This window comes from Paractinoplanes atraurantiacus (assembly GCF_900215205.1).
GTDB lineage: Bacteria > Actinomycetota > Actinomycetes > Mycobacteriales > Micromonosporaceae > Actinoplanes > Actinoplanes atraurantiacus.
Window position 1 is genome coordinate 1 of record NZ_OBDY01000011.1, and the last position, 230686, is coordinate 230686.

A 230686-nucleotide genomic window follows, 5' to 3' on the forward strand; every position below is an offset into this window, starting at 1 on the left:
CCCCCGCGCCCGCGCCCTCGCGCCCTCGCGCCCCCGCGCCCTCGCGCCCTCGCGCCCTCTCCCCTCGCCCTCGCGCCCTCGCGCCCCGCGCCCTCTCCCCTCGCCCTCGCGCCCTCGCCCTCTCCCCGCGCCCCCGCGCCCTCGCCCTCTCCCCGCGCCCTCCCCCGCGCCCTCACGCTCTCGCCCACGCGCCCTCACGCTCTCGCCCCCTCGCCTGCTAGTTCTGCCGGGTCAGGACCTACTGGGGGTCAGGTCGAGCAGCGTGTCGTCGATGTGCGGCGGGGTCTTCACGCGCAGGGCGATCAGGGCGGCGACCACGCAGGAGACCGCGCCGACCAGCAGCGCCAGGCGTGGGCCGCCGAGGCCACTGAGCCAGCCGGTGATCACGCTGCCGATCGGTGTCGTTCCGATGTAGACGAACACCCAGAGGGCCACGATCCGGCCGCGGTACTCGGGCGCGGTGTGCAGCTGGATCGTCGTGGAGGCGAGCGTGGTGAAGGCGAACCCGGCGGCGCCGGTCACCAGCAGCGTGACCGTCGCGGTGGCCACGTTCGGCGCGGCGGCGGTCGCGGCGAGCCCGACCGCGAAGGCGAGCGCGGTGACGATCAGGTACTGCCGCCGCGGGTGCTTGACCAGGCCGACGCCGAGGGAGCCGGCGATCGAGCCGACGCTGAGCATCGTGGAGAGCAGGCCGTACGTGCCGCCCGAGCCGTGGAAGGTCTGCTTGGCCAGCACCGGCAGCACCACCGAGAAGTTGAAGGCCAGCAGCCCGACCAGCGCCATCATGGTCAGCGGCAGCCACACCTGCTGGCGGGTGCGCGCGTAGCGGACGGCGGCGGCCACACCGGTCGGGCTCGTTCCGGTCCGCTTGTTCCGCGTGAGCGGCCGGATCAGCAGGAGCGCGCCGATCACGGCCAGGTACGAGATCGCGTTGACCAGGAAGCAGGGGGTGACGCCGACCGCGACGATCAGCACGCCGGCCAGGGCCGGGCCGACGACCCGGGCGCTGTTGAACACGACGCCGTTGAGGCTGACCGCGCTGGCCAGGTCGTCGGACGGGACGAGAGACGAGACGAACGCCTGCCGCGCCGGCGAGTCCACGATGCCGACGATGCCGCCCGCGACACCGATCGCGATGACCAGCGGCACCCCGGCGTGCCCGGTGGTGGCCGCGATCCAGATGGCGAGCGCCAGCGCCCCGTAGATCGCCTGGGTGACGATCAGGAGCCGCCGCAGGTCGAACCGGTCGGCGATGCTGCCGCCCCACGGGCCCAGCAGCAGCGACGGGAGCCCGCCGACGGCCAGCACGAGACCGAGGGCCGACGCCGAGCCAGTCAGTTGCAGTACGAGCCATCCGATCGCCGTCTGCTGCAGGAAGGTGCCGCTGGCCGACGCGATCTGCCCGCCGAAGTACCAGCGGAACGGCACTGACCTCAGCGCCCGGAATCCATTTTTCGCCACGGCGACGCCCTTGCCCGATTGCCCGGGCACCCATTGCTCCCCGTGACCAAGGACTCAGACGCCTGTTGACAAGGATTCGTACGTTCGTCTATGGCGCGCCGGACGGCGATCCAGCACCCTAGGTTGCTGACATTTATCACGGGGAGAACCAAAATGCGCGTAAAGCGCCTCCTGGCGGGAACCGCCGCTGGTGCCACCGCTCTGGCCTTCGCTGGCGCCTGTGCCCAGCAGATCAAGCAGATCGAGCCCAAGCTCGAGCTGCGCAACGCCGCCTCGCAGCTGTCCGAGGCCAAGCAGACCGGCTTCACGGTCAAGCTCACCGGCAGTCCGGAGGACCTCGCCGCCGGCCTCAAGCTCGAGGATCCGACGGACGTTCCCGACGCCGAGACGCTGAAGAAGCTCTTCAACTCGTCGTTCACCATCGCCACCGACAAGGCCGGCGAGGGCGACAAGGACGACCGCGCGTCGCTGTCCGCGACCATCGACGGCGTGACCGGCACCGAGCTGCGGGTCATCGACGGCGTCGTCTACGTCAAGGCTCCGGTGCAGGAGCTGGCCACCAAGTTCGGCGCCGCCGCGAGCGACGTCACCGAGATGCGCCAGGGCCTGACGGGCGAGCTGCCCGAGGCGGCCGCGCTCTTCGACGGCAAGTGGGTGTCGGTCGACGTGGCCAAGGCGGCCGAGGGTGCGCTGGGCAAGGCGGCCACCCCGTCGCAGGACCCGGCTCAGGCGGCCAAGCTGCAGAGCGAGATCCAGACGAGCGCGAAGAACCTGTTCGAGAGCGCCCAGATCGTCCGCGACTCGGCCGACCCGACCCACCTGACGGTCACCTCGTCCACCACGAAGGGGTACGAGGAGTTCCAGCGCCTGGCCGGGGTCTTCGGCAAGGAGCTCGGCACCGACGTCACCAAGGAGCTCCCGAAGGCGCCGAAGGAGCGGCCGATCACCCTCGACCTGTGGATCAAGGATGAGAAGCTGACCGCCATCGAGGTGAACTTCCTGCAGTTCATCGACGGCGCGACCGGCCGGGCCGCGCTGCGCTTCGAGGTCACCACGGGAGCCGAGATCGCCGCCCCCGAGGGCGCCACGAAGATCGACCCGAGCAAGCTGACCTCCGGCCTCACCGGCGGCGGCGCCACCCCGAGCCTGGGCGGCGGCCTCGACGACCTCGACGGCGACACGGCGTACACCGAGGCGCGTCTGCTCGGCCTCCAGGTGCAGCTGATGCAGCTGGAGAAGGGCAACGTCAACACCTACCTGAAGCAGGCCGTGGCCGAGCGCAACGCGGAGGGCGACGGCGTCAAGGCGGGCGTCGTCCGCAGCGGCGTGGCCCAGGTCGCGGCCGACGGCGCGTTCGCCTGCCTGAAGGTCTCGGCGAGCAAGGAGCCGGTGGTCACCAAGGGCCGCTGCTGACAGTTCGGCTGTACGGAAAGGGCGCCCACGTGGCGCCCTTTCCCTGTCCGGCTACAGGCCGGTGACCACCACGCGGGCGGTGGTGCCGTCCTTGAGCAGGTCGTAGCCCTCGTCGATGCCGGACAGGCCGATCTCCTTCGAGACCAGGTCGTCAAGGTTCATCCGGCCCTGGAGATACATCGAGGCGTAGAACGGGATGTCCTTCTTGAGGTTGGACGATCCCATGTATACGCCCTGGACCTTCTGTGAGGCGGAGAGAGCCACGAGGGTGCTCACCTCGAGGCCGGCGTCGACCGCGGCCGCGCCGATCAGGTAGAGGCCGCCGCCCTTGCCGAGCATCTGGAACCCCTGGGCGGTGACCGGGCGTACGCCCACGAAGTCGAAGACGTGGTCCGCACCTCCATCGGTGATCGCACGGACCGCCTCGACCGGGTCGCCCTCCCGTGAGTTGATCACGTGAGTGGCCCCGAACGCCTTGGCCCGCTCCAGCTTGCCGTCCTCGATGTCGGTCACGATGATCTGCCCGGCGCCGGCCAGCCGGGCCCCGCTGATCGCGTTCATGCCGACTCCGCCGGCGCCGATCACCACGACTGTCTCGCCGTACTGAACGCCGGCACTGTTGAGCACCGCGCCGGCTCCGGTCAGCACGCCGCAGCCGATGAGCGCGGCCGGCGCCCACGGCATCTCGTCCGGTATGACGGCGAGCTGGTTCTCGTGCAGCAGCACCTCCTGCGCGAAGCCGCCCACACCCATGCCCTGCGCGACCGGCTGCCCGTTCCAGGTGATGCGGGGCGCCTGATCCGGCGTGCGCAGCGTGAACTCGGGCCGGGTGCACAGGTGGGTGCGGCCGCTCAGGCAGTTCACGCAGAGACCGCAGAACTGGATCAGGCTGGCTACGACGTGGTCGCCCACCTTCACTTCGGACGCGTCCGGCCCGACCTCGGTGACGATGCCGGCCACCTCGTGACCCAGTACGGCCGGGAACTCCGCACCGAGGAAGGTGGCGATGCTCAGGTCGGAGTGGCACAGGCCGGACGCCTTGACCTCCACGCGGACTTCGCGCCCGATCGGGTCGGCGAGCTCGACCTCCTCGAGAACGAACCCCTGCCCCAGACCCTTGGTGACGGATGCCTTCATAACATTTGCCTCTTTCCGGGCGCACCGACGGCAGGGCCCGTCCCGGGCGGTGCCGTCGAGGAGTTGCCGCGCGGCTCTCGAAATTTCGGGGCGCGACCTCTCCATGGTGGCACCACTGCGTCCAAAAGAAAAGAGACACGTGTTGGTTAGTGCTGGTGAGGGCCGCGCGGACCCGGACAGGCTAAAGTTCGTCAGTGTCCGTCGACGTCCGGGTCCAGCGCACCCGCACCCGCTTGAGAGAGGCCGTCGTACGCCTGGCCGCCGACCGCCCCGTCGAGGACATCCCCGTCGCCGACCTGGTCCGCGCCGCCCGCGTCAACCGCACGACCTTCTACCAGCACGCCACGAGCCCCGCCGCGGTGCTTTCGCAGCTGCTCTACGAAGACCTCGATGCCATGCGCGCCGACCTGATCGCCGGCTTCGCGGCGTCGACGTCACCCCCGCGCGCCATCTGGGAACGCTCGGCCGCCGCCATGGCCGACCATCTGGACCGCTTCGACGCCCTCTACACCGCCGGCCTGGTCGGCCACCGCAGCGCCACCCTCTACCGCCTGCTGGTCGACCACTTCGCCACCACGGCCACCACGTTCCTGGAGCAGAACCCGGCCCTCCTCCCACCCGGCGAGGGCCCACTCCCCTGGCGTACGAAGGCCCACGGCGCCTTCCTGGCCCACGGCACCGCCGGCGTCGTCGAAGCGTGGCTCTCCCAGCCCTCCCCCCGAGACCACGCCTTGTTCATCTCCGCCGCCGTCGAGGTCCTCCCACCCTGGGCCCTGGGCCGCTGACACCCTCAACCGCGAACGCCCAGCCAAGCGCACGCCCAGCCGAGCAGACCGGACGCACAGCCGACCGAACCCCAGCGGAGCAGACGCCCAGCCGACCGCACCCCCAGCCGACCGCACCCCCAGCCGACCGCACCCCCCAGCCGAGCGCACGCAACAGTTCGAGCGCGCGCCACGGTCGGGCGTACTCCACGGTCGGGCGCACGCTCAGTCGACGACATGGACGGGAGTGCCGGAGCCCAGGTGGCGCAGCAGGGTCCGCTGCGCGCCGGCGGGCAGGCGCACGCAACCGTTGGAGACGCTGTGCCCGAAGGCGGACCGCCGACTCCAGGCGTGAATCCCCGTGTGGCCGCCCCGCAGCGCCGGTGCGAGCGCCGCCCGGTCATCCGGCACGGCCCCGAGCACGAGAGCGTCCAACCCGGCGTAGACGCCGCCCACGGTGATGGTCCGCCCGAGCACAAAGGTCCGCCCCAGCGGCGTGGGAGTCCGCCGCGCCCCGACAGCGACCACCCACGAGCCCTGCCGCTTTCCGTCCCGCAGCCAGACAAGCCGATGCTCCCGCCGGTGCAGGATCAGCTGATCCGAGAGCCGCCGAACCTCCCACCCACGCCCGGAAGCCCCCTCACCCGACGACCGGGCCCCCCACTCACGCCCGAAGCGATACCCCAGCGACCTGGCCTCCCAGCCGCGCCCAGACGATTGCTCCCCCAGCAGCCCGACGCCGCCGCCACGCCTGGACGACCGCTCCCCTAGCATCCCGACGCCGCCCCGCCCGGAGGACTGCTCCTCCAGCGGTTCGGCGCCGCCTCCGCGACCGGACGACTGCCCGTCCGACGGACGGGCATCCTGACGGCGGTCGGAAGCAGGCTCGCGTGGTGGCTGGGCCTTCCGATCTCGTCCGGCCGGCTTCTCGGGGATCCAGCCGACGCGGCGGTTCAGGGAAGGCAGCAGCACGCCGGCCCAGCCGGGCTGCCGCTCGACGATCGGGACGGTCACGGTCAGGCCGCTGATGGACTTCGGCAGGAAGGCCCGTGGGCGGCCGCCTGGGGCGTCGTAGACGGCCAGCTTCCGGAGCGGACGCAGGCCTTCCGAGATCGCCGCTACGGACGCGGGGGCCACATCGCGGGGGAACCCGGTCGGCGCGCCCCAGTAGTCGATCACCGGCAGGTCGCGCGGTGCCGGGCGGGCCTCCGGCACTCGCACGGGGGCCGGCTTGTGGGCTACAGCGACGCGCCGCGCCGCCCTGATCTCGTAGGGCTCCGCCTGTCGCGGGCCGTCAAGCTGGACGACGCCGGCGCCGCCCGCGAGCGTCGCCACGAAGACCCACCCGGCCACCGCGCGGCGAGAGCTGGGAAAGCGTGGCACACCCCCACCATAAGACCCGAAACGCTCTCAATTACCCATTACGCCCGTTCCGCGACTTCCGTCACGTGATCAGAACCGGACACCGCCGCCTGGCGTTGGGTTTGGGCGTCACCACTCACGCACGTCGCCGTGGTGGGGTGAGCGCCCTGGGCGCGCAGCGCCCTGCTCACCCCGCCGCGGCCCTCGACGGGAGTTGCGGTCCGTACCCACCGCCCCGCTACGACATCCTTTAAATCTCGGGGATCAGGTCGGCGACCGAATTGACCACCCTGGATGGCCGGAAGGGGTAGCGGTCACTCTCCTCGCGGGTGCTGATGCCGGTCAGGACGAGGATCGTCTCCAGGCCGGCCTCGAGGCCGCAGAGGATGTCGGTGTCCATGCGGTCGCCGATCATGGCCGTGCTCTCGCTGTGGGCCTCGATCGTGTTGAGGGCAGAGCGCATCATCATCGGGTTGGGCTTGCCGACGAAGTACGGGTCGACGCCCGTCGCCTTGGAGATCATGGCGGCCACGGAGCCGGCGGCCGGGAGGGCGCCCTCGTTGGACGGGCCGGTGGCGTCGGGGTTGGTGCAGATGAAGCGGGCGCCGCCGTCGATCAGGCGGATGGCCTTGGTGATGGCCTCGAAACTGTAGGTGCGGGTCTCGCCGAGCACCACGTAGTCAGGATCGAATTCGGTCAGCACGTAGCCCGCCGCGTGCATGGCCGTGGTCAGGCCGGCCTCGCCGATCACGTAGGCCGTGCCGCCGGGGCGCTGGTCGGCGAGGAACTGCGCAGTGGCCAGGGCGGCCGTCCAGATGGACTGCTCCGGCACGTCGAAGCCCATCCGGTTGAGCCGCGCCTGCAGGTCGCGCGGGGTGTAGATGGAGTTGTTGGTCAGGATGAGGAAGGGTTTGCCGGACGACTTCATCTTGTTGACGAACTCGGGCGCGCCGGGGACCGGGACACCTTCGTGGACGAGCACGCCGTCCATGTCGGTGAGCCAGCTCTCGATGGCTTTGCGCTCCTTCATCATGCTCCTCGTCGCCGTGGTGGTGGACAGCAGTTCACCGGGCAGTCGTCCCAGACCGGCAGCGTACCGAGTCGCCGGAGCGGGGCGCGGTCGGTGCGCTCCTGGACCAGCTCGCGAACCATCGCGACGAAGCGGGGGTCGGTGTTGGGGGTGGCGGCGCGGGCGTAGCCGAGGCCGAGCTTCTGTGCGGTCTCGGCGGCCTCGTTGTCGAGGTCCCAGAGGACTTCGAGGTGGTCGGAGACGAAGCCGACCGGGCTGACCACCACGTCGGTGACGCCCTGCTCGGCCAGGGACTCGAGGTGGTCGTTGATGTCGGGCTCGAGCCACGGCACCTGCGGCGGGCCGGAGCGGCTCTGCCAGACCAGGTCCCAGGGCAGGTCGGCGGCGGCGCGCTCGTGGACCAGGCGGGCCGTCTCGTTGAGCTGCGCCGTGTAGCGGCCGCCGGTGGGGCCGGCGGTCTCGGCCATCGTCACGGGGATGGAGTGGGCGGTGAAGACGAGGCGGGTCGTCTCGCGGCGCCCGGAGAGCGTGGCCAGCGCGGCCCGCACCGCGTCGACGTTGGGATCGATGAAGCCCGGGTGATCCCAGAACTGACGGATCTTGGAGATGACCGGCGCGCCGGGGCCGACCTTGGCCCGGGCGTCGGCGATGTCCTCCCAGTACTGCTTGCAGGAGGAGTAGCCGCCGTAGGCGCTGGTGGCGAAGCCGAGGGCGTGCTTCACACCGTCGTCGCGCATCTGGGCGACGGTGTCTTCGAGCATCGGCTGCCAGTTCCGGTTGCCCCAGTAGGTCGGCAGATCGATGCCGTTCGCGGCGAAATCGGAGGTGACGGCGGCCAGCAGATCGCGGTTCTGCTGGTTGATCGGCGAGACGCCGCCGAAGTGGTAGTAGTGCTCGGCCACTTCGGCCAGGCGCTCGTCGGGGACGCCGCGCCCGCGCACCACGTTGCGCAGGAACGGCATCACGTCATCAGGCTTCTCGGGGCCGCCGAAGGACAGCAGGACGAAGGCGTCGTAAACCACCCGTCAATACTGTCACCGGGTCAGGCGCCGAGCGCGTGGTAACCCCCGTCGACGTGCACAACCTCACCCGTGGTGGCCGGGAACCAGTCGGAGAGCAGGGCGCAGACGGCCTTTCCGGCGGCCGACGTGTCGTGCAGGTCCCAGCCGAGCGGCGCCCGGTCGGCCCACGCGTCCTCGAACTGCTCGAAGCCGGGGATCGACTTGGCCGCCATCGTGCGCAGCGGGCCGGCCGAGACCAGGTTGCTGCGGATGCCCTGCTTGCCCAGGTGCAGCGCCAGGTAGCGGGAGGCAGACTCGAGGCCGGCCTTGGCCACGCCCATCCAGTCGTAGACCGGCCACGCCTTGGTGGCGTCGAAGGTCAGGCCGACGATGCTGCCGCCCTGCTGCATCAGCGGCAGGCAGGCCACGGCGAGCGACTGGTACGAGTACGTGGAGACCTGGATCGCCTTGGCCACGTCTTCCCACTTGGCGTTGAGGAACTCGCCGCCGAGCACGCTCTGCGGGCCGAAGGCGATCGAGTGCACGACGCCGTCGATGCCGTCGACGTGCTCGCGGACCTTGCCGGGCAGCGCGGCCAGGTGATCCGGATCGGTCACGTCGAGTTCGATCACCGGGGGCGGCGACGGCAGGCGCTTGGCGATGCGCTCGACCAGCGACATCCGGCCGAAGCCGGTCAGCACGACGGTGGCGCCCTGCTCCTGGGCGATCTTCGCCACCGAGAACGCGATCGACGCGTCGGTGATGACACCGGTGACGAGCAGCCGCTTGCCGGCCAGCAGTCCAGACACTGAAAAACGCTCCTAAGTTGTTTAGTGACCCATACCGAGGCCGCCGTCGACCGGGATGACCGCGCCGTTGATGTACGCGGCGGCGTCGCTCGCCAGGAACGTCACCGCGGCCGCCACCTCGTCGGGGCTGGCGAGCCGCCCCGCCGGAACCGCCTTGATGATCTCCGCCTGGCGGGCCTCGGACAAGACCGCTGTCATCTCCGTCTCGATGAAGCCCGGCGCCACCACGTTGGCCGTGATGTTGCGGCTGCCCAGCTCACGAGTGATGCTGCGGGCCATGCCGACCAGTCCGGCCTTGCTCGCCGCGTAGTTCACCTGACCGGGTCCGCCGTAGAGGCCGACGACCGACGAGATGAAGATGATCCGGCCCCACTTGGCGCGCAGCATCTTGGAGCTGGCGCGCTTGGTCACCCGGAACGAGCCCTTGAGGTTGGTGTCGACGACCCGCTCGAACTGCTCCTCGCTCATGCGCAGCAGCAGCGTGTCGTCGGTGATGCCGGCGTTGGCCACCAGCACCTCGACCGGGCCGAGCTCCTTCTCGATCTCGGTGAAGGCCGCGTCGACCTGGGCCGGGTCGGTGATGTCGCACTGCACCCCGAACAGGCCCTCGGGGGCGCCGCTGCCGCGGTGGGTCACCGCGACCCGGTCACCCTGCTTGGCGAACGCCTGCGCGATGGCGAGGCCGATGCCCCGGTTGCCGCCAGTCACCAATACCGTGCGAGCCACGACGAAACGCTCCTCATACCCAGGTAGGGGGTGCCGGGTGGCACCTCGGGGGCACGACGGCGCCTCGTCAGCGCCGTAACCTGCCGGGATGGAGACTATCGGCCCGGCGGCGGGGCGCAATGCCATGGGGCCGTTGCGCCGGCTGCTCTGGAGCCGGGAGACACCCCGGCCGCCGATCCGGCGCGGGCCCTGGGTCTACGCGCTTCCGGTCGGCCTTCTCGCACTGGCCGGACTGGGCGGAGCTGCGGCGACGTACCTCGGGGAGAACCGGGAGGCGGCCGGCATAGCGATCGCCGTCATCGCCGTCGGATCGGTGGCACCGGTCGCGATCGCCTTCCGGTGGCCCGTCCTCGCGTGGCGGTTCGGCTACGTGATGTTGTTCATCGGGTCGATGAACGCCACGGCGAAGGAGCCGTGGCCCTGGAACACCGTGCAGATCCTCGGGTTCCTCTTCGTGCTGGGCCGGCTCGCCGTCACCCAGGACACGGCGCTGACAGTGTGGGCGGCCGCCTTCACCGTCGTGCCGATCTTCGCCTATGCGCCGGAGGCCAACGCGTGGGGCGCCGCCGTGCTGGTGGCGGTGATCACGGTGATGGGCGACATCGTGTCCCGGTGGCGCCGTGCCCGCCGGCTGCTCGCCGAGAACGAGGAGCTCACCGAGCTGGAGCGGGCCAAGCGGGCGGTGCTGGAGGAGCGCGCCCGGATCGCCCGCGAGATGCACGACGTGGTGGCCCACCACATGTCGATGATCGCCGTACGGGCCGAGACCGCCCCCTACCGGCTGGGCGGGCTGCCGGCCGAGGCCGAGCAGGAGCTGGCGACGATCGCGTCGGCGGCCCGGGAGGCGCTGACCGACATGCGGCGCCTGCTGGGCGTGCTGCGGACCGGCGAGGGCGACGCTCCGCGGGCGCCGCAACCCGGATTCGGCGAGGTGGGTGAGCTGGTGGAGACGGCCCGGGCGGCGGGGGTCGAGGTTTCTTTGTCGTACGCCGATGTGCCCGCTCTCCCGGAGACGGTGGGGCTGGCCGCCTATCGGATCGTGCAGGAGGCCCTGGCCAACGCGGCGCGGCACGCTCCGGGGGCGGCGGTGGCGGTGACCGCGCGCGGCGACGGCGGCCGCTTGGAGCTCGAGGTGAGCAATGCCGCTGACGGCCCGGCGGGCGAGGGCGGGCACGGCCTGTCGGGGATGCGGGAACGGGCCACACTGCTCGGTGGCACCCTGACCGCCGGCGTCTCCGAGGGAGCTTTCGTGGTGCGGGCGGTCCTTCCGGTGGAGGCGGACGAGTGATCAAGATTCTGATCGCGGACGACCAGGCGATGGTCCGCGAGGGCTTCGGCGCGCTGCTCGGCGCCCAGCCCGACATGGTGGTGGTCGGCGACGCGGCCGACGGCGCCCAGGCGGTGACCCGGACCCGCGACCTGCGGCCCGACGTCGTGCTGATGGACGTGCGGATGCCGGTCATGGACGGCCTGGAGGCGACGCGGCAGCTCTCCGCGGGTGCTCTCGCGGCTGCCAAGATCATCATTCTGACCACGTTCGACCTGGACGACTACGTCTACGCGGCACTGCGGGCCGGCGCCAGCGGTTTCCTGCTCAAGGACGCCCCGGCCGCCGATCTCATTCAGGCCGTACGGATCGTGGCCGCCGGCGAGGCCCTGCTGGCCCCATCGGTGACGCGCCGCCTGATCGCCGAGTTCGCGGCCCGCCCGGCCACCGACCGGCCGCGGCCCACCGCGCTGAACGCGCTCACCCCGCGCGAGACCGACGTGCTGCGGCTGATCGCCCGGGGCCTGTCCAATCAGGAGATCGCGGCCGATCTGGTGGTGGCCGAGCAGACCGTGAAGACCCACATCGGCCGGATCCTGGCCAAGCTCGGCCTGCGCGACCGGGCGCAGGCGGTGGTCTTCGCCTACGAGACGGGGCTCGTAGTACCGGGGTAGGACATCGATGTCCGGTCCGGAGGGTGACGATCGGGGTGCCGTCGCCGCGAGACGTTGCGGCCCATGCGAATCCTGCCGCTCGTCCTGGTCCTGTCCGCTTTCTCCCTCCCTGTTTCTCCCACTCCTTCACAAGATCAACTTCTGTCATTCGGAGACGCCTACCGCAAGACCGCCGTACGCATGCTGGCCACCGGCTGCCCGTACGCCACGTGGGCCGCTCAGGGCCGCCGCTTCCTCTCCTTCGACCCGGCCGGCGACGGGCGGGCGGTGGAGGTGCTCGGCGACCTCGCCACGGCGTCGCGCGTCGCCGTCCTGGTGCCGGGCGTCGACACCGTCCTGGCCGACTTCGACCGCGGCCTCGGCGGCGTGCCCCGACGCGCGCCCGGCGTGCAGGCCCGCGCCCTCTACGAGCAGCTGAGCAAGCGATCACCGGACGTGGCGGTGATCGCCTGGCTGGGCTACGACCCGCCGGAGGGCATCGGGCCGGCCGCCGCCACCTACGGGCGGGCCCGGGCCGGCGCCACCGCGCTGGTCGCCTTCGTCCGCTTCCTGGAGAGCCAGCGCCCCGGCGTGGCGGTGACCTTGATCGGGCACAGCTACGGCTCACTCGTCGTCGGCCTGGCCGCGCCCCGGCTGCCGCGGGTCGGTGACGTGGTCGCCCTGGGCGCCCCGGGCATCGGCGCCGCGCACGCGGCCGACCTCGGCGGCGCGCGGGTCTGGTCGGCGCTCGCCCCCACCGACTGGATCCGCCGGATCCCCCAGGTACGCCTGCTCGGGGTCGGGCTCGGCCGGCGCCCGTCGAATCCCGAATTCGGGGCGTTTCCGCTGCCCACCGACGGTGTGGCCGGGCACGACTACTACCTGGCGCCGGGCAGCGCCACCCTGCGCGCGGTCGGCGATGTCGTCCTGTCGGGTGTTCCGCGCCACGACGGGGCGGGGGAAGTTTCTTAGCGGAACCTTAAGGGGTATTGTGCCATCCGGCCCTGACGCCGAAACGACTCTCGGGAGGTGATCGCTGTGCGAGATAGCGATCCTCCTAGTCGCGGCCGGGCCGTTCGTCAGCCCCGTCGCTGACACGTTCCTTTCACCGCCCCGCATCCACCGGTGCCGTCCCGTCGACGGCGCTGGCCCAGTCGTGTGCACCGCGACGCCGGATGCGCGGGTGCCGGCCGCGACATGACCGTGTGCGCTTCCCCTCGCCCGTCACCGCGCGGAAGTAGCCCCCGACATGAAGAACTTCGTCGCACCGTTGAGCTTCACCATCGCCGCCGTCTGGGTGGTCGTCCTGTTCGTCCTCGTGCACGGCAACCCATGACCGGGTTCTACGGCAGCCGCGACGTCCAGAGCAGGCTGCCGGCGGCCGCCGCGAGGCCGAGCAGGAGCGCCACCCCGGCGTACCACTGAGTCACCTCGCGCGGCTGCACCCGGTGGCCGATCGAGCTGCCCATGTCCTCGTACACCTTCTTGAGCTCGCTCACCGACGCCGCCTCGTAGAAGTAGCCGTCGGTCTTCTCCGCCAGCTGCTGCAGCGACAGCCGGTCGACCGGCACCCGCTGCAGCGCGCCGCGGATGTCGACCACACCGGTGTCGGTGCCGAAGGCGATCGTCGAGACCGGCACGTTCGCCTGCGAGGCCGCTGTCGCCGCGTCCTCGATCGACCGGCCCGACGTGCGGTAGCCGTCGGAGAGCAGGACGATCCGGGCCGGCGGCGCGCCGTCGGCCCCGTCGGCCGGCACCGAGCGGATGGCGTCGAGCGAGGTGAAGACCGCCTCGCCGGTCGCGGTGGCCTCGGCCAGCGACAGCCCGTCGATCCCGGAGATCACCTCGGAGCGGTCCTTGGTCGGCGACACCAGCACGTTCGCCGACTTCGCGAACGACACCAGACCCAGGTTGTACGTGGGTGGCAGCTCGTTGACGAACGCCTTGGCCGCCTCCTGAGCCGCCTCGATCCGGTTCGGGGCGACGTCGTCGGCCTCCATCGACAGCGACACGTCGATGGCGAGCATGACCGTGGCCCGCTCCAGCGGCTCCTCCTTGTCGACCGAGGGCCGGGCCAGCGCGGCGCCCAGGGTCAGCAGGGAGAGCAGGAACGCGGCCGCCGAGACGTGCTTGCGCCAGCCCAGCCCGCGCGGGGCGAGCGTGCGGAGCAGGTCGACGTTGGTGAACCGCATCGCGTACTGCCGGCGGCGGAACTGCCGGAACACGTAGACGCCGGCGACGATGACCACCGGCAGAAGCGCCAGCAGCCACCAGGGCTCCAGGAAACGGATCATCGCGTGGTCCCCCGGGTGCGTGCGTGTCGCTGGGCGGCCACGAATCGGACCACGTCCAGCAGCCAGTCGGTGTCGGTACGAAGGCGCAGGTGGGCGGCGCCGGCGGCGCGCAGCGCCCGGGCGATCTCGCCGCGTTGCTGTGCGGCCGCCTCGGCGTAGCGGGCGCGCAGTTTCGGGTCGGCGGTCTGCACCTCGTGCAGCGCGCCGGTCTCGGGGTCGGCCAGGGTCAGCACGCCGACGTCGGGGATCTCCAGCTCGCGCGGGTCGACGACCTCGATCGCGAGCACGTCGTGCCGCACCGCCAGCTTGCGGATCGGCCGGGACCAGCCGTCCACCGGGGCCATGAAGTCGCTGATCACCACGGCCACACCTCGCCGCCGCGGCGGCCGGTTGAGCATGTCGATCAGCGCGCCCAGGTCGGCCCGCCCGGGCCTGATCTCGGTGCGGGCGATCGCGCGCAGCAGCCCCTGCGCCTCCTTGCGGCCGGGCCGGGCGGGCATCCGGACGACCTCGCTGCCGGGTTGCGGCTGCGGGTCCCGCTTGCGGCCCCAGCGGGTTCCGCTCTTCGGCCGTACGCCCGTGCCGGTGCCCACGACCGCACCGATGCGGTTGCCGCCGCGCACGGTCAGGTGGGCCATCGCGGTCGCCGCGGCCATCACGAGGTCGCTCTTGAGCCACTGGGCGGTGCCGAACTCGAGGCTGGCGCTCAGGTCGACCGCCATCCAGGTCTCCAGCTCCCGGTCGGCCACCGTGCGCCGCACGTGCGGCAGCGTGGTGCGGGCGGTGACCGGCCAGTCCATGCGGCGCACGTCGTCGCCGGGCCGGTATTCGCGCGACTCCCCGGCCTCGCTGCCGGGGCCGGGCAGCAGGCCCACGTAGTCGCCCTGGAGCAGCCCGTCGAGCTTGCGCGTGACCAGCAGCTGGAGCCGGGACAGCACCGCCTCGGCCCGGGCGGTCCCGGTCTCGCCCTCGGGCGCCAGCCCGCTCAGCGCCGCACCGGCCCGGGCCGAACCGATCAGCGCCGAGCCGTTCGGTGCCGAGCCATTCGGCGCCGAGCCGTTCAGTGCTGGGCCGTTCGGTGCTGGGCCGTTCAGTGTTGGGCCGGCCATGCCGCTCCGTTCTGGGCGGGCGCGCCCTGCGGAACCCCACTGACGGGCGCGGCCGACGGGTGGGTGCCGTTGGGCGAGGTGCCCTGGCGGGCCGCGACCGAGGGCAGCGGAACGCTCTGCATGATGCGGCTGACGATGTGGTCGGCCGGGATGTCGTCGGCCAGCGCGTCGTAGCTGAGCACCAGACGGTGACGCAGGATGTCGGGCGCGATGTCCTGCACGTCCTGCGGGAGCGCGTAGTCGCGGCCCCGCAGCAGGGCCAGGGCCCGGGTGGCCCGGACGATGCCGAGCGAGGCGCGCGGGCTCGCGCCGTACTGGATGAGCTGCGCCACGTCGGGCATGCCGTGCTGTGCCGGGGCGCGGGTGGCCAGCACCAGCCGGACCGTGTAGTCGACCAGAGCGTTGTGCACGAAGACCTGGTCGGCGCGGCGCTGGAGGCCGAGCAGGTCCTCCGGGGTGAAGACGACCTTGGGCTCGGGGGCGCTGACCCCCATCCGGTAGACGATCTCCCGCTCCTCGGCGTCGGTCGGGTAGCCCACCAGGATCTTCATGAGGAAGCGGTCGCGCTGCGCCTCGGGCAGCGGGTAGACGCCCTCCTGCTCGATCGGGTTCTGCGTCGCCATGACCAGGAAGGGGTCGGGCACCGCGTGCGACTGCCCGCCGATCGACACCTGGTGCTCGGCCATCACCTCGAGCAGCGCCGACTGCACCTTGGCCGGCGCCCGGTTGATCTCGTCGGCGAGCAGGAAGTTGACGAAGACCGGACCGAGCTCGACGTCGAACTTCTCACTGCTCTGCCGGTAGATGCGGGTGCCGACGATGTCGGCCGGCACCAGGTCGGGAGTGAACTGCACCCGGGAGAAGGTGCCACCGACCACCCGGGCCAGGGTCTCGACGGCGAGCGTCTTGGCCACGCCCGGCACGCCCTCGAGCAGGCAGTGCCCGCGCGCGAGCAGCGCCACGAACATGCGCTCGACCATCCGGTCCTGCCCGACGATCACCCGCTTGACCTCGAACATCGCGCGCTCGAGCTGCGAGGCGTCCTGTGCCGGGGGCACCGGCGCGGCCGCGCCGTTGTTGGTCTCGGTCTCGGGCGTGAGCGGCTGAGCCACCGGTCCTCCACAGCGGTCGAAAATGCCATCGACTCCTCGCGCCGGCGTGCTGCCGACGCTCAAGACTTACACGACCGACCTGAGAGCGCGCTCGTGGTGTCGCATTACGCGCCGCCGTTGACCGCCACCATGGTCCAGACGTGTCGATCTTTCTGCGCGATGCGCCGGATCGGGCACCCGAGCCGGGTGGATGCGTCACGCCGTGAACCGTGTAACATTCATCGCGTCGCCGGGCGACTTCCCCCGTGGTCGCCCGGCGCAATAATTCTCCGATGGATCTCTCCTCCGCCAGTCCTCAGAGCCTCGAGCCCCAGTGCTCGGCCAAGGGCTGTCGCGCCGAAGCAGCCTGGCAACTGCGGTGGAACAATCCCAAGTTGCACGCCCCCGACTACCGCAAAACGTGGCTGGCGTGTGAGGAACACCGGATTTCCCTGGGCAACTTCCTCGATCTTCGAGGATTCCTGCGCGAAGTGACGCCCTTCGGTACGGCGTCCGAAGCGCCCATCTCCTAGGCTTCGAGATGTGAACGAGCCACAGAGTGCCGCCGTCGATGCCCTGGAGCCGTGGCCCGACACCGTCGCGTGGCGCCCGGTCTCCCCCAAGCTGATCACTGTGGAGCTGATCGTCCGCATCGCCTGGTCGCTGGTCCTGGTGGCCGGCCTGGCCGTCGGCTGGGCCTTGCAGGGCCACTGGCTGTGGCGCCTGGGGATCCTGCTGGTCGTGGTCAACGCGATCTGGCGCTCCTTCGTCACCGTCCGCGCGGTGCGCGCCTGGGGCTACGCCGAGCGCGACCAGGACCTCCTGGTCCGCCACGGCCTGCTGGTCCGCCGCCTCTCGATCGTCCCGTACGCGCGGATGCAGTTCGTCGACGTCACCGCCGGCCCCTTGGAACGAGCATTCGGCCTGGCCACCGTGCAACTGCACACCGCCGCGGCCGCCAGCGACGCCCGCATCCCCGGCCTGCCCCCGGCCGAGGCCTCCCGCCTGCGCGACCGCCTGACCGCCCTCGGCGAGGACCGGGCCGAGGGCCTGTGACCACTCCCGGACCACACCCGCCCGGCCCTCCCGCCACCGGCCTGCCCGCCGCCGGCCCGGATGTGCCCACTGCTCACGGCGACCCGCCCGCTCCGGGCTCCGCCGCTGCGCCGCCGGCCAACGGTGAAGAGCCGCGGCGCCGGCTCCACCCGCTCAGCCCGCTCCTGCACGGCGCCAAGAGCATCGCGGTCATCGTGGCGGCGCTGTCCTGGCAGACGCTGTCGCAGGTCGGTCTCGAGCGGTTCGCGCTGGTCGTGCTCGTCCTCGCGGTCGGCGTCGTGGTCTTCTCCATCGTCGGCTGGCTCACCACCGGCTATCAGGTCGTCGGCCGCGAGCTGCGCATCTCCGACGGCGTGATCTGGCGCCGCAACCGCGCGATCCCCCTCGAGCGCCTCCAGGCCGTCGAGCTCCGGCGTCCCCTGCTAGCCCAGCTCACCGGCCTGGCCGAGCTGCGCCTCGAGGTGATCGGCGGCGGCAAGACCGAGGCGCCGCTGTCGTTCCTGACCGTGCGCGAGGCTTCCACGCTGCGCGAGCGCCTGCTCGCGCTGGCCGGCCACACGGCCGGCGGCCGGGCCGGAGCGGCGGCCCAGCCCGCCGCCGACGGTCCCGCGGCCGCCTTCGAGGCGCCGGCCGTCGAACGCCCGCTGTTGCGCGTCGGCAACCGCGACCTGGTGGTCAGCCAGCTCCTCACCCCACAGGCGTTCTTCCTGCCGATCGGCGTCGCCTTCGTCGTCATGCAGTTCGTGCTCGAGGGCTCCTGGACCTTCATCGGCATCGCCAGCACCGTGACCGCCATGGCCGGCGTGCTGCTGCAGCCGGTGCGCCGGGTGCTTCAGGACTGGGACTTCCGGCTCGCCCGCGACCCGGACGGCCGCCTCGTGGTGCGCTTCGGCCTGCTCGAGACCCGCAGCCAGATCGTCCCGCTGAACCGGGTGCAGGCGGTCGGCGCCACCTGGCCGCTGCTGTGGCGCGCGCAGGGCTGGCTGCACCTGCGCCTCGACATCGCCGGCTACGCGGGCGAGCCCGGCAGCGGCGAGAACAAGAGGTCCGACCGCCTGCTGCCGGTCGGCGACTTCGCGACGGCCCGGGCCCTGGTCTGGGACGTCCTGCCCGGCGTCGACCTGGCCACCCTGGCCACCAGCCCGCCGCCGAAGCGGGCCCGCTGGCTCAACCCGGTGTCGCTGCGCTACATCGGCGTGGGGCTGACGCCGGAGGTCTTCGTCAGCCGCTGGGGCCTGTTCACCCGCGAGATGCACATCGTGCCGTACGCCCGCCTGCAGAGCGTCCGCGTCGTGCAGGGCCCGGTGCAGCGCCTGCTCGGCCTGGCCACCGTCTACGCCGACACGGCCCGGGGCCGCTCGGGCCGGGCCAAGGACCGGGATCTGGCCGAGGCCTGGGTCCTGGCCCGGGAACTGGCCGAGCGCGCCCGCCAGGCCCGCCAGCCGGCCCCGCTGACCACCGACCGCCTCGACCCGTCGGCGGTGGCCGTCCCGGCCGCCGGCTCGGGCGCAGTGAACGGCGCGGTGAGCGGCCCGATGGACGGCGCGGTGAACGGCCCGATGGACGGCGCGGCGAACGGCCCCATGGACGGCACGGTGAACGGCCCCATGGACAGCGCGGTGAATGGCCCGATGGATGGCGCGGTGGACGACTCCTACTGGCGCCGGCCCGAGCAAACCTAGGCCCCCGTCCCGCCCCCGGCGGCCCTAAGCTCGGGGCATGGAGCTTCCGGATTTCTCGCCCGGTCTCAGCGCCCGCGTGGAGTTGACCGTCACCGACGCCGACACCGCCCAGGCACTCGGCTCGGGCGACGTGCCCGTGCTGGGCACGCCGCGCGTCCTGGCGCTGGCCGAGGCGGCCACGGTCGCCGCCACCGCCCGCACCATCCCCGGCGGCCTCACCACGGTCGGCACCCGGGCCGAGGTGGAACATCGGGCGCCCACCCCGCTCGGCCGCCGGGTCACCGCGCTGGCCACGCTCGCCAAAGTGGACGGCCGCAAGCTGATCTTCGACGTCACCGTCCGCGACGGCGAGGAGCTCGTCGCCGAGGTGCGCGTCGAGCGCGTGATCCTCGACCGCCAGCGCTTCATCTCCAAAGCGCTGGGCGATTAGTCCACAGCGCTGGGCGACTAGGCCAGCGCTCCCCATCGGGCGGTGAGCTCCTCCTGCGTGGGCATCGCCACCGCCCCGCCGCGGCGCTCGCAGACCAGCCCGGCCACCGCCAGCGCGAACCGGACGTTGCGCTGCCACGCGTCGACGTCCTTGGGCAGCCCGTCGGCGAGCAGGCGGCGGACCAGGGCGGCCATCACCGAGTCGCCGGCCCCGGTCGCGTCGACCGCGTCGACCACCGGGGCGGGCAGCATCGCGGTGCCGTCGCCGGCGGCCACATAGGCGCCCTTCGACCCGCGGGTCACCACCACGGCCTTGGCGCCGAGGCCACGGATCCGCTCGGCCGCCGCCTCGGGCGCCGCGCCGTCGTAGAGGACCTCGGCGTCGGCCGCGCTGAGTTTCACCAGGTCGGCGCCGGCGAAGAACTCCTCGGACAGCTCCCGCAGCGAGGTCACCGCGGCCCCGTCGGGCAGCAGCGTGGGCCGGGCGTTGGGGTCGAAGACCTTCAGCGGGCCGGGCGTGTGCCAGGCGGCTCTCGCGGCGGCCCGGAACGGCTCGCGCAGCAGGCAGATCGACCCGGCGTAGAGCACGTCGGCGCCCTGGACCACGCCGAGGTCGACGTCCGACGGCGCGAGCAGCGAGTACGACGGCGGCTCGCCGTAGAACGTGAAGGTCGGCTCCGCGCCCACGAACGTCGTGACCGCGAGCGTGGTCGGCACGGCCACCCGCTTGACCCCGTCCATGCCGACCCCGGTCTCGCGCAGGAAGGTCGCGATCCGGTCGCCCAGGACGTCGTTGCTGAGCGAGCCCGCATATCGGACGTCACCGCCGAGCCGGGTCGCGCCGACCGCGACGTTGAGCGGCGCCCCACCGATCGCCTGCCGGTAGACCACCCCGCCGTCGTGCTCGGCCTCCTGCAGGTCGATCAGCGCCTCACCGAGCACCACCGCATAGCCCATTGCCGTTCCCCCTGTACTTCCGCCGTGTTATCGCCAGCCTTCCGCCCCGGAACGCGCGGCGCCAGTACTCGCCCGATAAGTACCTTTTTGGGAAGATCGCCCGATGATCCTTCGCGCCCTGGCTCTCGCCGCCCCCGCCGTCCTGCTCGCCGCCTGCACCAACGCGGTGGAGGTCGAGCCAGCCGCCCTGCCCTCGGCCGCCTCGGCCTCCGCCTGGGTCGTCTACCAGGGCGCCATGAGCGCCTCCCCGACCGCGTCGTGGGCGCCCGACACCGTCGCCGCCGGCACCTTCCTGCCCTACCGCCCCGACTCCCCGGCGATCACCTACGAGCCCACGGTGGTCCCGCCGGGGGCGCGGGCCGAGGTCGGCATCGTCCGCAACTCCGCCGGCATGATCGTCCGCCTGACCACCAGCGGCCTGATCCCGCGCCGGTCGTACGGCGCCCACCTGCACACCGCGCCCTGCACCGCCGCCCCGGCCGACGCCGGCCCGCACTACCAGCACCGGAAGGACCCGAAGACCCCCTCGGTGAACCCGTCCTACGCCAACCCCCGCAACGAGATCTGGCTGGACTTCACCGCCGACGCCTCCGGCGCGGCCACCGTCACGAGCGAGCAGCGCTGGAGCTTCGCGGCCGGCGCCTCGCCACGCTCGCTCGTCATCCACGAGCTGACCACCCGCACCGGCGCCGGCGTGGCCGGAACGGCCGGCGAGCGGGCCGCCTGCCTGACGTTGCCCACCCGCTGAGGCTCTCGTCCGGTGCGGGATGTTGATCATCGCCTCCCGGGACTGCGTTCCGCCGGAGCCAGGCGGTAACGTCGGGGGCGGATCGACGATCGGAGGCAACACCCATGGCCGAGCAGGGTGACGTGACCCAGGGCACAACCCAGGGCAAGGCGCAGCCCGCCGCGAAGACGGAGTCGCACGACCCCGGCTTTCCCGAGGCGTTTCTGCAGTTCATGCGCACCGGGTGGCGTGAGGACCCGATCGCGGTCACCCCGCGGCCCGAGGCGCCGAACTACGCGAAGCGCCGGGCCGCGCTCTCCGAGGCCTTCCCCGGCGAGACGCTGATCATCCCGAGCGGGAACGAGAAGGTGCGCGCCAACGACACCGACTACACGTTCCGCCCGGGCAGCGACTTCGTCTACCTGACCGGCGACCGCGACCCCGACAGCGTGCTCGTGCTGCGGCCGAGCGGCTCCGGCCACGACGCGGTGCTCTACACCCACCAGCGCAACTCGAAGGACACCGACGCCTTCTTCCGCAGCCGCAACGGCGAGCTGTGGGTCGGCCGCACGCACACGCTGGGCGAGAAATCGACCGAGCTGGGCGTCGAGACCGCTTCGCTGAGCGACCTCGGCACGGCCCTCGCGAACTCGGCGCCGGGCCGCACCCGGGTGCTGCGCGGCCTCGACGCGGCGGTCGACCGGACCGTGCTGGCCTACGAGCCCGACCGCGACAAGCCCCGCGACCGCGAGCTGGCCTGGGTGCTCTCCGAGCTCAAGCTGGTCAAGGACGAGTGGGAGATCGCCCAGCTCCAGGCCGCGATCGACGCGACGGTCCGCGGCTTCGAAGACGTGGCCCGCGTGCTGCCCGCCGACCGCAGCGTCAAGGAGCGGCTGCTCGAGGGCGTCTTCGGCCTGCGCGCCCGTCACGACGGCAACGACGTCGGCTACACGTCGATCGTCGGCGCCGGCCCGCACGCGACGATCCTGCACTGGGTGCGCAACACCGGCGTGACCAAGCCCGGTGAGCTGCTGCTGATGGACATGGGCGTCGAGGGCGACAACTTCTACACTGCCGACGTGACCCGCACGGTGCCGGTCTCCGGCTCGTTCACCCCGCTCCAGCGGCAGGTCTACGACATCGTCCACGCGTCGCAGCAGGCGGGCATGGACGCCATCCGGCCCGGTGTGCTCTTCCGCGACGTGCACAAGACCTGCATGCAGGTCCTGGCCGAGGGGCTTAACGACCTGGGGCTGCTCCCGGTCAGCGTCGACGAGGCGATGAGCGAGGAGAGCACGATCTACCGCCGTTGGACGCTGCACGGCTTCGGCCACATGCTCGGCATCGACGTGCACGACTGCAACAACGCCCGCAACGAGAACTACCGCGACGGCGAGCTGAAGGAGGGCTACGTCCTCACGGTCGAGCCCGGCCTCTACTTCCAGCCCGAGGACGACCTGGTCCCCGAGGAGCTGCGCGGCGTCGGCGTCCGCATCGAGGACGACGTGCTGGTCACGGCCGACGGCTGCCGCAACCTGTCGGCCGGTCTGCCGCGCTCCTCGGCCGACGTCGAGGCCTGGCTCGCCTCGCAGCGTGAGGCCGGCCCCCGCCTGCCGGAGTGATCGACGGCCCCGTGGGCCCGGCCGTCCGGGCAGGGCCCACGGGTGCCAGCAAGCCGACAGAGCGTGCGCTCCACGAATCCCCAGCGTCGCCATACGATTGCGGCGTGAAGGTGATTGCCCATATCAGCGACGTCCACATCGACAGCGAGGACCGCAGCGTCGAACGCGCGGGGCGCGTCATGCGCTATCTCGCCGGCCTTCCGATTCCGGTCGACGTGGTGCTGGTGACCGGGGACATCACCGACCACGGCTTCGCCCAGGAGTACGAGCGGGTCCGCCCGGTGCTCGACCTGCCGGTGCCGACGCTGCTGCTGCCCGGCAACCACGACGTCCGCGAGGCGTACCGCAAGATCCTGCTGGAGGAGGAGCCGACCGGCGGGCCGATCAACTCGGCGCACCGGGTCGGCGGCATGTTCTTCGCGATGTGCGACTCCAGCATCCCGGGCCGCAACGACGGCCTGCTGGCCCCCGAGACCCTCGACTGGCTGGACGGCGAGCTGACCGCGGCGGCCGGCCTGCCGGCATTCGTCTGCTTCCATCACCCGCCCGTCTCCCTGCAGGTGCCGTTCATCGACGAGATCCGCCAGTTCTCCACCGAGCGCCTGGCCGAGATCGTCGCCGGCCACGACAACGTGGTCGCAGTGCTCTGTGGCCACGCCCACACGGCCGCCGCGAGCATGTTCGCGGGCAAGCCGATGCTGGTCGCACCCAGCGTCGCCTCGACTCTGCTGTTCCCCTTCGAGGGCGACGGAGTGATCACCCGTGAGCTGCCCTCGATGCTGGCCTTCCACATCCTCGACGACGACGGCCGCCTGACCACCCACTACCGCGTCGTGCTCTGACGCGGGTCGAGTCCGGTGAGCTCCGCCGAGAGATCCCACAGCCTCTCGCCCTCCGGCCCGTCGGTCGCGTAGGTCTCCGTGGCCGCGCAGTCGCGGCAGTAGGAGCCTCCGAACGGCTCCGCGGCGGGTGAGGTCGCCGCCCACACTGGCGTGGCGGCGCCTTGGGCGGCGCTGCGGAAGAGCCCTGGCGCCGGCTCTCCCTCGGCGTCGATCCACCCGGCCTCGATCATCTCGGTGCGGGCCAGATGCCGTTGCAGCGGCGAGAGCACCCAGCCGGGACTGGCCGAGAAGGCGCGCACTCCCAGTTTGTCGAGGTGGTGGGCGAACAGGACGGTGGCGAGCTTCGACTGCCCGTAGGCGGCCCACTTGTCGTACCCCTGAGTGAAGTGAATGTCGTCCCAGCGCAGGCGGTCCTCCGGCGACCGCCCGGAGGCGACCATGACCACCCGTGCCGCCTCGGCCGCCTTCAGCGCGGGCCACAGATGCGCCACCAGCGCGTAGTGCCCGAGGTGGTTGATCGCGAACTGAGCCTCCCAGCCGGGACCCACCCGCGTCTCGGGGCAGGCCATCACGGCGGCGCTCCCGATGACGATGTCGACCGCCGGGCGGTCGGCCAGGATCTCGCCTGCGATCTTCTCCACCGAGGCGAGATCGGCGAGATCCATCGGCCGGATGTCGATCCGCCCGTCCCGCAGCGCCTGCCGGGCCACCTCGGGCCGCCGGGCCGGGACGATCACGTATGCCCCCGCTGTGGCGAGGGCGAGCGCCGCCTCCCGCCCGATCCCGGAATATCCGCCCGTCACGACGGCGGTGCGGCCGCTCAGGTCGACGCCGGAGAGCACCTGGGCGGCCGTGCTGTGCGCATCGAAGCTAGTCGTCATGCCGGCGAAGCTAGGCGTTCGAGCGCGCTCGAAGTCAAGAGGTCTTGAAGTCGCTGACCCCGAAGCACTCGGCGCCGCTCGGGCCTTCCTCGGACACGTTGATGGACACCTTCACCGGAAGGCCGTCCGGAGTGAACGTCCGGCTGACCTCGCCGCCGTCGTCGGCGGCCGTCTGCGCGTTGTCGAGCAACTGCTTCAGCGTGAAGGCGTCGATCTCCTCACCCTGGTCGCCGGTGACCGGGCCGAGGTCGACCTCGCTGCTGCTCGCCGGTGCGGCGGCCGAGGCGTCGAGCCGCTCGGTCGACGCCACCGCGCCCGAGGTCACGGTCACGCGGTAGCGCCCCAGCGGCTTGGCGTCGTCGCAGCCGCGGGTGAGCACGTACGAGTAGTTCGCCGGCTCCGTCCACGGCGGCGGCGAGGTGACCACCGACGGGGAGGGCGTGACGAAGGTCGAGGACTTGGGCTCGTCCGACGTGCATCCGCCGATCGCCGCCACCAGGGCGATGCCGCCAAGGGCCCACGCGAGCCGCACTGTCAACCTCCGTGATCACGCCCGCGGATGCGGGGCAGGGGACCCGCAATCTAGCGCAGCCGCGCACCCCGGCCGGTTGCCGGGCCGTACCGCTGTGGAGTTGTCAAGGAACGGCGCCGCCCACTCTCCTCGGGTGGGCGGTGAGGGAGGAGAGCCGAAAGTAGGGGTCGGCCCCATACCTAAGTCGTGGAAAAAACTTCGGGACCCCCGTCGATGGGAGGGTCCGCCGTTCGACCTGTCAGTGAGAAGGTCGACGAGCGACCGCCACAGACGGAGGAGAGCAACGATGGCCAAGTACATGCTGATCATGCGGAGCACCGACGAGGCCCTGGCCAAGATGGTCGAGACCCCCTTCGACGAGATGCTCGAGACGATGGGCCGCTTCAACGACACGCTCATCAAGGCGGGCGTTCTGATCGCGGCCGAGGGCCTCGACGACGCCGCTCAGGGTGTGGTGGTCGACTACAGCGGCGAGACCCCGGTGGTCACCGACGGGCCGTACGGGGAGACCAAGGAACTGTTCGGTGGCTTCTACATTCTCGACGTCGCCTCGCAGGAGGAGGCGGTCGAGTGGGCCAAGCGGATGCCGGCGTTCCCCGGCGCCAAGACCGAGATCCGCCGGGTGCCCGGCATCGACGAGTTCCCGCAGGACAACGAGTGGGTCATCAAGGAGCGGGTGTGGCGCGAGCAGACCGGGCAGCTGTAACCCTCGAGGCCGTCTGGCGCATCGAGTCGCCCCGCATCGTCGGCGCCCTCGCCCGCTACACCGGCGATCTCGAGCTGGCCGAGGATGTGGCTCAGGAGGCGGTGGCCGAGGCCCTCGTCTCCTGGGCCCGCGACGGCACACCGGCCAACCCGGTGGGCTGGCTGCTCGCGACCGCGCGGCGCCGGGCGATCGACAGCTTCCGGCGCCGTACGGCCCGTGACGAGCGGTACGCGCTGCTCGCCGCCGAATCGCAGGAAGGAGAAGGCGACGACCTGTTGTGGGACCCGGACCGGGTCGACGACGACGTCCTGGCGCTGATGTTCGTGGCGTGTCACCCGGTCCTCTCCCCCGAGGCCCGGGTGGCACTCACCCTGCGTACGGTCGGAGGCCTGACCAGCGAGGAGATCGCGCGCGCGTTCCTCGTGCCGGTGCCGACCATCCAGGCCCGCATCACCCGGGCCAAGAAGACGATCGCCGCCGCGCGGGTGCCGTTCGAGCTGCCGCCGGCCGAGGAGCGCCGGTCAAGGCTCGGCGGTGTGCTCAGCGTGCTCTACGTGATCTTCACCGAGGGCTCGACGGCGACCTCCGGCGACCGGCTGCTGCGCGAGGACCTGGCGTACGAGGCCATCCGGCTGGCCCGGATGCTGGCCGCGCTGCTTCCCGGCGAGCCCGAGGTGTACGGGTTGCAGGCGCTCTTCGAGCTGACGGCGGCGCGCTTCCCCGCGCGCACCGGACCGGACGGCGAGCCGATCCTGCTCGAGCATCAGGACCGGCGGCGGTGGGACCGGGCGGCCGTCCGCCGCGGCCAGGCCGCGCTCGCTCAGGCCACGGCGGTCGGACGGGGCTTGGGGCCGTACGGGTTGCAGGCCGCGATCGCCGCGTGTCACGCCGCGGCCGCCTCGGTGGCCGAGACCGACTGGGACGGCATCGTCCTTCTCTACGAGGCGCTCGGCCGGGTCGCGCCCTCGCCGGTCGTCGAGCTCAACCGGGCCGTCGCGGTGGCGATGGCGAGCGGGCCGCAGGAGGCTCTCGCCATCGTGGACGACCTGGTCGCGCGCGACCTGCTCCCCGGCTCGCACCTGTTGCCGGGCGTTCGCGGCGAGTTGCTGGCCCGCCTGGGCCGGGTCGCCGAGGCGCGCGCCGAACTGGAGCTGGCCGCCCGCCTCTGCACGAACACACGGGAACGCTTCGTCCTGCTCGGAAAGGCGGCCGACCTCTAGGAACGCTCCAGGACGAGGAGGTCGCTCTCCTCGTCGACCGGGCGGGCCACCCGCTCGGTGTCCACCGCGGCGTCGAGGGCGGCGAAACCGTCGAGGATCTCCTCCTCGGTCAGCCGCTCGAAGGTGGACGAGCCGCGCAGGCGCAGGCGGTCGGCGTAGTCGGAGAGGCTGTCGGCGATGCGCTCCTGGACGCGGTCGACTGTCACGTAGGCCAGGCCGGCCTCGGCGAAGTCTTCGACCAGCGGCTCCATGCGCGGGAACACCTGCTCGTCGACCAGCCGCGCGCCCGGGAAGTAGCTGTACCAGAGCAGCTCGGGCATCCGGTCGGGGAACGAGCTGCGGATCAGGACCCGGCCGCCGGGGCGCAGCACGCGGGCGATCTCGGCCGCCGCGGCCTGGTGGTCGCGGACGTGGTGCAGCACCAGGAAGAGCAGCACCAGGTCGCAGCTCGCGTCGGGCAACGGGATCTCGGTGGCCGAGCCCTCCAGATAGGTGACCGCCGGGTGGGCCGCCCCCGCCTCGGCGACCTCGCGCATGCGCACCGACGGCTCGACCCCGTAGACCGGGCCGCCGAACTCCTCGGCCAGCAGCGGCGTGAACCGGCCCGTGCCGGAGCCGAGATCGAGCACGGTCAGCGGGCGTCCCGCCGGCGCGTGCCGGGCGAAGGCCCGCAGCCACTCGGTCATCGTCTCCGGCGGCAAAGCCCGGGCCCGGGCGTAGACCAGATGCTGCCGCTCGTCGTAGTTCACCTCACGCAACGGCTCCCCCTTCCGCGCTGGGTGTACCCGGCCCATTCTGGGTGAGCGGCAGTGCTTCGCGCATCCCCCTCGCGTGCAACGAGACTCACGGCACGTCGGCGACGAAGACCGCGACCGAGCGCCCGGGCACGGTGAGCAGGTCGCCGGCCGCCGTGGCCGTGCGCAGCAGCGGGTCGGCCGAGCCGGCCACCTCGGGGTGAAGGCGCAGGTCGGCGCCGGCCAGCGCCGGCACCTCCTGCTGCACGGTCTCCTCGGTCGCGTTGAAGACGACCACGATCGTGCTCCACCGCGGGTCGAGGCCGGTGCCGTCCAGGCACATGACGATCACGCCCGGCGTCTCGGCCGGGCCACCCAGCGGGAACGTCAGGCGGCGCTGCACCTCCTCGGCCGTCGGCAGGCCGAAGACCGGCGACGAGCGCCTGATCCGCAGCAGCTCCCGGTAGCGCTCGGCGGTCATCTCGATCACGTCCGGCGGGGGCACCAGGGCCGGGTCGGCCAGCAGCGGCCGGGCCCGGTCCCACTGGTCCTCGTTGTCCGGCGCGGGCGGCAGGCCCAGGCCGAAGCCGTTGCCCAGGGCCGGGTCCCAGCGGATCTGGTTGAACCAGTCGCCCGAGTTGAACGAGTTGCGGTCGAGCGATTTGGAGCGCAGCCGCTCGCTGCCCATCGCCACGAAGCCGACGCCCTGACCGAGCACCACCAGCGACAACGCCAGGATCTGCATGCGCGCCCGGTCGAGCGCCGATGTCGAGCGGGGCAGCTTGAAGGCCATCGCGTCGTACAGGATCTCGTTGTCGTGGGCGTCGACGTAGTTGACCGTCTCGCCGGGCGACAGCGCGTATCCGCTCGGCGAGCCGTTGTAGTCGATCTGCGCGCCGCTGAGCTCGGCGCCGGTGTGCGTGACGAAGCGGTACGTGGACAGCGCCCCGGACAGCCCCACCTTGATCTCGTCGTGGACGTGCAGCGGCGTCCGCGAGCCGAGCCCGGTCGCGAAACCCGGCACCGACGGGTCACCGAACGATCCGCCGCCGCGCGCCGCGTCCCGCAGGCGGTCGTTGAAGGTGCCGATGCCGGTGCCGGCCATGTTGATCTGAGTGGCCTGCGCGAACCTCGCGTCGTACGCGACCTCGCCGAAGTTCCACCCCTCGCCGTACAGATAAATGTCTTTGCCGTGGGGTAGATGGTCGAGCGTCACCCGCACCTCGAGGATGTTGGCGCGCGGGTGGTGTCCCATCAGGTCGAAGCGGAAACCGTCGACCTTGTACTGCCGGGCCCACGTCTCGATCGAGTCGACGACGAGGCGGCCCATCATCATGTGCTCGGTGGCGGTGTTGGGGCAGCAGGTCGACTCGGCGGTCGTGCCGTCGGCCAGCGGCCGGTGGTAGTAGCCGGGCACGATCTTGTCGAGCACGCTGAAGCGGCCGAGCCCGTCGTGCATCGTGTGGTTGTAGACGACGTCCATGACCACGCGCAGCCCGATCGCGTTCAGCGCCGCGACCATCGTGCGGAACTCGAGGATCCGCGACGGGCCGGACGGGTCGGCGGCGAAGCTGCCCTCGGGCGCCGTGTAGTGCCACGGGTCGTACCCCCAGTTGAACCCGTCGCCGTCGGCGATCTCCATGACGGCCGCCTGCTGGGCGGGCGAGTCGGGCGGGAAGGTCGCCAGGTCACAGGCCGGCGTCGCCTGATCGGCCCGCCGATCGGGCACTGTCGCGAAATCAAAGGCCGGCAGCAGGTGTACGTGGGTCAGGCCGGCGTCGGCAAGCGAGCGCAGATGCCTCATCGAGTCGGACTCGAGGTGGGCGAAGGCGCCGTAGGTTCCCCGCAGCGCGGCCGGCAGCGACTGATCGAAGATCGAGAACTCCCGGATCGACACCTCGCTGATCTGCATGCGGGCGGGCGCCACCGGCGCCGGCTTGGCCAGGGAGTCCCAGCCGGGCGGGGCCAGCGCCGGATCGTCGAGCTCGACCAGCAGGCTGTGGGTGGAATCGGCCGCGAGGGCCAGCGAGTACGGGTCGGTGACGCTGGTCGTCACGACCCGCTGGGCCGCCGGATGCCACACCTCGACGCGAAAACGGTAGTAGCGCCCCAGCCATTTGCGTTTCACCCCGGCCGACCACACGCCGGTCACCGCGTCGCGCTCCATCGGCAGGACCCTGGGATCGTCGGCGGGCGTCCGGAAGATCTCCAGCGCGACCGACCGGGCCGTCGGCGCCCACACCGCCACCGAGGAACGCTCGGCGTCGAGCACCAGCCCCAGCTCGGCGTCGGCCGCGTCGGCGTAGAGATCGTCGAGCACGCCGGCCATCTGCACGCCGGTCAGCGCCGTGACCTGGCCCTGCGGGTCCTGGCCGACGACGAGCAACTGCCCGCGCAGCAGCGATCCGAGCACCGCGTCGCCCAGCTCACGCACCGAGAAGGCGCGGTAGGCCCGCAGGTGGGGGAACTTGCGGCTCTGCGCCTGGAACAAACCGCCCGGCCGCGGCGTCAGCGGCACCTCGGCGTCGTCACCGACCAGCGCGAACACCGCGGCCCGGTCGGCCAGATCGCCGGGCAGCGCGATCGTCGTCCGGTCGACGAAGACGGCCAGGGACCGGGCCGGGTCGAGCTCCGGCCCCAGCGTGCCCACGTCAGGCCGGACCGGAGCGACAGTGCCGGCCACCAGCCACAGCTCCCGGGCCACGGAGAGGTCGATCCGCTGGTCGTCGGGCAGGTCTTTCTCCTCGCCGCGATGCAGCACGAACCGCAGCCCGATCGCGTCGGGCCGCACCGGGACCCGGTAGATCGCGCCGAAGGCGTCCCACCCCGACGGCATGATCGGCGACCGCCAGACCGGCTTGGACTTCGTGCCCTCCCAGGCGTGCAGGCCCCAGCCCGAGTAGTCGCCGTCCGGCCGCCGGTAGTGGATGACCACATCGCCCGACAAGTCGGAGATGTCGGAGCTGCGGGGCGCCGTATAGATCGTCGGGTCGCCGGGCCGCAGCCAGATCTCGGAGACGGTCGAAGGGTCGACGTGCCGGTCCTCGGCCACGTCTTTGGCCCCCGACTGATCGACCAGCACAAAGCCGACGTCACGGGCGCCGGGCGTCAGCGCGACCCAGGCGAATCGCCCATAAGAGTCCTCACCGACGAACGGCCGTCCGCCCGGATAGCCGTTGATCTGCCCCGGCTCGATGTCGCCCCAGGCATGCAGCCACCAGGCCGCGTAGTCCCCGTCGGGCCGCACGTAGTGCACCAGCAGCCATCGCGGCGAGGAACGGACCAGGGAAGCGGGCGCGACGGAGTCGATCTCGATCGTGGTCACCGGGACATCCTCGCACCGGCCTACGACAGTTTTCAGTGCGTCGCCACGACCGTGGTGATCCGGGGACCGTGCTCGTCGACGCGCAGCAGGTAGCGGTAGCGCTCGCCGGGCACGGCGTTGCCCGAGCTGTCGAGGTACTCCCACTCCACCGCGACCATGGTCAGCCGGGCCGACAGCGACTGCACCTCGGTCAGTTGCGCGTGCGCGGCGACGATCTGCTGCTCCTGATACGCGGGCGCGGCGCCCAGGAACGACAGGGCGACGGCCGCCGGCGAGGCGAAGGTGAAGCTGTACGAGTCGGCCACCACCATGCCCGGCAGCGCGTAGCAGTTCGCGATCGCCGAGACGTCACCACTGGTGAGCGCGGTCCCGTAGCGGTCGAAGAACTCGGTCAGCTCATCGGAATCGGTGGGTGCCTGCACGGTTCGAGGTGTGCCCGCGCTCCAACGGGAGTAAACGTGAGAGGGATGCCCGACCCCGCCTTGCGCGGGCTTACAAGACGGACGTACGGTTTACGGGAAACGTGAACCGAGAGTTAGGTATGCCTAACCCGAAGGCCGCTCATTCGGTGCGAAAGACTTGTCCGACGATCGCTGGGTGTGAAGGAGATGACGTGGCCAGCCTCGACACCTTTGGTGCGAAGAGCGAGCTGCGCGTCGGTGACGCGAGCTACGAGATTTTCACGATCGACAAGGTCGAGGGGCACCACCGCCTGCCCTACTCCTTGAAGATCCTGCTGGAGAACCTGCTGCGGACCGAGGACGGCGCGAACATCACCGCCGACCACATCCGCGCGCTCGGCGGCTGGGACCAGACCGCCGACCCCAGTGTCGAGATCCAGTTCACCCCGGCGCGGGTCCTCATGCAGGACTTCACCGGCGTGCCCTGCGTGGTCGACCTGGCCACGATGCGCGAGGCCGTGAAGGAGCTGGGCGGCGACCCGACCAAGGTCAACCCGCTCGCCCCGGCCGAGCTGGTCATCGACCACTCGGTCATCGCCGACCTGTTCGGCCGCGAGGACGCCTTCGCCCGCAACGTGGAGCTGGAGTACCAGCGCAACCGCGAGCGCTACCAGTTCCTGCGCTGGGGACAGACCGCGTTCAACGAGTTCAAGGTCGTCCCGCCCGGCACGGGCATCGTTCACCAGGTCAACATCGAATACCTGGCTCGTACGATCATGGAGCGCAACGGCCAGGCCTACCCCGACACGGTGGTCGGCACCGACTCGCACACCACGATGGTCAACGGCCTGGGCGTGCTGGGCTGGGGCGTCGGCGGCATCGAGGCCGAGGCCGCGATGCTCGGCCAGCCGGTCAGCATGCTGATCCCGCGCGTCGTCGGCTTCAAGCTGAGCGGCGAGATGCCGGCCGGCACGACCGCCACCGACCTGGTGCTGACGATCACCGAGATGCTCCGCGAGCACGGCGTGGTCAGCAAGTTCGTCGAGTTCTACGGCCCCGGCGTGAGCGCCGTGCCGCTGGCGAACCGGGCCACCATCGGCAACATGTCGCCCGAGTACGGCTCGACCGTCGCGATCTTCCCGATCGACGACGAGACCATCAAGTACCTCAAGCTCACCGGCCGCTCCGAGCAGCAGGTGGCGCTCGTCGAGGCGTACGCCAAGAAGCAGGGTCTCTGGCTCGACCCGAACGCCGAGCCGGACTACTCGGAGAAGCTCGAGCTCGACCTGTCGACGATCGTGCCGTCGCTGGCCGGCCCGAAGCGCCCGCAGGACCGGGTGCCGCTGAACGCGGCCAAGCCGATGTTCCGCGAGGCGCTCACCAACTACGTCACCGACTCCGGCCCGGCCGACGAGGCGAGCGAGGAGTCCTTCCCGGCCAGCGACCCGCCGGCCAACCACGAGGACTCGGCCGCCGACAAGCCGCACCACCTGGTGAGCGCGGCGAACGGCGCCGAGGGCCGCCCGTCGAAGCCCACGCTGGTCAAGGGTGAGGACGGCGTGGAGTACGAGCTCGACCACGGCGCCGTGGTGATCGCCGCGATCACCTCCTGCACCAACACGTCGAACCCGCAGGTCATGATCGGCGCGGCGCTGCTCGCGAAGAAGGCCGTCGAGCGCGGCCTGACCCGCAAGCCGTGGGTCAAGACCACGCTGGCCCCCGGTTCCAAGGTCGTCTCCGACTACTACGACCGGGCCGGCCTCACGCCGTACCTCGACAAGATCGGCTTCAACCTCGTCGGTTACGGCTGCACCACCTGCATCGGCAACTCGGGCCCGCTGCCCGAGGAGATCTCGGCCGCCGTCAACGAGGCCGACCTGACCGCCGTCAGCGTGCTCTCCGGCAACCGCAACTTCGAGGGCCGGATCAACCCCGACGTCAAGATGAACTACCTGGCGTCCCCGCCGCTGGTCGTGGCGTACGCGCTGGCCGGCACGATGGACCTGGACATCACGACCGAGCCGCTCGGCATCGGCTCGGACGGCAAGCCGGTCCACCTCGCCGACATCTGGCCCAGCGCCAAGGAGATCGACGACGTCATCGCGTCGGCGATCGGGGCCGAGGGCTTCAGCACCGCGTACTCCGACGTCTTCGCCGGCGACGAGAAGTGGCAGTCGCTGCCGACCCCCGAGGGCAAGACCTTCGAGTGGAGCGACGAGTCGACGTACGTCCGCAAGCCTCCTTATTTCGAGGGCATGGCGGCCTCGCCGCAGCCGGTGGGCGACATCTCGGGCGCTCGCGTGCTGGCCAAGCTGGGCGACTCGGTCACGACCGACCACATCTCGCCGGCCAGCTCGATCAAGCCGGACTCGCCCGCGGGCAAATACCTGGCCGAGCACGGCGTCCCGCGTCACGAGTTCAACAGCTACGGCTCGCGCCGCGGCAACCACGAGGTCATGATCCGGGGCACCTTCGCCAACATCCGGCTGCGCAACCAGCTCGTGCCGGGCGTCGAGGGCGGCTTCACGGTCAACCACCTGACCGGCGACCAGACGACGATCTACGACGCGTCGGTGGCCTACCAGGAGGCGGGCGTTCCGCTGGTCATCCTGGCCGGCAAGGAGTACGGCTCGGGCTCGTCGCGCGACTGGGCGGCCAAGGGCACGATGCTGCTCGGCGTCCGCGCCGTCATCGCCGAGAGCTACGAGCGCATCCACCGCTCGAACCTGATCGGCATGGGCGTGCTGCCGCTGCAGTTCCCGCCGAAGACGAACGCGGAGTCGCTCGGCCTCACCGGCACCGAGACCTTCACGATCACCGGCGTGACCGCGCTCAACGACGGCGACACCCCGCGCACGGTCAAGGTCCGCACGGACACCGGCATCGAGTTCGACGCCGACGTCCGCATCGACACGCCGGGCGAGGCCGACTACTACCGGCACGGCGGCATCCTGCAGTACGTGCTCCGCAAGATGCTCAACTCCTGATTCGTGCCGACCTCGGCGGGGCTGCTCAGTCCCGCCGGGGTCGTGCCGATCGGGTAAGGGTGAAGGCTCTCTCCAGGCGGCAGACGTGGGCCTGGACGGCTGTCGTGGTCCTGCTCGGCATCCTGGCCAGCGTCGGCGCCGGCGTGGCCCTGCAACGGCAGCAGCGAGACGGCTTCGAGGCTGTCATGGACCGCCGCGCCGCGCTGGTCGCCCAGGCCGTCACCAACCAGGCCGCCCGGTACATCGACACGCTGCGCACGACCGCCGGCGCGATCGGCGCCTTCGAAGAGCTGAACGCCTCGAAGTTCGCGCAGACCGCGGCTCCGCTCGGGCAGTTACGGCTGGCCGGCGCCACCTCGCTGACCTATCTGATCGCCACCGATCGGGCCGGCGTGGCCACGGCCCAGACGAAGTGGCGCGGCCGCGGCGTGCCGAGTCTCGTTCTGGCTCCCGACAAAACCTTTCAAGAGCACATCTTTCCCATCTTTTCCGTACGCCTTGACGGCAGCACTCCCGCGACCACCACCAGTGATCTCGCGGCGAGCGCCGTCCCCTCGGCCACGCTGGCCGAGGCACGCCGCACCGGCCAGGTCACGATCTCCGACCCGTTCGTCCTGAAGCGGGACCAGACGCTGCCGGAAGAGGTCAAGCAGAGCTCGTTCCTGCTGACCACGGGCCTGTGGGGGCCGCCGGACGCCAACGGCGTCAAGCCGTTCCGGGGCTGGCTGCTGATGGGCCTGCGCAGCGAGACCTTCCTCGGTGACAGCCTGGGCCTGGTCGCACAGAGCGGGATCGACGTCACCCTGCAGGCGACCGGCGCCGACGCCCTGCCCGCGGTCGTGGCGACGCTGCGCGCCGTCGCGCCCGGCCTGCGCGACCTGCACCGGACGATCACCATCCCGGTGGCCCAGCGGCACTGGACGCTCGTCATCGCCTCGCCCGCGTCGACGTTGCCGGGCACGAAGAACCTGCCCGCGGCGGTCACGATCGCCGGGCTGTTGTTCACCGCCGCCCTCGCCCTGCTCGTGCACACGCTGGCCAGCGGCCGGGCCCGCGCCGAGGCCCGGGTGATGGCCGCGACCGCCGACCTGACGGCCACCCAGATCGTGCTGCGCCAGCAGAAGGCCGACCTGACCGCGTTCGCCGGCGTCGTCGCCCACGACCTCAAGGCGCCGCTGGCCACCGTGCGGGCCCACGCCGAATATCTCGACGAGGAGCTCGAGGGCCGCTCGGCGGTCGACGCCGCCGAGATCCGTCCCGACCTCCGCAAGATCACGTCGGGTGTGGCCCGGATGGGCACCCTCATCGACGACCTGCTGACCTACGCCGCGGCCCGCGAGGGCGGCGTCCAGCCGGTCGACCTGGACCTGCACGCCCTGGCCGACGAGGTCGCCATCGCGCACCTCGACGCCGCGAGCGCGGCCCGCCGCCCGATGCCGACCATCTACGTCGGCGACCTGCCGCCGGTCTCGGCCGACCCGGCCCTGATCCGGCAGTTGCTGAACAACCTGGTCGGCAACGCCGTCAAATACACGGCGCCGGGCCGCACGCCCCGCGTCGACGTCACCGCCCACGCCACCGAGGACGGCCGGAAGGTCGTCGTCCAGGTCGCCGACCGCGGCCTGGGCGTGCCGGCCGGCCAACACGAGGCGATCTTCAACGGATTTCACAGGGCCCACCAGTCCACCGGCATCCCCGGCACGGGCCTGGGCCTGGCGATCTGCCACCGCATCGTCGAACGGCACGGCGGCGTCATCACGGCCGAGGACAACCGCGGCGGCGGCACGATCATCACCTTCTCGCTGCCCGCCGCCGTCGGCGTCCCGGTGTCCCCGGCGCCGATGAACGCGGATGTCGCCCAGCCGCAAGCGCTAATCTGAGTCGATGTTGCGCGCGGTCTATCCCGGCACGTTCGACCCGCTGACGCCGGGACACCTCGACATCGCCGGCCGGGCCCGCGAGGTGGCCGACCACCTGACGCTCCTCGTGGCCGTCAACAGCGCGAAACACCCGGCCCGGGCCGAGGCCGAGCGGGCCGCCGCGGTGCGGGCGGCCCTGCCTCCGTACTGGGAAAACGTCCTTGTCGTGCCCTGGGCCGGCCTGACCGCGACGTTCTGCCGCGAGCACGACATCGACGTCATCATCCGCGGCGTCCGCAACGCCACCGACATCCGCCACGAGCAGGAGCTGGCCGCCATGAACGAGTCCCTCGGCGTCACCACCCTGCTGATGGCGGCCCGCCCGGAGCTGGCCACGGTCTCCTCCACCGCCGCCCGAGCCCTCGGCGTCTGACCCTCGACCGTCAGCGACACGACCGGCGGCCCGGCAGGCCGGCGATCAGCGCGATGCCGACGGTGAGGTGCATGCCCAGCAGGACCAGCTTGCTGCTGAGGCCGACGCCGCTGCCCAGCGGGCCGGCCAGCGAGATCAGCAGGACGACGGCCGCGATGATCCGGTATGTCCGGACGGGGCGGCGGACCGTGCGCTCCAGCAGGGCGAGCAGCCCCCAGGCGGCCAGGCCGGAGACCAGGGCGGTGGCGACGACGGCGGCCGCGCCGATCTCCTGGATCTCGCCGCCCTGCCGGACGGCGAGGTCGAGGCCGCCCCACGGAACATTGACGGCCCAGAGCAGCAGGGAGCCGGCCGCGCCGGCCGCGACGGTGATCGCGCGGCCCGGCCAGGTGGCGGTGGTGGTGGTCTCGATGTCCCGCATGTCGTTCGTCATGCCGATGAGCTTGGACCCCGGCACCCGGTGTGCACATCGGACCTTGGACATCGCCGAACCCTTCTTTGGAAGGGCGCCGGCACCTACTTAAGTAGGTGTCGCCGGCGACCGCCCACCGGTTAGCGTCGCCCCGTGACCGCCTCTCCCCGCCCTCCCGGCGCCTCCGCAGTCGTCGCGATCGTGACGGTGTCCGGGGTGCTGATCACTTCGACGCTCTTCGCCCGATGGGGCGGCCGGGCGCTCGGCCCGCTGTTCGCGCTCGACCTCGTGGCGGGCGTGCTGAGCTGGGCGGTGACGCCGCTGCTAGTGTGGCGGCCGGTCGCCGGCACGGCCATTCTCACCGCGCTGGCCGCCGTGTCGCCGGCCGCCACACCGCCGGCCACGATCGGTGCGCTTCAGGTGGCGTGGCGTCGGCCCTTCCCGATCGCGATCGCGGTGGCGGCCGCGGGCATCGCCGCGCACGCGGTCCAGGGCGCCTGGCGGTCGAACAGCGCCATGCCGTACGGGTGGTGGCTCGTGCTGATCACCATCGGCTACGGCGCGCTGCTCGGCTGGGGAGCGTGGGCCCAGGCCCGCGCGGCGCTGATCCGCTCGCTGCACGAGCGGGCCGAGCGCGCCGAGGCCGAGCAGGGCCGCCGCGTGGCCGAGGCCCGCATGCTGGAACGCCGCAAGATCGCCCGCGAGATGCACGACGTCCTCGCCCATCGCCTGTCGCTGCTGGCCACGTTCGCGGGCGCGATGGAGTACCGCCCCGACTCCTCACCCGAGCGGCTGTCCCAGGCGGCCGGGGTGGTCCGGGCCGGTGTCCATCAGGCCCTCGAGGAGCTGCGCGAGGTGATCTCACTGCTGCGCGACGACGATCCGCCGGACGGCAAGCCGGCACCCCCGCAGCCGGTGCTGGCCGACGTGCCCCGCCTCGTCGAGGAGTCCCGCGGGGCCGGCACCGAGGTGCTGCTGCGCGAGACGGTGGAGGAGCCGGCCGAGGCTCCGCCGACGGTCGCCCGCACGGCGTACCGGGTGATCCAGGAGGGCCTGACCAACGCCCGCAAGCACGCGGCGGGCCAGCCGGTGCGGGTCGCGCTGAGCGGCGGCCCCGGCACGGGCCTGGAGGTCGAGGTGCTGAACGCGCTGCCCCCGGAGGGCACGCTCCCCGGCTGGTCGGGCGGCGCCGGGCTGGTCGGGCTCACCGAGCGGGTCCAGCTGGCCGGCGGCCGCCTCGACCATCAGGCCGCCGGCGGCGAGTTCCGGCTGCACGCGTCGCTGCCGTGGCCGACATGACTCAGCAGGCCTGCCGGCACGCGTCGCTGCCGTGGCCGGCGACTCAGCAGGCAGGCGGGCACGCGTCGCTGCCGTGGCCGGCGACTCAGCAGGCAGGCGGGCACGCGCCGCTGCCGTGGCCGGCGAGTCAGCGAGCCGGCGAGCACGCGCCGCTGCCGTGGCCGGCGACTCAGCGAGCCGGCGAGCACGCGTCGCCGCCGTGGCCGGTGACTCAGGGAGCCGGCGGGGAGGCGTCGTTACCATGGCCGGCATGACTCAGCCGGTGCGTGTGCTCGTGATCGACGACGACGCGCTCGTGCGGGCCGGGCTGACCATGATGCTCGACGGGGCGCCCGGTATCGCCGTGGTCGGTGAGGCCGACGACGGCGACCAGGCTTCCGCGGCGGCCGACGCCCATGCGCCGGATGTCGTGCTGATGGACCTGCGGATGCCCCGGGTCGACGGCATCACGGCCACCCGCCGCCTTCGGGCGCGGCCGCGGCCGCCCGAGATCATCGTGTTGACGACGTTCGACACCGACGAGAACATCCTGCACGCCCTGCGGGCCGGTGCCAGCGGCTTCCTGCTCAAGGACACTCCCCCGGCCCGCATCGCCGACGCCATCCGCCAGGTCGCGGCCGGCGAGCCGATCCTGTCGCCGCGCATCACCCGCCGCCTGATGGACCGCGTCGCCGTCCAGGCCGGCGCCTACGCGAGCGCCCGGGCCGTCCTCGCGTCGCTCAGCCCTCGCGAGCACGACGTGGTCGTGAGCATCGGCCAGGGCCGCAACAACGCCGAGATCGCCGCCGCCCTCGACATGACCCTGGCCACGGTCAAATCCCACGTCTCCCACATCCTGACCAAGCTCGCCCTCGACAACCGCACCCAGATAGCCCTCCTGGCCCACGACGCCGGCCTCGCCTGACCCGGCCCGCCACCCGCCGCGCCTTCCGGACCCCGAGCGCGCAACCCCACCTCGCCTCCCGGACCGCCGAGTGCGCGACGCCGCCCCAGCTCCCGGCTGCCGGATGCGCAACCCGCCCCGCCTCCCGGACCGCCGAATGCGCAACCCCACCCCAGCTCCCGGACTGCCGGATGCGCGACCCCGCCCCGCCTCCCGAACCGCCGGGTACGCAACCCCACCCCAGCTCCCGGACTGCCGGATGCGCAACCCGCCCCGCCTCCCGGAATGCCGGGTGCGTGACCCGCCGCGCCTTCCGGGTGGCCGGGTTCGGCACTGCGTGCCGCCGGCTCGTGCTTCGATGGCGCGCTCGTCACAGTGCGACCGGATGGGGGTGCGGCGGGACTGCCTTTAGGCTCTTCGCATGGATGACAAAACTGTTCTGGGCCGGATCAACGGCCTGGTTGATGAGGAGCACAAGCTGCGCCAGCAGCTGAGCAAGGGCGAGATCTCCTCGAGCGAGGAGCACGCCCGGCTCAAAGAGCTCGAAGAGGCGCTCGACCAGTGCTGGGACCTTCTGCGCCGGCGCCGGGCCGCCCGTGAGTTCGGCAACGACCCGAACTCCGAGCAGGCCCACAGCGTCGGCGAGGTCGAGGGCTACCTGCAGTGACGCGGCTCCGGCCGCGGGCGCCGAGGTTTCGGCGGCCGCGGGCCGGGCCGTCTCATCCCCGGCCGGCCCCGCAACGGCCCGGTCATCGCAGCCCTGCCTCGTAGAGGAGCCGTTCGAGCAGCTCGTCGGCGTCCACCCGCAGGCCGCGCTGGGTGAACCAGGCCGCGACGTTGCGCACGTCGCGGGCGATGAAGTCGCCGCCCTGCGGGTTCGCGACCACGTCGACGATCTGCGGCAGGTCGATCAAAACCAGCCGGCCGTCGTGCACCAGCGTGTTGTACGGCGACAGGTCGCCGTGCGCGACCTGCGCCCGGGCCAGCACCGACAGGGCGTCGGTCATCTGCCGCCACAGGTCGGCGAGCTGGTCGGGATCGGCTCGCACCTGCGCCAGCCGTGGCGCCGCCTCGCCGGTCTCCCAGTCGCCGATGAACTCGAGCATCAGCTCGGTGCCGATGATCTGCACCGGGTACGGCACCCGGACCAGGCCGCTCTCCTGCCCGACCTGCCACAGGTGGGACAGGGCGCCGAACTCGGCGATCGCCCACTGCCCGGAGATCATCTCCTTGCCGAAGGCGGTGCGGTTGTTCATGGCCCGCATCTCGCGGGACCGGCGCACCCGGCGGCCCTCGAGATATCCGGCGTCGCGGTGGAAGAGCCGGTGGTCGCCGTCGCGGTACCGCTTGGCGGCCAGCATGCTCACCTTGTCGGTGTCGGGGAGCTCCCGCCGGACCAGGAAGACGTCGGCTTCCTTACCGGTCTTGAGCATGCCCAGCTCGGTGTCGACCGCGCCGTGCTCCGTACGCACCCAGTCGGGCCGTGGCTCGGGGCCGTGCAGGGCGCCGTCCCAGGTGGACCAGCGGTCGCCGACGTCCGGGAGATCGGGATCCTCGTGCAGCTGCGGCTCGAGCCGCCCCCGCTTCAGGAAATTGGCGTCGTCGTCGTCGAACTTGCGACGGCCGCGGCGCATGGTCGCCGGGCCGAAAGAGTCGTGCTCTCGCACTGGAGGGTCTCCTCGGAGAAAGAAGGAAAAGGAAGTACTGGAATCCGGGCAGCAGTCATCACAAAGACAGCCATGGAGTCCACCCCCTTCTCTCTCGTCGGTATGCGAGCCGGCACGCGACTCGGTATGCGAGCCGGCACGCGACTCGGTACGCGGGCCACTCTGCCGGGCCCGCGAAAGGCGCGCAACCTATTTATCGCGCGGTTGCCATGATCTCGGAAAGGCCCTGGATCACGTTGCCGGCCACGCGGGTGGGCGCGAACCTGTCGTCCATCCACTTCCGGCCCCGATGCAGCCACACGCTGGGCAGAGCCATCGCGGCCGCCCCGCCGATGTCCGCCTCGGGACTGTCGCCGAGCACCCAGGCGCCGCCGAGGCGCATCCGGACCCGCTGCGCCGCGAGCGCGAAGATCCGCGGGTTCGGCTTGCTCACGCCGGCCTGCTCGGAGATCACCCAGTCGGCGACGTAACGGTCGAGACCCGTACGGCGAATCCGGGCCTCTTGAATTTCGCCCTGCCCGTTGGTGACCACGACGGGCACGAAGCCCGCGTCGGTGGCGATCTTCAAGGCACAGCCGACCAGCGGGTCGAGCTTCTCGTAGGCGAGCGGGCCCTCGTGCAGCTCGTCGACGACGTCGATCGAGGGAATTCCGAGGGCGTACCGCTCGCGGATCAGATCGGCCAGGTCCCAGCGCGGGGTCAGGCCGTCGGCATCCACGGAGAGTAACCAGTCGAGATCGTCCTGTGGTGCCCCGATCTCGTCCAGGAAACCCTTCGCCCACAGCCTGAAGGCACCGCTGCGGTCGAGCAGGGTGTCATCGAGAGCGATCAGGACGAGAGGCACGCGGGCACTTTACGTGACCGAACGGGCAGGCGAACAGACCGGGCTTGTAAACAAGTTACGGGCGGGATGGAGGAATTCGCAGCATCCGCCCGATGAACGTGGCGTGTCTGGCAAGACGTACGTACGGATTGCATGGCCACCACGCCGCGTGACACGATCCAGAACGTGCCCAGAGTAAGCCAGGACCAGCTTGACGCGCGCCGACACGAGATCCTCGCCGCCGCGCGCGACTGTTTCGCACGCTTCGGATACGAGGGTGCGACGGTCCGGCGGCTCGAAGACGCGACAGGGCTGTCCCGAGGGGCGATTTTCCACCATTTTCGCGACAAGGAATCTCTCTTCCTCGCGGTGGCCGAGGACGACGCCGCCGCGATGGTCGCGACTGTGACCCGCAACGGCCTGGTCCAGGTGATGCGCGACCTGCTCGATCGCGCCGGCAACAGCGACGGCGACACGGCCGGCTGGCTCGGCAGCCAGCTCGAGGTCTCCCGGCGGCTGCGCACCGACCCGGCCTTCGCCAAACGCTGGGCCGAGCGGTCGGCCGCCATCGCCGACGCGACCCGCGAGCGCCTCCAGCGCCAGCGTGAGGCCGGGGTCCTGCGCGACGACGTGCCGGTCGAGGTTTTGACCCAATTCCTTGAGCTGGCGTACGACGGTCTGGTGCTCCACCTGGCCACCGGGCGCCCGCCCGGCGAGCTGAGCCGGGTGCTCGACGTCGTGGAAGAGGCCGTCCGCCGGGGCTGACATTGCGCGCGTCTGCACAATGAGGGCCACAGACGCGACGAGCACGGGAGGACAAAGCCCATGAACGACACGTGGGGGATCCCCGGCCCGACCTTCCTCATCTACTACATCACCGCCATGGTCCTGGTGGCGGTGCTGGCCTGGTTCCACCGCAAGGCCCTCTTCCGGGGCATCCGCTTCGCCCGGGTCGACCAGCTCGGCCCGCAGCAGATCGCCTATCTCAACGGTGGGCCCAAGCTGGCCGTCTACTCGGCGATGGGCGGCCTGCGCGCGGCCGACGCGATCGGTACCGGTCCCGGCCGCACGCTCGTGCAGACCGGCCCTCTGCCCAGTGGCGTCACCCCGCTCGACAGCGCCATCTACAACGCCGCGGCCCGGGGCCTGCGCGCTCGCGACGTCTTCACCGACCAGTCCGTGGTCTCCGCGGTCGAGCAGCTCAGCGACCACCTGGAGCAGAGCGGCGTGGCGATCGGCGCGGCCAAGCTGCGCGAGGCCCGGGCGTGGGCGCTGGCCGGCATCGCGCTGGTCCTGATCGGCGTGGCCCGCATCATCGACGGCGTCGCCAACGGCAAGCCGGTCGGCTTCCTGATCCCGCTGGTCTTCTTCGCGGTGATCCTGACGATCGCCCTCTACACCCGCAAGCGCTGGGCCACCGACGCCGCGCGCCGCCACATGCGGAGCCTGCGCGACCAGAACCGTCACCTATCCCCCAGCCAATCACCTTCCTTCGCGACGTACGGGGCCACGGGCGCCGCCATGGGTGTGGCCCTGTGGGGTTCGAGTTCGCTGTACACCATGGACCCGGCCTTCGCGGCCGAGGCCGAGGTGCAGCGCATCGCCGCCACCGGCGGAGCGACCGGCTCGGTCGGAGGCGGCGGCAGCGACGGCGGCTCCGGCAGCAGCTGCAGCGGCAGCTCGTCCTGCGGTGGCGGCGGTGGTTGCGGCGGCGGAGGCGGTTGCGGTGGCTGACCAGCCGGCCGGCGGCCACGCACCTGCGGGCCCGGCGACGGCTGCGGGCCCGGCGACGGCTGCGGCCGCGGGCGCTGCGAGCGCCAAGGGGGCCGGGGCCGAGTACGGGGTCGGCATCGGGTGGCGGCCCGAGATCGCCGGGTTCGTGACCGAGCTGCCGGGGCTGCGGTTCGCCGAGGTGGTGGCGGAGTCGGTCCACGCGCACGGCGAGCTGCCGAGCGGGCTCGAGGCGCTGCTGGCCCGGGGCGTGACGGTGATCCCGCACGGGGTGCGCCTCTCGCTGGGCGGGGCCGAGCCGGTGCCGGGCGACCGGATCGAGCATTTCGCGGCCGTGGCCGAGCGGCTCGCCGCTCCCCTGGTCAGCGAGCACATCGCCTTCGTACGGGCGGGCGGCATCGAGGCCGGCCACCTGCTGCCGCTGCCCCGCACCCGCGAGGCCGTCGACGCGGTGACCGCCAACGTGCGGCGGGTACAGCGGTCGCTGAGCGTCCCGATCGCGCTGGAACCGATCGCCGCCCTGTTCGACTGGCCCGACGACGAGCTGACCGAGGCCCAGTTCATCACCGAGATCCTTGACCGTACGGGCGCCCTGCTCCTGCTCGACGTGGCCAACGTCTACGCGAACGCCCGCAACCGCGGCACCGACCCCGAGGAGCTCCTCGACCAGCTCCCGCTGGACCGGGTCGCCTACAGCCACGTGGCCGGCGGCGCCGAACACCAGGGCCTCTACCACGACACTCACACCGACGCCGTGCCCCAGCCGGTCCTCGACCTGGTCGCCGCGCTGTGCGCCCGCCACCGCCCACCGGCCCTCATGCTGGAACGCGACGGCGACTACCCACCGGCGGCCGACCTCCGCATCGAGCTCGACGCCATAGCCAAGGCCTCCGGCTACCCGGCCGTGACATGACCACGCCCCGCAGCCCAGGACAGCCCGGCGGCGGACCGGGCGGCCTGGCCGACCGCCAGGCCGCCCTCGTCGAAGCGCTCACCGCCGGCCGATCCGTACCGGAAGGATTCGACGGGTTTCGCTTCGAAGCGGCCCGAGTGGCGCTGCTGCGCAAGCGGGCCGGCGAGGTCTCCCGTCAGTGGCCGATGCTGGCGGCCGGCCTCGGCGATCGGTGGAAACGCGAGTTCGCGCAGTGGGCGGCGGCCCGCCCGACGCAAGGCTCACTGCGCGACGGCTGGGACTTCGCCCGCGACCTGGTGAGCCGCGGAGCGCTGCCCACGATGGCGGCACTGGAGCTGGCCGAGCGCGAGGCGTCCTTCCACTACGACGGCCAGTCACCCCCGAAGCCCCGCCGCGCCCCCGCGCTGCGCGCCATTGCCGGAGCCGTCGTCCTGCACGCCGGCCGCTCCACCTGGATCATGCGCCGCCCGTAACGCCATCTTTCAGAGGGCAAGGCATGTCAGTTGCGCTGGTAATGGGGCCTCGCGCGGGCTCGGGGCGCACATCGCGCGGCGGCTGGCGGCCGACGGCTGGGCGGGCCGCCGCTTTCCGGGCCGACGCCACCGAGGAGCAGGACGTCGCGGGGCTCGTTTCCGCGGTTGAGGAGCGGCTTGGTCCCGTACGCGTGCTGGTCCCCAACGCCACCGGACCGCAACCGTCGATTCCCGCCCTCGAAACGACCTGGCCGGGCCTACAGCGTGGCCAAGGGCGCCCAGTTCTGCCTCACCCGATCCCGGTCGAGCGGCACGCCGGGATGGACCATTCGTCGTATCTCCGGGATGTGCCGCTCGGCCGGATGGGCACGCCGGCCGAGGTGGCCGACGTCGTCGCCTTCCTCGCCTCCGGTGAGCGGATCACCGTGAACGGCGGGCACGCCATGGACTAGACACGGTCGAGGAAGCCCAGCACGTTTGTGATCCGGCCCTGCGCGTCGAGCTCGGCCACGTCGAAGCCGGCCGCCGGGCCGAGGGTCCAGGTGAAGCGGATCTGGTCGTGGTGGCCGTCGATCAGACCGCCGGGCGCGAACTTCAGGCCGGGGAACTGCTGGTGGACCCCGCCGATCAGCACGGACAGGGCGTCGCGGCCGGCGACCGCGGCCAGCGGGTCGGTGTAGCGGACGTTCTCAGCGAACACGGAGTCGATCGCGGCGCGGCGGGCGGCGGCGTCGGTCTCGTTCCACACGGCCAGGTAGCGGTCCACCACGGTGTCGAAGTCGCTCATCGTTTCGTCCTCTCGTTGTCGGTGCGACCACCGTCGCCCGCCGCCGGTAGCGCCGTCGATTACCTGAGAGGTAATGGCCGTGATGACCTCGCCGCCCCTAGGGTCGGCGGGTATGAGCGATGTGGGGCAGCGGCTGCGCGACTGGCGGACCGGCCGGCGGATGAGCCAGCTGGAGCTGTCGGCGCAGGCCGGCGTGTCCACGCGGCACCTCTCGTTCGTCGAGACGGGCCGGTCGCGGCCCACCCGCGACATGATCCTGCGGCTGGCCGAGGAGCTCGACGTGCCGCTGCGCTCCCGCAACGAGCTACTGGTGGCGGGCGGTTTCGCGCCCGCCTACTCCGAGTCGGCGCTGAGCGGGGCGCCGCTGGCGGCCATCCTCGAATCGCTGCGGAACGTGCTCAAGGGGCACGAGCCCTATCCGGCGCTGCTCGTCGACCGCAACTGGACCATGATCGACGCGAACTCCGCAGTCGGCCGGCTGATCGAGGGCTGCGCGCCGTGGCTGCTCGAACCGCCGGTCAACGTGCTGCGCCTGTCGCTGCACCCCGACGGCCTGGCGCCGCGCATCCGCAACCTGGCCGAATGGCGGGGCCACATCCTTAGCCGTATATCGGAAATGCCCGACTTGTTGGAAGAATTAAGAAGCTACCCCGGCGGCATCGACAAATCGAACACTGGCCTCGTCGTACCGTTACGGATCGACGATCTCAGCTTCTTCAGCATCACCTCGGTCCTCGGCACCGCCCGCGATGTCACCCTTTCGGAGCTGGCGATCGAGTCTTTCCTCCCCGCCGATGAGACGACCGCCGCCACCCTGCGCCGCGACTGACCGGGTGCTGGCAGGATCGGGGCATGGATCTCGGACTGGCCGATCGCGTCTACGTTCTCACCGGTGCCTCGCGGGGGCTCGGGTTCGCCACGGCCGAGGCGCTGGTCGCCGACGGCGCCAAGGTGGTGATCTCGGCCCGCGACAGTGATCGCGTCGAGGAGGCGGTCCGGCAGCTGGGCGGCGAGCAGCACGCCGCCGGGGTGGTGGCCGACCTCGCCGACCCGCAGGCGCCGCGCGTGCTGGCCGACACCGCGGTGGAGCGGTTCGGCCGCTTCGACGGTGCGATGATCTCGGTGGGCGGGCCGGCCCTGGGCACCGCGGCCGCGATGACCGACGAGCAGTGGCGCGACGCCTTCGAGACGGTCTTCCTCGGCACGATGCGGGCGGCCCGGGTCTTCGCGGCGGCGCTTCCCGAGAGCGGCGCCATCGCGCTCGTGCTCTCCACCTCGGTCAAGGCGCCGCTGACCGGCCTCGGCCTGTCCAACGGGCTTCGGCCGGGCCTCGCCATGGCCGCCAAGGACATGGCCGACGAGTACGCCCCCCGAGGCGTCCGCATCGTGAGCCTGCTCCCGGGCCGCATCATGACCGACCGCAACCGGGAGCTGTTCGCGGCGACCGGCGACGCCTCCGCGGCCGCGGCCGACGTCGCGTCGAAGATCCCGATGCGCCGCCTGGGCGAGCCGGCCGAGTTCGGCCGGGTGGCCGCGTTCATGCTGTCCCCCGCGGCCAGCTACGTCACCGGCTCCCTGATCGCGGTCGACGGCGGGAACACCCGCGCCCTGTGAAGGTGAAGCCCACCCCGGCCGAGATCGCGGCCGCCGCCGACCGGACCATCCCCGACGTGGCCGGCCCGAACCTGCGCGTGTTGTTCTCGGGCATCAACCCGAGCCTCTACTCGGCGGCGACCGGCCACCACTTCGCCCGGCCCGGCAACCGCTTCTGGCCCGCGCTGCACCGCTCCGGCTTCACCCCGAGACTGCTGCATCCGTCCGAGCAGTTCGAACTGCCGGCGATGGGCCTCGGCATCACGAACGTGGTCGCCCGGGCCACCGCCCGCGCGGACGAGCTCTCTCCCGACGAGCTGATCAAAGGCGGCGCGGCATTAGACAATAATGTCCGAAAAATCCGGCCGACCTACCTCGCGGTGCTCGGGGTCACGGCGTACAGGACAGCTTTTGCGAAGCCGAAAGCCACGATGGGGCCACAGGACGACACGGTCGGGGAAAGACCAGTCTGGGTCCTGCCCAACCCGAGCGGCCTGAACGCCCACTACACCGTGGACACCCTCGCGGGGGCGTTCCGGGAGCTGCTCGATTCGCTACCTTCTACATCATGACGACCGAGATCAGTACGTTGATGGCGGCGGCGGCTGACCGGACCCTCCCGGTGATCCGGGAAGTCCGCGACGACCAGCTCGACGAGCCCACCCCGTGCGCCGAGTTCCGCGTCCGCGACCTGCTCAACCACCTCTTCCAGGTGGTGGTCAACTTCCAGGCCCTGGCCGTGCGCGAGCAGCCCGACTTCAGCACCACGCCCGACGTGCTCACCGGCGACTGGCGGCAGCGCTTCGCCGACGAGACCGCCACCCTGATCACGGCCTGGTCCGACCCGGCCGCCCTGGAGGGCAGCTCCCCCGCCATGGGCCTGCCGCAGCCGGTCGTCGCCAACCTCGCCCTGGTCGACCTCACCGTGCACGGATGGGACCTGGCCCAGGCGACCGGGCAGAGCTACGAGCCCGACCCGGCCGCCGTCAAGGTGCTGACCCCGGTCATCGCCCAGATGGCGCCGCAGGGCCGGAAGATGGGCGTCTTCGGCGACGAGGTGCCCGCGCCCGAGGGCGCGAGCGACTTCGTGCGCCTGCTCGCCGCCAGCGGCCGCGCCTGCGTCTAATCAGGGCTCGATCGGCCGGGCCGGCACGGTGACCACCTCGACCTCCTCGGCGTACGCCGGGGAGGTCTGTGCGAACTGGGTGCGGTAGAGCTCGGCGTAGAGCCCGCCCGCGGTGACCAGCTCGTCGTGACGGCCGCGCTCGACGATGCGCCCCTTGTCGAGCACGAGGATCTGGTCGGCGTCGCGGACCGTGGAGAGCCGGTGGGCGATGACCAGCGCCGTGCGCCCCTCGAGGGCCGTGGTGAGCGCCCGCTGCACGGCCGCCTCGGACTCGCTGTCGAGGTGAGCCGTGGCCTCGTCGAGCACGACGATCGACGGGCGCTTGAGCAGCAGCCGGGCGATGGCCAGACGCTGTTTCTCGCCGCCGGAGAAGCGGTAGCCGCGCTCACCGACGACCGTCTCGAGGCCGTCGGGCAGGCCGCGGACGAGGTCTTCGACCTGCGCGCCGCGCAGCGCCTCCCACATCTCGTCCTCGGTCGCCTCGGGACGCGCGTAGCGCAGGTTCTCCGCGATCGTCTCGTGGAAGAGGTGGGCGTCCTGGGTGACGACGCCGATGGTGTCGCGCAGCGAGTCGAGCGTGGCGTCACGCACGTCGACGCCGCCGACCCGCACCGAGCCCTCGGTGACGTCGTAGACCCGCGACAACAGCATCGACGTGGTCGACTTGCCGGCACCGGACGGGCCGACCAGGGCCACCATCTGGCCCGGCTCGACGGTGAAGTCGACGCCGCGCAGCACGGGCGCCTGTTCCGTCCGGTCGAGGGCGACCACGTCCTCGAGGGTCGCCAGCGACACCTCGCCGGCGCTCGGGTAGCGGAAGTGCACGTCGCGGAACTCGACCCGGCCGCCACCGGCGGGCAGATCGACCGCTTCCGGCTTCTCCTCGATGCCGGGCTCGAGGTCGAGCACCTCGAAGACCCGGTCGAAGGAGACCAGCGCGCTCATCACGTCGACCCGCACATTGCTGAGAGCGGTCAATGGCCCGTACAGCCGAGTCAGTAGCAATGCCAATGTCACGACGGTGCCGGCGGTGACGCTGCCGGCGACCGCGAGCCAACCGCCCAGGCCGTAGGTCAGCGCCTGCGCGAGGGAGGCGACCAGCAGCATCGCGACGAAGAAGGTGCGCGAGTACATCGCCTGCTGCACGCCGATGTCGCGGACCCGGGCGGCCCGCTCGCCGAAGCGGGCGGCCTCGGTCTCGGGCCGGCCGAACAGCTTGACCAGCATCGCACCGGAGACGTTGAAGCGCTCGGTCATGGTCGCGTTCATCTTGGCGTCGAGGTTGTACGACTCGCGGGTGATGTCGGCCAGCCGCTTGCCCACCCGGCGGGCCGGGATGATGAACAGCGGCAGCATGACCAGCGACAGCACGGTGATCTGCCAGGACAGGCTGAACATCACGGCGGCGGTGAGCACCAGCTGGATGACGTTGCTGACCACGCCGGACAGGGTGGACGTGAAGGCCCGCTGCGCGCCGGTGACGTCGTTGTTGAGCCGGCTCACGAGCGCGCCGGTCTGCGTGCGGGTGAAGAACTGCAGCGGCATGCGCTGGACGTGGTCGTACACCCTGGTCCGCAGGTCGAGGATGATGCCCTCGCCGATGCGGGCCGAATACCACCGCTGGGCGAGCGACAGAAAGGCGTCGACCACGGCGAGAGCGGCGATGAGCAGCGCCAGGCGGACCACGAGCGACGCGGCGCCGGCGCCGCCGCCGGTGATCGCGTTGACCACGTGGCCGGCGAGAAGGGGCGTGGCCACGCCGATGCCGGCGGCCACGACCACGGTGAGCAGGAAGACCAGGATGTCCCGGCGGTAGGGACGGGCGTAGCGCAGGATCCGCCGGGTGGTGCCCCGGCGAAGACGGTGCTCGGCGACCCGGTCCGAGTTCTGGATCGAGCGAAGCATGGTCCAGCTGGGCATGCTCATCTCGTCACCTCCCGGGCGGTCGTGAATGGCGGGCAGCGACAGTCTGCCCCGGGGGTACGACAACCCGGGCGGTGCGAGAATTCCTGGTTACTCTCCGCTTCCGAGGAGCTCACGGACGCGGCGGGTCTGTGCCTCACGCTCGGCGCGGTCCTGCTCGGCGTACGAACGGAGCCCGGCGCCCGACAGCAGGGCCTTGATCTCGCTGGTGGCGCCCGCGTCGGCGGCGATGATGGCGGCCGTGAGGTCGGCGACCGTGCCGGAGAGCTCGGCGGCGGGCACGACCGTGGTGGCCAGGCCGATGCGCTCGGCCTCGTCGGCGGCGATGCGCCGGCCGGTCAGGCAGATCTCGAGCGCGCGCGACGGCCCGGTCAGCTCGGCGAGACGTTTGGTCCCGCCCAGGTCCGGCACGAGTCCGAGGGTCACCTCGGCCATCGAGAACTTCGCGTCGTCGGCGAGAACCCGCAGATCGCAGTTGAGGGCGAGTTGAAAACCGGCGCCGATCGCGTGCCCCTGAACGGCCGCGATCGTCACGATGGACGGGTTGCGGAGCCAGGTGAACGCGGCTTGGAAGCCGGCAATCCGATCGGCGCACTCCTCGGGTGACAACTGCGCGAGCTTCACGAGTGAAGAATCGCCATCACCACGCGCGACCGACAGATCCAGGCCCGCGGAAAAGGAACGTCCCTCACCACGGACAATGACGACTCGCACGTCGCCCGGTAATTTCCGCGAAATGTTCGCGAGCTCGGCCCACATCGCGGGTGTCTGCGCATTGAGCACCTCGGGCCGGGACAACGTCACCGTTGCCACCGGCCCGTCCAGGTCGTAGCTAACGCCCGACTCGTCGGCGGGGGTGCCGGGTGCGGCGTTGCCGGTCGTCACGCCTTCTTGCGGCGACGCGCGCCGCCACGCTGGCGTAGCTGCACGCCGGATTCGGTGAGCACGCGGTGCACGAATCCGTAGGAACGGCCGGTCGACGCGGCGAGTGCGCGAATGCTCTCACCGGAGGTGTAACGCTTGACCAGATCCTTGGCTAACGACTGGCGCTCTGTGCCGACGATTCGCCGACCCTTCTCGGTGCTGCTGGCGGTGCCCGTGGCTGGCATGCTGAATCCTCACATCCGAGACTGTGCGGTTCGATACGGTCTCACCTATTAGACCGCCTCCAACGATCATGCGCTAGGTATCCAGGCTTAGCCAACGTGCCCATTTGCCACTGTCAGGAACTTGACGGTTACCACGGCCATCAATGTCAGACAGTTAACTGACGTTAGGGACGGCAGCTTTCCGACGGCCGGGTCCACATCGGCACGACCCGGACCAAGACCATCGATCACCTGCACAAACACTCGATCGAGGACACCCGCCGGCCGGACATGACGCAGCGTCGATACGGCACGCACCCAGCGCTCCGATCACGAGTGTGCCAACTTTGCCGCGATCAAGCCGATGCCCGACCTGACCGCAAACGCCCGAACGTCGCACTGTCTGTGTGGGCACTGGTTGACAACCGGCGATCGCGATGATTGCCGATCTAGGCCAGCTCGACGAGCTCCAGCAGGTCGTCGCTCCACGCGTCCTCGTCGCCGTCGGGCAGCAGGATCGCCCGGTCCGGCTTCAGCGCCTGCACCGCGCCGGCGTCGTGCGTGACCAGCACGATCGCGCCCGGGTAGTTGGCGATCGCGTCGAGCACCTGCTCCCGGCTGATCGGGTCGAGGTTGTTCGTCGGCTCATCGAGCAGCAGCACGTTGGCGCCCGAGCAGACCAGCGTGGCGAGCGCCAGACGGGTTTTTTCACCACCTGAGAGGACACCCGCCGGCTTGTCGACGTCGTCACCCGAGAAGAGGAACGCGCCCAGGATCTTGCGCAGCTCGGTGTCGGTCTGCTCGGACGCGGCGCTGCGCATGTGCTCCAGGATGGTCCGGTCGACGTCGAGCGTCTCGTGCTCCTGGGCGTAGTAGCCCAGCCGCAGTCCGTGCCCGGCCCGCACCTCGCCGGTGTCGGGCTCGAGCAGCCCGCCGAGCATGCGCAGCAGGGTCGTCTTGCCGGCGCCGTTGAGGCCGAGGATCGCGACCCGGGAGCCGCGGTCGACCGCCACGTCGACATCGGTGAAGATCTCGAGCGAGCCGTACGACTTCGACAGGCCACTGGCCGTCAGCGGCGTCTTGCCGCACGGGGCCGGGCTCGGGAAGCGCACCTTGGCCACCTTGTCGGAGACGCGCTGCTCCTCCAGGCCGCCCAGCAGTTTCTCGGCCCGGCGGGCCATGTTCTGCGCGGCGACCGTCTTGGTGGCCTTGGCCCGCATCTTGTCGGCCTGCGCCATCAGGGCGCCGGCCTTCTTCTCGGCGTTGGCCCGCTCGCGCCGGCGACGGCGCTCGTCGGTCTCGCGCGACTCGAGGTATTTCTTCCAGCCGACGTTGTAGATGTCGACCACCGAGCGGTTGGCGTCGAGATACCAGACCTTGTTGACCGCGGCGTCGAGCAGCTCGACGTCGTGGCTGATCACCACGAGGCCACCCTTGTGCTGGGCCATGTATCCGCGCAGCCAGGCGATCGAGTCCTGGTCGAGGTGGTTGGTCGGCTCGTCGAGCAGCAGAATGCCCTTGCCGTTCTGCCCGGAGTCGGCGAACAGGATGCGGGCGAGCTCGATGCGGCGGCGCTGACCGCCGGACAGCGTGCCGATGGTCTGCGCGAGCGCGCGGTCGGGCAGGCCCAGGTTGGAGCAGATGCGGGCGGCCTCGGCCTCGGCCGCGTAGCCACCGAGGGCGGAGAACCGGTCCTCGAGGTGGCCGTAGCGGCGGATCAGTTTCTCGTCGGCGCTCTCCTCGAGCTCGATCTCGAGCTTCTGCATCTCCGAGATGATCGAGTCGAGGCCGCGGGCGCTGAGCACGCGGTCGCGGCCGGTGACGTTCAGGTCACCGGTCCGCGGGTCCTGCGGGAGGTAGCCGACCTCGCTGGTGCGCTCGACGGCGCCCGCGTACGGCTGGCCCTCGCCGGCCAGGACCTTGAGGGTGGTGGTCTTGCCCGCGCCGTTGCGCCCGACCAGCCCGATCCGGTCGCCCGGCTGCACCCGCAGGGTGACCGGGGAGAGCAGGATGCGGGCGCCGGCGCGCAGTTCCAGTCCGGTGGCGGTGATCATGATTCAAAGCTCGCTCTCGAAGAAAAAGAAGGCTGACTCCGGACACGCGAAAGCGCCGGCCATCTCACGGGAGGCGGTCGGCGCGGGGCAGGTCAGTCTTCGCAGAGCAGCACCCGGCAATAGTACCGGGCACCCGGTGACACCTCCCAACCGATTAACGATCAAGATCAACGGGTAAACGCGGGACACACCGCTCAGTGAGGATGAGATGGAACTCAACGAGAACGCCGACATCGATACCAGTCAGGTCGAGGATCGACGTGGATCCGGTGGCGGAGGCGGCGGCCTGGGTGGCCTGCCGATCCCCATCGGTGGCGGCGGCCTCGTAGGCATCATCATCACGCTGGTCATCGCCGTGGTCGGCGGCTACTTCGGGATCAACGCCATGGGCGGGTCCGACCAGGCCGCCGACAACGGCAACATCAACCAGGAGTGCTCCGACAAGGCGAGCGCGACCAAGCAGCTCGACTGCCGCAACGTGCTCTACGTCAACTCGATCCAGGCCTTCTGGAAGCAGGAGACGCCGGACGCCTTCGGCATCCCGTACGAGCCGGCCAAGACTGTCTTCTTCTCCAACCGCGTCAGTACGGCCTGTGGCGCGGCCGACTCCGGCGTCGGGCCCTTCTACTGCCCCGGCGACAACCTGGTGTACATCGACCTGACCTTCTATCAGGTCCTGGCCAAGCAGCTAGGCGCGCCGGGCGAGTTCGCCCAGCCGTACGTGCTGGCCCACGAGTACGGCCACCACATCCAGGACATCACGGGCACCGAGGCCAAGATGCGCCAGGCCCAGCAGGGCGCCAGCAGCGCCGAGAAGAACGCCCTCTCGGTCAAGCTCGAGCTGCAGGCCGACTGCTACGCCGGCGTCTGGTCCAAGGCCGCCAGCAGCACCACCTCGGCCAACGGCCAGCGCATCTTCACCAGCCTGACCGAGCAGGACATCCAGGAGGGCATCCAGACGGCCGGTCAGATCGGTGACGACACCCTCCAGAAGCAGGGCGGCGGCACGGTCAACCCGGCCGAGTTCACCCACGGCACGTCGGCCCAGCGCCAGCAGGCGTTCAGCAATGGTTACAACACCGGCGACCCGAAGAGCTGTGACACTTCTTTCTAAGGCTCTTTGACCAGTACGGAGACCGACCGGGCCCCGGCGATCGCGGACACCAGCACCGCGTGCCGGGGCTCGGGCACGTCCAGGAACCTTTCGGCCCGGACGGCGGCCACCGGGGCCAGCGGGGGCGCGGCCAGGATCGCATCGACCGCAGTGCGGTCACCGCCCGTGACGAGCGCGCTGAGGCTGCGAACCTCCGGAAGAAGAATGCGCCCGGCAATGCCGGCACCGTCGGCAGTAGCCGCTTTTGCCTGGTTGTCGCGGCGGCGGGCGAAGCGCTGCTGCGACCATCCACCGGCCGCCGTGCGACCCTGCACGTAGTGGGTGTCCACCTTGGAGACGACCAACTCGTCACCCTCCGCGATGCCGACCGCGACGGCGCCCTTGCGCGCCAGCAGCAACCCCAGCCGCCGCGGCTTGCCCGCCTCGGTGATCAGCTCCGCGATCGTCTCGACCGCCGGAGCGCCCGGCGGCACCTGCCAGGCCGCCGTCGCGCCGTCTTCGGCGATCAAGGTCAAGCCCGTTTCCGTGTACGTCCCGTGACGGCGCTCGAAGTTCTCGAGCCACCGTGGCAGCCGCTCCGGCGCGACATCCACCCATTTCCCGCCGCCCGCGGCCGCTCGTTCACCCATTCTTGTCACACTACGGTGGCAGGATCCGGACCGTGACCGACGTGCTGTCCCGTCTCGACGCCCACCTGCGGCCCGCCGCCGACCCGGCGCGCGCGGCGGCCCAGGCGAAATACATGCGCGACCAGTTCCCGTTCCTCGGCCTGGCCTCGCCGGCCTTGAAGAAACTCGAGCGGGCCGCCCTGGCCGGCCTGCCGAAACCGACCGAGGGCGAGTTGCGGGCGACCGCTCTGGCTCTCTGGGAACGCGACGAACGCGAATACCAATACGTCGCCTGCTCGTACCTGATGCGCCACGTCGGCGTGCCCGGCCCCGGCTTCCTCGACGTGGTGCGCACGCTCGTCACCACGAAAAGCTGGTGGGACACCGTCGACCCGCTGGCCACCCGGGTCACCGGCGGCCTGGTGCGGCGACATCCGGAGCTGACCGCGGTGATGGACGAGTGGGTGCGCGACGACGACATGTGGGTGGTCCGCGTGGCGATCCTGCATCAGCTGCACTACGGCGACGGCACCGACGCCGACCGCCTCTTCGGCTACTGCCTCGCCCAGGCCGGGCATCGCGACTTCTTCGTGCGCAAGGCGATCGGCTGGGCCCTGCGGCAGTACGCCCGGACCGATCCGGGCGCCGTCCGCGCCTTCGTCGACGAGAACAGCGCCCGGCTCTCCACCCTGTCGATCCGGGAGGCCACCAAGCATCTTTAGGCGGCTAAGAGTTTGATGGCGAGCACGGCGATCACGGCGCTGGAGACCAGCGAGGTGATCACGCGGCCACGCTCGCCGGTCAGCCATCGGCCGATCAGCGAGCCGCCGCCGGCGATCACCAGTTGCCAGCTGGCCGAGGCCAGCACGACCCCGGCGACGAACCAGAAACCGCCGCCCGCGCCGGTTTTTCCGAGCACCAGCGCCGCGAAATAGATCACGGTCGCCGGGTTCAGGAGCGTCAGGCCGAGCACGCCGGCGTAGGCCCGTATCGGTGTCGCCGTCCGCTGGTCCCGCTCCGCCGGCACCGTGCTTTCGGCCGCGTTTCGCGCACGCCGGCCCTCCGGCCGGGCTGGACGGCGAAAGGCCGCCCGCGCCGTCATCGCGGCCAAGGCGAGGAGCACGACCGCCGCCACACAGCGCAGCGGCGCCGCGATCGGCGCGATGGCCGTCGCCACCGCCGCTCCCCCGGCCACGGCGATCGCCGCGAAGACCCCGTCGGCGGTGGCCGCCCCGAGTCCCGCGGCCGCGCCGACCCGCAGGGAGACGCGCGCGCTGAGCCCGGCGATGAGCACCCCGATGGCGCCCATGGGCAGGGCGACGCCATAGCCGGCGACGACGCCGGCCAGGAACGCCGCGCTCATGACAGCTGCGAGCGGACCGCCGTTTCACAGAGCCCGGCCTGCTGCTGCCGCCCGGCCCGATCGGCCGGAGCGACAGTGGCGGCGAGGTAAGCAATCGGCTCGGTCACGCGGTCATCATGCGCGGCCACCATCGTTGATCGCGACCGAATTAGCGCGCACCACCTGCCACTGACTCCAGGCGAGCTCGGGCTCGAGGTCCGCGTATCCGCGGCCGCGCTCGAAATTCTTCGCATCGGCATGGCTCATCATCATGCAGGTGCTGTCGTCGGTGAGCCGCTCCACCTCGTCGCGGCGGAGAGGCCGGCCGGCCTTCTCCTCGGCCGCGGTCAGGACGGCCACCAGCGCCGGGATGAACACGGGTCGTTGTTCGCCCCGCGCCTCCGCCCGGCCGCCCTCGGCGCCGAGACGCCAGACGCCGAACGGGTTGTGGCAGGGGTGACCCGGCGGGTAGCCGTCGTCGGGCCAGCGCTCCAGGCGGCGGCGCGGGGTGTCCGCGTCGGGGGCGAAGGTGTCGCCGCTGGCCAGCACGGGATCCTCCGCCAGTTGATAGACGTTGAGCACGTCGAGAATCTCGGACGCGGCCGCCTCGACCTGCGCGTCCGGCAAGCCGAACGCGTGCATGCCGCAGGTCCGCGTCACACCGCCGTCCTGCAGCGCGACCACAGTGCAGTGGTAGAGCAGCCAGGGGTCGCCGCCCCGGAGGGCCTCGATCCAGCGGGCGACGGGCCAGCCCAGCTTCGACTGCTCGAGCCGCACTCCGAGCGCTCCGGCGTCGCCCAGCGCGGCGATCAGCGCCGCCACTTCCCCGGCGGCGGCACCGAGATACGCGGGCAGGTCCAGCACCAGGGCGCTGCCCGCCCCGGCGACGGCACGCTGCTCCTCCGCCGACATCGTGCCGTAGCCGAACGCCTCACCGAACGACCCGTCGTTCGCCACCCACTCCACCGTCACGCCGTCCAGCGGCACTCCGGAGCCGGCCAGCGAGTCCTGCCACTGAGTCATCGTCGCCGCGGTGCCTGGGACGAAAAGCCGCACGCCTGTCATGCGGCGTTATTTTGCCGGATCCGGCTCCTGGAGACGATCTTCGAGGCCGGCGGCGGCGAAGGCGCTGCGGACGTCGCTGATGGACTCGGTGAAGTGGGCCCAGCTGTCGATGTGGGCGGGCACGACGGTCCCGGCGCCGAGGATGCGGGTCGCCTCGACCATGTCGGCGGCGCTGATCGTCAGGTTGTGGTCACCGACCAGCGGTGTGCGGGCCGCACCACCGAACAGGACCGCCACGTCGACGCGCGGGAACCGGCTGGCGATCTCGCGTACGACATCAAGCGAGGCGTTGTCGCCGCTGACATAGACGGTTTCGCCGGCCGCTTCCAGGACGAAGCCCGTCACCGGGCCGACCAGATGCTCCGTGCCGTCGGGGCCGTGCTGGGCCGGGACCGCGGTGATGCGCACATCGCCGACGGTCGTGCTCTCCCACGCTTCGAGACCACGGGCGTTGCCACCAAGCCGCTCGGCTCCGGCCGGGGTGGTCAGCACCAGCGGGACCGTGGCGGCGAACGCGCGGCCGCCGTGGTCGAGGTTGTCGGGGTGCTGGTCGTGGGAGAGCAGCACGACGTCGACCGGCCCGGCGGCCTCCGGACCGGCCGCGGCGGGCGCGGTCTTGGTGAGGGCGCGGTCGCCGATCGGATAGTCGCCGGCGTCGTCGAAGGTGGGGTCGGTCAGGAAGGTGAGGCCGCCGAGCCGGAACGTCACGGTCGGGCCACCGAAGCCACGGAAGTTCATGTCCTCACTCTGGCCGCCGTCCACGAAAAGGGGCAGTGGCTGGAAAGCCATCGTGCGATAGGTTCCAGCCATGACACGTGACCGGGCCACGATCGGCGTGCTCATCGGCGACGGCGCCTCGATCCTCGAGGTGGCGGTCGCCCCGCGCGTCTTCGAGATCGACCACGGCCCACGCGGCGGCCCCACCTTCGAGCTGCTGACGGCCGGCGAACATCCCGGTCCGCTCGCGACGACCGGCGGCATCACACTGAGCGCACCGCATCCCCTGTCCGCCCTCGACCGGGCCGGGGTGGTCATCGTCCCCGGCTGGCGACGCCCCGGCGGACCCCCGGTCGCAGATCCAGTTCTGAAGAGCTTGGTTCGGGCGTACGCCGAGGGCGCCACCGTGGTCGGCCTCTGCCTCGGAGCTTTCGTCCTGGCCGAGGCCGGCCTGCTCGACGGGCGCCGGGCCACCACCCACTGGGTGTGCCTGCCCGAGTTCACGTCACAGTTCCCGAAGGTCGAGGTCGTCCACGACGCGCTCTTCGTCGACGAGGGCCGCCTGATCACCAGCGCCGGCAGCGCCGCCGGCTTGGACGCCTGCCTGCACCTGCTGCGCCGCGACCACGGCCCGGAGGTCGCCAACGCCACCGCCCGCGCCCTGGTCGTGGCCCCACAACGGGCCGGAGGCCAGGCCCAGTTCGTCGAACGCCCGGTACCCACCCTCGGCCACGGCGACCCGATCACCGACGCCATGCGCTACGCCCTGGAACACCTCGACGACACCACCCTGGACATCGACCGCCTGGCCGCCGCCGCCCGCCTGAGCCGCCGAAGCTTCGACCGCCGCTTCCGCGAGACCGCCGGCTGCTCCCCACTGCAGTGGCTGCTGCACCAGCGCATCCTGCGGGCCCAGCACATCCTCTCCACCACCGACCTCCCGATGAACGCCGTGGCCCGCTCCAGCGGCTTCACCGACGCCGTAGCAATGCGCCCCCACTTCCGCCGCCTGGTAGGCGTCCCACCCCAGTCGTACCGCGAAAGCTTCCACCCCACCGCCACCCCTCACGCTCCTTCCCCGCCAGCCGCCGATAGCGCGCCCACCCACTCCCGCCCAGCCGGCCAGTAGCGCCCCACATCCCTTCCCCGCCCAGCGCCAGCCCTCGACAGCGCACCCAACCCCCTTCCCCGCCGGGCTCACCGCCCAGCGCCGCCCGCCAACCATTGGCCAGCCCTCTCCGACCCGCCATTTCCCCCGCCTGACCCGGCGCTTGTCGTCGATGGCGGGTGGGGCGGGATAGGGTTCGATCATGGGTGTTGTTGCCGAACTTGTTCTTGTCCGGCACGGGCAGAGCCTGGCCAACGTTGCTTTTCCCGACGCTGACGCCAAGGGTCTGCTGGAGGCGGAGGTGAGTGGCCGCGACGCCGAGGTGCCGCTGACCGAGCGCGGGGAGCAGCAGGCGGCCGCGCTGGGCGAGTGGCTCGGCCAGTTGCCCGAGACCGACCGGCCCCAGGTGGTCATCACGTCGCCGTACCTGCGGGCGCGGGAGACGTGGCGGCTGGCGGCGAAGGCGTCCGGCGTCGACCTGCCCGCGCCGGCCACCGACGATCGGCTGGTCGACCGTCTGCTCGGTGACCTGGAGATGATGACCCGGGCCGCCGTGGCCGAGCGTTTTCCGGGCGAGGCGAAGCGCCGCACCGACGCCGGCGAGTACCGCTACGCCCCGCCGAACGGCGAGTCGTTCGCCGACATCGAGGTGCGCCTCGGCGCCTTCCTCGACGACCTCAACCGCGACCACGACGGCGAGCGGGTCATCGTGGTCGCCCACGACGCCGTCGTCCTGATGATGCGGGCCGTCATCGAGAAGCTCGACTGGGATCAGGTCGTCGCGGCCGAACGCGCCGCCGGCAATGTCCGCAACGCGTCGCTCTCCCGCTTCGTCGAGGTCGACGGCCGGCTCGAGCTGGCCTACTACAACTCGGTGGATCACCTGCCGCAGGGCTGAGACCAGCCGAACGGTGGTTGCCGCGACGGCACCGGATCGTCATGATCTTCGATCGTGCTTGCCGAAGTGCTCGTCGTGGCGCTGGTCCTCGCGCTCCTGGCCGACGTGGTCACCAACCTGCTGCGCCCGGGCCGGTCCATGGCCCAGATCGAGGCACGGCCGGACGGGCGGATCTGGTTCTACCGCCGCTTCCTGTTCGGCGGCTGGACGCTGGCCGTCTTCGCACTCCTGCCGGTCGTCGACAGCGGCAAGCTGACCCTGGCCGACCTGGGCCTGACCTGGTCGGGCGGCGGTGTGGCGGCCCCGGCGCCGTCGTACGCCCCCGCCCTGGCCTGGGTCTTGACGGCGTTCCTGCTGGCAGTCCTGGTGATCAGCGGCAACCGCCTGCGCCGTCACGTGCTGGCCGGCGGCACCGTGGCCACACGGGAGAAGGCCGCGCCGATGTTCCCGCGCACACCCCGCGAACGCGGCCTGGCCACAGCCGTCGCGGTCACCGCCGGCATCACCGAGGAGATCATCTTCCGCGGTCTCCTCGTCGCCGCCGGAGTCGCACTCTTCGACCTGCCGCTGGTGGCCGCCTGCGCGCTCAGCATCGTCCTCTTCGCAGCGACCCACCTCTACCAGGGCCCGCAGGGCGTCTACGGCGCCGCCGCCCTGGCCGTAGCCTTCACCGGCATCACCGTCCTGTCCGGCACCCTCCTCCCCGCGATCATCCTGCACGTCATCGTCGACCTGATCGCCTTCCTGCACATCCCACCCCCGGCCCTCGGCCCCACCCCAGCCGAGGCCCACCCCTCAGCCCCGCACCCGGGCGCACCACGGCAAGACGCCCCGCACCAGGGCACGCCCTGGCAAGACGCCCCGCAGCCGGTCGCGCCGCGGCAGAACGCCACGCAGCCGGTCGCGCCACGGCAAGACGCCCCGCAGCGGGTCGCGTCGCGACAGAACGCCGCCCAGCACGGCGCGCCGCGGCCGGGCACCCCGTGGCAAGAAGCCACACAGCCAAGCACCCCGTGGCAGGAGGCCACGCAGCCGGGCACCCCGCGGCCGGGCGCGCCGACAGTGGCGCGGCCCTCAAGCGCAGCGGTGGAAGCAGGTGCTCTGACGAGGGCCGAGCTCACCGCCGCGCCGGCAAACGGCCAGCCGATCGAAACCCCACCAACCGCCCCTCCGCAGGCGAGCGCGGCAGGAAAAGCGGGCCCGCCGTCGAAAGCCCAGCTCACCAACAGCCAGCCGATCGGAACCCCATCCGCCTCCCAGCCGGGATCGCCGCGGGCGAGCGCGACAGCGGAAGCAGCAGCGCCGAAAAGCGGCCGGACGACCGATGAGCCACCCACGAGCGCAAAAGCGCCAGGAAGCGACCAGGTCATCGACGAGCCGCCCGCGAGCGCGACCGCGGAAGCCGGCGCGCTGACCAACGGCCAGGTGACGGCGGTGGCCGAGCCCGTGCTGGCCGGGGCGGCGAGCGGCGTGGGGCCACGCCACGTTCCGGTCGTGCCGGGGCCGGCTCCGGCCGGTCCTCTGGTTCCCAAGCTGCGGCGGCCGGCGCCGGGGGCTTAGTCGATCAGGGGGCAGGGCGACTCAGTCGTTGTCGATGAAGCCCTGCAGCTCGGTCAGCACCCCGCGGTCGCCGTCGACGCGCAGGCCGTCGAAGGGGACGCGGCCGTAGAGGGCCAGCACCAGGTCGCTCGCCGAGCCGTGCACCGTGGCCACCGGGTCGCCGGCGGCCGGTGGGTCGAGGCGTACACCTGAAGGGGAAAGGTCGACCGTGAAGACCGGGCCGTCGGTCGCCGAGAACGCGATGCGCGCCGGCCGATGGGGCCACTCGCCCGTCGAGGCCAGCCCGACCGACAGGAACTCGGCCACCCCGTCGACCGCGATCGCGGCCGGCAGCGGCTCGGCCTTGCCGGTCGTCTCCTGCGCGTCGAAGGCGTGCACCGCCGCCTCCTGCACCTGATGGCGCGCCACCGCCCCCGCGGTCAGTGGCGTGCCCGACGCGGCCCACCAGGCCCACACCGGCGTGTCCGCCTGCGCCCCGCGCAGCGCCGCCAGCAGCAGCTCGGTCGACGCGGCCGACCACTCCACCAGATCGCCGTGCGGATGCTGGTCGGTGACGTCGTCGTCGCCCGGCTGCCGCGTGGGGTCGGCCATGCTCACCGCACCCGCCCAGAACCGATGGACGGCGCCGAGATGCGCGACCAGGTCGGTCAGCGTCCACTCGGGACAGCCGGGCACGCGGGCCGACCGGTCCGGCGCGGCGGCGAGCGCGGAACGCAGCGCCGCCGACCGATCGTCGATGAGAGACAGGAGCTCGGCGTAAGGGATAGTCATACCCGGATTTGTACCAGCCGGGTGTGACAGTCAGACGTTGAACCCCAGGGCCCGCAGCTGCTCGCGCCCGTCGTCCGTGATCTTGTCGGGGCCCCACGGCGGCAGCCACACCCAGTTGATCCGGAAGTCGGAGACGATGCCGCCGCCGGGTCCGGCCGTCAGGGCCGTCCGGGTCTGGTCCTCGATCACGTCGGTCAGCGGGCAGGCCGCCGACGTCAGCGTCATGTCGAGCGTGGCCACGTTGTCGTCGTCCACGTGCGTGCCGTAGACGAGGCCGAGGTCGACCACGTTGATGCCGAGCTCGGGGTCGACGACATCCTTCATCGCCTCCTCGATATCGGCGATAGAAGCCTTCGCGACGTCAGTCATGCCTTCACCTCCGGGGCAGCGCCCACATCTACACCGGCGCGCGCCGCGGCGTCCTTGAACGCCATCCACGGCAGCAGCGCACATTTGACCCGGGCCGGGAACTTCGCCACTCCGGCGAAGGCCACCGCGTCCCCCAGCACGTCCTCGTCGGGTTCGACCTGGCCGCGCCCCTGCATCAGCTCCACGAACGCCTCGTGGATTCCCGCGATGTCGTCAGCGTCGCGCCCCTGGAGCAGCTCGTACAGCACCGACGCGGAGGCCTGGCTGATCGAGCACCCCAGCCCATCGTACGAAATGTCAGAAAAATCAGCTGCAACCCGAACGGTGATCTCGTCCCCGCACGTGGGGTTGACGTGGTGCGCCTCCCCGTCGAACGGATCACGCAGTCCACGCCCGTGCGGGTGCTTGTAGTGATCGAGAATGATCTCCTGGTAGAGCCCGTCCAGCATCATCAGGCGAACACCTTCCGCACCTGGTCGAGGCCGCGCGCGAGGGCGTCGATCTCGTCCGTGGTCGTGTAGAGGTAGAACGACGCCCGCGTCATCGCCGGCACCCCGAACCGGGCGCACACCGGCTTGGCGCAGTGGTGACCGACCCGCACCTCGACGCCGAGCGCGTCCAGCACCTGCCCCACGTCGTGCGGGTGCACCCCTTCGACGTCGAAGGACAGGGTTCCTCCGCGGCCTTCCGGCGTGGCCGGGCCGAACAGGCGCACATAAGGCACATCGGCCAGGACCTTCAGCGCGTACGCCGTGATGTCCTGCTCGTGCTGGTGGACGGCGTCCATGCCGAGCGCGTTCAGGTAGTCCACGGCCGCGCCGAGCCCGATGGCCTCGGCGATCGGCGGCGTGCCGGCCTCGAAGCGGGCCGGCGGCGGCGCGTACGTCGTCCGGGCCATCGTGACCGTCTCGATCATCGATCCGCCGGCCAGGAACGGCGGCATCTCGGCCAGCAGGTCGTACCGGCCCCAGAGGACGCCGATGCCGGTCGGGCCGAGCATCTTGTGCCCGGTGAACGCGATGAAGTCGGCCCCCAGCGTGCGCACGTCGACCGGCAGGTGCGGCACCGACTGCGAGGCGTCGAGCATGACCAGCGCGCCGACCTGCTTGGCCCGCTCGACGATCCGCGACAGATCGTTGATCGTGCCGAGCGTGTTCGACATGTGCACGACCGAGACGATCTTCGTGCGCTCGTTGACGAGCTCATCCAAAGAGGACTCGTCGAGCCGCCCGTCGTCGGTCACCCCGAACCAGCGGAGCGTGGCGCCCGTACGCTCACAAAGCAGTTGCCAGGGAACGATGTTGGAGTGGTGCTCCATCTCGGAGATCACGACCTCGTCGCCCGGCTTCAGGCTGAGGTGCTGCCCGAGCGAGTGCGCGACCAGGTTGATCGCCTCGGTCGAGTTCTTCGTGAAGATGATCTCGTCGGGGTTCGTCGCGCCGATGAACGTCGCGATCTTGCCGCGGGCGTCCTCGTACGCCGACGTGGCCTCGGTGCCGAGCGTGTGCACCGAGCGGGACACGTTGCCGTTGTGCCGCTCGTTGTGCTCGCGCATGACCTCGAGCACCTGCCGGGGTTTCTGCGAGGTGTTGGCGCTGTCCAGATAAACCAGCGGGTGGCCGTTGACCTCCCGCGAGAGGATCGGGAAGTCGGCTCGGACCCGGGCCACGTCGAACGTCACTGCATGCTCCTCAGAGGAAATCAGACGCGGGTGCCGACGTAACGCTCGTAGCCTTCGGCTTCCAGCTGCTCGGCGAGCTCCGGGCCGCCCTCCTGGACGATCTTGCCGGCGACGAAGACGTGCACGAAGTCCGGCTTGATGTAGCGCAGGATGCGGGTGTAGTGGGTGATCAGCAGCAGGCCGGTCTCGCCGGTCTCGCGCACCCGGTTCACGCCCTCGCTGACGATGCGCAGCGCGTCGATGTCGAGGCCCGAGTCGGTCTCGTCGAGGATCGCCATCTTCGGCTTCAGCAGCTCGAGCTGCATGATCTCGTGCCGCTTCTTCTCACCGCCGGAGAAGCCCTCGTTGACGTTGCGCTGGGCGAACGCCGGGTCCATCTGGAGCTTCTCCATGGCGCCGCGCAGCTCGCCGGCCCAGGTCCGCAGCTTCGGGGCCTCGCCGTCGATGGCGGTCTTGGCCGTACGGAGGAAGTTCGCCACCGAGACGCCGGGCACCTCGACCGGGTACTGCATGGCCAGGAACAGGCCGGCGCGGGCCCGCTCGTCGACGGTCATGTCGAGCACGTTCTCGCCGTCGAGGGTGACCGTGCCGCCGGTGATCTCGTACTTCGGGTGGCCCGCGATGGAGTACGCCAGCGTCGACTTGCCCGAGCCGTTCGGACCCATGATGGCGTGGGTCTCGCCCGACTTCACGGTGAGGTCGACCCCGGCCAGGATCGGCTTCAGCTCGCCCTCGGGCAGCTTGACCGACACCTGCAGGTCGCGGATCTCCAGGGTGCTCACGGGTTTACTCCATTGCTCGGAATAGTCGATACATAGATGTCGCCGTCGCGGATCTCGACGGGGAAGGTCGCCACCGGTTCGAAGGCGGGTGGGCCGCTGGGCTCGCCGGTGCGCAGGTCGAAGCGCGAGCCGTGCAGCCAGCACTCGAGCGTGCACCCGTCGACCTCACCCTCGGAGAGGGCCACCGAGGCGTGACTGCACTCGTCGCGTACGGCGTAGAAGTTGTCGTCGTCGGCGTGCACGACGGCGATCTCGGTGCCGTCGAGCTCCACCGAGATCACCTCGCCCTTGGCGACATCGGCCGCGGGGCCGACGAGCTCGAAGCTCACGCTCCGGCCTCCACCAGCCGCGCCTCGATCACGTCGCCCAGACGCTCGCGAAGAGCCTCGCTGGGGATCTTGTTGATCAGCTCGGCGAAGAAGCCGCGCACCACGAGCTTGCGCGCCTCGCCCTCGGGAATGCCGCGGGCCATCAGGTAGAACAGCTGCTCCTCGTCGAAGCGGCCGGTCGCGCTGGCGTGGCCGGCGCCGACGATCTCGCCGGTCTCGATCTCGAGGTTCGGCACGGAGTCGGCCCGGGCGCCATCGGTCAAAATCAAGTTCCGATTGATCTCGTACGTGTCGGTGCCGGTGGCCGCCGCGCGGATGAGCACGTCGCCGACCCAGACGGTGTGCGCCGAGGCGCCCTGGAGCGCGCCGCGGTACCCCACGTAGCTGCGGCAGTCCTGGACGGCGTGGTCCACGAGCTGCCGGTGCTCGAAGTGCTGACCGGCGTCGGCGAAGTAGAGGCCCCACAGCTCGGCGTCGCCGCCGCGGCCCGCGTATTCCACACTCGTGAACTGGCGGACCAGGTCGCCGCCGAGCGCCACCTGCACGTGCTGGACCCGGGCGTCCTTGCCGACCCGGAACTTCACGTGCTGCGCCTGCACCGCGCCGGCGTCCCACTCGGCCAGCGTGACGAAGGTCAGCTGCGCGCTGTCGCCGATGACGACCTCGACGTTGTCGGCCAGGGTGGCCGTGCCGGTCTGCTCGAGGATCAGGGTCAGCTTGGAGAAGGCGCCGACCTTGACGACCGTACGGGCCGCCGCCGCGTCCCCGCCCTTGCCCACGATCCGGATGACGACCGGGTCGGCCAGCTCCGTCTCGGTCGCCACGTCGATCTGCGTGACGTGGGCGGCCGAGCCGTAGGCCAGGGCGCTGACCCGGTCGAACGGGGTCAGGATGGCGTCGGCCGTCGCGACCTCGCGCACGGAGACGCCGACCGGCAGGTCGCCGTGCTCGACCGAGGGCGCCACGCCGGTCAGCGTGGTCGCCTTGATCAGGTCACCCAGGCGCTTGATCGGGGTGAAACGCCAGTCCTCCTCCAGGCCGGTGACGGCCGGGAAGTCGTTGACGTCGAAGGAGCGCAGCACCTGCGACTTGGTGCTCGGCGGGGCGATGGCCTCGGTAGTCATTTCTTCCTTAATCGTCTCTGGGTGCTCTCGCCGACTCAACCGCCGTCAGCCGACGGCGCCTTCCATCTGAAGCTCGATCAGCCGGTTCAGCTCCAGGGCGTACTCCATCGGAAGCTCCTTGGCGATCGGCTCGATGAAGCCACGCACGATCATCGCCATCGCCTCGTCCTCGGTGAGACCGCGGCTCATCAGGTAGAAGAGCTGGTCGTCAGAGACCTTGGAGACGGTCGCCTCGTGCCCCATCGCCACGTCGTCCTCGCGGATGTCGACGTAAGGGTAGGTGTCCGAGCGGGACACGGTGTCGACAAGGAGTGCGTCGCACTTGACGGTGCTCTTGGAGCTCGAGGAGCCCTCGAGGACCTGGACCAGGCCGCGGTACGAGGTGCGGCCGCCGCCGCGGGCGATCGACTTGGAGATGATCGTCGAGGAGGTGTGCGGCGCGGCGTGCACCATCTTGGCGCCGGAGTCCTGGTGCTGGCCCTCGCCGGCCATGGCGATGGAGAGGACCTCGCCCTTGGCGTGCGGGCCGGTCATGTAGACGGCCGGGTACTTCATGGTCACCTTGGAGCCGATGTTGCCGTCGACCCACTCCATGGTCGCGCCCTCTTCGCAGGTGGCGCGCTTGGTGACCAGGTTGTAGACGTTGTTCGACCAGTTCTGGATGGTCGTGTACCGCACCCGGGCGTTCTTCTTGACGACGATCTCGACGACCGCGGAGTGCAGCGAGTCGGACGAGTAGATCGGCGCCGTGCAGCCCTCGACGTAGTGCACGTACGAGCCCTCGTCGGCGATGATCAGCGTCCGCTCGAACTGGCCCATGTTCTCGGTGTTGATCCGGAAGTAGGCCTGCAGCGGGATGTCGACGTGCACACCCTTCGGCACGTAGATGAAGGAGCCACCCGACCACACCGACGTGTTCAGCGCGGCGAACTTGTTGTCGCCGACCGGGATGACGGTGCCGAAGTACTCCTGGAAGAGCTCCGGGTGCTCCTTGAGCGCGGTGTCGGTGTCGAGGAACAGGACGCCCTGCTCCTCGAGGTCCTCGCGGATCGCGTGATAGACGACCTCGGACTCGTACTGCGCGGCGACGCCGGCCACGAGGCGCTGCTTCTCGGCCTCGGGGATGCCCAGCTTGTCGTACGTGGCCTTGATGTCCTCAGGCAGCTCTTCCCAGCTCGCGGCCTGCTTCTCGGTCGAGCGCACGAAGTACTTGATGTTCTGGAAGTCGATGCCGGTGAGGTCGGCGCCCCAGTTCGGCATGGGCTTGCGGTCGAACAGGCGCAGGCCCTTGAGCCGGAGGTTGAGCATCCACTCCGGCTCGTTCTTCTTGGCGGAGATGTCGCGCACCACGGCCTCGGACAGGCCACGCTGCGCCGCGGCGCCGGCGATGTCCGAGTCGGCCCAGCCGTACTCGTACTTGCCGAGGGCGGCGAGGTGCTCTTCCTGAGTAGCGATCTGGTCGGTCATGTATCTGTCCTAACCGTGGTTGCGTCGGTTACTCGTCGTGCTGGGGCTGGAATGTGCGTGGTGCACACCCCATCTCCGTGCGCGATGGTGGCGAGGCGCTGCACGTGGGTGCCGATGAGGCGGGAAATGACCTCGGTCTCGGCGTCGCACAGCTGAGGGAACTCGGCAGCCACGTGGGCCACCGGGCAGGAGTGCTGGCACAGCTGGCCGCCGGACGCGATCGTGGTCGCGTTGGCAGCGTAGCCCTCGGCGGTCAGCGCCTCGGCGAGCGCCTCGGCCCGGGCGATCGGGTCGTCACCGGCCTCCAGCAGCGCCGCCCGGCAGCGCTCCTCGAGGGCGACGACCTGGGTCGCGGCGAAGGCGGAGATCGCCTCGGCGCCGTGCTGGTCGGCGATCCAGCGCAGCGCGGCCGTCGCTATACCGTCGTAGAAGTGCGGGTTGAGGTTTTCCCGCGCGGCGGTGGTGAGGGCGAAGGTCTTGGCCGGCCGTCCGCGCCCGCGCGGGCGCGTGTTGCGGACCTCGCGGACCTCCACGAGGCGGTCGGCGAACATCGCGTCGAGGTGCTTGCGGATGGCTGCGGGGCTCAGCCCGAGCTCGGCGCCGAGCTCGGCCGCGGTGGCGGAACCGCGCTCCAGCAGCAGCTGAGCGACCCGGTCACGGGTGCGACCGTCCGACACGGTGGCCGACGCCACCGCACCGCTCGGGTTCTGCACCTCGTATTTCACTACGGCAACGTTACGTATTTCGTCACGAGCCTGCAAACCGGCCCCCCGGTGATCTGTCACACCGACTTCCGGGAGCACCGGTTTTCACGCTCAACCGCCTGCGTACGATCCCAGAGGTGAGGTTTCTACCGCTGCGCCCTCTGGCCCTGGCGTCCCTGATCGCCAACATCGCGCTGATCGTCACCGGTGCGGCGGTCCGTCTCACGGGTTCCGGGCTCGGCTGCCCGACGTGGCCCAAGTGCACCGACGCCTCGTACACCACCACCGCGGAGATGGGCGTCCACGGCGTCATCGAATTCGGCAACCGCATGCTGACCTTCGTGCTCGGCCTGCTGGCGGTGCTCTGCGTGCTGGCCGCCCTGGTGGAGAAGCCGCGGCGCCGCTCGACGGTCCTGCTCAGCGTCGCGGTCCTGGCCGGCATCCCCGGTCAGGGCGTGATCGGCGGCATCACGGTCCTCACCAAGCTCAACCCTTGGGTGGTCGGCCTGCACTTCCTGCTGTCGATCGGGCTGATCGCCCTGGCCTACTTCCTGTGGAAGAGGACGTTCGAGGGCGACGGCAAGCCGGTCGACCTGGTCCCCCGGCCCCTGCGCCACCTGGCCGCGGTCCTGACCGCGACCAGCGTCGCCGTGATCGCCATGGGCGTGGTGGTGACGGGCAGCGGCCCGCACGCCGGCGACCAGAACGCGAAGCGCAACGGCCTCGACCCGGCCACGGTCTCCCAGGCCCACGCCGACGTGGTCTTCCTGTTCATCGGCCTGACCATCGCCTTGATCTTCGCCCTGCGGGCCGTGAAGGCCCCGCGCTCCGCCAACCGCGCCGCCCTGACGCTGCTGGCCATCGTCCTGGGCCAGGGCGTGATCGGCTTCGTCCAGTACTTCACCCACCTCCCCGTCATCCTGGTCGGCGCCCACATGCTCGGCGCCGGCCTGGTCTGGACGGGCACCTTGTCGGTCTGGTGGTCCCTGCGCACCCGCCCGGCCTTGGAACAGGCCCCCACCTCACCCGCCGCCCCTTCCCCGGCCCCGGCAACCACAGACGTGGCCCCCACCGAGGAGCCGGTGCCGGCCCAGCGCTGACCCGCCGCTCCACCGCAGCGCCGGGCCTCACCCGAGGCCGGCGCTGCTTCCTTTTGCGCAAGTGCCCTGTGGATAACCGCGTGTCGTCCACAGGCGCCGAACTAAGTCCTTCATTGATCGGCGCGCTCCGGCAGGCTTTCCCGCATGCCACACAGGAGCCCCACCAGTTCCACAGTTCACACCCGAGCCGTCCTTTCGCCGCGCACGGAGCGGCCCTCGCGACGCGGCCGATCCCCGACCGGGAGAGCCCCGGCCTCGGCCGCGGAGGGCGCCACCGGGCGAGTGCTTCGTGTGATCGGTGTTCCCCCGGCCCGATCGACGTCGTGCACGCCCGCCGGCCCGCGACCGCGAAGGAGGTGGTGAGCGGGAACGAACACCGTCGAGAGCTCCGGCGGCCGCCTGTCTCCCGGGGCGGCCGCCGACCACGACACGCCCGTTCCAGCACGGGCGCGGTGGTCAGAGGCGGGCGAGGATGGCGTCGGCCAGGCGGGTGGCGGCGCCGGGGGCCTCGGTCAGGAAGAGCGAGGGCTCGGTGAGCTCGAGCTCGACCAGCAACGGGGCGCCGTCGGGGCCCGGGATGAGGTCGATGCGGGCGTAGAGGAGGCGATTCGTGCCGCCGGGGATGTGCTCGAGGACGCGGGCGGCCACGTCGAGCTCGGCCTCCGACGGCGTGCGCGGGGTGATCTGCTCGCTGCCGGGGTCGATGTTTCCCTCGTCGGGGCCGGTCAGCATCGCGCCCTTGCGGATGGAGTGGCTGAAGGCCAGCTCGCCGTCGGGGCCGGGTGTGTAGATCAGGGCCGACTCGCCTTCGGTGTCCACGGCGGCGAGGTAGGGCTGGATCATCGCGATGCGTCCGGCCGCCTGGAGGCGGGCCACGTGGGCCTCGGCCAAGTCCTGCTGCTCCGGTAGGCGGTAGCGGCCGGTGTCCTGGCTGCCGGCGCTGATCGTGGGCTTCACAACCCACTGGCCGGTCGTGGGGGCCGTCCAGGTCTGGCCGGGCGCCACGAAGTCGGTGGGGGTGACCGGCAGGCCGGCCCCGGCGAGCTCGCCCAGGTAGCGCTTGTCGGTGTTCCACTCGATGATGTCGGCCGGGTTGAGCAGGGTGGGTACGCTGCGGGCCCAGGCCACGAAGTCGGTGCGGCGCGGGACGTAATCCCACGGCGAACGGATCACGACCAGGTCGTAGCTCGCCCAGTCGGCCGCCGGGTCGTCCCAGCGGACGGCGTCGACCTCGGCGCCGCGCTCGCGCAGGGAGTCGCGCAGCGGGTGGTCGTCGTCCCACAGGTCGGGGAAGAGATCACAGGTAACGAGAGCGACCCGGGAGTTCTCCCGGGCCGCTGGACGAATAGAAGAAGTCACTGGATCTTTCTACCGGGCCATGCTCCGGCGCGACATCGACCGCCAAAGGTCGTTGCTGGGGCGCATCTGCTCCATGAGCTCGCGCTCCCACTCGTTCTCCACCTCGACGCCGGCGCTCTCACACGCCTTGCGGGCGGCGCTGGTGTCGTCGGCGAACTGGTCGGACCACTCGCCGTCCTGGCCGACGAGGACAATGCGGGCACCACGCTTGCCGACGTACTCGATGACCGCTTTGGCGCCACCGTGGCCGGCGGCGAAGGATTTGATCCCCGCGGTCAGTGTCGTATCGGAACCTTGAGCCATGACGGGCAGCGTAAGCAGTGTTTCTGGGAGAACAAGCACCTGCGGTCTTGTTTTGTGAGGGGAATTACCTGCGGGTTTAACTGCTGGACACATTGCTATCAACTGATTCGCCCGATTTGAACCCATCAACGGGTTTCCATCTATTGAGTGACCGGCCGTAACCGAAAACCGGGTCATTTCGGGCGCGTTGTGCGACGGGTGTGACGCTGCGGTAGTGCTGGGACGCCCGGATACGGCGCCGGGCGGGCCCCGGCAGCGGATTGCCGCCGGATGCCCGCCCGTGACGAGAACGAGATCGAGATCGAAGCTTAAAGATCAGACAAGGGCGTCGACCGCGACCGCGATGAACAGGATCGTCAGGTACGTGATCGACCAGTGGAACAGCCGCATCGGCTTGGCCGGCTGCCCGGCCCGGGTGCGCTTCACCAAGAGGAACGCCTCGGCCAGGAAGGCCACGCCGGTCGCGATGGCCGTGAGGCCGTAGATGAGGCCGAGGCCCAGCGGCCAGGCCGCCAGCGAGGCGGCCACGGTCAGCACCGTGTAGAGGACGATCTCGAGGTTCACGCGGCCGATCGAGCGCACCACCGGCAACATCGGGACGCCGGCGCGGGCGTAGTCGTCCTTGTACTTGATGGCCAGCGCATAGAAGTGCGGCATCTGCCAAAAGAAGACAATGGCGAAAAGCGCCCACCCGACGGCGCCCACGTCGCCCGTGACCGCGGCCCAGCCGATGATCACCGGCGCCGAGCCGCAGATGCCGCCCCAGAACGTGCTGGCGACGGTGCGCCGCTTGAGCCAGAGCGTGTAGACGACGTCGTAGTAGAAGATCGCGCCGGCGGTCAGCGCCGTGGCCAGCCAGTTGGTGAACACGGCCATCAGGGCGACGGAAATCACGGCAAGGGTCAGACCAAAGATCAAAACCGATCTCGGGGTGACGCTGTTGGCCGGCAGCGGGCGCCGCTTCGTCCGCCGCATCACCTGGTCGATGTCGCGGTCGATGTAGCAGTTCAGCGCGCTCGCGGCGCCGCCCGCCATCGCCCCGCCGATCAGCACCACGGCGAGAGTGCCCAGGTCAGGCCACCCTCCGGCGGCGACGATCATCGCCGGGATCGTGGTCACCAGCAGCAACTCGACGATCTGCGGCTTGGTCAGCGCCAGGTAGGCGCGGAACAGGGCGATGGGATCACGACGCGTCGCCTCGGCGGTGCTCTCCCGATTGCCAAGCTCCCGTTCAGAACCGGGACGCTCGGTGATCATGCTCACGGACTGCCACCTTCCGGCATCGGCACTAGCCAACTCACGACCGTTGCCGGCAGCAGCCGGCGGCACGCTGGGACAGCCTACGCTCAGCCATCTCCCCTGCTCTGACGACCCTTGCCGGGTGCATGGCGTCACACAGGACGTGTCCGCTCTCAGCGTATGGGCCTCGGGCGTTCCCCGGGCGAGGGTTTAACCCAAGTGGATAGGGTCAAGCTCAAAAGGGATTCCCAAAATCATGCCCGAGGAGCACAACCGACGTGGCTGCCACAGATCCTGCTCTCAATTGGTCCGACCTCGACCGCAAAGCGGTGGACACTGTCCGGGTGCTGGCCATGGATGCCGTCGAGAAGTCCGGCAACGGCCATCCTGGTACCGCGATGAGCCTCGCGCCGGCCGCATACCTGCTGTTCAACCGGGTCATGCGCCATGACCCCACCGATCCGCTCTGGGCCGGACGCGACCGCTTCGTGCTCTCCTGTGGGCACTCCAGCCTCACCCTCTACATTCAGCTCTACCTCAACGGCTTCGGTCTGGCCATCGACGACCTGGCCTCGCTGCGGCAGTGGGACTCGCTGACCCCCGGTCACCCCGAGTACGGGCACACCCCCGGCGTCGAGGTCACCACCGGCCCGCTCGGCCAGGGCATCGGCAACGCGGTGGGCATGGCCATGGCCGCCCGCCGCGAGCGCGGCCTGTTCGACCCCGAGACCGCCGCCGGTGACTCTCCGTTCGACCACAATGTGTACGTGCTGTGCTCGGACGGCGACATCGAAGAGGGCGTCAGCCACGAGTCGAGCGCCATCGCCGGCGTGCAGAAGCTCGGCAACCTCACGGTGATCTACGACGACAACGAGATCTCCATCGAGGACGACACCCGCATCGCCAAGAACGAGGACGTCGGCGCGCGGTACGCCGCGTACGGCTGGCACGTCCAGCACGTCGACTGGCGCAAGGGCGACCCGTCCAAGGGCAGCGAGTACCACGAGGACGTCGAGGCCCTGCACAAGGCGATCGTCGAGGCCAACAAGGTCACCGACAAGCCCTCGTTCATCGTGCTGCGCACGATCATCGGCTGGCCCGCGCCGAACAAGCAGAACACCGGCAAGATCCACGGCTCCGCGCTGGGCGCCGACGAGGTCGCCGCGACCAAGGAGATCCTCGGCTTCGACAAGAACGAGACGTTCGCGGTCGCCGAGGACGTGCTCGCGCACGCACGCCAGGTGGTCGAGCGGGGCAAGGCCGCGCACGCCGAGTGGGACACCAAGTTCCAGGCGTGGGCCAAGGGCAACCCCGAGGGCAAGGCCCTGTTCGACCGGCTCTCCGCGCACACCCTGCCCGAGGGCTGGGAAAAGGCGCTGCCCGAGTTCCCGGCTGACCCCAAGGGCCTGGCCAGCCGCGCCGCGTCGCAGCAGGTCCTCAACGCCCTGGCGCCGGTGCTGCCCGAGCTCTGGGGCGGCTCGGCCGACCTCGCCGAGAGCAACAACACCACGATGAAGGGCGAGCCGTCCTTCATCCCGTCGGAGTACGCGACGAAGGCCTTCCCGGGTAACGAGTACGGCCGCACGCTGCACTTCGGCATCCGCGAGCACGGCATGGGCTCGGTCCTCAACGGCATCACCGCCCACGGCCGCACCCGCCCGTACGGCGGAACCTTCCTGGTCTTCAGCGACTACATGCGAGGCGCCGTCCGGCTCTCCGCGCTGATGAAGCTCCCGGTCATCTACGTGTGGACGCACGACTCGATCGGTCTCGGCGAGGACGGCCCCACGCACCAGCCGATCGAGACGCTGTCGGCGCTGCGCGCCATCGTCGGCCTCGACATCGTGCGCCCGGCCGACGCCAACGAGACGGCGTACGCCTGGCGCGGCGCCATCGAGCACAACGACCGGCCGACCGGCCTGGCCCTCTCCCGCCAGAACCTGCCGACGATCGACCGCACCAAGTACGCGTCGGCCGAGGGCACCCTCAAGGGCGGCTACATCCTCTCCGAGGCCTCCACCGGCGAGCCCAAGGTGATCCTCATCGGCACCGGTTCCGAGGTGCAGTACTGCCTCGAGGCCCAGGAGCGCCTGGAGGCCGAGGGAACCCCGACGCGCGTGGTATCGATGCCGTGCCTCGAGTGGTTCTACGAGCAGGACACCGCGTACCAGCAGCAGGTGCTGCCGCGCGGCGTCAAGGCCCGGGTGACGGTGGAGGCCGGCATCCGGCAGAGCTGGGACCGGATCCTGGGCGAGGCGGGCGAGCCCGTGAGCATCGAGCACTACGGTGCGAGCGCCCCCGCCAAGATCCTCTTCGAGCAGTTCGGGTTCACCGCGGACAACGTGGTGGCCAAGGCCAACGCCGCCCTGGCCAAGGTCGGCGAGATCACCGGTCACAAGACCGGTAACTGAGGAGTAGTTGTTATGGCAGACAGGCTGGCAGAGCTCTCCGCCCAGGGCGTGGCGGTGTGGCTCGACGACCTCTCCCGTCCCCGGCTGACCACCGGCTCGCTGAAGAAGCTGCTCGACGAGCAGCACGTGGTCGGGGTGACCACGAACCCGAGCATCTTCCAGAAGGCGCTCTCGGACGCGGACGCGTACGACGCTCAGCTCAAGGACCTGGCCGCGCAGCGGGCCACCGTCGAGGAGGCCGTGCGCCTCATGACGGCCCGCGACGTGCGTGACGCCTGCGACGTGGAGCGCCCGGCGTACGACGCCTCCAACGGCCTCGACGGCCGGGTGTCCATCGAGGTCGACCCGCGCAAGGCGCACGAGACCGAGAGCACCGTGGCCGAGGCCAAGACCCTGTGGTGGCTGGTCGACCGCGAGAACCTCTTCATCAAGATCCCGGCGACCCTCGCGGGCCTGCCGGCGATCACCGCCACGCTCGCCGAGGGCATCAGCGTCAACGTGACCCTGATCTTCTCGCTCGAGCGCTACCGCGCGGTGATGGAGGCGTTCCTGGCCGGCATCGAGCAGGCCAAGGCGAACGGCCACGACCTCAGCAAGATCGGCTCGGTGGCGTCGTTCTTCGTCTCCCGCGTGGACAGCGAGGTCGACAAGCGCCTCGACAAGATCGGCAGCGACGAGGCCAAGGCCCTCAAGGGCAAGGCCGCCATCGCCAACGCCCAGCTCGCGTACGAGGCGTACGAGGAGATCTTCGGCGGTGAGCGCTGGAAGGCGCTCGCGGCCGCCGGCGCGCAGCCGCAGCGTCCGCTGTGGGCGTCGACGTCGACGAAGAACCCCGAGTACAAGGACACGATCTACGTCGAGGAGCTGATCGCGCCCGGCACGGTGAACACCATGCCGGAGTCCGTGATCAAGGCGTACGCCGACCACGGCGAGACCCGCGGCAACACGATCTCGGGTCAGTACGAGGCCGCCCGCAAGGTCTTCGCCGACCTCAAGGCCGTCGGCGTCGACTTCGACGACGTGGTCAAGGTCCTCGAGACCGAGGGCGTCGACAAGTTCGAGCAGAGCTGGAAGGAGCTGCTCGAGGGCGTCGACAAGTCGCTGAAGGCGGCGGCCACCGGCTCGAAGAGCCCGAGCGACGCAGCCTGATCGATGAGGGGGTCCACCGTCCGCGGTGGGCCCCCTCACCTCGTACCTGCTAAGACACCTGCACGACACCGAAAACTGGCAGGATGGATCACGTGGGCAATCCGCTGCGTACCGCACAGGACCGCAGGCTTCCCCGGATCCCGGAGCCCTGTGCTCTGGTGATCTTCGGAGTCACCGGTGACCTGTCTAGAAAGAAGCTCATCCCGGCCGTCTACGACCTGGCCAACCGAGGTCTGCTGCCGCCCGGCTTCGTGGTTCTGGGCTTCGCCCGCCGCGACTGGGGTGACGGCGACTTCGAGTCCCTGGCCTACGAGGCGGCGAAAAAGGGCGCTCGCACGCCGTGGCGCGAGGATGTCTGGCAGCGGCTGGCCAGCCAGTTCCAGTTCGTGCCGGGCTCGTTCGACGACGACGCCGCGTTCGACAACCTCGCCGAGACCCTCGACGACCTGCGTGAGCGCAACGGCATCCCGGGTAACGCCGCCTTCTACTTCTCCATCCCGCCGGCCGCCTTCCCCCTGGTGCTCAACCAGCTGGCCCGCACGGGCATGGCCGACAACGCCAAGTCCGGCGGATGGCGCCGCGTCGTCGTGGAGAAGCCGTTCGGCGCCGACCTCGAGAGCGCCATCGCGCTCAACCAGCTCGTCGACGAGGTCTTCACGCCGGGCGACGTCTACCGCATCGACCACTACCTCGGCAAGGAGACGGTCCAGAACATCCTGGCCCTCCGCTTCGCCAACAGCCTGTTCGAGCCGGTGTGGAACTCCAAATACGTCGACTCGGTGCAGATCACGATGGCCGAGGACGTCGGCATCGGCACCCGCGCCGCGTTCTACGACGCGTCCGGCGCCGCCCGCGACGTACTCCAAAATCATCTGCTCCAGCTGATGGCCCTGGTGGGCATGGAGGAGCCGACCAGCTTCGACCCGCGCGACGTCAGCGCCGAGAAGCTGAAGTTCCTCAAGGCGATCAGCCTGCCGAAAGACATCTCCAAGGGCTCGGTCCGCGGGCAGTACCTCCCCGGCTGGGTGGCCGGCGAGCGCGCCCCGGGCTACCTCGAGGAAAAGAACATCCCGGCCAATTCAACGACCGAGACCTATGCGGCCGTACGCCTCGGCGTGCAGAACAGGCGCTGGGCCGAGGTCCCCTTCTACGTGCGGGTCGGCAAGCGCATGCCGCGCCGGGTGACCGAGATCGCGATCCTGTTCAAGCGCGCGCCGCACCTGCCGTTCGACCCGGCCGACGTCGAGATGCTGGGCAACAACCAGCTGGTCATCCGCGTGCAGCCGGACGAGGGCGTGGTGCTCAAGTTCGGCTCCAAGGTGCCGGGCACCACGATGGAGGTCCGCGACATCGCGATGGACTTCCAGTACGGCGAGGCGTTCACCGAGTCCAGCCCCGAGGCGTACGAGCGCCTGGTCCTGGACGTGCTGGTCGGCGACCGGACCCTGTTCCCGGACGCCGCCGAGATCGAGCAGAGCTGGCAGGTCATCGACCCGCTGGAGGCCGCCTGGAAGGGCACCAAGCCGGAGCCGTACCGGGCCGGCGAGTGGGGCCCGCGGGCGTCCGACGAGATGCTGGCCCGCGAGGGCCGCGCGTGGAGGCGAGCATGATCGGGCTGTGGGACACCACCGGCAACGAGGTGGTGAAGGCGCTCGCCGCCGAGCGGCGCAGCGCCGGCGGTGTGGCGTCGGGCCTGGCCCTGACGCTGGTCGCCGTCGTCGAGGAGAAGAAGGTCCGCGAGGCCGAGGCCGCGGCCACGATCGCCGCCGCCGCGCATCCGTGCCGGCTGCTCATCGTGGTCCGCTCCGACCTGGAGGGCCGCAGCCGCCTGGACGCCGAGATCGTCGTCGGTGGCCGGCTCGGCCCGGCCGAGGCGGTCGTGATGCGGATGTACGGCCGTCTCGCGCTGCACGCCGAGTCGGTGGTCATGCCGCTGCTCGCGCCGGACGTCCCGGTCGTCACCTGGTGGCACCAGGACCCGCCGGACACGATCGCGAACGACTTCCTCGGCGTCGTCGCCGACCGCCGGATCACCGACTGCGCCCAGGCGAGCGACCCGGTGGCCGCGCTGCGGCAGCGGGCGATCGACTACGCGCCCGGTGACACCGACCTGACCTGGACCCGCATCACCCTGTGGCGGACCCTGGTCGCCGGCGCCTTCGACACCACCGAGGCCCGGGTCGTCGGCGCGACCATCACGGCGCCCGAGTCCGACCCGACGGCCGCGCTCATGCGGGGCTGGCTGCAGTCCCGGCTGGGCATCCACCCGGCGCTGCAGCACACCGACCGCTCCCCGCGGATGCACTCGGTGAGCCTGCAGTGCGAGAACGGCGACACGGTGACGGTGACCCGCGAGGAGAACACCGCGCTGTTCAGCCGCACCGGCCAGGAGGACCGCTACATGCCGCTGCCGAAGCGGCCGGTCGGCGACGAGCTGGCCGAGGAGCTGCGCCGCCTGGACGCCGACCAGATCTACGCCGACGCGCTGGGCGCGATGGCCGGGGTGACCGGCCTCGACCACAAGCCGCCGATGCGCGTGCACGTCTGGAAGGACCCGGCGCTCGCCGCCAAGGCGGAGTCGGAGGCCGGCGCGATGGCGGGCCCCGGCGGTTCGGCCGCGTAGTTTTCCGAAAGTTCGAAGTGGGCCGTCTCCGTTCCGGAAGGCGGCCCACGGCCTTTGACAGGAGTGACCGTGAGCAAGACCTTGGTCGTGGTGGTACCCGACGCCGACATCCTCGCGGCGACGGTGGCGTCCCGGCTCGTCGCCAAGATCGTGGACGCGCAGGCGGAGCGCGGCACGGCGAGCGTGGTGCTGACCGGTGGCCGCATCGCCGGCAAGGTGCTGCACACCCTGAAGGACCTGCCGGCCGCCGCGGCGATCGACTGGTCCCACGTGGACCTGTGGTGGGGTGACGAGCGCTTCCTGCCCTCGGGCGACGCCGACCGCAACGAGACCCAGGCCCGCGCCGCTCTGCTCGACGCGCTGCCGCTCGAGGAGGCCCGAGTGCACGCCATGCCCGCCTCGGACGGCCCGGACGGTGACGACGCCGAGGCGGCCGCCGCCCGGTACGCGGGCGAGCTGCGCCTGGGCGGGGCCGACGTGCCGCCGTTCGACGTGCTGATGCTCGGCGTCGGCGAGGACGGCCACGTGGCCTCGCTCTTCCCCGAGCACCCGGTGCTCAACGAGACCGGCACGACCGCGGCCGTGCACAACAGCCCGAAACCGCCGCCGACCCGGATCACGCTGACCATGCCGACGATCCAGAGCGCCGACGAGGTGTGGCTGATCGCGGCCGGCCCCGACAAGACCGAGTCGGTCGGCAAGGCCCTCAACGGCGACAAGCTGCTGCCGGCCGCGCACGCCACCGGCGCCTCGAAGACGTACTGGCTGCTCGACAAGGCGGCCGCGGCGAACGTGGCCGCGAAGAGCTGAAAGACTGCCCGAAGGTGCGGCGCCGAGCCGAATCGGCGCCCACCTGCAGGGCGTGAGCCAGGCCACGCGGCCGGTGAACCCTAGACTGCGGATCGTGCAGCCAAAGATCCGCGCCTACCGGCCCAGCGACCTCGACTCCATCTACGACATCTGCGTGCGCACGGCCGACGCCGGCGGCGACGCCCGCGGCCAGAACAGCTCCGACCGGCTGGTCGGTGACATCTTCGCCGCGCCCTACGTCGTGCTGGAGCCCGAGCGGGCATATGTGCTGGACGACGGCGAGGGCACGGCGGTCGGCTACGTCCTCGGCACGAAGGACACCGCGGACTTCGTCAAGCGTTACCGCGACGAGTGGCTCCCGGCGACCGAGGGACGCTACGGCGACGACCCTCGCGACCAGATGTGGCTGAGCCTGCACCACAACCCGGAACGCATGATCATCCCGGCGCTGGCCGACTATCCCGCCCACCTGCACATCGACCTGCTGCCGGAATGGCAGGGCAAGGGCTTCGGCCGGGGCCTGATGGCGGCCTTCCTCGACGGTCTGCGCGCGGCCGGCGTGGACCGGGTGCATCTGGGGATGAACCCGGCCAACACCGGGGCGCGCGTCTTCTACGAGCGGCTGGGCTTCACCGAACTCACGGTGCCCGGCGCCGAGAACGTGACCTATATGGGCCGCTCGACCTTTTAGTCTCGGCCGCGGCGCTGGCGCACCTTGGCCAGCGCCTCTTCCAGGATCTTGGCGCCGTCCTCGTCGGAGCGGCGCTCCTTGACGTACGCCAGATGCGATTTGTACGGCTCGGAGCGCAGCCGGCCGGGCGGGTTCTTGCCGTCGAGGCCGGCGGGCTGGCCGCAGCGCGGGCAGTCCCACGTCTCCGGCGGGGACGCCTCAGCGGCGAACAAGATGTCGCTGATGTGCCCGGCGGAGCAGAAGTAGGTCACCTCCCGGCGGGGTGCGGGCTCGGTACGCTCGTCGGGGCGCATCGGGGACGAGCCGACTCGGCTGCCGCGGATGGCGCTGCCACTGGACACGGACGTCACTCCTGTCTCGGACGAAACCAACGTCTCGGTGCGAAACGAACCAAAACAAACGCCGCGCGCCCGGCAGAACCGGACGCGCGGCAGATTCTACGACTATTACGCTCCGTCAGGAAGCGTGCCTGGCTATTAACTGCCACCCACGGCGAGGCGCATCCACAGGCCCATGCCGACGATGGCGGCGAACCAGACGACACCGACGAGCACGGTGTAGCGGTCGAGGTTCTTCTCCGCGACCGACGAGCCGGCCAGGCTGGAGGTGACGCCGCCACCGAACATGCTCGACATACCGCCGCCCTTGCCGCGGTGCAGCAGGATCAGCAGGGTCAGCAGAATGCTGGTGAGCACCAGCAACACGATCATCGTGTACGCGAACCACATCGGCATGGTCGGTTCGATTCCTCTCGAAGGGCACAGGAGCGGTCCAACAATAGCGCGTGCCCGGTCGCCAGAGGCGCCCGGGCACGCGTCGAACTTCTCAGCGGGCTACGTGCTCCCGAAATCGGGCGATCGACGCGAACTCCTCCGCGTCGAGGCTCGCGCCGCCGACGAGCGCGCCGTCCACGTCGGGCTGCGCCATGATGGCCGCGATGTTCGCCGCCTTCACCGAGCCGCCGTACAGGATCCGCACCGCGTTGCCGATCTCGTCGCCGTACTTCTCGACGAGACGGACCCGCAGGGCGCCACAGACCTCCTGGGCGTCCTCCGGCGTCGCGGTCTTGCCGGTGCCGATCGCCCAGACCGGCTCGTAAGCGATGACGATCTGCTTGACCTGCTCCGGCTTGAGCCCGGCCAGACCGGCGTCGAGCTGGCTGACGCAGTGCGGGCAGTGCCCGGCGGCCTCGCGGATGTCGAGCCCCTCGCCCACGCAGAGGATCGGCGTGAGGCCGCTCGCGAAGGCCGCCTTCACCTTCGCGTTGACGATCTCGTCGCCCTCGTTGTGGTACTCGCGGCGCTCGGAGTGGCCGGCCAGCACGTACGTGCAGCCCAGCTTCTCCAGCATCGAGCCGGCGATCTCGCCGGTGTAGGCGCCGGACTTGTGCCGCGAGATGTCCTGAGCGCCGTACTCGATGAGCAGCTTGTCGCCGTCGACAGCGGTCTGCACGGTGCGCAGATCGGTGAACGGCGGCAGCACAGCCACCTCGACGTCGGTGAGCTGCTGCTCGGACAGGCTCGCGGCCAGCTTCTGCACCAGCAGATTCGCCTCGAAGTGGTTGAGGTTCATCTTCCAGTTGCCGGCCATCAGCGGCCGGCGAGCTTCCGCAGTCACGTCACTTCTCCAGCGCTTCGATGCCGGGCAGGGTCTTGCCCTCGAGGTATTCCAGGGAGGCGCCGCCGCCCGTCGAGATGTGCCCGAAGGCGCTCTCGTCGAGGCCGAGGGTGCGCACGGCCGCGGCCGAGTCACCGCCGCCGACGACCGAGAAGCCGTCGATCTTGGTGATGGCCTCGGCGACACCCCGGGTGCCGGCCGCGAACGGCGCCAGCTCGAAGACGCCCATCGGGCCGTTCCAGAACACGGTCTTGGCCGGGCCGATGGCGCCGGCGAACAGCGCCACCGACTCGGGGCCGATGTCGAGACCGAGCCGGTCGGCCGGGATCTCGGACGCCGGAACCGTCACGTGGTCGGCGTCGGCCGAGAACTCGGTGGCCGCGACGACGTCGACCGGCAGGACGATCCGCCCGTCGGCCTCGGCCAGCAGGTCGGCGCAGGTCTGGACCATCTCGTCCTCGAGCAGCGACTTGCCGACCTCGTGGCCCTGGGCCTTGAGGAAGGTGAAGCACATGCCGCCGCCGACGAGCAGCTTGTCGACCTTCGGCAGCAGCGCCTTGATCACGGCGAGCTTGTCGGAGACCTTCGAGCCACCCAGGACCACGACGTACGGCTGCTCGGGGCTCTCGGTGACCTTCTTGAGCACCTCGACCTCGCGCAGCACGAGGCCGCCCGCGTAGTGCGGCAGGATCGCCGGCACGTCGTACACCGAAGCGTGCTTGCGGTGCACGGCGCCGAAGGCGTCGTCGACGTAGTAGTCGGCGAACGAGGCCAGCTGAGCAGCGAAAGCGGCCCGGGCCGCCTCGTCCTTGGCGGTCTCACCCTCGTTGAACCGCAGGTTCTCCAGCAGGAGCACCTGGCCGTCCTCGAGCGCGCCGACCTTGGCCGCCGCGTCGTCGCCGACGGTGTCGGCCGCGAAGGCGACCGGCGCGCCGAGCAGCTCGCCGAGCCGCGTGGCGACCGGGGCGAGCGTGAACTTGGGGTCCGGGGCACCCTTCGGGCGGCCCAGGTGCGAGACGACGATGACGCGGGCACCGGCGTCACGCAGGGCGATCAGCGTCGGCAGGACCGCGCGGGCGCGGCCGTCGTCGGTGATGACACCCGGCTGATTCTTGTCGAACGGGACGTTCAGGTCGGCGCGCACGAGCACGCGCCGACCCGAGACACCCTCGCCGAGCAGGTCGTCGAGAGTCTTCAAGATCAGGCTCCGACGAGCTTGACCAGGTCGACGAGGCGGTTCGAGTAGCCCCACTCGTTGTCGTACCAGCCGACGACCTTGACCTGGTTGCCGCCGATGACCTTGGTCAGGCCGGCGTCGAAGATGCAGGACGACGGGTCGGTCACGATGTCCGAGGAGACGATCTCGTCCTCGGTGTAGACCAGGATGCCCTTGAGCGGGCCCTCGGCGGCGGCCTTGATCGCGGCGTTGACCTCCTCGACCGAGGTGTCCTTGGCGGCGGTGAAGGTCAGGTCGGTGGCCGAGCCGGTGGGGATCGGCACCCGCAGCGCGAAGCCGTCGAGCTTGCCCTTGAGCTCCGGCAGCACCAGGCTGACGGCCTTGGCGGCACCGGTCGAGGTCGGCACGATGTTCAGGGCGGCGGCGCGGGCGCGGCGCAGGTCCTTGTGCGGGCCGTCCTGCAGGTTCTGGTCCTGGGTGTACGCGTGGATCGTGGTCATCAGACCCTTCTCGATCCCGATCGCGTCGTTGAGGACCTTCGCCATCGGGGCGAGGCAGTTGGTGGTGCAGGAAGCGTTCGAGATGATCGTGTGCTTCGCGCCGTCGTACAGGTTGTCGTTGACGCCCATGACGATGGTGATGTCTTCGTTCTTGGCCGGGGCCGAGATGATGACCTTCTTGGCGCCCTGGTCGACGTGCGCCTTGGCCTTGCTGGCGTCGGTGAAGAAGCCGGTCGACTCGATGACGACGTCGGCGCCCAGGTCACCCCACGGCAGGTTGTTGGGGTCACGCTCGGCGAACGCCTTGAAGGTCTTGCCGTTGACGGTGATCTCGTCGGCGGTGGCCTTCACCTCGTACGGCAGGCGGCCGAGGATCGAGTCGTACTTGAGCAGGTGCGCCAGCGTGGCGTTGTCGGTCAGGTCGTTCACACCGACGATCTCGATGTCCGCGCCCGAGGCGAGAACCGCCCGGAAGAAGTTGCGGCCGATACGGCCGAAGCCGTTGATGCCAACCCGGATGGTCACAGGTGGATCTCCTCGTTTCGGTCCGCCGGATTTTGCGACCGGCGGAGGGTCTGCGTTGCCGACCGTTTCCCGGGCCGGCAAAGGGGCGTCCGGCCGCCGCGCCAGCAGGAGGAGGCGCCGCGACTGACGGGCGGCGCACAGCGCGGTCGGCCGAGCTGCCGGCACCGTCGCCGTCGGCTAAGACACTATCCGAGCCCTCTGAGCCCATCACGCAGGGGGCGCAACCTAACCGTGACTAAGCTCCCCCGTTAACCTGCGCTTCTCCCCACCGAAAACCACGAGGGGCCGCTCGCGCGACCCCCCGCTCACCACTGATCAGCCGGCCGCGCCATCACCACGACGCTCGAGCAGCTGAAGCACCTTCGCCATGCCCGTCTTGAGCTCCGAGACGTCGGTCTTGAGCCCCGAGACGTCGGTCTTGAGGTCGGAGACGTCGGTCTTGAGCCCGGAGACGTCGGTCTTGAGCTCCGAGACGTCGGTCTTGAGTTCCGAGACGTCGGTCTTGAGCCCTGTGACGTCGGTCTTGAGGTCGGAGATCTTCGCCTTCTGGTCCGCGTGGTGCCTGAGCTGGGTCCGCTTGATCTCCTGGATGTCGGTCCACTGCTGGAATTGACCCTCGACCAGCTTGTCCAGATCGGCCTGCTGCTCGAGCTGCGTCACCCGCAGATTCTTCACCTCGTCGAAGACGTGGCGTAGATCGGTGGACATCGCCCTGAGTTGCCCGGACTGTTCGATCTGCGTCTTTCGGAGCGCGTTCAACTGCTTGACGTGATGCATCAGCGACGACTGATAGTCGCTCGCGTCCTGGCTTGCACCGGCTGCCAAGATCCTCACCTCCGCCGCGTCTTGTCGGATGTCCGCGATCTCATCTTCCACTGCTGTCACCCTCTGCGCGAGGGCCTCTGTGCCGCTCATGGCGGGGAAGTCTGCCGGGTTTTCGAAGGCCGCGGTAAGGGCTTTTCCGTAGGTAAAAAGCTTTTCACCTTCCGGGGGACTACAGGTGACAAGAGACTACTAGTCAGCAGGCCATCATCTCGGGGGTCACGGCGGCCTCGGTGTCGGGGATGCCCAGGTCACGGGCGCGCTTGTCGGCGAGGGCGAGCAGACGCCTTATACGGCCGGCGATCGCGTCCTTGGTCAGTGGCGGGTCGGCCAGGGCGCCCAGCTCCTCGAGCGAGGCCTGGCGGTGCTCCAGGCGCAGCTGGCCGGCCGAGGTGAGGTGGTTGGGTGCTTCGTCGGCCAGGATCTCCAGGGCGCGGGTGACCCGGGCCGCGGCGGCCACCGCGGCGCGGGCCGAGCGGCGCAGGTTGGCGTCGTCGAAGTTGGCCAGGCGGTTGGCGGTCGCGCGCACCTCGCGGCGCACCCGGCGCTCCTCCCAGGCCAGCACGCTCGCGTGGGCGCCGATGCGGGTCAGCAGGGCCGCGATGGCGTCGCCGTCCTTGATGACGACCCGGTCGACGCCGCGCACCTCGCGCTCCTTGGCCGTGATGCCGATGCGGCGGGCCGCGCCGCGCAGCGCCAGCGCCGCCTCGGGGCCGGGGCAGGTGATCTCCAGGGCGCTGGAGCGACCGGGCTCGGTCAGCGAGCCGTGCGCCATGAAGGCGCCCCGCCACGCGGCCACCGCGCAGCAGACGTTGGCCGACACCACGTGCGGCGGCAGGCCCCGGACGGGACGGCCGCGCACGTCGAGCAGGCCGGTCTGGCGGGCCAGCGCCTCGCCGTCCTTGACGATGCGCACGATGTAGTGGCTGCCCTTGCGCAGGCCGCCGGAGGCCAGCACGTGCACCTCGCTCGGATATCCGTACACGTCGGCGATCTCGCGCCGTAGCCGCCGCGCCACCGCGCCGGTGTCGAGCTCGGCCTCCACCACCACCCGGCCGGAGACGATGTGCAGGCCCCCGGCGAACCGCAGCAGGGCCGCCATCTCGGCCCGACGGCAGCAGGGCTTGGGCACGTCGACCCGGCTCAGCTCGTCCTTGACCGCTGCCGTCATCGCCATCGTGTGCTCACCTCATGCGCCGGATTTCCACCAAAACATGCCGTATTCGGCCTCTGCTTAACGATCGGCGCCCAATACCGGCACCAGGGCAACGCCCAACGACTCAGGATCATGCCTGGCGCTGCCGTCCGCAACGGCCACGGGTGCCAGAATCAGCCGCGCACCCAGGGCCTCCGCGGCCCGCCGGACCGGCTCGGGCTCGCCCACCCATTTCCCGTCGGCCACCACCGCGTCGACCCGCAGGCCGGGCAGATACCAGTGCAGGGCCGCCAGGTGGTCGGCCACCGAGAGGCCGAGCGTCTCGTTGTCGGCGGCCAGGTTCAGCGTCACCAGCCGCCGGGCCGGGCTCGCCGTGATCGCCTCGGCCAGCCGGGGCACCATCAGGTGCGGCAGCACGCTCGTGTACCAGCTCCCCGGCCCGAAGATCAGCCAGTCGGCGGCGCCGATCGCGTCGATCACGGGGTCGCAGATCGGCGGGTCGGCGGGCTCGATGCGTACGGCCTCGACGTGACCGCAGGTCACCGCGACCGCGTGCTGACCGCGGACCGTGACCACGTCGTCGGGGCGCGACGGGTCGGCGCCGCGCACGTCCGCCTCGATGCCGACCGCGTGCCGCGCCATCGGCAGCACCCGGCCGCGGGCGCCGACCATGGCCGCCGCGTGGTCGAGCGCGTGAACCGGGTCGCCCAGCATCTCCATCAGCCCGAGCAGCAGCAGGTTGCCCACCGCGTGCCCGACCAGCGGGTCGGGGCCCTCGCCGCCGGCCGGGATCTCGGCGAAGCGGTACTGCAGGACGTCGGCCGTGCGCCGGGTGACCGGGGTGTCGTCGGCCAGCGCGGCCAGCGCCTGCCGCAGGTCGCCCGGGGGCAGCAGCGCGTCCCGCTCGGCCAGCAGGCGCCCGCTGGAGCCGCCGTCGTCGCCGACGGTGACCACCGCCGTGATGTCCAGCTCGATCTCGGCGCTCGCCCGGCGCAGGGCACGCAGCGAGGCGCTGAGGCCGTGGCCGCCGCCGAACGCGACCACCTTGACCGGGCGGCGCGCCGTCACTCCCGCCCCAGGTCGCGGTGGGACGAGTGGGCCGCGAGCCGCATGTCGCGCAACTGGGCGGTGAGCTCCTCGGTGATGGCGACGCTGCGGTGCTTGCCACCCGTGCAGCCGACGGCGACGGTCAGGTACCGCTTGCCCTCGCGCTCGAAGCCGGTCGCGGTGGCGGCGATCAGCGAGGCGTACGTCTTGACGAAGTCGCTCGCGCCCTCCTGGTCGAGGACGTAGGTGCTGACCGAGTCCTCCAGACCGGTGTGGTCGCGCAGGGCCGGCACCCAGAACGGGTTGGGCAGGAACCGGGCGTCCATCACGTAGTCGGCGTCCGGGGGCAGGCCGTACTTGAAGCCGAAGGACAGCACGGTGATCCGCAGCCGGCGCACGTCCTCCCCGCCGAACAGCTCCTCGACCCGGCGGCGGAGCTGGTTGACGTTGAGGTGGCTGGTGTCGATGATCACATCGGCCTGTTCGCGGGCCTCGGCCAGCAGCTTGCGCTCGGCGGTGATGCCGTCGGCCAGCCGCCCGTCACCCTGAAGGGGGTGCGAGCGGCGCACCGACTCGAACCGCCGGATCAGCACGTCGTCCTCGGCGTCGACGAAGACCACGCGCGGGTTGAAGCCACGCTCGCGCAGGGCGTGGACCGCACCGGTCAGGTCGGTCGAGAAAGCCCGGCTGCGCACGTCGAGGACCATGGCCGTACGCCTGGCGGCGCCACCCGCCTGCAGGGCGAGCTGGGCCATGTCGAGCATGAGGGCCTGGGGCAGGTTGTCGACGACGTAGAAGCCGACGTTCTCCAGGGCCCGGGCCACTGTGCTGCGGCCGCCGCCGGACACCCCGGTGACGATCACGAGATCGGTCGTCACTTCCTCCAGGTCCACCTCAGAGTCCGCCACGTACTCCGGCATCGACTCCGTCACCACGCCTCCCGCGTCCGTGCCCGCACCCGCGGCGGACACAACATCCTAGGCCGAAGCCACCGGCACCAACCGTCCGGACGGCTGTCGTCTACACGATCCGGTACACCGGACCCGTCACTACAACAAGCGGTCGCCGCCCCGCGTTCCGGGCAGCGCTCAGGTCGGCGTCACATGCGACCTGTTCGACGGCGCGTTGACCCGCCCGGCCCGCGCCTTGGTGGGGCCGGCACCGCCCGGCGGGAACACCACCGGGTCGTCGGCGGAGACCGGCTCATCGGCAGCCGGCTCGTCGGCAGCGGAAGCGGAGCCGGAGCCGGGCGTCGGCGGGATCAGCGCGGCCAGGACCGCTTCGGCCGTACGCCGTCCGATGCCCGGGACTTCGGTGATCTCCTCGGGGGTGGCCGCGGAGAGCCGCTTGAGCGAGCCGAAATGCCGCAGCAGCGCCTTGCGCCGCGTCTCCCCCAGCCCCGGGATGTTGTCGAGCGCCGACGCCGTCATCCGCTTGGACCGCCGCTGCCGGTGGAACGTGATGGCGAACCGGTGCGCCTCGTCGCGGACCCGCTGCAACAGGTAGAGCGCCTCGGAGGTGCGCGGCAGGATCACCGGGAAGTCCTCCCCCGGCTGCCACACCTCTTCCAGCCTTTTCGCCAGCCCGCACAGCGCCACGTCGGTGATGCCGAGGTCGGCGAAGACCGCCGCCACCGCGTTCACCTGGGGCTGGCCACCGTCGACGACGACCAGTTGCGGCGGATAGGCGAACCGGCGCGGCTTGCCGGTCAGCGGGTCGATGCCGGGAAGCTCGTTGGTCGCGATCTCGTCGGTGCCCGGCGAGTCCGTGTCCGGCGCGTCCGTGCCCGGCGCGTCAGTGTCCGTGTAATCGACCGGGGGCTTGTCCAAGGGGCCGTCCGCGCCGGGCTGGGCCTTGAAGCGGGCGAAGCGCCGCCGCATGACCTCGCTCATCGCCGACAGGTCGTCCATGCCGCTGCCGTCGGCGTTGCCGCGGACGGCGAAGCGCCGGTACTCGCTCTTGCGGGGCAGCCCGTCCTCGAAGACCACCATCGAGGCCACCACGTCGGTGCCCTGGATCTGCGACACGTCGAAGCACTCGATGCGCAGCGGCGCCGAGCCGAGCCCCAGCGCCTCGGCGATCTCGTCGAGCGCCTTGCTGCGCGTCGTCAGGTCGCCCGCGCGGCGCAGCTTGTGCCGTTGCAGCGACTCCCCCGCGTTGCGCGCGACCGTCTCCATCAGCGACCTCTTGTCGCCCCGCTGCGGCACCCGCAGCGCGACCCGGCTGCCGCGGCGCTCGGACAGCCAGCTCTCCAGCGCCGGGGCGTCGTCGGGCAGCGCCGGCACGAGCAGCTCGCGCGGCACGTCGTTCTCCCCCTCGGACCCGCCGTACATCTGGCTGCAGAAGTGGTGCACGAGATCGCCGGTGGTGAGGTCCTCGACCTTTTCCACGACCCATCCGCGCTGGCCGCGGACGCGCCCGTCCCGCACGTGGAAGACCTGGACCGCCGCCTCCAGAGGGTCCTCGGAGAAGGCCACCACGTCGGCGTCGGTGCCGTCACCGAGCACCACCGTCTGCTTCTCCATGGCGCGGCGCAGGGCGGCGATGTCGTCGCGCAGCCGGGCCGCCTTTTCGAACTCGAGCTCCTCGGAGGCCTGCATCATGTCGCGCTCGAGCCGTTTGACGAACGTGTCGGTGCGCCCGGCCATGAAGTCGCAGAAGTCGTCGACGATCGCCCGGTGCTCGTCGGCCGAGACCGTGCCGACGCAGGGCGCCGAGCACTTGCCGATGTAGCCGAGCAGGCAGGGACGGCCGATCTGACCGGCCCGCTTGAAGACCCCGGTCGAGCACGTCCGCGCCGGGAAGACCCGCAGGAGCAGGTCGAGGGTCTCGCGGATGGCCCAGGCGTGCGAATAAGGCCCGAAGTAGCGCACGCCTTTGCGCTTGGCGCCGCGCATCACCTGCAGACGCGGGTATTCCTCGTTGAGGGTGACGGCGAGGAACGGGTACGACTTGTCGTCGCGGTATTTGACGTTGAAGCGCGGGTCGAACTCTTTGATCCAGCTGAACTCGAGCTGGAGCGCCTCGACCTCCGTGCCGACCGTGACCCAGTCCACACTGGCCGCCGTGGTGACCATCTGCTGGGTGCGCGCGTGCAGCGACCAGGTGTCGGCGAAATAGGAGTTCAGCCTGTTCCGCAGGTTTTTGGCCTTGCCCACGTAGATGACGCGGCCGCCGGGGTCGCGGAAACGGTAGACGCCGGGCGACTCGGGAATCGTCCCGGGCGCCGGGCGGTAGCTGGAGGGGTCTGGCACGGTCTCAACACTAGTGCGGGGGACTGACATGATTACCCGACCGGAGGTCCGTCGCCGCCGCCACGGCTTCGGATCTCCGGCCGCTGAGAGCCCGGGATCAGGCCGCGACGATGTTGTCGCCGTCCAGTTTGACCTTGGTCTCGGTCAGGGCCTTGGTGGCCGGTCCCGAGGTGGGCTCGCCGGTCTCGATCGAGAACTTGCTGTTGTGGCACGGGCAGGAGATCTGCCCGGCGTCGATCTTGTTGACGTCGCAGCCGGCGTGGGTGCACACCTTGCTGAACGCCTTGTACGTGCCGGCCACGGGCTGGGTGATCACGAGGTCGCCCTTGATGACGCCGCCGCCCTCGGGCACGTCGGCCGCGACGGCCAGCGCGGTGCCGCCGGCGGCCGCGTTGCCGGTGCCGTCGTTCTGCGCGCCGGCGCTGCCGGCCGGTGCCGGCTGGTCGCTGAAGTCGGTGCCGTTGCTGTTGGTGCTCGAGGTGCTCGTGCCGCAGGCGGCGAGCACGCAGGCCGCGCCCAGCCCGCCCGCGCCGAGAAGGACGCCACGGCGGGTCGACGCCGTACCGGGACACTTCGGCTCCTCGGTGCTGAGCTCGGCGTCGGTCCTGGTCTGCACGTCAGTCATCTTGTTGTCCTCCAGTGCCTGGTTCCGCATGAGTGGGTCACGCGGCGTCGCCTCTACATACGCTGTCGCGGCCGCCCCGGGTTCAGGCGTTCGGCGAAAATTACCCACATAACAGCGCCCGGTCGAGACTAAGGTCCCGACCGGGCGCGTCAGCTATGGATCACCTGAGACGTTGCTGAACCCCGTCCAACCACCCCACCGCCGCCCTTAATCGGAATCAGGACCTTTCACACAGAGGCTTTCGCCCGCGCGCGCGTGACCCTCTTCTTGGGCGCGGTGCCGTTGGCCTGGGCCGCGCGGGCGATGGCGTCGGACGAGCCGGCCGCCTTGCCCTCGAGACCCAGCATGTGACGCAGGTACTGGCCCGTGTGGCTCTCGGGCACCTCGGCCAGCTCCTCGGGCGTGCCGGTGGCGAGCACCAGACCGCCCTTGCTGCCGCCCTCGGGGCCCATGTCGATCAGCCAGTCGGCCGTCTTGATCACGTCGAGGTTGTGCTCGATCGTGATCACCGTGTTGCCCTTGTCGACCAGGCCGTTGAGGACCATCAGCAGCTTGCGGATGTCTTCGAAGTGCAGGCCGGTGGTCGGCTCGTCGAGCACGTAGACCGTCTTGCCGGTCGAGCGTTTCTGCAGCTCGGAGGCGAGCTTGACGCGCTGCGCCTCGCCGCCGGACAGCGTCGGCGCCGGCTGGCCGAGCCGCACGTAGCCCAGGCCGACGTCGACCAGCGTCTTGAGGTGCCGGTGGATCGCGGGGATCGGCTGGAAGAACTCCGCCGCCTCCTCGATCGGCATGTTGAGCACCTCGGAGATCGTCTTGCCCTTGTAGTGCACCTCGAGCGTCTCCCGGTTGTACCGGGCGCCCTTGCACACCTCGCACGGGACGTAGACGTCCGGCAGGAAGTTCATCTCGATCTTGATCGTGCCGTCGCCGGAGCAGTTCTCGCAGCGGCCGCCCTTGACGTTGAACGAGAACCGGCCCGGGCCGTAGCCGCGCACCTTGGCCTCGGTCGTCTCGGCGAACAGCTTGCGGATGTTGTCGAAGACGCCCGTGTACGTCGCGGGGTTGGACCGCGGGGTCCGCCCGATCGGCGACTGGTCGACACCGACGACCTTGTCGACCTCCTCCAGCCCGGTGATGCGGGTGTGCCGGCCCGGCACCATGCGGGCGCCGTTGATCTGGTTGGCCAGCACCGTGTAGAGGATGTCGTTGACCAGCGTCGACTTGCCCGAGCCGCTGACGCCGGTGACCGCGATGAACTGCCCGAGCGGGAAGCCGACGGTCAGGTTGCGCAGGTTGTGCTCGCGGGCGCCCTGCACGACCAGCTCACGGCCGGGCGTCTGCGGGCGCCGGCCGGCCGGGGTCGGGATCGACTTGCGGCCGGACAGGTAGGCGCCGGTGGGCGACTGCTTGTTCTTCAGCAGGCCCTCGACCGAGCCGCTGTGCACGATGTGGCCGCCGTGCTCGCCGGCTCCGGGTCCGATGTCGACGATCCAGTCGGCCGTACGGATCGTGTCCTCGTCGTGCTCGACCACGATCAGCGTGTTGCCGAGGTCGCGCAACCGCACCAGCGTCTCGATGAGCCGGTGGTTGTCGCGCTGGTGCAGGCCGATCGACGGCTCGTCGAGCACGTAGAGCACGCCGACCAGGCCGGAGCCGATCTGGGTGGCGAGCCGGATGCGCTGGGCCTCGCCGCCGGACAGGGTGCCGGCGCCGCGGTCGAGCGACAGGTATTCCAGGCCGACGTCGACCAGGAAGCGCAGCCGGGCGTTGATCTCCTTGAGCACCCGCTCGGCGATCATCTTCTGCCGGTCGTCGAGCTCGAGGCCGGCCAGCAGGTCGGCGCAGTCACCGATGGACAGGTTGCAGACCTCGGCGATGCTCTTGCCGGCGATGGTCACGGCCAGCACCTCGGGCTTGAGCCGGGCGCCCCCGCAGACCGGGCACGGCACGTCGCGCATGTAGCCCTCGTACTTGTCGCGGGACCAGTCGCTCTCGGTGTCGTTGTGCCGGCGCTCGATCCACTGCACCACACCCTCGAAACCGGTGTAGTACGAGCGCTCGCGGCCGTACTTGTTGCGGTAGCGGACGTGGACCTGGTCCTCCGAGCCGTAGAGGATCGTCTTCTGCGCCCGGGACGGCAGCTGCCGCCACGGTGTGTCGATGCTGAATTTCTCGCTGGCGGCCAGCGCCTCGAGCAGGCGCAGGAAGTACTCCTGGGTCTGGCCGCCGGACCAGGGCTGGATCGCCCCCTCGCGGATGGTGCGCTCCTCGTCGGGGATCAGCAGCTCGGGGTCGACCTCTTTCTTGGTGCCGATGCCCGTGCACTCGGGGCACGCGCCGTAGGGCGCGTTGAACGAGAAGACCCGGGGCTCGAGGTCCTCGATCGCCAGCGGGTGGTCGTTGGGGCAGGCCAGATGCTCGGAGAAGCGCCGCTCGCGGGCGGGATCGTCCTCCGGCAGATCGACGAAGTCGAGCACGACGATGCCGTTGGCCAGGCCCAGGGCCGACTCGATGGAGTCGGTCAGGCGCTGCTTGCTGCTCGCCTTGACGCTGAGGCGGTCGACGACCACCTCGATGGTGTGCTTCTCCTGCTTCTTGAGCTTGGGCGGCTCGGTCAGCGGGTGGACCACGCCGTCGACCCGGGCCCGGGCGTAGCCCTTGGCCTGGAGCTCGGCGAACAGGTCGACATATTCACCCTTGCGGCCGCGGATCACCGGCGCCAGCACCATGAACTTGGTGCCCTCGTCCATGGCCAGGACCCGGTCGACGATCTGCTGCGGGGTCTGCTTGCTGATCCGCTCGCCGCAGATCGGGCAGTGCGGGATGCCCGTGCGCGCGAAGAGCAGGCGCAGGTAGTCGTAGACCTCGGTGATGGTGCCCACCGTCGAGCGCGGGTTGCGCGAGGTGGATTTCTGGTCGATCGACACCGCGGGCGACAGGCCCTCGATGAAGTCGACGTCGGGCTTGTCCATCTGCCCGAGGAACTGCCTCGCGTACGACGAGAGCGACTCGACGTAGCGTCGCTGCCCCTCGGCGAAGATCGTGTCGAACGCGAGGCTGGACTTGCCCGACCCGGACAGACCGGTGAACACGATCATCGCGTCGCGGGGCAGGTCAAGGTTGACGTCGCGCAGGTTGTGCTCGCGCGCGCCTCGAATAGTCAAACGGTCGGCCACCAGCCAGCCTTTCCCGCATAAGAGTCGAAACCGTACAGGTGTTTGATGGGAACTAAGCCGCGGGCCACTCTAGCCAGGGGGTACGACATCTTTTCCCCGCCGCGGGCCCGGCTAAGTGCAGCGTCCGCCAGATGGCGCACATTCCCGCACTTCACCCTCGGTTAGGTCACTCGTTCGAAGGAACCGACAGATAGCGTACGTCCCACGCCTCGACCCCGCCGATCGTCTGCGGCGGGCCTAGCGCGTCGGTGAGCGTGGCCAGCAGGTCGTCGCCGTTGCGGCTGTCCGGCACGAGGATGACCACGGCAGCCCGCCAGAAGATCAGGTCGGCCGTGATCCGGGCCCGGTCGGTGGCGGTGAGCTGAGGCCGGATGCCGTACTCGCGGACGCGGTAGAGCAGGTCGGACGTGAAGCGGCGGGGCGCGTTCCACGAGCCGGTGTTGTCGGTGGGCGGGTTGACCGGCCCCATGAAGTAGCCGCGCGGGGTCGGGTAGTCCAGATGTGACAGCGTCGCCCAGCGCATGCCGGTGCGCCCGGTGGTGACCTCGGGCAGCGGCACCGTGACCAGGGTGCGGTCGCCGGTGACGTACTGCTTCCAGATGCCCTGGGTCAGGAACGGCGGCATCGGGTCGCCCGGCAGGACCGGCACCGGCTTGGGGAACAGCGGCACCAGCGCCAGCACGAGCCCCACCCGGAACAGGCGTCTCTTTCCGACCTCGAAGGTGCGGGCGCGGTCGGTGGCCAGCGCGAGCAGCACGCCGGCGATCGTGGCCGGCACCATGGCGAACCGCGTCACACTGACCAGGTCGATGATCGGCACGTGGCTGATCAGGGCGAACGGCAACGGGATGCCGGTGCGGTGCCCGAAGAAGACCAGTTCCGGCCCCATCGACACGATCAGCAGCACGAGGGCCGAGATCGCCGCCGCCCGGGCCGCCACCGAGCGCCACAGGACCACCACCGACACGATGATCATCACGAGGCCGATCGGGCCGAAGAACGTGTTGTCCTCGGTCGCGCTGACGCTCATCTCGCGGGTCAGCGCCGCGTAGCCGGCCAGCGACTGCCGCGCGAAGAAGCCCAGCGAGGCCAGATCGGTGGCGTACATGTCGGGCTCGAACGGCTGGCCGTGATAGTTGCCGGGCGCGAAGAACTGGTACCACAGCGGATAGGCCAGCAGGCTGCCCGAGACCAGGGCCGCGACGCCGAGGCCCTTGAGCAGGTGTGGCGCCTCACGCTTGGCGCCGGTCCAGCTCATCAGGCCGTACGCGACGACGAAGACGCCCAGGGCCAGCGCGGCGAAGAGCAGCGCCTCCTCGTTGATGAAGACCTGCACCACGATGAGCAGGCCGAGGATGACGCCGCCGCGCACCGCCCGGCCCGGCTCGCGCAGCCGCAGCACCTGCCAGACGATGAACGGCACCACGTACAGGCTGACGAAGTTCACGTGCCCGTTGGCGTGCGAGATCATCGTGGGCGCGAAGCCGCACCACAGCCCGCCGATCCAGGCCGCCACCCGGCTGGTCACCAGGTGGCGGGAGAGCACGTGGTACCAGGCGGCGGCCGTGCCGGCCAGGCCCAGCGTGAGCAGCAGGGCGACCGAGAAGCCGACGCCGAGGAAGTGGCTGACCGGCGCCAGCGGCAGGCTCATGACCAGCACCGAGGTGTTGGCCATCATGTTCACGCCGTCGGGCACGTTGAGCCGGCCCGAGTAGAACGGGTTGTCCCCGTGGAAGACCACGCGTTCGCCGTGGGCCAGCATGAAGAGGAAGACGTTGTGGTCGTCCTTGTTGCCGGCCAGCACGCGCCCGTTCGGATCGCGCCAGAGCTGGCTCATCACCAGCAACGACAGCGCCGCGTAGCTCAGCAGCGCCCACAGATCGGCCGGTCCGCGACGGCGGACCGGCACCTCAGCGGCTTGCTCCTGGGCCACCTCTTCCACCGTTTGCACCGGGGCATTGTGACAGAGCCCCCTGACAGTTTCCGGTTAGTGCCTCCGCCGCCGGTGGCCCGCCGCGCCTGCTAGGCGAGCGGTCTGACGAGCCGATTCGACCTCGATCTCGTGCCGCAACTTGCGCCACGAGGCGAGCCGGCGCGGGGCCAGGGTGCCGTCGGCGACGGCCACGACCACCGCGCAACCCGGCTCGGCGTCGTGCCCGCAATCACCGAAACGACAGCGGGCGGCCAGCTCGGCGATGTCGGCGAAGGCCCGGTCGAGGCCCTCCGCGGTGTCGAGCAGGCCCACACCGCGGATGCCGGGCGTGTCCAGCACGGCGCCGCCATTCGGCAGAAGGACCAGATTTCGGTACGCGGTGGTGTGCCGGCCCTTGCCGTCCACGTCACGGATCTGCTGTACGGGCATGACCGGCGTCCCGGCCAGCGCGTTGACCAGCGTCGACTTCCCCGCGCCGGAACGGCCGAGCAGGGCCAGAGTGCTTCCGGGGCGCACGTACGCGCGTACATCATCAAGCCCCGTCTTTTGCCGAACGCTCAACGGAACCACCGGCACACCCGGTGCGAGCTCGGCGATCTGGTTGGCCACGGCCCGCGGGTCGGACGTCGTGTCGCTCTTGGTCAGGATGAGCAGGGGTTTCGCCCCCGAGTCCCAGGCCAGGGCGAGCAGGCGCTCGATGCGGGCGTCGTCGGGCTCCGGATGGATCGGCTCGACCACGGCCACCGTGTCCATGTTCGCGGCCAGGACCTGGCCGGTGGAGTCCTTGTCGGAAGTACGGCGGATCAGCGTGGTCCGCCGCGGCAGCACACACTCGATCGTGACCCGGCGGTCGGGCCAGTGCCGCAACACCACCCAGTCGCCGGCACAGGGCAGGCGCGACGGATCACCGGCCGCACCGAGCAGCACGCCGCCGGCCAGGCTGGCCCGGGTGACGCCGGTGGCGTCGAGCACGGTGCAGACACCGCGGTCGGCGCGCAGGACACGCCCGGCCGAGGCGTCGGAACGGTCGAATCGACGATAGGCGGATGCGAAAGTCTCGTCCCAGCCGAGCTGGGACAGGTCGTGCGACATGGGAACCCTTTACGGGACGGGAGTCCTGCCTGCCGGTGGGCGGTCAGGCAAAGGCCTCCGGGTGAAGGGACGCAAAAACGAACAGCACGCTCCCCACCTCCTCCGCGGGCTCGATCGGCGCGTCTGCACAGACGGTACGGTCGCCGCTACCCCAGCGAAAGCGAATTAGGTGCCGATAGGGTTTGGCTCGTGACGATGGATCCGCTCGTTCTCCTGACAGACGTGGACAGAGCCACGGAGGAGCTGCTCCGCACCGCCGCCGACCTCGACCCGACGGTGGTCGGGCAGGCGTCGCTGCTGCCCGGCTGGACGGTCGGGCACGTACTGACCCATGTCGCGCGCAACGCCGACGCGTACGTGAACCTGCTGACCTGGGCCCGCACCGGCGTCGAGACGCCGGCCTACCCCTCGCCCGAGGCCCGCGAGGCGGGCATCCAGGAGGGCGCCGGGCGCCCGCTGCGCGAGCAGCTCGAGGACATCCGGGCCGCACACGACCGGTTCGCCGACGCCGGGGCGGCGATGCCGGCCGAGGCGTGGGCGTTCTTCCTGCCGCCGACCGGCCAGTCGGCGGCCGCGGTGCCGTGGGCGCGGCTGCGCGAGGTGACGGTGCACCACACCGACCTGGGCCTGTCCTACACACCGGCCGAGTGGACCGACGCCTTCGCGCTGCGCTTGCTGCGCGAGATCGTCACCGAGGCCACGTCGGCCGGCTGGCCGGCCATGGAACTGCGCCCGTACGGCATCGAACACGCCCTGAGCATCGGCACCGCCGACAACCCGCCGGTGATCGGCGGACCGACCAAGTCGCTGGCCGCCTGGCTGGCCGGCCGGGCCGACGGCGCCGACCTGACCGTCTCGCCGGACGGCGAGCTCCCGAAACCAGCAAGGTGGAAGTGACATGACCTACACCGGAGACGTATCGGTCGGCGGCCCCGCCGACGTCCGTGACCTCGGCGGCCTGACCATCACCAAGGTCGCGGTCGGCCCGATGGAGAACAACGCCTACCTGCTGCGCAGCGGCAACGAGCAGCTGCTGATCGACGCCGCCAACGAGGCGCCGACCCTGCTGAAGGTGATCGGCGACGGCGGCCTGGCCACGATCGTCACCACCCACCGGCACGGCGACCACTGGCAGGCCCTCTCCGAGGTGATCGCCTCGACCGGCGCCGAGTCCCTGGCCCACATCGACGACGCGGCCGAGATCCCCCTGGTCAACCGCGACCTGCGCGAGGGCGAGACGATCACCGTGGGCGACGCCGCCCTCGAGGTCATCCACCTGGTCGGCCACACGCCGGGCTCGATCGCCCTGCTCTACCAGGACCCGAACGGCACGGCCCACCTGTGGACGGGCGACAGCCTGTTCCCCGGCGGCCACGGCAAGACGGTCACCACCGAGGACCACATCTCCCTGATGGACGACCTGGAGGCCAAGGTCTTCAACCGCCTCCCCGACGACACCTGGTTCTACCCGGGCCACGGCAAGGACTCCACGCTGGGCAACGAGCGCCCCCACCTGAAGGAGTGGCGCGACCGAGGCTGGTGACCCACCACCTGAGCCGGGCCCTCCGCCCGGCTCAGGCCGCCGCGCCCTGAGCTCCCGCACCGAAACGCCGAGCTCGAAAGCCAGCCGAGCGGCCTCATACGCCTCCCCGGCACCAGGCTCGGTCATCCGCCGCGCGCGCATCGCGGTCCAGGTCACCGCAACGACGCTATATCTGAGCGCAGCCTGCTGGGATCCCCCGCCGGAGCTATTCGCCGCGGACTTAGCGCTGCTGCCTCAGGACCCGCTCGCGGAGGTGCTCGGGGACCAGTTCGATCAGCTGGTCGGGGCGCAGGGGGAGGTCGAGCAGGCTGAGCTTGATACGGGTGCGGCGCTCGTGGGCGGCCCGGTCGAAGCGGACCACGTTGGCGGCGTTGGGGCGCAGCTGGACGGTGAGGTCGGTGTGCTCGTCGACGGTCACCGTGTCGGCGCCGTCCAGGGAGACCCGCGAAGGTGCGGCGCCGCGCAAGGTGATGAGCTCGGCACCGCCCAGGACGATGGGGCGGCTGATGCCGGACATCGGGGCGACCGGAGTGAGGCCGATCGCGGTGACCGACGGGGAGATGATCGGCCCGCCGGCCGCGTAGTTGTAGGCGGTCGAGCCGGTGGGGGTGCAGACGACCACGGCGTCGCAGCGGAAGTAGCCGTGCTTGACGCCGTTGAGCTGCAGGTCGAGCGCCACCGAGGTCCACGGGGTGGCGGCCGTGACCACCACGTCGTTGAAGGCCAGCCCGTCGCCGACGGCCAGGGCGCTGTGCGGTTCCAGGCTGAACTCGCCGGCGATCAGGCGTTCCAGCGCCGCGGGTAGCTCGGCCGGGCTGGTCTCGATGAGGAAGCCCAGGTTGCCGTGGTTGACGCCGAGGATCGGCGTCGGTCGGCCGGCCATCAGCCGCATCGCGCCCAGCATGGTGCCGTCGCCGCCCAGGCTGAAGACGAAGTCGGCCTTCTCCACGAAGTCGGGCTCCTCCAGGGCGAAAAGCCCCAGCCGGGCCGCGTCCTCCGGCCGGGCGACCACCCGGGCGCCGACGCGCGCCGCCACATTGACCACAGTGGTGACCGAGTCGCTCACGTCGTTGCGGGGATGGACCACGAGCCCGATGACCGCGTTGTTGCCCATATCTCAACGTATCCCGCCCTGTTTGCCCACAGCGGAAGAAGTGGCCACCTGTGGTGCTGCCGTGGTTACTCTGGCGGCACGCGGCGTACGGGAGGTCTCGGTGAATCTTCGGCATGATCCGATGCGGTGGGGGCAGCCACCGCAGAACCCCGAGCCCTGGCCGCCACATCTGCTGCCCGCCGGCGGGCCGGGGCTGCCCGGATGGCTCGAGGAGCGGCTGTTCGACCAGCGGATCGTCATGATCCGGGGTCCGCTCACGCCGGAGGGCGCGACCGGCATCGCCGCGGCGCTGCTCACCCTCGACGCGGCCGGCGCCGAGCCCGTGCAACTGCACGTGGCCAGCTCGGGCGGTGAGCTCGGCGCCGCCCTGTCGGTGATCGACGTGATCGACTCGATGGCCGCGCCGGTGCACGCGGTGGTCACCTCGGAGGCCGGCGGGGCCGTGGTCGCGGTGCTCGCCGCGGCCGAGCGGCGTGCCGCCTACCGGCACGCCCGGTTCCGGTTGACCGAGCCCCGCGCGGCCGCGGTCAGCGGCACCGCCGACGAGGTGGCACGCGCCGCCGGGCAGCACCTGCGCGAGCTGGAGGAGATCATCCTGCGGCTGGTGGAGCTGACCGGGCAGACCCGCAGCCGGATCGAGGACGACCTGTCGGCGGGCCGAGGGCTGACCGCCCAGGAGGCCCTCGACTACGGCCTGATCGAGGAGATCGTCGGCAAGGCATGAAAAAAGCCCCCGGGTCGCGGACCCGGGGGCTTTCTTTATGACTGTGTTACTGCGCGACCTTCACACCCATGGAACGGGCGGTGCCGGCGACGATCTGGATCGCGGCGTCGAGGTCGTTGGCGTTGAGGTCGGGGAGCTTGCGCTCGGCGATCTCCTTGACCTGCGTCGCGTTGAGCGTGCCGACGGTCTGGGTCAGCGGGTTGGACGCGGCGGACTGGATGCCGAGAGCCTTCTTGATCAGGAAGCTGGTCGGCGGCGTCTTGTAGGCCAGCGTGTGGCTGCGGTCCTCGTAGACGCTGACGATCACCGGGATGATCTCGCCCCGGTTCTTCGAGGTGGCCTCGTCGTACTCCACCTTCACGGCACGCATGTTGGCCCCGGTCGGACCAAGCATCTTGCCGAGGTCGACCATCGCGGCGTTACCCGCCTCAAGCGCGAGGGTTACCTCATGAGTCTTTTTCTTGGGCGGCATTGCGTAGGGCTCCTTAGGGTGAGCTGCAAGCTCAACTCACAGCTCGCCAGCTTCATCAACACACGACAACCCCGAGACCTTACTACCGGCGTTTTAAAGAGGTCAAAACGGCGGCGGGTCTCAGGTACCGCGACTAGTGTAGCTCGGCCCCTAGTACTGGTCGCACTGGCACCGCTTCATCAGCGCGCGCACCGACGCCACGTACTCCGGGTTGGGCAGGGTCTTGTCGGCCGCGGCCTGCTCGATGCCGCCCGCGCCCGCGTTGTAGCCCGAGATCACCACGTTCAGCGGGCACCATGACGACGCCGACTTGCACTTGGCGGCGCTCAGGTTGTAGCTGCCGCCGAAGTACCGGTCGCCGACCCACTTGGTCAGCCAGGCCAGGTAGTTGCCGCCGACCAGAACGTTCTGGTTGAACACCGACGCGTCGTAGCTCAGGCCGAACCGGTTGTTGATCATGCTGACCGTGTCCGGCATGACCTGCATGACCCCGGCTCCGCCGTCGCAGTTGTGGATGTTGCTCTGCCAGCCGCTCTCCTGCCAGGCCACCGCCTTGATCAACGGGTAGTTGATCCGCAGCGACGGGGCCTCGGTGCGCCAGTAGGTCTTGCCGGCGGCCGCCTTGAGCGCCGCCTTCACCTTGGTCTTGGAGACCGGCTTCGTCTTGTCGTAGTGCGCGCAGTCGGGCAGCTGGCTCCAGAACGGCGGCACGGTCGGCTCGGCCGACTGCGGCTTGGTGGTGGGCTTCTTCGCCGGCGCCTTGCTGGTGGTCTCCACCGGCTCCGGCGTCGGGCTCTCGGTGATCGGCTCGAACTCCGGCTCGCCGGCGTCGCTCGCCGCCACCGCCGACGGCACCGGATCGGCGGCCGCGTTGTCCTCGTCCTTACCGCCCAACCCGCACCCGGCCGCGACCAGCAGCGCGACCAGTCCCAGCGCCCACGTCCTCCGAGCCATCTCGGTCCGACCTTTCCCCCGTTGGTGGAATCGACGCGGACGCTACCGATCACGGCCCGGACGCGCTCACCCTTAAGCCGTCCCTTAAAAGCTGGCCGTCATAACGGACAAACCAGGTGTGACGCGGAAGCGGTACCGTCGATCCAACCCCGGACCGCGACAGCAACCAACACCGGGGACAATGGTTGCATGCAGACCCGCACCGACCTACGCAACGTCGCCATCATCGCTCACGTCGACCATGGCAAAACAACCCTGGTCGACGCCATGCTGCGCCAGGGGAGCCAGTCCCACGCGCGCGGCGAGATGGCCGACCGCGTCATGGACTCCATGGACCTGGAGCGGGAAAAGGGCATCACCATTCTCGCCAAGAACACGGCGATCAGCTACCAGCCCGCCGAGGGTGACGCCGTCACCATCAACATCATCGACACCCCCGGCCACGCCGACTTCGGCGGTGAGGTCGAGCGCGGCCTGACCATGGTCGACGGTGTCGCCCTGCTGGTCGACGCCTCCGAGGGCCCGCTGCCGCAGACGCGCTTCGTGCTCCGCAAGGCGCTGGCGGCCAAGCTCCCGATCATCCTGATCATCAACAAGGTCGACCGTCCCGACGCCCGCATCAAGGAGGTCGTCGACGAGACGTACGAGCTCTTCCTCGACCTCGACGCCGACGAGCACCAGATCGAGTTCCCGATCATCTACGCCTGCGCCCGCGACGGCATCGCCTCGCTGACCCAGCCCAAGGACGGCACCGTCCCCGAGGACGCCACCGACCTCGAGGCGCTGTTCAGCACGATCCTCGAGACCATCCCGGCCCCGACCTACACCGAGGGCGCACCGCTGCAGGCGCACGTCGTCAACCTCGACGCGTCGAACTTCCTCGGCCGTCTCGCGCTCTGCCGCGTGCACGAGGGCACCATCCGCAAGGGCCAGACCGTGGCCTGGTGCAAGACCGACGGCACGATCGCCAACGTCCGCATCTCCGAGCTGCTGATCACCGAGGGCCTCGAGCGCAAGCCGGCCGAGAGCGCCGGCCCGGGCGACATCATGGCCGTCGCCGGCATCGCCGACATCATGATCGGCGAGACCCTGGCCGACGCGGAGAACCCGATCCCGCTCCCCCTGATCAGCGTCGACGAGCCCGCCATCTCGATGGTCCTGGGCACCAACACCTCGCCGCTGGTCGGCAAGGTCAAGGGGGCCAAGGTCACCGCCCGCATGGTCAAGGACCGCCTCGACCGCGAGCTGATCGGTAACGTCTCGCTGCGCGTGCTGCCGACCGACCGCCCCGACGCCTGGGAGGTGCAGGGCCGTGGCGAGCTGGCCCTGGCCATTCTGGTCGAGCAGATGCGGCGCGAGCAGTACGAGCTGACCGTCGGCAAGCCGCAGGTGGTCACCAAGACCATCGACGGCAAGGTCCACGAGCCGGTCGAGCGCCTGACGATCGACGCCCCCGACGAGTACATGGGCGCCATCACCCAGCTGCTCTCGACCCGCAAGGGCCGCATGGAAGAGCTGATCAACCACGGCACCGGCTGGCTCCGCATGGAGTGGCTGGTCCCGGCCCGCGGCCTGATCGGATTCCGTACGGAGTTCCTGACCGAGACCCGCGGCACGGGCATCATGCACCACCTGTTCGAGAGCTACGAGCCCTGGTTCGGCGAGCTGCGTACGCGTAACAACGGCTCCCTGGTCGCCGACCGGGCCGGCGTCGTCACCCCGTTCGCCATGATCAACATTCAGGAGCGTGGCTCGCTCTTCGTCGAGCCGACCACCGAGGTCTACGAAGGCATGATCGTCGGCGAGAACTCCCGTGAGGACGACATGGACGTCAACATCACGAAGGAGAAGAAGCTCACGAACATGCGTGCCGCGAGCGCCGACAACACCGAAAAGGTGATCCCGCCGCGCAAGCTGTCGCTGGAGCAGGCCCTCGAGTTCTGCCGCGAGGACGAGTGCGTCGAGGTCACCCCGGCCGCCGTCCGCATCCGCAAGGTCGTCCTCGACCAGCAGACCCGTGGCCGTCTGGCGGCCCGCCGCAAGCACGCCCAGTAACCCGCACTTCCGCACGAACAAAAAGGCGCCCGGGTCGATGACCCGGGCGCCTTTGTCGACGTACGACTAAACCAGCTCTTTCTTTCTGTCCCTGGAGGTCTTCATCAGGCTGGCCGCCGTCGCGACGCCCAGCGTGCCCAGAATGATCAGCAGCGAGAGCCAGATCGGAATCTCCGGCGCCCAGTGCACCTCGTGGCCGCCGTTGATGAACGGCAGGCTGTTGGTGTGCAGCGCCTCGAGGAAGAGCTTCACGCCGATGAAGGCCAGCACCGCCGCGAGCCCGATGTTGAGGTAGACCAGCTTCTCCAGCAGGCCCCCGAGCAGGAAGAACAGCTGCCGTAGGCCCATCAGCGCGAAGACGTTCGCGGTGAAGACCAGGTACGGCTCCTTGGTGATGCCGAAGATCGCCGGGATCGAGTCGAGCGCGAACAGCAGATCCGTCGTGCCGATCGCGATCATCACGATCAGCATGGGCGTGAACAGCCGCTTGCCGGTCTCGGTGACCACTGTCATCTTGCCGCTCTCGAACGACGACGAGACCGGAAGGGCCTTCTTGGCCCAGCGGATCAGGATGTTCTCCTTGAAGTCCTCCTCGTCGTTCTCGCCCTCCTTGAGCAGGTTGATGGCGGTGTAGACGAGGAACGCGCCGAACAGGTAGAAGACCCAGGAGAACTCGGAGATCAGCGCGGCGCCGGCGGCGATGAAGGCGCCCCGCATGAGCAGCGCCAGCACGATGCCGATCAGCAGCACCTTCTGCTGGAACTTCCGGGGCACCGCGAAGCGGGCCATGATGATCACGAAGACGAACAGGTTGTCGACACTCAGCGAGTACTCGGTCAACCAGCCCGTGTAGAACTCGGCGGCGTAGTTGCCGCCCGCGGTGACCCAGACACCGACACCGAAGAGCAGCGCGAAGCCGACATAGATGCCGACCCAGGTGCCGGACTCTTTCATCGAAGGTTCGTGAGGCCGGCGCCCGATGATCAGCAGATCAACGGCGAGAACGGCGACGAGAGCGACCAGGGTGACGGCCCACACCCAGGTGGAGACGTTCAACAGGAACCTCCGGCAGACACGGTTCGACGCTGCGCCCACTCAAAGATCGTGTGAGAACAGCGACGTGCGACTGTCGGAGGTCTCTTCCGCCGCAACCCGCGTGAAGCGGGGAATCGCGACCGCCGGCCCCGGGCACACCCACGAGGGCGCTCCGTGTTGACGAGACCGGCGCGAGGGAATACTCCCCTCCTACGGCAGCCATTGTGACGCATACCCGCGGACATTGGCAGAGCACCCTGGCAAAGGGTGTCCAGCCTCTCGGCCAAACCTCTCAACCAGGACACCTGTCACCCTCCGGGGCGCTTCCATCACGCTACCTCGTGGCAACCCAATGCCCACCCAGGATCGGCCCCACACCCGTTTTAGGCTTCCTAGGAGGCTAGTTCACTCGTTGGTGTGGCAGGCTGAGATCATGGTTCTCGAGGTCGCCCTGATCGACATCAACCCCGGTGAAGAGGACGCCTTCGCGGCCGCCTACCAGGCCGGAAGGCCGATCCTGGCGAGCACGCCCGGCTGCCTCTCGGTCCGCATGACTCGCGGCGTGGAATCGCCGTCGCGCTTCGTGCTGCTGGTCGAATGGGAGAGCGTCGAAGCCCACCTGGAGAACTTCCGCGGCACCGACCGCTACACCCAGTGGCGCGGCCACATCGGCAAGCACTTCGCCACCCCGCCCCTGGTCGAGCACTTCCTCGACGTCACGGCCAGCTAATCCTGGGCGGGATCGCCCTTGGTCAGGCAGTAGGTGCCGCCCGCCGGGTCACGCAGCGTCGTCCAATACGGCCACTCGCCGACGAAAGTCGCCCCCAGCGACTCGTGCCAGGCGCGGCCGGCCGGAATGTCCGAGCACGTGACATCGAGGTGGGCCGAGATCGGGCGCTCCTCGTCGAGGCGCTGGATCAGGAAGCGGACCGGGATCGGCGGCTCAGGCTGAAGACGGCGGAACTCCCCCAGCTCACCCGGGTCGAGACGCCAGCCGGTGGCGATCTCCCAGAAGCGCACCTCCTCGTCGAAGGCCTCCGGGCCGACGTCGATACAGATCTGGTGCGGGCGGGTGGTCACGCCGCCGGGCCCGGCAAAAGGCCTCGGCCGTACGCCTTGATCACGCCACCGGGCCACACAGAACGCGAGCCCGCCGGGCGAGCGCAACGTCACCCAGTGGCCGTGGTCGGTGACCAGGGAGGCGCCGGCCGTGAGAACCCGCCCGGTGAACGCGGCCGGATCGTCGACCCACAGGTCGGGATGGGTGCCGCCGTCGCCCGAGCGCACCTGTTGAATCTCGATCCAGTCGTCGCCCGCGGCCGTGCCCAGCCGCACGAAGCCGGGATCGTGCTGCGGCTTCGGCTCCGACCCAGTCACCTCGGCCCAGAACGAGACCGCCGCGTCCAGCGTTCCGGCCGGCCGGTCCAGAAAGACATCCACCCAGCGAATCATGCGCTTCGCGTACCCCCACCCTCGGTTCGGTAACGGGCCCGGCGGCCTCGATGCTCGAAGCCGAGGCGCCGGTAGACAGCCGCCGCCCCCGGGTTGTTGAGATTGACCGTCAGCCAGGCGTGATCACTGCCGTCGGCCCGCAGCCGCGCGAGCGCCGCACTGACCAGAGCGGCGCCCAGACCGCGACGCCGAGCCGCCGGAACCACGCCGACCTGGACGATCCAGTCCTGAGCGGCGACCACAAAGCCGGCGTCCCCGACCCCCGGCACACTGACCAACAGCGAACTGTCCGGCCGGAAGTCCTCATCCTCTTCGTTCTCGGCGATCCACACGTCGGCCGAATAGCCCGGAAAGCCCGGCCGCTCCCGGAAAGCCGCGTCGTAGACCGCGTGAAACCGCGGCGCGACCTCCGACGACCACGACACCAAGGTCGCGCCGTCGGCCCACTCGGGCTCCGCCGGCGGCCCGGTGAGATCGATCCGCATGACGTCCTCGGCGAAGTCCCGCCGCAGCCCCCGCGACGTGAACAGAGCATCCGCGTCCGCGGTCAGCGACTCGCTCTCCACCGTGATCGCACCCCCACTCACCGACACCAACCCACCAGCAGCGGCGTCGGGGGCGGTCGCAGAAGAGACGGCCGTAGAAGAGACCGAGGAAGGCGCGGCGGTAGAAGAGGCCGCACCGGTGGAGGAGGGCGCCGAAGGCGCGGCAGTAGCGGAGTGCGTGATGGCAGAGGGCGCCGCAATATCGGAAGGCGCGGCGGAAGAGGGCGTGGCAGTAGCGGAGGGGGCCGCGGCGGAAGAGGCCGTGGCGGAAGGGTCGGCCGTAGAAGAGGTCGCAGCGGTGGAAGAGGGTGCCGAGGGCGCGGTAGTGAAGGAAGGCGCCGAGGGCGCGGCAGTAGCGGAAGGCGCGGCGGTAGAGGGCGCAACGGGATCGCCGACGGCGGCCGCTAGCGCCTGGGCCTCGGCCAGCCCTCGATCGAGGAGGCTGGCGCCGAGGCCGAGGTTGCGAGCGGTGGGGTCGACCAAGCCGGTGAAGGCGGCCCCGCCCGCGATGGGCCGGACCGCGCCGGCCGCCAACAAAGCCCCAGCCGCCAGCGAGGTGCCGGCCACTGAGGGAATGCCAGCTGTTGAGGAAGTGCCGACCGCTGAGGAATCGCCAGCCGGTGAGGGAGTGTCGGCCGTTGGGGCGGCGTTTGTCGGGGATGGGGCGCGTAAGGCGAAGGCCACGGTGCCCGGGGATGACCAGCGGCGGGCCAGGAAGGCTGGGTCGGTGGCCAAAGGGAGGCCGCCGTCGGAGCTGAAGCAGCGCTCGGCGAGGGCGATCAGCTCGGGTGGGACGCCGGTGAGGGCTGTCCAGCCGGGCTGATCGAAGGCGGTCATCCCGGCAGCTTAGGCGAGCTGCCGGGAGACATCGACCACTATTTGACGCCGGCGGCGTCCATGCCTCGCAACTCCTTCTTCAGCTCGCCCATCTCGTCGCGGATGCGGGCGGCCAGCTCGAACTGCAACTCGCGGGCCGCGGCCAGCATCTGCTCGTTCAGGTCCTGGATGAGCTGGGCCAGCTCGGTGCGGGCCATGCCCTCGCGGGCCGGGGCGGCCGCGGCGCCGCGAGCTTTCGAGCGGGTCTCGGGGACCGGGGCCTTGCCGCGCGACATCTGCCGGCCGGCGCCGCCCACCATCGGGTTGACCGTGGCGTCGGTGTCCTCGGCCTCGCGGTAGATGTCGTCGAGGATGTCGTGGATCTTTTTGCGCAGGGCCTGCGGCTTGATGCCGTTCGCCTCGTTGTGGGCGATCTGCTTGGCCCGGCGCCGGTCGGTCTCCTCGATGGCGTCGCGCATCGACGGCGTCATCTTGTCCGCGTACATGTGGACCTCGCCCGACACGTTGCGGGCGGCACGGCCGATGGTCTGGATCAGTGACCGGCCGCTGCGCAGGAAGCCCTCCTTGTCGGCGTCGAGGATCGCCACCAGCGACACCTCGGGCAGGTCGAGGCCCTCACGGAGCAGGTTGATGCCGACCAGCACGTCGTAGTCGCCCTTGCGCAGCTCCTTGAGCAGCTCGACCCGGCGCAGCGTGTCGACCTCGGAGTGCAGGTAGCGCACCCGGATGCCGTTCTCCAGCAGGTAGTCGGTGAGGTCCTCGGCCATCTTCTTGGTCAGGGTCGTCACCAGGACCCGCTCGTCGCGCTCGGTCCGCAGCTTGATCTCGTGCATGAGATCGTCGATCTGGCCCTTGGTCGGCTTGACCACGACCTGCGGGTCGACCAGGCCGGTGGGGCGGATGACCTGCTCGACGAACTCGCCCTGGGCCTCCTGCATCTCCCACGGGCCGGGAGTGGCCGACAGGAAGACCATCTGGCCGACGCGCTCGAGGAACTCGTCGAAGCGCAACGGCCGGTTGTCGGCGGCGCTGGGCAGCCGGAAGCCGTGCTCGATGAGGATGCGCTTGCGGGAGGCGTCCCCCTCGTACATGCCGCCGATCTGCGGAATCGTCACGTGCGACTCGTCGAGGATGGTGATGAAGTCGTCGGGGAAGTAGTCGAGCAACGTGTACGAAGGCTCGCCGGGCGAGCGGCCGTCCATGTGCATCGAGTAGTTTTCGATGCCGTTGCAGAAGCCGACCTGGCGCATCATCTCGATGTCGTACGTCGTGCGCATGCGCAGCCGCTGCGACTCGAGCAGCTTGCCCTGCCGGTCGAGCTCGGCCAGCCGCTCCTCCAGCTCGGCCTCGATGTCGCGGATGGCCCGCTCCATGCGCTCGGGACCGGCCACGTAGTGGGTGGCCGGGAAGATGACCAGCTCGTCGACCTCGCGCACGATGTCGCCGGTCAGCGGGTGCAGGTAGTAGAGCTTCTCGACCTCGTCGCCGAACAGCTCGACGCGGACGGCCAGCTCCTCGTAGGCCGGGATGATCTCGAGGGTGTCGCCCCGGACCCGGAACGTGCCGCGCTGGAAGGACATGTCGTTGCGCGCGTACTGAATGTCGACCAGCCGGCGCAGCAGCTGGTCGCGGTCGATCTCGCCGCCGACCTTGACCTTGACCGCGCGCTCCAGGTATTCCTGCGGGGTGCCCAGGCCGTAGATCGCCGAGACCGTCGCCACCACGATCGTGTCGCGCCGGGTGAGCAGCGACATCGTGGCCGAGTGGCGCAGCCGCTCGACCTCCTCGTTGACCGACGAGTCCTTCTCGATGTAGGTGTCGGTCTGTGCGATGTACGCCTCGGGCTGGTAGTAGTCGTAGTAGCTGACGAAGTATTCGACGGCGTTGTTCGGAAGGAGCTCGCGCAGCTCCTTGGCGAGCTGGGCGCACAGGGTCTTGTTCGGAGCCATCACCAGCGCCGGCCGTTGCAGCTTCTCGATCAGCCAGGCCGACGTGGCGCTCTTGCCCGTGCCGGTCGCGCCGAGCAGGACCGTGTTGCGGTCGCCGCGGCGGACCCGTCGCTCCAGCTCAGCGATGGCCGCGGGCTGGTCGCCGGCGGGCTGGAATTCGCTGACGACCTCGAATCGGCCGTCGAGTCGTGGGATGTCGAGCGCCATGGGGACAACCGTACGTCGGGGGTACGACAAGTTTCGGCCGACAGGTCCGGCCGCCCGCGAACCCTCGTGCGGAGGGTGCACATTCAGCCCCACCGGACGGCATTGTTGCTGTTGCGCGTGTCACTTAGCCTGGTCGGGTAGGCCGCTCGCGGCGGCCCACCGGCATCGGGCGGGACCACCACACGGTCCCCTCGTCCGGCCCGTGGTCGATGCGCCCCGGTCATCCGGCGCGCGCACCCACGGCGGTCGCGCTCAGCGCAGACCGGCCGCCGCGAGCGCCTAATAATCAGAGCCGGCCGGGCGATCAGAGGCGGAAGGCAGGCGGCTGCCATCCGGTCGCCTCGGCCCACTCGTCGGCGGCCAGGGCCTCCTCGTCGAACCAGGGTTCCTTCGCCTCGCCGTACGTGAAACGGTCTTTGTGCTCCGAGGCCCACGCCGCCTTGGCCGCCGCATAGCCCTCGCGGGCCTCCGGCACCGAGCGCAGGTGATCGCGCATGAGCAGGGCGAACCGCCAGCCGGGCGACCCGGCCACCCGGACGTGCAGGTTGACCGGCCGCCCGGGATCGGCCGAGCCGTGCAGCCGCTTGGGCCAGGTCTCGCCGGGCAGGCCGCGCGCGTTGTCGGCCCACTCCCCCGCGCGCCGCGGCAGCCCGGCCGCGCCGAGCACGCCGGCCAGGTGGTCGGCCTCGTCGAGGGTCCGCACGGCCAGCATGAGGTCGATGATGTCCTTCGCCGGCAGCTCCGGCACCGCGGTCGAGCCGATGTGCGACACCGTGGTCTCCGGGTGGTCGCGCAGGGCGTGCCGGATCCGCGCCATGATCCGCTCGGCGGCGGCCGGCCACTGCGGGTCGGGGCCGGCGATGTGCAGATCGCGTGGGGGCCGGGCCGAGGTGCCCGTGCGCACGTTCCGCTCGTACGGCTGAAGACGCTGCCGGACAAGCGCGTCCACCTGGGAGTTCAGCGCTTCGAGGGTGCCGTCGTTGATCAGCAGGACGTCGGCCGCGGCCCGGCGCTGATCGTCCGCGGCCTGCGCGGCGATGCGCGCGCCGGCCTGCTCCTCGGTCATCCCGCGGGTCTGCACGAGGCGCCGCACGCGCGACTCGCGGGGCGCCTCCACGACGACGACCAGGTGGAACGAGGAGGTCTGGCCGGTCTCGACCAGCAGCGGGATGTCGTTGACGACGATCGCTTCCGGGCCGGCCTCCGCGTGCAACTGCGCGGCTCTCGCCCTTACGAGCGGATGAATGATCTTTTCCAGCCGGCGCCGGGCCTCGTCGTCGCCGAAGACCTTTGCGGCCAGGGCCGGCCGGTCGAGCGCGCCGTCGGCCGTCAGCACGCCGGCGCCGAACGCCGTCACCACCTCGGCCAGGCCGGGCGTGCCCGGCTCGACCACCTCGCGGGCCAGCACGTCGGAATCGATGATGATCGCCCCGTGGCGCGCGAGCCGCCGCGCCACCGCGCTCTTGCCCGCACCGATCCCGCCGGTCAGTCCCACCCTCAGCACGAGCCCAGTATCGTCGCCGGGACCCAGACGGCGAAAGGCCGCCCCGACCGGAGTCGGGACGGCCTTCAGCGTGCTGCTGGGGTCAGAGCTGAGGTCAGCTCTTGCCGCCGGCGAGCTTCTCGCGCAGAGCGGCGAGGGCCTCGTCGGTGGCCAGGGTGCCCGCGGGCTCCTCGGACGAACGCGCCGGGGCCGACGAGCTCGACGAGGAGGAGCTGGTGGACGAGGACGACGTGGTCGTGCCCGCGCCGGCCGGAGCCGGGTTGAGCGCGGCCTCGGCGTCGGCCTCGCGGGACGCCTGCACCTGCTTGGTGTGGGCCTCCCAGCGCTCGCGCGCGTCGGCGTACTGCTTCTCCCAGGCCTCGCGCTGCTTGTCGAAGCCCTCGAGCCACTCGCCCGTCTCGGGGTCGAAGCCCTCCGGGTAGATGTAGTTGCCCTCGTTGTCGTACGTGGCGGCCATGCCGTAGAGGGTGGGGTCGAAGTGCTCCTCGCCCTCCACGAAGTTCTCGTTGGCCTGCTTGAGCGACAGCGAGATGCGGCGACGCTCGAGGTCGATGTCGATGACCTTGACCAGGACGTCCGAACCCACCTGGACGACCTGCTCGGGCAGCTCGACGTGACGCTCGGCCAGCTCGGAGATGTGCACCAGGCCCTCGATGCCGTCGTCCACCCGGACGAAGGCGCCGAACGGAACCAGCTTGGTGACCTTGCCCGGCACGATCTGGTTGATCGCGTGGGTCCGGGCGAACTGGCGCCACGGGTCCTCCTGCGTCGCCTTCAGCGACAGGGAGACGCGCTCACGGTCCAGGTCGACGTCGAGCACCTCGACCTCGACCTCCTGGCCGACCTCGACAACCTCGGACGGGTGGTCGATGTGCTTCCAGGAGAGCTCGGAGACGTGCACGAGGCCGTCCACGCCGCCCAGGTCGACGAAGGCGCCGAAGTTGACGATCGAGGACACGACGCCCTTGCGGACCTGGCCCTTCTGCAGCTTGTTGAGGAACTCGGTGCGAACCTCGGACTGCGTCTGCTCGAGCCAGGCGCGGCGGGACAGGACCACGTTGTTGCGGTTCTTGTCCAGCTCGATGATCTTCGCCTCGAGCTCGCGGCCGACATAGGGCTGCAGGTCACGGACGCGGCGCATCTCGACCAGGGAGGCCGGCAGGAAGCCACGGAGGCCGATGTCGAGGATGAGACCACCCTTGACGACCTCGATGACCGAACCGCGGACGACGCCGTCGTCCTCCTTGATCTTCTCGATGGTGCCCCACGCGCGCTCGTACTGCGCACGCTTCTTCGAGAGGATCAGACGGCCTTCCTTGTCCTCCTTGGTGAGGACGAGGGCTTCGATGTGGTCACCGACCGACACCACTTCCGCGGGGTCCACGTCATGCTTGATCGACAACTCGCGCGAGGGGATGACACCCTCGGTCTTGTAGCCGATGTCGAGCAGGACCTCGTCCCGATCGACCTTGACGACGGTGCCTTCGACAATGTCGCCGTCGTTGAAGTACTTGATGGTCTCGTCGATGGCGGCGAGGAAAGCTTCCTCAGAGCCGAGATCGTCGACGGTGACCTTGTTGGCGCTCGAGGTGGCCTCGATGCTGCTCGTCATGTGGACTGTTGCTCCGAACGGATGGGTGTCGTGGTGTCTCTCGCGCTCCACGGAACTGCCGCCGGGCACGGCACGAGCAACCAGATGACGACCAGTCGATCATGTCGGGACCGGCGACCACGGAACCTGCTCCCTGCCGAGGCACACGATCCGCGAGCGCATCGACTAGCTTACCGTGCGCATTACCACAGGTTGCAAGCCCTCCTGAGGAGCGCGGCATATTGTTGGCCCGAAACCCCACGCCATGACCCTAATATGCCGAATAGTGACGGCGGCGCGCGCTGCCGTACCGTGGCGCGGTGATCGAAAACGCACCCGTCTCCGGCGTCTCGGACGACGAGAGCCGCCGCGCCAGCCGCGGATGGTGGGACTCCGACGCCGACGAGTACCAGGCCGAGCACGGCTCCTTCCTGGGCGATCTCGACTTCGTGTGGTGCCCCGAGGGGCTGCGCGAGGCCGACGCCCACCTGCTCGGCGACGTGCGCGGCAAGCGGATCCTGGAGCTCGGCGCCGGCGCCGCGGCGGGCGCCCGGTGGCTCGACGGGCAGGGCGCGGAGGTGGTCGCCCTCGATCTCTCGGCGGGAATGTTGCGGCATGCGAGGGCGGCCGCCGGCCGTACGGGGGTGAGTGTGCCCCTGGTGCAAGCGGACGCGCTGGCGCTGCCGTTCGCGGAGAGCGTATTCGACATCGTCTGCACCGCCTTCGGGGCGATCCCGTTCGTGGCCGACTCGGCGGCGGCCATGCGCGAGGTGGCGCGGGTGCTCAAGCCGGGCGGCGACTGGGTCTTCTCGGTCACCCACCCGATGCGCTGGATCTTCTGGGACGAGCCGGACGAGAGTGGCCTGATCGCCCGTAACTCGTACTTCGACCGGACACCGTACGTGGAGCGGGACGAGTCGGGCGAGGTCACCTACATCGAGCAACACCGGACCCTCGGCGATCGTGTACGGGAGTTGGTGGCGGCCGGGTTCGAGCTGCGCGACCTGGTCGAGCCGGAGTGGCCGGCCGACAACGAGGAGACCTGGGGCCAGTGGAGCCCGCTGCGGGGGCGGTTGTTCCCGGGAACCGCGATCTTTGTTAGCCGGCTCGCTGCGGGGGTACCTGGCCGTACATGACCAAAGATCCGAAAAAGGGCGACGAGGTGACCTGGCGCAGCCACGGCGAGACCGTGCACGGCAAGGTCGAACAGAAGATCACCAAGCGCACCTCGGCCGCGGGCCGGACGGTCGACGCGTCCCCCGACGATCCCCAGTACAAGGTCAAGAGCGACAAGACCGGCCGCGAGGCGGTTCACAAGCCGGGCGCGCTGCACCATGGCTGACGACGTTTATGCCGAGTTCAAGTCGGCGGTGAACATGACCGCCGGCGAGATCGAGAAGTGGCTTCAGACCGACGAGTCCCGTGAGGTCGGCCAGAAGCCGTCGTCCGGCGGCGAGTCGGTCGGCCACGACTCCGGCCGCAAGATCGTCAAGATCCTCGGCAAGAAGAAGGCCGACCTGTCGGAGAACGACGAGGCGCACATGCGCAAGGTCGTCGGCTACGTGCACCGTCATCAGGCCCAGCGCCCGTCCGGGGACGTGTCGGAGACGAAGTGGCGCTATTCGCTGATGAACTGGGGCCACGACCCGCTGAAGAAGTAGCCGAGGGTCAGCCCGTCAGGACCGCGGCGTCGAGCAGGCCGCCCAGCACGGCCAGGGCGGCCGGGATCATCCGGTAATAGACCCAGGTGCCGCGGCGGTCGCTGTCCACCAGGCCGGCCTCCCGCAGCACCTTGAGGTGGTGCGAGATCGTCGGCCCGGTCAGGTGGAAAGCCCCGGTGAGATCACAGACGCAGACCTCACCGCCCCGGGCCGAGGCGATCATCGACAGCAGCCGCAGCCGCACCGGATCGCCCAGCGCCTTGAACATCGGCGCGTACGCGTCAGCCTGCGCGGCGTCGAGCGGCCCCCGCCCCAACGTCGCCGCCCCCGTCATCTGGCTCGTCATGAGCCACACACTTCCACGCGCCCGCAACCACACGCGGTCGTGATCCTCTCACTCTCCGCGGCGACCCGGCGCCGTGGCGCCGTCGGCCTAGGCTGGCCGGCATGATCAGCGGAGGCGTTCGGGCGGCGGTGCGGGAGCTGCTCCAAGTGACCGGGATGTGGCTCGGCATGGGCGAGCCCGACGGTGACGGCGCGCCGGAGCCACCCCGGGCGGGTGCGCTCTTCATGGCGGTGCAGACGCTGGCGGCGGTGGCGCTGGGTGCGGCCCTGGCCGGTGCCTGGGCGCTCTTCTTCCAGCAGCAGGTGCGCACGCTCTTCCTGCTCGGCTATCTGCCGTTGCTGGTGCCGCTGGCGATCGGGATCGCCCGCCGGCCGGCGGCCGCCGCCGTGCCGTTGGCCGTGGCGCTGCCGGTGGGCGGGCTCGCCGTGGTGGCGGTCCGCGCGGCATCGGCGGGCGGGGACGGCTTCTGGTGGTGGTTCCTGGCCTTCGCCGCCGGCGCGCTCGCCGCCGGACCGGTCTTCGGCGCGCTCAGCGCCCGCCGCCCGGCAAACGACCGCCCGGCGCCGAACGAGGAGCCCGACGCCGGCACGTGAGCCGCGCGGCGCCGGCTAGTGGTCGGCGCCGTTCCAGTCGCGGCCGGAGCCGACGGAGACCTCGAGCGGGACCGACAGCGGGTATGCGTTGCCCATCTCGCGGCGGACCAGGGCCTCCAAGGGCTCGCGCTCGCCGGGGGCCACGTCGAAGACGAGCTCGTCGTGGACCTGAAGGAGCATGCGGGACGCGAGGCCGGACTCGCGGATGGCCTTGTCGACGCGGAGCATGGCGACCTTGATGATGTCGGCGGCCGAGCCCTGGATGGGTGCGTTCAGGGCCATCCGCTCGGCCATCTCGCGGCGCTGGCGGTTGTCGCTGGACAGGTCGGGCAGGTAGCGGCGGCGGCCCAGGATGGTGGCCGTGTAGCCGTCCTTGCCGGCCTGCCGCACCACCTTGTCGAGGTAGTCGCGGATGCCGCCGAAGCGCTCGAAGTACTCCTCCATCAGGCCGCGGGCCTCTTCGACCGGGATGGTGAGCTGGTTGGACAGGCCGAACGCGCTCAGGCCGTACGCCAAGCCGTAGTTCATGGCCTTGATCTTGCGGCGCTGGTCGGGGACGACCTCCTCGACCGGGACGTGGAAGACCGAGGACGCGGTGGCCGCGTGGAAGTCGAAGGCCGAGTTGAAGGCGGCGATCAGGGCCTCGTCCTCGGAGAGGTGGGCCATGATGCGCATCTCGATCTGGCTGTAGTCGGCCGTCATGAGCGACTCGAAGCCCGCGCCGACCACGAACGCGCGGCGGATGCGCCGGCCCTCCTCGGTGCGGATCGGGATGTTCTGCAGGTTGGGGTCGGTCGACGACAGGCGGCCGGTGGCGGCGACGGTCTGGTTGAACGTCGTGTGGATGCGCCCGTCGTCGGAGACCGACTTGAGCAGGCCGTCGACTGTCGACTTGAGCTTGGCCACGTCGCGGTGGCGCAGCAGGTGGGCCAGCAGCGGGTCCTCGGTCTGCGTGAAGAGGTTCTGAAGCGCGTCGGCGTCGGTCGTGTACCCCGACTTGATCTTCTTGGTCTTGGGCAGGCCCCGCTCCTCGAACAGGATCTGCTGGAGCTGCTTGGGTGAGCCGAGGTTGAACTCCCGGCCGACCACCTCGTGCGCCGCCTGCTGCGCGGCCTTGACCTCGGCCGCGAAGTGCGCCTCGAGCTCGGAGAGGTATTCGGTGTCGGCGGCGATGCCGAGGTGCTCCATCTCGCCCAGCACCTCGGAGAGCGGCTGCTCGACGTCGGTCAGCAGGGCCTGCGACTCGCCGCCGTCGCGCGACAGCTCCTCGGTCAGCACGTCGGCCAGGTCGAGGGTGGCCCGGGCCCGCAGCATGACGGTCTCCTCGGCGCCGCCCTCCTCGCCCACGCCGGCCAGCAGGTCGAGCTGACCGGTCTGGGGCTCCTCGACCCGCAGCTCGCGCTTGAGGTAGCGCAGGGCCAGGTCGGTCAGGTCGTACGCCCGCTGGTCGGGCTTGGCCAGGTAGGCCGCCAGCGCCGTGTCGATCCGGACGCCGCCCAGGCGCCAGCCGTGCGCGCGCATGGCCAGCGAGGCCGGCTTGGCGTCGTGCACGACCTTGGGCCGGTCGGGGTCGGCCAGCCAGAGGGCCACGGCCTGCTCGTCGGCCTCGTCCAGGGCGGCCGGATCGAACCAGGCCGCCGGCCCGTCGCCGGTCGCGACCGCGATGCCGGTCAGCGTGCCCGTGCCGCGGCCGAACGTGCCGGTGACGGCGACGCCGACGGGCGCGGCCTGCGCGTGCGCGGTCAGCCAGGCGGCCACCTCGCCCGCCCGCAACACCCGGGCCTCGATGTCGAAGCCGGACTCGGCCTCGGGCTCGACGGCCTCGAGGTAGCTGTAGAGGCGCTCGCGCAGCACCCGGAACTCGAGCGCGTCGAAGACCTGGTGCACGGCCTCGCGGTCCCAGCCCGGCCAGCGCACGTCCTGCGGGTGCAGCGGAAGCTCGAGGTCTTTGCGCAGGGCGTTGAGCTCGTAGTTGAGCATCACCGAGGACAGGTGGGCCCGCAGGTTGTCGCCGGCCTTGCCCTTGATCTTGTCAGCGTTGGCGACGACGCCCTCGATGCCGCCGAACTCGGTGATCCACTTGGCCGCCGTCTTCGGACCGACGCCGGGGACACCGATCAGGTTGTCGCTGGTCTCGCCGACCAGGGCAGCCTTGTCGCGGTAGAGGTGGGGCGGCACGAGCTGCTTCTCCTCGACCAGGGCGGGTGTCATCCGCCAGACCTCGGAGACGCCGCGGCTCGGGTAGAGGACGGTGGTGTGCTCGTCGACCAGCTGCAGGGCGTCCCGGTCGCCGGAGGAGATCAGCACCTCCATGCCGGCGTCGCGGGCCTCGCAGGCGAGGGTGGCGATGACGTCGTCGGCCTCGAAGCCGGGTTTCTCGACATAGGGGATGCGCAGCGCGTCGAGGATCTCCTTGACCAGGCTGACCTGGCCCTGGAACTCGGGCGGCGTGGCCGAGCGGCCGGCCTTGTACTCCGGGTATCTCTCGGTGCGGAAGGAGACGCGCGAGACGTCGAAGGCGACCACGATGTGCGTCGGCTTCTCGTCGCGCAACATGTTGATCAGCATCGAGGTGAAGCCGAAGACCGCGTTCGTGTGCTGCCCGGTCTGGGTGCTGAAGTTTTCCTTGGGCAGCGCGTGGAAGGCACGGTAGGCCAGCGAGTGGCCGTCGAGCAGCAGCAAACGGGGGGTCTGGGCGTCGTCGCTCACGTCGGAGAACTCTAGTCGTGGGGTACGACAGAAACCCGGACCACCCCGCCTGCTTAAAGCACCTTGCTCAGAAATGCCCTGGTTCGCTCGTGCTGCGGATTCGCGATGACGTCCCGCGGGGCGCCCTCCTCCACGACGACGCCGCCGTCCATGAAGATCAGCTTGTCGCCGACCTCGCGGGCGAAGCCGATCTCGTGGGTGACCACGACCATGGTCATCCCGTCCCGGGCCAGGTCCTTCATCACGTCGAGGACCTCACCGACCAGCTCCGGGTCGAGCGCACTGGTCGGCTCGTCGAACAGCATCAGTTTCGGCCGCATGGCCAGGGCGCGGGCGATGGCCACGCGCTGCTGCTGGCCGCCCGAGAGCTGCCCGGGATAGGACTCGGTCTTCTCGCTCAGGCCCACCCGGTCGAGCAGGGCGCGTGCCCTGTCCCGTACCTCCGCCTTGTTCTCGCTCTTGACCCGGCACGGCGCCTCCATGACGTTCTGGAGCACCGTCATGTGCGGGAACAGGTTGAAGCGCTGGAAGACCATGCCGATCGAGCGGCGCTGCCGGGCCACGTCCTTCTCGCCGAGCTCGTGCAGCTTGCCGCCGCGCTCGCGATAGCCGATCAGGTCGCCGTCGACCGTGATGCGGCCGGCGTTGATCTTCTCGAGGTGGTTGATGCAGCGCAGGAACGTCGACTTGCCCGAGCCGGACGGGCCGAGCACGCAGCACACCTCGCCCGAGTTGACGACCAGGTCGATGCCCTTGAGCACCTCGAGCGAGCCGAACGACTTGTGCACGTTGTCGGCGCGCACCATCTCGGAAGTCATGATCCCTCCCGGGAGTCGACGATACGCCCGCCTTGTTCGACCTCGATGTCACGCAGCCGCTGCTTGGCCTTGCCGACCGCGCCGTACCCCTTGCCGTAGTGCCGTTCCAGGAAGAACTGGCCGATCATCAGGACGGTGCAGATGATCAGATACCAGATCACGGCGGCCACCAGGACCGGGAACACCACGAAGGTCCGGGCCGAGACCGCGTTCAGCTGGAACCAGAGCTCGCCGGCGACCGGGACGTACGCCACCAATGACGTGTCCTTGACCATCGCGATGGTCTCGTTGCCGGTCGGCGGCACGATCACCCGCATGGCCTGCGGCAGCACGATGCGCCGCAGCACCTGGAAGCGGGACATGCCGAGCGCGACCGCGGCCTCGCTCTGTCCTTGATCGACGGACTGAAGACCGGCACGGACGATTTCGGCCATGTACGCGGCCTCGGACAACCCGAGCGCCAGCATGCCGGCCACGAATCCGGCCAGCAGGTCGGCCGCCCGGATGCTGTAGAACTGCCCGTTGAAGTTGTCGATGCCGAACAGGTCGCCGATCTGCTTGTCGAACGGCAGGCCGAAGCCGACCCGGCTCCACAGGATGTTCAGGTTGCCGAACAGGATCGCCAGGATCAGGCGCGGCACGGCCCGGAAGAACCAGGTGTAGACGAACGCCACCGACGACAGGATCTTGTTCGGCGACAGCCGCATGACGGCCAGGACGACGCCGAGCCCGATGCCGATCGCCATCGACGTGACGGTCAGCAGCAGGGTGCCGCGCAGGCCCTCGAGGACCGGCCCGGTGAACATGACCCCGCGCTTGCCGTCCTCATAGGACGAGAAGATGAACGACCAGCGGAAGTTGTCGTTCGTGACCAGCAGGTGCACGAACATCGCGGCGAGCACCGCGAGGACCGCGATCGTCACCCAGCGCCCGGGGTGCCGGACGGGCACGGCCTTGATCGGTTCCGGCCGTGCCCGCTCGGTGGTTGTCTGGTCGCTCATGTGCGGCGGATCAGACCGACGGGTTCACTTCGGCGGTGGTGACGGCACCCGCCGTGACGCCCCACTTGTCGAGGATCGTCTTGTACGTGCCGTCGGCGATCAGCGCCTTGACGGCGTCGCCGATGACCCCCGCGAACTCGGTCTGGTCCTTGGCCACCACGTAGCCGTACGGCGCCGAGTCGTAGATGTCGCCGACCAGCTCAAGCGTGCCGTTGGTCTGCTTCACCGCGTACGCCACGATCGGGGAGTCGGCCAGCATGGCCTCGTCCTTGCCGGTGTTGACGGCGTTCGTCGCGTCCGACTGCTTCTGGTACTGGTCGATCGTGATCTTGGCCTTGCCGGCGTCGGTGCACTTCTTCGAGCGCGCGTTCAGGTCGTCGACCTGCACGGTCGCGGTCTGCACGGCGATCTTCTTGCCGCAGACGTCGTTCGGGTCGATCGTGGCGCCCTTCTTGGCCGCCCACTGGGTGCCGGCCGAGAAGTAGGAGATCATGTTGACCTCCTTGAGCCGGTCCTTATTGATCGTGAACGACGAGACGCCGACGGCGTACTTGTCGCTGCTGACACCCGGGATGATGCTGTCGAACGTCGCCGACTGCCACTCGGTGGTCAGGCCCAGCTTCTGCGCGACCGCGTTGAACAGGTCGACGTCGAAGCCGATGACCGTCTTGCCGTCGCTGTCCAGGTACTCGTTGGGCGCGTACGACGAGTCGGTGCCGATGACCAGCTTGCCGGCGCTCTTGATGTCGGCCGGAACCTTGTCGGCCAGCGAGGTGTCGGCGGAGGCGGTGGGCGCCGGGGCGCCGCTCGAGCCGGAGTCGTCGGACTCCGAGCCGCAGGCGCCCATCGACAACGTCAGCGCCGCCGCGGCGGCCAGGCCGAGGATCGCCCGGCGGCCTGAGGGGGTGCGGAACATGATGACTCCTAGTCGTCCAGAAAGGGGTGTTACGCGACGCCGAGGTAAGCGTCCTTGACCGCGGGATCGGTCAGGAGGTCGTTGCCGGAGCCCTCCTTGACGATCCGCCCGGTCTCCAAGACGTACGCGCGGTGCGCGCGCGACAGGGCCTGCTGCGCATTCTGCTCCACCAGCAGCACGGTCGTGCCCTGTTGGTTGATCTCCACGATGATGTCGAAGATCTGCTGGATCAGCATCGGCGCCAGGCCCATCGAGGGCTCGTCGAGCAGCAGCAGCTTCGGCCGGCTCATCAGCGCGCGGCCCACGGCGAGCATCTGCTGCTCACCGCCGGACAGCGTGCCGCCGGCCTGCTTCTCCCGCTCCTTCAGGCGCGGGAACAGGTCGAACGCCCGCTGGAGGTCCTCGTCGACCTCGGCGCGGACCCGGCGCGTGTACGCGCCCATCTCCAGGTTCTCCCGCACGGTCATGCCGGGGAAGATGCCCCGGCCCTCCGGCGACTGCGAGACCCCGCGGATGACCCGCAGGTCGGCCCGCATCTTGGTGATGTCCTGCCCATCAAAGTGGATCTTGCCCTGGCCGACGGGGCGCAAACCCGAGATGGCGCGCATCGTGGTCGACTTGCCGGCGCCGTTCGCGCCGATCAGCGCGACGATCTCGCCCTCGCCCACGGTCAGGCTGATGCCGTGCAGGGCCTCGATGCGCCCGTACGACACCGTGACGTTGTCCAGCTCAAGCAGCATCGGTCGGCACTCCCAGATAGGCGGCGATGACCGCCGGGTTCTCCCGCACCTCGGCCGGCGTCCCCTCGGCGATCTTCTTGCCGAACTCCAGCACGACGATCCGGTCGGTGACGCCCATGACCAGGCGCATGTCGTGCTCGATGAGCAGCACCGTGACCCCGGTGTCGCGGATCTTGCGGATCAGCTCGAGCAGGGACTCCTTCTCGGCCGGGTTGAAGCCGGCGGCCGGCTCGTCCAGGCAGAGCAGACCCGGCTCGGTGGCCAGCGCCCGCGCGATCTCCAGGCGGCGCTGCTCGCCGTAGGCCAGGCTCCGGGCCAGCTCGCCGGCCCGGTGCTCGATGCCGACCAGCTTCAGCAGCTCGGTCGCCTTCTCCTTGGCCGCCCGCTCCTCGAGGGTGTGCCGGGACAAACCGAAGATCCGCTGTCCCGTACGGCGTACCTGCTGCACCGCCCGTCCGAAGCCGCTCTTGGCGTCGACCTCGACCAGCTCGTGCGGCTTGACCGGCACCCGCCAGGTGCGAAACAGCGCGCCGACCACACTGGTCTTGTGCCGGGCGTCGGCGCCGACCTGCACGTTCTCCAGCGCCGTCATCTCCGGGAACAACCGGATGTTCTGGAACGTCCGCGCGATGCCGAGCCGGGTGATCTTGTGCCGCTGCTGGCCCACCAGGGTCTTGCCGCGGAACCGGATAGCGCCGCTGGTCGGCTTGACCACGCCGGTGACGGCGTTGAAGCAGGTCGTCTTGCCGGCGCCGTTCGGGCCGATCAGGCCGAGGATCTCGCCCTCCTTGACGGAGAAGTCCACCCCGTCCAGGGCCGTCACACCGCCGAAGCGGATCGTGACGTTGTCGACCTCGAGCAGATTGTTGCGCTCACTCACCGACGGCACCTTCCTTAGCCCGGTCCTCCAGCTCGACCTTGCGCCGGCGGCTGGGCAGCAGACCCTGCGGCCGGAAGATCGTCATGACGATCAGGGCGACACCGAAGATCAGCAGCCGGTAGTCGGCGAACTCGCGGAACCGCTCCGGCAGATAGGCCAGCAGGATCGCGCCCAGCGCCACACCCAACTGGTTGCCGGCGCCGCCGATGACCACCGCGGCCACCCACAGGATCGACGTGAACAGGTCGAAGCCCTGCGCGTTGATGAACGTCTGCTTGCTGAAGAACAGCGCACCCGACAGGCCGCCCAGCGCCGCGCCGATCGCGAACGCCCACAGCTTGTACTTGAACGTCGGCACGCCCATGACCTCGGCCGCGTCCTCGTCCTCACGGATCGCCAGCCACGACCGGCCGACCCGGCTGCGCTCCAGCCGCCGCACGCCCAGCATGCAGATGAAGACCAGGGTCAGCGCCAGCCAGTAGAAGCCGATCACGTTGGACACACTGAAGATCGGCCGGCCCGCGGTGATGCCCGGGAACCAATCCATCCACTCCGGCCACGTGCCCTCCGAGGGCACCGGCACGCCGGTGATGCCCCGGTTGCCGTTGGTGATGTCGGAGTTCAGCGCGAACACCCGGATGATCTCACCGAAGCCGAGCGTCACGATCGCGAGATAGTCGCCGCGCAGGCGCAGCGTCGGCCAGCCCAGGATCACGCCGGACACCATGGTCACCGCGATCGCGATCGGGACGCACACCACCCACGGGAACTGGATCACGACCGGCGAGTTCGGCGAGCCGAGGATCGCCACCGTGTAGGCGCCGACCGCGTAGAAGCCGATGTAGCCCAGGTCGAGCAGGCCGGCGAGTCCGATCACGACGTTCAGGCCGACCGCGACCAGCACGTACACCGCGCAGAGGAACAGCACCGAGGTGAAGTCCGTGTCCGGGGTGCTGATCAGCGGGATTTCGAGGCCCGGCAACGCGTACAGGAAAATGATGAAAGCGAAAAGGACCGAGATCCGCCAGCCGTACGGAAGGTTCGCCCACCGGTCCCGCAGGCCGGTGACCGCGCGGACCCGGCCTTCGTCGGCCTTCCGCGCGGAATCGAGAACAGCCATCATGCCCGGGCCCTCCCCAGAGACTCACCCAACAGGCCCGTCGGGCGGAACAGCAACACGACCACGAGCATCACGAAGGCGACGACGTCCATCCACTCGTTGCCGAACACACCGGCGCCGTAGTTCTCCACCACGCCCAGCAGCAGGCCGCCCAGCAGGGCGCCGCGCAGGTTGCCGATACCGCCCAGCACCGCCGCGGTGAACGCCTTGATACCGATCAGGAAGCCCACCGAGTACGTCGTGATGCCGACCTTGACGTCGTAGAGCACCGACGCCGCGCCGGCCATCATGCCGCCCAGCACGAAGATCAGCATGATGACGCGGTCCTTGTTGACGCCCATCAGGGCGGCCACGTCCGGGTTCTGCGCCACCGCCCGCACGCCACGGCCGAGCCGGGTGCGGTTGATGAAGATGTCCAGGCCGGCGAGCATCGCGAGCGCGCTCAGGATGATGCCGATCTGCAGGTTGGTGACGTCCGCGCCGAAGATCGTGAACTGCACCTTCGGCTGTACGAGACTCGGCATGCCCCGCGGCTGCCGGTCCGTGATCGCACCCACCAGCTCGAACAGGGCCACCGAGGCACCGATCGCGCTGATCAGGAAGATCAGGCTGGGCGCGTTACGCTTGCGCAACGGCCGGTAGGCCACCCGCTCCACGATCAACGCGGTACCACCCGACGCCGCGCCGGCCGCCACGACCGCCAGCGCGATCAGTCCCAGCACCCCGAAGGTGCCCGGAGCCGACGCCCCCACACCGAAGCCCAGGCCGGCCCAGACGATCGTGGTAACGAACGTGCCGATCATGAAGACTTCGGAATGAGCGAAGTTGATCAGGCGCAGAACGCCGTAGACCAACGTGTAACCGAGAGCGACCAGGGCATAGATGGCGCCCTGCGTCAGTCCCGTCACGGTGAGCGACATGAAGTTGTCGCCCAGGAATTCAAAGTTCAACGCGACTCCAGCAAGGGAAAGTCATACAGGACGTGCGGCCGAGAGCCAGAGCTCCCGACCGCACGTTTCGCAGCTCAAACAAACCGTCAGAGAAGACCCGTCAAGGTCAGCTCTTCGGCGCCTCCTGGTCGGCCACGATCTTGCCGCCCGCGACCTTGTACGCCCAGATCGCCACCGCGGACGGGTCGATCTCGCCGTTCTCCTGGAACTTGAAGCTGGTGGTCACGCCCTGGCCGGTGTAGCCGTCGACGAAGGTCTCCAGCTTCTCCCGGGTCGAGTTGCCCGCCTTGATGCCCGCCAGCAGGATGTTCGCGGCGTCGAAGGCCTCCGCGCTGTACGTGCCGGCGTCACGGCCGACAGCGGCCTTGTAGTCGGCCGCGAACGTGCCGCCCGCCTTCTCCGGCGGAACACACGGGCAGGTCAGGATCGCGCCCTCGGCGTTGGCGGCACCGGCGCCGTCGACGAACGCCTGGTCCTTCACACCGTCGCCGGCGACGAACTTCGCCTTGCCGCCCGCGTCGCGGTACTGCTTCAGGAACGGCGCGGCCTCACGGTAGTAACCGCCCCAGAAGATCGAGTCGGCGCCCGAGCTGTTGATCTGGGTGACCAGCGCGCCGAAGTCGGTCTGCTGCTCCTTGACCACGGCGTTCGCCGTCACGACCGAGCCCAGCGTCTTCTTCACCTGGTCGGCGAGGCCCTTGCCGTACTCCGAAGCGTCGTCCACCACGAAGGTCTTCTGGACCTTCATGACGTCCTTCATGTAAAGCGCCAGGCCAGGACCCTGCGAAGCGTCGTTGCCCAGAGCGCGGTGGAACGTCTTGTCACCCTGGTCCGCCAGCGCCGGGTTGGTCGCCGACGGCGTGATGATCACGACGCCTTCCTTGCTCATGATCGGGTTGGCCACCTTGGACTCACCCGAGAAGGCGGGGCCGACCACACCGAGGATCTTGGCGTCCTGAACGACGGACGTCGCGAGGCCGGACGCCTGCGCCGGGTCACCCGCCGAGTCCTTCTCGACCAGCTCGACCTTGCAGTCGGCGTTGGCCTTGTTGTATTGGTCGACGGCGAGCTTCGCGCCGTCGCGGATGTTGATGCCGAGCTGCGCGTTACCGCCGGTCAGGGCGCCGAAGAACGCGATCTTGCTGCCACAGGCAGCCGCGTCCGTCGAGTCGCCTCCGTCGTCATCGCTGGCACAGGCCGCCGCGCCCAAAAGAAGGCCGACCATAGCCACGCCGCCGATGGCTCGTGCGAGAGACTGCCTCAAGGTTGGAACCCTCCTCCATACCGAACCCACCGAGCCACTGGCGGCCGATTGGCACTTGCGTACCGACGCAACCACGCCGTGCCCCGTTATGGGCCGGGACGCTATCCCAGGTTCCCGGGCTGCCAAAAGACTTCGATCGGGCTTTCATCGAACCGTTACGTCTCGTGACGCCTCAGTCGGAGGAGGTGTTACAACCGCAGTACCCGAAAGATCAACTTTCGGGGACCTCGGCCTCGCCGGCCTCCTGACCCTCCGCCAGGATCCGGTCGGCCACCTCACGCATCGTCATCCGGTGGTCCATCGCGGTGCGCTGAATCCACTTGAACGCCTGCGGCTCGGTCATCTGGTACTTCGTCATCAGCTCGCCCTTGGCCCGCTCCACCGACTTGCGCGTCTCGAGACGGTCGGTCAGACCCGCCACCTCGGACTCCAGGGCGGCGATCTCCGAGTACCGCGACAGGGCGATCTCGATGGCCGGCACGAGGTCGGACTTCTGGAAAGGCTTGACCAGGTACGCCATGGCGCCCGCGGCACGGGCCCGCTCGACGAGATCACGCTGGCTGAACGCCGTCAGAATGACCACCGGGGCGATCCGCCCGCCGGCGATCCGCTCGGCGGCGGCCAGCCCATCCATGATCGGCATCTTGATGTCCAGAATGACGAGATCAGGCCGAAGCTCCTCGGCCAGGCGCACGGCGGTCTCCCCGTCACCGGCCTCGCCGACGACGTCGTAGCCCTCCTCCACGAGCATCTCGGCGAGATCGAGCCGGATGAGGGCCTCGTCCTCGGCGATCAACACCCGCTTGCGCTCGGCACCAGCCTGCGAGTCGGCCACAGAACTCCTACCCCCAACGATCCGAAGACACGACACCCCGGTATGCGGGTGTCGCCGCCCTAAGCGTAGTGGGTAGGCTGTCCCTAGCTCAGCACGGCGTGACCATCTCATCGCCAACGCACAGGCGCCTGTCCCCGTAGCCCAATCGGCAGCAGGCAATGGACTCAAAATCCATACAGTGTGGGTTCGAATCCCACCGGGGACACCATAACGTCGTACCCCTGTTCGATAATAAGGGTCATGCATCCGCCGCAGAAACGCGAGCGAGCCCTGAGAATGCGTGCCGAAGAAGTTCCGTTCGGCGAAATCTGCCGCGCCCTCGGATTGTCGCGATCCACCGTCGGACACTGGTTCTACGGTGAACGCGCGCGCCACCGCGCCGAACTCGACGCCGACGTGCGCTGCCCTCGTTGCGCCCGGCCCGCGCGTGATCCCGACGATCAAGGCGCCTACGCCTATCTTCTCGGCCTCTACCTTGGCGACGGCCATCTGGTGACCAGAGCGAAGGTCCCGGTGCTCCGTGTCTACTGCGCGGACGCCTGGCCCGGTTTGATCGAGGAGTGCGAGGCGGCGATGCTCGCCGTGCTCGCCAAGAACGTCCAGCGGGTCCAGAAGACGGGCTGCGTCGGCGTGCAGAGTTATTCGAACCATTGGCCGTGCCTTTTCCCGCAGCACGGCCCCGGGCACAAACACGAACGGCCCATCTATCTGGCCGCCTGGCAGCAGCCGATGATCGACGCGAACGGCGGATCATTCCTGCGCGGCCTATTTCACTCCGATGGCTGCCGTGTTTCCAACCGAATAACGCGCGGCCAGAAGGTCTACACATATCCGCGCTACTGCTTCTCGAACGAATCGGCCGACATCATGCGGCTGTGCCAGCAATCTCTGGACCGTCTCGGCGTCAACTGGCGGATGTGCCGGCGCAACATGCTGTCGGTGGCGCGCCGCGAGGCGGTGGCCCGGCTGGACGAGTTCATCGGCCCGAAGTGGTGACAAGCGCGGTCCCGGCGGAGCCAAAGTGTCGTACCCCTCCTCGAGGATTCGAGAATGCACCCCGCGCATCTCCGAGAGAAAGCCCTCCGCCTGTACGCCGCCGGCGTGCCCTTCTCCGCGATATATCGGCGGCTCGGCTGTCGCGGAACACTGTCGCCTGCTGGCTCTACAACCGGAGCCGTTCGGCAACGAAGATCGACAACCGGTGTCCACGCTGCGACCGGCCCACTCGCAGGGTCGATGACCCTTCGGCGTATGTCTACCTGCTCGGCCAATATCTCGGCGACGGTCATCTGCTGATGACTCAGCGGGTGCCCCTCCTGACGGTCGCCTGCGATCTGCGCTACCCCGGGCTCATCCACGAGGTGTCCTCCGCGATGGAGTCGTGCGGCGCCAAGACGGTGGGATATCAGGAGCGGACGGGATGCGTGAGCGTTCGGGCGCATTGGACCCATTGGCCCTGCCTCTTCCCCCAGCATGGCCCTGGCGTGAAGCACGGCCGCAAGATCGAATTGACGACTTGGCAGCGTGAAGTGATCGACAGGCGGCCGGAGAGATTTCTTCGCGGCCTCTTCCATTCAGACGGCTGCCGCTTCCTCAATACTGTCGAGCGAAATGGGAAGGAATATGCCTATACCCGGTACCAGTTCGTCAACGAGTCCCGCGACATCATGCGACTCTGCCAGCAATCGCTCGACAAGCTCGACATCAGCTGGCGGATGTCGCGGCCCAACACGTTGTCGGTGGCGCGTCGCGAGGCGGTGGCCCGGCTGGACGAATTTGTCGGGCCGAAGTGGTGACCGTTGGTGGTTGAGTGCTCAAGCCCAGCGCGCGGTGTCATGACGGTCGGCCACTCGGCGTGACTCGGGTCGGTGCGGCGGCTACTGACGGTCGCGGCGGGATGGTGGCCTTCGGCTGCTGCTTGGCGGGCTTTGTCGTCGCGATGGACGGTGGGGTGGCTCGCCCTGATTTCGGTGGTTGAGTGCCGCTGTGCGCGGGGCCGCTGGGTTTCGGCGGCGGCTCGCTCGACGGTGGACCTGCCGGTGAAGGTGTCCCTGGCGAAGGTGTCCCCGGCGACGGCACCCCCGGTGACGGCACTGCCGGTGAGGGTGTGCCGGCTGAAGGCGCGGCCGGTGGGGGCGCCGTCTTTGCGGGTGACGACGCTGACTGTCTTACCTTTTCGCAGTAGCGGCCGATGGCGTGTTCGCCGCCGGCGGCGGCGATCAGGGTGCGGCGGTCGTGGCTGCTCAGCGGTGCGGCGCCGCGCCAGGCCTCGCAGCGGGTGAAGGCGGCGAGGTCCGGCGTCGGGGCCGGCCCGGACGGGGATCCGGACTCCCGTGGGGACGGGGTGCCTGTTCTCGGCGCAGGTACGCCCAGCGCCGAGAACAGGCGGTGCGCGTGCTGCTGGGCTTCCTGGGGGAGGTTGCCGGTGCGGGCGGCCACGGCGGTTCCGGTGAGGAGCAGGAGAGCCAGACCGGCCGTGACGGGCACGAGCACGGCCCGGATCCTCGCCGGTCGACGACGACGGCGTGCGGCGCGGGCAGCACGTTTGCGTTCGGCGGTGAAGGCGTCGACCATTTGTTTCTCGCCGCTGAGCTCCGAGGCGGTGGCCGGGGCTCGTGCCGCTTCGATCAGGCGGCGCAGGCCGGGATCACCGACCGCGAGGTCAGTGTCGGTGCTTCTCCGCTTACGCATCGCATGAAGGAGAGCGCGCAGGTGCCGCATTCCGTTACACCCCCTGCCGGCTGGGCTGGGTGCGGTCGCGGACATCGGGGTGGGTGGCGAGGCGCCTGAGCCCGCGCATGGCGGCGATCCGTACGGCACCAGGTCTTTTGCCGAGAATGTCGGCGGTGGTGGCGACGTCGAGGCCGATCACGACGCGGAGCATCACGGCTTCGGCCTGGTCGATGGGCAGTTCGGCGATGAGGGCGACGGCCCAGGCGGTGCCGTCGTTCTCGAGGGTGAGGGTGGCCGCGTCGGAGGCCGAGGCGGCGGCGGGCAGGGGCGGGGTGGGCCGGCGGCGCACCGTGTCGAGGCCCCGGTTGCGGGCGATCCGGAAGAGCCAGCCGCGGAAGGCGGCGAGGTCGCCGTCGAACCGGTCGAGGTCGCGGATGACCTGCAGCCAGGTCTCGCTGGCGGCGTCCTCGGCGTGGTCGCCGGCGATGACGCGCAGGTAGCGCAGGACGCCGGGGTGCAGGCCGCGCCACAGGGTGGCGAAGCCCCGGCGGTCGCCGTCGCGGGCGGCGCGCAGGGCTTCGGCCAGGGGATCGTCGGGCACGGGGTCTCCGGGGGGTGGGGGCGTGCCGTTGATACCCAGGACGGCCGCGATCGATGCGCCCCGGCCGGGAGCGGGCTGTGAATCCGGCTGAACCGCAGGTGGGGTGGGGCGGCGGATGTTGTCATGGTTCGGACACGTTCGGCTGGAGGCCTCATGTTGTGGTCCGGTTCCTCGCCCCTGACGGTCATGCGGAACAGCATGTGGGGTTTTCTGATGTTCGCCGGGGTGGCGTGGCTGGCGATCGGCTGGAGCGTGATGCGCCTGGAGCCGGCGGACGTGGTGAGCGTGGCCGGCCCGGTCATCTTCTTCGGGGCTCTGTGCGAGGCCGTACGGGCTTTGGCCGGCACGCGGACGTGGTGGTTGAACGCGTCGATGGCGGCGCTGTTCACGGCCACCGGCGTGATCGTCCTGCTGGACCGGGACGCGACCTACACGACGCCGGCGTCGCTGATCGGCTGGTTCCTCATGGTGCGGGGCGCGGTCGACGTGGCCGTGGCGACGATGAACCGGGGCGCCGACCGTACCTGGGGCCTGATGTTGTCCCTGGGTGTGGCGCAGGCCGGTCTCGGCTTCTTCGCGTCGAGCCCGCTGTCCCGCGCGGCCGATCCGGTGATCGTCACGCTGGGTGGGCTGGCGATGTTGCGCGCGATCGCCGATCTGGTGACGTCGTTGCGGTTGAGGGAGGTTTCCGCCGTACGGCCGGACGTCCTGAAGTTGTCTCCGGAGCGCGAAGAGGGTGTGGCCGGCTATTCGGCGGGTCTGACCGACTTCGAGGACGCGCCGGAGAAGCCGAGGGCGCGGCATCGGGCGGTGGACGCCGATGCGCGGACCTTCCACGAGGAGGTTGTCAGCACCACGCGCGATCTGGACGCGAAGATCGCGGAGGCGGGTGTGACGGGTACGGCCGCGGCGGCACACCGGCTGCCGCCGGACCGGGACATTCCGGCCGTGCCGGACACCCCGGAGAGCATGGCGGAGGGTGAGCGGCGCCGCTGAAAGCCAGTCTCCCTCGCCCCGCCGGGCCGGGATCCGTCAGTCGGCCAGTCGCCGGGCCGGGATCCCCGCCGGGCGGGGCGTCCGCTCACATGGGGGCCGCTACGCCCGCTCGCCGATGCGGCGCAGCAGGCCCTCCTGGACGGCGCTGGCGATGTGCCGGCCGTCGCGGGTGAACATGCGCCCGCTGGCCAGGCCGCGGCTGCCGCTGGCGGAAGGGCTCGTGCAGTCGTACAGGAACCACTCGTCGGCCCGGAACGGCCGGTGGAACCACAGCGCGTGGTCGAGGCTGGCCCCGATGACCCCGCCGGGACCCCACACCTCGCCGTGCACCGACAGCACCGAGTCGAGCAGCGACATGTCCGACGCGTAGGTCAGCGCGCACGCGTGGATCAGCGGGTCGTCCGGCAGCTTGCCGTCGATGCGCATCCAGACCCGCTGCTGCTCGGTGGCGGCCCGGTCCCCCGGCGGCACCCAGCCCGGCGTGTTGACGTAGCGCACGTCGACCGACTGCGGCGCCGCCGCGAACGCACCCCGCCGCGACGGGTACCGGCGGACCCAGTCGGCCATCGTCTGCACGTCGTCCGGGCCGGGCACGCCGTCCGGCGGCGGCGTGTGGTGGTCGAGCCCTTCCTCGCGGACCTGGAAGGAGGCCGACATGAAGAAGATCGTCTTGCCGTGCTGCTGGGCCGTGGAGCGGCGCACCGAGAACGAGCGCCCGTCGCGGATCGTCTCGACCGTGAACCGGATCGGCTCGGTCGGGTCACCCGGCCGCACGAAGTAGCCGTGCAGCGAGTGGACCGTGCGCGAGGGGTCCACGGTGCGCCCGGCGGCGACCAGGGCCTGGCCCGCGACCTGACCGCCGAACACCCGCTGGGCCCCGGTCTGCGGGCTCGAGCCCTGGAAGGTCGCGTCGTCCAGCTGCTCGAGGTCGAGGATCTCGAGCAGCTGGTCGACGGCGGCCTGTCCGCTGAGCGGCTGGGTCACAGCGAGGCGGGGTCGACGAGGTCGCCGAGCCGGTGCACGCGCAGGGTGTTGGTGGAGCCGGGCGCGTTCGGCGGGGAGCCGGCCACGACGACCACGTAGTCGCCGGGCTTGGCCAGGCCGAGGCCGAGCATCTTGGCGTCGACCTGACGGAACATGTCGTCGGTGTGCTGGACGAAGTCGGTCAGGAACGTCTCGACGCCCCAGGCCACGGCCAGCTGGTTGCGCACCTCGGGGACCGGGGTGAAGGCGTACAGCGGAAGCTCGCAGTGCAGGCGCGAGAGGCGCCGCACCGTGTCGCCGGTCTGGGAGAACGCGACCAGGGCCTTGGCGCCGATGTTCCGCGCGATCTGGGAGGCGGCCACGGTCAGCGCGCCGCCGTGGGTGCGCGGGTCGTGCTGCAGGCGCGGGACCGGGATGGAGCCGGCCTCGGTCGTGCTGACGATCTTGGCCATGGTGCTGACGGTGAGCACCGGGTACTTGCCGACCGACGTCTCGCCGGAGAGCATGACCGCGTCGGTGCCGTCGAGCACCGCGTTGGCGACGTCGGAGGCCTCGGCGCGGGTCGGGCGCGAGTTCTCGATCATCGAGTCGAGCATCTGGGTGGCGACGATGACCGGCTTGGCGTTCTCCCGGCAGAGCTGCACGGCGCGTTTCTGCACCAGCGGCACCTGGTCGAGCGGGAGCTCGACGCCGAGGTCACCGCGGGCGACCATGACGCCGTCGAAGGCGAGCACGATGGCCTCGAGGTGCTCGACCGCCTCGGGCTTCTCGACCTTGGCGATGACCGGGACGATCCGGCCCTCCTCGGCCATGATCTCGTGGACGAGCTTGATGTCGTCGGGCGAGCGCACGAACGACAGCGCGACCAGGTCGCAGCCGAGCCCGAGGGCGAAGCGCAGGTCCTCGGCGTCCTTGTCGCTCAGGGCGGGAACGCTGACGGCGACGTTGGGCAGCGAGACGCCCTTGTTGTTGCTGACCGGGCCGCCCTCGACGACCAGGCAGCGGATGTCGTTGCCCTCGACGGCGGTGACCTGGATGGCGACCTTGCCGTCGTCGATCAGCAGACGGTCGCCGCTCTTCACCTCCTGCGGAAGCTTCTTGTAGGTGCAGGAGACGCGGTCGGCCGTGCCGAGGATGTCGTCGCTGGTGATGGTGACGAGGTCACCGGTGTTCCAGACGTGCGGGCCGTCGGCGAACTTGCCGAGGCGGATCTTCGGGCCCTGCAGGTCGGCGAGGACCGCCACGGCCCGGCCGGTTTGCTCGGCGGTGCTGCGCACGAGGTCGTACACCTTCTGGTGGTCCTCATGGCTGCCGTGGCTGAAGTTCATGCGGGCCACGTCCATGCCGGCTTCGACGAGGCCGAGCATGCGCTCGGGGGAAGCGGTCGCGGGCCCCATGGTGCAGACGATTTTTACGCGGCGTGTCACGGCCATCAGGCTAGTCTCTCTTCCTCATCGGCCTGGCGGCCGACCCCCGTCGCCGGGATGAACTACGTATGTCGGGCGGCGAGGGTCCCCGGGGGTCTCCCAGGCGCGCTGCGCCACCTGCGCGGGCTTCGACGACCGCGCTTGAAGCTTATCGGCCCGGCCGAAGCCCACTCACGTGTACGCCGCAGACCGTTCGGCCATCGTCCTCCAGCGATGCGAGCACTACAGTCCGTATTGCCGTGTTCCTACCCGAAGGAGGCCGCGTGGGCGACTGGGGCCCGCTGGGCGATGTGCTGCGGGCGAAGGCGTCGGACCGCGACCGGGCCAACGTCAAGGACCTGGTGTCGTACGCCCGGGAGCTGCTCAAGCTCGTACGGGAGACGTTCCCGGCCTACACGATGCACGACGAGCGGCACGCCGAGAACGTGATCCGCCTGATGGGCCGGCTGGCCGCGCCCCGCCTCGACCGGATGACGGGCCTGGAGGCGGCGCTGCTGATCCTGGCCGCCTACTTCCACGACGCGGGCATGGCCTACAGCCCCTCCGAGATCGCCGCGATCGGGGAGGAGGACGAGTTCCAGGCGTTCCTCGACGGTCACGACGAGGCGTATGTCGCGACCCAGCGCAACGGCGGCAAGCCGCCCGAGGCCGTGATCGAGCAGTACTGCCGCTCCCGGCACGCCGACCGGGCCCGGCTCCACCTCGACCGTTGCGATCGCCGGCTCCTCCAGTGGGAGGGCAAATCGATCATCGACCAGCTGGAACTGATCTGCCGTAGCCACAACGAGCCCGCGGCCGCCCTGCACGAGCCGCGCTTCCGCACCGACTTCCTCTACCAGGCCGACCTGCGCTTCTGCGCGATCATGCTCCGCCTGGCCGACATCCTCGACCTCGACGACACGCGGGCCCCGCGGGTCATCTACGAGCACCTGGGCCTGGCCGCGCACACGTCGCCGGAGGTGGCCACCAGCGACCGCGAGTGGCACAAGCACCTGGCCTCACGCGGCTTCGAGTTCCCGCCGGCGCCCCGGCCGAACTACACGCTCCAGTTCAGCGCCGAGTCCGCCGATCCCGGCGACGAACATCATCTGCGGGCCTTCCTGAAGGTCATCGAGGACGAGCTGCTCCAGTGCCGCATCGTGGCCGACTTCTGCGACGAGCGCTGGCGCGGCGTCCCCTTGCCGGCCGAGATCGACACGGCCGGCATCCGCGGTGACGGCTACAAGTACGGCGAGTTCCGGTTCGAGCTCGACCGCGCGGCGGTGCTGGAGCTGTTCACCGGCGAACAGCTCTACGACGACCCGTGTGCCTTCGTCCGCGAGCTGCTCCAGAACGCGCTCGACGCGGTCCGGGCCCGCGAGCACCTGTTCGGCCACGAGTCGAGCGGCGTGCGGGTCTCGTGCTGGGAGGACGACGGCGGTTACCTCTGGCTGCGGGTGGACGACGACGGCATCGGCATGGACGAAGCCGCCCTGCGCGGATACTTCCTGCGCGTCGGCCGGTCCTTCTACCAGTCGGCCGAGTTCCAGGCGGCGATGACCCGCAGCGGGCGCGCGGACCGCCCGTTCGGCGTGATCAGCCGCTTCGGCATCGGCGTCCTGTCGTGCTTCATGGCCGGCGACCGGGTCGAGGTGACATCGCGCCCGGCCCGCGGTGGCAAGGCGGTCCGCCTGTCCATCAACCGGCGCCACGACTACTTCGTCGTCCAGGAGCAGGGCATGACGGGCCGCCCGATGCCCGGACCGTCCGGATCAGGGCCGGCCTTCCCCCGCTCCCCCGGCACGAGCGTCGCCGTGCGCATCGACCCCGACCAGACCGGTCTCCTGCTCGGCGATCTGCTCGCGCGGGTGCCCACTTACCTGTTCGCGCCGCCCGTGCCGGTCACGCTCAACGGCCGCCTGGCCAACGAGCCGACCGAACGGCTGATCACCGAACCGATGCTCGACCGGGCCCAGATCGCCGACCTGGACGCCGGCGGCACAGCCGAACCCGGCGCCGAGCTCGGCGGGCTGCGGCTGGCGGCCATCCCGCTGGACCTCACCCGCGACGGGGAATGCGACGAGATCAACGGTCAGCTGCTCCTCTACACGCTCCTGAAACGGGACCGCGAGGAGGAGGGCACCTTCTTCGCGATCGGGCGCCCGCACCTGTTCGAGGAGAGGGACATGGCCACGACCCATGTCCACGTGACGCATTACCGCCGGGGCCGCCGGCGATCGAGGACCGCCATCGCCCTGTCGGATCTCCCCGGTGGCGCGAGCGCCGCGGGGGCCGCCGAGCGGAGAACACCGTGGGGGTACAACGGCATCGCTCTCCCCGGCCTCTCCGACCGCCAGGATCTGCTGGAAGGAGGCGAGGTGTCGAACATGCTGTACGGCTATCTCGACCTCTCGGGAGAGCTGAGGCCGGACCTGACCGTCTCCCGATCGACGATCCGCGCCATCCCGTTTCCCGTCCACTCCGCCGTTCAGCTGGCCACCCGCCGGGCCCTGCGGAAGGCGGTCGCCGGCCACGCGGACCTGGCGAGGGCCATCGCCCGCGACAGCTGCGTCGAGCTGGCCGGGCCGTCGCCGGCCGAGCCCTACACGGTCGCCGCTCTGCGAGCCGATCGGCTCCTGCGCGACGGATCCTGGCGATCGGAACGGCTCGCCGAGTTCCGCGGCCGCAGCGCCGATCAGCTCCGCGCCGATTTCCGCGCGGGAAAGGAGGCGATGGTTCTGCTCCTCCCGCCGGACCCGCGAAAGGTGAACGGCCGACCGCGTTTTCCCTTCGACGACGTCATCGCCGCCGCCGTCCTGCATTTCCACGTCGACGTCGAATGCGTTCCCGACGTGGACATCGCCATGTTGACGGTCCGATCCGATTCCGCTCCGCAGCACCTGCCGGGCGCCGACGCCTTCGCGCCGATGTTCGCGGTGCCCTTCTCGGGTTCTGCCCGACTGGCGCGCGCGAGCCGAATGATGAACGCGCGGCACCCACTGACCCAGTGGCTGACGGCGAACGCCGGCGCCCTGGCCGAACATTTTCCCGCCCTCTTCCAGCGAGTTCTCCGGGTGGCCACGCACCTGGAGGACGTGTCGGAGCTGAATGCCGCCCTCGACCGGGTGGTGCGGGGCGGACGGGTGCCGGCGCCGCCGCCCGAGGCCTATCTGCGGCAGGACAAGAAAGGTTGGTGGTGGTCGCGGTGACGCAGCCGGGCATCGATCGGGCGCAGGCGTTCGAGGTCGAGCGCTACAAATACCTTCTCCAGCAATTGCACACCGTCAACGAGAACGTTTATCGGTTTCTCGCCATTTACCAGACGCTGGCCACGGTTCTCGTCGGGGCGGCGCTCGCCCTCTTCGTACGCTATGACGACTGGAAGATCGAGCGGGAGATCGCGCAGATCGGGATCGTGGCGATTCTGCTTCTCGTCACCGTCATCGCGGCCTTCACGATACTGCTCATCGTGGTCGGGGTGCTGACCTGGCTCGACTACCGGCGTGAGGAGTGTGAGCTGACCGAGGAGGCGGTGCGGCCCGGCTATCGCAAGCCGCCGGATCCGAAGAACTTCTGGCGCTGGTACGAGACGTACATCGTGCTGTTCATTCTCGGTTCTGTGGGTTTCATGTGGGTTGGTGCGGCCCTCGTCCTGCTGCCGGCGATGACATGAGGCCGGGTCACGACTTCATCGGCGTCGGCGTGGGCGCGATGGTCTTCGACGAACAAGGGCGCGTTTTCCTCGCCAAGCGCGGGCCGAAGGCTCGTAACGAGGCCGGCCTCTGGGAGTTCCCCGGCGGCATGGTCGATTTCGGGGAGCGGCTGGCCGACGCCGTGGTGCGGGAGTTCCAGGAGGAGTACGGCATGGCCGTCGAGGTCGTGGGGCTGCTCGGCGTCTCCGACCATCTTCTGCCGGAGGAGGGGCAGCACTGGGTGTCTCCGAGCTTCGTCGCGCTGCACCGGGGCGGCGTTCCTGAGATCAAAGAGCCGGAGAAGTGCACCGAGATCGGCTGGTTCCGGCTGGCCGAGCTGCCGGACGGGCTCACCAAGGCGAGCGTCGACACCCTGGCCGCGTACAAAGCGAATCGGCCCGCCTGACGAGCAGGCGGGCCGATGCGGGAAGCGGAACTCAGACGCTGAGCGGCTGAGCGTCGGCGGGGACCGGCGCCGGCAGCTCGCCGGCGGCGCCCAGGTAGCTGTGGATGGCCGACGCGGCCGAGCGGCCCTCGGCGATCGCCCACACGATCAGTGAGGCGCCTCGGTGCATGTCGCCCGCGACGAAGACGCCCGGCGCCTCCGTCTGCCACTGCGAGTCGGCGTCGAGCACACCCCGGCGGTTGCGGGTGATGCCGAACTGCGAGAGCAGCGGCTGCTCCTCGGTGCCCTCGAAGCCGATGGCCAGCAGCACCAGGTCGGCCTTCAGGTCGCGCTCGGAGCCCGGTGTCGTGGTGACCGTGCGGACGCCGTTGACGCGCTCGACGACCACCTCGGCGATGCGGACCGCGGTCAGCCGGCCCTCGTCGTTGCCGACGAACTCCTGGACCGCGACGCCGAAGACGCGCTCGCCGCCCTCCTCGTGGGCCGGGTAGTTGCGCAGGATCACCGGCCACGTCGGCCACGGGTGCAGCTCGCCGGCCCGCGCCTCGGGCGGCAGCGGGTACTGGTCGAGCTGGATGACGTTGGCCGCGCCCTGCCGGTGGGCCACGCCCAGGCAGTCGGCGCCGGTGTCGCCGCCGCCGATGATGACCACGTGCTTGCCCGCGGCGTCGATCGGGGTGCTGTCCTGCAGGCCCGCCACGACCCGGTTGGCCGGTACGAGGTGCTCCATGGCCAGGTGCACGCCGTTCAGCGACCGGCCGGGGGTGTCGGCCGCGTCGCGGCCGGCCAGGGCGCCCGCCGCCAGCAGCACCGCGTCGAAACGCTCGCGCAGGTCGTCGGCGGTGATGTCGACGCCCACCTCGACGCCGGTCTCGAAGACGACGCCCTCGGCCTCCATCTGGGCCAGGCGGGCGTCCACCACATCCTTCTCGATCTTGAAGTCGGGGATGCCGTAGCGGAGCAGGCCGCCGATCTTGTCGTCGCGCTCGTAGACCGTCACCGCGTGACCGGCGCGGGCCAGCTGCTGGGCCGCGGCCAGGCCGGCCGGGCCCGAGCCGACGATCGCGACGCGCTTGCCCGAGGACTGCGGTGCGGGCTGCGGGCGTACGTAACCGAGGTCGAAGGCGTGGTTGGCGATCTCCACCTCGACCTGCTTGATCGTGACCGGGTCGTCGGCGATGCCGAGCACGCAGGCCGCCTCGCAGGGCGCGGGGCAGAGCCGGCCGGTGAACTCCGGGAAGTTGTTCGTGGCGTGCAGGGCCTCCGCCGCCGCCTCCCACGCACCGGTGCGGACCAGGTCGTTCCAGTCCGGGATGCGGTTGCCCAGCGGGCAGCCGTCGTGGCAGAACGGGATGCCGCAGTCCATGCAGCGGGTGGCCTGGTCGCGGATGAGCTCCTCGCCGGCCGGCGGGTAGACCTCACGCCAGTCCTGGATGCGGACGGGCACCGGGCGGCGCTTGGGCAGCTGCCGCTCGTAGCGCAGGAAACCGTTCGGATCAGGCACTCTTGACCCCCATGACCGCCTCGTCGACGTTACGACCGGCGGCTTCGGCGGTCCTGATCAGTTCCATCACGCGCTTGTAGTCGCGCGGCACCACCGCGGTGAAGCGGGCCACCGCGGTGCCCCAGCCGGCCAGCAGCCGCTCGGCCACCGCCGAGCCGGTCTCGGCCAGGTGCTTCTCGACCAGGCCGCGCACGGTCTGCTCCTCCTCCGCGTTCAGCGGGGTGAGGTCGACCAGCTCCGGGTTCACCTTGGACGGGGCCAGGTCGAGCACGAACGCCTTGCCGCCGCTCATGCCGGCCGCGAAGTTGCGCCCGGTCGGGCCGAGCACCACCACGGTGCCGCCCGTCATGTACTCGCAGCCGTGGTCGCCGACGCCCTCGACGACGGCCTGGCCGCCCGAGTTGCGCACGGCGAACCGCTCGCCGGCCCGGCCGCGCAGGAACACCTCGCCGGCCGTGGCCCCGTACAGGATGGTGTTGCCGGCGATGATGTGCTCCTCGGCCACGAACGGGGCGTCCTCGGCCGGCCGCACGATGACCCGGCCGCCGGACAGGCCCTTGGCCACGTAGTCGTTGGTGTCGCCGATCAGCCGCAGCGTGACGCCGCGGGGCAGGAACGCGCCGAACGACTGCCCGCCGGTGCCGCGCAGGGTGAACTCGATGGTGTTCTCGGGCAGCCCGGCCCCGCCGTACCGGCGGGTCACCTCGCCGCCGAGCATCGCGCCGACGCTGCGGTGGTCGTTGCGGACGCCGACCTCGGCCCGCACCTCGTGGCCGTCGATCAGGGCCGGCTGAGCCAGCTCGATCAGCTTGTTGTCGAGCGCCTTGTCCAGGCCGTGGTCCTGCGCGACGATGCCGCGGCGGGACGCGCCCTCCGGCAGCTCCGGCACGAACAGGACCGGCGACAGGTCGAGGCCCTTGGCCTTCCAGTGGTCGACCGCGGGCAGCACGTCGAGGACCTCGGCGTGCCCGATCGCCTCGTCGATGCTGCGGAAGCCCAGCTCGGCCAGATAGCCGCGGACCTCCTCGGCCAGGAAGAGGAAGAAGTTCTCGACGAACTCGGGACGGCCGGTGTAGCGCTCGCGCAGCACCGGGTTCTGGGTGGCGATGCCGACCGGGCAGGTGTCGAGGTGGCAGACGCGCATCATGATGCAGCCGCTGACGATCAGCGGGGCGGTGGCGAAGCCGAACTCCTCGGCGCCCAGCAGCGCCGCCACGACCACGTCGCGGCCGGTCTTGAGCTGGCCGTCGACCTGCACGGTGACCCGGTCGCGGAGCTTGTTGAGCAGCAGGGTCTGCTGCGCCTCGGCCAGGCCCAGCTCCCACGGGGAGCCGGCGTGCTTGAGCGAGTTCAGCGGCGACGCGCCGGTGCCGCCGTCGTGACCGGAGATCAGGATGACGTCGGCCTTGAGCTTGGCCACGCCGGCCGCGACCGTGCCCACGCCGATCTCGCTGACCAGCTTGACGTGCACGCGGCTGCGCGGGTTCACGTTCTTCAGGTCGTGGACGAGCTGGGCCAGGTCTTCGATCGAGTAGATGTCGTGGTGCGGCGGCGGGGAGATCAGGCCGACGCCCGGGGTGGCGTGCCGGGTCTTGGCGACCCACGGCCACACCTTGTTGCCGGGCAGCTGGCCACCCTCGCCGGGCTTGGCGCCCTGCGCCATCTTGATCTGCAGGTCGTCCGCGTTGACCAGATATTCGCTGGTCACGCCGAAGCGGCCGGAGGCGATCTGCTTGACCGCGGAGCGGCGGGCCGGGTCGTAGAGGCGCTCGACGTCCTCGCCGCCCTCACCGGTGTTCGACTTGCCGCCGAGACGGTTCATGGCGATGGCCAGGGTCTCGTGCGACTCGGACGAGATCGACCCGTACGACATGGCGCCGGTGGCGAACCGCTTCACGATCTCCGACGCCGGCTCGACCTCTTCGAGAGGAACCGGGGTGCGGTCCTTGAACGAGAAGAGCCCGCGCAGCGATCCGGCCTCGGCGGCCAGCTCATCGACCTTCGATGTGTATTTCTTGAAGACGTCGTACTGCTTGGACCGCGTCGCGTGCTGAAGCAGGAACACGGTCTCGGGGTTGAACAGGTGGATCTCGCCCTCACGGCGCCACTGGTACTCCCCGCCGACCTCGAGACGCCGGTGGGTGCGCTCGGCCGGGTTCGACGGGTACGCCTTCTCGTGGCGCGCCTTGACCTCGGCGTGGATGTCGGCCAGGGTCGAGCCGCCGATCCGCCCGTTGGTGCCGACGAAGTAGCGCTGGAGCAGCTTGTTGTCCAGGCCCACGGCCTCGAACACCTGCGCGCCGCAGTACGAGGACACCGTCGAGATGCCCATCTTCGACATGATCTTCAGGACGCCCTTGCCGAGCGCCTTGACGTAGTTGCGGATCGCCAGCTTCGGGTCCAGGCCGGCCAGCGGGCCGGTCGCGATCAGGTCGTCGACCGACTCGAAGGCCAGGTACGGGTTGACCGCGGCCGCGCCGTAGCCGATCAGCACCGCCGCGTGGTGCACCTCGCGGCAGTCGCCGGACTCAACGACCAGCGCCACCTGGGTGCGGGTCTGCTCCCGGACCAGGTGCTGGTGGACCGCCGCGGTGAGCAGCAGCGACGGGATCGGCGCCAGGTCGGCGTTCGAGTCGCGGTCGGAGAGCACCAGGATCCGTACGCCGTCCTCGATCGCCTCCGACACGTGCCGGCAGATCTGGGTGAGCCGGGCCTTGATGCCGGCCGCGCCGTCACGCAGCGGGTAGAGGCCGGAGACCCGGACCGCCTTGAAGCCCGGCAGGTCGCCGTCCTCGTCGATCGAGAGCAGCTTGGCCAGCTCGTCGTTGTCGATGATCGGGTGGGGCAGCACGATCTGCCGGCAGGAGGCCGGACCCGGGTCGAGCAGGTTGGCCTCGGGGCCGATCGTGGTGGCCAGGCTGGTCACCAGCTCCTCGCGGATGGCGTCCAGCGGCGGGTTGGTGACCTGGGCGAACAGCTGGTGGAAGTAGTCGAACAGCAGCCGCGGGCGGGTCGACAGCGGCGAGATCGGCGTGTCGGTGCCCATCGAGCCCAGCGGCTCGGCCCCGGTGCGGGCCATCGGCCCGATGAGGATCTTCAGCTCCTCCTCGGAGTAGCCGAACACCTGCTGGCGGCGGGTCACCGAGTCGTGGGTGTAGATGACGTGCTCGCGCGGCGGCAGGTCGTCGAGCTGGATGAGGCCGGCGTGCAGCCACTCCTCGTACGGCTCGGCGGCGGCCAGCTCGGCCTTGATCTCGTCGTCGTGCACGATGCGGCCGGCCTCGGTGTCGACCAGGAACATCTTGCCCGGCTGGAGGCGGCCCTTGGCGACCACCGTGGCCGGGTCGAGGTCGAGCACGCCGGCCTCGGAGCCGAGCACGACCAGGCCGTCGGAGGTGTGCCACCAGCGGCCGGGGCGCAGGCCGTTGCGGTCGAGCACGGCGCCGATGATGGTGCCGTCGGTGAAGGCGACGCTGGCCGGGCCGTCCCACGGCTCCATCAGGCTGGCGTGGAAGCGGTAGAACGCGCGCCGCTTCGGCTCCATGCCCGGGTCGTTCTCCCACGCCTCGGGGATCATCATCAGCATCGCGTGGGGCAGGCTGCGGCCGGACAGGTGCAGCAGCTCCAGGACCTCGTCGAAGCTGGCCGAGTCGGACGCCTCGGGCGTGTTGATCGGGAACAGCCGCTTGATGTTGCCGGGCAGGGTCTTGGACTGCAGCAGCGCCTCGCGGGCGGCCATCCAGTTCTTGTTGCCGCGGATCGTGTTGATCTCGCCGTTGTGGGCGATGAAGCGGTACGGGTGGGCCAGCGGCCAGGCCGGGAACGTGTTGGTGGCGAAGCGGCTGTGCACCAGGGCGATCGCGCTGGACACCCGGTCGTCGAGCAGGTCGGGGAAGAACTCCGGCAGCTGGTCGGGGGTGAGCATGCCCTTGTAGGTGATGGTCCGCGAGGACAGCGACGGGAAGTACGCGCCGACGCCGCGCTGGGAGGTCTCCCGCTCGGCCTGCTTGCGGATGGTGAAGGCGACCCGGTCGAGCTCGATGCCGCTCAGCCGCACGTCGTCGGAGAGCCGGTGGGCCGAGAGGAACACCTGCCGGATGGCGGGCCGGGCGTCCTCGGCGGTCTGGCCGAGCCCGTCCGGGCGCACCGGCACGTCGCGCCAGCCGAGGATCTCGCCGCCCTCGACCAGGGCGTACTTCTCGACGATCTTGATCGCGCGGGCACGCGCGGCGGCGTCGTTCGGCAGGAAGACCAGGCCGGTCACGTATTCACCGGCGGGCGGCAGCTCGAAGCCGGCGATCGCGCGGTAGAACTCGTCCGGAACCTGGATCATGATGCCGGCGCCGTCGCCGGTGTTGTACTCGGCGCCTCGCGCCCCCCGGTGGTCGAGGCGGATCAGCGCGGACAGGCCCTTGGCGACCACGTCGTGGGAGCGCCGGCCGTAGAGATCGGCAACGAAGGCCACACCGCACGCGTCGCGTTCGGTGGAGGGGTCATAAAGCCCCTGGGGGTGCGGAAATGCCACCGGGCCTCCTGTCGTCACTGGTGTTACGTATCAAGGTCGGGACGACGTCGGCCCTGCAAAGTCTCTAGAGTCTACGTTAAGGGGGGCCGATCTCCGCCAGTTCAGATGGATCACACTTCGTGTGGGGCGAATCCACCTTCTCGGCACAATCGGGTAGCCGTACCTCTATGCACATTGGGTAGTCTCGCGCGGTGGCGCTACAGGATACCGACGTCTTCGTCAGGCTCGAGCGGTTTTACGACGCCCTTCCCCGACCCTACGCACGGGCCGAGGATTTCGGCGGACTTGTGTTGTTCGTCCGCGAGGGCGAGGGCTGGCCCTACTATGCCCGGCCCATCATCGGAGCGGACACCCCTTCCGCCGCTGATATTACTGCCGTTCGTCAGCGGCAACGCGACCTGGGGCTGCCCGAGGCCTTCGAGTGGGTCCACGAGACCACTCCCGACCTGCTGGCCGTGGCCCGCTCGGCCGGCCTGGGCGTGCTGCTGGCCCCGCTGCTGGTGCTCGAGGCGGCCGCGCTGGTGCCCGACCTGCCGGTGGCCGGCGGCGCCATCCACTTCCTCGATCCGTCCTCCGACCGCTTCGACGCCGAGGTGTTCGCGGCCCGCGCGGTGGCCCAGCACGCGTTCGCCGGCGCCCCCGGCAGCGGTGTGAGCCAGGCCCAGATCGATCTCGACCGGCGGCAGGTCGACTCGGGCGACTACTCCATCGCCGTGGTCGAGTCCCCGAACGAGGGAATCCTGGCCACCGGCACCCTCATGCGTTCCGGTGATGTGGCCGAGATCGCCGGCGTCGCCACCCTCCCCTCGGCTCGGGGCCGCGGGTACGCGTCGCAGCTCACCGCGTCGCTGGCCCGCCGCGCGCTGACCGCCGGCGTCGACCTGGTATTCCTTTCCGCGGGCGACGACGACGTGGCGCGCCTCTATACAAAGGTGGGGTTCCGCCGCGTGGGCACCGCCTGCATCGCCGAGCCCGCGGCCGCGCCGCTGTAGAGAAGGGAACGACCATGGACCTCGGAATCGCCGGCCGCACCGCGCTGATCGTCGGCGGCAGCGGCCTGCTGGGCCGGGCCGTCGCCGCCGCCCTGCTGGCGGAGGACGTCCGCGTCGTGCTGGCCGCCCGCGACGAGTCCCGCCTGGCCGACGCCGCCCACAGGCTCGACGACGAGGTGGCCTGCCTGACCGTCGACACCGCCGACCCGGCGTCGGTCCGGGCCGTGGTGGAGCGCCTGGGCACCGTCGACATCCTGGTCAACGCGGCCGCGCCGCCCGCGCACACCATGGACCCGTCCCGTGACCGCGAGCCGTCGCAGATCCTCTCCGCCCTGGACGCCAAGGCCGGCGGCTACCTGCGCGTCATGGACGCGGTCCTGCCCCGCATGCGCGACTCCGGCTTCGGCCGCGTGGTCAACATCAGCGGCCAGAACGCCCACCTGACGAAATCGGTGACCGGCGCCGTCCGCAACCAGGCCGTCATCACCGCGTCCAAGGCCCTGGCCGACGCGTACTCGGGCACCGGCGTCACCATCAACGTCGTCAACCCCGGCATAGTCACCGCCGACCCTTCCCCGGCGACCGCCCCCGCCACCGGCGGCGAGTCGACCCCCGAGCAGGTCGCCGCCCTCGTCACCTTCCTCTGCTCCACCTTCGCCGCCACCATCTCCGGCGAGTCCATCGCGGTCGGGCACCGGGTCTTCGGAGTGCAATGACTTCAGAGGTACGGAATTAGCGAAGGCCCCCGCCGCAGGGACCGGCATCTGCCGTCCCGGCCTCCCGTCGCCGCTTCCGGGCTGTCCTGCAACACCGGCAGGCCGGCGCTGTGCCACTCAAGCTAGCTGCCGCCGCTCACGCGGAACATCACCATGCGGTGCCCCGCAGCGTCGGTCGATCAGCTCCCGATCCGCGGCACGCTCGGCGCTCGGCCGGCCCTTCCGGTACGCGGCCATGAGCAGAGCCGCCCGCCTCTGCCGCATACGCGCCGCCAGCGCATCCTCCCGGCCGTCGTGTGACTCTTCCCCCAAGCCGCCCACGCTCATGCCGCGCACCTTAGCCACGCTCGAGCCGGTCCGAGGATCCCGCGACGGAGGGAACAGCCATCAGGGCGAGCAGGCGCAGGTTGTCGGCCGAGCGGGAGCCGGGGTCGGTGGTGTAGAGGAACAAGGTCTGGTCGGGGTCGCCCGGCAGGGACAGGGCCTCGTAGCGCAGGGTGATCGGGCCCACCGCGGGGTGGGTCATGTGTTTGGTGCCGTGGGTGCGCTCGTGGACCTGGTGGGCGTTCCACCACGTACGGAAATCGGCGCTTTTGATGGTCAACTCTCCGACCAGCTCGGCCAGGCGCGGGTCGTCCGGGTGGCGGCCGGCGTAGAAGCGCAGCGTGCCGACCACGTCGGCGGCCACGGCCGGCCAGTCCAGGAAGACCTCGCGGGCCTGCGGGTCGAGGAAGACCCAGCGCGTGTAGTTGCGGTGGCGGGGTGGCAGCCGGGTCCAGTCGGTGAGCAGGGCGCGGGCCAGGGCGTTCGAGGCCAGCACGTCGGTGCGGCGGCCCACGATGAACGCCGGATGGTCGGTCATCGAGGCGATCAGCTGCTGCATCGCGGGGCGGACCCGCTGCGGCGGGAGCGGGTCGGGGCGGTGCCGGGGCGGGCGGGCCAGGTCGGCCAGGTGGGCCCGGGCGGCCGCGTCGAGCTGGAAGACGCGGCTCAGGGCGTCGATCACGGAGTCGGACGGGCTGGTGTGCCGGCCCTGCTCGAGGCGCGTGTAGTAGTCGACGCTGACGCCGGCCAACTGGGCCACCTCCTCGCGGCGCAGGCCGCGGACCCGGCGACCGGACGGGGCCTCGGTGATGCCGGCCGCGGCGGGACTCATGCCGGTACGGCACGTGCGGAGGAACTCGCCCAGGGCTGCCACGCCCTCCATGATCTCGCCATGAATGGCGGACCGACAGGGTCTGGGTGGGCATGGCGTTCCCCGGTACGGCTGGACCTGGCCGAGCCTGTCCGCGGGCCGCCGCCGCGGCGAGCGTGGAGGACATGACAAACACCTGGTTCATCACCGGCGCCTCCCGCGGACTCGGCCTCGAGCTGGTCCGGCAGCTCCTGGAGCGCGGCGACACGGTCACGGCGACCACCCGCTCCCCCGAGCGGCTCCTCGCCGGCCTCGACGGCGCCGACACCAGCCGGCTCCAGGCCCTGGCCGTCGACCTCGCGGACGAGGAGCAGGTCAAGCGGGCGGTCGAAGCGGCCGGCGACATCGACGTGGTCGTCAACAACGCCGGCTACGGGTTCCTGGCCGCCGTCGAGGAGGTCAGCGACGCCGAGGCCCGGCAGATGTTCGACGTGCAGGTCTTCGGCGTGTGGAACGTGCTGCGGGCCGTCCTGCCGTCGTTGCGCGCACGCCGCGCCGGCCACATCGTCAACGTCTCGTCGATCCTGGGCCTGACCGCCTTTGGAGGCTGGGGCCTCTACTGCGCCGGCAAGTACGCCCTGGAAGGCCTCACCGAGTCGCTGGCGGCCGAGGTCGCCGACTTCGGCGTCCGGGTCACCCTCGTCGAGCCGGGATACATGAGGACCGATTTCCTCCGTACGCCGTCGATCGGCCTGCCCACGAGCACGGCGGACGGCTACCCGGCGATCCGCGAGATGACGGCCGCGCACCTGGCGATGCCCGGCACCCAGCTCGGCGACCCGGCCAAGGCGGCCGCCGCCATCATCGCTGTCGCCGCCCAGGAGAAGACCCCGCTGCACCAGCTGCTCGGCTCGGACTCGTACGGCCTGGCCAAGGCGCGGATCGCCGCCCTCACCGAAGACGTCGAGGCGGGCCGCGAGCTAGCCGTCACCACCGACGTCGGCTGAGCGGCGGCGTTCCAGGCCGTCCAGCAGCAGGTCGAGGGCGAAGGCGAACTCGAACTCGTCGTCGCAGCCGCTGAGCGGGCCGTCGTGGGTGACGGCGGCGGCCAGCTCGGCCACGTGGGGCAGGGTCTCGGCCCACTCGGCCGGAGGCGGCGGGGCGGACGGGTCGGGGGTGTCGTCGAACAGGTCCTGGCTGAAGCCGAGGATGCGGCTGCCGAGCAGGTGGATGGCGTGGTGGCCGAGATCGACCGAGCAGCCGCCGCCCCGCATGATCGCCAGCACGCGTTCGATGTGCAGCAGCACGGCCGGTGTCGGCTCGCCGCGGCCCTCGATGACCCGTACGGCCCAAGGATGTCTCAGCATCGTGGCCCGCGCCCGCATGATCAGGGCGCGCAGCCGGTCGGTCCAGGCGCCCTCCGACTCCTCGGCGGCGATCCCGGAGACCACGGCGTCGGCCATCGCGGCGAGCAGGGCGTCCTTGTCGCGCAGGTGGTAATAGATCGACATCGCGTCGACGCCGAGATGCTGGGCGAGGCGCCGCATGCTCAGGCCGTCGAGCCCGTCGCGGTCGGCCAGCTCGACGGCGGCCGCGACGATCCCCTCCTTGGACAGTCGGGCCGAGGAGCGGGTCGAGGTTCCTGCGCGTCGTGGCACGAACTGAATCGTACTTGTTCTCCTACGCCGTAGAGTTTACTCTACGGCGTAGACCTACACCGTAGAGAACGGAGTACGGCGATGACCGCGACCCTCCCTCCGAGATGGTTCGTCCGCAGCGCCTGGGTGGCGCACAAAGCCCTGCTGCGGGTCAGCCGCGACCGGGTCGGCCTGTCCACGCCGACGCCCGGCGGCAAGTTCGGCTTCCTGCGGCTGCACACGGTCGGCCGCCGCTCCGGCCGTCCCCGCGCCGTCGTGCTCGGCTACATCGAGGACGGCGACCGCCTCGTCACCCTGGCCATGAACGGCTGGGACCCGGCCGACCCGGCCTGGTGGCACAACCTGAAGGCCCACCCCGAGGCGACAGTCGACCTGGCCGGCGGCAGCTTCCGTCCGGTGACCGCCCACGAGGCCACCGGCGCCGAGCGCGAGCGCTTGTGGGCGGCCCTGCACGACTACACCGGCTACGGCGACCTGGACGCTTTCGCCGCCCGGCGCGGCCGTGAGACGGCCGTGGTGGTGCTCAGCCCCGCCCCGAGCCGCCCGTGAGAGCGGCCCGGCCCAGCGGCCCCAACAGCGCGGCCTCAGCGGCGCGGGACAGCGGCGCGGGACGGTCAGTCCGGGGGTGACCAGTCCGGGGTGGGGGCCATCATCCGGGGGCGCATGTGATTCAGGGCGGCGTCGCGGGCGCGCAGGGCCAGGCGGCCGCGGGCCTGGACCACGGCCGACATGCGGCGGGTCTGGCGGACCACGCTGGTGGTGCGGGGGCGGCGCAGACGGCAGTACATCTCGATCGCGGCCACCAGATCCGGGCCGGGCGGGGCGTCCGAGACGAGGGCGGCCAGCGTGGCCGCGTCCTCGAAGGCCAGGCAGGCGCCCTGGCCCAGGTGGTGGGGCATGGCGTGGGCGGCGTCGCCCAGCAGCACGACGCCGCCGGGACCGGACGGGAAGCCGTACGCGCGGGGCAGCGGCCTCAGCTCACGCACCTCGTGCGGCACCAGGTCCTCGGGGCTGGTGGCGGCCAGGAGCTCGCCGACCGGTTCCGGCCAGCCGGCGAACCAGCGGCGCAGCAGCTCAAGCTGGGTGGCCGGCGACTCGGGCCGTGGGGCGCCGGCCGCGGTCGCCACCCAGTAGACGCCCTTCCCAACGCCGAGCGGTATCGAGATGAAGCGGTAGCCGGCGCCCAGGGTCTCCCCGCCGGTCGTGTGCTCGGACGACAACCGGTAGGCGGGCACCACGGCCTGCCAGTCGGCGAAGCCGGAACCCACCGCCGCCGCCTCGGGCGCCAGAGCCCGCCGCACGCAGCTGTCAATGCCGTCGGCCGCCACGACCAGGTCGGCCTCGATCGTCGTGCGGCCGTCGCTGACCGAGGGGCGCAGGCCGGGGCCGGTGCGAATCGTGGTCACGGCGAAGCCGGTCCGCATCTGCACGTAGTCGCCGAGGCCGGCGATCAGCACGTCGTACAGGTCCTCCAGGCGCACCGCGGCCGGCGCCGGGCCCGAACCGGCACGCCCGCGCGGGGTGACCAGCCATTGGCCGTCGGGGCGGCGGACGCCGCCGTCGGGCAGCGGGGACGCGATCGACGACCAGCCGCCGGACGGGTCGAGCGCCTCCAGGGCGCGACGGCCGTTCGGCCACAGCACCAGGGCTGTGGGCGGAGCCGCGACCCGCTCGGCCCGCTCCAGCAGAGTCACCCGCCAGCCGGAGCGGGAGAGGGCACCGGCCGAGGCCAGCCCGGCCATCCCGGCGCCCACCACGACCGCCCGTCCGACCACCCCACCGCCGCCCTTAGATCGACTCACTTCGTGAGGCTGCCGTCCGGTTTAGCGCTCGTCGTTCTTGCGCTGCGTCTCCACGTCGACGTCGCCGCCGGAGGACCCGTCAGGGCCCGTGCCGGCCGCGGCCCCGGTGGCCAGGACCGCCTCACCGACGCCGGCGGGCCCGGCCGGATCGGCCGGCTCCAGCGGGTGCCCGCCGGCCGCGATCTCCTCGGCCATGTCCTGCGGCGTCTCCGGTGGCAGGATCCCGGTCTTGCGATATTCCTCGAAGCGATGGTGGCTGACGACCTGGTAGCCCTTCGGCGCGCGGGCCGGCTGCTCGCCGTCGCCGGTCACGTCGACCTGGCTGACATCGCTTCCGGCGGCCGGCTCGGGCAGCGTCTCGGGGGCGTCGTCCGGCACCACGTAGGCCCGGGGGCCGCGGACCACCAGGAAGTAGATGAGCGCCAGCAGGAACAGGACGATCGCGGTGAACACGTTCAGCCGTACGCCGAAGAAGTGGTTGGCCTCGTCGACCCGCAGCATCTCGATCCAGGCCCGGCCGGCCGTGTACGCCATCACGTACAGCGCGAAGGCCCGGCCCCGGCCGAACTTGAACTTGCGGTCGGCCAGCCACACCAGCAGCGCGACACCCAGGTCCCAGATCAACTCGTACAGGAACGTCGGATGGTAGAGGTCGGGCAGCGTGACCGCCTGCCCGTCGATCACCGTCGCATGACCGGGATTGGACCGGTCCATGTCGTGGACCTCGAGACCCCACGGCAGCGTGGTGACCTTGCCGTACAGCTCGTTGTTGAACCAGTTGCCGAGCCGGCCGATGCCCTGAGCCACCGGCAGGCCCACCGCCAGCGAGTCGGCGACCAGCGCGAACGGCAGGCCGAGCTGGCGGCAGCCGATGTACGCGCCGAGCGCGCCGCCGATCACCGCGCCCCAGATGCCGAGGCCGCCCTCCCAGATGTAGAAGGCCCGGATCGGGTCACCGCCGGCGCCGAAGTAGTCCTGCGGCGACGTGATCAGGTGATATATGCGGGCGCCGACGATGCCGAACGGCACCGCCCACACCGCGATGTCGAGCGAGGCCCAGCGGGCCACGCCGCGGCTGCGCATCCGGTATTCCAGGATGTAGAGGGCGGCGACGATGCCCAGCACGATGCAGAGCGCGTACGCCCGCACGGGCAGGCCCAGCACATGCCAGACCGACGTCGTCGGACTCGGGATCGCGGCGGTAATCACGGTTGCACACGCTACCGTCGAAGTCTGCGGGCCGGGTGCTCAGGGCGCGCCTAGTTTCGCGGGTTGCGCACGCCCTCGGCGAGTTCGGCACTGAGCGTACGCAGCCGGGACAGACCCGTAGCGCGATCGGGCGCCTCGAGCACGCTGCGGATCAGCGCACTGCCCACGATCACCCCGTCCGCGAAGCCGGCGACCTCGGCCGCCTGCGCCCCGTTGCCGACGCCCAGGCCGACACCGACCGGCATGTGCGGGTCGGCGTGCCGCACCCGGTCGACCAGCTCCGGCGCCTGCGACGACACCGAGGTGCGGGCGCCGGTGACGCCCATCAGCGCGGTGGCGTAGACGAAACCGCGGCACTGCGCGACCGTCATCGCGATCCGCTCGTCGGTCGACGACGGCGAGACCAGGAAGGTGCGGTCGATGCGGTGCTCGTCGGAGGCCGCGATCCACTCGGCCGCCTCGTCCGGGATCAGGTCCGGCGTGATCATGCCGGTGGCGCCGGCCGCCGCGAGATCACGGGCGAACGCGTTCACCCCGTACTTCTCGATGGGGTTCCAATAGGTCATCAGGACGACCGGAGCGCCCGTACGGGCAACCGCCTCGATGATCTTCAGGGTGTCGCGGGTACGGACCCCGGCCGCGAGCGCGATGTCGCTGGCCTTCTGGATGACCGGGCCGTCCATGACCGGGTCCGAGTACGGCAGCTCGACCTCGATGACGTCGCAGCCGGCCTCGTGCATCGCGATCATCGAGGCGATGCTGTCCTCGACGGTCGGGAAGCCGGCCGGCATGCAGCCGATCAGAACCGACCGGTTCTCGGCCTTCGCCTTGGCGAAGACGTCAGCGATGCTCATTACTCCTGCTCCCCCGGAACGATCGTCTCGACCGGGTCGAGAATGCCGAAGTACGCGCCCGCGGTGTGCACGTCCTTGTCGCCGCGGCCGGACAGGTTGACCACGATGGTCGGCGTGCGGCCCAGCTCGGCCCGCAGCCGCGGGGCGATCCGGGCGGCGCCGGCCAGCGCGTGCGCGCTCTCGATGGCCGGGATGATGCCCTCGGTGCGGCAGAGCAGGTGGAACGCGGCCATCGCCTCGGCGTCGGTCACCGGCTCGTACGTGGCCCGGCCCGTGTCGTGCAGCCAGGCGTGCTCCGGGCCGACGCCCGGGTAGTCCAGGCCGGCCGAGATCGAGTGCGACTCGACCGTCTGGCCGTCGTCGTCCTGCAGCACGTACGTCCGGGCGCCGTGCAGCACACCCGACGAGCCGCCGGTGATCGACGCGGCGTGCCGGCCGGTCTCGACGCCGTCGCCGCCCGCCTCGAAGCCGTAGAGCTCGACCGACTCGTCCGGCACGAAGGCGTGGAAGATGCCGATCGCGTTCGAGCCGCCGCCCACACAGGCCGCCACCGCGTCGGGCAGCCGGCCGGTCAGCTCGAAGCACTGCGCCCGGGCCTCGATACCGATGCCGCCCACGAAATCGCGGACGATCTCGGGGAACGGGTGCGGGCCGGCCGCCGTGCCGAGCAGGTAGTGCGTCGAGTCGACGCTGGCCACCCAGTCGCGCAGGGCCTCGTTGAGCGCGTCCTTGAGCGTGCGCGAGCCGTTCGTCACCGGGATGACGGTGGCGCCGAGCATGCGCATGCGGGCCACGTTCAGCGCCTGCCGCTCGGTGTCGGTCTCGCCCATGTAGACGACGCACTCGAGGTCGAGCAGGGCGGCCGCCGTCGCGGAGGCCACGCCGTGCTGGCCGGCGCCGGTCTCGGCGATCACCCGCGGCTTGCCCATCCGCTTGGCCAGCAGGGCCTGCCCCAGCACGTTGCGCACCTTGTGGGCGCCGGTGTGGTTGAGATCCTCCCGCTTGAGCAGGATCTCGGCGCCGACCGCGGCCGACAGGCGCTCCGCCCGGTACAGCAGCGAGGGCACCCCGGCGTAGTTGACCAGGAGGCTCTCGAACTCGGCCTGGAACACCGGGTCGGTCTTGGCCGACCGGTAGGCCGCGTCGAGCTCGTCCAGCGCCCGCACCAGCGCCTCGGGCACGAACCGCCCGCCGTACCGGCCGAAGTGCCCGGCCAGGTCCGGCAACGAGGGCGCGCTCATGTCGGTTCTCCGCTTCGCTCCGAACCGCCATGAGGCACAAGCGCACTGAGCCTGATGATTCGCTCCCTCCGGTCGCTCATCGCACCGGCCGTGGTGTCGCCGGGTGGTTGCCGGCGTTGACCAGCTCGGCCACGGCGTCGCGCGGGCTCTTCTGGGTCACCAGGCCCTCGCCGACCAGCACGGCGTCGGCACCGGCCGACGCGTACCGGATCAGGTCGTGCGGTCCCCGCACCCCCGACTCGGCGATCTTGACGACATTGTTGGGCAGCCCCGGCGCGATGCGCTCGAAGACGGACCGGTCCACCTGCAGCGTGCGCAGGTCACGGGCGTTGACCCCGATGACCTTGGCGTTCGCCTCGAGGGCCCGGTCGGCCTCCTCCTCGTTGTGCACCTCGACGAGGGCGGTCATGCCCAGCGACTCGATGCGCTCGAGCAAGCCCATGAGCACGTTCTGCTCGAGGGCGGCCACGATGAGCAGCACCACGTCGGCGCCGTGGGCCCGCGCCTCGTGCACCTGATAGGACGAGATCACGAAGTCCTTGCGGAGCACCGGGATCTGAACGGAGGCGCGAACCGCCCTCAGATCGTCGAGCGAACCGCCGAACCACCGGCCCTCGGTGAGCACGCTGATGACGCGGGCGCCACCCGCCGCGTACTCCCCCGCCAACTCGGCGGGGTCGGGGATCTCGGCCAGCGCCCCCTTGGAGGGCGACGACCGCTTCACCTCGGCGATCACCGCCACGCCCGGCTTACGCAACGCCGCGTAAGCGTCGATCGCCGGTGGCGCCGCCGCTGCCAACTCGCGAACCTGCTCCAGCGGCACCTGCTTCTGCCGTGCCGCCACGTCCTCGCGCACTCCTGCGAGGATCTCCTCCAGCACGTTCTGCGGCCCGCCAGTGCCCGCTTCCGTCTGCTGATCGGATGTCACGTAATGACTCCCCTCTCCGGGTGTCCTCCGCCCGATGCTAGGAGGTCGCGGTCGCGCAAGGCCCCCCGGGGTATGGCACGCCTCACGAGATGGGCTCGGGCATAATGCGGCCTGATCAACGGCGGTGTGTCACTTCTGTCACATGGGTCACGGCCGCCGCGGGCCGCTGGGCTGCGGCACCTCATCTGATCGGTGGATCCCACGGCGCGTTGACGCGAGCGTCACGCTCCGGAAATACGGTCCGGCCATGATGAGGACGAGGCAAACTGGTTCGGGCGCCCCCCGACGCGCCTCGTGTCGATGTCTTCCAGCGATGTGGAGTAATCCCGTGGCAGCCACCCGGACCGATGCCGGCTTCGCCGACACCCCCCGCGCTCTGGTCTCCGCCGCCGCCGACCTCTTCGCCGGCCTCCAGCGGGTGGTGATCGGCCCCGGCAGGGTCCGCACGGCCCGCGACAACGCCTGGGCCGCCACCTTGGAAGACCGCGCCCGCCACGAGGCCCGAGCCGAGCTGAGCCGCGAGGTCGCCGCCATGGTCGCCCGCCGCGCCGTCCCGGCCCCGCAGCCCACCCCGCGCCGCGCCCCGTCGCGCCCCCTCGCCAAAACCGCCTGACCCATCTCTCCCAAGATCACCCGCACGGGGCATCCCACCTCCCGCGCAGTGGCCCCGCGCGCCCTCCGCCTGAAGGCCTGCCCGGAAAATCCGGAGATTTCGGGCCACGCTGCCGTTGTGAGCCGCCGGCCGTCATCAGGCCCAACTGGATGGTCGTCGCGGTCGAGAGCGCGTCCCCGGTGAAGCAAGGTCAGGAAGTGGGGTCGTCGCCGCGGTCGAGGGCGTCCCAGGCCGTACGGGGATCGACGGGGGTTTCGTCCGATGTGAGGGCGGCCGGGGCCAGCGGGCCGGGGGTGCTTCCCGGTTCCGGCGAGTGCGGCTGGGCCGGTTTACGTTCGTACCGGGCCGACATGCGTGGCCACAGATGGCCCTGACGCGCGGCAGTGAGGCCGCCGGCCGCGATGATCGCGCCGCCCACGGCGCAGGCGATCGGCCAGAACGTCGCGCCCGAGCCGGCCTCGCCCACGTCCAGGCCGAGGCGGCCGGCCAGCGCGCCCGCGATGACGCCGAGGCCGGCCAGCGTCAGCAGGACGCCGACGGCACGCCGCACCCAGCCGTGCGTGGCCAGCAGCGCACCCGTGCCGGCCAGGGCGACCAGGGCCAGGCCGATCATCCAGGGCTCCAGGTCGGCGCCGGTCCGCGGAGTGCGCACATCGGACATTCCCGGCCGGTGAGCCACGTCGAGCGACCACGTGCGCGTGGCGCCGTACGCGGCTATTCCGGCACCGGCCAGACAGGCGATCAGGGTCAGCAGGTAGGAGCGGCGGTGGTTCATCGCGCGGCGCGCAGGGTCTCTGCTGAAGCGATCGCGGCCAGCACCGCCGCCGCCTTGTTGCGCGTCTCCTGCTCCTCGGCCGCCGGGTCGGAGTCGGCCACGATGCCGGCGCCGGCTCCCACGTACGCCGTGCCGTCCTTGAGCAGGGCCGTACGGATCGCGATGGCCATGTCCATGTCGCCGGCGAATCCGAAATATCCGACCGTCCCGCCGTACAGGCCGCGGCGGGTGGGCTCCAGCGACTCGATGATCTCCATGGCGCGGACCTTGGGCGCGCCCGACAGCGTGCCCGCCGGGAACGTCGCGGCCAGCGCGTCGAAGGCGCTCTGATCGTCGCGGAGCTCGCCGGTGACGGTCGAGACGATGTGCATGACGTGGCTGTAGCGCTCGATGCGGGCGAACTCCGGCACCTCGACCGTGCCCGGCTTGCAGACCCGGCCCAGGTCGTTGCGGCCCAGGTCGACCAGCATGACGTGCTCGGAGCGCTCCTTGGGGTCGGCCAGCAGCTCGGCCGCGAGCGCGTTGTCCTGCTCGGGGGTGGCGCCACGCCAGCGGGTGCCGGCGATCGGGTGCAGCAGCGCGCGCCGGGTGCCCTCCTCGTCGGCGCTGACCTTCAGGTGGGCCTCGGGCGACGAGCCGACGATGTCGAAGTCGTCGAAGCGCAGCAGGTACATGTACGGGCTCGGGTTGGTCGCCCGCAGCACCCGGTAGACGTCGAGCGGGTTGGCGTCGGTCGGGCGCTCGAAGCGCTGGGCCACCACGATCTGGAAGCACTCGCCGGCCCGGATCGCCTCCTTGGCCTCCTCGACGGCCTTCTGATATTCACCGGGGGCCGTACGGCTGACCGGCTCCCCCGCCGGGCGGCGCTCCACGGTGGAGATCATGGGCGGGGTCGGCCGGGACAGCGCCGTCGTCATCGCGTCGAGCCGGCCCACCGCCTGGTGATAGGCGGCGCGGCGGTCGGCCTCGGAGGCGTCCTCGGCCAGCACCGCGTTGGCGACCAGGATGGCCGAGCCGTCGTAGTGGTCGAGCACGACCAGGTCGGTCGCCAGCATCATGCCGAGCTCGGGCAGCGGCAGATCGTCGCTCGCCGTGCGGGGCAGCCGCTCGAAGCGGCGCACGAGGTCGTAGCTGAGATAGCCGACCATGCCGCCGGTCAGCGGAGGCAGATCGCCGGGCGCCGGGCCGTCGGCCAGCGCGGCGACCGTCTCCCGCAGGGCAAGAACAGGATCACCATTGAGGGGTACGCCGGCGGGCGGCGCACCGAGCCAGTGCGCCTCACCCGCGCGCTCGACCAGGGTGGCCGCGCTCCGGACACCGACGAACGAATATCGCGACCAGGCCGCGCCGGACGGGCCGGCGCCCTGCTCGGCCGACTCCAGCAGGAAGGTGCCGGGGCCGCCGGCCAGCTTGGTGTAGACGCCGACCGGCGTCTCGCCGTCGGCCAGCAGGCGCCGGGTGACCGGGACGACCCGCCGGTCGGAGCGCAGGAAGTCGGCTTCGCTGGGAGAGACCGCTCCGCTGGTCACGACGAGCTCACCGGAAGCTCGTCGAAGAAGCACGTGTGCTCTCCGGTGTGGCAGGCGGCGCCGGTCTGCTCGACGGTCACCAGCAGGGCGTCACCGTCGCAGTCGAGGGCCACGCTCTTGACGAACTGGTGGTGGCCGGAGGTGGCGCCCTTGACCCAGTACTCCTGGCGGCTGCGCGACCAATAGGTGGCGCGGCCGGTGGTCAGCGTGCGATGCAGCGCCTCGTCGTCCATCCACGCGAGCATGAGGACGTCGCCGGTGCCGTGCTCGCGCACGATCGCCGCGACGAGGCCGTCGGGGGTGCGCTTGAGCCGGGCCGCGATGGCCGGGTCGAGATCGGTCGTGACTGCCACGACGACGATTCTCCCCCATCGGCCGAACAGCCTTTTACCCGCCACGACGCGGCCCACGATCCGGGCACAGGGGATGTGCCGGGCGGCGGGGAACGGTACCGTCGTCGTGCGCCGCGCCCAGCCAGGGCGCATCTGCCCACCTGCTTGGAAGGGCGGCACGCACAGTTCGACGGGAGTCCGCAAGCAATGGAGCCGACGTCCAGCCCCGACAACGCTCGGTCGAACCGCGGCCTGGCCCGCTTCTGGCCGGTGCACCGCGAAGGGGAGGACGAGGCCACCACGCCCGACGCGGCCGAGTCGCCGGCCACCCTTTCGAGTGAAACCGAGATGGTCGCCCTCGGCTCCCGCCGGTCGTCGGAGACTCCCGGCTCGCCCGTCGCGTCGGCCACCCCCGACGAGCGCAACGAGCGCGCCGAGCGGGACACCCCGGCCGAGGGACCCAAGGCGCCGGCCTCCTCCGGCCCGGGGCCGATCCCGTCGGCCCGGCCCGAGTCCGGCGTGCCGTCGGCGCGACCGCCGCTGCCCGTTCCCGGTGGTCAGCACGGCCTGCCCGATCGGGATACTGATCACTCCGAGGCCGGCGAGCGCGAGGACGGCGCCGCCGCGGCCGTAGAGTCCGCTCGGGCCAACCCCTGGGACCGCGACCCCGCCACGTTCGGCGGTTTCGGTCTCGGCGGCCGCAACGGCCGGATGCTGTTCGGCGGGCGCAACCCGCTCGAGCCGCGCCCCGCCGGCCTCAACGGGCACAGCCACGGGGAGGCGAACGGCCATGCCTCTACTGTGGATGGCCCCGAGCAGGCGGACGAGAACGACGAGAACGGGCGTGATGACATGAACGGACGCATCCCGGCGACGGGCGAGAACGGGTCGGCCCCCGTCTCCGGCCCCGGCGGGGCCACCGGCTGGGCGTCCGTGCCCACCTCCAAGCACCCGACGGTCACCCCGACCTCGGGCGCGCCGGTCTCCGGGGCGCCCGTCTCGGGCGCGCCGGTCTCCTCGGCACCGGTCTCGCCGGCGCTGGGCTCGACGGGACCGAGCGCGACGGGACCGAGCGCGAACGGCACGGGCTCCAACAACCCCGGCTCCAACGGCGCGGGTTCCAACAGCCTGGGCTCCACCGGCCTGGGCTCCACGAACACGGGCTCCAACGGCCTGGGCTCCACGAACACGGGCTCCACCGGCCTGGGCTCCAACGGCCTGGGCTCTGCGAACACGGGCTCGGCGGGGTTGCGGCCCGACGGCCTGGGCTCGACAGGGCTGGGCTCCTCCAGCCTCGGCTTCGGCGGCAACTACGGCGAGCCGGCGTCCTACACGCCGGCGCTGCCCGACCCCGAGGCCGGCCCGGTCTCCGGCGTTCCGGCGCCGCGCGCGGCCTCGGCCAGCATCCCGGTGCCGGCCGCACCGCCCTCGAAGTCGCCGGTGACCTTCAGCGGCGACCTGACCGCCAAGACCGTCGAGGACGAGGAGCCGGCCCCGCTGCCGCGCCGCTCGGCCAGCCTCGAGGACGCCGAGCCGGCCCGCCGCGGCCGCCGGGCCGCCCCCGAGGAGCCCGAGGACGAGAAGCCGGAGGACGCGCCGCTGCGCCCGGGCGACGTGGCCGAGGGCAACATCGCGTTCTGGGACGAGGACGCCGTCCGCCACTTCCGCGCCGCCTGGCACGAGGTGAAGGCCGAGTTCGTCGACGACCCCGAGACCGCCCTGACCCGGGCCCACGACCTGCTCACCGACGCGGTCAACGAGCTCACCGAGGCCCTGCTGGCCGAGCGCGACGAGCTCGACCCGCTGCGCGGCAACAAGAGCCCCGACACCGAGAGCATGCGCATGGCCATGCGCGGCTACCGCGAGTTCCTGGACCGCATCCTGGCTCTCTGACACATTCCGGACGAAGCCGCCGCCCTCGCGAGAGGGTGGCGGCTTTTTGTCATTTACGCGGCCACGGAATTCATCTAGCGTTGAACTCATCGGGTGATGAAATCGACGGAGGCGAGAAGAGCCTTCAGTCAGATCAAGGGCGGTGGCGGGGTGGTTGGACAGGGGATCGAAGTGAAGGACCTGGTGGTCGAGCGAGGGAAGCGGGAGGTGCTGCGGGGGATCACCTGCACGGTTCCGACCGGGCAGGTGACCGGGCTGCTCGGGCCCAGCGGCAGTGGCAAGACGACGCTGATCAGGGCGATCGTCGGTGTGCAGATCGTCAAGTCGGGGTCGGTGACCGTGTTCGGGGAGCCGGCCGGGAGCGCGGAGCTGCGGCGCACGGTCGGCTACGTGACGCAGGCGCCGAGTGTCTACGCCGACCTGACCGTGCGGGAGAACGTGCGGTACTTCGCCGCTCTCTACGGGCTGGGCGCGCCCGAGGCCGAGCGGGCCATCGACGACGTGGGGCTGAAAGAGGCGGCCGGGCAGCTGGTCGGCAATCTCTCCGGCGGGCAGCGCAGCCGGGCCTCGCTGGCCTGTGCGCTGATCGGGACGCCGCGGCTGCTGGTGCTCGACGAGCCGACGGTCGGGCTCGATCCGCTGCTGCGGGCCGACCTGTGGGCGAAGTTCCACGCCCTCGCCAAAGCGGGGACGACACTGCTCGTGTCCAGTCATGTCATGGACGAGGCCGGGCGCTGCGACCGGCTCCTGCTGATCCGCGAGGGGCGGCTGATCGGCGACGACACCCCGGCCGCGATCCGGGAGCGGGCCGGGACCGACGACCTCGAAGAGGCTTTCCTGCGGCGCATCCGGGAGCAGGTGACGGCATGACCGACTGCACCGGAGCGAGCGCAGCGGGTGTAGGGCCAGGAGGGCATGCCAGAGGAGGCTCAGCATGATCCTTCTGGCGACGACTCAGCGGATCCTGCGGCAGCTGCGGCACGACCGGCGGACGGTGGCGCTGCTCATCGTGGTGCCGGTGCTTCTGCTGGCGCTGATCTATTTCATGTACGACGGCGCGGGGAACACTTTCGACCGGATCGCGCTGACCATGCTCGGCATCTTCCCGTTCGTGATCATGTTTCTGGTGACCAGCATCGCGATGCTGCGCGAGCGGACCACCGGCACCCTGGAGCGGCTGCTGACCACTCCGATGGGCAAACTCGACCTGCTTTTCGGGTACGGGCTGGCGTTCAGCCTGGCCGCCGCCGTCCAGGGGGTGGTCGCGACCGGCGCGGCGTACTGGCTGCTCGGCCTGACGACCATGGGCAGCGCCGGGCTCGTCGTGGTGGTCGCCGTGCTCAACGCCGTACTCGGAGTGGCCCTGGGGTTGTTCTGCAGTGCCTTCGCCCGTACGGAGTTCCAGGCCGTACAGTTCCTTCCGGTGGTCGTCGTGCCGCAGATCCTGCTGTGCGGGCTGTTCGTGCCGCGGGAGCAGATGGCCGGCTGGCTCGAGGCGATCAGCAACGCGCTGCCGCTGACGTACGCGGTCGACGCGCTCCTGCAGGTCGGGCAGTTCGCCGAGCCGACCAGCGAGATGTGGTGGGATCTGGTGATCGTCGCGGGGGCGGCCGTGGTCGCGCTCGTCCTGGCCGCCGCGACCCTGCGACGGCGGACTGCTTAGGAGCTTTGTTGGTACGCAGGAGCGGGCGGCGTCCCGGCAATCAGGACACCCGTGCGTCCATCTTGGAGGCCGCCCGGTCGTCCTTCGCCGAGAAGGGGTTCGACAAGGCGTCGATCCGCTCCATCGCGGCCGGCGCCGGCGTCGACCCGGCGCTGGTGCACCACTACTTCGGCACCAAGGAGAAGCTGTTCCTGGCCGCCCTGAACGCGCCGATCAACCCCGGCGAGCTGATCCCGCAGGCCCTGGCCGGGCCTCGTGAGCAGGCCGGCGAGCGGCTGGTGCGGATGGCGCTGTCGGTGTGGGACTCGCCGGCCGGCGCGGCCGCCCTCGCGGTCTTCCGTTCGGCGCTGAGCAACGAGTGGACCGCGCGGCTGCTGCGCGAGTTCGTGGTCACGCAGATCCTGCGCCGGGCGGTCAGCGAGCTCGTCGCCGACCAGCGGGAGGCACCTATGCGCTCGGCGCTGGTCGCCACGCAGATCGCCGGCCTCATGGTGACCCGCTACGTGCTGCGGATCGAGCCGCTGGCCAGTGCCGATCCCGCGCTGCTGGCGGCCATGATCGGCCCGAACGTCCAGCGTTTCCTTACCGAGCCGCTCGATCTCAGTCTCCGCAGCGGTGGCACAACACCGGGTGCAGCAGGTGAGCCAGATCGTGGCGGTCGCTGACCGGGCGCGGGAAGGCGAGACGGGCCAGCTTGTCGTCGAGGCGGACCATGAAGCCGTACCGGTCCATCCGTACGACCTGGGGCTCGGCCTTGGGCTGGAACGTCGAGCCGAGCTGGCGGCGCACGTAGGCGCTCATCTCGGCCTCGTGGTGGTCGATCAGGTCGGCGATCAGGTCGAACTCGATGCGGCAGAGCGGGTCGGGCGTGGCCTCGGCCCAGTCGTCCACGTCGACGTCGACCAGGTTCTCGTTGCGCTCGTAGCGCACCTCGGCCACGTCCAGCCGGTGGATGACCTGGCCGTCGCCGACATCGAGCAGGTCGCCCGAGGCGTCGATGTCGGCGTAGTCGAGCGTGGCCGCCCGCTCCGCGCCCCCTTCGAGCAGCGTGGCCCAGCCGGAGATCCACACCCGGCCGATGGCGGGTGAGCCGGCCATCGGCGGCACGTCGGAGATGTCGAGCACCATCGCGGTGTCGTCGTTGCCCTCCTGCGGCTTGAGGGCCGCGGCGAGGGCGCCGTCACGCGGCGACAGCAGCAGCACACGGCCGTTCGCGTCGGTGACGTGCCGCACGGGCAGGGGACCCGGGCGGCACGCGATGTGCGCGACGCCGGGCAGGTGGCCGGCGGCGAGCGTGCGCGCTACTTCGGCGTGAGTGGGCTGCATGGTGTGGACCTCCGGGCACCGGTTAGGCTTGCCTTAGTAAGGTGAGGCTAACCGTAACAAACGGGTTTAGGAAACAGGGCCTCAAGCGCAAGTGACTCCGGAGACTTCATGAACAACTCCCGACCCAAGGCCAAGCTCTCTCGGGCGCTCGGCATCCCTCTGACGCCGAAGTGCGTGAAGTACTTCGAGAAGCGGCCCTTCCCGCCGGGTGTGCACGGCCGTAGCCGTCGCAAGGCCTCGGACTACCAGGTCCGTCTGCTCGAGAAGCAGCGCCTGCGGCACCAGTACAACATCAGCGAGGCGCAGATGCGCCGCGCCTACGACGACGCCCACCGGGCCGAGGGCAAGACCGGCGAGACCATGGTCAGCCTGCTCGAGCGCCGCCTGGACGCCGTGGTGACCCGCGCCGGCCTGGCCCGCACGGTCTACCAGGCCCGCCAGCTCGTCGTGCACGGCCACTTCACCGTGGACGGCAAGAAGGTCGACCGCCCCGGCTACCGGCTCAAGCCGGGCCAGGTCGTCGAGGTGCGCGAGAGCAGCCGGCAGAAGCCGCCGTTCCAGATCGCCGCGGCCGGCGCCCACGTCGACGGCCCGACCCCGCCCTACCTGTCCACGGTGCTGGAGGACCTGCGCACCACGGTGATCAGCATCCCCCAGCGCTCCGAGATCCGCGTCCAGTGCGACGAGCAGCTCGTAGTCGAGTTCTACGCCCGGTAATCAATCACCGGGTCTGCTCCAGCCACGAGGCGTACAGCTTCGCGTAGATGGAGCCCTCCTGCTGTACCAGTTCGGTGTGCGGGCCGCGTTGGACGACGCGGCCCGCGTCCACCACGATCACCTCGTCCGCGGCCTGGGCCGTGGACAGCCGGTGTGCGATCGCCACCGTCGTCCGCCCCCTGGTCACCGTGTCGAGGGCGTGCTGGAGCCGCACCTCCGTGGCCGGGTCTACCGCACTGGTCGCCTCGTCCAGGACCAGCAGGTCAGGATCGGCCACGTACGCCCGGACCAGCGCCACCAGCTGCCGCTCCCCCACGCTGAGCGCCTCGCCGCGCTCGCCCACCGGGGTCTCGAGCCCGCCCGGCAGCCCGTCCAGCCAGTCCTTCAGGCCCAGCTCGGCGAAGGCGTCCGTCAGCTGCTCGTCGGTGAGCGACGGCTCGGCGAACCGGATGTTCTCGGCCACTGTCGCGTCGAACAGGAAGCCGTCCTGCGGCACCATCACCACGCGCGAGCGCAATGACGAGAAACGCACCGAGGTCAGCGGCGTGCCGGAGAGCAGGACCTCGCCCTCGGCCGGGTCCATCAGCCGGGTGAGCAGCTTGGCGAAGGTCGTCTTGCCGCTGCCGGTCTCGCCGACCACGGCCACCTTCGTACGGGCGGGAATCTCCAGATCGACGTCGTGGAGCACGACCGGGCCGCCGGGGTAGCGGAAAGAGACGTCGTCGAAGCGTACGGACAAAGGTCCCACCGGAAGAGCGACGCCGACGTCGTCCGGATCGGCCACATCGGGGCTCAGGTCGAGGACGTCGAGCACGCGACGCCAGCCGGCCACCGCGTTCTGCGCCTCGTTGAGCATGTCGGTGGCGATCTGCACCGGCTGGATGAACAGCGTCACCAGGAACAGGAACGCGGTCAGCCGGCCCACGGTCAGGCCGCCGTCCTCGCCGATCAGCACGCCGACCACGACGACGGCGGCCAGGGCCAGGCCGGCACCGATCTCGCCGCTGGAGAAGCTGGTCACGCTGGTCTTGAGGGCCTTCTGCTGCGCGCTCCGCAAACCGGAGATCGACTCGTCGAGCCGCTTCTCGGTGCGGCCGGCGACCCCGTACGCCCTGATCACCAGCGCACCCACGACGCTCTCGGCGACCGCGCCCAGCATGACGCCGGTGCGCTCGCGCACCGCGGCGTAGACCGAGGCCAGCCGCTTCTGGAAGAGCCGGATGATCGCGACCGAGGGTCCGAAGGCGAGCAGCACCACGATGGTGAGCTGCCAGGAGTAGACGAACATGACGATCGTCGAGACCAGCAGCTGGCCCGAGGCGAGCAGCAGCTGCACGCCGCCGGTCTGCAGGAACTGCGAGATCTGGTCGACGTCGCTGGTCACCCGGGACACCATGGTGCCGCGCCGCTCGGACTGCTGGTGCAGCATCGACAGGTCGTGGATGTGCCGGAACGTGCGCGAGCGCAGGCCGCCGAGCGCGGTCTCGCTGACCGTGAACAGCCGCCGGGTCATCAGGTAACCGGCCAGCGTCGAGATCATCAGCGCGACGAAGGTGACCGCGACGACGCCGACGACGTACTGCAGGTCGGGCCCGCCGTCGCCGCGGATGCCGTGGTCGATGCCCTGCTGGACGGCGATCGGCACGGCGACCCGGCCGCCCATCTGCACCAGGGCGAGCGCGATCGTTCCGCCCAGGCCCGGGCGCAACTCGGGAGAGAGCGCCAGCCCGCGCTTGATCGTCGCGAAGGTACCTGCGTCGGTCATGCCTCGACCCTTTCGGCCTTCTCGTACGCGGTGACGAGATCCGAGTAACCCTGATGGCCGGCCAGGAGCTCGGCGTGGGTGCCGGTGGCCACGACCTTGCCCTGCTCGAGATAGACCACCTCGTCGGCCAGGGCGATCGTGGCCCGGCGATAGGCGACGACCAGGATCGACGCGCCCGCGTCGTTGCCGCGCAGGGCGGCCAGGATGTCGGCCTCCACGCGGGGGTCGACCGCGCTCGTGGCGTCGTCCAGCACGAGCAGCCGGGGCTTGCCGGCGAGCGCCCGAGCCAACGTGATCCGCTGACGCTGGCCGCCGGACAGCGAGGTGCCTCGCTCACCGACCGCCGTGTCCAGCTCCTGCGGGAGATTCCGGACAAATTTCTCGGCCTGCGCGAGATCCAGCGCCCATCGGACCGACTTGTCGGAAATTTCCGGGCGGTCGAGCGTGATGTTGCCACGGATGGTGTCGTCGAAGATGAAAGGGATCTGCGGTACGAGGGCTTCCGCCCGCGCGAGCGCGGCCTCGCTGAGCGACGGCAGTTCCGTGTCGTCCAGAAGGATCTGCCCGCCGACCGGGTCCATCAGGCGCACCGCGAGCGAGGCGATGGTCGACTTGCCCGAGCCGGTCGCGCCGACGAGGGCGACGGTCTTGCCCCGGGGCACGGCGAACGAGACGTCGCGCAGGACCAGCGGCCCGTCCCCGTACCGGAAGTCGACCCTGTCGAATCGCAGCTCGGCGGCCCCTTCGGCGTCGGCGGTCTTGTCGCCGTACGACAAATCGCCCGTCGCCGAAAGGACGGCCTGGACCCTCTCCCACCCGGCCACGCTGCGCGGCAGCTCCGCCACCACCCACCCGATCGCGCGCACCGGGAAGGCCAGCACCGTGAAGAGGAAGCTCACGGTGACCAGCTCGGTCACGGTGATCGCGCCCGACTCCAGGCGCCACGCGCCGAGCAGCAGCACGGCCAGCGTGCCCAGGCTGGGCAGGGCGTCCATCAGCGGGTCGAACAGACCGCGCAGCCGGCCCACGGAGATCAGCGCGTCGCGCAGCTCGGTCACGAAGACCCCGAACCGGCGCGACTCGTCGGCCTCGCGGCCCATCGTCTTGACGACCAGCGCGCCGTCGAAGCTCTCGTGCGCGACCGCGCTGACCTTGGCCCGCATCCGCTGAGCCCGGATCTGCCGCGGCGACATGGCCCGCGAATAGACGAAGTTCAGCCCGAACAGCGCCGGGAAGAGCGTGACACCGACCAGCGCCAGCACCGGATCGGTGAAGAACAGCGCGACCACCGCCGCGATGATCATCACGATCGTGCCGACCGCGAACGGCAGCGGCGCGATCGGCACGAAGGCGGCCTCGACGTCGGAGTTCGCGTTCGACAGCAGGGTGCCGGTGGCGTGCCGCTGATGCCACGCGGGCGGCAGCGACAGATAGCGGCTGGTCACCGCCCGGCGATAGCGGGCCTGGAGGCGGAACTGCATGAAGCCCGCGCCCAGGCGACGGCCGAAGACGCTGGCCACGCGCAGCGCGCTCAGGCCGAGGAAGACGGCCGCGATCAGCGCGAGCTCGCCGGTGCCGGCATGGCCGCTGCTGAAGGCGGGCACGACGACATGGCCGATGACATAACCCACCACGTACGAGTTCGCGATGACCAGAAGGCCGAAGACGCTGCTGCCGACGACCCCGACGGTGAACAGGCGCGGTTCGGTACGAATCGCCTGTCCCAGCACGCGCAGTCCCCGTCCCAGCACATCGCGGCTGGTCCTGCTGCTCAATTTCCTACCTGACTGGTAAGTGTTCGCCGGGGGTTCCGGCCTTACTTCCCCATCCTGCCGAACGGGCGCCGTTCGTTCACAGGTACGACAATGTGTCTACGATCACGTTCGTGACCGCCTATGCCCGCAGCGAACGCCGGCTCCTCGCCGACCTGCTGCTTTCGCTCGGACCGGACCAGCCGACCCTGTGCGAGGGATGGACGACCCGCGATCTCGCGGCCCACCTGGTCGTGCGCGACCGGCGGCCCGACGCCTCGGCCGGCATCCTCCTGCCACCCCTGCACGGTCACGGTGAACGCGTGCGCCTGGCCAAGGCTTCCCAGCCGTACGAAAAAGTGATCTCCGAATTGCGGACGCCGCCGTGGTGGAGCCCGGTCAGCAATCCGTTGCTGGACGAGGTGACCAATGTCGTCGAGTTCTTCGTGCACCACGAGGACGCGCGGCGGGCGCAGCCGTCGTGGGAGCCGCGCTCCCTTTCCCCGGGTGAAGAGACGGCGCTCTGGAAGGCCGTGCGAATGACCGCCAAGCTCGCCCTGCGCCGGGCTCGACTGTCGGTGGAGATCCGCTCCGAAGGCTTTGGCTCGCTGACCGTCGGCCCCGCACCGATAGCCACTTTGTCCGGAAATCCCGGTGAAATCGCACTTTTCCTCACCGGCCGCAAGGACGCTGCGCGCGTGGACATCACCGGCGATGCGGCCCGGTTGCGTGACGCCTCACTGGGTCTCTGATTGGCCCAACCGATCAGGGCTTGATTGGCCTACGTGCGCGGGCCAATGCGCCCCTAGCGTTGTCGCCATGAAGCTTTCCGTGGCCCAGGGCACCGCCCTCAGCATCGGCGCCGTGCTCGGCACCGGCGTGATCTCCCTGCCCGCCCTGGCCGCCGACGTCGCCGGCCCCGCCTCGCTGGTCGCCTGGGTCGCGCTGATCGTGCTCTCGGCGCCCCTGGCCTGGACCTTCGCGGCGCTCGGGGCCCGACATCCAGACGCCGGCGGCGTCTCCACCTTCGTCCGGCTGGCGTTCGGGCCACGGGCGGCGGCCGCCGTCGGCTGGTGCTTCTTCTTCGCGGTGCCGCTGGGCGCGCCGGCCGCCGCCGCGTTCGCGGGAGGCTATGTGGCCGATGTGATCGGCGGCGGCCGGGCCACCGTGATCGGCACGTTCCTGGTGGTCGTCGGCACGGTCGCGGTGATGAACTGGTTCGGGCTCCGGGTCTCGGGCCGGGCCCAGCTCGCGCTCACCGGCACGCTCGCGGTGCTGCTGCTCCTCACCGTGATCACCGCGCTGCCGCATGCGCGATGGGACAACTTGACGCCGTTCACCCCGCACGGCTGGGCCGGCGTCGGCACGGCCGTGGCGGTGCTCATCTGGGGCTTCGCCGGCTGGGAGGCGGTGTCGTCACTGTCCGGGCAGTACCGCCATCCGCGGCGCGACGTCCCCCGGGCCACGGCGATCGCGGTGGTGGTCGTCGGCGGGCTCTACCTGACCGTGGCCGTCACCAGCGTGCTGGTCCTCGGGCCGACGCTCGGCGAGAGCCAGGCGCCGTTGGCCGACCTGCTCGCGGCCGGGGTGGGCGGGCCGGTGCGCGCGCTCACGGCCGTCGTGGCCCTGCTGCTGACGGCCGGCGCGGTCAACGCGTACTTCGCCGGGTCGTCGCAGCTCGGGGCGGCGCTGGCCCGCGACGGGGCGCTGCCGGCGCGGCCGTTCGGCACGCCGCGCAAGGCGCTGCTCGCCGTGCTGGCCGGCAGCCTGATCTCGGTGGTGCTGCCGATCGACCTGCACACGATGATGCTGCTGGTCACCGGCTGCTTCACGCTGGTCTACGTGATCGGCACGGCGGCCGCGATCAAGCTGCTGGCCGGCCGGCAGCGGGTGGTGGCCGCGGTGGCCTTCGTGGCGGTGGTGGCCCTGCTCGGCCTGACCGGGCCGCCGGCGCTGCTGAGCCTGGTCGTCGCGGCGGGCGCGATCGCCTATCAGGCGTGGCGGGCCAGGATCCCGGCCAGCAGCGCCATCCCCTCGCCGATCAGCGACGGGTCGGCCGCGCCGAACCCGAACACGAGGCCGGTCTGCCCGGCGGACTGATCGGCGAAGTAGGTGCGCAGGTCGTCGAGGCCGATCCCGGCCCGCGCGGCCGCCCTGACCACCGCGGTCGAGTCGACGGGGGTGACCGCGGCCAGGTGCAGGCCGGCGGCGGACGGGATCGCCTCGAGGCCTCCGGTGGCGATCAGCGCGGCGACGAGCTGCCGGTGCCGCACGGCGTAGGCCTTGCCCGCCTTGCGCACGTGCCGGGCCAGCAGGCCGTCGTCGATGAAGCGGGCCAGCGCGGCCTGCACGGCCGGCTGGCCGTGGCCGTCGCCCATCTGCCGGGCCGCGACCAGGGCGTCGCGCAGACCGGGCGGGGTGAGCAGGAAACCGGTGCGCAGCGAGGGGAGCATGCTCTTGGAGAAGGTGCCGGCGTAGAGCACCCGGCCCGCGGTGTCGAGACTGTAGAGCGGCTCCAGCGGCCGCGACAGGAAGCGGAACTCGCTGTCGTAGTCGTCCTCGACGATCGCCACCGAGCGGCGGCCGGCCCAGTCGAGCAGCTCGCGGCGGCGGTTCGCGCTCATCGCCCGGCCGAGCGGGAACTGATGCGACGGCGTCGTGTAGACCAAAGTGGACGACGACGGGATCGCGTCGACGACCAGACCCTCGGCGTCGACCGGCACGGCGGCGACCCGGGCGCCGAGCGAGGCGAACAGGCGCCGGGCGGGCGGATATCCCGGGTCCTCGACCGCGACCACGTCACCCGGCGTGATCAGCACTCGGCCGATCAGGTCGAGGGCGTGCTGAGTCCCGTTGGTGATGACCATGTCGGCCTCGCTCGCCCGCACGCCCCGGGCCACGCCGAGGTAGCGCGCGATGGCCGCGCGCAGGGCCGGGTGGCCGGACGGCTCCGCGTAGGTGCCCAGGCTGTTGGCCCGCAGCCGGGTCTCGGCGATGAGCAGGCGCCGCCAGGCGTCGAACGGGAAGAGCCCGGCGTCCGGGATGCCGACCCGGAAGTCGTAGCGCGGAGGCGGCGCGCCCCCACTCGTCGGCAGTGGCGCGAAGGCCCACCCCTTGCGCGGCTTCAGCGCCCCCGCTTCCCGCCGCGATGCCCGCTTGGCCGGCTGGTAGGCGACAAAGGTGCCCGCGCCCACCTGAGCGGAGAGGTATCCCTCGGCGGCCAGCCGCTCGTAGGCGCCGGCGACGCTGCCGCGCGCGATGCCGAGGTCGGCGGCGAGCGCCCGGGTCGCCGGGAGCCGCGACCCCGACGGCAGCCGGCCGTCCACAATGGCCTCCCGCAGGGCACGGTAGACGGCGACCGTCTTGTTCCCGCCGGGCGGAATGATCAGATCCACCAGCACATTCTGAGCCCCGATATGGCCCACACGGTATGCCTCCTCTTCGTGACACTCCGTATATGCTTATTGGCGCTCGTCAATATCACGGGGCCGAGAGAGGAAGAGCATGGCGAAGAGACGCATTCTGATCGCGGGCTTGTTCGCCGCGATCACCGCGGCCGCGACGGCCACCCCGGCCGCGGCCGCCGCCACCGGCGAGATCCGCCTGGACGGCACGGCCACCGCGGTGCCCGGCAGCTACATCGTGGTCCTCAAGGCCGGCGCCAAGACGCCGGCGACGCTGGCCAAGAGCTTCGGCGGCCAGGTGCGGCAGAGCTTCGGCTCGATCAACGCGTACGAGGCCGGGATGACCGCGTACCAGGCCAAGCGCCTCGCGGCGAGCCCGGACGTCGCCTACGTCGAGCAGAACCAGACGGTCTCGCTGCTGGCCACGCAGGCCAACGCGACCTGGGGCCTCGACCGCATCGACCAGCGGAACCGTCCACTGAGCACGACGTACTCGTACACGACGACCGGCTCGGGCGTCACCGCGTACATCATCGACACCGGCATCAAATACACGCACAACGACTTCGGCGGCCGGGCGTCGTACGGCTACGACGCGGTCGGCTCCGGCGGTGTCGACTGCAACGGCCACGGCACGCACGTGGCGGGCACGGTCGGCGGCACCACGTACGGCGTCGCCAAGCAGGTCCGCCTGGTCGGCGTCCGCGTGCTCAACTGCTCGGGCAGCGGCACCACGGCCGGCGTCATCGCCGGCGTCAACTGGGTCACCACGAACGCGGTCAAGCCGGCCGTGGCCAACATGAGCCTCGGCGGCGGCGTCAGCAGCACCCTCGACAGCGCCGTCTCCCGGTCGATCACCTCGGGCGTCACCTACGCCCTGGCCGCGGGCAACTCCAACGCCAACGCCTGCAACTCGTCGCCGTCCCGGGTCGCCGCCGCCATCACGGTCGGCGCCACCACCAGCACCGACGCGCGGGCCAGCTACTCCAACTACGGCACCTGCCTCGACCTGTTCGCGCCCGGCTCGTCGATCACGTCGGACTGGTACACGTCGAACACCGCGACCAACACGATCAGCGGCACGTCGATGGCCAGCCCGCACGTCGCCGGCGCGGCCGCCCGCGTCCTCTCCGGCAGCCCGGGCCTCACCCCGGCCCAGGTGCGCGACAGCCTCGTCAACGGCGCCACCACCGGCGTGGTCACGAGCCCCGGCACCGGCTCGCCGAACCGCCTGCTCTACCTGGCCCCTTAAACCCTTCCATTTCGTACGGATCGACGCCCGGCCCGCGCGTGAGCGCGGGCCGGAGTTCTGCGGGATACGGGATGCAGTACATATCCTGCGTTGGGTGACCATGGAATCGCGGACAGTGCCGAGCCTCTGGCGCAACCGCGAGTTCAATCTTCTGTGGACAAGTCAGACTTTGTCCGACCTCGGGGCCACCATCGCGCAGCTCGCCGTCCCGCTGCTCGTGCTCGAGGTGACCGGCTCGGCCGTGCAGGCCGGCGCCGTCGGCACCGCCGCCCAGGTCACCAAGCTCGCCTGCCGCCTGCCGGCCGGGGTCCTGGCCGACCAGATCAACCGCCGCACCGCCCTGCTCGCCTGCGACGTCGTCCGGCTGCTGGCGTTCGCCGCACTGGCCGTCGCCGTCGTCGCCGGGCACGCCAACCTGTCCACGATCATCGTGGTGGCGGTGATCGACGCGGTCTGCGGCGCCTTCTTCAACACCACCGAGCACGCCGCCGTGCGCAGCCTGGTCCCCGTGCCGCACCTGCCGGCGGCGGTCGCCCGCAACGAGGCCCGCAGCTACGGCACCTCGCTGGCTGGTCCCCCGCTCGGCGGCCTGCTCTTCGGGATCACCCACGCCCTGCCCTTCGTCGGCAACGCGGTGTCGTACCTGGCCTCGCTGATCGGGGTCGCCCTGATCCGCAAGCCGATGCAGACCTCCCGCAACCGGCCCGGCAGCCACCTCGCGGCTCTCACCGAGGGCCTGCGGTTCGTCTTCGCCAACGCGTTCCTGCGCTCGGTGCTGATCATCGCGGCGCCGCTCAATTTTGCCCTGACCGGGACGATCTTCACGATCATCGTGACCCTCCAGGACCACGGCACGGCCCCCGGCGTCATCGGGCTGACCGAGACCATCGTCGGCGCCGGCGGCCTGCTCGGCGCCCTGGCCGCGCCGGCCCTGCACCGCTGGCTGCCGTTCGCCCGGCTGATCCGCTCGCTGTGCTGGGCCGCCTTCGCCTTCCTGACGGTCAGCGCGATCCCGGCCATCGGCGTGGCCACGGCGGCGCCGGTCGCGGTGGCGGTCTTCGCCGGCCCGGCCTGCAACGCGGCGCTCTTCGCCCACCAGGCCGCGATCACCCCGGACGCGCTGCAGGGCCGCGTCCTCAGCGTCATCTTCATGGCGGCCATGTCGGCCGCCGCGGCCGCGCCCCTGCTGGCCGGCCTGCTGGTCACCGCCGCCGGCCCCCGCCCGGCCATCCTGGTCTTCGCCGCGGTCGTGGCCGTCTCGGCGGTCACCGCCTCGCTCGCGCCCGCCCTGCGGCACACAGGTCCCTAGAGTTACTCGCCGGTTTCACGCTGTGAGACGACCGGGTCTCCCGGTCGATAGACTCGATGTGAGGCGCCGTGCCACTAGCCCTCCCGCCCCGTCACCAATACTCTGCGGTAACAAGTTCGTTAACTCCCCCGTTCCTGCATCTGAAGGCGGCGCCGATGGCTCTCGAGGTCCCGTACCGGTCGATCCCCGACATGTTCTTCAAGCGGGTGGCCGCGACGCCGAACGGCCAGGCCTTCGCCGTGCCCAACGCCGACGACACCGGCATGGTCTGGCACACGTGGGCGCAGGTCGGCGAGCGGGCGACGGCGATCGCGGCGGGCCTGCGCGAGCTGGGCGTGGGCCTCGAGGACAGGGTCGCCATCCTCTCCGGCACCCGGTTCGAGTGGGTGCTTGCCGACCTCGGCATCAACTGCGCGGGCGCGGCGACCACCACGGTCTACCCGACCACCGAGCCCGAGGACGCGAGCTACATCGTCGCCGACTCCGGCTCCAAGATCCTGATCGCCGAGAACGCGAAGCAGGCCCTGAAGATCTCCGGCGTCGACACCGCCGTCACCCACGTCGTCATCATCGACGGCCCGGCCGACGCCGGCGCGACCCCGCCCCAGCTGACGCTGACCGAGCTCGAGGAGCGCGGCGCGGCCGCCCTGCGCTCCCACCCGTCGCTCATCTCCGAGGTCGTCGAGGGCATCGGCCCCGACAACCTCGCCACGCTCATCTACACCTCCGGCACCACCGGCCGGCCCAAGGGCGTGCAGCTGCTGCACGCGGGCTGGACCTGGGAGGGCGTCGCCCAGCAGGGCCTCGGCCTGTTCGAGTCGACCGACCTGCAATACCTGTGGCTGCCGCTGTCGCACTCGTTCGGCAAGACGCTGCTCTGCGGCATCATCCACGTGGGCGTGCCGACATACGTCGACGGCCGCGTCGACAAGCTGGTCGACATGCTCGCGGTGGTCAAGCCGACGCTGATGTGCGCCGCGCCCCGCATCTTCGAAAAGGTCTACAACAAAACGGTCACCACGGCCCTCGAGGGTGGCGGGGCCAAGGCCAAGATCTTCCACTGGGCGGTCGAGGTCGGCAAGCAGAAGGTCGCGCTCGAGCAGGCCGGCAAGCCGCTGCCGGGCGCCCTGAAGCTCAAGTTCGCGGTGGCCGAGCGCCTGGTCTTCAGCAAGCTGCAGACCAAGCTCGGCGGTCGCCTGCGCGTGCTGGTCAGCGGCTCGGCCCCGCTCAGCCGCGACATCGCCGAGTTCTTCGCCGCCGCCAACCTGCCGATCATGGAGGGCTACGGCCTGACCGAGAGCAGCGCGGCCAACTTCGTCAACCGCCTCGACAAGTTGAAGATCGGCACAGTGGGCCTGCCCCTGGGCGACCTCGAGTGCCGCATCGACACCGACGGCGAGGTGCTGCTGCGCGGCGCGCCGGTGATGCGCGGCTACCACAACCTGCCGAAGGAGACGGCGGAGGCGTTCACCGAGGACGGCTTCCTGCGCACCGGCGACATCGGCGAGCTCGACGCCGACGGTTTCCTCCGGGTCACCGACCGCAAGAAAGACCTGGTCAAGACGTCCGGCGGCAAATACATCGCCCCGTCCGCGATCGAGGGCATGTTCAAGGCGGTCTGCCCGTACACGTCCCAGGCGGTCGTCATCGGCCAGGCCCGCAACTTCGTCACCATGCTGGTCTCGCTCGACGAGGACGCCATCAAGGGCTGGGCCGCCAACGGCCCGCTGGCCGGCAAGAGCTACCAGGACATCTGCTGCGCGCCCGAGACCGAGAAGCTGATCGACGGCTACATCCAGGAGCTCAACGGCAAACTCAACCGCTGGGAGACCGTCAAGAAGTTCGCGATCCTCCCCCGCGACCTGAGCATCGAGGCCGGCGAGATCACCCCCTCGATGAAGATCAAGCGCCGCTCGGTCGAGACCAACTTCTCCGAGCAGATCAACCAGATGTACGCGGGCTCCCTCGCCCAGATCTGACAGCATCACCCACACGGCGGCCGGGGCTTCCCCGGCCGCCGTTGTCTTCACCGCCCGCGCCTTATCGCTCGCCGCCGCGCCCCCGAAGCTCGCCGCCGCCCGTTCTCAGCTCGCCGCCGCCCGTTCTCAGCTCGCCGCCGCCCGTTCTCAGCTCGCCGCCGCCCGCTCTCAGCTCGCCGCCGCGCCTTCGAAGCTCGCCGCCGCGCCGTCAGAGCTCGCTGTTGGGCCTGATGTCGATGGTCATCGCCTCGATGGCGGACGGGTCGGCCAGCTGGTCGATGCGGCTCACGCGGTCGCCCTCGAAGCCGAAGACGAAAGCCACCCGGACCTGCCCGCCGACCGCCCAGACCAGGCCCGGCTCGCCGTCGAGGAAGGCCAGGCGCGCCGACTGGGCGCCACCGTTGAACCGGCCGGCCACCTCGCCGGCCCCGGTGAGCACCGCGGTCGCCCCGATCTTCACGGCCTCGGGGTCGGCGCGCAGCACGACACCGGGATCGAGCAGCGTGAGCAGTGCGCTGAAATCGCCGGCCCGCGCGGCGATCAGGAACGCGCTCACCACGGCCCGCCGCCGGTCGGTGCCGTCGTCGTCGGGCACCCGCTCCCCCTGCACCCGCCGCCGGGCCCGGCTGGCCAGCTGGCGCGCGGCCGCCGGCGTACACCCGACGATCTCGGCGATCTCCGGGAAAGGCACGGCGAACATGTCGTGCAGCACGAAAGCCAGCCGCTCGCTCGGGCCCAGCGTGTCGAGCACGAGCAGCAGCGCCGGCCCGATGGCGTCGGAGAGAAGCGCCTGCTGCTCGGGGCCGGGCCCGCCGTCGTACGCCGTCGTGGGAAGGTCTGTGGGATCCTCCCGCCGCGCGGCCCGGGAGCGCAGCATGTCGAGGCAGACGCGGGAGACCACGGTGGTCAGCCAGCCGGTCAGGTTGCCGACCTCGCTGGTGTCGCTGCGGCTCAGCCGCACCCAGGTCTCCTGCACCGCGTCATCGGCCTCGTCGGCCGAACCGAGCATCCGCTGAGCGACGGCACGCAGATGCGCCCGGTCGGTCTCGAAGCGCTCCGCCAGCAGATCCAGTTCGCTCATCGTCACACCTCTCGTTCGGCACCCGTCATACGTTGTGACGGGCCACCCCGGTCCGCTGTGACAGAGGAGAAGCCATGCCCATCCGTACGATCACCATCCCGGTCAAGGACCTCACCGCGGCCAAGGCGATCTACACGTCCCTGCTCGGCACGGAGCCCTACATGGACGAGCCCTACTACGTGGGCTTCCGCCCGGCGGACGCCCCCGAGATCGGCCTCAACCCGCACGGCGACGTGGCCGCGGGCCCGATCACGTACTACCACGTCGACGACATCGAGGCGACCACCAAATCCCTGACCGCCGCCGGCGCCACTGTCGAGCAGCCCGCCAAGGACGTGGGCGGCGGCGGCCTGACCGCCACCCTCCGCGACGCCGACGGCAACCTGTTCGGCCTCTTCCAGGGCGCACCCGAATAGCACTTCCCCGCGGGGCGCCGCCACAGCGCGGCCGCCCCGCGCCCGGCCGGGAAGACCGCGGACGTGAACCCACGCCGCTCACCCCGGGCGGGCTGGGAAGATCACGAACGTCAACCCACGCCGCTCACCCCCGGCGGGCCGGGATCGCGAACGTCAACCCACGCCGCTCACCCCCGGCGGGCCGGGATCGCGAACGTCAACCCACGCCGCTCACCCCCGGCGGGCCGGGATCGCGAACGTCAACCCACGCTGCTCACCCCCGGCGGCCGGGAAGGTTGCGAAGGTCAACCCATCCTGCTCAACCCCTCGGAGACGGCCGTCCGCAACTGCTCGCCATACGGGCCCGGCGGCAACGCGCCCTCGTGGTCGGCTGCCCGCTCGAAAGCGGCGCGCGCGGCGACGATGTCGCCCAACTGCTCATGAGCCATTGCCATACCGACGAGCAGGGACGGGTAGAAGGCGGCCACCCTCTCGTCGCCGACGGCGTCGGCATGCCGCAGCGCCTCCTGGTTCCACCGGAGAACCTCTGCGGGATCGTCCTGCCGGCGGGCGAGGTAGTGCGCCGCGACGCAAGCGTCGTAGTCGTCAGTGCGCGCTGCCCACGCCTGCTCGAACAACGCCCTAGCGTCCGACGGCCGCCCCTCCGACTCGGCCCGCATTCCCTCCTGGCACAGCTTCAGCACCGGATTGTCCAGATCCATCGTCGCTCCCTCGGTCACCGGCCGCCCTCGACAACACGATCCTGAGGCCTCCACCAGGTCGAGGGTCAAGCGAAGAGTCGCGGCACGAAAAGTGTCGGAGGGGGCTGGTAGAAAGAGCGCTAGTCAAGGAGGACTGTGATGGCCGAGGAACCCCGCTCGAAGGCGGAGCGTAAGGCGGATGTGCTGGCGAAACTCAGCGCGCCGGTCGCCGATGCCTGGGTGGCGACGGCCGACGGCGACGAGCCCCATCTGGTTCCGCTGACGATCGCGTGGTTCGGGGAACGGGTTCTGCTGGCCACCGACACGGGGTCGCCGACCGGGCGCAACCTGGCTGCCCACGGGCGCGTGCGCGTCGCGCTGGGCGGCACGCGCGATGTGGTGATGATCGATGCCGTGCTGGAAAGGACGATTCCGGTCGCCGAGTCGGGTCCGGCCGGTGAGGCTTATGCCGCCCAGAACGACTGGGATCCCCGCACGGCCGGTGATTCCTACGCTTTTCTCGTCCTGCGCCCCGAGCGCGTCCAGGCCTGGCGGGAGGTGAACGAACTGGCCGGCCGCACCCTCATGCGCGACGGCGTCTGGCTGGTCTGACCGGCAACCCGAGCGCCGTGGCCAGCCGCCCGCGGCGCGAACAAGCGCGCGGGCGGAGGGCTGGCCACGCGGTGGGCCGGGCGCGCATGCCCGGGCTGGACGCGCGGCGCGGCGAGCCGGGCTGGACGCGCGGCGCGGCGAGCCGGGCTGGACGCGCGGCGCGGCGAGCCGGGCGCGCGCGGCCCGAGCTGGGCGCGCGGCCCGAGCTGGGCGCGCGGCACGGTGGGCTGGGCGCGGGGTGGGTCAGGCGATGACTGTGGGAGAGCGCCAGGACGGGCTCGTGGCTCGGTCCAGGTCGTGGCGGACGGTGGCGATGCGGCGTACGGCCTCGATCAGGTCTTCGGCGGGGAGGGTGAACGGCAGGCGCAGGAAGCGTTCCAAGGTGCCGTCCAAGCCGAAGCGCGGGCCGGGAGCCAAACGGACGCCCACGTCCTCGGCCGCCCGGGAGAGCGCGCTGGAGATCGGGCCGTCGAGCTCGGCCCACAGGGAGACGCCGCCCGCCGGTAGCACGAAGCTCCACTCCGGCAGCGACGCGCGCAGGGCTGTGACCAGGGCGTCTCGTTGGAGGCGGAGCTCCTCGCGGCGGGCCTTCACGATCTGGGTGGCCTGGTGCATGAGGCGGACGGCGACCAGCTGCTCGAGGACGGGGCTGGCCATGTCGACGCCCACGCGGATGGCGGCCAGGCGCTGCACCAGCGGGGCCGAGGCGCGGACCCAGCCGATGCGCAGGCCGCCCCAGTAGGCCTTGCTCATGCCGCCGATGGAGACGACGCGGCTGTGCCGGTCGAAGACGGCCACCGGTGGGGGCATCTCCTGGTCGTCCAACGGCAGGTCGACGAACGACTCGTCGACGATCAGCTCGGTGCCGGTCGCGTGTGCCGTGGCCACCAGGCGTTCGCGCAGGTCGGCGGTCATCAGGTGGCTGGTCGGGTTGTGGAACTCGGGGATCACGTACGAGACGCGGGGTCGGGTCTGGCGCAGCGCACCCAGCAGCATCTCGCCGTCCCAGCCGGTGGCCGTGTCGAGGCCGTGTGTGCTCAAGCGGGCGCGGCGGGCCGACAGTGCGGCCAGCGCGTTCGGATAGGTGGGCGCCTCCACCAGCACCGGCGAACCGGCCGGGACCGACAGGCGCAGCACCAGGTCGAGGGCCTGCTGGGTGCCGCCGGTGATCAGGATCTGCTCGGCCGACGTGGGCACGCCGCGCGCGGCGTAACCGGCCGCGACCGCCTCCCGGAGCTCGCCCAGGCCGGTCGGGTGGTAGCCGGCGCTGCCCAGGTAGCGGGGCAGGTCGGAGGCGGCGTCGTGCGCGGCCGTCACCAGCTCGGCGGGCGCGGCCGAGGCGGCCACACCCAAGTCGATCACGTCCTGGTCGTCGCCGGCGGCCCACAGACCCGACGGGGCCACCCGATGGCCGTGGGGCAGGGTGGTCCAGCTTCCGGCGCCTCTCCGGCTGGTCAGATGGCCGCTCTCCCGCAGGGTCCGGTACGCGGCCGAGACCGTCGTCCGGCTGACGGCGAGCGCCTCGGCCAGCTCCCGTTCGGCCGGCATCCGCACGCCCAGGGGCAGACGGCCGTCGGCGAGCAGGCCGCGCACGGCCCCGGCCAGCGCGGCGTAGTCGGGACTGCGGTGGCGGCCCGGAAGCGAATGCCACTGGCCGAGCAGGCGGCTCAATTGGCCCCCGCGAATCGTTGTGGTCACGTCCACCTCCGGCAGATTGGCACTTTGGAATCCCGCGATTGGCCTTAAGACTGGCACTCGTGCAACCACGTGACAACCGAGATCGTCGTCTCACCCGGCGGACCGTCCAGCTGTTCGCCGGCCTCATCCTGTACGGCGTCAGCATGGCCCTCACGATCCAGTCGGCGCTGGGGCTCAACCCGTGGGACGTCTTCCATCAGGGCCTGGCCGAGGCCACCGGCATCAGCTTCGGCTGGGTCGTCATCCTGGTCGGCATTCCTGTGCTGCTCCTGTGGATCCCGCTGCGGCAGCGCCCCGGCTTCGGGACGGTGGCCAACCTGGTCGTGGTCGGCTTCGCGGTCGACGGGGCCCTGGCGGTGCTGCCCGAGGGCGGCACGATCCCGGCCCGGGTCGGCTATCTGGTCGGCGGCATCCTGCTGAACGGCCTGGCCACCGGCCTGTACATCGGCAGCCGGTTCGGGCCCGGCCCGCGCGACGGTCTGATGACGGGTGTGGTGGGCCGCTTCCCGCGCCTGTCGATCCGTCTGGTCCGTACGTCGATCGAGGTGTTGGTCTTGATCGTCGGCTTCTTCCTCGGCGGCACGGTGGGCATCGGCACCATCGCGTACGCGCTGGCCATCGGCCCTCTCGCGCAGCTGTTCCTGCCGCTGTGCACGGTGCGTACCGGCGACGCGCGGCCCGCCCTGGCCCATTGAGCCGCGTCACTCATCCGAGTTCATACACCATCACTCACCGGGCGTACACCTTCGGGTGATGTGTCCGGATTGGACGCCTGCAAAATCGAGTCAGCGAGGCATGACAGCATCACAGTCTTGTGATCATCGCGACACATCCGCTTCCGAGGGCGGTGGCGTCGCGGCATCATTGCCGCATGGGGGCGGGCAGCTGGCAGTGGAACGACGCATGGATCTTCGTGTCCGCGGTCATCGCCGAGCGCCTCGAGCGCGACCGGGCGATGCACGCGGCCCTACCGGTGACCGGGGCGAGCCTGGCCGACCTGCTGGCGGCGGCCGACTTCCTGCACCACAGTGTCCCGAGCCGGTCCGACCTGGAGGAGTCGGTGCGCCGGCTCGCGGGGGCCGGGCTGATCGTGGTCGAGGACGATCTGGTCGAGGTGGCGCCGGCCGGCGAGCAGTTGTGGCGGACGAGGCCGTTCAGCGGCCTGTCGTCGGCGGTGATGACGTTGCAGGCGCAGCTGAACCGGGCGGCCACCCCCGGGGAGTCGGACTGGACGCTGGACGAGCAGACCTATGCGACGGCGGTCCGGGAATACAGCATCCGGCTGGCCGACGGGCGCTAGCGGACCGGGTTGCCGGCTTCCCGGAGGCTCTCTTTCACCTCGCCGATGGTCAGGTCTCCGAAGTGGAAGACGCTCGCCGCCAGGACCGCGTCGGCGCCCGATGCCACCGCGGGGGCGAAGTGGGAGACCTTTCCGGCTCCGCCGCTGGCGATGACCGGAATGTCGACCACCGCGCGCACCGCCGCGATCAGGTCGAGGTCGAAACCCGCCTTGGTGCCGTCGGCGTCCATCGAGTTGAGCAGGATCTCGCCGGCGCCCAGCGCGGCCACCGTGCGGGCCCACTCGATGGCGTCGAGGCCCGCGCTCCGGCGCCCGCCGTGGGTGGTCACCTCCCAGCCGCTCGGCTGGCCGGCGGCGCGGCGGACGTCGAGCGAGAGGACCAGCACCTGGTTGCCGAAGCGCTGGGCGATCTCGCTGATCAGCTCGGGGCGGGCGATGGCGGCCGTGTTCACGCCGACCTTGTCCGCGCCGGCGCGCAGCAGGACGTCGACGTCGTCGACCGAGCGGACGCCCCCGCCCACCGTCAGCGGGATGAAGACCGACTCGGCGGTGCGGCGGACCACGTCGAGCATGGTGCCCCGGCCCGCGGACGAGGCCGTCACGTCGAGGAAGGTCAGCTCGTCGGCGCCGGCCGCGTCGTAGGCCGCGGCCAGCTCGACCGGGTCGCCGGCGTCACGCAGGTCGACGAAGTTGACGCCCTTGACCACCCGGCCGTCGTCCACGTCGAGGCAGGGGATCACGCGCACCGCAACTGTCATGCGGCAACCTTAACGAAAGGCCCAGCAGGACGCCGCCGACGACCAGGGCGCCGCCCACGATGTCGACCGTGTGGAGGGGCTCGCCCAGAAACAGGGCGGCCGAAGCCAGGCCGAAGAAAGGGACCAGCATCGAGAATGGCGCGACGGTGCTGGCCCCGTACACCCGAAGAAGGAAGCCCCAGCCCGCGAAAGCCGCAAGCGTCGAGATCAGCGCGACGTAGGCCAGGGCTCCGAGGGCTTCGAGGTCGATGGCGCGCAGCGCCGAGAGGTCTTCGGAGGAGGCCAGCGTGAGCAGGATCAGCGGCCCCGAGGCGACCGCGCTGACCCAGACCATGAAGCGCAGCGTGTCCGGCGGCGAGGCCTTGCGGGTGGCGATGTTCGACAGGCCCCACGCGGCGCCCGCGCCGACGATCAGCAGGAACGCGCCGAGGTTCGTGCCCATGCGTGTGGCGACCAGGGCAACGCCGGCGACGCACAGAAGCAGACCGATCAGTTGTACGGGTCGGGGCCGCTCCCGCAGCAGCAACACCGCGAAGCCGAGCGTGAAGACGGCCTGGCTCTGCAGCACCAGCGAGCTCAAGCCGGCCGGCATCCCGGCCGCCATGCCCGCGAACAGCAGCGAGAACTTGGTGACGCCCAGGATCAGGCCCACCGCGATGATCCAGCGCCACGGCACCTGCGGGCGGCCCACGAAGAGCACGGCGGGGAAGGCGGCCAGGCTGAAGCGCAGGGCGTTGAACAGCAGCGGCGGGAAATGGTCGAGCCCGGTCTGGATCACCACGAAGTTGAAGCCCCAGACGGCGGTGACGGCGACCGCGATACCGATGTCGCGTGGTCTCATGCGTTGACCCTCGCGAGAAATACCATTAAGCACCAGCGAAAAATAGTAAGCCGTTAATGTAGCCTCGCTACATGATTGACCTGGGGCGCCTGCGGGCCCTGCACGCCGTGGCCAGCTACAAGACGGTGCTCGCGGCCGGTGAGGCGCTGCACTGCACGCCGTCCGCGGTCTCCCAGCAGCTGGCCAAGCTCGAGCGCGAGACCGGCGCCACACTCGTCGAGAAGGACGGCCGGCGGCTGCGGCTCACCGAGGCCGGGCAGGTGCTGGCCCGGCACGCGGAGAAGGTGCTGGCCACCGTCGACGAGGCCGAGGCGGCGCTGGCCGCCCATCGCGACACGGTGATCGGGCGGCTGACCGTGGCCGCGTTCGCCACCGCGTGCCGCGCGCTCCTCCCGTACGCCCTGCACCGCCTGGCCTCGGACCATCCGCAACTGACCACGGGCCTGGTCGAGGTCAACCCGCACGAGGGGCTCGACATGCTGCACCGCGGGCACGTCGACCTGGCCGTGCTCGACGACTGGCCCGAGGTGGCGCTGCGCTATCCGAGCGGCATCACCCACGTGGAGCTGGGCTGGGACGTGGCCGACCTGATCGTGCCGAGTGGTCATCGCTTCGGCGCCGCGACCACGCTGGCCAAGGCGCGCGACGAACGCTGGATCGCGGCCAAGGCCGGCGACATCTGCCACGAGTGGCTGCTGCGGGTGCTGCCGGGCGTGCAGCCCGACTTCCACGTCGGCGAGTTCGAGACTCAGCTGACGCTGATCTCGGCGGGGCTGGGCGTCGCGGTGATTCCCCGCCTCGCGAGATCAAATCAATTGCCCGAGGGTGTACGGGTGGTGAAGCTGACGCCGGAGCCACGCCGCCGCGTGGTGATCGCGTGGCGTGAGGCCTCCGCCGCCCGGCCAGCGATCAAGGCGGCGGAGGCGGCGCTCCGTCAGGCCTGGCGCAACGCCTCGAGAGCCTCGGCCACCGTGAACGCGCCCGCGTAGAGCGCCTTCCCCGCGATCACACCCTCCACGCCGTTCGGCTCCAGCGCCTTCAGCGCCCGCAGGTCGTCGAGCGTGGACACCCCGCCGCTGGCGATCACCGGGCGGTCGGTGGCCGAGCAGACCTCGCGCAGCAGCTCCAGGTTCGGCCCGCGCATGGTGCCGTCCTTGGTGATGTCGGTGACCACGTAACGGGCCGCGCCCGCCTTGTCGAGCCGGCCCAGCACGTCGAACAGGTCACCGCCGTCGCGGGTCCAGCCCCGGGCCGACAGGGTGCGCCCGCGCACGTCCAGCCCGATCGCGACCCGGTCGCCGTATTCGGACACGATCCGGTCGCACCACTCCGGGTCCTCCAGGGCGGCGGTGCCGATGTTGACCCGCTCGCAGCCGGTGGCCAGCGCCCGGGTCAGCGACTCGTCGTCGCGGATGCCGCCGGACAGCTCCACCTTCACGTCGAGCCGGGCCACCACGCTCGCCAGGAGCTCAGCGTTGGAGCCGCGACCGAACGCCGCGTCCAGGTCGACCAGGTGCACCCATTCGGCGCCGTCGTTCTGCCAGGCCAGCGCGGCCTCGAGCGGGTCGCCGTAGGAGGTCTCCGAGCCGGCGGCGCCCTGGACGAGGCGTACGGCCTGGCCGTCCGCGACGTCGACGGCGGGCAGCAGAGCGAGTGTCATGGGTTTCTCCCTGTTATCCGGCCTTGCGGCCGAGGATGACGACGACGAGGGCCGGTGCGGCCAGAACGATCAGCAGGGTCAGCACGATCCGCAGCGACATCTCGGGCACCCACAGCCAGATCGCGGCGATGGCCGCCAACGGCAGCAGGACGATGCCGAGACGCTCACCCCGGCTGCGACGATGCAGCGTGCCCGAGCTGCGCCGCCGCGGCAGGGTGAAGCGCCGGACCAGCGAGCGCCGCCACGCCCGGCGCGACACCTTGCGGGCCCGGACCGCCTTCTCCTTCTCGAGCACGGCGAGCCGCTCGGCGCGGCGTCGCGCTCTCTCCTTGGACATCTACAGCCCGGCGACCCAGTTGCGCAGCAGCCCGTAGCCGGCGTCGGCCGACTTCTCCGGGTGGAACTGCGCCGCGCTGAGGGCGCCGTGCTCGACGACCGCCGCGAACGGCTCGTCGTGGCTCGCGGTGGTCACCTTGGCGCCGGCTTCCTTCAAAACGTCAAGGTCCGAGGCGCCGTACGAGTGCACGAAGTAGAACCGCGCATCGGGGGCGAGGCCGTCCAGCAGCACGGAGCCGTCCGCCACGTCGACCGTGTTCCACCCCATGTGCGGGATCCGGCGCGCGGCGAGCTTGCTGACGACACCCGGCAGCAGGCCCAGGCCCTTCGTCTCGACGCCGTGCTCGACGCCCGAGTCGAACAGGATCTGCATGCCCACGCAGATGCCCAGCACGGGACGACCGGCCGCGACCCGCGCCGCGATCATCGGGCCGGCCTGGATCTCGTCGATGCCGGCCATGCACGCCGCGTACGCCCCGACGCCCGGCACCACGAGGCCGTCGGCCTCCGCCGCGAGCGCGAGGTCGCTGGTCACCGTCACGTCGGCGCCGGTGCGGGCGACCGCCCGCTCGGCCGAGCGCAGGTTGCCCGACCCGTAGTCGAGCACGACGACATTAGGCATCAGTTGTCCCCCGGGAGCAGCCAGGCGATGCCGCCGGCGACGGCCAGGGCGGCCAGCACACCGACCAGCCCGACGCTGAACTTGGTGGCGCCCGACTTGATCAGCTGGATGACGCCGCCGACCAGGAAACCGGCCAGGATGAACAGGGCGATGGCCATCAGAGCACGCCCTTGGTGGACGGGAGCTGACCGGCGTTGCGCGGGTCGATCTCGACGGCCTCGCGCAGCGCCCGCGAGAACGCCTTGAACTGGGCCTCGACCACGTGGTGGGCGTCGGGGTGACCGCCGGGGCGGCAGGCCCGCAGCACGTCCACGTGCAGGGTGACCTTGGCCGCGTGACCGAACGCCTCGAAGATGTGCCGGGTCATGCTGGTCGCGTAGACCGGGCCGATGTACGGGGTGAGCAGCGGCTCGTCGTGCACCACGTACGGGCGGCCGGACAGGTCGACGGCCGCGCGGACCAGCACCTCGTCCATCGGGATGGTCGCCGAGCCGTACCGCCGAATGCCCCGTTTGTCGCCGAGCGCCTGCGCGAAGGCCTCACCCAGAGCGATGGCGGTGTCCTCCATGGTGTGGTGCGAGTCGATCTCGAGGTCGCCCTCGGTGCGCACCGTCAGGTCGAACCCGCCGTGCCGGGCCAGCTGGTTGAGCATGTGGTCGTAGAAGCCGACGCCGGTGCTCAGGTCGCCCTGGCCCGTGCCGTCCAGGTCGATCTCGACGAGCACCTTCGTCTCGTTCGTGGCGCGTTCGACGCGCCCGGTGCGACTCACTGCAAAGCCTCCAAGAATGCGTCCGTCTCGGCCGGGGTGCCCGCGGTGACGCGCAACCACCCTGCCAGACCGACGTCGCGGACCAGAACACCGCGGTCGAGCAACCGCTGCCAAGCGATCTTCTGGTCTCCGGTCACTTCGAACAGAACAAAGTTGGCGTCGCTGTCGGCCACCCGGAGGCCACGGTCGCGGAGCGTGGTGACGATGCGGTCGCGCTGCTCCTTGATCGCCTCGACGGTGCCGAGCAGGGCGTCCCTCTCGGCCAGGGCGGCACGGGCGGCGGCCTGGGTCAGCGCCGACAGGTGGTACGGCAGCCGCACGAGCTGCACGGCATCGACCACGTCGGACGAGGCGGCCAGATAGCCCAGCCGGCCGCCGGCGAAGCCGAACGCCTTGCTCATCGTGCGGGTGACGACCAGCCGCGGGTGGTCGGGCAGCAGGGCCAGCGCGCTCGCCGTGCCCGGCCGGGCGAACTCCGCGTACGCCTCGTCGACGATCACCATGCCGCGCGCCTTCTCGAGCACGGCGGTGATCACGTCGGGGTCGAGGGCGGTGCCGGTCGGGTTGTTCGGCGAGCACAGGAAGACCATGTCGGGGTCGTGCTCGTCGAGCTGCGCGATCGCCGCGTCCGGGGTCAGCCCGAAATCGGGGTCACGCAGGGCACCGATCCAGCGGCTGCCGACACCCAAGGTCAAGAGCGGGTGCATGGAGTACGACGGGCCGAAGCCCAGCGCCGTACGACCGGGCCCCGCAAATGCCTGCAAAAGCTGTTGCTGCACCTCGTTGGAGCCGTTGGCGGCCCAGGTGTTGGCCGCGGTCAGACCGTGACCCAGGTACGCCGCGAGGTCGGTGCGCAGCGCCACCGCGTCCCGGTCCGGGTAGCGGTTGAGGTCGCGCAGCTCGGCCTGCACGGCCTTGGCGATCGCGTCGACCACGGCGTCCGGCAGCGGATAGGAGTTCTCGTTCGTGTTGAGCCGCACGGCGACGTCGAGCTGCGGCGCCCCGTACGGCGTCTGGCCCCTCAGATCGTCCCTGATAGGCAGATCCTCGATGCTCATCGCTCGAACCGCGCCTTCACAGCCTCACCGTGCGCGGGCAGATCCTCCGCGTTGGCCAGCGCGACCACGTGACCGGCGACGTCGCGCAGGGCGGCCTCGTCGTACTCGATCACGTGAACGCCCTTGAGGAACGACTGCACGGACAGGCCCGACGAGTGCCGCGCACAACCGGCGGTCGGCAGGACGTGGTTGGAGCCGGCCGCGTAGTCACCGAGCGACACCGGCGACCAGGCCCCCACGAAGATCGCGCCGGCGTTGCGGACCCGCATGGCCCACTGCCGCGCGTCCCGCGTCTGAATCTCCAGGTGCTCGGCCGCGTACGCGTCGACGACGCGCAACCCCTGCTCGAGGTCGTCGACGAGCACGACGCCGGACTGGTCGCCGGCGAGAGCGGTCTGCACCCGGGACGCGTGCTTGGTGGCCGTGACCATCGTGAGCAGCTCGGCCTCGACCGCGTCGACCAGCGCCTCGGAGTCGGTGACGAGAACGCTGGCCGCGAGCGGGTCGTGCTCGGCCTGGCTGATCAGGTCGGCCGCGACGTGCCGCGGGTCGGCCGTGTCGTCGGCCAGAATGGCGATCTCGGTCGGCCCGGCCTCGGCGTCGATGCCGACGGTCCCCTGGAGCAGCCGCTTGGCCGCGGTCACCCAGATGTTGCCGGGCCCGGTGATCACGTCGACCGGCTCGCACCGATCGCCCTCGTCGACACCGTCCGACCCGTACCCGAGCATGGCGATGGCCTGGGCGCCGCCCACGGCATAGACCTCGTCGACCCCGAGCAGCGCACAGGCCGCGAGCACCCGGGCGTCGGGAAGCCCGTTGTTCTCCTTCTGCGGCGGACTGGCCACCACGAGGGCGTCGACCCCGGCCTCCTGAGCCGGCACGACATTCATGACCACGGTGGACGGGTAAACGGCCAAACCGCCAGGAACATAAAGCCCGACTCGTTGTACGGGGATCCAGCGCTCGGTGACGGTCCCCCCGTCGACGACCTGGGTCGTGACGTCGGTGCGCCGCTGATCGGCGTGCACCTTTCGAGCCCGCTTGATCGACTCGAGCAGGGCGGCCCGCACGGCCGGCTCCAGGCTCTCCTCGGCGGCGGCGATGTCCTCCTTGGCGACACGCAGGCGCTCGAGGGTGACACCGTCGAACCGCTCGGTGGCCTCCCGGATCGCGCTGAAGCCATGCTGATGGACCGCCTCGACAACCGGTCGGATCCGCTCGACGGCCTGAGACACGTCGAGCTGGGCACGGGGCATCAGTCCACGGGGGTCCCGCCGGGAGCCACGCAGGTCGGTCCGTTTCAGCACGGCCCAAGTTTAGGCTGCCCCTCCCGTTTCCCCCTAAGCGCCGCAGCCGGGCCCATGACGTGGGATAGCCCACCCTGCCCTCACCCACCGCCCCACCCCTCGCTCGACCTCACCCCCCTCGCGCCAGGCCCACCTCCCGCGCGACCTCACCCCACCCCCGCGCGACCTCAACCCAACCCCCAGCGCGGGCCGCGCCACCCTGCCGCCGGGCGCATTCCCCTCCCCCGTGGCGCCTTTGTCTCGTTGGTGACGGGTTGACCATGGTCGGGCGACCGATAGGCTGAACTGGTGAGCAAGCGGCTGCCGGTGTTCCCGCTGGGCACGGTGCTGTTCCCGGGCCTGGTGCTCCCCCTGCACATCTTCGAGGAGCGCTACCGGGCGCTGGTGCGCGAGCTGGTGGCCGGCCCGGCCGACGACCCGCACGAGTTCGGCGTGGTCACCTTGCGCCGCGGCGCCGAGGCCCCCGCCGAGACGGTCACCTCCGACGGCCCGTCCGCGCCACCCCCGCCGATCACTTCGGACGACCTCTACCAGGTGGGATGCACCGCCGAGCTGCGCCAGGTGACCGAGCTGCAGGACGGCCGCTACGACATCATGACCGTCGGCCGCCGCCGCTTCCTGATCAAAGACGTGATCCAGGGCGACGAGCCCTACCTGACCGCCGACGTCGAGTGGCTCCCCGACGAGTCCCCCGACGAGACAGCCGAGCTGCTGGCCCCACGAGCCTTGGCCGCCTTCCGCGCCTACTTGGAGTTGCTCCGCCCCGACTCCGAGGGCTTGGACGCGGTCCCCGCCGACCCGACGGTCCTCTCCCACTTGATCGCCGCCACGGCCCAGCTCACCACCGAGGAGCGCCAGTCCTTGCTGGCCGCCCCCGACACCGCAACCCGCCTGCGCACAGAACTGAAACTCCTCAACCGCGAGTCAGGCCTCCTGGCCCGAGTCCGAGCCGTCCCGGTCCCTTTGTCCGACCTGGCCCGCCCCGCCAGCCCCAACTGACCGGCACCCCACCCACTCGCCCCGGCCCAAGCCCTCACCGGCCCCACCACCCGGCATCCCCAGCAACCCCACGCGCGTTCACCCACCACCTCGCCCTGCCCGCACACCCAGCCGTCCACGCGCCCGCCGGTCGGCCAGGCCTGCTCGCGCGCTCAACCCGCCGGCCTGGGCCGCCCGCGCGCTTCACCCAGCCGCCCGGCCTGCCCGCACCCCATGCGTCTGCGCACTCATCTTCGATACGGCGAATCAACTGGGCGGCCCTCGCCCACGCTGCGGCGACTCCGAAGCGCGCCAGGCCGCGGCCGACCTGGCCACACGCCTTACCCCACCGCCCGGCCTGCCCGCACGACTTAACCCGCCGCCCGGCCTGCCCGCACGACTTAACCCGCCGCCCGGCCCGCGCGCGCGACTTACTCGTCTGCGCACCCACCCGCACTGCGGCGACTCCCAAGCGCGCCAGGCCCCGGCCGACCTGGCCACACGCCTTACCCCGCCGCCCGGCCTGCCCGCGCGCCCACTCGTTCGGTCGTCTGTCGGTGTGCACCATCCGTCTCGGCGGCCTTTCGGCGGCTCGCGCGGAATCACCGCAGCGCGAAGCCGGTGGGAGACACCTCATTCCCAACGAATTCGCCACAGCGCCCAGCCAGCGGAGGACCCACGAGATCACCGCAGCGCCCAGCCAGCAGAAGACCCCGCGAGATCACCGCAGCGCCCAGCCAGCAGAAGACCCCGCGAGATCACCGCAGCGCCCAGCCAGCAGAAGACCCCGCGAGATCACCACAGCGCCCAGCCAGCAGAAGACCCCGCGAGATCACCGCAGCGCCCAGCCAGCGGGGAACACCACCGCCTCAACGAGATCACCAGAACGCCCGGCCAGCGGGAAACACCCGTCCTCGACGAGATCACCACAGTGCGCAGCCAGCGGAAGACACCCAGGTCCCAGCGAAATCGCCATAGCGCGCAACCGACAGTGAAGACCCGGCCATCCGAGTCGACGGCCGGGGCGCTAGTGGCGCGGTGGTTCCGCCGCGCTGCCGGTCGGGGTCTGGTCGGTCGGGGTGTGGTCGGTCGAAGCCGGGCCGGACCAGTCGTCGGCGTGCGGCGGGGTGTCGGAGTTGGGACCATAGCCGGGCCGGGCGCCGGGGACGTCCAGGTCGGGGTCGTTGGACCAGCCGGCCATGAGGGTGAGGGCGATCGCCGCCGCGAAAGCCGGCACGAGCATCGGGCCGAGAGAGTGGATCTCGGGCGGGGCCATGAAGGTGGAGCCCCGCTGGGCCGTCTCGCGCCACTGCTCGTAGTCGCTCCGGCCGATCATCTCGCCGAGCCAAGGTGCGACCAGATATCCCGCGCCGAGCGCGCCCGCCACGATGCCGGCCAGCAGGAACGGCCCGCGGTCGCGGCGCAGCAGGAGCCAGGCCCCGATCGCCACGATCAGCCCGAAGCCCAACCCGAGCAGCGTGAACCAGCCGTCCGCCGCGATGTACTCCTCAGGCGACGGATCGTTGACCGCGAGGTCGCCCTGCCCGATGCCGATCATCGGCACCGAAGGCGCGATCCACCGCCACAGCAGACCGAGCGGCCCACCAAGCACGAAAATCACCAAAAAGACCGACAAAGACACCACGAGGGTACGCCGCCACGGCCGCCGCGAGACTTCCCGAACGGCCCACTGCTCACCGGCCTCCGGCCCCGAGGAATGCGCGAGCCCGAACCCACCACCCGCCTCCGACCCGGAACCGGACCACGGCTGCGCCCCGCCCGGCGTCGGGGCAGGGGCGGACAGCGGCTGTGCGCCGCCGTCCGGCGATTGAGTGGGCGCCGACCACGGCTGTGCGCCGCCGTCCGGCGACGGGGTCGGCGCCGGCCACGGCTGTGTGCCGCCGCTCGGGGAACCGGGCCAGGCCGGGGCCTCGTAGCCTGCCGGAGTGCCGGCGGCCGGGGCGGCCGTCGGGTCGGGCGGGGGTGGGCCGGGCTGATTCTGGTGCGCCGGTTCCTGACTCGCGTTCACCCTACGATCCTGCCAGGTTCTCCCCCGCGCCGTCCCGCTCGCCCTACGCGACCGCGGACGGGCCGAGGATCATCTTCAGGTCGGCTCGCAGCGCCGGTGTCGGCGCGACCCGGACCGCGCCCAGTCGCAGGACCGTGGTGCGGCTGCCGTTCTGCAGGTGGACGTGGACCTCCGAGTCGCCGGGGTGGCTGGTCAGAATGTCCTTCAGCTCGGACACCAGCGGCGGCGTGCACCGGGTGATCGGCATCGTCAGGATGATCGGCTTGCTGTCCGGGTTGTGGGTGACGTCGGGCAGCGACATGTCCATCGCCATGATGCGCGGGGTGTCGTCGCGCCGGTCGACCCGGCCTTTCACCACCACGATCGCGTCTTCGGCGATGAACTGGCCGATCACCTCGTACGTGTTGGGGAAGAACAGCGCCTCCACCCCACCGGCCAGGTCTTCCAGGGTGGCCGAGGCCCACGCGCGGCCCTGCTTGGTGATGCGCCGCTGCACTCCCGTGAGGATGCCCGCCAGCGTCACCACCTGGCCGTCGGGGACCGAGCCTTCCTCGTTCAGCGCCGCGATCGTCGTGTCGGCCGCGTTCTGCAGGAGCTGCTCGAGGCCGGCCAGCGGGTGATCCGACACGTAGAGGCCGAGCATCTCGCGCTCGAACGCCAGCTTGTCGCGCTTGTCCCACTCGTCGTCGAGGATCGGGGGCATCGCCACCGTGGCCGCGCTGCCGCCCTCGGTGTCGCCGAAGGCTCCGAACAGGTCGAACTGCCCGGCCGCCTCGTTGCGCTTCACGTCGGCGTACGCGTCGATCGCCTCGGCGTGGACCGCGAGCAGGCCTTTGCGGCTGTGGCCCATCGAGTCGTACGCGCCGGCCTTGATCAAGGATTCAATGGTCTTCTTGTTGCAGGCCACCGCGTCGACCTTGGACAGGAAGTCGTAGAAGTCCTGGTATTTGCCCTTGTCGTCGCGGCAGCGCCGGATCGCCTCGACCACGTTGTGCCCGACGTTGCGGACCGCGGCCAGGCCGAACCGGATGTCCTTGCCGACCGGGGTGAACGGGCCGGCCGACTCGTTGACGTCGGGCGGCAGGACCTGGATGCCCATGCGCCGGCACTCGGCCAGGTACATCGCCATCTTGTCCTTGTCATCGCCCACGCTGGTGAGCAGACCCGCCATGTATTCGGCCGGGTAGTGCGCCTTGAGGTACGCCGTCCAGTAGGAGACCAGGCCGTACGCCGCCGAGTGGGCCTTGTTGAACGCGTAGCCGGCGAACGGCACCAGCACGTCCCACACCGCCTGGATGGCCTCCTTGGAGTAGCCGTGCTCCATGCAGCCCTGCTGGAACGGCACGAACTCCTTGTCGAGGATCTCCTTCTTCTTCTTACCCATGGCGCGGCGGAGCAGGTCGGCCTGGCCGAGCGAATAGCCGGCGAGGATCTGCGCGGCGCGCTGCACCTGCTCCTGATAGACGATCAGGCCGTACGTGGGCTCGAGGATCTCGCGCAGCGGCTCCTCCAGCTCCGGGTGGATCGGGGTGATCTCCTGGAGCTTGTTTTTGCGCAGCGCGTAGTTGGTGTGCGAGTCGACGCCCATCGGGCCGGGCCGGTAGAGGGCGAGGACGGCCGAGATGTCCTCGAAGTTGTCGGGTTTCATGAGGCGCAGCAGCGAGCGCATCGGGCCACCGTCGAGCTGGAACACGCCCAGGGTGTCGCCGCGGGCCAGCAGCTCGTACGCCTTCGGGTCGTCCAGCGGCAGCGCCAGCAGGTCGAGCTTTCTGCCGTGGTTGAGCTCGATGTTCTTGTTGGCGTCGTCGATGATCGTCAGGTTGCGCAGGCCCAGGAAGTCCATCTTGAGCAGCCCGAGCGTCTCGCACGTCGGGTAGTCGAACTGCGTGATGATCACGCCGTCGGCCGGGCGCCGCATGAGCGGGATGTGGTCGATGATCGGCTCGGCGCTCATGATGACGCCGGCCGCGTGCACGCCGGTCTGGCGGATCAGGCCTTCGATGCCGCGCGCGGTGTCGATCACCTTTTTGACGTCGGGGTCGGTCTCGTACAGCGTGCGGACCTCGCCCGCCTCGCCGTAGCGCTTGTGGTCCTTGTCGAAGATGCCCGACAGCGGGATGCCCTTGCCCATGACGTCGGGTGGGAGCGCCTTGGTGATCCGGTCGCCGACCGCGAACGGGTAGCCCAGCACACGGGCCGAGTCCTTGATCGCGGCCTTCGCCTTGATCGTGCCGAAGGTGGCGATCTGCGCGACCTTGTCCTCGCCCCAGCGCTCGGTCACGTATTTGATGACCTCGCCGCGCCGGCGCTCGTCGAAGTCGATGTCGACGTCGGGCATCGAGATGCGCTCGGGGTTGAGGAACCGCTCGAAGATCAGGCCGTGCGGCAGCGGGTCGAGGTCGGTGATGCCCATCGCGTACGCGATCAGCGAGCCGGCGGCCGAGCCACGGCCGGGGCCGACCGCGATGCCGTTGCGCTTGGACCACTGGATGAAGTCGGCGACCACGAGGAAGTAGGCCGGGAAGCCCATCTCGATGATGACGCCGAGCTCGTACTCCGCCTGCGTGACGTGCGTCTCGGGGATGCCGCCGGGGAAGCGGGAGCGCAGGCCCTCGTACGCCACGTGGCGGAAGTACTCCTCCTCGGTGTAACCGTCGGGGATCGGGAACCGGGGCATCAGGTTCTTGAAGGTGAACATGCCCTCGGTGTCGACCCGCTCGGCCACGAGCAGGGTGTTGCGGCAGCCCTCGAGCCACGCCTCGGACGAGTCGACGGCGCGCATCTGGTCGGCCGACTTGACGAAGTAGCCGGCGCCGTCGAAGCGGAAGCGGTTGGGGTCGGCGATGTTGCTGCCGGTCTGCACGCAGAGCAGCACGTCGTGGGCGGAGGCCTGCGCCTCGTGCGTGTAGTGGGAGTCGTTGGTGACCAGCGGCGGGATGCCGAGTTTCCTGCCGATCTCGAGGAGCCCGTCGCGGACCCGGCTCTCGATGGAGAGGCCGTGGTCCATGATCTCGAGGAAGTAGTTCTCCTTGCCCAGAGCTTCCTGGTACATCGCGGCCGACTTGAGCGCCTCGTCGAACTGACCGAGCCGCAGCCGGGTCTGCACGGCCCCGGACGGGCAGCCGGTGGTGCCCATGATGCCCTCGGCGTGCTCGGCGATGATGTCGAAGTCCATGCGCGGGTACTTGCCGAGCTGGCCCTCCATCGAGCCGCGCGAGTTGAGCCGGAACAGGTTTTTCAGACCGACGGCGTTGCGGGCCCACATGGTCATGTGGGTGTACGCGCCGTTACCGGAGACGTCGTCGCCCTTCTGCTCGGGGCGGCCCCACTTGACCCTGTTTTTCATCAGGCGGGACTCGGGCGCCACATACGCCTCGACGCCGATCACCGGCGTGACGCCGACGGCCTTGGCCTGCGTGTAGAAGTCGTACGCCCCGTGCATGTTGCCGTGGTCGGTGATGGCCGCGCCCGGCATGCCCTGGCGGGCCGCCTCGGCCAGCACTTCCTTGATGCGGGCAGCTCCGTCGAGCATCGAATACTCGGTGTGCACGTGGAGATGCACGAACGAGTCAGACACCCGGGACCCCCTGAAGTTGTAGTGACCGACCGACTCTAGCGGGCGGCTACGACAAGAACGAGGGGGAAACGCGTGTCACTCGGCGAATGGCTCGATCATCACAGACGCGGCCTTGAGCCACGCCGCGCGCGTCTCCTGCTGGAGGTCCGCATACTCGATCGAGGAGCCCACTTCCAGGGCCGGGTCGTACGGCACGACGGCCACCGCGCGGGTGCGCGTGGCGAAATGCTTGGCGAAGTCGTTGAGCAGCGGCAGCGGCCCCGGCGAGGGGCAGGAGATCAACGTCACCGCGTTCGACACCAGGTCGCCCATGCCGCTCTCGTCGAGCACGTCGAGCATCCAGTCGGCGGTGAACGCCGCGTCCTCGCGGGGCACCGTGGTGATCACGAGCTGGTCGGCCTGGCGCATCACGGTCTGCCAGTTGACGCTCTCGACGTTGTTGCCGGTGTCGACGCAGATCACGTCGTGGGTGCGGCGCAGCAGGTCCATCACCCGGCGCACGGTGCCCTGGTCGAGCCGCTGGGCGAAGCGCGGGTTCTCCTCGCCCGCCAGCACGTCGTAGGACCCGTCGGAGGCGTGCCGCAGATAGCCGTCGAGCTCCTGGAGCAGGGCGTCACCGTGCAGGTTCTCGATCTCGAGGAGATCGGCCAGAAGATGCTTGATGGTACGGGCGTGACGCGCGCTCCCGGCTCTCAGGCCGAGCGTGCCCCGCAGCTCGTTGTCGTCCCACGCGAGCACGCCCCGGCCGCGGACGCTGCCGATGGTCGCGGCCGCGAGCACGGTCGCGGTGGTCTTGTGGACGCCGCCCTTGGGGTTGGCGAAGGCCAGCACCCGCGGCTTGCCGAGCTTGCGCCGCATGACCGACACGGCCCGGGCGAACTCGTCGTCGGCCCGCGTCTGCCGCCACTCGATGCGCGCCGCGGCCGGCGAGGTCGGCGACGGCGCCACCCGCGGGGCGGGCGCCGGCGGAGCGGGCGGCGCGGCGGTCACCGGCTGCGCCAGGAGCGAGGCGGCGGACGGCGTCAGAGGTGAGAGGGCCGGCGGGGCGAGAGGCGAAGCGGCGGGTGAGGCCGCGGGCAGAGCGGCGGGCGGCTGAGCGAAAGGCGCCGCCTGAGGCGCGGCCGCCGGCGGCTGCGTGACCGGAGCCGCCGCCGAGGCGCGCACCTGCGGATAGTCACGCGGCTGGGGTTGCGCCTGCGGATAGTCACGCGGCTGAGGTGGCGCCTGCGAATAGTCCCGCGGCTGGGTTTGCGCCGGAGCGTAGTCACGCGGCGCCTGCGGATAGTCACGCGACGGCTGCGGGGCGGGCGGCTGCGGTGGGGCCGACCGCGACGAGGGCCCGAAGAAACTCGTGGGCTCGGGAGCGGAGGAAGCGGGCGGAGCGGAGGGCGCGGGCGGAGCGGACGGAGCAGGCTGTGACCGCGCCTGCCACCGGGGGTCGAGCGGATTGATCGGCCGCTGCGGCACCGCCCGCTGCGGCGACTCGGGCGCCGGCGGCTCGGCGCCGTGCTGGTCGGCCGGATGCTGGTCGTACCGCGACCCGTACGACCCGCCGCGGGAGTCGAGCGGATTGGTCGGCCGCCGGGTGGGCAGGGGCGACCCGTACTGCTGGGGCTGCTGCGGAGCGGCCTCGCGGCCCGGCTCCTCGGCCTGGTCGTCGGCGCCGCGGGAACCGTGCCGGGCGCGGTCGAGCAGCGCCCGCCATCGCGGGGCTGGTTCCGCAGGCCGGCCCCAGCCGGTCTCGGTCCCCTCCACGGCTCAGTCCTCCCTGCCCATTGCTCTCGGTGATGCCCACGCCCGGGCCGTTCGCCTTTGACAGGCTACGGAGCCGAGCGCGATAGGGCCACTGCCCGTGCCACCGACTAGAGACCTAACGTCCGGGCGGGGCTCAGGGTGCTGCCGCCGAGGCGCTGGTCGCATCGTGAGCAGCTGTCGCGTCTGACGCAGAGGGTACGGCAGGAAGATCCTCCGATGCCGAGGCGGAAGGGTCGTTCAGGTGCCCGGAGTCCCGTGATGAGGCAGATGTCACATCGACCCCGGGCGCCGACACTATCGGCGCCGACGGCTGTGAGGCAATGCCCGCGGCCGCGGTTGGCACAGCCGGGACCACACCGGTCTGCTCGGGCAGCGGGGGCCGGAACTCGGTGCGGTCCAGGCTGCGCACCTCCGGCGCCGCATCGACCGCACGCACACCCGGCCGGGCCGCCACCTGCTGCAACGCGGCCGGGGTGCCCCGGACGACGGCCGCGAAGACGCACGAGCATCCCGAGCGGTACGCCGCCGCCTCCACCTCGGCCGTGTGGGCCGCCGCCGCGTACGCGTCCCGGGCCCGGGCCTCCGCGGCCGGGAGCTTCGACGCCAGCTGCTCGTACGCGGCCTTCTCGGTGTCCCGGGCGATGGCCGCGTCGAGCATGCCGGTGAGCACGTCGGCCGGCAGCCGGTAGACCGGGATCCGCACGACCTGGGTGTGCTGGCCGGGCATCGGCACCCGCGCGTACACCTGCGCCACCGAGGCACCCTCCAGGAGGCCGGGCAGGCGCCCGGCCGGCACATAGGAGCCGAAGCTCACCAGCGCCCACATGTCTCCGGCCGCCGGCGCCGACGGCTCGGCGAGCGCGCCGAGCTCGGTACGCGACGAGTCGAGGTAGCCCGGAACGGTCTGCCCTTGGACGACCCCGATCCGTACGACATCAATGGGATCTTGAACCGGCGCGGCCTCGCGCCGGCCCACCCAGAGCGCCCCCAGCAGTACGACGCCGGCCGTCACGGCCGCGCAGGCGATCGCGAACCGGGCGTCGGACGCGGAGAGCAAGCGCACCCGCTGGGCGGGGCCCATGGGCTCAGACCGCGTCCTGAAGGACGTCGAGGGCGTACTTCAGGTCGTCGGGATAGTCGCTGACGAAGCGCACCTCGTCGTGGGTCCGCGGGTGCAGGAAGGCCAGCTCGCGGGCGTGCAGCCACTGCCGGTTGAGCTTGAGCCGGGCGGCCAGGGTGGGATCGGCGCCGTACTGTGTGTCGCCCACGCACGGGTGCCGCAGGGCCGAGAAGTGCACCCGGATCTGGTGGGTGCGCCCGGTCTCCAGCTTCACGTCGACCAGGCTGGCCGAGCGGAACGCCTCCAGCGTGTCGTAATGGGTGACGCTGGGCTTGCCGTCCGACATGACCGCGAACTTGTAGTCGGCGGTCGGGTGCCGGTCGATCGGCGCGTCGATGGTGCCCCGCAGCGGGTCGAGGTGGCCCTGCACGACCGCGTGGTAGCGCTTGTCGACCTCACGCTCCTTGAAGGCGCGCTTGAGGACGCTGTAGGCCATCTCGCTCTTGGCCACGACCATGAGCCCGGTGGTGCCGACGTCGAGCCGGTGGACGATGCCCTGGCGCTCGGCGGCGCCGCTGGTGGCCACGTTCTGCCCCATGGCGGCCAGGCCGCTGACCACGGTCGGCCCGGTCCAGCCCGGGCTGGGGTGTGCGGCCACGCCGACCGGCTTGTCCACGACCACGATGTCGTCGTCGCTGTAGACGATGGTCAGCCCGTGCACCGGCTGCGGCGCCACCGGGGGCTGCTCGGCCGCCGGCGACGGCAGGGTGACCTCGAGCCAGGCGCCCGCGCTGACCTTGTCGGACTTGGGCCGCGGGTAGCCGTCGACCAGCGCGTCGCCGGCCTCGACCAGGGTCGCCGCGGCCGTGCGGGACAGCCCGAAGAGGCGGGAGACGGCCTGGTCCAGGCGCATGCCGTCGAGCCCGTCGGGGACGGGCAGGGATCGTTGCGAGCTCACTGCTTCTCGGCCTTCTTCCGTACGAGTCGTCGCCCGTCCCGCTGCCGGCCGGTGAGCTCGAGGAGCACGGCCAGCACGACGCCGACGCTCAGGCACGCGTCGGCGATGTTGAACACGGCGAAATACTCCGCGTACGGCCCGAAGACGCTGATCATGTCGACCACGTGGCCGTGGAGGAAGGACGGCGCGCGGAACAGCCGGTCTCCCAGGTTACCCAGGGCGCCGCCGAGCACGAGACCGAGCGCGATGCCCCACGGCAGCGACCGCAGCTTCGTGGCCATCCAGGCGATCCAGCCGATCACCACGATGGTGATCAGCGGGAACACCCAGGTGTAGCCCTCGCCGAAGCTGAAGGCGGCGCCGCTGTTGCGCAGCAGCGACAGGTAGACCAGGCCGCCGAGGATGCGCACGGGCTCACCCTCGGTCAGGTTTTCGGTGGAGAGCCACTTGACCCACTGGTCGAGGGCCACAGCCACCACGGCGGTGGCGGCGAGCACGAGCACGGCGGCACGGCTGAACCCGGGGCGTGGTCCCGGCTCCGGCTCGTCCACGGTGGTCGCGTCCGTCGCCTCGTCGGCGTTCAGCGTCGTTCCTCCAGCTGCTTGCATGACACACAGAGAGTCGCGGAGGGGAACGCCGCCAGTCGCTCGACCGGGATCGCGTTGCCGCACCGCTCGCACCAACCGTAGTTCCCCTCGCCGAGGCGGTCGATGGCGCGCTCCACCTGATTGATCCGCTCCAGCAGATTGTTGGCCAGAGTGATCTCCTGCTCACGCTCGAAGGTCTTGGTGCCGGCGTCGGCCTGGTCGTCGCCGGCCGAGTCCTCCATGCGGTCGCGCGCCAACTCGGTGATCTCGCTGATCGACTGCGAGTACTCGGCCTGGAGCTCGTCCCGCCGCTCGACCAGAGCGACCCGGATCTTCTCGGTCTCGGCGGCGCTGCGTGTCCGCTTGGCGGCGGCTGCCTTGGTGTCGCTTGCCTTGGCCATCGTCGCTCCCTCGGCCGCGCCCCGCGCGGCGATCAGCGTCTCTTGAGATCGGCGCCTCCACCGACCTCTGGTGATCTTCCCCCACCTGCGAAAACAGCGCGGCTGAACGGAACAGCCGCGCACTCTCGGAGGACCGCAAGGATACGGAACGTATCTGAAAGCGACAACCTTTATGCCTTTGTACGCGTCCTGGTGCCACCAACCGCAAGCTCTCCCCTCCGGGCTTCGCGGTGGCGGCCGGCCGGTGGTCACCCTCCCCGGTCCGCCGCCGGGCTGTCCTGCCACGAAAGCCCGGATCAGTGGCGCTGTTCCCGGCCGTCCTCACCGAACCAGCGGGCCAGCCGCCCCCGCCGGCTCACGGCCCGCAGCCGCCTCTCGGCGACGTCGCGGGCGGCCGCGGTCGCCACGATCAGCAGGGCGTCCCCGGTGCGCAGGCGGGTGTCCGGTCCCGGCACGAAGCCGTTGCCGTCGCGCACCACCAGGCTCACCGAGGCCCCCTTGGGCAGGCGGAGCTCATCGATGTGGACCCCGGCCAGCCGCGAACCCGGCGTGACGTCCATGTGCAGCAGGTCGGCGTTCAGCCGTTCCAGCGGCGCCGCCTCCACGTGCACCTCGGCCGCCTCGGCCGGGGCGGTGACCTTGAGCAGGCGGGCCGCCGGCCCGAGCGTGGTCGCCTGGAGCAGCGTGAAGATGATGACCAGCACGAACACCGCGTCGAACAACCCCTCGGCCCCCGGCGTGCCGGCCGACAGCGGGATGGTGGCCAGCACGATCGGCACCGCCCCGCGCAGCCCCGCCCAGGACAGGAAGGCCGTCCCCCGCCAGCCGACCCGGTTGCCGGGCCGCCGCGGCCCCCGCACGGGCCGGGCCAGCACCGCTGAGACGATCACCGACAGCGGCCGGGCCAGCAGGACCAGCGCCACCCCCACGACCAGGGCCGGCACCAGCGCGCTGCTCAGGTGCGAGGGCGAGGAGAGCAGCCCGAGCAGCACGAACAGCCCGATCTGGGCCACCCAGGCCAGCCCGTCGGCGAAACCGAGAATGGCCCGCCGGTGCGGGATCCGCCCGTTGCCGAGCACGACTCCCGCCACATAGACGGCGAGGAACCCGGACGCGTGGGCGACGGCCCCCGCCGCGTAGGCCAGAACGGTGAGCCCCACCGCCGCGATCGGATAGAGCCCGGCCGACGGCAGCGCGGCGTGCCGGAGCAGCCAGCTCCCCCCGGCGCCGACCGCGAACCCGATCACCGCGCCCGCCGCCAGCTCGTAGCTGACGATCAGAAGCTCGTACCACCAAGGGTGTTGACCCACCTCGGTAGCGCTCAGCAGAACGACCAGCAGAACCACCGGCGCATCGTTCATGCCGGACTCGGCCTCGAGCGTGGCCACGAGCCGAGGCGGCAACCGCAGCCGCCGAAGCGTCGCGAAAACCGCGGCGGCGTCGGTCGACGACAGCACCGCCCCATAAAGCAAGGCCAACTGCCAGGGCAGACCGAGAATGAGATGTACGGCGAGACCGACCACCGCGATGCTCACCGCCACCCCGACGGTGGCCAGCGAGGCGGAAAGCCCCAGCACCGGCCGCAGCGTGCTCCACCGGGCCGTGAGCCCACCCTCGGCGATGATCACGATGAGCGCGCAGAACCCGAGGGTCCGCGTCAGCTCCGCGTCATCGAACCGGATACCGAGCCCCGCCTCCCCGATGACCATCCCGATGGCCAGGTAGACGAGCAGACTGGGCAGCCCGAGCCGGGTGGAGAGCCGAACCGCCCCCACAGCGACGAGAAGAACCGCCGCCCCGATGAGCAGAGAGGTGTCAAGGTTCCCCGTCATGCCGGCGGGCCGTCGCGCAGCGCAGCCACACGCTCGGCGACCCCCGCGCCGCCCGGCGTAACCGTGAACACCTTGTCCCGGCTGGTAGCCCCCACCTTGAGCGCCACCGCCGCCGGCCGGACCCCCAGCGCCGAGGCCAGAGCCCGCCGCACCGCTTCAGTGGCTTTCCCGTCCACGGCGGGCGCCCCCACCGCGACGATCAGCGCAGCCCCATGCGCCCCCTCGTAGGACCCACCGACCTTGGTCCGCCCGGCCCCCGGCTTGACCCGCACCGCCACGGTGACGACGGCCGACTCTTCGGGAGGCACGCTGCGCTTGACCATGCCCCATTGTGCCGATCACCCGCGTCCCAAACGAGAGCGGCTTTCACCCCACCCTCCCCTGCCGCCGGCCCCTACCCCTTCAGCAACGAGTGGTCCTCGGCGAGCTGAGTCGATCATCAAGGAAGGCAGGACGGCGGCTGAAGCGATGCCGGCCAGCGGCGAGGGAGACCGGCAAATGCCGCATATCATGCCAAGCCGAGGAAGCGAGGAGGCATGGCAGAACGACGCCCGCGGGAAGGGGCCGGAGGCCTGGCGGCGCAGTGCTCCCCCGAGGAACGAGCGGATGTCAACGCTGGCCGGCGCGGCACTCACCGGACGAGCGCACGGGTCTCAGCGCCGGAGGGCGCGGCGCTCGACCGAGGAGCGAACGAGTCTCAGCACCGGAGGGCGCGACGCTCACCCGAGGAGCGAACGAGTCTCAGCACCGGAGGACGCGGCACTCACCCGAGGAGCGAACGAGTCTCAGCACCGGAGGACGCGGCACTCACCCGAGGAGCGAACGAGTCCCAGCGCCGGAGGGCGCGGCACTCGGCCGAGAAGCGAGCGGGTGTCAGCGCTGGACGGCGCTCGCCACCAGGCGGTCGACCGGGCGGCACAGGCCGCACGGGCTGAAGCCCAGCTCGACGGCCTCGCCGACTCCGATGGGCTCGGTGAGACGGCCGACCAGGTGGGGGCAGTCGGGCAGGTGGTAGCGGGGGCGCCCGTCGACCACCAGCACCTCGGCGTCGAGGCGGGCCACCCGCACCGCGTCGGCCGGCCGTACCGACTGCGGCAACGGCTCGTCGTCCGGATCGTCCACGTCGGGCTCGGCGAACTCGTCGTCCTCCGCGGCCGCCTCCGGCTCGGCGCCCGGATCACGGCGCCAGGCATCCGCACCCGGGTTCGCACTGCGCGCCGCGTTGATCGCGGAAGAGGCCCGGTCATAGTCGGGCCCGGCCTCGCGGGTGTCCTGATCGCCGGAATCGCGATAGGCGGCCTGATCGTCGAAGTCGCCCTGACCGGACTGGCCAGCGAAGCCGCGTTGAGCCGACTGGCCGGGAACGTCGCGCTGGGCGGACGGGTCAGTGAAGTCGCGCTGGGCCGACTGGCCGGGGACGTCGCGCTGGGCCGACTGGCCGGGGACGTCGCGCTGGGCGGGCTGGTCGCGGTTCAGGTCGGCCGCCATGGCCTCCTTGGCGTCGCGCCAACCTGCCGCATGAGCCTCATCGGCGGACAAATCGCCCGGCGGGACGGCGCCCGGGCCCTGGGGCGTGACGTGGGGGTCGGTGTCGGCGACGGCGTCGAACTGGACTGTGTCCCGAGAGGCCGATTCGGCTGCGAAAGACTCGCCGGGCGGAGGAGGATCGTCGGGGGCGCGACGGCGCCGGGCCGGATCCCCGGCCGCCTGCGCGGCGAACTCGGGCTCCGCCACGAAGGCCTCGTCGGGGTAGTCCTCGACGGCGTAATCGCCGGCGGCGTAGTCGTCGGCCGGATAAGCGCCCTCGACGTGCTCGTCGGCGGGCGTGGTGCGCGCGGCCGCGCGCCGGGCCGAAGCCGCCTGACGGGCGCCGACCACAAGGAAGACCGCGGCCACCAGGCTGGCCACGATGGAGCTGATGAGCAGGTTGCTCGACCCGCCGGTGAGGCCCATGACGAGCAGGGCCACCGCGACGAGGATGAGCAGAAGACTAGCGACAATCATGGCTCATCCTCGTCGTGAGAAACCGGCGGGAGATGGGAAAGCGGAGGTCAGCGCCCGGACTCGATGGAGTTGGCGCGGCCGCCGCCGTACGAACCGGCGAGGCCGGCCGCGGCGAGACCACCGCTGCCACCGACGGCACGACCGGAGTCGGCCCGCGACATCTCGGCCTCGAGGCCCTGGCCCCGGCCGTCGAGGTCGCGCAGCTGGCTCTCGAGGTAGGCCTTCAGGCGCGTGCGGTACTCGCGCTCGAACTGCTTCAGCTCCTCGATGTGCTTCTGCAGCGCCGTCCGCTTCGCGTCGAGACCGCCCATGGCCTCCTGGTGACGCTGACGGGCGTCACGCTCGAGGGCGTCGGCCTTGGCCCGCGCCTCACGGGTGACCTCCTCCGCCTTGGAACGGGCGTCGGAGAGAAGCTTGTCGGCCTCGCGGCGCGCGTCGGCGACGTGGTCGTCGGCGGTGCGCTGGGCCATCATGAGCACCCGCAGGGCCTGCTGCTCGCCGTCGGCGCCGCCGCTCGCGGCGCCACCGCCGACCGGGCCCGCGGCGCGGACCTGCTCGAGCTCGGCCTGCATCTGCCGGGCGGCCTGCTCGGCCTGCGCCTTGTCGCGCTGCACCCGGTCGAGCTGGGCCTTGACGTCGTTGAGCTCCGCGGCGAGGCGCGGGTCGGCGGAAGGACCGGCTGGCGCGCCACCCCGACCGCCGCGCTCCACCTGGGCGCGCAGCTCGTTGTTCTCCTCGATCAGACGGGCGAGCTCGCGCTCGACCTCGTCAAGGAAGGCGTCGACCTCCTCCTCGTCGTACCCCCGCTTGCCGATCGGGGGCTTCTTGAAGGCGACGTTGTGCACGTCGGCCGGGGTCAGCGGCATCGAAACTCCTCGGGTCAGTTGCGGCCGCGGTGGGGCTGCTGTCTAGCTGAAGTTCAGTATCAGTCTCTGCAACACGAACCTCATGAGCACGAACAGGATAACCAGCAGCACGATGGAAGCCAGGTCCAAGCTCACGTTACCAATGCGCAGCGGTGGGATCACACGCCTCAACGCCTTGAGGGGCGGATCAGTGACGCTCCACACCGTTTCCAACGCCGCCGACGCCCCACGACTGGGTTGCCACCGTCGCCCGTACTGAAGTACCGCACCCAGCACGAACCTGGCAAGCAGGACGAGAAAGAAGATATATACGAGCAAATACAAGATTTGGAACACGACCGAGAGCACGGTGCTCGAGTCCTCCCCCATTCGGGTTACGCCGGGCGCCGAGGCAGCTAGCCCTGGCTGAAGAACCCGCCTTCAGCGATCTTGGCCTTGTCCTCCGCGGTGACCTGGACATTCGCCGGCGAGAGCAGGAACACCCGGTTCGTCACGCGCTCGATCGTACCGCGAAGACCGAAGGCCAGACCGGCCGCGAAGTCGACCAGACGGCGGGCGTCACCTTCATCCATCTCAGTGAGATTGATGATGACCGGAACACCGTCCCGGAAGTGCTCTCCGATGGTGCGGGCCTCACGGTACGTAGTCGGGTGCAGGGTCGTGATCTGGTAGCGCTGCTCTTCCTCGGCCTGACGGGGCGCCGGCTGCGGCTGGTGCACGGTCTGCGGAGCGAGCGCGAGGTTCTCCCGCGTCGAGTAGCTCAGCGCCGAATCGGCGGCGCTCGGACCCGATCGGGTGATGGAGCGGACGCTGGCGCGCTCGGGGCGCTCGACCGGCTCGTCGTCGACGTCGGTGTGCGAGAGGCGACGGCCGGCGCGCTCGGTGCGAGCCCGGGGCACGGTGCGCTCCTCCTCGAACTCCTCGTCGTCCTCGTCGATGTCGTTCTCGTAGCGGCTGCCGGAGTAGCGGCGGTCCCGCTGGTGGTACGAGTCCTCGCGGTACCCGTAGTCGCGGTCTTCGTCCTCCTCGACGAGGCCCAGCCAGACGCCCGCCTTACGAATGGCGCTCATGCCCTCACCCCATCCCGCATCCGAGCGTGACCCCGCTCGGCGCCGACCCGACCAGCCATGTGCCCCCACCTTCGTCCGCTTCGCGAAACGCACCCCCTGCGCTTTCGCTGTCCCCCCTAGCACCCCAGCCCGGTCCGAACAGGACCGCACGCTGCGGCGATGCCGCGTCGTCGGACGCGCCGGCCACCTTCGCGAGTGGCGCCGCGTTAAACAACACCTATGTAGTTTGCTGCCCGCCGCAAGGCTACCGCAGCGGGTTTCGCATTCCGAGCAAAGAACTGCCGATCCGGACGTGTGTCGCGCCGTGCCGGATCGCCGCCTCAAGGTCCCCGCTCATACCCGCGGAGATCATCTTCGAATCGGGGTGTGACGCGATCAGACGGTCCGAGATCGACTTGAGCTGCTCGAACGCGCGATCGGGATCCCAGTCCGTCGGCGCCACCGCCATGACGCCGCCCAGGCGCAGCGATGTGGACGACGCGATGGAGTCGGAAACCCGCCAGATGTCGTCGCCGGCCGCGCCCCCGCGCGCCGGATCGCCGTCGATGCTCACCTGGACCAGAGCCTCAAGTGGATCATCGCGGAGAGAGGAAGCCGCGCGAGCCAGAGCAAGGGCCAGCCGTACGGAGTCGACCGACTCGACCACGTCGGCATAGGACACCACCGAGCGCGCCTTGTTGCGCTGCAACTGTCCGATGAAGTGCCAGCGCGGTGTCGCGCCGGCGGCCGCGGCGGAAGCCGCTTTCGGAGCAGCCTCCTGATCGCGGTTCTCCCCCACGTCGGTGACGCCGAGCCCGGCGAGCAACACCACGTCGCTCGCCGGGTACGTCTTGGTCACCGCCACCAGGTGCGCGGCGTCCTCCGGCCGGCCGGCCGCCGCGCAGGCGCGGGCGATCCGCCCGCGCACCTGCTGAAGGGCCGCGGACAACTCGGCCCTACGATCCGTCACCGCCGTCAGGAGCCGTTCTTCAGGAAGTCCGGCACGTCGACGTCGTCGAAGAGCACCCGGCGCGGGGTCGGTGTCGTCGTGGCGGGCGGCGGCGTGGTGACCGCGGGCGCGGCCGGGGCCGCGGCCGGCACCGCCGGAGCGGCCGGCTGCTGGATCACCTTGCGGGCCGGCTCGGACGGCTTGTACGAGGGCGTGCCCCCGTCGAAGCCGGCCGCGATGACCGTGACCCGCACCTCGTCGCCGAGCGCGTCGTCGATGACCGCGCCGAAGATGATGTTCGCGTCCGGGTGGGCCGCGTCGGTGACCAGCTGGGCCGCGTCGTTGATCTCGAACAGGCCCAGGTCGGAGCCGCCGGCGATGGAGAGCAGCACGCCGCGGGCGCCGTCCATGCTCTGCTCGAGCAGCGGACTCGAGATGGCCCGCTCGGCCGCCTCGACCGCGCGGTTGTCACCGCGGGCGCTGCCGATGCCCATGAGGGCGCTGCCGGCGTTGCTCATGACGCTCTTGACGTCGGCGAAGTCCAGGTTGATCAGACCGGGCGTGGTGATCAGGTCGGTGATGCCCTGCACACCGGAGAGCAGCACCTGGTCGGCCTGACGGAACGCGTCCATCATGCTGATGCCGCGGTCGCCGAGCGCGAGCAGCCGGTCGTTCGGGATCACGATGAGCGTGTCGCACTGGTTGCGCAGCTCGTCGATGCCGGCCTCGGCCTGCACCTGGCGGCGCTTGCCCTCGAACGAGAACGGCCGGGTGACCACGCCGATGGTCAGCGCACCGAGCTTGCGGGCGATGTTGGCGACGACGGGCGCGCCGCCGGTGCCGGTGCCGCCGCCCTCGCCACACGTCACGAAGACCATGTCGGCGCCCTTGAGCACCTCTTCGATCTCGTCGCGGTGGTCCTCGGCGGCGTTCTTGCCGACCTCGGGCTGGGCTCCGGCGCCGAGGCCACGGGTGAGCTCCCGGCCGACGTCGAGCTTGACGTCGGCGTCGCTCATCAGCAGCGCCTGCGCATCGGTGTTGATCGCGATGAACTCGACGCCCTTGAGCCCGACCTCGATCATGCGGTTCACGGCGTTCACGCCGCCGCCACCGATACCGACGACCTTGATGACCGCCAGGTAGTTGTGGGGAGGTGTCATGGGCTCTCAGCCTTCCCTTCCAGGGTTAGTGGATGCCGTTAGGCCCCGGCGCGGTCCGGCCTGACCACGCGTCGGCATCCGCTGCCGTACAAGGGAGGGCGAGGAAACCCTCACCCTCTACTAGAGGCTTAGGGTTATGTCAACCACTGAAGCCTCTGGTGGCAACGTATGCGGCATTGCGATGTCAACCAAAGACCCGGCGCGGCGTGTCGGCGTCCGCTTACGTGGCGAACATCCGACGGACCCGTAGCCTCGACCTAAAAGCGTCGTTTGTCCGCTTATGGCGGATATTAGCGAATCGTCACAACTGACGGCGCGCTGACGTCGATCTCGCTGCCCTTGCGCTTCAGCAAAGCGGTGGCCACCTGGCTCTTGGTGTCGCTCTGGGTGTCGTCGCCCCACACCACCGTGCGGTCCTTTTTCAGCTCCAGCTTGATCTGCGCCGGTTTCGGCACCGCCACGGCCACCAGTTGCTCGCGCAGCTCCTCGCTGAGCGCGCCGAGCACGGTCAGCGCCGATTTCGTGTTCACGTCGTCCGGACCCGGCGCCGAGGTGCGCACCAGCGGCAGCCCGGCCGGCGCCTGCCCGACGGTGCGATAGGGCACGCCCTCGCGGTCGATCAGCGAGAACTGGCCGGCCGCGGGCACGGCCGCCACCGGCGTGCGCTCCACGACCTCGACCACCAGCGTGGACGGCCAGCTGCGCCGCACCACGACCCGGTCGACCGCCGGCAGCGTACGCACCTTGGCCCGCACCGCGCCGAGGTCGACCCGGGCCAGCGGCTCGCGCTGCGGCACCGCAGCCGCCTGCTCGATCTGCAACGGGGTGAGGAACTGGGTGCCGACCACCTTCACGTCCCGCACGCCGAGCACCGACGTGCCGAAGACGACCCAGGACACGATGCCGGCCAGGGCGAGCACGCCGGCGGCGATCGCCCAGGGCAGGACGGCGCGCAGCTTGCGCTTGCGGGCGCGGGCCATGAAACGGCGTGCCGAGGCGGGCACCGCGTCGGTGTCCGCCCGCACGAGCCGCCAGTTGCGCCCGCCCCCGCTCACCGCCGCTCTACCGCTCTTCCAGCGCGTTGCCCGTGGACTGCGAGGGAGCCGGCTGCAGGTCGGCCTCGGCCAGCGCGGACAGCAGCTCGTCGCCCATCAGCGAGATCGGCGGCGCGCCCATGGTCACCACCACGTCGCCCGGGCGGCTGCGCCGCACGACCTCGGCCGGCACGTCCTCCCAGTCGGGCACGAAGATCTTGGACTCGGCCGGCAGGTCGACGGCCGCGGTCAGCGACACGCCGCCCTCGCCGGGACCGCGCACCTCGCCCGGGCCGAAGACCTCCATGATGATCGCCTGGTCGGCCAGGCTGAGACCCTCGGCCAGCTCGGACTCCAAGTCACGGGTGCGGTAGACGCGGTACGGCTGGAAGACCACCAGCAGGCGGCCGTCGCCGGCCACCTCGCGCAGCGTGCGCAGCGCGGCCTTGACCGAGGTCGGGTGGTACGCGTACTCGTCGTACACACGCACACCGGCCGCGATCCCCTTGCGCTCGAAGCGCCGGCGCACACCGGGGAAGGAGGCCAGCGCCTCGACGGTCTTGTCCAGCGGCAGGCCCAGCCGCAGCGCGGTCAGCACCGCGGCCGCGCTGTTGAGGCCCATGTGCTTGCCGGGCAGCGCCAGCCGGATCTCGCCGAGCGGCTTGCCGTCGAGCTCAGCCTGGTAACGGACACCGCTGACCGTGGAGACGACGTCGGAGATCCTGAGGTCGGCCGACGCGCTCTCGCCGTACGTGAAAACGGTCTTGCCCTTGGCCTTGAGCGCCGCGATCAGCTCCTGCGTGCCCTCGTCGTCGGCGCACGTGACCACGAAGCCCTCGGGGTCGGCGAGCTCGGCGAACTGGAGGAAGCCGGCCTTGAGACCGTCGAGGTCGCCCCAGTTGTTGAGGTGGTCGCCCTCGATGTTGGTGATGATCGCGACGTGCGGCCGGTAGATCAGGAACGACTTGTCGCTCTCGTCGGCCTCGGCCACGAAGTGCGGCCCGGTGCCGTGGTGGCCGTTCGAGCCGGCCTCGGAGATCTCGCCGCCGATCACGAACGACGGGTCCTGGCCGGCGTGCTGAAGGATCACCGTCATGATCGAGGTGGTCGTCGTCTTGCCGTGCGTGCCGGCCACGGCGATCGTCTGCCGGTTCGTCATCGCGGCCGCCAGCGCCTCGGAGCGGTGCAGCACGCGCAGCCCGCGACGGCGGGCCTCGGCCAGCTCCAGGTGGTCGGCCGGGATGGCCGTGGAGTAGACGACCGTGTCGACACCGTCGAGGTTCGACTCGACGTGCGCCATGTGCACCGTGCCGCCCAGCGCGCGCAGCCCGGCCAGCGCCGGCCACTCGCGCAGCTCGCTGCCCGAGACCGGTACGCCCCGGGTCAGCAGCAACCGGGCCAGGCCCGCCATGCCGACCCCGCCGATCCCGATGAGGTGCACGCTGCCGAGGTCCTCGGCGGTCAACTCGCCGGCCGGCCTCAGCTCCGCCGTGTTCACAGTCCTGCTCCCTTGATCGCGTCAGTCATCGGGACTTGGCCACCGCTTCCAGAACGAACTCGAGCAGCGCTTCGTCACCGTCGCGGCGACCGTACCGGGAAGCGGCCATGCTCATCGCACCGAGGCGCTGCCTGTCCCGCGCCAGCGGGATTATGTTCTGCTCGATCCACTCGGGGGTGAGCTCCGAGTTGTCCACCAGGACGCCACCGCCGGCCTCGACGACCGGCAGCGCGTTGCGCTTCTGCTCCTGGTTGCTGTGCGGGTACGGCACGTACACCGCGGGCACGCCGAGCGCGGTGGTCTCGGCCACCGTGATCGCGCCGCCGCGGCAGAGCATGAGGTCGGCCGCCGCGTATCCCAGCTGCATGTCCGACAGGTAGGGCAGCACCCGGTAGGGCACGGGCAGGTCGGCCGGCACGTCGAACGGGTCGTTGCGGCCACCCTGCACGTGCAGCACCTGGATGCCGGAGTGGGCGAGCCGCTTGGCCGCCGCGGCCACGGCCAGGTTGATCGTGCGGGCGCCGGACGAGCCGCCCGAGACGAACAGCACGGGCAGGTCGGGGCGCAGCCCGAACTGGTAGAGGGCCTGCGGGCGCAGCGCGGCCCGGTCGAGCTGGGTGAGGGCGGTGCGCAGCGGAACGCCGACCACCCGGGCGTCGCGCAGCGACTCGGCCTGCTGGGGCTGCTGCGGGAAGCCGACGGCGATGTTCTTGGTGAACTTCATGCCCATCCGGTTGGCCACGCCCGGCGGCACGTTCACCTCGTGGATCACGATCGGGATGTCCTTGCGCCAGGCGGCCAGATAGGCCGGCACCGACACGTAGCCGCCGAAGCCCACCACGACGTCGGCCTGCACCTCTTCGAGGATCTTGCCGGCCGCCTGGGATGACTTGTACATGCGGTCGGGGGTGCGCAGCAGGTTCATGTTGACCGACCGCGGCAGCTGGAACGCGGGAATGACCCGCAGGTCGTAGCCGGCCGGCGGGATCAGGTCGTTCTCCATGCCCTTGGGGCTGCCCAGCGTGGTGATCCGCACGTCGGGGAAGTGCCGCCGCAGGGCGTCGGCGAAGGCGAGCAGCGGATAGATGTGACCGCCGGTGCCTCCTCCGGCGAGCACTACCGACCGCAGCGAAGCCATTACCGTCTCCTCTCAGCCCCCGGGGAAGCGGCGGCCTTCGACGGGCCGGGCCGCCGTTGCGGGGGGACCGGCGGCAGCGGGGCCCAGAGTAGCCGTACCCACCGAGCGGGCGGACGGGCGTTCAGGGCACGTGACGCGTCCGGCTCGGCGCGGGCGAACGAGGCCAGCATGCCGACCGCCGCCATGGTCACGACGAGGGCGCTACCACCAGCGGAGATGAACGGCAGCGGGAGGCCGGTGATGGGCAGCATGCCGGTCACGCCACCGATGTTGATCACGGCCTGGGCCACCAGCCAGGTGGTGATCGCGGTGGCGGCCAGGCGGCGGAACGGGTCGGCCGAGCGCCGGGCGATGCGGAAGCCGGTGTAGGCGAGCACCGAGAACAGGGCCAGGATGATCGCGCAGCCGACCACGCCCAGCTCCTCGGCCACCACGGCGAAGATGAAGTCGTTGTCGGCCTCGGGCAGCCAGTTCCACTTCAGCGCGCCCTTGCCCAGGCCGACGCCGAACCAGCCGCCCTCGAAGATCGCCGAGCGGGCCTGGATGAGCTGGTAGCAGGGCCCGTCCAGGTCGCACTGGTCGAGCGGCTGAAGGAAGTTGGTGAGCCGGGCCAGCCGGTAGTTCTCGGCGCCCTTCTCGCCCGAGCCGGCGCCGCCGGACGCGGCCGCGATGAGCAGGCTGATGCCGGCCAGGCCGAGCACGCCGAGCGCGGCGAAGATCCGCAGCCGCACGCCGGCCGCCCAGAGAAGGCCGACGATCAGGGCCAGCAGCACCAGCATGGTGCCCAGGTCGTTGTAGCCGACCAGCACGAACAGCAGGCCGACGACCGGGAAGAGCGGGCGGGACAGCTCGCGCCAGTGCCCGAGCGCCGGGCCCTTGCGGGCGATCACGTCGGCGCCCCAGAGCACCATGCCGAGCTTGGCGAACTCGGCCGGCTGGAGGCCGATCGGGCCGATGTAGAGCCAGAGCAGCTCGGCGTGGACCGGGCCGATGCCCTGGTCCTCGCCGAGGATGTGCACCGACTTCAGCGCGTTGATCAGGTCGAGCAGGGCGAGCAGCGCGACGGCCACGGCCAGGATGTACTTGCCCAGGTCGCGCAGGGTGCCGGCGGGCAGCCGCTGGCACACCCAGAACGCGACGAGGCCGAGCAGCGCGAAGACGGCCTGGCTGCCGATGGCGCTGAACGCGTTGCCGTTCTCCGCGTACGCCTTGACGCTGGTGGCCGAGAAGACCATGGTCAGGCCGATCAGCAGCAGCAGTCCGGAGCTGGACAGCAGCAGGTAGTACGAGGAGAGAGGACGCGCCAGCAGCCCGTGCACGGCGGGCAGCAGCTGCCGGCTCAACGACGGGCGAGGCGCCTGTGAAGTACGGTCGTCCGCCATTCACTCATCATCGTCATGGCGACACGCGAAGCCGCGTCACGTGCTGGGCGTGTCGCCATGAGATCTATCCCATGACAGCTAGGAAGTCCGAATAAAACAGGCCCAGGCCGATCGCGACGCAGATGCCGGAGATGATCCAGAACCGCACCACGATGTTGACCTCGCTCCAGCCCGCCAGCTCGAAGTGGTGATGCAGCGGGGACATCCGGAACACGCGCTTGCCGGTGGTCTTGAACGAGACGATCTGGATGATCAGGGACATCGTGATGATCACGAACAGGCCGCCGATGATGACCGACAGCAGCGTGGTCCGGGTGGCCACGGCCAGGCCGCCGATCAGGCCGCCCAGGCCGAGCGCGCCGGCGTCGCCCATGAAGATCCGCGCCGGGGACGTGTTCCACCACAGGAAGCCCACACAGGCGGCGGCCGCCGCGGCCGCGATCATCGCGATCTCCAGCGGATCCCGCACGTTGTAGCAGTAGTCGTTGACCCGGGCGTAGTCCGAGTCGCCGCACCAGTGGCGGTACTGCCAGAAGCCGATCAGGGCGTACGCCCCCAGCACGAGGATCGAGGCGCCGGTGGCCAGGCCGTCGAGGCCGTCGGTCAGGTTCACGCCGTTCGACATGGCCATGATGACGAAGACGAAGACCAGCACCGAGCCGACCTTGCCGACGTCGAGCCAGCTGATGTCGCGGATGAACGAGATGTGCTCGCTGGCCACCGTCTCGCCGTTGGTGCTCGGCACGTAGAGCGCCACGACCGCGAACGCGGTGCCGACGATCAGCTGGCCTAGCAGCTTGCCCTTGGCGCTCAGGCCGTCGGAGTTGCGCCGGCGCACCTTCAGCAGGTCGTCCAGGAAGCCGACCACGCCGCAGAAGACGAACAGGCCGAGCAGGACCAGGGCGGTCATGGTCGGGCTCTCCTGGGCGATCTGCCGCTCCGGGAGGGTGGTCAGGGCGACGTGCCCGGCCGCGTACGCGATGACCGTGGCGATGATGAAGGCCACGCCGCCCATCGTGGGCGTGCCCTTCTTGCCCGCGTTGCTGGCCAGGCCGAGCCCGCCGCGGATCGGCTGGCCCGCCTTCATCGCGGTGAAGACGCGGATGGCGATCGGTGTGCCGAACAGCGAGATGATGAAGGCGACCGCGGCCGCGACGATTACTGCCCTCACCGGGTCTCCTCCTCGGGACGCAGCGAGTCCACCACGTCCCACGTGCGGTACCGGGAGCCCTTGACCAGGACGACATCGCCGTCCCGCAGGTCTCCCTTCACGATCTCGATGGCGGCGGCCTGATCCGCGGCGAGGACAGCCTCACCCGTCCAGCCGCCGACCGCTTGCGCGCCGTCCACGATCGGGGCCGCCTCCGGCGCGACCACGATCAGCCGGTCCACGCCGAGCTCGGCCGCGACCCGGCCGACCTCCTCGTGTCCCGAGCGCTCGTGGGGGCCGAGCTCGGCCATGTAGCCGAGCACGGCGGTGGTGCGCCTGCCCTCGCCCATCGCGGCCAGCGCCTGGAGCGCGGCCGTGGTCGAGGACGGATTGGCGTTGTACGAGTCGTCGATCACCGTGACGCCGTCGGGGCGGGTGAAGACGTCCATCCGGCGGCCGGACACGATGCCGACCTCGCCGAGCGCCTCGGCCACGTCCTCGACGCTCATCCCGAGCGAGAGAGCCACCGCCGCCGCCGAAAGCGTGTTCGCCACCTGGTGGCGACCCGCGACAGCAAGCTCCACTCTGCCCGATTTTTCACCATAATGAAGCACATAAGACGCGCGACCCTGAAGATTGACGCTCACGTCGGTCGCCCGCACCGCTGCCTCCGGCGACTCGCCGGTCAGCACCACCCGGGCCGAGGTCCGCGGCGCCATCCCGGCCACCAGCGGATCGTCCGCGTTCAGCACCGCCACGCCATCGGCCGGCAGCGCCTCGACCAGCTCACCCTTGGCCTGCGCGGTCCCCTCGACCGAGCCGAACTCACCGAGGTGGGCGGCGCCGATGTTCAGCACCACGCCGACCGCCGGACGGGCGATCTCCGTCAGGTACCGGATGTGCCCGATCCCCCGCGCGCCCATCTCCAGCACCAGGAACCGGGTCTCCGTGGTCGCCTGCGACACCGTGTACGGGAAACCGAGCTCGTTGTTCAGCGACCCGGCCGGCGCGATCGTCGGCCCCAGCCGCGACAGCAACTGCCCGATGTAGTCCTTGGTCGTCGTCTTGCCGGACGACCCGGTGAGCCCGACGATGGTCAGCTTGTCCAGCCGGCCGACCACGGCCGTCGCCAGCGCCGCGAGCGCGGCCAGCGGCTCGGCCACCACCACACCCGGCTGACCCGTGTCGCGCGTGCTGAGCACCGCGGCCGCCCCGGCCTCGACCGTCGCCGCCGCGAACTTGTGCCCGTCGACCTTCTCGCCCTCGAAGGCGACGAAGAGCCCACCCGGTCCCACCTTGCGGGAGTCGTACTCCACTCCCCCGGTGACCTCGAGCTCCGGCGACGCGTTGACCACGCGTCCACCGGTGCGCTCGGCGATCTCCGCCAGCGTCATCCGGATCACGAGCCGCTCCCCGCGGCGGCGGTCAGCGCCGCGGCCAGCTCGATCCGGTCGTCGAACGGCAGCATCTCGCCGTTCACCTCCTGGCCACGCTCGTGTCCCTTGCCCAGCAGCGCGATCACGTCGCCCGGCGCGGCCAGCCGCACCGCCTCGTCGATCGCGTCACGCCGCCCGGCCACTTCGATGATCTTCGCAGGGGCTCCGGCCTGCTCGGCCCCGGCCCGCACGGCCGCGCGCACGGCGGCCGGGTCCTCGGTCCGGGGGTTGTCGTCGGTGATGATGACCAGGTCGCTGCCGCGGGCCGCCGCCGCGCCCATCAGCGGGCGCTTGCCGCGGTCGCGGTCGCCGCCGGCGCCGATCAGGCAGATCACCCGGCCGCCGCGGCCGGTGGCCAGCTCGCGCAGCGCGGCCAGGGCGGCCACGATCGCGTCCGGCTTGTGCGCGTAGTCGACCACGCCCAGCACCTCGCCCGGCGCCGCCACCTGCTCCAGGCGGCCCGGAACGCCGGCGCAGGCGGCGATGCCGCTCGCGGCCACGGCCGGGTCGACGCCGGCGGCCACCAGGGCGGCCAGGGCCAGCAGCGCGTTGGCCACGTTGTGCCGGCCGGGCAGGGCCACACCGGCCTCCACCCGCACGCCGCCGGGCCCGTGGGCCACGAAGCGCTGACCGAACGCCGAGGGCCGGATATCGGAGGCCCACCACGAGGCCCCGGTGTCACCGTCGGCCGAGTAGCTGATCGTCTCCGGCTTGAACAAAGGCGCCAGCGCCGCGTCGTCCTTGTTGAGGACCTCGAAGCGGCAACGGCCGTCGAACAGCTTCGCCTTGGCCGCGAAGTAGTCGTCGGCGTCGCGGTGGAAGTCGAGGTGGTCGAGGCCGAAGTTGGTGTAGCCGCCGACGGTGTAGCGGACGCCGTTGACCCGGCCGACGGCCAGCGCGTGGCTGGACACCTCCATCACCACGGCGGTGACGTCGCGCTCCCGGCCGGCGGCCAGGATCGCGTGCACGTCGGTCGCCTCGGGCGTGGTCCGCACGCTCTGCACGACCAGGTCGCCCAGCCGCGTCTCGACCGTGCCGATCATGCCGGTGACCAGGCCGGCGGCCCGCAGGCCGGACTCGACCAGATAGGCCGTCGAGGTCTTGCCGGCGGTGCCGGTGATCCCGATCACGGTCAGGTTGGCGGACGGGTCGCCGTAGATCGCCGAGGCGGCGGCGCCGAGGACGGCCCGCGGATCGTCGACCACCAGCACCGGAAGTCCCGTGGCGGAGGCTCGAGCGGCCCCGGAGGGGTCGGTGAGAAGGGCGGCGGCGCCGGCCGACGCGACGGCGGCGGAGAACTCCGCGCCGTGCCGGTTGGCGCCGGGAAGGGCCGCGTAGAGGTCGCCGGGTCGGACGTCACGGCTGTCGTGGGTGATCCCGGTGACCTCGGCGTCGTCGCCGGTCAGCGTGGCCGCGATCAACGGGGCCAGGCTCGACAACCGGTGCGGCGCCACGGAAAGGGGACGGGGAATGCCGGGCACGGCGTCAGACCCTACCCCGTGCCCACCGCTCGGCGAAAAACGCCATACCGCCGTACAAGGGCCTCATGGCTTGATCTTCAGTTTCGGCGCCGGCTCGGTCGACGGCGGCACCTTGTTGTGCAGCAGCGCGAACGACATCATCTTCGAGAACGCCGGCGCGGCCACGTCGCCGCCGGTGCCGACCGGCACGTCGGCCGAGACCGCGATGACGAAACGCGGGTTCTCGGCCGGAGCCATGCCGATGAACGACCCGTAGTTGGCGCTCGTGTACTGACCGTCGATCAGCCGCTTGCCGGTGCCGGTCTTGCCCGACACCCGGTAGCCGGCGACCGCGGCCTTCTTGCCGGTGGCGCCGTCGTTGTCGACCACGGCCTCCATCATGGTGCGCAGCTCGGAGGCGACCTCCGGGTCGAGCACCTTGTGCGTCTCCGGCTTCGCGGACTGGGTGACCTTGCCGTCCTTGCCGGAGGTCATCGACTTGATGAGGTGCGGCTGGACGTACGTGCCGTCATTGGCGATCGCGTTGTAACCGGCCGCCATCTGCACCAGCGTGGCGTCGACGCTCATACCGATCGGCACCGAGCCCGACGCCGAGCCGCTCCACTCGTCCGGGGTCAGCAGCCGGCCCTCGGCCTCACCCGGCATGCCCTCCTCGGTCGACTTGCCCAGCCCGAACTTCTGCTGGTACTCGTAGACCCTCTGCTTGCCGAGCTTGTCGGCGATCAGGATCGTGCCCACGTTGGACGAATAGGCGAGCAGGCCCGCCATCGTCATCTTGGTGCCCTTCTTCTGCCGGTGCGTGTCGTTGAACGCGTATCCGCCGCGCTCGATCCCCGGGCCGATGGTCAGCACCGAGTCCGGCGTGATCAGCCCCTCCTGCAGGGCGGCGCCGAAGATGAACGCCTTGTGCACCGAGCCGGGGTCGGCCACGATGCTGCTCGGCACGTCCTCCCGGTCGGTCGGCGAGTAGTCGCCCGGCTTGGCCGCGTTGTAGGTGGGGCAGCTCGCCTGGGCCAGCACCTCACCCGTCTTGACGTCCATCACGACGGCCCCGGCCATGTAGGCCTTCGACTTGGTGGCCTGCTCGCACAGGATGCGCTGCACCTCGAACTGCAGGTAGCTGTCGATCGTCAGCCGCAGCGAGGTGCCCGGCTGCGGCTCCGTGTACTTCTCGTAGCCGCTCGGGATCGGCTTGTTCAGGTCGCCCTTGCCGATCTCGAAGATCCGCTGGCCGTCGGTGCCGCGCAGCAGCGAGTCGTAGCGGGCCTCGATGCCCTCCAGGCCCGAGTTGTCGTCGCCGGTGAAGCCGATCAGGTTGGCCGCCAGGTCGGCGTTCGGCACGTCGCGCCGCTCGTCCTCCTTGACCACGATGCCGGGCAGCTCCATGGCGGCGATCTTGTCGCCGACGGAGATGTCGACACCCTGGGCCAGATATTCGAACCGGGACTGGCCGCCGCCCGGCCGCGTGTGCGGCTTGATCAGCGGCAGGAGCTTGGAGACGGGCACCCTGACCAGCGGGGACAGGGTGGCCGCGGTCTTCTCCGGGTTCTTGACGAGCACGGGGTCGGCGCCGATGTACCGCGCCTCGACACTGTGCGCGAGCACGGTCCCGTTCCGGTCGACGATGCTGCCGCGGGCCGCCGGCAGGCGGACCTCGGCCAGCCGGTCCTCGCGCAGCTCGATGAGCCGCTTGGCGTCGGACGGCGACGAGGCCACCTGGAGCACGACCAGCCGCACGCCGATCATCACGAAGAGCGAGAGCGCCACGACGGCGCCGATCCGCAGCCGCCGTGTGCTGTTGGCCAGCTTCGGCGGCTCGGGCGCGACCGCGCGGACAGCGCGGCTGACCCGCGGTCCACTCACAATCCGTTCTTTGGAGGTACGGGTTGACGACCCCGCCCGAGAGCCCCGCGCGGCCCGAAGGCCGCGATCCGATCCGGCGACCGCACGGCGTGGCTTGACGCCGGCCCGGGTGCGCCGGCGGTCCTGCTCGTCCTCGGCGAACTCGTCCTCGTCGAACGCGGCCGCCCGCCCCCGCAGCCCGGCCTTGCCACCCGCCCGCACATCGCGTGTCTTGGCGGCTTTGCTTTTGCTTTCCGCGGCGCCTTTACGGGTCCGGCCCCGGCCGGCGGGCTGCTCCGGAATGTCCGGAGCCTCCGCGGCCTCCGCCGTCTCGTCCGGCTCGGTGCGGCCACCGCGCCGGGGTCGCCCGCCGTCGAGCACCTGCAGCGCGGGCCGGAACGGATCCGCGTTGCGCCCGGCGCGCGGCGACCGGGTGCGCTGGTCGCGCTCGGCCATGGTGCGCCCGCGCGGCGTGTAGGCCCGCGCGTCCCCGATGCCGCCGAAGCCGCGGCCCTTGGCCTCCGTCTCCTCCCCCTCGCCGGGAAGGTCACGAGACGTGCCGCGCCGGGGCTGAGCGCCCCGGCGCGGTGGAGTGTCGTCAGCCCGCGGCGACATACGGCCTACTGCCCGTTGCTGGCGGCCTGGCCGCTACCGGCCTGCCCGTTCGCGGCCTGCCCGTTGCCGGTCTGGCCGTTGGCGGTCTGGCCGTTGGCGGTCTGGCCGTTCGTGGTGCCGCCGGTGGCGGTGTCGGTCTTGGCGGGCTGCTCGGTGACCGACTTCTTGCCCTCGGCCGGCATCGGCACGCCGATCTGCTTGCCGTCGGGAAGCCGCAGCACCGCGATGTTGTCCGCCTTGACCAGGCCGAGCCGCCGGGCCGCCGCGTCCAGGTTGCCCACGCTGGACACCTGGATCAGCTGGTTGTCGAGGTCCTGCCGCTGGTTGTCGAGCGCCGTGTTCTGCTTCTCCAGATCAGCGATCTTGAACGAGTTCTCGTTCGTCTTGGTGTTGATCAGCAGAATCCCGAGCACACCGACGATGACCAGCCCCACGACTCCCGCCGCGAACGGCGCCCGCGGCCCCCGGCGCACAGGCGCCGGCGCCACCGAAAGCCGCGGCCCGGCCGCAGCCTCGGAACGCCCACCACCGTCGGGCGCGACCTCGAGCTGCAGAGCGGCCGTGCCCTCGACGGGCGCGTCGAGACCCCGCCGGTCGCCACCCGTGCCGCGGGAGGCCTTGGCGGCACCCTTCTCCAGCTTGGCCGCGATCGGCTTGACCTTGTCGTCCTGCTCCACGTCCCGCCGAGCCCGGACATCCTCGGTGATCCGCCGAACCCGCTCGCTCTCGGCATCGCGCCGGCCCCGAACGCCCTCGGTGTCGCGGCGCTTGGCCGGACCGCCCGCCTCACGGCGAGCCCGAACACCCTCGGTGTCCCGGCGCTTCGGCGCCGCGTCCACCTCGCGGGCCCGCAGCTCGCCGGTGTCCCGGCGCGCCCGAAGCTCGCCCGCCTCGCGAACGCGAACCTCCTCGCTGTCGCGACGGCTGCGGACGCCCTCGGTGTCCCGCCGCTTGGCCGGACCATCCATGTCGCGGCGCGGGCGAACGCCCTCGGTGTCACGCCGCGGGCGAACGCCCTCGGTGTCACGCCGCGGGCGAACGCCCTCGGTGTCGCGGCGCTTGGCCGGAACGTCGGTGCCCCGGCGGGCGCGGAGCTCGCCGGTGTCGCGGCGGGCGCTGATCGCCTCGTTGTCGCGAGCGCGGCCGCGAGGTGTGGCGGCGTCGCGGCCCCCACCGCGGACGTCGTCGTTCTCGCGGCGGCGGGTGCTCGCGGCGCGGGCGTCGCGGGCGATCCCTGACCGGCGCGTGTCGGCCCCCTCGCTGGTACGGACCTCGTCCGTGAAGTGCCGTGCCCCCCGGCCGGCACTGCTCCGGGCGTCCGCATCGCGGCTCGTGCCCTGGTCGCGCCGGCCACCGGCCTGACGCTGCTGATCCGCGGCCCGGCCCCCCGACCGCGGCGCGTGGGTGCGCTCGCTCATGCTTTCCCCTCCCCCTCTTCGCGTTCCCCCGGGCGTAACCGCCCTCGTCCCCCGTGCGTTGTAGACAGTCGGGGCCGTTCGCGGGCGGCCCCGGGAGCCTGGTCGTGCTGGTCGAGGCGCTCCACAGCGCGCAGCTTCACGGAAGCTGCCCGCGGGTTCGCCTCTACCTCCTCGTCGCTGGGCGGCTCCGACCCCTTTGTCAGCAGCCGCAGTGTCGGACCGGTTCCGGGCAGTTCGACCGGCAGGTCGATCGGCCCGGTGCTGCGCGTCCTCGCGGTGAGGGCGCGCTTGACGATCCGGTCCTCCAAAGATTGGTAGCTCATCACCACAAGGCGCCCTTTCGGGGCCAACGCGTCCAAAGCGGCCGGGACCGCGGACTCGAGCGTGGCGAGTTCGCCATTTACCTCGATGCGTAGCGCTTGAAACGTTCTTTTCGAAGGATTTCCACCGGTTCGCCGGGCTGCGGCGGGGATGGACTCTTTGACCAGCTCCGACAGCTTCGCCGTCGAGGTGATCCGGCCCTTCTGCCGCTCGCGGACGATCGACGAGACGACGCGAGTGGCGAACTTCTCCTCGCCGTACGTCCGCAGGATCCGCACCAGCTCACCGGGCTCGTACTCGTTCACGACCTGCTCGGCCGTGATGCCCGTGGTCTGGTCCATGCGCATGTCGAGCGGCGCGTCTTGTGCGTACGCGAAGCCCCGATCGGCCTCGTCGAGCTGCAACGAGGAGACGCCCAGATCGAACAGTCCGCTGTGGATCCGCGGGATGTCCAGCTCGTCGAGCACCCGGGGCAACTCGTCGTAGACCGCGTGCGCCAGGTGCACCCGTTCGCCGCCGAAGCGGGCCAGCCGCTGCCGCGAGTGGGCCAGCGCCTCGGTGTCCCGGTCGAGTCCGATGAGGACGACCTCCGGGTAGCGCTCGAGCACCGCCTCGGCGTGACCGCCCAGGCCGAGCGTGAAGTCGACGTGCACCGCGCCGGGCAGCTCGAGGGCCGGGGCGAGCAACTCGAGACACCGCTCGAGCAGCACCGGTACGTGCGTACCGCGAAGCTCCCCCATGTCGACCCCCATCGCAACCCCGACTGTCCACCGCTACGTCGCCCGCGGAGCCGTACTCCGCGCTTGCCCTACCCGGCCTTGCCGCCCGCCGCCGGCTCCGGTCCCGCGCGTGACCCCCCTGGCCCACGCCCCACCGGATCCTCACCGGACCTCATGCCAACCCACAGACGACGCCGTAGCGATGTCGCCGTGCCGCAGCAGTTGCCCGAACGTCTTTCCGTACCGCCAGATCCCCATCCGCTCGTGCCCGTTGCCATCGGGCGCGCCCAACCCGGACACGCGCCTGGCGCCGGGGAAGAGGCGCCAGGTGCGGGAGCGGCTGGAGATCTCGCAGTACGGCGGCAGCGACGCCCGGGCCTCTGTCTCGCCGACCCAGCCGAAAGCCACGCCTCACAGTCCGACGGGCAGCACCCCCTCCTCGATGTCGGCGAACTCGTCTTCGCTCGCCGCGAGGTAGTCGTCCCAGGACTGCTTGTCCCAGATCTCCACCCGGGTACTCGCCCCGATCACCACGAGCTCGCGGTCGAGTGCCGCGTACTCCCTCAAGTGGGCCGGGATGGTGACCCGCCCCTGCTTGTCGGGAACCTCGTCGTGTGCGCTGGCGAAGAACACCCGGCTGTAAGCCCGAGCGGCCTTGTTCGTGACCGGGGCCTCGCGGAGCTGACCCGCGATGCGCTGGAACTCCGGCATCGGGAACACGTAAAGACAGCGCTCCTGCCCCTTGGTGATCACGACACCTCCCGCCAGCTCGTCGCGGAACTTCGCCGGAAGGATCAGCCGCCCCTTGTCGTCGAGGCGCGGGGTGTGAGTGCCGAGAAACATCGGCTCCAACCCCCTGCCCCTGGCGGTTCGCGGTCCGCCTGTCAACTCGGGCCGGCAGGCCCTCCGGAATCAGCTCCCTTTTGGCCTTGCCACTGCGCTCCACTCTACTCCACTTCCCTCCACCCGCAAGCCGAATGAGCGCGCTCGCGAAGCTTGTTCGCACAAGAAACCCCAGCTCAAAGGCATGCACGCAGAGTGGAGGGCCACCGCATGATCAACCCCGTCCGGTTTCCGACATCCTCACCGCACCCCCGTCAAGAACCACGACAAACACGCCCAAACCTCCCACCGTTCGCAGATGTCAACCCCTCCCGGGGAGGAAAGTGGAGGACCTCGAACATGACCCGCTGTCAACCCCGAGTCCAGTTCATTCATCCGCCCGCATGCTCATACATCCACCCATCCCCGGCCAAACGGGAGCAGGAAGGATCAGGAGGCCCGGGAGAGGACCGCGTGAAAGAGATCCACGCGGGAAGGGCTGCGCGGGAACGGGTCCCGTAGGAAGAGCCACGCCGGAAGGGCCGCGCGGGAAAGGGCCGCGCGCGGGAGACCCGACGGGGAGGGCCGCACGGAAACGGGCCGCGCTGGAGAGACCCGCAGGGAGGGCTGCGCGGGAGAGACCCGCGAAAGACCCGCGCGCGAAGACCGCGGGAGAGGTCCTCGCGGGAGAGGTCCTCGCGGGAGAGGTCCTCGCGGGAGAGACCCACGCCGGAGATACCCGCGCACGAGGCCCACGCGAGACGCCCACGCGAGAAGGGCCACGCAGAAGCGCCCACGCGAGAAGGGCCCACTTAGAAGAGCCGGCGAGTGACCTGCCGCCGAAGCGGGCCACGCGGAACCGGGTCAGACGGAAGACGCCCACGCGGAAGCGGCCCACGCGGAAGAGCCCATGTGAGAGAGCCGCGCGAAGCGGGCTACACGAGAAGGCCCACGCGGCGGCGGCGCGGAAGACGCGGCGCGCAACAGGCGGCGCGAGAACGACGCGCACTAAACAACCGAGCGGGAGCGGACCCGCGTGGAGGCGAGCCGCGCGGAAGCGGCCAACGCGAGAGAGAGCTGCACGGAAGCGGGCCACACGAGAAGGCCCACGCGGCGGCGGCGCGGAAGACACGGCGCGCAACAGACGGCGCGAGAACGACGCGCGCGGGAACGACAGCGCGGGAGTGGACGCGCGTGGAGGTGGCCCGCGCAGAAAGAGCGACGCAGGGCCAGGCCGCGCGGAAGGAGAAGACAAAGGAAGTAGGCAGCGGGCGGGAGGAATGAGACGCGGAAGGGACAAACGGGCGGGGCTGAACCGGCTCGGATCGGGAGGAGGCGCGGAGCGAGGAGGAGGCGCGGAGCGAGGAGGAGGCGCGGAGCGAGGAGGAGGCGCGGAGCGAGGAAGGGTTGCGTCGGGGTGCTCGTTGCGGTGGGCTCATCGCGCGGGCACAGGGTCTGCACGGTGCGGGCTCAGGGGGCCGGGCTTTGATCGGGGTGCTCGGCGGGGTGGAGGGCAGCGCCTCCGAGGCCGCGGGGCGGTGGTGGGTTTGCGTGAGGGGACGCACCGGCCGGAAGCGGGGCAGAGGGGGTGAGGGCAGACCGAGGCCGTCCCTGCGGCGGGGGCCTGTCGGTTGTCCCGTACCTCTGGGAAAGCGTGAGAGGGACGCCCAGCTCGAGAGAACGACAGAGGGGCGCGACCGAACCGGTCGCGCCCCGCTGAGTGACTGTCGTGAACTGCCTTAGACGAGGCGGCGCACCACGTAGTTCGTGCTGATCATTTTGCGCTTCGAGACGCGGGCGCCGGTGTGCGGCGAGTCGTACATGTAGCCGTTGCCGGCGTAGATCGCGGCGTGGTAGCCGTAGGAGCCGTTCCGGAAGATGATCAGGTCACCCGCCTTCTTCGCGCCCTTCGACACCGAGCGGCCGACCGACTGCTGCGAGTTGGCCTTGTGGGCCAGGTTCTTGCCGGCGGCCTTCTTGTACACGTACTTGGTGAAGCCCGAGCAGTCGAAACGGCTCGGACCGGAGGCGCCGAACAGGTACAGCGCGCCGGTGTGCTTCTGCGCCTCGGCGAGGACCTTGGCGCCGCTGGCGACGACCTTCACCGAGAGACGGCCGCCCACCTGCGGGGCGAACGTCGAAGTGCCCAGGTAGACCATGCGGAGCGAGCCGCTGACCTTGGGCTGGCCGTACAGGGCGACGGCGCCGTTCTTGTTCACCTTGCCGGAGGCCCAGTTCTGCCACTTGCCGTTGCGGAGCGCCTGCAGGCGCACGTAGCCGGAAGTGACGGCCTTGCCGTTGGTGGGGTTGAGGTAGCGGGCGGTCACCTTGACCTTGGCACCCCACGCGAGCGTCCTGGTGCTGACGCTGGTGCGGACCGTGGGCTTGACCTTCGCCGCGGCCTTCGCGGTGGCGACCTGCGCCACGACGGGGGCGGGGGTGGCGGCGTGCGCGGCCGGGGTGGAGACCAGCTGGCCGGCGCAGAGGCAGAGACCCAGGGACAGTGCGATCTTGCCGGCGCCCGCGGACATGCGGCGGCCCCGGCTCGAACTGCGTTCGTGCACGGTAGAGAATTCCCTCCGGCACGCCTGCGAGGTTAGCTGTCGGGTTCGGGCGGGAAGGCTTGCCCGGCCGCCATGGGGAGGCGGCTTCACCCCAAGGTCTCTCCGTGCTCGCCACCGGAGCGGGTGGCGCGGAGAAGACCGCTATGTGGGTCCCCCGTCCCTGCCCCCGTATGCCTTTGTGGTCGTACATGGTGCTCGTGGTCGCGCTGCCTGGCCCGGGGCAGGGCTCGGCGTGAACCGGGCGGCGCAAGCCTTCAGCGGTTGCTGTCGGCCCAACCTTGGTACCTGAGATTCGGCTGGAGCGGCAGAATCGGTTCAGTAACCGAGAGTAGTTGGCACATGAAGGCCTGTCCGATTTGTGACCAGGGCGTAACTTTTGCCAGCACGGCTCGTGATCAACCAAATACAGTTTGTGGAAGGTTACGGGTGAATCAGAACACATAATTGCTCGTCACCGGCCGGGTGACGGCCCCTGGATATTCACTCTTCCGCTGCCCTAATCGTCCCTACCGGGCGAAACTGGCTCCCCCGAACGGCCAGCGGCCACGACCACTCGACGTAACAACCTGTTCCGGTACCCTCGTCGCCGTGACGGACGGGAAGATGCCCCTGCGCGCCAAGGTCGCGACCTCCGTGTCGAAGACCGCGGCCGCGCTCTCCAGGGCCGCGGGACGCGGCGACGGCTCGGTCATCGGCGGCTGGATCGGTCTCAAGATCGATCCTGAGCTGCTGAGCCACTTGGCGACCGGGCGGGCCATCGCGCTCGTCTCCGGTACCAACGGCAAGACCACCACGACCCGGCTGGCGGCCGCCGCGCTCGGCGTCCTCGGCCCGGTCGCCACCAACTCCTTCGGCGCCAACATGCCCACCGGGCACACGTCGGCCCTGGCCAAGGCCGGCCAGACGCCGTTCGCGGTGCTGGAGGTGGACGAGCACTACCTCCCCCGGGTCATCGACGAGACCAAGCCGCGGGTGGTGGCGCTGCTCAACCTCTCCCGTGACCAGCTCGACCGGGCCAAGGAGGTGGCGATGATGGCGCAGCTGTGGCGCACCGCCCTCGCCGGCCACCCGGACGTGAACGTGGTCGCCAACGCCGACGACCCGATGGTGGTCTGGGCCGCCTACGGCTCACAGAAGGTCACCTGGTTCAGCGCCGGCCAGCGCTGGCAGGACGACTCGTGGGTCTGCCCCGAGAGCGGCGACCCGATCGAGCGGGAGAACGGCGACTGGTGGTGCACCGGCTGCCCGCTGCGCCGGCCGATACCGCAGTGGCGCGTCGAGGACGAGGGCGTGATCGACCCGCGCGGCGACTGGCACCTGGTCAAGCTTCAGCTGCCGGGCACGGTCAACCTGGGTAACGCGGCGACCGCGCTGGCGGTGGCGGCCGAGTTCGGTGTGCGCCCGATCGAGGCGCTCCCCCGGCTCTCCACGGTCACCTCGATCGCCGGGCGATACGCCCAGGTCGACCGGGACGGCCGCAACATCCGGCTGCTGCTGGCCAAGAACCCGGCCAGCTGGCTCGAGGCGTTCGACATGGCCGAGCAGGCGCCGACACTGCTCTCCATCAACGCGCGCGACCCCGACGGCTTCGACACTTCTTGGCTGTACGACGTCGACTTCGCCCCGCTGTACGGCCGGCCGGTGCTGATCACCGGCGAGCGGGCCTACGACCTCGCGGTGCGCCTCGAGGTGAACGGAATCCCCTTCCAGCACGTTAGGACCTTCGAGGAGGCGCTGGCGACCGTGCCGCCGGGCCGCCTCGAGGTGATCGCGAACTACACCGCGTTCCAGGACATTCGAGCGGAGCTTGACCGTGTCAACTGAGGCATTGCGCATCGTCTGGATCTACCCAGACCTGCTCTCCACCTACGGCGACCGGGGCAACCTGCTGATCCTGGCCCGCCGAGCCGCCCTGCGCGGCATCCCGGTGGAGACCTACTCGGTCCGCTCCGACCAGCCGATGCCGGCGTCGGCCGACATCTACCTGATCGGCGGCGGCGAGGACGGCCCGCAGGCCCTGGCCGCCCAGCGGCTGATCAACGACGGCGGCGTCCACCGCGCCGTCAACCAGGGCGCCGCGGTTCTGGCCATCTGCGCCGGTTACCAGTTGTTCGGTCACTCGTTCTTCGCAAAGGGTGCGAAATGCCCGGGCCTCGGGCTGCTCGACCTGCACTCCGACCGGGGCGAGACGCGGGCCGTGGGCGAGCTCCGCGGCGACGTCGACCCCCGCCTGGGGCTGCCACCGCTGAGTGGTTTCGAAAATCACGGCGGCCGCACCCACCTGGGGCCGAACGCCTTCCCGCTGGCCCGGGTGACCGCCGGCATTGGCAATGACGGCCAAACCGAGGGAGCCTGGGCAGGGAAGATTCTGGGCACCTACTCGCACGGCCCGGCGTTGGCTCGCAACCCAGCGATAGCCGATCTGCTACTGCGCTGGGCGACCGGCGCGGATAGTCTTGCCCCGGTCGACGACACCTGGGCCGAGCGCCTCAGGGCCGAACGACTGGCCGCAGCCGGAGCCTGACGACGTTTTTCACCAAGGGACGGACGACTGCATGACTGACCTCCTGATCGCCCCGCGGGGCGCCACCACCCTCGCGGACCCTCAGGTTGCTGCTCCTCAGTCCCTGGGCTGGCGGCGCCGGCTCGTCCGGTTCGGCATCCTCGGTGTCGTCATCGCGGCCATCGCGATCGCCGCCGCCGTCCTGCCGATCCACGAGATCGCCGACGGCATCGCCAAGCTCGGTCCCGCCGCCGCGGCCATCATCGCCGTCGTCGGCGGCCTGCTGCTCTCGGTGCTCGTCCCCCGCACGGCCATCACGGTCGCGTGCGGCGCCCTGCTGGGCGCGGCCACGGGCGCGGCGACCGCTCTGGCCGCCGCCGTCATCGCCGCCGCGGTCACGTACTACGCGGGCCGCTGGGTCGGCCGGGGCGCCCTGCAGGCCCGGGCCGGCGGTAAGCTTCAGCGTCTCGACGGTTGGCTCAACAAGCGCGGCCTCTCGGCGGTCCTGCTGGTCCGCTTCCTGCCGCTGGCCCCGTTCGGCCTGGTCGGCTACGCCTACGGCACGACCAGCGTCTGCCGCAAGCGCTACCTGCTCGGCACCACGCTGGCCGCCATCCCGTCCGCCATCTCCTACGCGACGATCGGCGCCGCCGTCACCAAGCCCGGCGAGATGAGCGTCCTTTCCTTCGCCCCCGCCGCCATCGGCTTCCTCCTGACCACCGGCATCGTCGTGTGGTGGAAGCGTTCCTCGAAGAAGGCGGCTTCTGAGGCCGGTCTCGCCACTGCCGCCTGACCCCTTCAACACATATAGTACGAATTCTCAGCCGCACCAACCGCACGAAGGCCGCACCCGCTCCACGGGCGCGGCCTTCGCGTTTCTCCAGGCCACAGCGCGTCCAGACCTCAAAAGCCGTGGTCACCCTCAACCCCACGCGCCCGTCCCGCGCCCACGCAATGCCCCCCGAGCGGAGCCACCCACGACCAGACCGGCACAACGCACCGAGCGCCCCCACAGCGGAGCGACCTCACGGCCGGAGCGACCTCACGGCCGGAGCGACCCACGGGCGGAGCAGCCCATAGGCGGAGCAGCGCATAGGCGGAGCGGGCCACGGCGGAGCGACCTAACGGGCGGAGCGGCCCCGCGCCAGGCGCCCACTCGCGGAGCGAACGACAACCGAAGTGGCCCACAGACAGAGCGCCCACGGGACTGGCCGGCACAGCGGGCGGAACGGCTACGGACGAAGCGGACCGCGCCGAGCGCTCCCCCATGCAGAAAGCCACGGGTCGAGCGACCCACTAGCCCCCGCGCCAGGCGACGCCTCGCAGAGCGGCCCATCGGCGAAGCGACCCACGAGCGGAGTACAAATGGGACAGAATTTCCCAAACGGGACAGCCATGGACGGAGCACACCTGCGCCGAGCGTTCACTCGCTGAGCAACCCAAGTGCCGCGCGGCTCAAGGACGAGCGGCCCACAATCGGAGGGACCCCGCGCCGGACAACCCCTCACAGAGCAGCCGACAGGCGAAGCGGCCAATGAGCGGAGCAAAAACTGACAGAACTGACCAATGGGAGAAAAGCCACAGATAGAGCACGCCCGCGCCGAGAGCTCACTCGCGAAGCGGCCCAGCGCGGAGCGGCCCAGCGCGGAGCAACCCCACGGACGGAGCGGTACCGCTCGGAGCTGCCCGAAGGGTGAGCGGCCCGCTCGGGGCGGTGTGCGGGTGGGGCGGGCTCTGTGTGGTGCTTTCGGGGGTGCGGACGGGGAAGGCCCACCGCGGGGCGGTGGGCCTTCTGGGTGACCACGGCTACGCGCGAGAGTCGCGCTGCGGCCTCGGGGCGCGGTGAGGTCGCGCTCGAGCTCCCCGGAGGTGTGACCTTGCGGTGGGGAGCCCGAGAATGCGTACCTCTGCGGTGTTGATGGGTGTCAGACGACGACGCTGACCAGGCGGCCGGGGACGACGATGACCTTTTTCGGGTCTCGGCCGGACAGGGCGTCGGCTACGGCGGACAGGGCCTCGGCTCGGATGTCGGCCTCCGGGGTGTCGGGGGTGACCGAGACGCGGGCCTTGACCTTGCCGTTGACCTGGACCGGGTAGGTGATCGACTCGGCTACCAGCTGGGCCGGGTCGGCCACCGGGAAAGTGGTGTAGGCCAGGGTGCCCTCGTGGCCCAGCTTGGCCCACAGCTCCTCGGCCAGGTGCGGGGCGAACGGGGACAGCATCAGCACCAGCGGCTCCACCGCCTCGCGGGAGGCTTCGGGCAGCGGGGTCAGCGCGTTCGTCAGCTCGATCAGCTTGGCGATGGCCGTGTTGAAGCGCAGCTCGTCCATGTCCTCGCGGACGCCGGCGATCGTGCGGTGCAGATGCTTGCGGGTCTTGGCGTCCAGCGGGGTGTCGCTGCTGCGGACGGCGCCGGTCTCCTCGTCGATGACCAGGCGCCACACTCGCTGCAGGAAGCGCTGGGAACCTACCACCGCCCTCGTCTCCCACGGACGGGAGACATCCAGGGGGCCCATCGCCATCTCGTAGACCCGGAACGTGTCGGCGCCGTACTGGTCGCACATCTCGTCGGGGGTGACGACGTTCTTCAGCGACTTGCCCATCTTGCCGTAGCTGCGCGTCACCTCCTGATCGCCGTAGAACCACTTGCCGTCGCGCTCGACGACCTCCTCGGCGGGCACGTAGAAGCCGCGCTCGTCCTGGAAGGCGTACGCCTGGATGTAGCCCTGGTTGAACAGCTTGCGGAACGGCTCGAAGGACGAGACGTGGCCCAGGTCGTACAGCACCTTGTGCCAGAAGCGGGCGTACAGCAGGTGCAGCACGGCGTGCTCGACGCCGCCGACGTACAGGTCGACGCCGCCCGAGTCGCCGTCGCGGCGCGGGCCCATCCAGTAGGCCTCGTTGTCCGGGTCGACCAGGGCCTTCTCGTTGTCGGGGTCCAGGTAGCGCAGCTCGTACCAGCAGGAGCCGGCCCACTGCGGCATGGTGTTGGTCTCGCGGGTGTACGTCTTCAGGCCGTCGCCCAGGTCCAGCTCGACGTTCACCCAGTCCTTCTTGCGTGACAGCGGGGTCTCGGGCTCGCTGTCGGCGTCGTCCGGGTCGAAGGTGCGCGGCGAGAAGTCGTCGACGTCGGGCAGCACGACCGGCAGCATCGAGTCGGGCAGCGCGACCGGCAGGCCGGTCTCGTCGTAGACGATCGGGAACGGCTCGCCCCAGTAGCGCTGGCGGCTGAACAGCCAGTCGCGCAGACGGTAGGTGGTGGCGCCGCGGCCGTGTCCGTGCTGCTCCAGCCAGGCGATCATCTCGGCCTTGGCCTCGACGACGCCCTTGCCGTCCAGCCAGTCGCTGTTGACGGCCGGCCCGTCGCCGGTGAAGGCGCCTTCAAAACCTTCAGGTGCGGCGACTGTCCGGATGATGGGCAGCTCGAAGACCTCGGCGAACTGCC

General features: G+C 70.7%; 214 protein-coding genes, 1 tRNA gene, 1 pseudogene and 1 riboswitch (1 of these 217 cut by a window edge). Of the genes and pseudogenes, 82 read left to right on the forward strand and 134 right to left on the reverse strand.

Features of this window, described 5'->3' with window-relative positions:
* Positions 1–231: 231 nt before the first annotated feature.
* Positions 232–1491, reverse strand: a complete 1260-nt coding sequence (locus CRP55_RS24000; protein ID WP_245923340.1) for an MFS transporter — start codon at positions 1489–1491, stop codon at positions 232–234.
* A 123-nt stretch (positions 1492–1614) separates the two neighbouring features.
* Between CRP55_RS24000 and CRP55_RS24005 the strand changes: the two genes are divergently transcribed.
* Positions 1615–2874: a hypothetical protein gene (locus CRP55_RS24005; RefSeq protein ID WP_097322391.1), complete on the forward strand. Its 1260-nt coding sequence runs from the start codon at positions 1615–1617 to the stop codon at positions 2872–2874.
* Between the two features lie 51 nt (positions 2875–2925).
* Here CRP55_RS24005 and CRP55_RS24010 read toward each other — a convergent pair whose 3' ends face one another.
* Entirely contained in the window at positions 2926–4011 is a 1086-nt protein-coding gene (locus CRP55_RS24010; RefSeq protein WP_097322392.1) for a zinc-binding dehydrogenase, read from the reverse strand.
* Positions 4012–4205: 194 nt separating this feature from the next.
* Here CRP55_RS24010 and CRP55_RS24015 point away from each other — a divergent pair, with 194 nt between their 5' ends.
* Complete coding sequence (locus CRP55_RS24015) at positions 4206–4796, forward strand: TetR/AcrR family transcriptional regulator (RefSeq protein ID WP_097322393.1); 591 nt, start codon at positions 4206–4208, stop codon at positions 4794–4796.
* A gap of 204 nt (positions 4797–5000) precedes the next feature.
* On the opposite strand, the gene CRP55_RS54885 is transcribed toward CRP55_RS24015, so the two are convergent.
* The 5 genes from CRP55_RS54885 to CRP55_RS24040 form a co-directional block, all read right to left on the reverse strand.
* Complete coding sequence (locus CRP55_RS54885) at positions 5001–6158, reverse strand: L,D-transpeptidase (protein WP_245923341.1); 1158 nt, start codon at positions 6156–6158, stop codon at positions 5001–5003.
* A gap of 229 nt (positions 6159–6387) precedes the next feature.
* Positions 6388–7167: an HAD-IIA family hydrolase gene (locus tag CRP55_RS24025; RefSeq protein WP_097322394.1), complete on the reverse strand. Its 780-nt coding sequence runs from the start codon at positions 7165–7167 to the stop codon at positions 6388–6390.
* Positions 7167–8189 (reverse strand): ferrochelatase, encoded by a 1023-nt coding sequence (locus CRP55_RS24030; RefSeq protein ID WP_097322395.1) that lies wholly within the window; start codon positions 8187–8189, stop codon positions 7167–7169. Before CRP55_RS24030 ends, CRP55_RS24025 begins: the two co-directional genes overlap by 1 nt.
* Before the next feature lie 20 nt (positions 8190–8209).
* Positions 8210–8977 carry an enoyl-ACP reductase FabI gene (gene fabI, locus CRP55_RS24035; RefSeq protein ID WP_097322396.1) on the reverse strand — a complete coding sequence of 256 codons (768 nt, stop codon included), beginning with the start codon at positions 8975–8977 and terminating at the stop codon, positions 8210–8212.
* A 21-nt stretch (positions 8978–8998) separates the two neighbouring features.
* Positions 8999–9703, reverse strand: a complete 705-nt coding sequence (locus CRP55_RS24040) for a beta-ketoacyl-ACP reductase (protein ID WP_097322397.1) — start codon at positions 9701–9703, stop codon at positions 8999–9001.
* Between the two features lie 88 nt (positions 9704–9791).
* Between CRP55_RS24040 and CRP55_RS24045 the strand changes: the two genes are divergently transcribed.
* The 3 genes from CRP55_RS24045 to CRP55_RS24055 all read left to right on the forward strand — a co-directional run bounded on the left by CRP55_RS24045 (position 9792) and on the right by CRP55_RS24055 (position 12595).
* Positions 9792–10991 carry a sensor histidine kinase gene (locus CRP55_RS24045; RefSeq protein WP_245923342.1) on the forward strand — a complete coding sequence of 400 codons (1200 nt, stop codon included), beginning with the start codon at positions 9792–9794 and terminating at the stop codon, positions 10989–10991.
* Positions 10988–11644 (forward strand): response regulator, encoded by a 657-nt coding sequence (locus CRP55_RS24050; protein ID WP_097322399.1) that lies wholly within the window; start codon positions 10988–10990, stop codon positions 11642–11644. The genes CRP55_RS24045 and CRP55_RS24050 overlap by 4 nt, the downstream gene beginning before the upstream one ends.
* Before the next feature lie 63 nt (positions 11645–11707).
* Positions 11708–12595, forward strand: a complete 888-nt coding sequence (locus CRP55_RS24055) for an alpha/beta hydrolase (RefSeq protein ID WP_097322400.1) — start codon at positions 11708–11710, stop codon at positions 12593–12595.
* A gap of 371 nt (positions 12596–12966) precedes the next feature.
* Here CRP55_RS24055 and CRP55_RS24060 read toward each other — a convergent pair whose 3' ends face one another.
* The 3 genes from CRP55_RS24060 to CRP55_RS24070 are packed head-to-tail and all read right to left on the reverse strand — an operon-like array spanning position 12967 to position 16138.
* Complete coding sequence (locus CRP55_RS24060; RefSeq protein WP_097322401.1) at positions 12967–13917, reverse strand: 26S proteasome regulatory subunit RPN10; 951 nt, start codon at positions 13915–13917, stop codon at positions 12967–12969.
* Positions 13914–15026 carry a DUF58 domain-containing protein gene (locus CRP55_RS24065; protein ID WP_097322402.1) on the reverse strand — a complete coding sequence of 371 codons (1113 nt, stop codon included), beginning with the start codon at positions 15024–15026 and terminating at the stop codon, positions 13914–13916. Before CRP55_RS24065 ends, CRP55_RS24060 begins: the two co-directional genes overlap by 4 nt.
* Positions 15008–16138: an AAA family ATPase gene (locus CRP55_RS24070; RefSeq protein WP_097322403.1), complete on the reverse strand. Its 1131-nt coding sequence runs from the start codon at positions 16136–16138 to the stop codon at positions 15008–15010. Before CRP55_RS24070 ends, CRP55_RS24065 begins: the two co-directional genes overlap by 19 nt.
* Positions 16139–16410: 272 nt before the next feature.
* Between CRP55_RS24070 and CRP55_RS24075 the strand changes: the two genes are divergently transcribed.
* Genes CRP55_RS24075 through CRP55_RS24090 form a run of 4 tightly spaced genes read left to right on the forward strand, consistent with a single transcriptional unit; the run spans position 16411 to position 19285 of the window.
* Positions 16411–16650, forward strand: a complete 240-nt coding sequence (locus CRP55_RS24075; protein WP_097322404.1) for a hypothetical protein — start codon at positions 16411–16413, stop codon at positions 16648–16650.
* 10 nt (positions 16651–16660) lie between these two features.
* Complete coding sequence (locus tag CRP55_RS24080) at positions 16661–17173, forward strand: PH domain-containing protein (protein WP_097322405.1); 513 nt, start codon at positions 16661–16663, stop codon at positions 17171–17173.
* Positions 17170–18855 (forward strand): PH domain-containing protein, encoded by a 1686-nt coding sequence (locus CRP55_RS24085; protein WP_438865811.1) that lies wholly within the window; start codon positions 17170–17172, stop codon positions 18853–18855. The genes CRP55_RS24080 and CRP55_RS24085 overlap by 4 nt, the downstream gene beginning before the upstream one ends.
* Positions 18856–18892: 37 nt before the next feature.
* On the forward strand, positions 18893–19285 hold the full coding sequence (locus CRP55_RS24090) for a thioesterase family protein (RefSeq protein WP_097322406.1): 393 nt from the start codon (positions 18893–18895) through the stop codon (positions 19283–19285).
* 17 nt (positions 19286–19302) lie between these two features.
* Here the strand turns inward: CRP55_RS24090 and CRP55_RS24095 are convergent, their stop codons facing one another.
* Positions 19303–20241, reverse strand: coding sequence for a carbohydrate kinase family protein (locus tag CRP55_RS24095; protein ID WP_097322407.1), 939 nt, complete (start codon positions 20239–20241; stop codon positions 19303–19305).
* A 103-nt stretch (positions 20242–20344) separates the two neighbouring features.
* On the opposite strand from CRP55_RS24095, the gene CRP55_RS24100 reads away from it, so the two are divergent.
* From CRP55_RS24100 to CRP55_RS24110, 3 genes are all read left to right on the forward strand, one after another.
* Entirely contained in the window at positions 20345–20989 is a 645-nt protein-coding gene (locus CRP55_RS24100) for a superoxide dismutase family protein (RefSeq protein WP_097322408.1), read from the forward strand.
* 104 nt (positions 20990–21093) lie between these two features.
* Positions 21094–22590: an aminopeptidase P family protein gene (locus tag CRP55_RS24105; protein WP_097322409.1), complete on the forward strand. Its 1497-nt coding sequence runs from the start codon at positions 21094–21096 to the stop codon at positions 22588–22590.
* Positions 22591–22694: 104 nt separating this feature from the next.
* The gene (locus CRP55_RS24110; RefSeq protein ID WP_097322410.1) at positions 22695–23432 is read left to right on the forward strand and encodes a metallophosphoesterase; all 738 of its coding nucleotides are present in this window, start codon (positions 22695–22697) and stop codon (positions 23430–23432) included.
* Here the strand turns inward: CRP55_RS24110 and CRP55_RS24115 are convergent.
* Both CRP55_RS24115 and CRP55_RS24120 read right to left on the reverse strand, forming a co-directional pair.
* Positions 23414–24313 carry an SDR family NAD(P)-dependent oxidoreductase gene (locus tag CRP55_RS24115; protein WP_097322411.1) on the reverse strand — a complete coding sequence of 300 codons (900 nt, stop codon included), beginning with the start codon at positions 24311–24313 and terminating at the stop codon, positions 23414–23416. The genes CRP55_RS24110 and CRP55_RS24115 overlap by 19 nt on opposite strands.
* A gap of 34 nt (positions 24314–24347) precedes the next feature.
* Positions 24348–24845 (reverse strand): hypothetical protein, encoded by a 498-nt coding sequence (locus CRP55_RS24120; RefSeq protein WP_245923343.1) that lies wholly within the window; start codon positions 24843–24845, stop codon positions 24348–24350.
* Positions 24846–25131: 286 nt separating this feature from the next.
* On the opposite strand from CRP55_RS24120, the gene CRP55_RS24125 reads away from it, so the two are divergent.
* Both CRP55_RS24125 and CRP55_RS24130 read left to right on the forward strand, forming a co-directional pair.
* Positions 25132–25551 (forward strand): YciI family protein, encoded by a 420-nt coding sequence (locus tag CRP55_RS24125; RefSeq protein ID WP_097322412.1) that lies wholly within the window; start codon positions 25132–25134, stop codon positions 25549–25551.
* Positions 25524–26771, forward strand: a complete 1248-nt coding sequence (locus CRP55_RS24130) for an RNA polymerase sigma factor (protein WP_218854688.1) — start codon at positions 25524–25526, stop codon at positions 26769–26771. Before CRP55_RS24125 ends, CRP55_RS24130 begins: the two co-directional genes overlap by 28 nt.
* Here the strand turns inward: CRP55_RS24130 and CRP55_RS24135 are convergent.
* The 3 genes from CRP55_RS24135 to CRP55_RS24145 form a co-directional block, all read right to left on the reverse strand.
* On the reverse strand, positions 26768–27520 hold the full coding sequence (locus tag CRP55_RS24135; protein WP_245923358.1) for a class I SAM-dependent methyltransferase: 753 nt from the start codon (positions 27518–27520) through the stop codon (positions 26768–26770). The two genes, CRP55_RS24130 and CRP55_RS24135, sit on opposite strands and share 4 nt — an antisense overlap.
* A 94-nt stretch (positions 27521–27614) precedes the next feature.
* Positions 27615–30830 (reverse strand): pullulanase-type alpha-1,6-glucosidase, encoded by a 3216-nt coding sequence (gene pulA, locus CRP55_RS24140; RefSeq protein WP_097322415.1) that lies wholly within the window; start codon positions 30828–30830, stop codon positions 27615–27617.
* Between the two features lie 32 nt (positions 30831–30862).
* On the reverse strand, positions 30863–31252 hold the full coding sequence (locus tag CRP55_RS24145; protein WP_097322416.1) for a DUF6841 family protein: 390 nt from the start codon (positions 31250–31252) through the stop codon (positions 30863–30865).
* A 191-nt stretch (positions 31253–31443) separates the two neighbouring features.
* On the opposite strand from CRP55_RS24145, the gene acnA reads away from it, so the two are divergent.
* The 3 genes from acnA to coaD are packed head-to-tail and all read left to right on the forward strand — an operon-like array spanning position 31444 to position 36510.
* Positions 31444–34218 (forward strand): aconitate hydratase AcnA, encoded by a 2775-nt coding sequence (gene acnA, locus CRP55_RS24150; protein ID WP_097322417.1) that lies wholly within the window; start codon positions 31444–31446, stop codon positions 34216–34218.
* Between the two features lie 59 nt (positions 34219–34277).
* Positions 34278–36098 carry an ATP-binding protein gene (locus tag CRP55_RS24155; protein WP_143234849.1) on the forward strand — a complete coding sequence of 607 codons (1821 nt, stop codon included), beginning with the start codon at positions 34278–34280 and terminating at the stop codon, positions 36096–36098.
* 4 nt (positions 36099–36102) lie between these two features.
* Positions 36103–36510: a pantetheine-phosphate adenylyltransferase gene (gene coaD, locus CRP55_RS24160; protein ID WP_097322419.1), complete on the forward strand. Its 408-nt coding sequence runs from the start codon at positions 36103–36105 to the stop codon at positions 36508–36510.
* Positions 36511–36520: 10 nt separating this feature from the next.
* Here coaD and CRP55_RS24165 read toward each other — a convergent pair whose 3' ends face one another.
* Positions 36521–36943, reverse strand: a complete 423-nt coding sequence (locus tag CRP55_RS24165) for a DUF6069 family protein (protein ID WP_097322594.1) — start codon at positions 36941–36943, stop codon at positions 36521–36523.
* Positions 36944–37075: 132 nt separating this feature from the next.
* Between CRP55_RS24165 and CRP55_RS24170 the strand changes: the two genes are divergently transcribed.
* From CRP55_RS24170 to CRP55_RS24180, 3 genes are all read left to right on the forward strand, one after another.
* Positions 37076–38221 (forward strand): sensor histidine kinase, encoded by a 1146-nt coding sequence (locus tag CRP55_RS24170; protein ID WP_245923344.1) that lies wholly within the window; start codon positions 37076–37078, stop codon positions 38219–38221.
* A gap of 241 nt (positions 38222–38462) precedes the next feature.
* On the forward strand, positions 38463–39125 hold the full coding sequence (locus CRP55_RS24175) for a response regulator (RefSeq protein WP_097322421.1): 663 nt from the start codon (positions 38463–38465) through the stop codon (positions 39123–39125).
* A 400-nt stretch (positions 39126–39525) separates the two neighbouring features.
* Positions 39526–39771: a DUF2630 family protein gene (locus tag CRP55_RS24180; RefSeq protein WP_097322422.1), complete on the forward strand. Its 246-nt coding sequence runs from the start codon at positions 39526–39528 to the stop codon at positions 39769–39771.
* A gap of 82 nt (positions 39772–39853) precedes the next feature.
* On the opposite strand, the gene CRP55_RS24185 is transcribed toward CRP55_RS24180, so the two are convergent.
* Positions 39854–40771: a serine protein kinase RIO gene (locus CRP55_RS24185; protein WP_438865812.1), complete on the reverse strand. Its 918-nt coding sequence runs from the start codon at positions 40769–40771 to the stop codon at positions 39854–39856.
* Between the two features lie 193 nt (positions 40772–40964).
* Positions 40965–41615, reverse strand: coding sequence for an HAD family hydrolase (locus tag CRP55_RS24190; protein WP_097322423.1), 651 nt, complete (start codon positions 41613–41615; stop codon positions 40965–40967).
* A 165-nt stretch (positions 41616–41780) separates the two neighbouring features.
* Here CRP55_RS24190 and CRP55_RS24195 point away from each other — a divergent pair, with 165 nt between their 5' ends.
* From CRP55_RS24195 to CRP55_RS24215, 5 genes are all read left to right on the forward strand, one after another.
* Entirely contained in the window at positions 41781–42359 is a 579-nt protein-coding gene (locus CRP55_RS24195) for a TetR/AcrR family transcriptional regulator (RefSeq protein ID WP_097322596.1), read from the forward strand.
* A gap of 60 nt (positions 42360–42419) precedes the next feature.
* Positions 42420–43328, forward strand: coding sequence for a TIGR04222 domain-containing membrane protein (locus tag CRP55_RS24200; protein WP_097322424.1), 909 nt, complete (start codon positions 42420–42422; stop codon positions 43326–43328).
* A gap of 115 nt (positions 43329–43443) precedes the next feature.
* Positions 43444–44238: an MbnB/TglH/ChrH family RiPP precursor modification enzyme gene (locus CRP55_RS24205; protein WP_097322597.1), complete on the forward strand. Its 795-nt coding sequence runs from the start codon at positions 43444–43446 to the stop codon at positions 44236–44238.
* Complete coding sequence (locus CRP55_RS24210; RefSeq protein WP_097322425.1) at positions 44235–44711, forward strand: SCO6045 C-terminal-like domain-containing protein; 477 nt, start codon at positions 44235–44237, stop codon at positions 44709–44711. The genes CRP55_RS24205 and CRP55_RS24210 overlap by 4 nt, the downstream gene beginning before the upstream one ends.
* 23 nt (positions 44712–44734) lie before the next feature.
* Positions 44735–45163 (forward strand): SDR family NAD(P)-dependent oxidoreductase, encoded by a 429-nt coding sequence (locus CRP55_RS24215; protein WP_245923345.1) that lies wholly within the window; start codon positions 44735–44737, stop codon positions 45161–45163.
* On the opposite strand, the gene CRP55_RS24220 is transcribed toward CRP55_RS24215, so the two are convergent.
* Complete coding sequence (locus CRP55_RS24220; RefSeq protein WP_097322426.1) at positions 45160–45498, reverse strand: nuclear transport factor 2 family protein; 339 nt, start codon at positions 45496–45498, stop codon at positions 45160–45162. The genes CRP55_RS24215 and CRP55_RS24220 overlap by 4 nt on opposite strands.
* A gap of 112 nt (positions 45499–45610) precedes the next feature.
* Between CRP55_RS24220 and CRP55_RS24225 the strand changes: the two genes are divergently transcribed.
* Genes CRP55_RS24225 through CRP55_RS24240 form a run of 4 tightly spaced genes read left to right on the forward strand, consistent with a single transcriptional unit; the run spans position 45611 to position 48217 of the window.
* Positions 45611–46327 carry a helix-turn-helix domain-containing protein gene (locus tag CRP55_RS24225; protein ID WP_097322427.1) on the forward strand — a complete coding sequence of 239 codons (717 nt, stop codon included), beginning with the start codon at positions 45611–45613 and terminating at the stop codon, positions 46325–46327.
* A 23-nt stretch (positions 46328–46350) separates the two neighbouring features.
* On the forward strand, positions 46351–47112 hold the full coding sequence (locus CRP55_RS24230) for an SDR family oxidoreductase (protein ID WP_097322428.1): 762 nt from the start codon (positions 46351–46353) through the stop codon (positions 47110–47112).
* Between the two features lie 2 nt (positions 47113–47114).
* The gene (mug, locus tag CRP55_RS24235; protein ID WP_438865813.1) at positions 47115–47663 is read left to right on the forward strand and encodes a G/U mismatch-specific DNA glycosylase; all 549 of its coding nucleotides are present in this window, start codon (positions 47115–47117) and stop codon (positions 47661–47663) included.
* Entirely contained in the window at positions 47660–48217 is a 558-nt protein-coding gene (locus CRP55_RS24240; RefSeq protein WP_218854689.1) for a TIGR03086 family metal-binding protein, read from the forward strand. The genes mug and CRP55_RS24240 overlap by 4 nt, the downstream gene beginning before the upstream one ends.
* Here CRP55_RS24240 and CRP55_RS24245 read toward each other — a convergent pair whose 3' ends face one another.
* From CRP55_RS24245 to CRP55_RS24260, 4 genes are all read right to left on the reverse strand, one after another.
* Positions 48218–50137 (reverse strand): ABC transporter ATP-binding protein, encoded by a 1920-nt coding sequence (locus CRP55_RS24245; protein WP_097322599.1) that lies wholly within the window; start codon positions 50135–50137, stop codon positions 48218–48220.
* Between the two features lie 93 nt (positions 50138–50230).
* Positions 50231–51025, reverse strand: a complete 795-nt coding sequence (locus CRP55_RS24250) for an enoyl-CoA hydratase/isomerase family protein (protein ID WP_097322430.1) — start codon at positions 51023–51025, stop codon at positions 50231–50233.
* Positions 51022–51249, reverse strand: a complete 228-nt coding sequence (locus tag CRP55_RS24255) for a helix-turn-helix domain-containing protein (RefSeq protein WP_097322431.1) — start codon at positions 51247–51249, stop codon at positions 51022–51024. The genes CRP55_RS24250 and CRP55_RS24255 overlap by 4 nt, the downstream gene beginning before the upstream one ends.
* A gap of 428 nt (positions 51250–51677) precedes the next feature.
* Complete coding sequence (locus CRP55_RS24260; protein WP_097322432.1) at positions 51678–53282, reverse strand: ABC-F family ATP-binding cassette domain-containing protein; 1605 nt, start codon at positions 53280–53282, stop codon at positions 51678–51680.
* A 208-nt stretch (positions 53283–53490) separates the two neighbouring features.
* Between CRP55_RS24260 and ypfJ the strand changes: the two genes are divergently transcribed.
* Complete coding sequence (gene ypfJ, locus CRP55_RS24265) at positions 53491–54396, forward strand: KPN_02809 family neutral zinc metallopeptidase (protein WP_097322433.1); 906 nt, start codon at positions 53491–53493, stop codon at positions 54394–54396.
* On the opposite strand, the gene CRP55_RS24270 is transcribed toward ypfJ, so the two are convergent.
* Positions 54393–55025, reverse strand: coding sequence for an acVLRF1 family peptidyl-tRNA hydrolase (locus tag CRP55_RS24270; RefSeq protein WP_097322434.1), 633 nt, complete (start codon positions 55023–55025; stop codon positions 54393–54395). The genes ypfJ and CRP55_RS24270 overlap by 4 nt on opposite strands.
* Before the next feature lie 32 nt (positions 55026–55057).
* On the opposite strand from CRP55_RS24270, the gene CRP55_RS24275 reads away from it, so the two are divergent.
* Entirely contained in the window at positions 55058–55726 is a 669-nt protein-coding gene (locus tag CRP55_RS24275; protein WP_245923346.1) for a DNA alkylation repair protein, read from the forward strand.
* On the opposite strand, the gene CRP55_RS24280 is transcribed toward CRP55_RS24275, so the two are convergent.
* From CRP55_RS24280 to CRP55_RS24290, 3 genes are all read right to left on the reverse strand, one after another.
* On the reverse strand, positions 55723–56367 hold the full coding sequence (locus CRP55_RS24280; protein ID WP_097322435.1) for a LysE family transporter: 645 nt from the start codon (positions 56365–56367) through the stop codon (positions 55723–55725). The genes CRP55_RS24275 and CRP55_RS24280 overlap by 4 nt on opposite strands.
* 114 nt (positions 56368–56481) lie before the next feature.
* The gene (locus CRP55_RS54015) at positions 56482–57369 is read right to left on the reverse strand and encodes a DUF4261 domain-containing protein (RefSeq protein ID WP_218854690.1); all 888 of its coding nucleotides are present in this window, start codon (positions 57367–57369) and stop codon (positions 56482–56484) included.
* A gap of 48 nt (positions 57370–57417) precedes the next feature.
* Positions 57418–58200, reverse strand: coding sequence for an MBL fold metallo-hydrolase (locus CRP55_RS24290; RefSeq protein WP_245923347.1), 783 nt, complete (start codon positions 58198–58200; stop codon positions 57418–57420).
* A gap of 19 nt (positions 58201–58219) precedes the next feature.
* On the opposite strand from CRP55_RS24290, the gene CRP55_RS24295 reads away from it, so the two are divergent.
* The 3 genes from CRP55_RS24295 (at position 58220) to CRP55_RS24305 (ending at position 61694) form a co-directional block, all read left to right on the forward strand.
* Positions 58220–59257, forward strand: coding sequence for a GlxA family transcriptional regulator (locus tag CRP55_RS24295; protein WP_097322436.1), 1038 nt, complete (start codon positions 58220–58222; stop codon positions 59255–59257).
* Between the two features lie 181 nt (positions 59258–59438).
* Complete coding sequence (locus CRP55_RS24300; protein WP_097322437.1) at positions 59439–60134, forward strand: histidine phosphatase family protein; 696 nt, start codon at positions 59439–59441, stop codon at positions 60132–60134.
* Between the two features lie 54 nt (positions 60135–60188).
* Positions 60189–61694 (forward strand): CPBP family intramembrane glutamic endopeptidase, encoded by a 1506-nt coding sequence (locus tag CRP55_RS24305; protein WP_143234851.1) that lies wholly within the window; start codon positions 60189–60191, stop codon positions 61692–61694.
* A 21-nt stretch (positions 61695–61715) separates the two neighbouring features.
* Here the strand turns inward: CRP55_RS24305 and CRP55_RS24310 are convergent, their stop codons facing one another.
* Genes CRP55_RS24310 through CRP55_RS24350 form a run of 9 tightly spaced genes read right to left on the reverse strand, consistent with a single transcriptional unit; the run spans position 61716 to position 68942 of the window.
* On the reverse strand, positions 61716–62465 hold the full coding sequence (locus CRP55_RS24310; RefSeq protein WP_097322439.1) for a maleylpyruvate isomerase family mycothiol-dependent enzyme: 750 nt from the start codon (positions 62463–62465) through the stop codon (positions 61716–61718).
* A 30-nt stretch (positions 62466–62495) separates the two neighbouring features.
* Entirely contained in the window at positions 62496–62918 is a 423-nt protein-coding gene (locus CRP55_RS24315) for a metal-sulfur cluster assembly factor (protein ID WP_438865814.1), read from the reverse strand.
* The gene (gene sufU / locus CRP55_RS24320; RefSeq protein WP_097322440.1) at positions 62831–63286 is read right to left on the reverse strand and encodes a Fe-S cluster assembly sulfur transfer protein SufU; all 456 of its coding nucleotides are present in this window, start codon (positions 63284–63286) and stop codon (positions 62831–62833) included. The genes CRP55_RS24315 and sufU overlap by 88 nt, the downstream gene beginning before the upstream one ends.
* Positions 63286–64515 carry a cysteine desulfurase gene (locus CRP55_RS24325; protein WP_097322441.1) on the reverse strand — a complete coding sequence of 410 codons (1230 nt, stop codon included), beginning with the start codon at positions 64513–64515 and terminating at the stop codon, positions 63286–63288. Before CRP55_RS24325 ends, sufU begins: the two co-directional genes overlap by 1 nt.
* Before the next feature lie 20 nt (positions 64516–64535).
* A complete protein-coding gene (gene sufC / locus CRP55_RS24330; protein ID WP_097322442.1) occupies positions 64536–65297 on the reverse strand; it encodes a Fe-S cluster assembly ATPase SufC in 762 nt (253 codons plus the stop codon).
* The gene (locus tag CRP55_RS24335) at positions 65294–65626 is read right to left on the reverse strand and encodes a non-heme iron oxygenase ferredoxin subunit (protein ID WP_097322443.1); all 333 of its coding nucleotides are present in this window, start codon (positions 65624–65626) and stop codon (positions 65294–65296) included. Before CRP55_RS24335 ends, sufC begins: the two co-directional genes overlap by 4 nt.
* Positions 65623–66750, reverse strand: coding sequence for a Fe-S cluster assembly protein SufD (sufD, locus tag CRP55_RS24340; protein WP_097322444.1), 1128 nt, complete (start codon positions 66748–66750; stop codon positions 65623–65625). The genes CRP55_RS24335 and sufD overlap by 4 nt, the downstream gene beginning before the upstream one ends.
* A gap of 45 nt (positions 66751–66795) precedes the next feature.
* Positions 66796–68217 (reverse strand): Fe-S cluster assembly protein SufB, encoded by a 1422-nt coding sequence (gene sufB / locus CRP55_RS24345; RefSeq protein WP_097322445.1) that lies wholly within the window; start codon positions 68215–68217, stop codon positions 66796–66798.
* On the reverse strand, positions 68214–68942 hold the full coding sequence (locus tag CRP55_RS24350) for a helix-turn-helix transcriptional regulator (protein ID WP_143234853.1): 729 nt from the start codon (positions 68940–68942) through the stop codon (positions 68214–68216). The genes sufB and CRP55_RS24350 overlap by 4 nt, the downstream gene beginning before the upstream one ends.
* A 116-nt stretch (positions 68943–69058) precedes the next feature.
* Between CRP55_RS24350 and CRP55_RS24355 the strand changes: the two genes are divergently transcribed.
* Positions 69059–70021 (forward strand): COX15/CtaA family protein, encoded by a 963-nt coding sequence (locus tag CRP55_RS24355; RefSeq protein ID WP_245923348.1) that lies wholly within the window; start codon positions 69059–69061, stop codon positions 70019–70021.
* A gap of 456 nt (positions 70022–70477) precedes the next feature.
* Here the strand turns inward: CRP55_RS24355 and CRP55_RS24360 are convergent, their stop codons facing one another.
* The 3 genes from CRP55_RS24360 to CRP55_RS24370 all read right to left on the reverse strand — a co-directional run bounded on the left by CRP55_RS24360 (position 70478) and on the right by CRP55_RS24370 (position 72940).
* Positions 70478–71380 (reverse strand): ATP-grasp domain-containing protein, encoded by a 903-nt coding sequence (locus tag CRP55_RS24360; protein WP_097322447.1) that lies wholly within the window; start codon positions 71378–71380, stop codon positions 70478–70480.
* Between the two features lie 9 nt (positions 71381–71389).
* Positions 71390–71683, reverse strand: a complete 294-nt coding sequence (locus tag CRP55_RS24365) for a hypothetical protein (protein ID WP_097322448.1) — start codon at positions 71681–71683, stop codon at positions 71390–71392.
* Positions 71684–71998: 315 nt separating this feature from the next.
* On the reverse strand, positions 71999–72940 hold the full coding sequence (locus CRP55_RS24370) for a heme o synthase (RefSeq protein ID WP_097322449.1): 942 nt from the start codon (positions 72938–72940) through the stop codon (positions 71999–72001).
* A gap of 260 nt (positions 72941–73200) precedes the next feature.
* Between CRP55_RS24370 and tkt the strand changes: the two genes are divergently transcribed.
* From tkt to CRP55_RS24400, 6 genes are all read left to right on the forward strand, one after another.
* Positions 73201–75333, forward strand: a complete 2133-nt coding sequence (tkt, locus tag CRP55_RS24375; RefSeq protein WP_097322450.1) for a transketolase — start codon at positions 73201–73203, stop codon at positions 75331–75333.
* Positions 75334–75345: 12 nt separating this feature from the next.
* Entirely contained in the window at positions 75346–76482 is a 1137-nt protein-coding gene (gene tal, locus CRP55_RS24380) for a transaldolase (protein ID WP_097322451.1), read from the forward strand.
* A 92-nt stretch (positions 76483–76574) separates the two neighbouring features.
* Positions 76575–78092 (forward strand): glucose-6-phosphate dehydrogenase, encoded by a 1518-nt coding sequence (gene zwf, locus CRP55_RS24385; RefSeq protein ID WP_179855330.1) that lies wholly within the window; start codon positions 76575–76577, stop codon positions 78090–78092.
* Positions 78089–79105 carry a glucose-6-phosphate dehydrogenase assembly protein OpcA gene (locus CRP55_RS24390; protein ID WP_097322604.1) on the forward strand — a complete coding sequence of 339 codons (1017 nt, stop codon included), beginning with the start codon at positions 78089–78091 and terminating at the stop codon, positions 79103–79105. Before zwf ends, CRP55_RS24390 begins: the two co-directional genes overlap by 4 nt.
* A gap of 69 nt (positions 79106–79174) precedes the next feature.
* Complete coding sequence (pgl, locus tag CRP55_RS24395; protein ID WP_097322605.1) at positions 79175–79915, forward strand: 6-phosphogluconolactonase; 741 nt, start codon at positions 79175–79177, stop codon at positions 79913–79915.
* A gap of 94 nt (positions 79916–80009) precedes the next feature.
* A complete protein-coding gene (locus tag CRP55_RS24400) occupies positions 80010–80606 on the forward strand; it encodes a GNAT family N-acetyltransferase (protein ID WP_097322453.1) in 597 nt (198 codons plus the stop codon).
* On the opposite strand, the gene CRP55_RS24405 is transcribed toward CRP55_RS24400, so the two are convergent.
* The 14 genes from CRP55_RS24405 to rsgA form a co-directional block, all read right to left on the reverse strand.
* Entirely contained in the window at positions 80603–80947 is a 345-nt protein-coding gene (locus CRP55_RS24405; RefSeq protein ID WP_097322606.1) for an RNA polymerase-binding protein RbpA, read from the reverse strand. The genes CRP55_RS24400 and CRP55_RS24405 overlap by 4 nt on opposite strands.
* A gap of 135 nt (positions 80948–81082) precedes the next feature.
* Positions 81083–81340, reverse strand: a complete 258-nt coding sequence (gene secG, locus CRP55_RS24410) for a preprotein translocase subunit SecG (protein WP_097322454.1) — start codon at positions 81338–81340, stop codon at positions 81083–81085.
* Positions 81341–81431: 91 nt separating this feature from the next.
* Positions 81432–82196: a triose-phosphate isomerase gene (tpiA, locus tag CRP55_RS24415; protein ID WP_218854697.1), complete on the reverse strand. Its 765-nt coding sequence runs from the start codon at positions 82194–82196 to the stop codon at positions 81432–81434.
* A 28-nt stretch (positions 82197–82224) separates the two neighbouring features.
* Positions 82225–83427, reverse strand: coding sequence for a phosphoglycerate kinase (locus CRP55_RS24420; RefSeq protein WP_179855331.1), 1203 nt, complete (start codon positions 83425–83427; stop codon positions 82225–82227).
* The gene (gap, locus tag CRP55_RS24425) at positions 83424–84425 is read right to left on the reverse strand and encodes a type I glyceraldehyde-3-phosphate dehydrogenase (protein ID WP_097322457.1); all 1002 of its coding nucleotides are present in this window, start codon (positions 84423–84425) and stop codon (positions 83424–83426) included. The genes CRP55_RS24420 and gap overlap by 4 nt, the downstream gene beginning before the upstream one ends.
* 315 nt (positions 84426–84740) lie before the next feature.
* Positions 84741–85301, reverse strand: coding sequence for a hypothetical protein (locus tag CRP55_RS52250; RefSeq protein WP_143234855.1), 561 nt, complete (start codon positions 85299–85301; stop codon positions 84741–84743).
* A gap of 142 nt (positions 85302–85443) precedes the next feature.
* Positions 85444–86424, reverse strand: coding sequence for a DNA-binding protein WhiA (gene whiA / locus CRP55_RS24435; protein WP_097322458.1), 981 nt, complete (start codon positions 86422–86424; stop codon positions 85444–85446).
* Positions 86425–86481: 57 nt separating this feature from the next.
* Positions 86482–87471 (reverse strand): gluconeogenesis factor YvcK family protein, encoded by a 990-nt coding sequence (locus tag CRP55_RS24440; protein WP_097322459.1) that lies wholly within the window; start codon positions 87469–87471, stop codon positions 86482–86484.
* On the reverse strand, positions 87468–88370 hold the full coding sequence (gene rapZ, locus CRP55_RS24445; RefSeq protein WP_097322607.1) for an RNase adapter RapZ: 903 nt from the start codon (positions 88368–88370) through the stop codon (positions 87468–87470). Before rapZ ends, CRP55_RS24440 begins: the two co-directional genes overlap by 4 nt.
* A gap of 168 nt (positions 88371–88538) precedes the next feature.
* Positions 88539–90704, reverse strand: a complete 2166-nt coding sequence (gene uvrC, locus CRP55_RS24450; protein ID WP_218854691.1) for an excinuclease ABC subunit UvrC — start codon at positions 90702–90704, stop codon at positions 88539–88541.
* 97 nt (positions 90705–90801) lie between these two features.
* Positions 90802–91329: a Rieske (2Fe-2S) protein gene (locus CRP55_RS24455; RefSeq protein WP_097322608.1), complete on the reverse strand. Its 528-nt coding sequence runs from the start codon at positions 91327–91329 to the stop codon at positions 90802–90804.
* Positions 91330–91556: 227 nt separating this feature from the next.
* The gene (gene uvrA / locus CRP55_RS24460; RefSeq protein WP_097322460.1) at positions 91557–94505 is read right to left on the reverse strand and encodes an excinuclease ABC subunit UvrA; all 2949 of its coding nucleotides are present in this window, start codon (positions 94503–94505) and stop codon (positions 91557–91559) included.
* Between the two features lie 166 nt (positions 94506–94671).
* The gene (locus CRP55_RS24465; protein WP_097322461.1) at positions 94672–96456 is read right to left on the reverse strand and encodes a hypothetical protein; all 1785 of its coding nucleotides are present in this window, start codon (positions 96454–96456) and stop codon (positions 94672–94674) included.
* A 36-nt stretch (positions 96457–96492) separates the two neighbouring features.
* On the reverse strand, positions 96493–97530 hold the full coding sequence (gene rsgA / locus CRP55_RS24470) for a ribosome small subunit-dependent GTPase A (protein WP_101536211.1): 1038 nt from the start codon (positions 97528–97530) through the stop codon (positions 96493–96495).
* Between the two features lie 189 nt (positions 97531–97719).
* On the opposite strand from rsgA, the gene CRP55_RS24475 reads away from it, so the two are divergent.
* A complete protein-coding gene (locus CRP55_RS24475) occupies positions 97720–98427 on the forward strand; it encodes a maleylpyruvate isomerase family mycothiol-dependent enzyme (RefSeq protein WP_097322462.1) in 708 nt (235 codons plus the stop codon).
* A gap of 1 nt (position 98428) precedes the next feature.
* Complete coding sequence (locus CRP55_RS24480; RefSeq protein WP_097322463.1) at positions 98429–99073, forward strand: MBL fold metallo-hydrolase; 645 nt, start codon at positions 98429–98431, stop codon at positions 99071–99073.
* 220 nt (positions 99074–99293) lie between these two features.
* On the opposite strand, the gene CRP55_RS24490 is transcribed toward CRP55_RS24480, so the two are convergent.
* Positions 99294–100187, reverse strand: a complete 894-nt coding sequence (locus CRP55_RS24490) for an NAD(+)/NADH kinase (RefSeq protein WP_097322464.1) — start codon at positions 100185–100187, stop codon at positions 99294–99296.
* A 100-nt stretch (positions 100188–100287) separates the two neighbouring features.
* Here CRP55_RS24490 and CRP55_RS24495 point away from each other — a divergent pair, with 100 nt between their 5' ends.
* Positions 100288–100911: an ATP-dependent Clp protease proteolytic subunit gene (locus CRP55_RS24495; RefSeq protein WP_097322609.1), complete on the forward strand. Its 624-nt coding sequence runs from the start codon at positions 100288–100290 to the stop codon at positions 100909–100911.
* Between the two features lie 46 nt (positions 100912–100957).
* Here CRP55_RS24495 and CRP55_RS24500 read toward each other — a convergent pair whose 3' ends face one another.
* Positions 100958–101383: an uL11 family ribosomal protein gene (locus CRP55_RS24500; RefSeq protein ID WP_097322465.1), complete on the reverse strand. Its 426-nt coding sequence runs from the start codon at positions 101381–101383 to the stop codon at positions 100958–100960.
* Positions 101384–101533: 150 nt separating this feature from the next.
* Positions 101534–102337 carry a lytic transglycosylase domain-containing protein gene (locus CRP55_RS24505; protein ID WP_097322466.1) on the reverse strand — a complete coding sequence of 268 codons (804 nt, stop codon included), beginning with the start codon at positions 102335–102337 and terminating at the stop codon, positions 101534–101536.
* Between the two features lie 189 nt (positions 102338–102526).
* Between CRP55_RS24505 and typA the strand changes: the two genes are divergently transcribed.
* Positions 102527–104392, forward strand: a complete 1866-nt coding sequence (gene typA / locus CRP55_RS24510) for a translational GTPase TypA (RefSeq protein WP_097322467.1) — start codon at positions 102527–102529, stop codon at positions 104390–104392.
* A gap of 66 nt (positions 104393–104458) precedes the next feature.
* Here the strand turns inward: typA and CRP55_RS24515 are convergent, their stop codons facing one another.
* Positions 104459–105448, reverse strand: coding sequence for a TerC family protein (locus tag CRP55_RS24515; protein WP_097322468.1), 990 nt, complete (start codon positions 105446–105448; stop codon positions 104459–104461).
* Between the two features lie 412 nt (positions 105449–105860).
* Here CRP55_RS24515 and CRP55_RS24520 point away from each other — a divergent pair, with 412 nt between their 5' ends.
* A complete protein-coding gene (locus CRP55_RS24520) occupies positions 105861–106157 on the forward strand; it encodes an antibiotic biosynthesis monooxygenase family protein (protein ID WP_097322610.1) in 297 nt (98 codons plus the stop codon).
* Here CRP55_RS24520 and CRP55_RS24525 read toward each other — a convergent pair.
* Positions 106154–106867: a VOC family protein gene (locus tag CRP55_RS24525; protein WP_218854692.1), complete on the reverse strand. Its 714-nt coding sequence runs from the start codon at positions 106865–106867 to the stop codon at positions 106154–106156. The two genes, CRP55_RS24520 and CRP55_RS24525, sit on opposite strands and share 4 nt — an antisense overlap.
* Before the next feature lie 8 nt (positions 106868–106875).
* Positions 106876–107466, reverse strand: coding sequence for a GNAT family N-acetyltransferase (locus CRP55_RS24530; protein WP_143234857.1), 591 nt, complete (start codon positions 107464–107466; stop codon positions 106876–106878).
* Between CRP55_RS24530 and CRP55_RS24535 the strand changes: the two genes are divergently transcribed.
* Positions 107447–108247, forward strand: coding sequence for a hypothetical protein (locus CRP55_RS24535; protein ID WP_143234859.1), 801 nt, complete (start codon positions 107447–107449; stop codon positions 108245–108247). The two genes, CRP55_RS24530 and CRP55_RS24535, sit on opposite strands and share 20 nt — an antisense overlap.
* 52 nt (positions 108248–108299) lie before the next feature.
* Here the strand turns inward: CRP55_RS24535 and uvrB are convergent, their stop codons facing one another.
* The 3 genes from uvrB to rpsA all read right to left on the reverse strand — a co-directional run bounded on the left by uvrB (position 108300) and on the right by rpsA (position 113533).
* Positions 108300–110417, reverse strand: coding sequence for an excinuclease ABC subunit UvrB (gene uvrB / locus CRP55_RS24540; protein ID WP_097322472.1), 2118 nt, complete (start codon positions 110415–110417; stop codon positions 108300–108302).
* Positions 110418–110721: 304 nt separating this feature from the next.
* Positions 110722–111921 carry a dephospho-CoA kinase gene (gene coaE, locus CRP55_RS24545; protein ID WP_097322473.1) on the reverse strand — a complete coding sequence of 400 codons (1200 nt, stop codon included), beginning with the start codon at positions 111919–111921 and terminating at the stop codon, positions 110722–110724.
* A gap of 94 nt (positions 111922–112015) precedes the next feature.
* Positions 112016–113533, reverse strand: a complete 1518-nt coding sequence (gene rpsA / locus CRP55_RS24550) for a 30S ribosomal protein S1 (RefSeq protein WP_097322474.1) — start codon at positions 113531–113533, stop codon at positions 112016–112018.
* Between the two features lie 299 nt (positions 113534–113832).
* Here rpsA and CRP55_RS24555 point away from each other — a divergent pair, with 299 nt between their 5' ends.
* From CRP55_RS24555 to CRP55_RS24565, 3 genes are read left to right on the forward strand one after another with little or no spacing between them, the layout of a single operon-like run.
* Positions 113833–114648, forward strand: a complete 816-nt coding sequence (locus CRP55_RS24555; RefSeq protein ID WP_097322475.1) for a class I SAM-dependent methyltransferase — start codon at positions 113833–113835, stop codon at positions 114646–114648.
* On the forward strand, positions 114645–114854 hold the full coding sequence (locus tag CRP55_RS24560) for a hypervirulence associated TUDOR domain-containing protein (protein WP_097322476.1): 210 nt from the start codon (positions 114645–114647) through the stop codon (positions 114852–114854). Before CRP55_RS24555 ends, CRP55_RS24560 begins: the two co-directional genes overlap by 4 nt.
* Entirely contained in the window at positions 114847–115173 is a 327-nt protein-coding gene (locus CRP55_RS24565; RefSeq protein ID WP_097322477.1) for a DUF3140 domain-containing protein, read from the forward strand. The genes CRP55_RS24560 and CRP55_RS24565 overlap by 8 nt, the downstream gene beginning before the upstream one ends.
* A 7-nt stretch (positions 115174–115180) precedes the next feature.
* Here the strand turns inward: CRP55_RS24565 and CRP55_RS24570 are convergent, their stop codons facing one another.
* A complete protein-coding gene (locus CRP55_RS24570) occupies positions 115181–115519 on the reverse strand; it encodes an ArsR/SmtB family transcription factor (protein ID WP_438865815.1) in 339 nt (112 codons plus the stop codon).
* A 101-nt stretch (positions 115520–115620) separates the two neighbouring features.
* Between CRP55_RS24570 and CRP55_RS24575 the strand changes: the two genes are divergently transcribed.
* Positions 115621–116112 carry a hypothetical protein gene (locus tag CRP55_RS24575; RefSeq protein WP_143234860.1) on the forward strand — a complete coding sequence of 164 codons (492 nt, stop codon included), beginning with the start codon at positions 115621–115623 and terminating at the stop codon, positions 116110–116112.
* A gap of 15 nt (positions 116113–116127) precedes the next feature.
* Here CRP55_RS24575 and polA read toward each other — a convergent pair whose 3' ends face one another.
* From polA to CRP55_RS24625, 10 genes are all read right to left on the reverse strand, one after another.
* Positions 116128–118821 carry a DNA polymerase I gene (gene polA / locus CRP55_RS24580; RefSeq protein WP_097322479.1) on the reverse strand — a complete coding sequence of 898 codons (2694 nt, stop codon included), beginning with the start codon at positions 118819–118821 and terminating at the stop codon, positions 116128–116130.
* 53 nt (positions 118822–118874) lie between these two features.
* Positions 118875–119639, reverse strand: coding sequence for an amino acid ABC transporter ATP-binding protein (locus tag CRP55_RS24585; RefSeq protein WP_097322480.1), 765 nt, complete (start codon positions 119637–119639; stop codon positions 118875–118877).
* A complete protein-coding gene (locus CRP55_RS24590; protein WP_097322481.1) occupies positions 119636–120640 on the reverse strand; it encodes an amino acid ABC transporter permease in 1005 nt (334 codons plus the stop codon). Before CRP55_RS24590 ends, CRP55_RS24585 begins: the two co-directional genes overlap by 4 nt.
* Before the next feature lie 10 nt (positions 120641–120650).
* Complete coding sequence (locus CRP55_RS24595; RefSeq protein ID WP_097322482.1) at positions 120651–121556, reverse strand: ABC transporter substrate-binding protein; 906 nt, start codon at positions 121554–121556, stop codon at positions 120651–120653.
* A 29-nt stretch (positions 121557–121585) separates the two neighbouring features.
* Positions 121586–122296 carry an ABC transporter ATP-binding protein gene (locus CRP55_RS24600; protein ID WP_097322483.1) on the reverse strand — a complete coding sequence of 237 codons (711 nt, stop codon included), beginning with the start codon at positions 122294–122296 and terminating at the stop codon, positions 121586–121588.
* A complete protein-coding gene (locus tag CRP55_RS24605; protein ID WP_179855324.1) occupies positions 122286–123176 on the reverse strand; it encodes an ABC transporter ATP-binding protein in 891 nt (296 codons plus the stop codon). Before CRP55_RS24605 ends, CRP55_RS24600 begins: the two co-directional genes overlap by 11 nt.
* Positions 123169–124296: a branched-chain amino acid ABC transporter permease gene (locus CRP55_RS24610; RefSeq protein ID WP_097322485.1), complete on the reverse strand. Its 1128-nt coding sequence runs from the start codon at positions 124294–124296 to the stop codon at positions 123169–123171. The genes CRP55_RS24605 and CRP55_RS24610 overlap by 8 nt, the downstream gene beginning before the upstream one ends.
* Positions 124296–125246: a branched-chain amino acid ABC transporter permease gene (locus CRP55_RS24615; RefSeq protein ID WP_438865816.1), complete on the reverse strand. Its 951-nt coding sequence runs from the start codon at positions 125244–125246 to the stop codon at positions 124296–124298. The genes CRP55_RS24610 and CRP55_RS24615 overlap by 1 nt, the downstream gene beginning before the upstream one ends.
* 106 nt (positions 125247–125352) lie before the next feature.
* The gene (locus tag CRP55_RS24620; RefSeq protein ID WP_097322486.1) at positions 125353–126510 is read right to left on the reverse strand and encodes a branched-chain amino acid ABC transporter substrate-binding protein; all 1158 of its coding nucleotides are present in this window, start codon (positions 126508–126510) and stop codon (positions 125353–125355) included.
* A 211-nt stretch (positions 126511–126721) separates the two neighbouring features.
* The gene (locus CRP55_RS24625; RefSeq protein WP_097322487.1) at positions 126722–127345 is read right to left on the reverse strand and encodes an ANTAR domain-containing response regulator; all 624 of its coding nucleotides are present in this window, start codon (positions 127343–127345) and stop codon (positions 126722–126724) included.
* Between the two features lie 130 nt (positions 127346–127475).
* On the opposite strand from CRP55_RS24625, the gene CRP55_RS24630 reads away from it, so the two are divergent.
* From CRP55_RS24630 to CRP55_RS24640, 3 genes are all read left to right on the forward strand, one after another.
* Positions 127476–127553: transfer RNA gene (locus CRP55_RS24630), tRNA-Leu, on the forward strand.
* Positions 127554–127585: 32 nt separating this feature from the next.
* Positions 127586–128341 (forward strand): LAGLIDADG family homing endonuclease, encoded by a 756-nt coding sequence (locus CRP55_RS24635; RefSeq protein ID WP_097322488.1) that lies wholly within the window; start codon positions 127586–127588, stop codon positions 128339–128341.
* A gap of 299 nt (positions 128342–128640) precedes the next feature.
* Positions 128641–129141: a hypothetical protein gene (locus CRP55_RS24640; protein ID WP_245923349.1), complete on the forward strand. Its 501-nt coding sequence runs from the start codon at positions 128641–128643 to the stop codon at positions 129139–129141.
* Positions 129142–130070: 929 nt separating this feature from the next.
* On the opposite strand, the gene CRP55_RS24645 is transcribed toward CRP55_RS24640, so the two are convergent.
* Entirely contained in the window at positions 130071–130619 is a 549-nt protein-coding gene (locus tag CRP55_RS24645; protein WP_097322489.1) for an RNA polymerase sigma factor, read from the reverse strand.
* Between the two features lie 186 nt (positions 130620–130805).
* Here CRP55_RS24645 and CRP55_RS24650 point away from each other — a divergent pair, with 186 nt between their 5' ends.
* On the forward strand, positions 130806–131615 hold the full coding sequence (locus CRP55_RS24650) for a hypothetical protein (protein WP_245923350.1): 810 nt from the start codon (positions 130806–130808) through the stop codon (positions 131613–131615).
* 99 nt (positions 131616–131714) lie between these two features.
* Here the strand turns inward: CRP55_RS24650 and CRP55_RS24655 are convergent, their stop codons facing one another.
* Both CRP55_RS24655 and pyk read right to left on the reverse strand, forming a co-directional pair.
* Positions 131715–132599 (reverse strand): acyl-CoA thioesterase, encoded by an 885-nt coding sequence (locus tag CRP55_RS24655; protein WP_097322490.1) that lies wholly within the window; start codon positions 132597–132599, stop codon positions 131715–131717.
* Complete coding sequence (pyk, locus tag CRP55_RS24660; protein ID WP_097322491.1) at positions 132596–134032, reverse strand: pyruvate kinase; 1437 nt, start codon at positions 134030–134032, stop codon at positions 132596–132598. The genes CRP55_RS24655 and pyk overlap by 4 nt, the downstream gene beginning before the upstream one ends.
* Positions 134033–134289: 257 nt before the next feature.
* Between pyk and CRP55_RS24665 the strand changes: the two genes are divergently transcribed.
* The 3 genes from CRP55_RS24665 to CRP55_RS24675 are packed head-to-tail and all read left to right on the forward strand — an operon-like array spanning position 134290 to position 138103.
* Positions 134290–137214 (forward strand): HD domain-containing protein, encoded by a 2925-nt coding sequence (locus CRP55_RS24665; RefSeq protein WP_097322492.1) that lies wholly within the window; start codon positions 134290–134292, stop codon positions 137212–137214.
* Positions 137199–137678, forward strand: coding sequence for a hypothetical protein (locus tag CRP55_RS24670; RefSeq protein ID WP_218854694.1), 480 nt, complete (start codon positions 137199–137201; stop codon positions 137676–137678). Before CRP55_RS24665 ends, CRP55_RS24670 begins: the two co-directional genes overlap by 16 nt.
* Positions 137675–138103, forward strand: a complete 429-nt coding sequence (locus CRP55_RS24675; protein ID WP_097322493.1) for an NUDIX domain-containing protein — start codon at positions 137675–137677, stop codon at positions 138101–138103. Before CRP55_RS24670 ends, CRP55_RS24675 begins: the two co-directional genes overlap by 4 nt.
* A gap of 31 nt (positions 138104–138134) precedes the next feature.
* Here the strand turns inward: CRP55_RS24675 and CRP55_RS24680 are convergent, their stop codons facing one another.
* Entirely contained in the window at positions 138135–139607 is a 1473-nt protein-coding gene (locus tag CRP55_RS24680; protein WP_097322494.1) for a glutamate synthase subunit beta, read from the reverse strand.
* On the reverse strand, positions 139600–144132 hold the full coding sequence (gene gltB, locus CRP55_RS24685; RefSeq protein ID WP_438865817.1) for a glutamate synthase large subunit: 4533 nt from the start codon (positions 144130–144132) through the stop codon (positions 139600–139602). The genes CRP55_RS24680 and gltB overlap by 8 nt, the downstream gene beginning before the upstream one ends.
* Positions 144133–144323: 191 nt before the next feature.
* Between gltB and CRP55_RS24690 the strand changes: the two genes are divergently transcribed.
* Both CRP55_RS24690 and CRP55_RS24695 read left to right on the forward strand, forming a co-directional pair.
* Positions 144324–145124 (forward strand): GNAT family N-acetyltransferase, encoded by an 801-nt coding sequence (locus CRP55_RS24690; protein WP_097322496.1) that lies wholly within the window; start codon positions 144324–144326, stop codon positions 145122–145124.
* A gap of 14 nt (positions 145125–145138) precedes the next feature.
* The gene (locus tag CRP55_RS24695) at positions 145139–145840 is read left to right on the forward strand and encodes an SDR family NAD(P)-dependent oxidoreductase (RefSeq protein ID WP_097322497.1); all 702 of its coding nucleotides are present in this window, start codon (positions 145139–145141) and stop codon (positions 145838–145840) included.
* 337 nt (positions 145841–146177) lie between these two features.
* On the opposite strand, the gene CRP55_RS24705 is transcribed toward CRP55_RS24695, so the two are convergent.
* Positions 146178–147047, reverse strand: a complete 870-nt coding sequence (locus tag CRP55_RS24705; protein ID WP_097322499.1) for a helix-turn-helix transcriptional regulator — start codon at positions 147045–147047, stop codon at positions 146178–146180.
* A gap of 113 nt (positions 147048–147160) precedes the next feature.
* Here CRP55_RS24705 and CRP55_RS24710 point away from each other — a divergent pair, with 113 nt between their 5' ends.
* On the forward strand, positions 147161–147982 hold the full coding sequence (locus CRP55_RS24710; protein WP_097322500.1) for an SDR family NAD(P)-dependent oxidoreductase: 822 nt from the start codon (positions 147161–147163) through the stop codon (positions 147980–147982).
* Here the strand turns inward: CRP55_RS24710 and CRP55_RS24715 are convergent.
* Positions 147956–148633, reverse strand: coding sequence for a TetR/AcrR family transcriptional regulator (locus CRP55_RS24715; RefSeq protein ID WP_097322501.1), 678 nt, complete (start codon positions 148631–148633; stop codon positions 147956–147958). The two genes, CRP55_RS24710 and CRP55_RS24715, sit on opposite strands and share 27 nt — an antisense overlap.
* An 81-nt stretch (positions 148634–148714) precedes the next feature.
* On the opposite strand from CRP55_RS24715, the gene CRP55_RS24720 reads away from it, so the two are divergent.
* Positions 148715–149182 carry a nitroreductase/quinone reductase family protein gene (locus CRP55_RS24720; protein WP_097322502.1) on the forward strand — a complete coding sequence of 156 codons (468 nt, stop codon included), beginning with the start codon at positions 148715–148717 and terminating at the stop codon, positions 149180–149182.
* A 65-nt stretch (positions 149183–149247) separates the two neighbouring features.
* On the opposite strand, the gene CRP55_RS24725 is transcribed toward CRP55_RS24720, so the two are convergent.
* From CRP55_RS24725 to trpC, 5 genes are all read right to left on the reverse strand, one after another.
* Positions 149248–150435, reverse strand: a complete 1188-nt coding sequence (locus CRP55_RS24725; protein ID WP_281260810.1) for an FAD-dependent oxidoreductase — start codon at positions 150433–150435, stop codon at positions 149248–149250.
* Between the two features lie 21 nt (positions 150436–150456).
* Positions 150457–151644 (reverse strand): prolipoprotein diacylglyceryl transferase, encoded by a 1188-nt coding sequence (lgt, locus tag CRP55_RS24730; RefSeq protein WP_097322503.1) that lies wholly within the window; start codon positions 151642–151644, stop codon positions 150457–150459.
* 50 nt (positions 151645–151694) lie between these two features.
* Complete coding sequence (gene trpA / locus CRP55_RS24735) at positions 151695–152498, reverse strand: tryptophan synthase subunit alpha (protein ID WP_097322504.1); 804 nt, start codon at positions 152496–152498, stop codon at positions 151695–151697.
* Positions 152498–153739 carry a tryptophan synthase subunit beta gene (gene trpB, locus CRP55_RS24740; protein ID WP_097322505.1) on the reverse strand — a complete coding sequence of 414 codons (1242 nt, stop codon included), beginning with the start codon at positions 153737–153739 and terminating at the stop codon, positions 152498–152500. Before trpB ends, trpA begins: the two co-directional genes overlap by 1 nt.
* Positions 153740–153815: 76 nt before the next feature.
* A complete protein-coding gene (gene trpC, locus CRP55_RS24745; protein WP_097322506.1) occupies positions 153816–154619 on the reverse strand; it encodes an indole-3-glycerol phosphate synthase TrpC in 804 nt (267 codons plus the stop codon).
* A 376-nt stretch (positions 154620–154995) separates the two neighbouring features.
* Between trpC and CRP55_RS24750 the strand changes: the two genes are divergently transcribed.
* The gene (locus CRP55_RS24750) at positions 154996–155280 is read left to right on the forward strand and encodes a hypothetical protein (protein ID WP_179855325.1); all 285 of its coding nucleotides are present in this window, start codon (positions 154996–154998) and stop codon (positions 155278–155280) included.
* A 190-nt stretch (positions 155281–155470) separates the two neighbouring features.
* Here CRP55_RS24750 and CRP55_RS24755 read toward each other — a convergent pair whose 3' ends face one another.
* From CRP55_RS24755 to hisI, 3 genes are read right to left on the reverse strand one after another with little or no spacing between them, the layout of a single operon-like run.
* The gene (locus tag CRP55_RS24755; RefSeq protein WP_097322507.1) at positions 155471–156055 is read right to left on the reverse strand and encodes a Trp biosynthesis-associated membrane protein; all 585 of its coding nucleotides are present in this window, start codon (positions 156053–156055) and stop codon (positions 155471–155473) included.
* A complete protein-coding gene (locus CRP55_RS24760) occupies positions 156052–157584 on the reverse strand; it encodes an anthranilate synthase component I (RefSeq protein ID WP_097322508.1) in 1533 nt (510 codons plus the stop codon). Before CRP55_RS24760 ends, CRP55_RS24755 begins: the two co-directional genes overlap by 4 nt.
* Positions 157581–157937 (reverse strand): phosphoribosyl-AMP cyclohydrolase, encoded by a 357-nt coding sequence (gene hisI, locus CRP55_RS24765; protein ID WP_097322509.1) that lies wholly within the window; start codon positions 157935–157937, stop codon positions 157581–157583. The genes CRP55_RS24760 and hisI overlap by 4 nt, the downstream gene beginning before the upstream one ends.
* A 186-nt stretch (positions 157938–158123) precedes the next feature.
* Between hisI and CRP55_RS24770 the strand changes: the two genes are divergently transcribed.
* From CRP55_RS24770 to CRP55_RS24785, 4 genes are all read left to right on the forward strand, one after another.
* Entirely contained in the window at positions 158124–159809 is a 1686-nt protein-coding gene (locus CRP55_RS24770) for a hypothetical protein (protein WP_097322510.1), read from the forward strand.
* Positions 159810–159974: 165 nt separating this feature from the next.
* Positions 159975–160679 (forward strand): ABC transporter ATP-binding protein, encoded by a 705-nt coding sequence (locus CRP55_RS24775; RefSeq protein ID WP_438865819.1) that lies wholly within the window; start codon positions 159975–159977, stop codon positions 160677–160679.
* Positions 160680–160743: 64 nt separating this feature from the next.
* Positions 160744–161472, forward strand: coding sequence for an ABC transporter permease (locus CRP55_RS24780; protein WP_097322512.1), 729 nt, complete (start codon positions 160744–160746; stop codon positions 161470–161472).
* An 8-nt stretch (positions 161473–161480) separates the two neighbouring features.
* The gene (locus CRP55_RS24785) at positions 161481–162137 is read left to right on the forward strand and encodes a TetR/AcrR family transcriptional regulator (RefSeq protein WP_097322616.1); all 657 of its coding nucleotides are present in this window, start codon (positions 161481–161483) and stop codon (positions 162135–162137) included.
* Here the strand turns inward: CRP55_RS24785 and CRP55_RS24790 are convergent.
* Entirely contained in the window at positions 162073–162798 is a 726-nt protein-coding gene (locus tag CRP55_RS24790) for a DUF2470 domain-containing protein (protein WP_097322513.1), read from the reverse strand. The two genes, CRP55_RS24785 and CRP55_RS24790, sit on opposite strands and share 65 nt — an antisense overlap.
* 108 nt (positions 162799–162906) lie before the next feature.
* Here CRP55_RS24790 and rpsD point away from each other — a divergent pair, with 108 nt between their 5' ends.
* Positions 162907–163515, forward strand: coding sequence for a 30S ribosomal protein S4 (rpsD, locus tag CRP55_RS24795; RefSeq protein ID WP_097322514.1), 609 nt, complete (start codon positions 162907–162909; stop codon positions 163513–163515).
* A gap of 4 nt (positions 163516–163519) precedes the next feature.
* Here the strand turns inward: rpsD and CRP55_RS24800 are convergent, their stop codons facing one another.
* Positions 163520–165280: an ABC transporter ATP-binding protein gene (locus CRP55_RS24800; protein ID WP_097322515.1), complete on the reverse strand. Its 1761-nt coding sequence runs from the start codon at positions 165278–165280 to the stop codon at positions 163520–163522.
* Complete coding sequence (locus tag CRP55_RS24805) at positions 165277–167055, reverse strand: ABC transporter ATP-binding protein (RefSeq protein ID WP_179855326.1); 1779 nt, start codon at positions 167053–167055, stop codon at positions 165277–165279. Before CRP55_RS24805 ends, CRP55_RS24800 begins: the two co-directional genes overlap by 4 nt.
* 110 nt (positions 167056–167165) lie before the next feature.
* On the opposite strand from CRP55_RS24805, the gene CRP55_RS24810 reads away from it, so the two are divergent.
* Both CRP55_RS24810 and CRP55_RS24815 read left to right on the forward strand, forming a co-directional pair.
* Complete coding sequence (locus CRP55_RS24810; protein WP_097322617.1) at positions 167166–167783, forward strand: TIGR03085 family metal-binding protein; 618 nt, start codon at positions 167166–167168, stop codon at positions 167781–167783.
* Positions 167784–167850: 67 nt separating this feature from the next.
* Positions 167851–169131, forward strand: coding sequence for an APC family permease (locus CRP55_RS24815; protein ID WP_097322517.1), 1281 nt, complete (start codon positions 167851–167853; stop codon positions 169129–169131).
* On the opposite strand, the gene pdxR is transcribed toward CRP55_RS24815, so the two are convergent.
* On the reverse strand, positions 169023–170426 hold the full coding sequence (gene pdxR / locus CRP55_RS24820) for a MocR-like pyridoxine biosynthesis transcription factor PdxR (RefSeq protein WP_097322618.1): 1404 nt from the start codon (positions 170424–170426) through the stop codon (positions 169023–169025). The genes CRP55_RS24815 and pdxR overlap by 109 nt on opposite strands.
* Positions 170427–170535: 109 nt before the next feature.
* Here pdxR and CRP55_RS24825 point away from each other — a divergent pair, with 109 nt between their 5' ends.
* From CRP55_RS24825 to CRP55_RS24835, 3 genes are all read left to right on the forward strand, one after another.
* Positions 170536–171687 (forward strand): S8 family peptidase, encoded by a 1152-nt coding sequence (locus CRP55_RS24825; RefSeq protein ID WP_097322518.1) that lies wholly within the window; start codon positions 170536–170538, stop codon positions 171685–171687.
* 100 nt (positions 171688–171787) lie between these two features.
* Entirely contained in the window at positions 171788–172996 is a 1209-nt protein-coding gene (locus tag CRP55_RS24830) for an MFS transporter (protein WP_245923361.1), read from the forward strand.
* A 155-nt stretch (positions 172997–173151) separates the two neighbouring features.
* The gene (locus tag CRP55_RS24835) at positions 173152–174975 is read left to right on the forward strand and encodes an AMP-dependent synthetase/ligase (RefSeq protein WP_097322520.1); all 1824 of its coding nucleotides are present in this window, start codon (positions 173152–173154) and stop codon (positions 174973–174975) included.
* A 208-nt stretch (positions 174976–175183) separates the two neighbouring features.
* Here the strand turns inward: CRP55_RS24835 and CRP55_RS24840 are convergent, their stop codons facing one another.
* The gene (locus CRP55_RS24840; protein WP_097322521.1) at positions 175184–176056 is read right to left on the reverse strand and encodes a sigma-70 family RNA polymerase sigma factor; all 873 of its coding nucleotides are present in this window, start codon (positions 176054–176056) and stop codon (positions 175184–175186) included.
* Positions 176057–176130: 74 nt separating this feature from the next.
* On the opposite strand from CRP55_RS24840, the gene CRP55_RS24845 reads away from it, so the two are divergent.
* Positions 176131–176472, forward strand: coding sequence for a VOC family protein (locus tag CRP55_RS24845; RefSeq protein WP_097322522.1), 342 nt, complete (start codon positions 176131–176133; stop codon positions 176470–176472).
* A gap of 284 nt (positions 176473–176756) precedes the next feature.
* Here CRP55_RS24845 and CRP55_RS24850 read toward each other — a convergent pair whose 3' ends face one another.
* Positions 176757–177173, reverse strand: coding sequence for a hypothetical protein (locus tag CRP55_RS24850; protein ID WP_097322619.1), 417 nt, complete (start codon positions 177171–177173; stop codon positions 176757–176759).
* Positions 177174–177311: 138 nt separating this feature from the next.
* Between CRP55_RS24850 and CRP55_RS24855 the strand changes: the two genes are divergently transcribed.
* Entirely contained in the window at positions 177312–177764 is a 453-nt protein-coding gene (locus CRP55_RS24855) for a pyridoxamine 5'-phosphate oxidase family protein (protein ID WP_097322523.1), read from the forward strand.
* A 243-nt stretch (positions 177765–178007) separates the two neighbouring features.
* On the opposite strand, the gene yczR is transcribed toward CRP55_RS24855, so the two are convergent.
* Positions 178008–179462: a MocR-like transcription factor YczR gene (yczR, locus tag CRP55_RS24860; RefSeq protein WP_097322620.1), complete on the reverse strand. Its 1455-nt coding sequence runs from the start codon at positions 179460–179462 to the stop codon at positions 178008–178010.
* A 59-nt stretch (positions 179463–179521) separates the two neighbouring features.
* On the opposite strand from yczR, the gene yczE reads away from it, so the two are divergent.
* The gene (gene yczE / locus CRP55_RS24865; RefSeq protein WP_097322524.1) at positions 179522–180157 is read left to right on the forward strand and encodes a membrane protein YczE; all 636 of its coding nucleotides are present in this window, start codon (positions 179522–179524) and stop codon (positions 180155–180157) included.
* A gap of 176 nt (positions 180158–180333) precedes the next feature.
* Positions 180334–180762 carry a hypothetical protein gene (locus CRP55_RS24870; protein WP_097322525.1) on the forward strand — a complete coding sequence of 143 codons (429 nt, stop codon included), beginning with the start codon at positions 180334–180336 and terminating at the stop codon, positions 180760–180762.
* Here CRP55_RS24870 and hisF read toward each other — a convergent pair.
* Both hisF and CRP55_RS24880 read right to left on the reverse strand, forming a co-directional pair.
* A complete protein-coding gene (gene hisF / locus CRP55_RS24875; protein ID WP_097322526.1) occupies positions 180759–181520 on the reverse strand; it encodes an imidazole glycerol phosphate synthase subunit HisF in 762 nt (253 codons plus the stop codon). The two genes, CRP55_RS24870 and hisF, sit on opposite strands and share 4 nt — an antisense overlap.
* Positions 181435–182361 carry an EamA family transporter gene (locus tag CRP55_RS24880; RefSeq protein ID WP_097322527.1) on the reverse strand — a complete coding sequence of 309 codons (927 nt, stop codon included), beginning with the start codon at positions 182359–182361 and terminating at the stop codon, positions 181435–181437. Before CRP55_RS24880 ends, hisF begins: the two co-directional genes overlap by 86 nt.
* A 71-nt stretch (positions 182362–182432) precedes the next feature.
* Between CRP55_RS24880 and CRP55_RS24885 the strand changes: the two genes are divergently transcribed.
* The gene (locus CRP55_RS24885; RefSeq protein ID WP_097322528.1) at positions 182433–183350 is read left to right on the forward strand and encodes a LysR family transcriptional regulator; all 918 of its coding nucleotides are present in this window, start codon (positions 182433–182435) and stop codon (positions 183348–183350) included.
* Here the strand turns inward: CRP55_RS24885 and priA are convergent.
* Genes priA through hisD form a run of 7 tightly spaced genes read right to left on the reverse strand, consistent with a single transcriptional unit; the run spans position 183296 to position 188113 of the window.
* Positions 183296–184021: a bifunctional 1-(5-phosphoribosyl)-5-((5-phosphoribosylamino)methylideneamino)imidazole-4-carboxamide isomerase/phosphoribosylanthranilate isomerase PriA gene (priA, locus tag CRP55_RS24890; protein WP_097322529.1), complete on the reverse strand. Its 726-nt coding sequence runs from the start codon at positions 184019–184021 to the stop codon at positions 183296–183298. The genes CRP55_RS24885 and priA overlap by 55 nt on opposite strands.
* Positions 184022–184034: 13 nt before the next feature.
* A complete protein-coding gene (locus tag CRP55_RS24895) occupies positions 184035–184358 on the reverse strand; it encodes a hypothetical protein (protein ID WP_097322530.1) in 324 nt (107 codons plus the stop codon).
* Complete coding sequence (gene hisH, locus CRP55_RS24900) at positions 184359–184979, reverse strand: imidazole glycerol phosphate synthase subunit HisH (protein ID WP_097322531.1); 621 nt, start codon at positions 184977–184979, stop codon at positions 184359–184361. It lies immediately after the preceding gene.
* Complete coding sequence (locus CRP55_RS53215; RefSeq protein WP_179855327.1) at positions 184979–185137, reverse strand: CG2302 family histidine operon protein; 159 nt, start codon at positions 185135–185137, stop codon at positions 184979–184981. Before CRP55_RS53215 ends, hisH begins: the two co-directional genes overlap by 1 nt.
* Positions 185137–185748 carry an imidazoleglycerol-phosphate dehydratase HisB gene (hisB, locus tag CRP55_RS24905; RefSeq protein ID WP_097322532.1) on the reverse strand — a complete coding sequence of 204 codons (612 nt, stop codon included), beginning with the start codon at positions 185746–185748 and terminating at the stop codon, positions 185137–185139. Before hisB ends, CRP55_RS53215 begins: the two co-directional genes overlap by 1 nt.
* Entirely contained in the window at positions 185745–186806 is a 1062-nt protein-coding gene (locus CRP55_RS24910; RefSeq protein WP_097322533.1) for a histidinol-phosphate transaminase, read from the reverse strand. The genes hisB and CRP55_RS24910 overlap by 4 nt, the downstream gene beginning before the upstream one ends.
* Positions 186803–188113: a histidinol dehydrogenase gene (gene hisD / locus CRP55_RS24915; protein ID WP_097322534.1), complete on the reverse strand. Its 1311-nt coding sequence runs from the start codon at positions 188111–188113 to the stop codon at positions 186803–186805. The genes CRP55_RS24910 and hisD overlap by 4 nt, the downstream gene beginning before the upstream one ends.
* A 288-nt stretch (positions 188114–188401) precedes the next feature.
* On the opposite strand from hisD, the gene CRP55_RS24920 reads away from it, so the two are divergent.
* Positions 188402–189112, forward strand: a complete 711-nt coding sequence (locus CRP55_RS24920) for an LON peptidase substrate-binding domain-containing protein (RefSeq protein ID WP_097322535.1) — start codon at positions 188402–188404, stop codon at positions 189110–189112.
* A 1006-nt stretch (positions 189113–190118) separates the two neighbouring features.
* Here CRP55_RS24920 and CRP55_RS24925 read toward each other — a convergent pair.
* From CRP55_RS24925 to CRP55_RS25060, 28 genes and pseudogenes are all read right to left on the reverse strand, one after another.
* Positions 190119–190712, reverse strand: a complete 594-nt coding sequence (locus CRP55_RS24925) for a hypothetical protein (RefSeq protein WP_097322536.1) — start codon at positions 190710–190712, stop codon at positions 190119–190121.
* Positions 190713–191163: 451 nt separating this feature from the next.
* Positions 191164–194697 carry a DNA polymerase III subunit alpha gene (gene dnaE / locus CRP55_RS24930; protein ID WP_097322537.1) on the reverse strand — a complete coding sequence of 1178 codons (3534 nt, stop codon included), beginning with the start codon at positions 194695–194697 and terminating at the stop codon, positions 191164–191166.
* A gap of 75 nt (positions 194698–194772) precedes the next feature.
* Positions 194773–196452: a MinD/ParA family ATP-binding protein gene (locus CRP55_RS24935; protein ID WP_097322538.1), complete on the reverse strand. Its 1680-nt coding sequence runs from the start codon at positions 196450–196452 to the stop codon at positions 194773–194775.
* 133 nt (positions 196453–196585) lie between these two features.
* A complete protein-coding gene (locus tag CRP55_RS24940) occupies positions 196586–197533 on the reverse strand; it encodes a hypothetical protein (RefSeq protein WP_097322539.1) in 948 nt (315 codons plus the stop codon).
* A gap of 4 nt (positions 197534–197537) precedes the next feature.
* Entirely contained in the window at positions 197538–198425 is an 888-nt protein-coding gene (locus tag CRP55_RS24945; RefSeq protein WP_245923363.1) for an RluA family pseudouridine synthase, read from the reverse strand.
* A gap of 41 nt (positions 198426–198466) precedes the next feature.
* Positions 198467–199078, reverse strand: coding sequence for a signal peptidase II (gene lspA, locus CRP55_RS24950; protein ID WP_097322541.1), 612 nt, complete (start codon positions 199076–199078; stop codon positions 198467–198469).
* Positions 199051–199458, reverse strand: a complete 408-nt coding sequence (locus CRP55_RS24955) for a TraR/DksA family transcriptional regulator (protein ID WP_097322542.1) — start codon at positions 199456–199458, stop codon at positions 199051–199053. Before CRP55_RS24955 ends, lspA begins: the two co-directional genes overlap by 28 nt.
* A gap of 296 nt (positions 199459–199754) precedes the next feature.
* The gene (locus CRP55_RS24960; RefSeq protein WP_097322543.1) at positions 199755–201290 is read right to left on the reverse strand and encodes a potassium/proton antiporter; all 1536 of its coding nucleotides are present in this window, start codon (positions 201288–201290) and stop codon (positions 199755–199757) included.
* A complete protein-coding gene (locus CRP55_RS24965; RefSeq protein ID WP_097322544.1) occupies positions 201287–201613 on the reverse strand; it encodes a DUF167 domain-containing protein in 327 nt (108 codons plus the stop codon). The genes CRP55_RS24960 and CRP55_RS24965 overlap by 4 nt, the downstream gene beginning before the upstream one ends.
* A 1471-nt stretch (positions 201614–203084) precedes the next feature.
* Positions 203085–203294, reverse strand: a pseudogene (locus tag CRP55_RS56520) (hypothetical protein); the annotation flags it as partial.
* A 47-nt stretch (positions 203295–203341) separates the two neighbouring features.
* Positions 203342–204160, reverse strand: a complete 819-nt coding sequence (locus CRP55_RS24975) for a DivIVA domain-containing protein (RefSeq protein ID WP_097322546.1) — start codon at positions 204158–204160, stop codon at positions 203342–203344.
* Positions 204161–204202: 42 nt separating this feature from the next.
* Positions 204203–204508 carry a YggT family protein gene (locus CRP55_RS24980; protein ID WP_097322621.1) on the reverse strand — a complete coding sequence of 102 codons (306 nt, stop codon included), beginning with the start codon at positions 204506–204508 and terminating at the stop codon, positions 204203–204205.
* A 47-nt stretch (positions 204509–204555) separates the two neighbouring features.
* Positions 204556–205230 (reverse strand): cell division protein SepF, encoded by a 675-nt coding sequence (locus CRP55_RS24985; RefSeq protein ID WP_097322547.1) that lies wholly within the window; start codon positions 205228–205230, stop codon positions 204556–204558.
* 244 nt (positions 205231–205474) lie between these two features.
* A complete protein-coding gene (locus tag CRP55_RS24990; RefSeq protein WP_097322548.1) occupies positions 205475–206188 on the reverse strand; it encodes a YggS family pyridoxal phosphate-dependent enzyme in 714 nt (237 codons plus the stop codon).
* Entirely contained in the window at positions 206185–207318 is a 1134-nt protein-coding gene (ftsZ, locus tag CRP55_RS24995) for a cell division protein FtsZ (RefSeq protein WP_097322549.1), read from the reverse strand. Before ftsZ ends, CRP55_RS24990 begins: the two co-directional genes overlap by 4 nt.
* Positions 207319–207608: 290 nt before the next feature.
* Positions 207609–208373 carry a cell division protein FtsQ/DivIB gene (locus CRP55_RS25000; RefSeq protein ID WP_245923351.1) on the reverse strand — a complete coding sequence of 255 codons (765 nt, stop codon included), beginning with the start codon at positions 208371–208373 and terminating at the stop codon, positions 207609–207611.
* A gap of 7 nt (positions 208374–208380) precedes the next feature.
* Positions 208381–209850 carry a UDP-N-acetylmuramate--L-alanine ligase gene (murC, locus tag CRP55_RS25005; RefSeq protein ID WP_097322550.1) on the reverse strand — a complete coding sequence of 490 codons (1470 nt, stop codon included), beginning with the start codon at positions 209848–209850 and terminating at the stop codon, positions 208381–208383.
* A gap of 25 nt (positions 209851–209875) precedes the next feature.
* Entirely contained in the window at positions 209876–210988 is a 1113-nt protein-coding gene (murG, locus tag CRP55_RS25010) for an undecaprenyldiphospho-muramoylpentapeptide beta-N-acetylglucosaminyltransferase (protein ID WP_097322551.1), read from the reverse strand.
* Positions 210988–212370: an FtsW/RodA/SpoVE family cell cycle protein gene (locus tag CRP55_RS25015; RefSeq protein WP_097322552.1), complete on the reverse strand. Its 1383-nt coding sequence runs from the start codon at positions 212368–212370 to the stop codon at positions 210988–210990. Before CRP55_RS25015 ends, murG begins: the two co-directional genes overlap by 1 nt.
* Before the next feature lie 64 nt (positions 212371–212434).
* Complete coding sequence (mraY, locus tag CRP55_RS25020; protein ID WP_097322553.1) at positions 212435–213541, reverse strand: phospho-N-acetylmuramoyl-pentapeptide-transferase; 1107 nt, start codon at positions 213539–213541, stop codon at positions 212435–212437.
* Positions 213538–214923 (reverse strand): UDP-N-acetylmuramoyl-tripeptide--D-alanyl-D-alanine ligase, encoded by a 1386-nt coding sequence (locus CRP55_RS25025; protein ID WP_097322554.1) that lies wholly within the window; start codon positions 214921–214923, stop codon positions 213538–213540. Before CRP55_RS25025 ends, mraY begins: the two co-directional genes overlap by 4 nt.
* Entirely contained in the window at positions 214920–216437 is a 1518-nt protein-coding gene (locus CRP55_RS25030) for a UDP-N-acetylmuramoyl-L-alanyl-D-glutamate--2,6-diaminopimelate ligase (protein WP_097322555.1), read from the reverse strand. Before CRP55_RS25030 ends, CRP55_RS25025 begins: the two co-directional genes overlap by 4 nt.
* Before the next feature lie 63 nt (positions 216438–216500).
* Positions 216501–218894, reverse strand: a complete 2394-nt coding sequence (locus CRP55_RS25035) for a peptidoglycan D,D-transpeptidase FtsI family protein (RefSeq protein WP_097322556.1) — start codon at positions 218892–218894, stop codon at positions 216501–216503.
* Positions 218895–218899: 5 nt separating this feature from the next.
* Positions 218900–220312, reverse strand: a complete 1413-nt coding sequence (ftsL, locus tag CRP55_RS25040; protein WP_097322557.1) for a cell division protein FtsL — start codon at positions 220310–220312, stop codon at positions 218900–218902.
* Complete coding sequence (gene rsmH / locus CRP55_RS25045) at positions 220309–221385, reverse strand: 16S rRNA (cytosine(1402)-N(4))-methyltransferase RsmH (protein ID WP_097322558.1); 1077 nt, start codon at positions 221383–221385, stop codon at positions 220309–220311. Before rsmH ends, ftsL begins: the two co-directional genes overlap by 4 nt.
* Positions 221386–221514: 129 nt before the next feature.
* Positions 221515–221760 (reverse strand): hypothetical protein, encoded by a 246-nt coding sequence (locus CRP55_RS25050; protein WP_097322559.1) that lies wholly within the window; start codon positions 221758–221760, stop codon positions 221515–221517.
* A gap of 3 nt (positions 221761–221763) precedes the next feature.
* The gene (mraZ, locus tag CRP55_RS25055) at positions 221764–222195 is read right to left on the reverse strand and encodes a division/cell wall cluster transcriptional repressor MraZ (protein ID WP_097322560.1); all 432 of its coding nucleotides are present in this window, start codon (positions 222193–222195) and stop codon (positions 221764–221766) included.
* A gap of 1718 nt (positions 222196–223913) precedes the next feature.
* On the reverse strand, positions 223914–224738 hold the full coding sequence (locus tag CRP55_RS25060; RefSeq protein WP_245923352.1) for a C40 family peptidase: 825 nt from the start codon (positions 224736–224738) through the stop codon (positions 223914–223916).
* Positions 224739–224744: 6 nt separating this feature from the next.
* Positions 224745–224877: riboswitch (cyclic di-AMP (ydaO/yuaA leader) on the reverse strand.
* 464 nt (positions 224878–225341) lie between these two features.
* Between CRP55_RS25060 and CRP55_RS25065 the strand changes: the two genes are divergently transcribed.
* From CRP55_RS25065 to CRP55_RS25075, 3 genes are read left to right on the forward strand one after another with little or no spacing between them, the layout of a single operon-like run.
* Complete coding sequence (locus CRP55_RS25065; protein WP_097322623.1) at positions 225342–226562, forward strand: MurT ligase domain-containing protein; 1221 nt, start codon at positions 225342–225344, stop codon at positions 226560–226562.
* Positions 226552–227262 carry a type 1 glutamine amidotransferase gene (locus CRP55_RS25070; RefSeq protein ID WP_097322562.1) on the forward strand — a complete coding sequence of 237 codons (711 nt, stop codon included), beginning with the start codon at positions 226552–226554 and terminating at the stop codon, positions 227260–227262. The genes CRP55_RS25065 and CRP55_RS25070 overlap by 11 nt, the downstream gene beginning before the upstream one ends.
* Positions 227263–227293: 31 nt before the next feature.
* A complete protein-coding gene (locus CRP55_RS25075; protein ID WP_097322563.1) occupies positions 227294–228034 on the forward strand; it encodes a TVP38/TMEM64 family protein in 741 nt (246 codons plus the stop codon).
* 1132 nt (positions 228035–229166) lie between these two features.
* On the opposite strand, the gene leuS is transcribed toward CRP55_RS25075, so the two are convergent.
* On the reverse strand, positions 229167–230686 hold the 3' portion of the coding sequence (leuS, locus tag CRP55_RS25080; protein ID WP_097322564.1) for a leucine--tRNA ligase. 1288 nt of this gene lie beyond the right edge of the window; only the last 1520 of its 2808 coding nucleotides appear in the window; the start codon falls outside the window, past its right edge; it ends in the stop codon at positions 229167–229169.

Bases quoted from the DNA above. Each gene is read 5' to 3' on its own strand.
- mraZ (WP_097322560.1), bottom strand. From the start codon at position 222,195: ATGTTTCTCGGCACTCACACCCCGCGCCTCGACGACAAGGGGCGGCTG.
- CRP55_RS24105 (WP_097322409.1), top strand. From the start codon at position 21,094: ATGGCCGAGCAGGGTGACGTGACCCAGGGCACAACCCAGGGCAAGGCG.
- CRP55_RS24650 (WP_245923350.1), top strand. From the start codon at position 130,806: ATGCGGAACAGCATGTGGGGTTTTCTGATGTTCGCCGGGGTGGCGTGG.
- CRP55_RS25035 (WP_097322556.1), bottom strand. From the start codon at position 218,894: ATGTCGCCGCGGGCTGACGACACTCCACCGCGCCGGGGCGCTCAGCCC.
- CRP55_RS24025 (WP_097322394.1), bottom strand. From the start codon at position 7,167: ATGAAGGAGCGCAAAGCCATCGAGAGCTGGCTCACCGACATGGACGGC.
- typA (WP_097322467.1), top strand. From the start codon at position 102,527: ATGCAGACCCGCACCGACCTACGCAACGTCGCCATCATCGCTCACGTC.
- CRP55_RS24370 (WP_097322449.1), bottom strand. From the start codon at position 72,940: ATGATCACCGAGCGTCCCGGTTCTGAACGGGAGCTTGGCAATCGGGAG.
- CRP55_RS24240 (WP_218854689.1), top strand. From the start codon at position 47,660: ATGACGACCGAGATCAGTACGTTGATGGCGGCGGCGGCTGACCGGACC.
- CRP55_RS24210 (WP_097322425.1), top strand. From the start codon at position 44,235: ATGACCACGCCCCGCAGCCCAGGACAGCCCGGCGGCGGACCGGGCGGC.
- CRP55_RS24295 (WP_097322436.1), top strand. From the start codon at position 58,220: ATGACACGTGACCGGGCCACGATCGGCGTGCTCATCGGCGACGGCGCC.
- CRP55_RS24710 (WP_097322500.1), top strand. From the start codon at position 147,161: ATGACAAACACCTGGTTCATCACCGGCGCCTCCCGCGGACTCGGCCTC.
- ftsZ (WP_097322549.1), bottom strand. From the start codon at position 207,318: ATGACACCTCCCCACAACTACCTGGCGGTCATCAAGGTCGTCGGTATC.
- CRP55_RS24640 (WP_245923349.1), top strand. From the start codon at position 128,641: ATGACTCAGCGGGTGCCCCTCCTGACGGTCGCCTGCGATCTGCGCTAC.
- CRP55_RS24270 (WP_097322434.1), bottom strand. From the start codon at position 55,025: ATGGGTGAACGAGCGGCCGCGGGCGGCGGGAAATGGGTGGATGTCGCG.
- trpA (WP_097322504.1), bottom strand. From the start codon at position 152,498: ATGAGCATCGCTGACGTCTTCGCCAAGGCGAAGGCCGAGAACCGGTCG.
- CRP55_RS24755 (WP_097322507.1), bottom strand. From the start codon at position 156,055: ATGAACCACCGCCGCTCCTACCTGCTGACCCTGATCGCCTGTCTGGCC.
- uvrB (WP_097322472.1), bottom strand. From the start codon at position 110,417: ATGGCGCTCGACATCCCACGACTCGACGGCCGATTCGAGGTCGTCAGC.
- CRP55_RS24245 (WP_097322599.1), bottom strand. From the start codon at position 50,137: ATGCCCAGCTGGACCATGCTTCGCTCGATCCAGAACTCGGACCGGGTC.
- CRP55_RS24220 (WP_097322426.1), bottom strand. From the start codon at position 45,498: ATGAGCGACTTCGACACCGTGGTGGACCGCTACCTGGCCGTGTGGAAC.
- CRP55_RS24575 (WP_143234860.1), top strand. From the start codon at position 115,621: ATGATCAGCGGAGGCGTTCGGGCGGCGGTGCGGGAGCTGCTCCAAGTG.
- CRP55_RS24560 (WP_097322476.1), top strand. From the start codon at position 114,645: ATGACCAAAGATCCGAAAAAGGGCGACGAGGTGACCTGGCGCAGCCAC.
- CRP55_RS24675 (WP_097322493.1), top strand. From the start codon at position 137,675: ATGAGGCCGGGTCACGACTTCATCGGCGTCGGCGTGGGCGCGATGGTC.
- murG (WP_097322551.1), bottom strand. From the start codon at position 210,988: ATGGCTTCGCTGCGGTCGGTAGTGCTCGCCGGAGGAGGCACCGGCGGT.
- CRP55_RS24280 (WP_097322435.1), bottom strand. From the start codon at position 56,367: ATGAGCGCGGCGTTCCTGGCCGGCGTCGTCGCCGGCTATGGCGTCGCC.
- CRP55_RS24590 (WP_097322481.1), bottom strand. From the start codon at position 120,640: ATGAGCGACCAGACAACCACCGAGCGGGCACGGCCGGAACCGATCAAG.
- CRP55_RS24520 (WP_097322610.1), top strand. From the start codon at position 105,861: ATGGTTCTCGAGGTCGCCCTGATCGACATCAACCCCGGTGAAGAGGAC.
- CRP55_RS24840 (WP_097322521.1), bottom strand. From the start codon at position 176,056: ATGAGCGAACTGGATCTGCTGGCGGAGCGCTTCGAGACCGACCGGGCG.
- CRP55_RS24505 (WP_097322466.1), bottom strand. From the start codon at position 102,337: ATGGCTCGGAGGACGTGGGCGCTGGGACTGGTCGCGCTGCTGGTCGCG.
- CRP55_RS24870 (WP_097322525.1), top strand. From the start codon at position 180,334: ATGGGGGCGGGCAGCTGGCAGTGGAACGACGCATGGATCTTCGTGTCC.
- rsgA (WP_101536211.1), bottom strand. From the start codon at position 97,530: ATGTCGCACGACCTGTCCCAGCTCGGCTGGGACGAGACTTTCGCATCC.
- CRP55_RS24770 (WP_097322510.1), top strand. From the start codon at position 158,124: ATGGAGCCGACGTCCAGCCCCGACAACGCTCGGTCGAACCGCGGCCTG.
- CRP55_RS24090 (WP_097322406.1), top strand. From the start codon at position 18,893: ATGGAGCTTCCGGATTTCTCGCCCGGTCTCAGCGCCCGCGTGGAGTTG.
- CRP55_RS24945 (WP_245923363.1), bottom strand. From the start codon at position 198,425: ATGCGCCTGGACCAGGCCGTCTCCCGCCTCTTCGGGCTGTCCCGCACG.
- CRP55_RS24910 (WP_097322533.1), bottom strand. From the start codon at position 186,806: ATGAGCATCGAGGATCTGCCTATCAGGGACGATCTGAGGGGCCAGACG.
- whiA (WP_097322458.1), bottom strand. From the start codon at position 86,424: ATGGCGATGACGGCAGCGGTCAAGGACGAGCTGAGCCGGGTCGACGTG.
- rpsD (WP_097322514.1), top strand. From the start codon at position 162,907: ATGAACAACTCCCGACCCAAGGCCAAGCTCTCTCGGGCGCTCGGCATC.
- CRP55_RS24200 (WP_097322424.1), top strand. From the start codon at position 42,420: ATGAACGACACGTGGGGGATCCCCGGCCCGACCTTCCTCATCTACTAC.
- CRP55_RS24955 (WP_097322542.1), bottom strand. From the start codon at position 199,458: ATGGCCAAGGCAAGCGACACCAAGGCAGCCGCCGCCAAGCGGACACGC.
- CRP55_RS24610 (WP_097322485.1), bottom strand. From the start codon at position 124,296: ATGGCTGTTCTCGATTCCGCGCGGAAGGCCGACGAAGGCCGGGTCCGC.
- secG (WP_097322454.1), bottom strand. From the start codon at position 81,340: ATGCCGATGTGGTTCGCGTACACGATGATCGTGTTGCTGGTGCTCACC.
- CRP55_RS24365 (WP_097322448.1), bottom strand. From the start codon at position 71,683: ATGGCTCAAGGTTCCGATACGACACTGACCGCGGGGATCAAATCCTTC.
- CRP55_RS24975 (WP_097322546.1), bottom strand. From the start codon at position 204,160: ATGCCGCTGACCCCGGCCGACGTGCACAACGTCGCCTTCAAGAAGCCC.
- CRP55_RS24595 (WP_097322482.1), bottom strand. From the start codon at position 121,556: ATGTTCCGCACCCCCTCAGGCCGCCGGGCGATCCTCGGCCTGGCCGCC.
- CRP55_RS24880 (WP_097322527.1), bottom strand. From the start codon at position 182,361: ATGAGACCACGCGACATCGGTATCGCGGTCGCCGTCACCGCCGTCTGG.
- CRP55_RS24230 (WP_097322428.1), top strand. From the start codon at position 46,351: ATGGATCTCGGACTGGCCGATCGCGTCTACGTTCTCACCGGTGCCTCG.
- rsmH (WP_097322558.1), bottom strand. From the start codon at position 221,385: ATGGGGGTCGACATGGGGGAGCTTCGCGGTACGCACGTACCGGTGCTG.
- CRP55_RS24125 (WP_097322412.1), top strand. From the start codon at position 25,132: ATGGCCAAGTACATGCTGATCATGCGGAGCACCGACGAGGCCCTGGCC.
- CRP55_RS24985 (WP_097322547.1), bottom strand. From the start codon at position 205,230: ATGAGCGCCATTCGTAAGGCGGGCGTCTGGCTGGGCCTCGTCGAGGAG.
- CRP55_RS24490 (WP_097322464.1), bottom strand. From the start codon at position 100,187: ATGGGCAACAACGCGGTCATCGGGCTCGTGGTCCATCCCCGCAACGAC.
- CRP55_RS24720 (WP_097322502.1), top strand. From the start codon at position 148,715: ATGACCGCGACCCTCCCTCCGAGATGGTTCGTCCGCAGCGCCTGGGTG.
- CRP55_RS24790 (WP_097322513.1), bottom strand. From the start codon at position 162,798: ATGCAGCCCACTCACGCCGAAGTAGCGCGCACGCTCGCCGCCGGCCAC.
- pyk (WP_097322491.1), bottom strand. From the start codon at position 134,032: ATGGCCGTGACACGCCGCGTAAAAATCGTCTGCACCATGGGGCCCGCG.
- priA (WP_097322529.1), bottom strand. From the start codon at position 184,021: ATGACACTCGCTCTGCTGCCCGCCGTCGACGTCGCGGACGGCCAGGCC.
- CRP55_RS24570 (WP_438865815.1), bottom strand. From the start codon at position 115,519: ATGACGAGCCAGATGACGGGGGCGGCGACGTTGGGGCGGGGGCCGCTC.
- trpB (WP_097322505.1), bottom strand. From the start codon at position 153,739: ATGAGCGCGCCCTCGTTGCCGGACCTGGCCGGGCACTTCGGCCGGTAC.
- CRP55_RS24175 (WP_097322421.1), top strand. From the start codon at position 38,463: ATGGCCGGCATGACTCAGCCGGTGCGTGTGCTCGTGATCGACGACGAC.
- CRP55_RS24255 (WP_097322431.1), bottom strand. From the start codon at position 51,249: ATGCCAGCCACGGGCACCGCCAGCAGCACCGAGAAGGGTCGGCGAATC.
- CRP55_RS24480 (WP_097322463.1), top strand. From the start codon at position 98,429: ATGACCTACACCGGAGACGTATCGGTCGGCGGCCCCGCCGACGTCCGT.
- CRP55_RS24850 (WP_097322619.1), bottom strand. From the start codon at position 177,173: ATGGATCTGGACAATCCGGTGCTGAAGCTGTGCCAGGAGGGAATGCGG.
- CRP55_RS24565 (WP_097322477.1), top strand. From the start codon at position 114,847: ATGGCTGACGACGTTTATGCCGAGTTCAAGTCGGCGGTGAACATGACC.
- lspA (WP_097322541.1), bottom strand. From the start codon at position 199,078: ATGCAAGCAGCTGGAGGAACGACGCTGAACGCCGACGAGGCGACGGAC.
- rpsA (WP_097322474.1), bottom strand. From the start codon at position 113,533: ATGACGAGCAGCATCGAGGCCACCTCGAGCGCCAACAAGGTCACCGTC.
- CRP55_RS25065 (WP_097322623.1), top strand. From the start codon at position 225,342: ATGCCCCTGCGCGCCAAGGTCGCGACCTCCGTGTCGAAGACCGCGGCC.
- CRP55_RS24830 (WP_245923361.1), top strand. From the start codon at position 171,788: ATGGAATCGCGGACAGTGCCGAGCCTCTGGCGCAACCGCGAGTTCAAT.
- CRP55_RS24260 (WP_097322432.1), bottom strand. From the start codon at position 53,282: ATGATCACCGCCACCGGACTGGAACTGCGCGCCGGCGCCCGCATCCTG.
- CRP55_RS24960 (WP_097322543.1), bottom strand. From the start codon at position 201,290: ATGACGGGGAACCTTGACACCTCTCTGCTCATCGGGGCGGCGGTTCTT.
- CRP55_RS24825 (WP_097322518.1), top strand. From the start codon at position 170,536: ATGGCGAAGAGACGCATTCTGATCGCGGGCTTGTTCGCCGCGATCACC.
- CRP55_RS24055 (WP_097322400.1), top strand. From the start codon at position 11,708: ATGCGAATCCTGCCGCTCGTCCTGGTCCTGTCCGCTTTCTCCCTCCCT.
- CRP55_RS24300 (WP_097322437.1), top strand. From the start codon at position 59,439: ATGGGTGTTGTTGCCGAACTTGTTCTTGTCCGGCACGGGCAGAGCCTG.
- tal (WP_097322451.1), top strand. From the start codon at position 75,346: ATGGCAGACAGGCTGGCAGAGCTCTCCGCCCAGGGCGTGGCGGTGTGG.
- ypfJ (WP_097322433.1), top strand. From the start codon at position 53,491: ATGGAACTCAACGAGAACGCCGACATCGATACCAGTCAGGTCGAGGAT.
- CRP55_RS24075 (WP_097322404.1), top strand. From the start codon at position 16,411: ATGGATCTCTCCTCCGCCAGTCCTCAGAGCCTCGAGCCCCAGTGCTCG.
- CRP55_RS24835 (WP_097322520.1), top strand. From the start codon at position 173,152: ATGGCTCTCGAGGTCCCGTACCGGTCGATCCCCGACATGTTCTTCAAG.
- CRP55_RS24315 (WP_438865814.1), bottom strand. From the start codon at position 62,918: ATGTGCGCTGCTGCCGTGGATGGCGTTCAAGGACGCCGCGGCGCGCGC.
- CRP55_RS24705 (WP_097322499.1), bottom strand. From the start codon at position 147,047: ATGGAGGGCGTGGCAGCCCTGGGCGAGTTCCTCCGCACGTGCCGTACC.
- CRP55_RS53215 (WP_179855327.1), bottom strand. From the start codon at position 185,137: ATGGCCATCGCCCTGTTCATCCTGGCCGGTTTCCTGGTCGGCGGCGTC.
- ftsL (WP_097322557.1), bottom strand. From the start codon at position 220,312: ATGAGCGAGCGCACCCACGCGCCGCGGTCGGGGGGCCGGGCCGCGGAT.
- tpiA (WP_218854697.1), bottom strand. From the start codon at position 82,196: ATGGCCGGCAACTGGAAGATGAACCTCAACCACTTCGAGGCGAATCTG.
- CRP55_RS24635 (WP_097322488.1), top strand. From the start codon at position 127,586: ATGCATCCGCCGCAGAAACGCGAGCGAGCCCTGAGAATGCGTGCCGAA.
- CRP55_RS24815 (WP_097322517.1), top strand. From the start codon at position 167,851: ATGAAGCTTTCCGTGGCCCAGGGCACCGCCCTCAGCATCGGCGCCGTG.
- CRP55_RS24455 (WP_097322608.1), bottom strand. From the start codon at position 91,329: ATGACTGACGTGCAGACCAGGACCGACGCCGAGCTCAGCACCGAGGAG.
- CRP55_RS24780 (WP_097322512.1), top strand. From the start codon at position 160,744: ATGATCCTTCTGGCGACGACTCAGCGGATCCTGCGGCAGCTGCGGCAC.
- CRP55_RS24310 (WP_097322439.1), bottom strand. From the start codon at position 62,465: ATGACTATCCCTTACGCCGAGCTCCTGTCTCTCATCGACGATCGGTCG.
- CRP55_RS24940 (WP_097322539.1), bottom strand. From the start codon at position 197,533: ATGGGCCCCGCCCAGCGGGTGCGCTTGCTCTCCGCGTCCGACGCCCGG.
- CRP55_RS24180 (WP_097322422.1), top strand. From the start codon at position 39,526: ATGGATGACAAAACTGTTCTGGGCCGGATCAACGGCCTGGTTGATGAG.
- hisH (WP_097322531.1), bottom strand. From the start codon at position 184,979: ATGCCTAATGTCGTCGTGCTCGACTACGGGTCGGGCAACCTGCGCTCG.
- CRP55_RS54015 (WP_218854690.1), bottom strand. From the start codon at position 57,369: ATGACTCAGTGGCAGGACTCGCTGGCCGGCTCCGGAGTGCCGCTGGAC.
- CRP55_RS24095 (WP_097322407.1), bottom strand. From the start codon at position 20,241: ATGGGCTATGCGGTGGTGCTCGGTGAGGCGCTGATCGACCTGCAGGAG.
- CRP55_RS24885 (WP_097322528.1), top strand. From the start codon at position 182,433: ATGATTGACCTGGGGCGCCTGCGGGCCCTGCACGCCGTGGCCAGCTAC.
- CRP55_RS24060 (WP_097322401.1), bottom strand. From the start codon at position 13,917: ATGATCCGTTTCCTGGAGCCCTGGTGGCTGCTGGCGCTTCTGCCGGTG.
- CRP55_RS24100 (WP_097322408.1), top strand. From the start codon at position 20,345: ATGATCCTTCGCGCCCTGGCTCTCGCCGCCCCCGCCGTCCTGCTCGCC.
- hisF (WP_097322526.1), bottom strand. From the start codon at position 181,520: ATGACAGTTGCGGTGCGCGTGATCCCCTGCCTCGACGTGGACGACGGC.
- CRP55_RS24045 (WP_245923342.1), top strand. From the start codon at position 9,792: ATGGAGACTATCGGCCCGGCGGCGGGGCGCAATGCCATGGGGCCGTTG.
- CRP55_RS24845 (WP_097322522.1), top strand. From the start codon at position 176,131: ATGCCCATCCGTACGATCACCATCCCGGTCAAGGACCTCACCGCGGCC.
- CRP55_RS24065 (WP_097322402.1), bottom strand. From the start codon at position 15,026: ATGGCCGGCCCAACACTGAACGGCCCAGCACCGAACGGCCCAGCACTG.
- coaD (WP_097322419.1), top strand. From the start codon at position 36,103: ATGTTGCGCGCGGTCTATCCCGGCACGTTCGACCCGCTGACGCCGGGA.
- CRP55_RS24115 (WP_097322411.1), bottom strand. From the start codon at position 24,313: ATGACGACTAGCTTCGATGCGCACAGCACGGCCGCCCAGGTGCTCTCC.
- CRP55_RS24390 (WP_097322604.1), top strand. From the start codon at position 78,089: ATGATCGGGCTGTGGGACACCACCGGCAACGAGGTGGTGAAGGCGCTC.
- CRP55_RS24800 (WP_097322515.1), bottom strand. From the start codon at position 165,280: ATGACCGACGCAGGTACCTTCGCGACGATCAAGCGCGGGCTGGCGCTC.
- CRP55_RS24215 (WP_245923345.1), top strand. From the start codon at position 44,735: ATGTCAGTTGCGCTGGTAATGGGGCCTCGCGCGGGCTCGGGGCGCACA.
- CRP55_RS25075 (WP_097322563.1), top strand. From the start codon at position 227,294: ATGACTGACCTCCTGATCGCCCCGCGGGGCGCCACCACCCTCGCGGAC.
- CRP55_RS24500 (WP_097322465.1), bottom strand. From the start codon at position 101,383: ATGCCGCCCAAGAAAAAGACTCATGAGGTAACCCTCGCGCTTGAGGCG.
- sufD (WP_097322444.1), bottom strand. From the start codon at position 66,750: ATGACTACCGAGGCCATCGCCCCGCCGAGCACCAAGTCGCAGGTGCTG.
- CRP55_RS25015 (WP_097322552.1), bottom strand. From the start codon at position 212,370: ATGGCGGACGACCGTACTTCACAGGCGCCTCGCCCGTCGTTGAGCCGG.
- CRP55_RS24165 (WP_097322594.1), bottom strand. From the start codon at position 36,943: ATGACGAACGACATGCGGGACATCGAGACCACCACCACCGCCACCTGG.
- CRP55_RS24965 (WP_097322544.1), bottom strand. From the start codon at position 201,613: ATGGTCAAGCGCAGCGTGCCTCCCGAAGAGTCGGCCGTCGTCACCGTG.
- CRP55_RS24010 (WP_097322392.1), bottom strand. From the start codon at position 4,011: ATGAAGGCATCCGTCACCAAGGGTCTGGGGCAGGGGTTCGTTCTCGAG.
- rapZ (WP_097322607.1), bottom strand. From the start codon at position 88,370: ATGCCGGAGTACGTGGCGGACTCTGAGGTGGACCTGGAGGAAGTGACG.
- sufU (WP_097322440.1), bottom strand. From the start codon at position 63,286: ATGATGCTGGACGGGCTCTACCAGGAGATCATTCTCGATCACTACAAG.
- CRP55_RS24895 (WP_097322530.1), bottom strand. From the start codon at position 184,358: ATGTCCAAGGAGAGAGCGCGACGCCGCGCCGAGCGGCTCGCCGTGCTC.
- CRP55_RS24600 (WP_097322483.1), bottom strand. From the start codon at position 122,296: ATGCTGCTTGAGCTGGACAACGTCACGGTGTCGTACGGGCGCATCGAG.
- CRP55_RS24225 (WP_097322427.1), top strand. From the start codon at position 45,611: ATGAGCGATGTGGGGCAGCGGCTGCGCGACTGGCGGACCGGCCGGCGG.
- CRP55_RS24585 (WP_097322480.1), bottom strand. From the start codon at position 119,639: ATGACTTCCGAGATGGTGCGCGCCGACAACGTGCACAAGTCGTTCGGC.
- CRP55_RS24290 (WP_245923347.1), bottom strand. From the start codon at position 58,200: ATGGCTTTCCAGCCACTGCCCCTTTTCGTGGACGGCGGCCAGAGTGAG.
- sufB (WP_097322445.1), bottom strand. From the start codon at position 68,217: ATGACCGACCAGATCGCTACTCAGGAAGAGCACCTCGCCGCCCTCGGC.
- CRP55_RS24855 (WP_097322523.1), top strand. From the start codon at position 177,312: ATGGCCGAGGAACCCCGCTCGAAGGCGGAGCGTAAGGCGGATGTGCTG.
- CRP55_RS24695 (WP_097322497.1), top strand. From the start codon at position 145,139: ATGGACCTCGGAATCGCCGGCCGCACCGCGCTGATCGTCGGCGGCAGC.
- CRP55_RS24005 (WP_097322391.1), top strand. From the start codon at position 1,615: ATGCGCGTAAAGCGCCTCCTGGCGGGAACCGCCGCTGGTGCCACCGCT.